Raw genomic sequence first — 180977 nt, 5'->3', positions numbered from 1 at the left:
GCACCGCTTTTATCCTATTAACCGCCTTTTTATGTAGTGTTATCTTTTTAGACACGCTAAAAATCAAGGGGCTAGATAATCAGATTAGCAAATTAAACAGCGATTTAGCCGTGTTAAGAGTGCAAAATGATATCACAAACGCCGATTTAATCACGTGCAAGGCAAACATCACAAAGCAAAACGAAGCCTTTAAAGCCCTAAGTGTGAATAACGAAAATTTAAGCCGTGAATTAAAGAGCCTAAACACAAAATATCAAAGCCTAAAAACGCCTAAAAAAATCACTTGCGAAACAAAAAAAGATTTTTACGAAAAACTATTTTTGGAGCTGTCAAAATGAAAATTTTAGCCATATTTTTACCACTTTTTTTAATGGGTTGTGCTAAGCAAAGTGTTAGTAAAACCGAGTTTGTAGAGGTTATTAAGCCCGTAAAATGCGACGCTAAAATCCCAGAAAAACCAAGCTATAACATTAACGATTTAGAAACGGCAAAGGCATTAATGATTTATCATAAACAAATAGAGCTAATTTTAAAGAGGTGCGTAAATGACAAGTGAAATTCAAGGATTTGTAACAACCGCTCAAAGTGCTGAAAAGTTAGGCATTGTAGGCGTTTTATTTTTGGTGCTTTTAGGGCTGGTGGCTTATAACTATTTTATTACAAGAGATATAAAAAGAACGCTTGAAAAAATAGATAAGACGCTAGAAACACAAAGCGAAATTTTAAATTTGCAACTCTCATTTTTTAAAGAGCATTTAATCACTGATGTAAAAAGAGAGATAACAGAGTTAAAAGGCAACGTTAAAGAGCTATTAGAGCATTGCAAAGAAAACAATGCAATAAAATATGGGCGTCGTTTAGGCGATAGCGTTTAAAAATATTTTAAAAGGACAAAAGATGATTTTAAAAATTGAAAGATTTAAAGAGATAGATGACGGCACTATCGGGCGTTTTACGCTTTTAAAGGACGATAAAATTTTACTTACTGGCTTTACACTTGAACCAGCAGGGAGCGATGAAATACGCCCTAACTTAGATAAAAGAATACCGCAAGGCGATTATAGCGTGATATGGCATAAAAGCCCACGTTTTAAGCAGGTATTGCCACTACTTTATAATGACTTAGTAAGCCGTGAGCGGTTTATCTTAATCCACGCTGGGAACTATCCAAAGCATACTGAGGGCTGTATCTTGCTAGGTAGCATTTATACAGATAAAGGCGTATTTAACTCAAAAGCGACATTAAATAGGTTTTTAGAGCTAACAAAAAATCAAAATTTAAAAGTAAAAATAACAAATGGGGGAGCATAAAATGACAGAAAAAACAACACAAACAATCCAACAAACAATCAAAGCCGAATTTTACGAACACGTGGTAAAAATCTTAGAGCTAACAACAAATCAAAACTCGCCATATTCAGAGAGTTTAAGATACCTAGATGGAAAAATCAACGATTTTAATATCCCTGAGGCTCAAAGGGTGCAAATTTTAACCCAGCTTTTGCCAAATATGACGCTTTCATTTACAAATACGGCACTTCAAACGGCTTTGGCGTTAATTGAAACGATACGAAGGGCAGAGCTAACCGAAACACAAAACCGCTCGGCTATGCTTAGCTTTGAAGTAGCAAGGCAGACAGCAGAAGCAGAAAGGGACTTGCGGATAATAGAAAGGGAAATTAAAAATTCACAACTTGCCGAACTAAACGAGCAAAGACCACTTAAATTAGAGCAGTTAAGACAGCAAAATTTAGCAGTTGCTGAGAATATTAAGAATATCACAGAACAAACAAAGGGGCACAAAGTAAAAAACGATGAGCTAAACGAGCAAAGACCACTTAAATTAGAGCAGTTAAGACAGCAAAATTTAGCAGTTGCTGAGAATATTAAGAATATCACAGAACAAACAAAGGGGCACAAAGTAAAAAACGATGAGCTAAACGAGCAAAGACCACTTAAATTAGAGCAGTTAAGACAGCAAAATTTAGCAGTTGCTGAGAATATTAAGAATATCACAGAACAAACAAAGGGGCACAAAGTAAAAAACGATGAGCTAAACGAGCAAAGACCACTTAAATTAGAGCAGTTAAGACAGCAAAATTTAGCAGTTGCTGAGAATATTAAGAATATCACAGAACAAACAAAGGGGCACAAAGTAAAAAACGATGAGCTAAACGAGCAAAAAAGCGATAAGCTACTAAATTTAAAAAAACAAGGGGTTTTGCTAGACGCACAAGCAAAAAAATTAAACACGGACACCACCTTAATCGCAGCACAAAAAGAAGCGATAACAAAGCAAGTAAGAGACAATAGACTAATAAAGGCGGTTTCTACTATGGGGGCTTTTATTAGCGAAAACCACGCAGGGGGGATGATAGTGCCTGAAACAATGACAAGATATTATTTTAGCCTAATAAGAACATTAACACACGATGAAATGCTAGACATAGGCGATATCCCGAACGTTTTTGGTATGTCAGAAAAGCCGTCCGCTGCTAAAAATCATCCTGTTTTTGGTAGGTAAAATGTTTGGGTATATTGCCTTTATTGACACCATAAATATAACGGCAAGAAGCAATGATGACACGTTTGCTTTTATGGCAGGGGGACTGCTTGATAGCACCCTTGCAGGGGGCGATAGGTTTTCTGCCTTTTCTGCCCCTAGTGCAGATTTTAGGGCTATCGGCTTAAATGCTCCGCTGTCTTTAAGTGAGGTTATTGCAGAATATGGGGAAGATTTTGCAGAATTCGCGCTTATGCCTATGCAAATTTTAACTAATCAAGAGAACGTTTTTGATATTGTGGGAATGGTTAAAGCAATGGATAAAATAAACGAAAAAAAACAAGAGGCGACTGATATTATATTACAAGCCCAAAACAAAGAGCGGTTAAAAGATGGCGGCGTAGGGGTTGATAATTACGGCAACTATAAACAAGATAGGGATATAAATAAATCATTGCAACGTGGCTTTGAGCGTTTTGCTGCCGAAGTGAGAGCCGACTCGGCTTATGAAAATGCTCTTGAAAGAGTGGCAAACTCTTATATGGGTCCGATAGGCTCAGCGTTAGCAGGGTTAGCCTATGATGCCCTAACAAAAGAGCAAATAAATATAGGCAATGTCCCTGAGAGTATATACAGCGAACTAAAATCAGCGGTGGTAAATACCACCGCAAAATTAGCAGTGACAGCGTTTGGCGTTACTTCGGTGGTTGGCATGTTTGGTATCGGATTGGCTGTTTCAGCTGCAATAGATGAGGTATTTGAAATGGTGACGGGGCTTGATAATCATTTTGGCTTTGGTGGGAGTTATGCAGGAACAACAGAGACAGGCACAAGACTTTACGAGCGACCACAGAGCTTTTTTGAAGGAATTAAAGGGATGTTTGGCTTTACGGACGGCGTAGGGCTTATTTCAGATATAGAAGGCTACAAAAAAACAGGGCAAATAGAGGGCTTTAAAAACGCCGCAGGTACTTACGTGGGGCAAATTAGCGACCATTTGGTAGAGATGAGCGACAGAATGAGAGAACGTATGGGGCGAATAAGCGAACGAGCAAAAGCGGACGCTGATTATATGGGCAGAGAGCTTGACAAAAATAACAAGGATAAACGATCGCTAGGCGACGCATTAAGAGAGTGGGATAAAAACAAAGATAGAAACGGCAGAGAAGGTGGCGGTTTTGGAAGCGCTGACGCAAAGGGCGAAACGGAGCGTGGCACAAGAGCGGGGCTAGGCGCTAGCGGTGGCAGTTGGGCGTAGCTCAGCCCTTGCTTTTGCCCTGCCCTGCTTTTTTGATTTGCTCGTGCTTTTGGCTTTGATTTTTGCTCTGCCTTTGCCTTACCTTGCCCTACTTTCTCTTTACCTTGCTTTTAATCTTGTTTTGCTTTTCATTTTTTTGCCTTAATTTTTGTTTTGTTTTTTTAAAATTTGCCCCTTTTTGCCTTTTTTTAGCTTTTGCTTTTACTTTTCTTGCTCCCACTCATTATTTTAGCTTTTGACTTTCGCTTTTTCTTTGCCTTGCTGTTGCTTTTAGTTTTTGTGCTGTTTCTTGCTCTTGCCTTTCTTTTTGTTTTTGCTTTTTTACTTAAAATTAAAAAAAATCCTGCCTAAATTTACGCCTATATTTTGCAAAACAAAACGGACAAGATTACGGACTTTTTTAACCGAAAAATCACATAAACACCACAAAACCAAGGGGTTTAAATATACTTTTGGTAGTTGGTGAACCCACCACTTAACCTTTTTTTAATTTTATTTCAGTTTCAAATAATCCTTTTTATTTACTTATTTTGCCCTTAATGTTATAAAGCAACGCAAATTTTACTAGATTTAAATAGTAAGAAATTACGGCTAACGATTTTAGGGCGACACTTAGAATCATCTACTCTTTAAGTAGGCTAAACTTATGCAACTTAAAGTAAGTAAAAAACGATAGAAAACGCACTAGCCCACACAGAACCAAACGCCGTAAAATACGCCTACGAAAGACAAACTACTACACTAGAACAAATAGAATTTAATGCAATGGTATGCAGATTATCTAGGCTCTATTGTCAAATCTATAACTAAAAATACCTTATTTAAATGCAAAAAAGACTAGCAAAAAAACGATGAAAAACCAAGTAGTTTCTTATAGTGCATATGTTATAAATAATTAAATTAAAAGAATTTAAAAATGGCTAGTATAAATTTTAGAGATGTTTTACTAAAAAATACTGATTTCAAACGAAAGTATGATGCACTAGAAGATGAGTTAAAAGTAACCAATGCACTTATACACAAGCACAACTTACTCAAAGAATGAACATTAAGTAATCTAGTAGAAAGTGAAGTTTTAAATATATAACACAAAACTTTTCTTTGTTATTTACGAGCTTGTGGAAAAAGTATGACAATAATATAAAATTTTTCATATTTTTATATCTATTGCATAATTTAATCATATATATATATATATATATATATATATATATATATATATATATATTGATAAAATACTAAAAAATATCTATCATAAAGGTATATAAAAATGACAAATACCAATATAATTTTTAAGCTTGGAGAAAAGCTATTAGTTTCTAAAATAATTGATATACTTAATGTAGATAGTAAGCTAATAGGTGGTTTTGGACACGATAGTGCATTTTTAGATATAAACATAAACGATGATGAAGTATTACTTTTAAATACCGATAGGAGTGGCTTAAATTTAACATATACTTTAAACATAAGCGATGCAAAATGCGTAGGCGACTTTGCTATATCACATTCTATTAGTGATATATTAATCTCTGGTGGCTCACCAATAGCCGTTAGCATAGCATTACTTTTACCAAAAAATACCAATTTTGAGTTTGTAAGGGACACGATGCTTGGTGCTCAAGAAGCGGCAAAAAAATATGGTGCTTTCATAGCATCTAGCGACACTAAAAATAACCATAAATTTGCCATAGTAGTTACAGCTATTGGTAAATGCAAAAAAGATCAAATCATAAGTCGTAAAGGTGCAAAAGTCGGGGATTTAATAGTAGCCACTGGATATTTTGGCACTATGATTAGTGGATATCTTGCAATTAAAAACAATCTTAAAATGTCAGCTAAAACAAAAAAATTATTTTATCAAGCCTTAACACATCAAAATCCTCCTTACAAAATAGCCAATAAAATTTCACAAGCTAAAATCGTAAATTCAGGTATAGACAACAGCGATGGTTTATCTAGCTCTATTTATACATTATGTGAAAATAATAATTTAGGAGCAATTATATACAAAGACTCATTGCCTATAAGAGATGAGAGCAAAATGGTAGCTAAAAAGCTTAATATAGATGAATTTTTATTGTGTCTTGCAAGCGGAGATTGGCAGTTTATATACTCAATCCCAAAAGAAAACGTGCAGCATTTTATGAAAATTAACCAATCAAATAACACGAAAGCAACTATTATAGGCGAATTTATTGAAAATTCTAATGTTTTGCTAAAAAGTGATAATTCGTATCATATATTACAAAAAATACAAAATGATAGATTTAGCCAAAACAGCATATTTGACCAGATATCAAAAAACATAAATTATTTAGGATAAAAAGGCATATTATGAGTGATATAGTAGTAAAAACTATCGGTGAATGTTGGTTAAGAAGTATTTCTAAGGTAATGCAAAATGGGAAGCAAAATTTTGATGAAGATGTTGAAATAATGGAATTATTAGGACTTAGTGTTAAAATTTTAAGTCCCAAATTGCAAGATGATATAGTGGATAAATTTGGTGATAAGGATATCGTTTCTCACACCTTGGATAAATTTAAAAAAGGTGTTATTATGCCAAATCGCCCTTTTACATACGCTGATCAAATTTATAATAAAAATGGTATTGATCAGTTTGAATATCTGATTAAGAGATTAGAAAAGAAGAAAGAGAGCAAATCTGCCACAATCTCGCTTTTGAGTGAAGGAGTAATGGATGCTAATTTGCCGTGTTTAAATATTATAGATATTAAAATAAGAGATGAAAAACTAAATTTACAATTTTTCTTTAGAAGCCAAAATATACTTGGGCGTCAATATGCAAATTTGCTTGCACTTGCAAAATTTCAAGCAGATTTAGCAAAAAGAGTATGTATTAAAACAGGTTTTATAGCAGGATACATAGCTTCGGCTCATATATACGAATACGACTATGAATATGCAAAATCTATAATTGCAAACAAAAACATAACTATAAAAGATAAATTTTACACAGATGGACCAAAGTCAATTAGGGAAAATTTGCAATTTAAAGGCAATTAATGCACACAAAAGATAATTTAAATAATTCATTAAATAGATTTCAAAAAATAATTAGTAATAGAAAAATTTATATAGATACAAGTAGTTTATTAAATTTTGCTTTTGAGCGTTGGCTTAATAGGTATTTGCCTATTTTAGAACAAGAAAACAAATGCTTAACCATTCTGCCAAAAGTATATGATGAACTTAAATTAAATATTAACAATAATGATTTGAACTTAGCAACCACAACCAAAAATGTTATTAAAATATTATCAGATTTAGAAAACAAACTTCTAGTTAAATTTGAACAATCCGATCTTGAAAAAACAAATGCAAATTACTTTAACGATTTTTTTTTAAAGGCAAAAAGCCAAGATTACTTACTAATAACAAATGACTACGACATATATAAAAATATTTGTTGTTACATTGGTGTTTATCGTATTAATAAAAATAGTGATATGAGTAAATTTGGAGATGATGATATCTCTAAAATTGATTCAAGAATTTTACGCCTTAATCAATCTGCCTTTAAAATATCAAAAACAATAATAAGCAGTGACGATGTAGTTAATAAAATTAGTAAAATACCCACAAAAGGCTCAACAGTATATGATGAAAATAAAAATGCAATTTTAATTTTAGATGAAATTTCAGCGGGCGGAGAAGGAATAATTTATTCAACAAATACCGAATATGTAGCTAAAATTTATAAAAAAGAACACAACACTCAACATAAATTTCAAAAACTTAAATTAATGCTAGACACACCATTTGATTGTTTTGGTGTTTGCTATCCAACTAGCCTAATATACAATACTAATTCAAAAAGCGAATTTGTTGGCTATTTAATGCCAAAGGCAAATGGCACAGAGCTTCAAAAAAGCATATTTATAAAACCATTATTTGAAAAAAATACAAAAATTGGAACAGAGTTGATTTAGTAGAACTTTTAGTAAATATTTTGCACAAAATCGTATATTTGCACTCAAAAAATATAATAATTGGTGATATAAACCCTGCAAATATTTTATTTGTTTCGCCAAAAGAAATTTATTTTGTAGATACAGACAGCTATCAAATAGGACCCTTTCCTTGTCCAGTAGGGACAATAAATTTTACAGCACCAGAAATTCAAGGTATTCACTATGGCGACTTTTTAAGAACCATGGAACACGAAAATTTTGCAGTTGCAACACTTTGTTTTATGATAATGATGACAGGAAAAACACCATATTCTCATCAAGGCGGTTCAGATCCAGCACATAACATAAAAAAGATGTTATTTCCATATCGTTTTGGTGAGAACATAACAAACGAAGTCCCTGATGGTATGTGGAAATACATTTGGTCTCATTTGCCATACAAGATAAAAGATGGATTTTATAATACTTTTAATCGCAATGGAAGTCATTCTAAGCCAAATAAACGTCTAACTTCTAGCGAATGGCTTGATATATTCAAATATTATTTAAAATTATTTAAGCGAGGTAGCCTACAAGAACAAGACAATATGAGTATTGATATTTGGCCAACTAGAGCTAAAAAAGTAATAAATAAAATTTTTTAATCTTAAAAAAAAATAAAAGGAGAATATATGAAACAAGAACTTATTAGTTTAAAGGATTTAATTGATAATCCTACACCAAGGGTTCCAGTTTGTTTGTGCCTTGATACAAGTGGTTCTATGATAGGAGATCCAATTATGGAGCTAAATGAAGGTGTTAAGCTTTTTTATGAAGCCATAAAAGAAGATGAAATAGCGCTTTTTTCAGCAGATATTGCCATTGTTACATTTGGCTCTAATGGCATTAGAGTCATAAGAGATTTTGCAGGACTAAGCACAGATGATAGTTTGCCTATTTTGGATGCAAATGGCGGGACTCCTATGGCAGAAGCAGTAAGTCTAGCACTTGAAATTCTAGATAAAAGAAAAAACGAATATCAAAACAAGGGTGTAGATTATTATCAGCCTTGGCTAGTTTTAATGACCGATGGACAGCCAGATAGTTTGCAAAATCTAGAAGAACCGATTGCTAAAATAAATGAACTTATAAATAATAAAAAACTTACCATATTTCCAATAGGAATAGGAGACAACGTAGATATGAATATCTTAGCAAAATTTTCACCAAAAAGACCGCCACTAAAATTACAAGGTTTAAAATTTAAAGAATTTTTTGCTTGGCTTAGTCAAAGTGTATCAAGAACATCACAATCAACTCCCGGTGAAAGCGTAAAGCTTGATATTGATGGTATAAAAAGCTGGGGTGAACTGTGAAATACAATATCTGTGGCTTTGCGTTACAAGGCAATATGCATATTAAAAATAACACTCCTTGTCAGGATAAAATCAGTTATATTAATAAAGAAAATTTAAGCATAATTGCATTAAGTGATGGGGCTGGATCTGCAAAGCTTTCTCATCTTGGAGCAGAGAATTCTGTAAATTTTGTATGCAATGAATTTGCTCAGAGTTTTGATTATTACTTTGAGCAAACAGATGCATCCATTGTAAAAACAAAAATCATAAATAAAATAAATGACAATATAACACAGCTTAGCAAAAAGCATAATTGCGATATTTCAGCCTTTGCCCACACCTTGCTTTTTGTGGTAATCAAGGATGATAATTTTATACTTTTTCACATTGGCGACGGTGTAATTGGATGTTTAAAAAATGGCAATATAGAAGTAGCCTCTAAACCAACAAATGATGAATTTGCAAATGTTACGGTCTTCACTACTTCACCAAATGCTATGCAAAACACAAAGCTCATCAAAGGCAAAATGCTTAATATAGATGGTTTTGTCTTAATGAGCGATGGTAGTGAGCGAAGCTTTTATGATAAAAAATCCAATAAACTTGCAAAAATTTTAGAAAGACTCTTAATTTTAAACTCTATTTTGCCAAATATGGCACTACATAAAAAACTTATCAACATTTTTAAAAATTCTGTTTTGAATAAAACAAATGATGATTGTAGTTTTTTAATGATAAGCAAAAAAAGCAAATTTTCAGAAATTACTGATGAGCAGAAATTTAAAATTTTTGGTTCTTGCAACAATAAAAATTACAAAAAACGATCAAGCTTTTAATTTTTTTACAAACCCCAAAAAATATATCTCAAATTGAGAAATTTATGCATATAAAAAATATTTTTATTAAAAAAGATCTAGATTTTTTAATAAATTTACATTTAGTACAATCATATAACAACTTATATCACTCAATGATAAAATAAATTTATTTTCTATATGTTACATTTATGCAAATGCTTTACTTTACAATTAAGACTAACACAAGAAAAATATTCAACATATTTAAATCAACCATCTCAAAAATTTAATGTAATAACTAAAAAGAAAACTAACGCAATCTTATGAAACCAATTTGAAGATACAAAAGAGAGAAAGATAATAGGAGCTAGAAAGAATTCGCATTTGTAAATAACGCTAGTGTCGCTACAAGTAGCAATGTAAGCGAGTTTATAAATTCAGGTGCAGCCGATAAAAAAGATGAGAAAAAGAGCAATGCTGGTCGCCCAAAAAAAGATGGCGAAAAACCAGTGATGGTCGCTATATATCTAATGCCAAGCGAAAAAGAGCGACTTGAAAAAGAGGCAAAAGAGCAATTTATGAGCTTATCAGGGTATTTGAAGCAAAAGATTTTGGTGTAAGCAATTAACTCTTAAATTTTAGATTTATAATCATATTTTAAAATTTGATAAAAATAGACTTTGGCTAAATTTTTATAGCAATATAATTAAAGTATTTCCCAACTACCATTATTTATCTTGATGATATTTGGTAGTTTTTCATCGCTTTGGGTTTGTTTTAAAATTTGGCGAGTTAGATGCCTGTCTAGTCTAATGCGAGTTTTTTTGATAAATTTCAAATCTCTTTTTAGAGAGTTTGGGCAACGCAATTTTTTACAATAAGAAAAATCTTTTGATTTCATAAGCTAAAATTGGGGCGAAAACCCCAAGAATTAAGCAGCTGGATAAACAGAAACTTTTTTTCTGTTTTTATCTTTACGCTCAAATTTAACGTATCCGTCAATAAGAGCAAAGATAGTGTGATCTTTGCCAAGACCTACGTTGCTACCAGCGTGTGTAGCTGTGCCACGCTGACGAATGATGATGTTGCCCGCACGGACAAACTCGCCACCAAATTTTTTAACGCCTAAGCGACGACCGATAGAGTCGCGATTATTTTGGGTTGAACCCTGACCTTTTTTGTGTGCCATATCTTATCTCCTTAGCCAGCTATGCTTACAACTTTAACACGTGTATATTGTCTTCTAAAACCGCGTTTTAGTTTTGAGTCTTTTCTTCTTCGTTTTTTATAGATAACGACTTTTTTTTCTTTACCTAAATTTACTACTTCTAAGACAACTTTTGCACCCTTAACAAATGGCACACCTACCTTTACTTCGCCGTCATTAACGACTAAAACATCTGTAATCTCAACAGATGACTTTGGCTCAGCCTCAAAGCGATCAAGGTTTAAATACTGACCTTCGCTCACTCTATACTGCTTTCCGCCGTGTTTTATAATAGCATACTTCATTGCTATCCCTTCTTTTGGTAAGTTAGTAAAAAGCACTTTGAAATTTCAAAGATTTATGGAGCTTTGTTACTTAAAAAGTCGGATTTTAGCTAAAAATTTATAAAAAGCAACTTAGGAGCGAGTTTTTCGCCCCTAAATTTTAATAATCAAGCTCTGGTTTTGAGGTTTTATCCGTTGATGCTGGTAGCATTGGATACTCAATTTTTGGCATATCGCCTGTTAGCGATTTTAAGAAAATTCCGATGCTATCCGCCTCTTTATCGCTTATATCAATACCAAGCTGGACGCTACCCATAGTCTTTATCGCCTCTTTTAGCGACCAAATCGCGCCATTGTGAAAATACGGTGCTGTTAGTTCAATGTTGCGTAAAGTTGGGGCTTTTACCATACCATTTGCGTCTCCTTTAAAGTCGCCGACATCTGCAAACTGATACTTTGACGCCACCTCAAAAGGTTGAAGTGTGCCACCTAAATTTACGCCGTTGTGGCAATTTACACAACCCTTATCAATGAAAATTTTAAACCCAGCTTTTTCATTTTTATTTAGTGCATTTTCATCGCCGTTTAGGAATTTATCAAATCTTGACGGAGTTACTAATGTCCGCTCAAAAATGCCAATTGCAGTCGTAACAAGCTCAAAATTTATCTCACTATCAAACGCCTTTTTAAACTCATAAACATAAGTTGGGATTGATTTTAGTCTATCTACGACAAGTTCTGGGGTTGAAGCCATTTCAGGCTCTGCTGTCATCGGACCAGCAGCTTGTGCGGCTAGATGAGCTGCCCTGCCATCCCAAAATTGCACAGAATTAAATACTGAATTATATACAGTTGGGGCATTAATATGATGCGGATTTGGCGTCCATTTGTGCCCTGTTGAGGCGGGAATTCCATCAGCTCCACCAAGCCCTAAATTGTGACAGGTGTTACAGCTAATTATGCCTGATTTTGATAACCTAGGATCAAAATATAGCCTTTTGCCAAGCTCAATCCTTGCCATTGTAGTCGGATACGCCTTTGCGTCTGGCGAGGCGTCATCTATCATCTTAGCAAGTGCCTTTGCGTCATTTGGCAGTGCGACTAGACCGCTTTTTAACGCCTCATCTCTTAAATCGCTAGCTGTTAAAAACGAAGCTAGTGCCACTGATGAAAGTAAAATTTTTCTCATAAATCCCCCTTGATAAAAAAATTAGATTAGAATTATAATTTAAGCTAAATTAAAAATTAATAAAAATTCTCACATTAAAAAAGCTAAAAATTTTCGCTATAATCTCGCTTAAAATTTCAAAAAACGGACAAAAATGGCTGGCGAAGACGAAGAAAAAACCGAAGAAGCGACCTCTAAAAAGATTGAAGACGCCAAAAAGGACGGCAACGTCCCAAAATCTCAAGATATTAGCGGATTTATAACCCTGCTTGTAGCGATTTTAGTTTTGCTTTTTATGCTTGATTTTATGCGTACTCAGGTGATTTCGCTTTATGAGTATTATCATAGTTTTATTGGGGTTGAGATTACACTAAAAGTGCTTCATCAAATCGTCATAAACACGCTTGGGCGGGGGCTTTTGATGATTTTGCCTATTTGCATTTGCGTGGCGATTGCTGGAATTTTTGCAAATGTTATGCAGTTTGGCTTTATCTTTACGACAAAGCCGATTACGCCGGACTTAAACAAGATAAATCCACTAAAAGGGCTTAAAAATTTATTCTCAATGAAAAAGCTAATTGAGAGCGTTAAAATCGTGGCAAAAGTCAGCGCGGTTTTTGGCGTGGCGTTCTATTTTTTTTGGCAGTTTATAAAGGAGCTACCTGAGACGATTTTTTTAAGTATGTTTGCACAGCTTGGCTGGTTAAAAGATAAGATGTTAATCTTAGTTGGCGTAATGCTTATCGTGCTTTTAGTTTTGGCTTTAATTGATATTTTTATCGTTAGATTTCAGTATTTTAAAGATTTAAGAATGAGCAAACAAGAGATAAAAGATGAGTATAAGCAAATGGAGGGCGACCCACAGGTAAAGGCTAGAATTCGCCGTGCTCAAATGGAGGCTGGTCGGCGTAGAATGATGCAACAAGTCCCACAAGCTGATGTCGTGATTACAAATCCAACTCACTACGCAGTCGCACTTCGCTACGATAAAACTCGCGAAAATGCACCAGTGGTTTTGGCAAAAGGTGTTGATGTTATCGCCCTTCAAATACGAAAAATCGCCACCGAAAACGGCGTGCAAATCGTAGAAAATCCGCCACTTGCACGTGAGCTTTACAAGCTTTGCGATATTGATACAAAAATTCCTGCAAATTTATTTAAAGCCGTCGCCGAGGTGCTAAGCTTTGTCTATATGGGCGATCAAAAAAAGTTCAAAGATAGATTAAGATAGGGCGAAAAATCGCCCTAAATTTCATAGATAGCCAAAAAGTCCGGCAAAGATATAACCAAAAATACAAGATACGATAACGCCAAGAAGTCCTGGGATTATGAAGCTATGGTTGATTACAAATTTACCAATCCTTGTCGTGCCTGAGCGGTCAAACTGAATTGCAGCAAGGTCGCTTGGATATGTCGGTAAAATATAATATCCATAACAAGCCGGTGCAAACGCCAAAATAACGGCTGGGCTAACGCCAATACCAAGTGCAAGTGGCACGAAAGCAACAAGCGCGGCTGCTTGTGAATTTACAAATTTTGAGATTAAAAGTAGCATTACAGCATAAGTCCAAGGATGCTCTTTAACCACACCACCAAGGGCTTCTTTCATCATCGGAGTATGCACGGCAAACATAGTTTCAGCCATCCACGAAATACCAAAAACAGCCACAAGTGCTATCATACCTGATCTAAAAATTTCATTTTTGCTGATTTTGCTAGCATCAGTTTTTGTAAAAATAATGATTAACGAACCAGCTAGGAGCATAAAAATTTGGATAACATCAACCATACCAAGAGCGTTGCTTTGTAGGCGAAGTTTAGCGTCGTTAAACTCCTTAATTTCGCCGTTAGCATTTGTATAAACAACAACGCCGTTATTTTTTTGCTCTAAATTTGAAGTGCTATCTTTGGCTTTGATCGCGACATTTACGCTCTCGTTTTTGCCGTATTTTATCTCGCCTTTAACGACTGATGCGTCCTTTTCTTTAAGGCTTAAAGTCGCACCTTTTATGTTTATCGTTTCAAGTAAATTCCCACTTAAAGATACGATTTTTACGCTATCTGCCTTCTTATCAAAGCCCCAGCTTGGGCGTAAGTCTTTGTAGTAGCCAAGCACGGCAACAACGGCGATAGAGCCTAAAAATATCCACATAGCAAGCCACTGAGAGCCCGGTAGCTTTTTGCCTAAAAGCGTAGTTGAGTCACCATAAACATATTTTTTAAACTCAGGGTCTTTGATTTTTTCGTTAAATTCTGGATCTTTATCAAGGTCTTTGCCTCTAAACCAGCTAAAAATTCCTATCGCTAAAACACCACAAAGCGTAGAAGGTATCGTAATTTTTAGCAGGTCAAGATAGCCGTCAAAGCCTGCTAAATGGCTCTTTGCGTCAATTAAATATGTCGTAAGCGTAACGACAGCGACTGAAACTGGACTAGCGATGATGCCCATTTGAGAGGCGATTGAACTAGCTGCCATTGGGCGTTCTGGGCGAATGCCGTTTTTAATAGCGATGTCATAAATAATAGGCAACATCGTATAAACAACGTGTCCCGTGCCACATAAAATCGTCAAAAAGCAGGTAACAAAAGGCGCTAAGATACTTACGTATTTTGGGTTTTTTCTAAGCACTTTTTCAGCGATTTGAAGCATAACATCAAGTCCGCCGCTAGCTTGAAGCGTAGCACTTGCAACAACGACTGCCAAAATGGTAAGCATTACCGAAATTGACGGCTTGCCCGGCTGAATATTAAAGCCAAAAACAAGCATAATAAGACCGATACCGCCTAGCAAACCAAGTGCGATACCGCCCTTTTTTGCGCCGTAAAACAGACAGATTAAGACAATTAAGAGCTGCACGGCAAACTGCGTGCCCTCACCTAGACTTGTTAGAAATTCCATTATTTCTCCTTACACGTTTTGGAATTTAAAATCAAAATGTAACTTTTTATAAATTAAAAATAAAAATTTAAAATTAGATTATAATTGCAAGTGATTAAAAGTTAGCTTAAAAATGTAAAATTTATTTTTTAGATTTGTTTAAAATTTAAGGGCTAGGCAAAAGCCTAAAAGCCCTTTAAATAATTTGTGCGTCTATAATTTTGCCCATCTGCATTAATTTTTTAAACTCTTTTTTCTTTGCTTCTAAATTAGAAATTTCAGCGCTAATCATCTCTATACTCCTTAAAAATTCCACGTAATTCTTAAAGCATTCATTTATAAAATTCTGCTTACGCTAATTGATATTGAGCTTAAAACTAGTGTTAAACGCTTATCTTTGGCATAAACTTTTATAAATTTCTCATATTTTTTAACAAAATTACTCTTAGGTAATTTTCAATAATTGTTGATTTATTAGCGTTTGCTTTGCCCTAAAATGCAATTCATAAAGTGATTTATAAAGTTTTTTGCTACTAATTGCTTTTTGCTTCTTTTGATTTTTTACTCTCGTTTTTTTATTATTTAAAAAGTGATATTACAAAAAACGAATTGTAAATATAAAAATAAAATTTAGCTATTTTTTGCTAGTGATTTTATCTCATCAAGCTCTAAGAATCTGGCGTTAAAATCATAGGCTACATTAAAGGCTCGTGGTAGCAATAAAGCCTTGTCGTGCATATGTCCGTGAAGGTGGATATTGCTACGAAAAAAGCCATCCCACTCAAAAATCGGGTAGTGAAAAAGCACTAAATTTGGCTTGTTTTTTAGATACAAATACTCCTGCCTACTGGCAAAATATGCGTCAAATTTAGGGCTTTTAAGCCTTTTGTCGTGATTGCCAAAAATTAGGTGGTGTTTGCCATTTAGTCGCTTTAAAATTCTCTCCGTTTCATCATCATTTGCAAAGGCAAAATCGCCTAAATTATAGACAATATCATCTGGCTTTATCGTATCATTCCAAAGTGAAATTAGGTATTCATTCATCTCTTTTACGCTCTTAAAATTCCTAGTTTTTGGGTAAATTTTAAGCATAAGTTCGTGCGAAAAATGCAGGTCTGAGATGAAGTAAGTTTTTGTCATTTTTTTACTTTTTTAATATAAATAATCGTGATAATTAGCACAAAAATTAGCAAAATTGCACTGATTAGATAAAGGACATTTTTTGATGGATTTTGCCCCAAAAAGTAGCCCACGCCAAGTAAAATCGCCACCCAAATTCCAGCTCCAAGCGTGGTAAAAAGGCTAAATCTAAACACATTCATCTTGCTAAGCCCAGCTGGCAGGCTGATGTATTGCCTAATGCCAGGTATCAGCCTACAATTAAAGGTTGAAATTTCGCCGTGTTTGTTAAAAAACGCTTCAAATTTTGCCATTTTTACCTCATTTATACCTACAAATTTGCCGTATCTCTCAATCAAGCCACGCCCAAAAAAGTAGCACAAATAGTAGTTAAACAACGCCCCAGCTAGCGAGCCAGCCACACCGCATAAAAACGCCAAAACTAGGCTCATCTCGCCACGACTAGCTAAATATCCAGCCGGTATCATCACAATCTCGCTTGGGAATGGGAAAAACGAGCTTTCTAAAAACATCATCACAAAAATGCCAAAATATCCCCACTGACTAACGACTGAAACAATGAAATTTATAACTTCGCTAAGCATTTTTACTCCGTAAATTTTAAGATGCACTCATAAGCGATAGCGAGTGAAAAGCCGGCGAAAATCACGGCGCAAACGCTATCAAGCAGGATTTGGTTGTTAAAGAAAATTTCACGCGCCTTTTTGGTAGAAAATAGCCGACCGATAGCTAAGAAAAACAGCATACTCTCAATGCTAATAACGGCGACTAGAAGCGAAATTTCAGCAAGTGAGCTCGCCTTATCTAAAAACAGAGCGAACACGCTAGCAAAGTATAAAACCGCCTTTGGATTTGATAGATTTGTAAAAAGTCCGATGATGAAAAATCGCCTTTTTTTACCGCTTAAATCGGCTGTTTGAAGCGATAAATTTTTAGGATTTTTAGCCGACTTAAAAAGCATAAAGGCTAAAAACATAAGATAAATCGCACTTAGTCCCATAATCACGCCTTGAAGTGGCGGCAGAGCGATAAAGATCGCCTTTAAGCCAAAGGCGGCTAAAAAGACCCAAGCGACAATGCCAAGCCCTATGCCAAGCGAGGCTAGGACGCTACTTTTATACCCAAAAGCAAGAGACGTCCTAAGCACCAGCAAAATATCGGGTCCTGGCACCGCCAAAACCATAATATGAACGCCCATAAGCGTTAAAAGCAGGTAAAAATCCATAAAATTCCTTAAAAAAATGCAAATTATAGCAAATTTTTAAAAGACTGGTAAAACCGCACCTTTGTAACGCTCATTTATAAAATTTCTAACCTCATCGCTGGTTACTGCCTTGCTTAAAGCCTTGATTTTTGGGCTGTTTTCGTTGCCACGTTTTGTTGCGATGATGTTTGCATAAGGGCTGTTCGTGCCTTCAATAATTAGCGCGTCCTTGCTCGGATTTAAGCCCATATCAAGCACGAAATTCGTGCTAATCGCCGCTAAATCCACGTCATTTAGGCTTCGTGGGATTAAAGCGCCCTCAATCTCAACGAATTTTAGCCCCTTTGGATTTTTTACGATATCGGCTGGGGTGGCTAAAACCGCGCTCTCATCAAGCGTGATAAGTCCGGCGTTTTGCAGAATTCTAAGCGCTCTGTTGCCGTTTGTCGGGTCGTGCGCGATTGCGATTGTGGCGTTATCTTTTAGCTCGTTTATGTTTTTGATTTTGTTTGAGTAAAAGCCAAGCGGTTCAAGATGGACGGCTACGACCTTAACTAAATCGGTGTTGCGATTTTTGTTATGCTCGTTTAAATACGGCTCGTGCTGAAAGAAATTTGCGTCTAAATCGCCGTCGTTTGTAGCGATATTTGGGATTGAGTAGTCTGTAATCTCGCTAATTACAAGCTCATAGCCTTGCTCTTTTAGCTTTGGTTTTACAACCTCTAAAATTTGGGCGTGTGGCACTGGCGAAACGCCGACAACTATGGTCTTTTCATCACTTTTTGCGTTTAAGTTTAAAGCCGCTAAAAACGCTATGGCTAGTTTTAAAATTTTCATATCTGTCCTTTTAGATTTCGCACAAAAGGTTAAAAGCCCTTGTGTTTTTGGGGCTTTCGCCCCATTTGTTAAAACGCTGGTAAAATCGTGCCGTTGTATTTTGATTTGATGAAATTTCTAACTTCATCTGAGTTTATAGCCTTATCAAGCGCCTTGATTTTTGGGCTATTTTCGTTACCTTTTTTAACGACGACGTAGTTTGTATAAGGGTTGTTTTCGCCACTTTCAAGCACGAGCGAGTCTTTTGTCGGATTTAGATTTGCATTTAGCGCGTAGTTTGTGTTAATCACCGCAACCGCAACGTCATCAAGCGCGCGTGGAGTTTGAGCCGTTTCAACCTCTATAAATTTTAGATTTTTTGGGTTTTCTGTAATATCAAGCGGAGTTTTTAACGCATTATTATTTAGCTTAATAAGCCCAGCGCTAGCCAAAACATCAAGCGCTCTGCTCTCATTTGTCGGGTCGTTTGGCACAGCTACGCTATCGCCGTTTTTTAGCTCGTTTATGTTTTTAATTTTCTTTGAATAAACGCCCATTGGCTCTAAATGAACGCCAGCCGTATGCACTAGCGTCGTGCCTTTGTTTTTGTTAAATTCATTTAAATATGGCAGGTGCTGGTAGAAATTTGCGTCAAGTTCGCCGTCTTGTGTGGCTAAATTTGGCACGACATAGTCGTTAAATTCCTTAATCACAAGCTCATAACCCTCTTTTAAAAGAATCGGTTTTGTAGCTTCTAAAATTTCAGCGTGTGGGATTGGCGTAGCGCCTACTACGATTTTCTCAGCGGCATTTGCTGATATGATTAGGCTTAGAGCAACTAGTGATGATTTAAGTAGATTTTTCATTTTTATCCTTTTATAAAATTTGCTAAATCATTTAAAAGGATAGGTTTAAAATTTCTTTTTAAATGTTTAGCTTGTGCTAAGCACTTAAAAAGAAATTCGTGCTTAGCGGTTAGTCTTTTGACACCTCTTTCTTACAACGGCACATATCGCACATATCTGATTTCATTGCTGTCCTTTCGTTTTAAAATAATTCGCTGATTGTAAGCAAAATTTATTTAAATAAAAATAAAATTTGTTAAAATTGCGTAAATTTTTTAAAGGATTTGTGTGAAAAGTAAAATTTTAGCCACCGCTTTGGCGTTTTGGGGTAAATTTGGCTACATAAATAAAAGCGGTAAGTTTGTGAAATTAACAAAACGCAAGATCTTAGTGAAAATCGTGGCTGGATAAACTATAAGAAATTTATGTTTTTAATAGATGAAAATGCAAATTTTGTGCAAAAAAGTAGCTGTATGCATTAAAATTTTGCCTTTGCTAATTTTAAAATAGTTTAAATAATTTCGTTAAAATTGCCCAAATTTCAGATAAAGGTGGCAAAAATGAGTAAAAATTTAAGGCTTTTATATCCACAATGGCAGGGTGCTTATGGTATAGAGAGCTTTTTTGATGAGAAAAATTTAAGTGCTGATGAGATAGCAAAAGGCTATGTTTTAGGCTGTGAAATTTTAAATTTCTTAGCCCCAAAAAACAATGACATAATCGCCAAAGTGCCAGTAAGCAGTGAGCGAAGTGAGCTAAAAAATGGCGTTAATTCGCAAGAGATTATAAAAAATCAGCTAAAAATAGCGTTTGAAATTTTAAACTCGCATAAGCCAACAAAAATAACCACGCTTGGAGGCGAATGCTCTGTTAGCGTGGCACCATTTTCATATCTAGCAAATATTTATAAAGATGAAGTTGCGATAGTTTGGATAGATGCTCATCCTGATTTATCTGAGCCAAATAAAACTAACTATGCTGGATTTCACGCGATGGCTTTGGCTCAAATTTTGGGTTACGGCGAGTTTAATGATGAATTGCCAACCTTTGTTAGCCCAAAAGATGCCTTGATAGTAGGGCTTAGAAGCTTTTCGCCGCCAGAGGCAAGGGCGACAAAAGAGCGTTTAAATGTCGCAAGTATCAGCTGTAATAGCGTAAATAAAAGTAGCGATGAGGTAATGGCGTGGCTAAAAGAGCGTGCTAAACGCAAAATTTTGGTGCATTTTGATCTTGACGCACTTGATCCAAATGAGCTTAGAATTGCAGTGGGAGCAGATCCAAATGGGCTAAGTATAAGTGCTGTTACTAAGCTGATAAAAGAAATTTCACAAAACTACGATATAGTAGGGCTCACGATAGCAGAGCCAATGCCAGTGCAAATGATAAAGCTACGTAAAATTTTAAACGATATAATGTAAAAAAGTAGCCTTTTGGGCTACTTTTTCGTGTATTTGTAGGCTAAATTTCCTAAAATTTGAAAGATCTGCACCATAATTATTAAGATTACGACCGTGTAAAACATAATATCAGGGCGAAATCTCTGATAGCCGTAATTTATCGCCACAGCCCCAAGACCGCCTCCGCCAACAGCCCCAGCCATCGCCGAAAAGCCGATATTTACGATAAGTGTAAGGGTAAATGCCGAGATGATTGAGGGCAGGGCTTCAACAAACATAATGCGAAAAATTATCTGAAAATTACTCGCTCCAAAGCTTTTTGCGGCTTCAATAATGCCCTTATCAACCTCCTTAAACGCGCTCTCAATGAGCCTTGCCACAAATGGAGCGGCGCCGATCGTTAAAGGCACGATAGTTGCCGTCGTGCCAATGCTAGTGCCAACAATAGCGCGAGTTACTGGGATTAAGACGATGATTAGGATTATAAACGGGAAGCTTCTAAGCGTGTTTATGACAAAGTCAAGCACCAAATAAAGCTTAGCGTTTGGCTTCAAGCCGTCTTTATCAGAGATGATTAGCAAGACCGCTGGTATTAAGCCTATTACAAAGGCTAAAAGCGTTGAAACCACGCTCATATAAAGCGTTTCGTTAATTGCGGGCAGTAAAATCCGCGAAAAAATATCTGCAAATTTCAAAAAGTCAAACATCACGCTACCTCCCATAAAACGCCACTTTTTGCGATGTAGCCAAGCACGGCGTCCTTGTCCTTTTCATCTACGTTTATTACTAGGTTGCCAAGCACGTTCTCATTTAGGCGTTCAAGTTTGCCCCAGACGATGTTAAAATCAATGTCAAGTGTCCTTGCCATATGCGTTATGACGCTATTTTGCGCCACCTCTTTTGGGAAAAATAGCCTGATATTTACGCCACTTTTGGGCAAAATTTCATCTTCGCCTAAAAATTCCTTCATCTTTAAATCCGGCTTTAAAAACAGCTCTTCAATCCTGCCCTGACCGATAATAGTGCCTTGTTCAAGCAAGACAGCGCGATTTGCCACGCTTTTAACTACGTCCATTTCGTGAGTTACAAGCACGATCGTGATGCCAAGCTCTCTGTTTATCTTGCTTAAAAGCTCTAAAACGCCCTTTGTCGTGTTTGGATCAAGTGCTGATGTCGCTTCATCGGAGAGCAGAATTTTCGGATTTAGCGACAACGCCCTAGCGATTGCCACACGCTGTTTTTGACCGCCTGAGAGCGAGTTTGGATAGGCGTTTTTCTTGCCGTCAAGCCCGACAAGGCTAAGCAGTTTATTTACTCGCTCGTTTATGTGGCTCTCGCTCTCGCCCCAAAAGCGAAGCGGTGTGGCTACGTTTTCAAAGACGCTCTTTCGGCTCATTAACGCAAAGTGCTGAAAAATCATACCGATATCTTTGCGAAATTTACGTAACTCATCGCCGTTTATCTCGCTTATCTCTTTGCCAAAGACCTTTACGCTGCCACCCTGATAGCTTTCAAGTCCGTTTATACAGCGTAAAATCGTGCTTTTACCAGCACCACTATGCCCCACAAGAGCAAAAATTTCGCCCTGCTTGATACCAAAACTCACGTCATTTATCGTGAGCGTATCGCCGTAGAATTTCTTTAAATTGTTGATTTGTATCAAATTTTTACTCCAAATTTTGCTAACTCTGCATTTACATTTTTGAGTTGATTTTTGGCGTTTTCTAGCCCTTCTTTGTTGGTTTTTATGACCGCTTCTGGGGCGTTTGCTACGAAATTTTGGTTATTTAGCATATTGCTTAGCTTTTCTATCTCTTTTAAAAGTTTGTTTTTTTGCCCCTCTAAACGCTTTACAATCTCGCTTGTATCAATGCCAGAAAGTGGCACAAACGAGCTTAGATTAGCACTGACATCAACGCAAGAATTTGCCACTTCATCGCTTGTAAGCTCTATCTCATCGCACTTTGCAAGGGTTTTTATGTATCTTAGATACTCGCTACTTAAATTTTCATTTAGCTTTAAAAACGCCTTTGCGATTTTTGCGTTGCCTAAATCCACACTGGCTTTTGCGCGGCGAATGCTAATAATGGCTTCAATGATTAGCGAAAATTTCGCTTCAATGTCTAAATCGCGCTCTAAAATTTCTGGATATTTACTTATCATTATTGAGCCGTTTGCAATATCAGTCCCGCCAAGCTCGTGGTATAAAAACTCCGAAATAAACGGCATAAACGGACTAAGCGCCTTCATCGCCTCTTTAAAAATGGCTCCAAGCTCAGCGACGCTTGATTTATCCGCCTTGCTAAGCTCAATGCCCCAGTCGCAAAACTCATCCCATAAAAATTTATAAAGCGCGTTTGCGGCGTCGTTAAAGCGGTAATTATCAAGGTTTTCACGCACGACTGCCACGCATTCGTTAAAACGGCTTAACATATATCTACCAAGCTCCGTTTTTACCTCGCCTAAATCGGCGAAATTTTGCTCGTTCATCAAAAAATATTTGCTTGCGTTATAGAGTTTGTTTGTAAAATTTCTAACAAGCACGAGTTTTTCTTCGCTTAGGCGAATATCACGCCCTTGCACCGCTAAAATCGCAAGAGTAAATCGCAAAATATCAGCCGAATACTCATCAATCTTATCAAGCGGATTTATGATATTACCGCTACTTTTGCTCATCTTTTTGCCGTCTTTATCCTTTACGAGCGCGTGAAGATAGATATCTTTAAATGGCAGCTCATTTAGGGCGTTTTCGCTTTGAAACATCATCCTAGCAACCCAGAAAAACAAGATATCAAAGCCAGTAATTAGCATCGTATTTGGGTAAAACTCAGCTAAATCGCTCTCAAACCACTTGATATTTTTTAGCTCCGCTCCGTTGCCCCAGCCAAGCGTAGAGATAGGCCAAAGTCCGCTAGAAAACCACGTATCAAGCACGTCTGGATCTTGCCTGAAATTTACCCCGCCACACTTTGGACAAGCCTTTGGCTCATCGTCCTCATCAGCCCACTCGTGTCCGCACTCGCAGTAAAATACTGGGATTTGATGTCCCCACCAAAGTTGGCGAGAGATACACCAGTCTTTAAGCTCTCTCATCCACGCATTAAAGCTGTTTATCCAGTGGCTAGGGTAAAACTCGCTGCCACCTTCATTTACCTTTCGTATCGCTTCATCGGCGATCGCGCTTTTTACAAACCACTGCTTTGAAATGTATGGCTCAACGACATTTTTACAGCGGTAGCAGTAGCCTACTTGGTTTTCATAGTCCTCTATCTTTTCAACGTTGCCTAAATTTTCTAGCTCTTTTACAACGATATCGCGAGCTTCTAGGCGTTCAAGTCCGGCGAATTTACCGCAATGCTCGTTTAAAATGCCCTTTTCATCAAATATAGTTAGGAATTCTAAATCGTGGCGTTTGCCGACCTCGTAGTCGTTTGTATCGTGCGCTGGAGTAACCTTAACTATACCAGTGCCAAAGCCCATATCAACGTGCTCGTCGGCGATGACCTTTATCTTTTTATTTACAATAGGCAATACAACGTTTTTGCCGATAAATTTTTTATATCTTTCATCATCAGGATGAACCATAACTGCCGTATCACCAAAATATGTTTCAGGTCTTGTTGTAGCTACAATTAAAAACTCATTGGAATTTTCAAAATAATATCTTAAATAATAAAGCTTGCCTTTGTTTTCTTTATGCTCAACCTCAATGTCGCTTAATGCTCCGTCGTGCGTGCACCAATTTACCATATAGTTGCCACGCACGATTAGCCCTTTTTTGTATAAATTTACAAACGCCTTTTTAACCGCCTTTTTTAGCCCAGCATCCATCGTAAATCGCTCTCTGCTCCAAGCGGGCGTGATACCAAGACGGCGCATTTGATAGACTATCTCGCCGCCACTTTGCTCTTTCCACTCCCATACTTTTTTGATAAACTCATCTCGCCCAAGCTCTTCTTTTGTAACACCCTTTGCTAAAAGTTGCTTCTCAACGACATTTTGCGTGGCGATACCAGCGTGATCAAGCCCCGGTTGCCAAAGGGTTTTATATCCGTCCATTCGCTTAAAACGTGTCATAATATCTTGAAGCGTAAAAGTGAGTGCGTGTCCGATATGAAGCACTCCGGTAACGTTTGGTGGCGGCATCATAATGCAAAATGCTTTGCCATCTTTTTGAATATTTTTATTGCCGTTAATCTCAAAATATCCTTGCTCTTCGCAAAATTTATAATACTTTTCTTCAATCTCTTTTGGGTTGTAAAAATCTGCCATTTTTATCCTTTATGAAATTTTCTTATTTTTTGGGCGAAAGACCTTCATCTTGCTCTCATCTGTCTGTATGTAAGCCCCTTCAATTAAATCAATGCAATACGGGATAGCGCTAAATACCGGCTCTAAGCACTCTTTTATAGCTTTTGGGTTGCCCGGTAAATTTACAATTAAGCAACTACCACGAATTCCAGCCGTTTGACGCGATAAAATTGCCGTTGGGACATATTTTAAGCTCTCGCTTCTCATTAGCTCCCCAAAGCCAGGCATCATCTTTTCACACACCGCTTCTGTCGCTTCTGGCGTAACATCTCTAAGCGCTGGTCCAGTCCCACCAGTCGTTAGCACCAAATCACAACCAAGCGTGTCAATAAACTCAATCAAAGTCGCCTTTATAAGCTCAAACTCATCTGGTATTACCTTATAAACATACTCTCTCTCGCTTACTATCCACTCATCTAATAGCTCACGTATCGCCTTGCCAGAAAGGTCATCATAAACGCCTTCGCTAGCCCTGTCGCTTAGTGTTAAAATCCCAATTTTTACTACTTTGCTCATCTTTTATCCTTTATTCGTAAGTTTTATTTAAAATTTCTGCTAAATTCTCTTTATCAATGCTCTCGTTTTGATAGATAAAGCTTGAAATTTCAGCACTTTGGCGTGTCATACCGCTTAAAAACTCGCTCACTTCATCTTTTGCTTGGTTTAAAATTTTATCAATATCGGCTGGATTTGGCACAAAACTCTCGCCCATACCATACTCAAAGACCATTTTTGTAGCGATCTCTTTTGCGATATTTAGGTCAAAATTTGCGTTTGAAAATGTGTCGCTAAACTCCATTTCAAGCTTGACAAGACCGGCTAAATAGACCTTTATGCGTGAGAGCATTTGAGATTTTGACTCAATCTCACGCTCAACGCCAACAAACCTGTCCTCAACTAGCGAAATTTTCTCAAATTTCACATCAAACCAATACGCACTTAACGCCTTTGCACCCTGATAAATGGCTTGTAAATTTCGCTCATCATTGCTGTAACTTAGCACCTTTTTTTTACCAAGCAGGACTTTGTTTAAAACGGCGTTAAAATCTGAAATTTCAATCTCATTTTTGTTCTCTCTTAATGCATTTATCGCCGCTTCATTTACCAGCGTAGCAAGGGCAGCACCGCTAAATCCAACGCACATATTTGCGATATCTTCGGCATTTACACTACTTTTTTTGCCTTTTAGATAGGTATTTAAAATCGCAACTCTATCCTTAAAACTAGGCATTGACAAAAATATCCGCCTATCAAATCTGCCAGAGCGAAGCAGTGCCTCATCAATCATCTCAATGCGGTTTGTAGCCGCAATCACAATCACACCAGAGCTATCTACAAAGCCATCCATTTCGGTTAAAAGCTGATTTAGCGTGGCTTCTCGCTCATCATTTCTGTGTCCGCCCCTGCTCTTGCCAACAGCGTCAATCTCGTCAATAAACACAATTGAAGGGGCGTAGGCCTTTGCCTTTGCAAACAGCTCACGAACTCTTTTTGCACCTACGCCGACATAAATTTGCACAAAACTCGCACCATTTTGGTAAAAAAACGGCACATTTGCCTCACCAGCGACAGCCTTTGCAACTAGCGTTTTACCAACACCCGGCGGCCCTACCATTAAGACGCCCTTTGGCATTTTTATGCCAAAATTTCTATATTTTTTTGGATTTTTTAAAAAATCAACGATTTCGCTTAGCTCAATTTTAACATCATCAATCCCAGCGACATCGCTAAATTTTACGTTTGAAATCACTGGCGTAACGTTTGAACTTAGCAAATTTTCAATATCATAAGATGTATTTTTTGGCTCGTTTTGGCGTTTTAGCCTTGCAAAAACGGCTAAAAAAACAAACAAAATCACGAGCAAAATTATGATTGTAAAAATTTCATCAAGCATAATGTAATTTTTCTTAACTTCAATCGGCACACGCTTGATTAGCTCCTTAATATCAACGCCGTCCTTTATCATTTTATAGCGTGAATTTTGGGTGTAAAAGATAATCTCATCGCCATCAATAACGGCTTTTTGAATTGTCTTTGTGTTTAAAAATAGCTCTAAATTCTCATAGCTTATGCTCTTTGGCTCAATCTTATAAAACGCAAAAAATAGCGCAATAGCAAGTAAAACAAAGGTGCTAATGGCTATATTTTTTTTATTTTTAAAAATTCGCATAATTACAATCGTCCTTTATCTCATACTCATTTAGCAAAATCCACTCTTTTGTAATGTCAGCTTTGGCTAGAATTTTTACCTTATTGTAAAACTGATCAAAGCCCTCAAAAAAGCCATCATTTTTTTGCTCAACTAAAATTTCAAGCGAAGTTTTTGCCATTTTTTGGCGAAATTTTAGGTTGTTTTGCACTACGATTTGCTTTAAAATTTTAAGCCTCTCTTTGGCGATTTTGCCATTTACATCAATTTTTAGCGTGGCTGAGTGGGTGTTTTGGCGTGGCGAATAGATAAATGCGTGAAGATGAGTGAGTGGGAATTTTTTAAAATTCTCTAACGCCTCTGCCCAAATCTCATCGCTCTCGCCCGGGTGTGCTACGATAAAATCAGTCCCCAAAGCAAAGCCCTTGCTGGCTAATTCGCTAAAAAGCTCTAAGTCACGAAAGGCGTTGTTTCGGCGTTTCATAATCGTTAGCATTTTTTGGCTGGTGTGTTGAAGTGCGATATGTAGGTGCTTTTCAAGCCACGCTTCGCCTAAAATCTCCCTAAAACTATCATCAATCTGACTTGGCTCAATACTACCAAGTCTAATGCGTCTTATGCCTGAAATTTTGCCTAAATTAGCAAGTAAAGCCCCAAGCGAAGTGCCACTATCCTTGCCGTAGCTGCCGATATTTGTGCCAGTTAGCACCAGCTCATTATAGCCATTACTGGCTAGAATTTTAGCTTCGTTTATGATAGCACTTTGGCTCATACTTCGTGATTTGCCACGCACACTTGGGATTATGCAGTAGCTACACGAAAAATCGCAACCTTCTTGAATTTTAATAAACGCCTTCGTGTGATTTTCGTAATTTGTAACGATATTTTTATCAATGCTATTTAGGTTGCCTAGCTCAAAAAAGGGCTTTTTGGCATTTAAAAGCTCGTTAATCTCTGACTTTTTGCTACCGCCTAAAACGCCAAAAACGGCACTTTTATCAAAAAGCTCCCTGCCCTTGCTAACCGCACCACAGCCCGTCAAAATCACCTTAACTCCACGCTTTTTAACGCTGTTTATGTAGCTTCTAACGCCACTATCGGCTGAGTTTGTCACGGTGCAGGAATTTATGACGATAATATCGGCTAAATTCTCATCATTTACAATCTCATAATCCTTAACATAGCTCTTTAAAAGCTCGGTGTCATAGATATTTGTGCGACAACCAAATGTCTTAAAAAACAGCCTATTCACGGATTAAGTCCTGATCTAGCTCGGAGTGTGCTTGTGGATTTTGTTTCTTGCTTAGATACATTGTTTGGGTTGGGTAGGCTATCATTATGTCGCTCTCTTTATTAAACGCCTCTACAAGCTCGGCACTTATCGTGCTTCTAAGCGTGAGCGTCGCATACGAACTAGCCATAAACCAAATAGAAATACAAATGCCGTGAGGCTCAAAAAATGTGAAAATTCTAGGCTCAACGTTTGGATTTTTTATGCTGTATTGGCTTCTTAGCCTTGTCATTTGGCGTTTTGCGATATCAGTGTAGCCCTTTGAGTATTTGCGAGTGATTGTTTTAGCGATATGCACAGCTTTTTTGTGGTTGCTATCAAAAGTTAAAACCACGTCAATGCCGTCCCAAACGGTCTTCATACCTTGATGAGTGTAGTTTGATAAAAGCTCGGTAAAAACGTAGTTATTTGGGATAAAAACAATCCTACCTGCACGGCGATTTTGATGATAAGTAGCAAAGGTTACGTCTTCAAAAATTGTCATTCTTAAAATAGAAATATCAATAACATCGCCGACATAAAGCAGTCCATTATGCATTACTCTAATCCTGTCGCCAACGTGGATAGAACCGCCAAAAGTGATGACAATCCAGCCAAGCATTGACATAAACATATCCTTCATCGCAATGGCAATACCAGCTGATGCAAAACCTAAAATCGTAACAACGTAGGTAATGTTTTCAATGTAGGCAAAAAGCAGAGTTAGGATTATTAGGATAAAGTTTATGAAATTTATAAATTTATTAACGGTGTAAAATCTGTCGTTATCGGTTATCGTTTTTTTGGCAATAAATTTAAAAAAAAACGATAAAACAATGATGACAATGATAAAAATGGCAATGTTTGCGGTGCTAAAAATTTGCGATTTTATGTCGTTTTTAGCGATACTTATGGCTTCATCAGCCCTCTTTTCATACACATCAAAGGTCGTATCAGCAATCTGCTTTGCACCCTCAAACTCGCCAATTTGCGTTCTTAAATTATAAATTTGATTTTGCAAATTTTCATTTTTAGAATCGCCATTTAAAAGCGTGACTAAAAGCACCTCTTTATCCCTTAACTTGCCAATTAGCGTATCAAGCTCCTTTGTCCTTTTTGCGTAATCATCCTTTTCATTTGCTATCTTTTTAATATATGAAAAGCCAGAAATCAGGGCGATTGGGTTTGTGATACGTGGGCTAATGTCAATCTCTGGCGCTACTAGCATATTTGCAAACGGCGTCCTTTCATACTCTTTTAAAAGTTCTAGCTGGTCTTTTAAATTTTGTATCTTTTTAACAAGCTCGGCGTTTTTTTTGCCATCTTTTTTAAGCAGTGCTTCACTTTCTTCAAGCTCGTTTTTTATCTTTTGATAAGTGCCGTAATTTGCATATCTTGTAATCCAAATATTGCCTTTTAGTGAGGCGTCAATGGCTTCAATTTGCTTTATTACGTCATTTGTAATCTGCGTATTTGTGGCGTTATGCTCAATGGTTGAGTTTATATCAGCAAACAAAAAGGTAAATACAAAAATTAGGGCTAAAACTCTCATTTAAACTCGCTTAAAATTTCTAAAACCATCTCTTTTTTTACATCATCTCTTATGGCGTGACTGCCAATTTGATTTGGTAAAATAAACTTAATTTTTGAATTTTCGCTCTTTTTATCAAGCAAAAATGCGTCATAAAAGGCGTCTATATCATCAATTTTGTAGCTAACTGGCAGGCTAAATCGCTTTAAAATTTTAGTGACTAAATCGCACTCATTTTGGCTTAAAAGACCTAAATTTAGGGCTAATTTATTTGCCATACACATACCAATGCTTACCGCCTCGCCGTGTAAAAACTGCTTGTAATTTGTAAAATTTTCAATCACGTGAGCAAAGGTGTGACCATAATTTAACACAGCCCTAATGCCACGCTCTTTTTCATCTTTGCTGACGACCTGTGCTTTTAGCTCAACCGCTCTTTTAATCAGCCTTTTTAGCTCGTTTTCATCTGATAAATCGGCACTTTCAAGCCAAAAAAGCATATCTTTATCAAACATAACTGCCATTTTCACAGCCTCAGCCACACCAGCTGAAAATTCACGCTCTGGCAGGGTTTTTAGAAATTTTGTTTCGCAATAAACGGCACTTGGCTGATAAAATGAGCCGATTAGGTTTTTGCCAAATTTGTTATTTACGCCGGTTTTACCGCCCACACTCGCATCTACTTGCGATAAAAGCGTGGTTGGGATATTTATAAATTTTATCCCGCGTTCATAAATACTAGCCACAAAGCCGGTCATATCGCTAATTACACCGCCACCAAAGGCGATGAGCGTTGAAGTGCGGTCAAGCTTGCTAGTAAAAAGCTGCTCTAAAATACTCTGGCAAGTGGCTAAATTTTTATACTCTTCGCCATCAGCCACGCTAATAATAAACCGCTCATCGCAATTTAACGCCGATAAAAGCGTGTTTAAATGAAGTCCGCTAACCTTTGGATTTGTGATAATTGCAACCTTGCCTTTTAGCGTGATCGTATCAAGTTCGTTGATAAAAATTTTATAACTTTGCTCGTTTTGTTTTAAATTTATATCTATTTGCATTTTTTAAACCTCATAAATGGCTGATTTTAGCATAATTATCTTTAAAAATTTTACTCTATCGGCAAGAAAAGTTGATGATTATGGCTTAATTTTTGATACTGCTTATTTAAATCCATAGACAAAAATGAGAATTTACCAGCGTTTTTCACGCTCTCATCAAATGGGATAAATTGTATCAAATCAGAGGCGTTTGTAAGCGTCGTAAGTGGGTTTTTATCCTTGCAAATTCGCACTTCTATCTTTTTATCAAAAAGCGTATTTAAGCTCTCAAAATGCTCTATAATCTCGGCTTCATTTGATGAATTATCGTTAAAATAATAAAGCCGTGTGTTGATATTTAATTGAGAACAAAAATCAAGAATAACAGCCGATTGATTCTCTACTTTTTCTTTTTCATCACTTAAAATTACGCCACTTTTTATGCTTTCTAAGGGCAGGTCGCCTATCTTTAAAATCGGCAAAATTAGCTCGTAAAACCGCTTTTTAAATTTTAAAAAATACTCATTTGTCGTAACCACAAGTCCAGCTTCTAGCACCTTTAATTCATCTTTGATTGGGAATTTTTTCTGGTTAAAATAGTCAATATTTACGATGATATTATCGTCCTTAAAACCCCTTAATGTGCGTAAATTTTCATTTAAAGTCGGATTAATAACACTAAAAATCACCTTTTTATTATTTAGCTTTGAATTTAGATAAAGACTCTCATTAATTAGCCGTTTTACGCACTCATCGCTCATCAAACGCATATCAATAAATGTAAAAATGTTGTTGCCAAAAGGGTTAGGAAAATGCCCCTTTTCACGTTTAATCAAGCTAAAAACGCTTCTTAAAACGTTTGGATAACCGACGATTAAAAGCGTGTCGTTTGGGCGTATCATCACGCCCGGTTTTGGCAAAATTATCTCATTAGAGCGGTAAATTAGGGCGATTCGCCACTTTCGCTGTGGGATTGAGGTTATGTGCCTGTGGGCGTAGCTTGATGTGATTGGGACTTTAACCTCCATTATTTCGCCTTCGCTTAGTCCGATATTATCGGCAATCACTGGCATATCGGGCAGATGATGAATGACCCTAAACGCCAAAACATCCTTGCCATCAACAAATTCAAGGTGCTTGTCATCTTTTAGCCACTCATCAATCTCCCAAAGCGTAAGCATCACAATCTCGGTTTTCGTGCTGATTTTTCGTAGGTTTTTATAAATTTCAATGCTCTCGTTTTTATCATCAACAGCGATGATAAACTGGCTAAAATAGCCGTCAATCACGGCATTTAGCTTTGAAAGGCTGGTCGCATCAAAGAGATAAAATTTAAAATTATGAGCGTTAATCTGCTCAATTTGGCTATTTGAAACCACCGTGTATTCGTGTAAATTTGAGCGATTTTCATCTAGTCTTTTTATAAAATGCCTTGAAATTTCGCCGTTTGCGATGATTAAAATTTTTTTCATTCTCTACCCTGTGTGGCAAAAATTTCAGCCAAAAGCTCGTCAATGGCTAAATTTGCCGTTTGATTTATGGTGTTAAAAATCGTTACAGATTTTGGATTTTCGCAAAATTTTCGCTTATTTATTAGCCCTGATTTTACGATATTTTCGCCGTTTTTTAGCTCGTAAGCTAGGCTTACTTCGGCGTGGTCGCCTCTAATTTGAAGTGAAATCAGCCTTACTTTTAGGCTTAAATCATCATCTTTTGGGCTAAATACCGGCTTTGCACCACAATTTGAATACACCCCTTTTAGCAGGGCTTTGTAAAACATTTCGCTAGGCAGGGCTAGGTATTTTATATCATCAAGATAGCGAATTTGATTTTTATCTGAGATGATTAAAATTTGGCGATTATCCACGATATCAAGGGCTTTTACGCTTTGAAGGTAGATATTTTTTGGGCTAGTTTTTTGCTCGCACACATTTTTTGAGTAGTAAATTTCATACATTAAAGCCGGTTTTACATCGGTTTTTAGCATACAGCCACCAAGTAAAATCGCTGCTAGAAAAATAGTAATGTTTCTCATTTTTTATCTCCGCTCGTGTCTTTAAAGAAAAATTCATAAGGGTTATCTTCAAGCCTATTTAAGGCATTTCTAATCTCTTTTAGGGTTCGCTCAAAGCTGTTTAAAAGCTCGCTCGTTTCGTTTAAAGTCGGCTCAATGCTCTTTTTTAAATCGTATTCGCCACTTTCAAGCTTTGAATTTAGCATTTTTTGCGTTTGATTAAAGCCATTTACTACGCTGTTTGCCGATTTTATGAGCGAATTTATGCTAGTTATTAGGGCGTTTAGCTCATCGGTTTTTAGGGCGTTTAAGTTTGAAGTAAAGGTGTTTAGATTTTTTAAAATCTCGCTTAAATTGTCTAAATTTTCTTTGCTTGATATGGCATTTACTAGCTCATCAATGCCTTTTAGCGAGTTTGCTAAATGCAAAAGATTATCATCTGAAACAAGCCCATCAAGCTTCGCTAGACTCTCATTTAGCTTATCGCCTATCGTTTGAGCGTTGCTTTTTATGCGTGATAAAAGCCCTTCGCTTAGGTAAATTTCGCGGTTATCTCCGCTAAAATCAACCTTGCCCCTGCCGATATTTATTGATGAAATTCCGCTTATTACTTGATAATCTATATCAGCTACACTATCAGCCTTAATCGGTATATCTTCGCGAATTTTTAGCGTTAAGCGAATGTTTTCATCTTTGATAAACTCAATCTTGCTTACGCTGCCGACCACGACGCCTACGAATTTTACCTGTGATTCTACCCTGATACCAGCTGGTAGTTCGTTTGTTATTATGTAGTAGTTTTTGTATTCTACATTGCCGTCAGCGTCGCTCATCCACCACATAAAAACGGCAAAACACGCCACAAAAGTCATAAAAAACAGCCCGACTATCGTATATGAATTTCTATTTTCCACTATTTTTCCTCATATCAAAAAGTTCTTGTAACGGATTTACTTTTAAATTTTTAATCTCGCCCATACTGCCCTCAAATGCGATTTTTTTATTCTCAATTATCAAAAATCGGTCAAGTATATCAAAAATGCTATCAGCGTCGTGAGTAACCATAACCACGCTAAGCCCCAAAGTATCTCGCAGCTCGCACACAAGGGTGTCCATTTGGCGGCTGCTAACTGGGTCAAGTCCGCTATTTGGCTCATCTAAAAACAGCACCTTTGGACTTAAAACCAACGCCCTAGCAAGGGCTGCACGCTTTTTCATACCGCCGCTAAGCTCGGCTGGATAGAGCGTGGCTGACTCCTTTTTTAGCCCTACTTTTTGTATCCAAAACATTGAAATTTCATCAATCTGGCTCTGACTTAGAGCTGAATACTCTTTAAGCATCACTCCCACGTTATCAAGCACGCTCATTGAGCTAAAAAGTGCGCCAAACTGAAACATAACACCAGTTTGAAGCTTTATCTCATTTTGCGTTTTTAAGGGACTTTGCCACATATTTTTACCCTCAAATTTTACCTCTCCAAGATCTGGCTTTTTAAGATACATCATCGTTTTCATAAGCGTAGTTTTACCGCTACCGCTACCGCCTAAAAAGCCGTAAATTTCACCACTTTTCACGCTCCAACTCACGCTATCGTGAATGATTCTACCGCCATAGCTCGTGCTTACATTAATGCCCTCTAAAATTTTCATACGCCATACCACATAAAAAACACCGCAAAGACCGAATCTATCGCAATCACGGCAAAAATTGCATTGACAACACTTATTGTTGTTTTCTCGCCTAAGCTTTGTGCGTTTTGGCTTACTTCAAAGCCACGAAAACAGCCAATAAGTGCAATAGCAGCCCCAAAAAACGGCGCCTTAACAAGCCCAACATAAAGGTGCCTAAGCTCAATACTATCCTTAAAACGTCCCAGATACTCGCTAAAACCAATATCAAGAATGTTTTTTGAAACGAGCATTTGCCCAAAAACGCTAACCAAATCAGCCAAAAAAATCACCACTGGCAAAGCGATAATCATCGCTAAAACTCGTGGTAAAACCAAGAATTTAAACGGATCAAGCCCCATAGTTTTCATCGCATCAACCTCTTCTGTAATTTTCATTACGCCAATTTGAGCGGCAAAACTAGACGCCGAACGCCCCGCAACCACGATAGCACCGATAAGCGGAGCGATCTCACGAAGCGTCAAAACGCCCATAATATCAACGATAAAAATGCTAGCGCCAAATTGAGCAAGCATAGCCGAGCCAAGATATGCAAGGACGATGCCGATTAAAAATGAGGTTAAAAGCACGATAAATACGGCATTTATGCCACTATCTTTTATGTAGTTGCTTAGCTCTTTGGCTCTAAAATTTTTTGGCGTTAAAAATGCCTTGAAAAAATTAATAATAAACTCTCCCAAAAACGAGCAAAGTGGGATAAAATGCTGCCAAAAAAGGGCGAAATTTCTACCCAAAATGGCAAAAAAATTCTCTCTTTTTGGTTTTAAAATCGCACTTTTATCTATCTTTTTATCATCAACTAACGCAAAAATTAGGCTGATTTTTTCGCTCATATTTATAAATTTTGCCCCAGTTTTATCCCTAAAATTTGCAAGCAAAATCGCACAAGCATAATCAATACTAACCAAACTGCTAAAATCAATCGTGCTATTTTTACGGCTAAGGTCTGCAAAAACCACGCAAAACTGCCTGTCTTTGTAGCTTAAATCGCCATTTAATAAAATTTTATCATCACTAAAAACTATTTTTTTCATTTTTGCCTTTTAAAAAATCTATATTTTATTAAAATTTTTGTTAAAATCTCACAAATTTTTTAAAAAAGAGTGAAAAATGATAGTTTGCGATGAGAGTTATCCAGAAATATTAGATGAGATTTGTGCCTTTTTAACGCCAGGCGATGTTGAGCTTAGTTTTGTCAATAATAATGATATGAGAGATATAAATTTTCGTGAGCGCGGCATTGATAAAACCACAGATGTTTTAAGCTTCCCATTTTGCTATATCCCACACACTCCGCTTGGCTGTGTCGTGATAAATTTAGATTTAGTTAAGCAAAAAGCAGATGAACTAGGGCATTCAAACGCCGATGAAATCGCACTTTTATTCACTCACGGACTACTTCACGTCCTAGGATACGACCACGAAAAGGACAGAGGCGAAATGCGTCAAAAAGAGAGCGAAGTAATCACAAAATTTGCACTGCCAAAAAGCCTGATAGTTAGGACGCTAGAACCAGATGAGCTATCATTAAAATTTCAAAAAGCAATTAAAAAATAGATAATTTTAATCGCTTACTTAGTTAAATTTAATCTATGGATTATACAGAATTTAGTAGATCACAAACCAAAAAAATGGTTTGTGATAAAATAAAATTATTTTCTTAACTCGCGAATTTTAGCCGCTTTACCACGTAAATCACGTAGGTAGAATAGTTTTGCACGGCGAACACGACCACGTCTTAAAACGGCGATCTCTTCAATGCTTTCACTATAAATTGGGAAAATTCTCTCAACGCCAACGCTATTTGCACCTATCTTTCTAATGATAAATGTTTCGCCAGTGCCACTGCCACGTCTAGCGATACAAATACCTTCAAAATTTTGAACCCTAGTTTTGTCGCCCTCTTTAATGCGGATAGCAACACGAAGCGTATCTCCTGCACGAAAATCAGGCACATTTTTGCTTGCGATTTGAGCATCTTCAAATGCTTGAATATATTTATTTCTCATATTTTTTCCTTGTTTGAGCTTAGTTTTTTATATAGGTCAGGACGAAAAAACTTCGTTTTGCAACGAGCCATATCGTTTTTTAAATCTCGGATTTTAGCGTGATTTCCCTTTAAAAACTCTGAAACGATACTAAAATTTTCAAAAACATTTGGTTTTGTAAATGACGGAGCCTCTAAAATTCCACCCTCAAAGCTCTCAATGTCAAGGCTCTCATCGTTACCCAAAACACCTTTAATATTGCGTGAAATGGCGTCAGCAAGGCATAATGCACCAAGCTCACCACCTGTTAAAATAAAATCGCCAATACTAAAAACCTCGTCCGCCCACTTCTCAATCATACGCTCATCAATCCCCTCATATCTGCCACAAACAAAGCAAATATGCTCCTTTTTAGCAAGTCTTTTTGCGTCATTTTGGCTAAATTTTTTACCAACTGGGGTTAAAAATACAAAATGAGTGGATTTATTTGCGGATTTTATGAAATTTAGGGCGTCATTTAGCGGTTGTGGGGCGATTAAAAGTCCAGCACCACCACCAACCATATACTCATCAACCTTTTTATGAACGTCAAGCGAAAAGTCGCGCGGGTTTATAAAATCGGTGGTTATTAGGTTAGCATTTTTTGCACGAGATAGAATTGAATGGTTAAAATATGGGCTAATAAGCTCGCAAAAGAGCGTTACGAAGCTAAATTTCATAAGCTAGGAATTTTCAAGTATCGCTTTGGAATTTTTTACAAAAATTTGCTTTAAATCTAAATCTACGCTAAGGATAAAATTATCAACATAAGGGATAAAAAAGTGCTTTGCAAGTTTTAAATCCACTAAATTTTTTGCAGTCTTTACCTCTAAAAGTTGGTTGCTCGTGGTGTCGTCTATATCGGTTATGACGCCCAAAATTTCGCCATTTTCAACGACATTAAGTCCGATGATATCAAAGTAAAAATACTCATCTTTTTTAAGCTTACAGCTCTTTCTTGTAAGCTCTTTTGTCGTGTAAAGTGTCTTGTTTGTAAGGGTTTTGGCTAAATCTACATCTTCAAAGCCGTAAAAAAGAGCGGTTGAGTTTGTCCTGTCAAAATGTTTTATGACAAACTCTGCACCTTTTTCATCAAAAAATTTACTATCTTTTTTAAACTGCTCTATAAAATCGCTCTTGTTGTGAAGCTTTAAATAGCCTTTTAGCCCGACACTTTTACCAAGAGTAGCGACCTGAACAAACTCGCTATTCAATTGATTTCACCGTTACTCTGTAACTTGTGGCGTCTTTTGCTTTACAGCCTATAATAACGGTTTTTATGGCATTTATCATCTTGCCATCTTTGCCGATGAGCTTGCCAGTATCAACTTTATCAGCGTAAATTATAACTTCTACAAAATTTTCGCCAAGCTCAACACGCTCAATCTTGATTTTTTCTGGATAATCAGCGATGAGCTTTGCGTATTCGTGTAAAAAATTTTCAACCATTATTTAGTAATTTGAGCGACTCTATCGCTTAGTTTAGCACCAACGCTTTTCCAGTAAGCTAGTCTCTCTGCATCAATCTTTACAACCTCTGGCTCAACCATAGGGTTGTAATAGCCGATACTCTCTATCCAGCCACTATCACGTCTTTTTCTGCTATCTGTTACAACTACACGATAAAATGGTCTTTTTTTGCGTCCCATTCTAGTTAGTCTTACTACTGTTGCCATATCTTTCTCTCCTTGTTAAATTTTATAAATAAGGCTTAAATTTAAGCGTTTTAACGCTCAAAGTTAAACCTATCTAGGTCTGTTTATGTTTGCTTGACTTAGCAGATTTGCAAGTCCTTGTGCCCCGCCCTTGCCTGAAAATTTCTTAGCCAATTTAGAAGCGTTTTCAAACTGCTTTAAAAAGCGATTTACTTCAACTTGACTTAACCCAGCACCAGCTGCCAAACGGCGTTTTCGGCTGTTGTTTAAAAGCTCTGGATTTTCACGCTCTTTTTTTGTCATTGAGTTTATCATCGCTTTTATGTGGATTATCTCTTTTGAATTTTCAAGGTCTATATCTTTTATCTGATTTGCCATATTGCCAAGACCCGGTATCATACCAAGTAGCGATTTCATCGAGCCTAGCTTCTTGACGCTCTCCATTTGTTCTAAAAAGTCATTAAAGTTAAACCGACCCTTTTTGATCTTTTGATTTAGCCTTTTTGCCTCTTTTTCATCAATTATCGCACTCGTTTTTTCAACCAAAGTCGCCAAATCGCCCTCGCCCATAATTCGGCTAACAATCCTATCAGGGATAAAGCTCTCTAAATCAGCAACCTTCTCGCCAGTGCCGACAAAACGAAGCGGAATTTCAAGCTGTTTTGCTATGCTAATAGCCACGCCACCCTTACTGTCAGAGTCAAATTTTGACAAAATAACGCCACTTATGCCTAAAATTTCATTAAATTTCGCGGCTGATTTTACGCCGTCTTGACCACTCATAGCGTCAGCTACATAAAAAATTTCGTGAGGATTTATCGTGTTTTTAACATCTTTTATCTCGCTCATCAAGGCTTCATCAATAGCCAAACGACCAGCGGTATCCACCAAAAGCACGTCATAAAGTCCGCTTTTTGCCTTGTTTAAGGCTTCTTTTGCGACCCTAATCGGATCGGTTTCATTTTCAATAAAAAATAGCTCAATCTCATTTGCCGCACAAAGCTGTCTAAGCTGCTCAACCGCCGCTAAACGCTGTAAATCACACGCCGCAACTAGCACCTTTTTTTTGCGAAGTTTTAGGTAATTTGCTAGTTTTATCGTGGTTGTCGTTTTGCCTGAGCCTTGAAGTCCAGTCATAAGCACGATAGTTGGGGCATTTGGCGCATAAACGAAGCCTTGATTGCCAGGAGCCGTTAAAATTTGCGTTAAATTTGACTTAATCGCGTCTAAAAACTGCTTTTGACCGATACTTTTTTGCTTCATATCATCTTCAATTGATGATAGCAAATCCTTTGTAACTTTATGATGAACATCAGCTTTTAAAAGTGCCTTTTTTAGCACGTCCATAGCGTTTTTTAGCGCCTTTTCATCATCAACAAAACGCACCTTGCTAAGAGCTAGTCTAAATGATTCGCTGATTTGTTCAAACACGAGCTACCTTTCTTAAAATTCTCATTAAAGGGCGTATTTTACAAAATTTTTTCTTTATCACTCTTTAAATCTCAAATTTTTTTGAAATTTCAAAGCCAAGAGAGCCAAACTCATCTGGCAAAAATGAGCGAAATTTATAGCCTAAAAACTCTATCTCATAAGCGTGTAAAAACATACGATTTGCCCTGTTTTTGCCGTATTTTTCATCGCCAATTATCGGCAGATTTATACTTGCTAAATGCACCCTGATTTGATGAGTCCTACCGGTGTCAATGCCAACCTTTAAAAGCGTTTTTTTACCAACGACCATAAGCGGTGTTATGTGGCTTATTGCCATTTTGCCGTTTGGCGAAATTTTTGATGTCGCTCCACCCTTGCCTTTTATCGTTAAAATCGGCTCATTTACACTTATCTCTTCGCTTAAAATCCCACGAACTGCTGCGACATAGACCTTTTTAACTGCCATTTTTTTAAACTCATTTATCGCCTTTTTTGCAAACTCATCGTTTTTTACAAGCACCAAAACACCGCTAGTTTCTTTATCAAGGCGGTGCAAAAGCGGAGTTTTGTAAATTTCGCTGATTTTTTCGCTGGTTATAAAGGCTGGTTTATTAACGGCGATTAAATTTTCATCTTCAAAAATAACGCTTGGTTTTGGCAGTTTTTGCACACTAAATTTTGTGTTTTCACTCATTAAAGCCCTTGCGATTACGACCTTTTGCCCCTTTGCATAAACCAAACCGCTATCAATTAAATCCTTTGCATCGTTGTTTGAAATGCCCTCTTGCAGGGCTAAAATTTTATATGCCTTCTCCATAGCTCTCCCTAATCTCTTTTAAAATTTCATCTGCACTGCCAATTTGCCCCAGTGTGCTTTGTGTGTAATTCTCATTTAAAGCCTTGTTTATCTCGTTTGGCTCTATAAATTTTATGCCTAAAACTTCGCTATAAAGCGCCTTTTGGTTAAAAATATATTTACCACTTATTATCATATTTTTAAACTGGGCTGCTTCAATTGGATTATGCCCTCCGACATTTGGCACAAAACTACCGCCAAGCACGACTATATCGCTAAATGCGTAGATATTTATAAGCTCTCCTAAGCTATCAATTAAGACACATTTTGCGTTAAAATTTTCGCTTTGGCTAAATTTTGAGTAACTAAAATCAAATTTCTTTGCAAAGACGCTAAAAATTTCATCAACTTCGCCAAAACGCTCAGGGTGACGTGGAGCGATGATTAGCTTGTCATTTTGGCTCAAACTGACATTTTCTAAAAGCATTGCCTCTTCGTTTTTATGGGTGCTAGCAAAGACTATCACTCGCTCTTTTGGTTTGGCATAAATTTTAGTTTGTTTTGGCAAAAAGGCCGATTTTATGTTGCCGCTAACTACGACATTTTTTGCACCTAAATTTTCTAAACGCTCCTTATCAAGCAAACTTTGGGCAAAAGCCTTGTCAATAAATTTAAACAAATAGCGGTAAAAAAAGCTAAATTTTTTATATCTTGGGTAGCTTCTGTCTGAAATTCTAGCGTTTATTAAGATGACTTTTGTGCCTTTTAACTTTGCTAAAAATACTAGCATAAGCCAAAGCTCAGCTTCAAAAATGACTAAAATTTCGCTCTTTTTAAACCAAAAAGGTAAAAAAATCTCAAAAGGCAAAAAGCGAGTATTAGCACAAATTTTCTTTGCCTCATCAAAGCCGGTTTTTGTAATTACCGAGATTGATTTATCGCTAAACTGCTCTAAAATAGGCTTTAACGCCCTAATCTCGCCAAAGCTACAAGCGTGAAAATGCACCTTTGATGGCTTTGGAGGCGGATTTTTAAAGAGAAAAAATCTAGCTGGGATTGAAATTTTATACTTATCTTTTAGGCTAAAAAAGAGCAGAAAAATAGCCCCAAAAAGCCAAGCTATCAGGGCTAAAATGTAGTAGATTATTATCAATTTGCCTCAGTTTCTTTGTATAAAATTCTACCGCAATGTGGGCAGGTAATGATGTCCTCGCCCTTAATTACTGCCGAATAAGTTTTGTCATTTATCTGCATAAAACAACCATAACAAGCCTGTTTTTTAACTGGCACAACAGCCGTATTTAACGCCCATTTGCGTATTTTTTCATAAAATGTAAGGATTTTTTGATTTACTTCGCCAATAAGTTTGTCTTTTTTGGCATAAACTTCTGCGCGCTCTTTTTCAATAGCCAAAATCTCAGAGCTAATCTCAGCCTCAACCTTGCTTAATTTTGCACTAATTTCATCTAATTTGGCACTTAATTCGCTCTTTTGCTCGGCTTTATTTGCCTCTATTTTTTCAAGTCTAGCTATCTCTTCGTTTGCCGCTTCAAGCTGTTCTTTTGCGATCTCTTCTTCTAAATTTAGGGCTTTTATCTCTTTTTCTGTTTTTGCAGAGCCACTCTTTTTAGAAACGTCTTTGATTTTTGCGCCAAACTCCACGATATGGGCATTTGTCTTTGATTTTTGCACTTTTAGCTCGGCTAAATCCTCATCAATTTTTGCAATTTGTTCGCTTATCTCTTTAAATTCCTGTTTTGTTGCCCTTAAAACTCTCTCAACACTCTCAATTCTAGGCACAAAGCCGTCTATCTCTTTATCAAACTTTGCAAGTTCTATTAACTGACTTAGATATTTATTCATCTCTTTCCTTTTGATTTAACGATACGTAAATGGATTTTTTGAATTCGTGATTATAACTTCTATTTTAAAATTTTGCAAATATTTTGCCAAAGACGCCCCAAAATACAGCTCGCTCTCGTAGTGCCCTAGGTCTATTAAATTTAGCCCATTTTCTTTGCAAGTTAAAGCGTCGTGATATTTTATGTCGCCAGTTAAAAACGCATCAGCCCCAACCAAACCAGCCAAATCCATACCGCTACCGGTGCAAACGGCTATGCGTTTTATCTCATCTTTTGCAAAAACGGCACGAATTTGCTCTAATTTTAGACGATTTTTTACTAAATTAACAAGCTCATCAAAGCTCATTTTAGCGTCAAAATATATTAAAAACTCATCTTTTTTGCTAATCTCAAAGCCTAAAATTTCACGCACAAAATACTCATTTAGCACATGTTTGTCGTAGTTTGTATGCATTGAGATTAGGCTTACATTTTTTGTGATTAATTTTGCGATTATGTTGCTTGGATACTTATCATAATTTATGCTTTTTAGTCCCTTAAAGATAAGTGGGTGGTGCGTGATGATGAGCGAATTTGGACTTACAAAGTCTGCTAAATCGCTATCAATATCAAGACTTAGATAAACTCGCTCAAACTCGCTGTTTAAAGAGCCTACAATTAGTCCGCTATTATCCCACGGCTCCGCGCTTTCAAATGGGGCTATCTCATCTAAAATTTCATAAATTTCAGCGATTCTCATCACTTCTCTTGCGATTTTAGATAGGTCATCGCACACGCTTTGGCAAGCTCGCGAATTTTTAAAATGTAATCTTGCCTTTGCGTTACGCTTATCGCACCTCGCGCGTCAAGGACGTTAAATGTGTGAGCGCTAAGCATACAATAATCATACGCAGGGAGCGAAAGCTCGGCGTCCAAACAGCGTTTGCACTCGTTAAATGCGTTTTCAAACTGATTAAAAAGCATATTTGTATCGGCTACTTCAAAGTTGTATTTACTCCACTCAAACTCGCCTTGTTTATGCACGTCGCCGTATGTTACAACGCCGTTTTTATCGTCCCAAACGATATCATAGACGTTATCTTTGTTTTGTAAATACATAGCAAGGCGTTCAAGTCCGTAAGTAATCTCGCCAGAAACTAGCTCGCAAGTGATACCGCCGACTTGCTGAAAATAGGTAAATTGCGTAACTTCCATACCATCAAGCCAAACCTCCCAGCCTAGCCCCCAAGCGCCAAGAGTCGGGCTCTCCCAGTTATCCTCAACAAAGCGAATGTCGTGCTTTTTAAGGTCAAACCCAAGGCTTTCTAAGCTTTTTAAATAAAGCTCTTGGATATTCTCTGGACTTGGTTTGATTAAAACCTGAAACTGATAGTAAGCGCCTAGGCGGTTTGGATTTTCGCCGTATCTGCCGTCAGTTGGGCGACGACTTGGCGCGACGTAAGCGGTCGCCCAAGGCTTTTTGCCTAAGCTTCGTAAAAATGTCGCCTGGTGATAAGTCCCAGCACCTGCTGGCATATCATAAGGCTGTAAAATCACGCAACCTTGCTTTTGCCAGTATGTTTGCAAATTTAAAATAATCTCTGAAAAAGTTATCATTTTTATCCTTTTTTGGGCGGATTTTAGCAAAAATTTTCTTATTACGCCCTTACTTTTTTAATCGCATTTAAGCCGTTTTGATAAATGCTACTAAAAAGCACACGCCACAAGCTAAGCTTTGGATTTGGGTCTAAATTTTTAGATAAACGCTTCATCTGCTCCATATACCAATACATTATAACGGCTGATAAAAGCATATCATCTAGCTTTTTTATGCCAAATTTTGGCTCGTTTATTTGACAATTATAATCTGGATTTTTTAGCATTTTTTGGGCGAAATTTTTATCAAAAGCAAATGGCTTTGCAACGCCAACTATATCTAGCTCGCCGTTATTTAGGGCGTTATTTATCGCCTTTTGCGAGCGAAAACCGCCGGTTATTACCAAAGTCGTGTCGCAAATTTGCCTAAATTTTCTAGCGTAGTCTAAAAAATATGCTTCACGCTTTTTTGTGCTATCTTTTATCCCTTCAAGCATAGCTGGGGCTTCGTAGTTACCGCCTGAAATTTCTATAAAATCAACGCCTAAATCTGCCATAAATTTTGCCACTTTTAAAGAGTCCTCCTCGCTAAAACCGCCCTTTTGAAAATCGGCTGAATTTAGCTTTAAAGCGACTATAAAATCATCTCCCACCTCATCTCTTATGGTGTGATAAATTTGGCTTAAAAATCGCATACGATTTTCTAAGCTACCGCCGTATTCATCGGCTCTTTGGTTGTGTAGTGGGGATAGAAATTGACTGATTAGGTAGCCGTGTGCTGCGTGAATTTGCACTCCGTCAAAACCAGCCATTTTTGCGAGTTTTGCACTTTGCCCAAAGCGTCTTACAAGCTCTTTTATCTCGCTAATGCTTAGCTCTCTTGGTGTGTTAAATAGCCTTTCTAGCCCATTTGAGAGTGACAGAGCACTTGGCGCTACTGGCGTTTTTGATAGAAATTTTGGCGATTGTTTGCCGGGGTGGTTTAGCTGCATTATTACCTTTGTGTCGTTAGTCTTTGCGGCACTTGCCCACGCACTAAATGGCTCTAAGTCAGCCCCATTTTCAAGCACCACGTCATCTTTTGCCCCAAGTGCGTTTTTATCAATCATCACGTTGCCAGTTATTAGCACGCCAGCGCCACCATTAGCCCAAATTTTGTATAAATTTATTAGCGTTTGACTTGGCTTGTTATCTACTGCTAGCTGTTCGCTCATCGCCGATTTTAAAAGGCGGTTTTTGATTGTTGTGCCGTTTTTTAAAACGAGCGGTTGATTTAGTAAATTTTGCATTTTTTATCCTTTAAGATTATAAGTTTAAACTTTTAAACATATTTGAACAAAAAAATTACGGCTTAATACAGCCGTCTTCAATAAAAGAAGCCATAAGGCGACAAAATCTCTCGCCTGCTTGTTGAAGCGTAGCGGTGTAGTAACGCTCTTTGCCCTGCTGAATGACACTTACCAAACCAGCGTCTAGCATAATTTTAAGATGATGTGAAACAGCTGGGCGAGATAGATGAAGTCGCTCCGTTATGTCGCTGACATTTAAATTGCCATTTTCAAATAAAATGTGCAAAATCATCAGGCGGTTTTCATCACTTAAAACATTAAAAGTCGGTATGCATTCACGCAAAATTTCAATAGTCTTTTGGCTCATTTTTATGTTTATATGTTTAAAAATTTAAACGCATTGTATCATTAAATAAATAAAAAGTCAAATTTTATAAATATAGTTTGTAACGCCGATTTTTAGGCTATTTTGTAAAATTTTAAAAACTAGACTTTTATCAATGAAATTTATCTCAAAGCCGATATTTTCAATTTCGTTTATCTCATCTATACCAAGCCCCTCAAACTGCGTGATAATTGGCGCTCTTTTAAGCTCTAAATCAAGCGTGATAGGGTCATTTGAAGGGCTAAAATTTAGGCTCTCATCTTTGATAAAAATCGCAAACCACTCGCCATTAATCTCTAAAAAAATACGCTCTATCTCATCGCCCACAACGCTTACAAACGAGCTTTCTAAAACCCTATCCATTGAAATTTTCAACTGCCCTATTCCACATTAGTTTATACTTTCGCTTTAAAAACTCAACCTCATCTTGTGCGCTTTTGAGCTGAGCTGTGAGCGTTTCAATGGTCTTTCTGTCCTCATCGTAAAGCTCCTGCATAGAGTAAAGTGCCTCTTTTAAAAATTTATTCTCATTTCGCAAAACTTCAAGTGTTTCATCTTTTGCGTCAAGCACCTTTTCGTGCAGGTTTAAAATCGTGCCGATAGTCTTTTCAACAAAACTTTCGCCGGGCAACGCATTCATATTTACACTTAAATTTGAAGTGGTTGCTGGCACAACGCTCATAGTGCCTTGACTAGCTTCAATGTAAATTTCGCCCTCATCTGTGCGAGTGTTTAAAACGCCACGCTCAATCATCCCCTCAATGACCTCACGCTCTAAATGAACCAGCTTACAAAACTCATCAATCTTTAAAAAAGTCTGCATTTACTCTCCTTAAAGTATCACTTCAACTTCGGCAGAATCGCTCTTTAACGCCTCTTTTTTAGCCTCTCTGTCATCTTTTAGTTTTTGTACTAAATCACTATCGTTTAGGGCTAAAATTTGCATAGCAAGGTATGCCGAGTTTATCGCCCCAGCCTTGCCAATGGCAAGTGTGGCAACTGGCATTCCGCTTGGCATTTGCACGGTTGAGTAAAGCGCATCAACTCCGCTAAGCGCTGAGCCCCCCATAGGTATGCCAATGACCGGTTTTGTCGTGTTTGCAGCGACTGCCCCAGCTAAATGAGCTGCCATACCAGCGGCTGCTATAAAGACCTGCGCGCCCTTTTTTTCGGCACTCTTTACATACTCGCTCGTTCGCTCTAGGCTTCTGTGGGCTGAGCTGATGATTAGCTCATATTTTACGCCAAATTTGCTAAGTAGCTTTGCTGCTTCATTTACTATCTCATAATCGCTCTTACTTCCCATTATAATTGATACGAATTTCACACAATCTCCTTTCTTAAAAAGCTAAATTCAGGCATTTTTATAGGTAGCTTCATCTCGTTTTCGTTTCCGCTGTGAATTTCATCTAAAGTTTTACCCTTTTTGCTAATTAACTGCTTAAAAACTAGCCAAAATTTGCCATTTTGCTTATAAATTTTACCGATTTCATTATCACACTCATCTATCTTTGCATCAAGCGGAGCGACAATCTCGTAAGCCTCGTCTGGCACGATTTTAAATTTGCACTTGAAAAACTCGCCGTCCTCGCTTATTGAATGCACCTGATGAGTGCCCTCTTCTAGGCTTGAGATGTGATTTTGCGTATCAGCTCTCTCAAATGGACGATGAACTAAATATCCGTCCGTAAAACCGCGATTTTTAAGCGTGTTTAGCTCAAACTGATACTTGCTAATCTCAAAATTCCCACTCATCGCGTCATCAATCGCCATACGATAAGCGCGAGTGGCGCAAGCAGCGTAATACTCGCTCTTTGTGCGACCCTCAACCTTAAAGCTATCAATCACGCCAGCCTTGATAATATCATCAATGTGAGCTGAAAGGTTTAAATCCTTTGAGTTCATTATGTGAGTGCCACCCTCTGGGTCTTCTTCAAGGCGAAAGAGCGTGCCTGAGTCTGGATTTTTAGCGTAAAGTTCGTATTTAAAACGGCAGTCATTAGCGCAACTGCCACGATTTGACATACGACCGCTTTGAACCGAACTAACCAAGCAACGACCAGAGTATGCAAAGCACATCGAGCCGTGCACGAAAATTTCAATTTCCAAATTTGGCAAAAACTCTTTTATCTTTATAACATCTTTTAAATTCATCTCACGAGCGACCACGATCCTAGAAGCTCCCATATCGTGATAAATTTTAGCGTCAAGGTAGTTCATCACGTTTGCTTGAGTGCTTAAATGCACTTCAATCTCTGGCGCTATCTGCTTTGCTAGGCTCATAACGCCGGGCGTTGCGATGATAAATCCGTCTGGTTTCATCGCCGATATGGTCTGCAAGTGGCATTTTAACGGCTCAATCTGTGAGTTAAACGGAAAGGCGTTTATAGTGGCGTAAAATTTCTTGCCCTTTTCGTGCGTGTAATCAATCGCCTCTTTAAAGCTCTCTAAGTCAAACTCACGAGCCGAGCGTGTCCTAAGCGAAAAACTAGCCACACTCGCATAAACGGCGTCCGCTCCGTAATCAAGGGCGATTTTAAGCTTTGTGAAATTGCCTGCTGGGCTTAAAAGCTCCGGTTTTTTCACTTTTTACCTAAACTTTCAATGAGTGCTTCAATGTCATCATTGCTTACTAAATTTTCAGTGGTCGTATCACCCGCGATATGCACAGCCGAGCCAACACGCTTATCATCGTCAATCTTGCCTTCAAATAGCGTATTCATATACTTGCTAAGCGCGCGCATTACGTTAATAACGCGCTCAATCTTTTGGCGATGAATGTCTTGATACTGCATCATATCCATTGCCATCATTATCTCATCTTGCCCCATTTGTAGGTTGCCGACAATCTCATCAATGCTTGATTTTAGGGCGTTATTTCGCTCTAATGCCTCGCTAAATGTCGCCACGTGTGGGAATTTTTCGCTTAAAGTCGTAAAGAGTGCGATATTTGCATCAAGCCCAGAATTTAACGCCCCGCAACCGCTCTCAGCATCCATAAAAAAGCCGTTTATCGTTTCAAGCTTATCAAACATTTCGGTGGCTTTTTTCTCGCTATCACGAGTGACATCATCAAGCTGATGAACCATCTTATGATCATCAGTCGGCGGTGGCGGAGGCCAAGCACTATCGGCACTCACTCTGTAATTTACAAACTCGTTTTCATCTTTTTTAGCTTCTGGTTTTGGTGCTTCTTCTTTTGGTGCTTCTTGCTCTGTGGGCGTGCTATCAGCGATATCATCAAGGTCACCAGCCATCAAAGCGTCTAATTCTTCTTGGGTCATAAAAACTCCTAGCATAAAAATAACGAGATTATACAACCACTCCCCTAAAAGCTAACTTTAAATCAAATAAACATTTAATATGGGTAAAATAATGCAAATTTAAAATTACGATGATTACGAAATTTTATGCTCTTTTTTAATTTTTTTGCATTTAAACCATAAGGATAAATAACCTAATTTAAATGGGCTTTCGTTAGCTTTTATCAAGGCTTGACCAAATTTATAATTTAAAGTCTTTTTATATTTTAAAGCCTCTTTATAATCTGGATAAATTTCAAGCGGTGGGAGTTTTAATTTGGATTTTCTTTTGTCTTTTTGTTGTAAAAAATCTTCTCTTTTTTGTAGTTTTTTATCTCTTTTACTAAGACCAACGGCAGTTTTAAAATAGAAAATAAACTTTTGGAATTTTCTACCATTATTTTGCCTAATTTATAGCTTAATTGATTGCAAATTCTAAATTTAGCAGATTCATAAAGTAAGAAATTTAAACCATTGTTTAAAATATTGATTTTAAAATCAATGTTTTTTATATCAAGCTCATATTTTTCTCTTAAAATATCAATCTCGCTTTTAATATTTTTTATATCAATCTCATAGTTTGGTAACGCCACTGGCTTGGTATTTAGGGCTATCTCGTTTTTAACCTTTGGCATTAAAACATTTTCTATATGCCTTGTAATATTTGGATATAAATACCCTATATACTCATCTATAAATTCCATAGAATCTCTAAAAAATACTATATTTGGTATTAAATAAGATAAATCTATCTCCTTATTAATTAACATATCTGTATCAAATGAGATTGTATCAAGGCTAATTAGTTTTTCATTTGGATTTGGCTTACATAATAAAAGTGCGATTAAATCAAAATATTGCAAGATCAATAAATTTGGCTTTTCTAAATGCGAATTTACATAAAACTCGGTGTTAGGCAAATTTTCATCATTAAATTTAATTATAAAATCATCACTAATTATTGGCTCAGCTTGAATTTCACAAAAAATATTTAATTTTGAAGTTGGTTTAACAATATTAACACCTAATGCTTTAATGTGAAACGAAGCACAATGGGCAGTAGCGGCATGCCAAGTAAGTCTTGTAATTTCTGCGTTATTTTCTAAATTCCAGCTATGTATCCCTAATATCTGATAGCCTTCAAATCCATTAAAGCTTAGATGATTGCCCTTTTCTAAACGATAAACTATTTCATTATACATACTATTATTTGGATTAAAAATTTTAAAGCTACCATTTCTTTGCATATTATCTGGCGTTAATACTTTAAATTCTGGTAGTTGTATTTTTATTTGTTTATTTGAGATTTGAAATTTATCTATATTTTTAGCTATCTCTTTGCCGACATATCTACTAACAACAGGCAGCTGATGTGCTCCAAATTTATCGCCAAATTGAACTATTTCGTGCTCTTTGTAGTAATTTTGCATATCAATTATATTTAACCCAAAATAATTGGCTAAAAATCTATGCATATTAGCTATTATCTGATGATTTTTAGGACGATATGGCAAGATTAATATGCAAATTGGCTTTTTAAGCTCATACAAAGTAGCATATAAATATTGTAAATTTTTAAATATTATTTCAAATGGCAAATTTTCTCTAATATTGTGATTATCTAGCTCATTAATAAATGATTCTGTGATAATCAAATCAGCATTTTTTATAGCTTCTTGATTTCTATCTCGTTTTAACTCATATAAATTTTGAAGATTTGCGGTGCCGCCTAAGGCTAAATTTGTTACATTTGCATACTCTTTTAAGCCTTTTTGTAAGCCATTCGTCATTACAGAATTGCTTCCGCCCAACAAAACAATATTTTTCATCTTAACCTGCCATTTAATTTTAAAAACAGCAGATTATCAAAAAAAAAAAAAAACGATATTATGAAATTAAATTAATAAAAAATTATAATAATAAATTAATATTATGATTTATTCTTTATTTTAATAACTTCAAACATAAATTTAATAAATCCACCCTTATACCAGTTTTTACTGGCTTTAATCAAAGCTTCTCCTAATTTATAGCTCAAATGGTTTTTACATTTAATAGCTTCTTTGTAGTCAGCATAAGTGCTTAACTTTGGTAACGCCAAACTTGGATTTTTATTGATTTTATCATTATAGGCAAATTGCTCTTTTTTGTATTGGTTATATATGCCACTTAAAATATATGGCATTTTTAAATATCCCAATACACTTTTTGAATTTTATATCATTGCTTGACCTAGCTTATAACTTAACTGATTTTTTATACGAAACTCGGCTGTAATTTCTTTATAGTTGAGATTTTTTATCTCTGTATTATTATTTTTTATCAACTCTTTAATCTTATCAAAAAAGTTTAGACATTTGTAAAGTTCATCTTTATTAAGCGTTGTGTTCTTTATATCCTCTTTTAGAGCATCATCAAAATTTGGTAAGAACGATATATGATATTTATTTTCTAATGAAACAGGAAGTCTCATAGGCACTACTTTTAATTTATTTAACATCGCCCAATTTGTCAAAAGGCCATGAATGCCACCAACCAAGAACATTTTTGTAAAATATTTAAACTCTTGCATTTTATCTACATTATATAAATCCATAAATTTTAACATTTCATCTCTTTTTGCATAAAAACATATATCGGTAAGGCCTTCCCCTCTACTCGTTAAGGCAACTGCAAAATCACCACTTTTTAGCTTAAAAAGCTCACTTCTATCTAGCATTCTTACATTAGCATCAGGTCTAACTCTAATAATATAATCATATTTAAACGAATGCTTTGATTCATAATCTAACACAAGCTTTTTAGCATTTGCAATATGATAAAATTGTTTGAATACGTTAATAAAATACCTTCCCCTATGAAGCTCTAAATCCTCCTTTGTAGTATATGAAATTTTATCCATATAATTTTGCTTTATTATATTGTTTTCAAATAATAAATTATTACTTAAACTATATTGTTTTATACTACTATATAGTTTAAATTCTAAATCATTTAAGGGTTCATTAATCTCTGTATCTAATATTTTAAATGTATTAAAAAAATGTTTTTTCAGTCCTGCTTTATTTATTATTATCTCTGGACAGCTACCTAAAATAGCACTAAAATTTCTATGTGCATAATTCATTCCTGCACCACAAACACCAGGATAAGAACACGACGTATCCCAGGTAGATATAAATATATCAGCATCAAGTCCTGTGGCTAAATCCACAACAGATTTTAAACAATGCCTAAAATGCCCTCTATAAGCACCAGCTATTACAATAGCTACTCTACAATTACTATTATTGCAATATTTATTAAAAATTTCAGTATAGTTTTTAAAATATTTAATAGCACCTTGATGATTTATAAATTTCTCATTTAAAAGAAAATTTACACTTGATCTAGCTTTTGCAAAAAAGCTCCAATCTTCAAGCTCATAAAAGTAATCAAAAATCTCAACAAAAATATAGATAATTGTAAATCTATTATATTTATCAAAATTCAATCTAAGATCATCTAAAAATTTAACAGCTTCATCTATATTTAAAAATCTATTTTGGATTTTATAATTAATTACATATGCTAATAAAATTTCTCTTGAAATAACTTCAAATCTCTTATCATTTAACACACTATCCACTTTGGCATTGATTACTAATTTAATTAATTCAAGATTAAATGTATTGTTTTGTGATTGGCTAGCTTCTAAAAAATATATCAATTCTTCAAACAAACCGAATTTAAATAGAAGCTGTAAATACATTTGTGGATACTTGCTCTTAGCCTCTTTTAAAGCCATAACTATATCAAAATCATTGATGTGTTTATAAATTTCTTTCATACATTACTCTCTTTTTTTATAATTAAATCTTCATACTCTTTTGGAGTGCCACAAAAAATTATTTCATTTAGTTGTATTTTAAAATATTTGATAATCTTGCCTTGTGTAATAAGTTTATTATATAAAGGTGCAATATAAAACTCACCTTTTGTTCTTTGATTGTTTTGAAATAATTCATCAAACACACTAATAAAATCACTCGCCTTATTAAAATAATACAATCCACTGCTACAAAGTGGTGAAATTCTCTCTTTTTCTGCCGTTTTTATCACATTTTGTTCATCTTTTGGCAAAACAAAACTCCAATTTTCACCATCGCCTTCAAATACTTCTAAATATCCATCAATTTTAGATATATCAAAACTAGATGGGAGTTTAAAATTTGGGCGAAAAGTATCTATATTAAAAATCAAAATGCTATCATTTAAATCAAAATTTGATTTTTCAAGTCCCAATTGAACCGTATGAGCTTGACCTTGCGTTTCATTTTTTAACTCAATCACTTCATAATTTTTTAAATTCATTTTAGCACATTCTTTTTTTATGAAATTTTTTGTATCCATAATATCTCTATATATAAACAAAAACTTACAAGAATTAAAATATCTCTTAAAACCATTAACGGCATTGTAAAAAACAGAACCACCTTTAATATCAAGCATATATTTTGGCAATTTGTATCCAGCCTTTGCAAAACGGCTGCTAAGTCCAGCCATAGGAAATATAATAATCAAAACTTAACTCCTTAAATCCAAAAACTCTTTATATAATCTAAATGAATTGGCAAATAATGCTAACTGCCTACTCTTATTATCTGAATGTAACGGAAGCATTGATAAAAATAGATGGATAGTAATTGCATAAAATTCTCTTTTATTGATTGGACAAATTATATTAAAAAATTCATCTTGAATTAACCTAATTGAATTTGGAGTTTTTATTGTTAAAAAAATTTGATTATCTATTATGTTACAATCATAAAATCCAGCAATAATAAAATCATACAGACCAATACAAGAGTGAAAAAGCTTGGCATAGTCGTATCTAGAATCACCAAAAGGCGTGATATTACCAGAAAAATCTAAACCCCTAGGGTCAAACGTCTTAATATCTTCTGATTTAAAATCATACATAATATTACTAAAACAAAAATCACCATGAATAAAAGAATTTGTATCGTTTTGACCAATCTCTAAATTAATATTTCTCAACATTTCATTTAATGAAATTTCTATATTTTCAAATCTCCATACCATTGTCATATCAAAACCATTATCATCTAAAAAAGTATAAAGCCTATTTGTGGTTTTGCTAAAAAAATTAAATTCACTTCCAGTATCTGTCTTATAAGAGTGTAACTTAGTCAAAAAACTTTTAAGCGTATTAAATATTCTTGTCCAAACAATTTTTGATAATTTTCCAAACACAAAGAGTTCTGATAATGTATTTAGGTATAAATATTCTATTTTATATGAACCTGAATTTAGATTAACAAACCTAGGTAAATTTAGATCAAGTTGAATTGGGAATTTTTCAAACCAATTAATCTCTCCTTCTATTTTTTGCTTTATACTAGAACTTTTTACAAACCATCCATTTTCTATTTTTAAGTCATTAAATGCTCTTTGAGATGTAATATACTTTTTGCAATAAAAATAACTTGAAATAAGTCCTAAATCAATCCAAGTATTATTTTCCACTATTTTAAAAGGATTATTTTTAGAATAAAGCTTTAAGCCTTGTGTCCATGAAAAATTTGATTTTAAAATTGAATGAATAAGCTCGTATGGATCAGAAATCTCAAAATATCCAGACAAAACCATATTGTCATTTAGAATAAAATTGTTATTAATTTTATAATCCCGGCTTAAAAATTCCCAATCATAATTATTTTTTGCTTTACTTACTACCAAAGAATTATTACAAAAATCAAGTTTGTTAAAATATGTATCGCCGTGTAAAATACGAATACTCTCATTAAAAGGCATAAGCATATTTAAACAATATACAATTGATTCACCAAGAGTAATATTGTCTGGTGCAAAAATTATATTTACACCTAGTTGTTTTAGCCTGTCTTTGTCTGATTTATCCAAGATAAAACTTCTAGGTAGTGATAAGGATATTTTTTCATTTAAAGATTTAAATAGTTCAATCTGGTATTCATATAGTCTTTTGCTACCAACCGGCAAAAAAGCAGGTGGAATACCCCCCCCCCAGTTCTATTTGAAAATCTACAGAAAGATATTTTGCTGATGTAATTAATATCATTAATCACTCCCTAGCAATATTATCACTATCTTGTAAGTTAATACCCAACAAATTCTTTATCTCATCATAGCTTAAAGTAGCAAATTCACTAGGTCTAATAGCTCTATCATCAACATAAAACCCCTCTGTTCCACACCAAGGCTTACCGACAATAACCTCATCATAAGGCACTTTATTAGAATCTAGCCATTTTAAAATATTTGGCAATGTTTCTACATTTATTTTACCTAGATTACCATTAAAAGTTTTCATATTACGACTTGTGTATATAGTAATCTTAAACCCCATTTCTTTATATTTTTTTAACTGATTTACAACTTGTGTATTTATTTGCTTACACGAGTATTCTAAATCACTATCTATTGTAATTGTACCATCTAAATCTATTATTAAATTTTTCATTATAACTCCTACTTATAAACATCAATCAATCGGCGTTAGTATCTTAGCCTCTCTGATTTCAGGCATAATAGCCCATAATTTAGGCGTTTTCACTCCATATCCCTCTCTTAGCTCACACTTTAAAATTCCGACCCTTTGCCAAGGCTCTAAATTTGGATTTACAAAGGTGCTAATGCACTCGCCGCCGCCTAAAACGAGCGACCTTATCTCCACAGCGTCGCTTAATAAAGGTATGAGCTGATAAACGGTCTCAAATTTCTTTTTATTTAAGTCCTCGGCACAGCTTTTTAGGGTAAAAAATCCGCTCTCATCAATGGCTAGGCACATATCAATATTTGTAGCCGATGTAAATTGCACGTATTCAAGCTTTAAAAATCTAAAATTATCAACCTTTTTAATCTCATTTATGATATTTGGGTCAAAGGCTTTAACCTCTCTTAAATTGTAATTAAACGTTTCATTTTGTTGATTAAAATTTACAACCAACGGCAAGCCCGTATCAAGCGACCTTAGGCTAAGTGGTAGGGTAAAGGCATCAACGGCGTTATTTGATGAATTTCTTAATCTTACAAGCTCTTTTTTATCGCCTAGCGCGACTTTTATCCTATCTGGCGCTCGTTTTTCATCTGGCGCCTTGCTTATATCTCCTGCAAAACCGCCTGAGCTATCTAGCTGTAAAATTTTGGGTTTAGAAACACACCCGCTTAGCAAAACTAGGGCAAATATCGTTAAAAACGCTCTTTTTATCATGGAAATCTCCTAAATGTTACAGGGAAGTGATCGCTTGCGATGTGGGTTCTAAAACCGCTAAAAAAGGTGCTAGCCGAGATAGGCGGCAGTGGGGCTGGGACTACGGCGCGGTTTGAGTTGCCTACTATTGCGTAATCTAGCGTCCGTCTCGCACTAATTTGCGTGATCGCATTATTTGTAATAATCCTAGTCCTTAGCCTTAAAGCGAGCTCAAACGAACTAAGCAGTTCGCCGGGCTCCCTGTTAAAATCGCCCATTATTATCCAGTTCGTATTAGCTAGGGTCGGCGAGCTTTGAAAAAATAGGTCTATGTTATGCACGATAGCCGAAGCGTCAGGTCCGCCGGTGGCTAGGGCGTGGATGTTAAAAAATGCGTCGTTATTTATGCGAATGCCAAGCATCGGTCTTGAAGCGGTGGTCGGAGGCGGGAGTAAAAACACCTCGTCGGCTTGTCTTCTGCTAGCGATGGCTAAATTTACCCTATTGCCGCCAAGGTCGGTTTGAGCGTAATAAATAAAGATAAGATCTGGACGCAAACGTGTGCCGATATTCCAAACGTGCTCCGTTACTTCAATTGAAATTCCAGCAAATCTAAATTCCCTGCCAGTAGGCAAAGCTGTAACCGGCAAAGTCCCGGCTTCTTGAATGGCAAGGACGTCAATGCCGTTTGCACCTGAAAACATCTGAGTTACGCTAATGCTCCACTTAGCCTCGCTGCTTGCGCTTGAACCTTGCATATTCCAAGTGGCTGTCTTAAAATCATCAATCACGCCAAAAAGCGCACTTAGGCTGATTAAAAAAGCTATTAAAATTTTCACTGCCTACCTCCTAAAAGTGGCGCCGTAACCGCCGCTTCTGGGACAAAAATCCACTGCTGGTCTATGTTTGGCTTAAACGAGCAAGGCTCCATCGTAATGCTAAAATATCTGTCCGCCTCCACAAGAAGCCCAAATTCAGTCCTAATGCACTTGCCAGAGGCCGTTGATTTTAGCTGAACGGCGCCGTTATCCATAGCAAACAACTGCCACTGCTGGGATTTGTTATTGATATCACAGGGTCTGTGAGTGATACCGTTGCCCTCATCGTGAATGCAGTTTTTTGTCAATAAATTGCTAATTAAGACGATGTCGCTGCCAAGATTTAGCACCTGCCACGTCCTTGCGTCGCCAAAGTCCTTTGAGCTATCTAGCGTGTAGCCCCAAAGCCAATTGCCCGGAGCTAACGCCCAAACGGTGATTGATGAGCCGTAGGGGTTGATTATCGTTAGGGGTGCTGATTTTGAACCAGTAATAGGTCTTAAAGATAAATTTGGCTTGCCATTTTGCGGCTCGTTTATTATGCCGTTTGATAAATCCTTTTTATTTAGCAAACCGCTATGAAAAATCGCCTCTTTTTGGGCGTTTTCATCTTTTATAGGTGGCATATAAGGCTTACTAACCGACGCACAAGATATAAAAAACAAAGGCATTATCAGCATAAAAATTAATCTCTTCATCTATCTCCTTTTAAATTTGTTTATAAATTATTAAAAATAAGTTTTTTTATGGTAACAAAAATTGACTTAATTGCGTATAAATTATGTGATATTAATATTTTGATTTTAATATTTTAAAAGCTAATTAAACCTTTAAAATTATAACTTCTAAAAGATTAATATGCTAAAATCACGCAAAATTTCAAAGGATAAAAATGGTAAAAGTTGAGTTTTTAGGGCCGATAAATAGGCAAAATTTGGAGTTAGACGTTTCAAATTTGAGCGAGTTAAAAGAGATTTTAAACCAAGATGAGAGCCTTAAAATTTGGTTAAAAGATTGCGGTGTGGCAGTAAATGACGAGCTTGTTTCTAGCATTGACACGCCATTAAAAGACGGCGATAGGGTCGTGCTTTTAGCACCGGTTTGCGGGGGTTAAGATGCAAATTTACGATGGCAGTTTAGATGTTTGTGCGATTTTTAATCAATGGCACAAGGAGAGCGTTAGCCAAAATTGCGGCGCTTTAATCACATTCGTAGGCATTGTTAGGGGCGAGGACGGCATTGAGGCGCTTAGCTTTGATATTTACGAACCGCTTTTGCAAAAATGGCTAAATTCGTGGCAGGATATAGCAAAAAGCCAAAACGCAAAGGTCTTTTTCGCTCACTCAAAAGGCGACGTCAAAGTCGGCGAAAGCTCCTATATCGCAGGGGTTTTAAGCCCGAAGCGAAAGGTTGCGTTAAGACTGATTAACGAATTTGTTGAGGATTTTAAGGCGAACGCTCCGATTTGGAAGTATGATGTTAAAAACGGCGTGAGAATTTACGCCAAAGAACGCTCGCAAAAGCTACCAAATGCGGGAATTTTAAGCAAGGATTAAAGATGAATTTACAAAGCTATGATGAGTGCCTTAAAATTTTAAAGCAAAACGCCATTTTGTGGGATAGAGTTGAGAAAGTAGCGCTTACAAATGCCCTTGATAGGCACATTGCATTTGATGTCATCGCAAATGATAACTACCCAGCAAAACCAGTCTCTGCAATGGACGGCTATGCGTTTAAATTTAACGCTCAAAGTGAGCTAAATTTAGTCGCATCACTACCAGCTGGCAGCGATAAAAAGCTATTTTTAAATGAAAATGAGTGCGTTAAGACCTTTACTGGCTCATTGATGAGCGATGATACCGACACGCTCGTGCCAGTTGAAAATGTGGAGGTTTTAGGGCAAAAAATACTAATTAAAAAGCCAGTGGCTAAGGGTTTTGCGGTTAGGCAGGTGGGCGAAAGCTACAAAAAAGGCGAGATTTTAATCAAAAAAGGCACTAAGCTAAACTATGCTGAAATCGCACTTTTAGCCGAGCTTGGGCTGTTTTTCATCTCGGTTTTTATAAAGCCAAAAATCGCAATTTTAGCCACTGGCAGCGAGATAAAAGACCTTGGCGAACCGCTTGAAAACGATGCACAAATTCACAGCTCAAATCACGTAGCACTTGCTTGTATGGCACAAAAAATGGGTGCTGATGCTATCATTATGCCGATCACAAAAGATGAGCCAAACGCTGTCAAAGAAGCTATAATCAACGCACTAAAAGGAGCTGACATTTTGCTAACAACTGGTGGCGTTAGTATGGGCGATTATGATTTTGTTAAAATTGCGTTAAAAGATGAGTTTAATATCATTATAAATGGTGCCGATATAAAACCCGGCAGACACATAAAAATCGCAAAATCTGGCGAAAAATACATCTTTGCCTTGCCCGGCTTCCCATACTCCGCTATGGTTATGTGTGTGCTTTTTCTCAGGGTGCTTTTAAATACGTGGTTTTTGCAAGATGAGCCGTATTTAACGGCAATTTTAGATGAGGATTACGAAAAACGCTCGCCATTTTTGGAATTTAGTGCTGTCAATTTAGAGCATAAAAATGGCGTTTTATACGCAAATTTACGTGGCAAAAAGCTAGGTAGCTCGGCGATTGTAAATAATTTAACCAACCAAGCAGCACTCCTAGTCGTGCCAAAAGAGCAAAAATTTATCAAAAAAGGCGAAAAAGTCCGTGTGCTTTTAATGCTCTAAATCAAGGCAAAAGTGTGTAAATTCGCTATCTCTTGCCGTGAGTTTAAAGCCAAATTTCTCATACAAGGCTATGGCTTTTTGATTAAAATTATAAGCGTAGCCTTTGATTTGTTTTACGCAAAGTGCGTTTTTAGCGTGATTAATCATCAGCTCCATTAAAATTTTGCCCTGCGATTTTAGCTCTGGATTTGCATAAATCCCAAATTCACAAGCGTTTTTGCTAATATTTACAAAATCAATCACGCCGACATACCCCCCCCCCATTTTTGATTAAGAAGTATTGCTTGTTACTTTTTGTTTTTAAATCATTTAAAAATTTTAAATGCTCGTCCCAGCCAATCGCTTTGTGTATCATAAATTTAGCGACCCTTTCATCGTTTCGCCACCTAAAAATCATCTCTTTTTGGACATCATCTAAATCGGTAAAATTTATAAATTCATACATTATTTAGCCAAATTTCTGATTTTTTCTTCATCTATTAAAGTGCTATCAAACTTAACCGCAACGCCATTTTTAGCGCTAAATTTATCAAAAACACCGCTAATGCCGTTAAGTGCGTCTAAATTTTCGCCATTTAAAAAGTAAATGGTCTTAAAAACCCTTGGGTCTTTTATCGTTAAAAGCAGACAAAACCACGCTACACAAAGCCCCACACAAATCATCGCAAGTGCGTAAATATCGTAGTGATGAAGCATAAATCCGCCAAAAATTCCACCCACAAAACTACCAAAAAATCCAAACGAGTTAAACACGCCAAGTGCCGCACCTTTTTGTGCTGATTTTACAAATTTGCTCGCACAAGACTGCATTATCGGCTCGTGCAGGTTAAATCCAGTAAAAAATACGACCACACCGATGATAAATAGCACGGTGTTATTTGAAAGGCTAAAAAATGCGTAGCTAACGATAAAAAGCCCCACGCCAAAGAGCAAAATCGCCTTGCTAAGCCCCCTGCCGTCGCCTAAAAATCCGCCAAGTCCCATAGCGATAAAGCCAAAAATCGTGCTTAAAACATAGACCTGCCACAAATTTTCTTTAACAAAGCCAAGCTCATTTACAAGCACGATTGGGATTGCTAAAAATGCGATGCTAGTAAGCATTTTTTGCATTAAATTTGTAAGGCTGATGATGAAAAAATCCTTAGCAAAAATGAGCTTTAAAAACGGGACTTTTGGGTCGTGGTGGCTGATTTTTGGCTCTTTTGGCACGGCAAAAAATAGCAAAATAATGCAAAAAATGCTTAATACCGCGCTTAGATAAAACAGCCCAGAAAGCCCCCAGCTCTTGCTTAAAATCGGGCTTAAAACCATTGAAGCAGAAAATGAAATTCCAATAAATCCGCCCATTATCGCCATCGCTTTTGAGCGGTTTTCTTCGTTTGTAAAGTCGCTAATCATCGCCGTTGCCGCCGCTCCAATCGCACCCACGCCTTGCAACAAACGCCCAAAAATCATCGTGTAAATATCACTACTAAGACCGCAAATTACCGAGCCACAGGTAAAGATTAAAAGTCCAATTGCAATCGCCTTTTTTCTGCCGATTTTATCTGAAATCGCCCCAAAAGGCACCTGAAAAATCATCTGGGTAATCGCATATCCACCGACTAAAATTCCCACCAAAAACTCATTTGCACCCTCTAAATTTAAAGCATAAAGGCTAAGCACTGGCAGGACGATAAAAAGTCCAAAAAATCGGTTTGCGACGATAAAACTAAGTGGTAAAACGCTTTTTAACATAAAATTCCTTTATCAAAAAAGTAGTAATTTTAACACGCTTTTTTAAATATTAAACTTCTTTTTGATAAAATTAACGCCAAAATTTTAAAGGGAGTGCCGTGAAAATCGTTCTAGCAACGTCAAATCAAGACAAGGTAAAAGAGATAAAAGAATTTTTAAAAGGTTATGAAATTTACGCATTAAGCGAAATTTTAACCCCATTTGAAATCATTGAAAACGGCACGAGTTTTAAGCAAAATGCCCTGATAAAATCAAGGGCTGTTTATGAAAAAATAAAGGCTATGGGGCTTGGCGATGAATTTATCGCTTTAAGCGATGACAGCGGTATTAGCGTAAATGTGCTTAATGGCAGACCGGGCATTTATTCAGCACGTTTTAGCGGCGAAAATGCCACTGATAAATCAAACCGAAAAAAGCTAATTGATGAGCTAAATGCACTAAATTTAAGCAAAACAAAGGCGTTTTACACCGCTTGTATCGCTATTTCATCAAAATTTGGCAACTACACCACGCACGGCTTTATGCACGGCGATGTGATAAATGATGAGCGTGGAGATAACGGCTTTGGCTATGATTTTATGTTTATCCCAAATGGCTTTGATAAGACGATTGGAGAGCTAGAAAATAGCGTCAAACTTGAAATTTCACACCGCTCAAAGGGGCTAAATTTAGCAAGTTTCGTGCTTAAATTTTTACAAAAGAGATTTAATGGCTAAATGCTCGCATTGTAAATTAACTTTTAACGAAAACTCAATGATAACAGGGCAAAATGGACAAAAATTTTGCTGTGTGGGCTGTCAAAATGTCTATGAAATTTTACACTCAAACGGACTTGATGAGTTTTACGCTAGACTTGGCAAAAACAGCCTAAATCCCGCAAATAACATTAAAAAAACGACCGATGAAGCCATTAAAAATTTATACAAAAACTACGTAAAAAACGAAAATGGGATTTGCAAAATCAGCCTTGTAATTGAGGGCATTCACTGCTCGGCTTGCATTTGGCTAAACGAAAAGGCACTGTTTTCACTAAATGGAATTTTAGAAGTAAGCATAAATGCCACAAACAACAAAGCCGTGATTTTATGGGACGATGAGCTGGTTAAATTAGATGAAATTTTAAACAAAATCAACCAAATCGGCTACAACGCATACGCTTATGACACTGGGCGAAATGAGGCGATTTTAGAAGCCAAGCGGCGTGAGTTTTACATAAAACTGCTAGTTGGCGTATTTTGCGTGATGAATATAATGTGGATAGCCATCGCACAATACTCTGGCTACTTTTTGGGTATGGATAAGAGCGTGCGTGATATCTTAAATTTTGCCGAGTTTATCCTAGCCACGCCGGTGCTTTTTTACACTGGCGGTGCGTTTTTTAGGGGCTACGTGGTCGCTTTTAAGAGCAAGACCCCAAATATGGATATGCTTATTGCAACGGGCGCTAGTTTAGCTTACATTTACTCGGTGTGGGCGATGTTTTCGCGTCAGGGCGAGGTATATTTTGACTCGGTTGCGATGATTATCACCTTTGTTTTTGCTGGTAAATTCCTTGAAATTTTAAGCAAAAAACGTGCAAATGACACCATTGACAGCCTTAGCTCAATGGTGATTAGCGAGGTCTTGGTAAAACAGGGCGAAAAATTTATCCAAAAAGATATAAATGAGATAAAAATCGGCGACATAATCGCACTAAAAGCCGGAGATAAGGTGCTAATTGATGGCGTTATTACAAGTGGCGAGGCTAGTTTTGACTACTCGCTAATTAGCGGCGAGAGCGTGCCTATCACGCTTGGTGGCGATATGGCGATAAAGAGTGGCTCAATCTGCCTTGACGGCTACGTTGAGTATGAAGCTAGGGCGGAGTTTAAAAATTCGCTCCTAAATAAAATTATCACGATGCTTGAAAATGCAAACCTTAAAAAGCCAAAAATACAAACCCTAGCAAATAAAATCTCGGCAAAATTCTCGCTTACTATCATTTTTATTGCGATTTTGACATTTATTTTTTGGAATTTCTTTGGCGGTTTTGGCTTTGCCACTCCGTTTTTACAAGAGGCAAACAGCCTTGAAAAAGCCCTAATCATCGCCATTTCAGTCATTGTCATCGCCTGTCCTTGTGCCTTAGCACTTGCCACTCCTGTTAGCACGCTTGTCGGACTTGGCGTTGGGCTAAAAAACAAAATCATCTTTAAAAAATCAAGCATAATTGAAAGCCTTGCAAAGTGCGACGTGGTCGTGTTTGATAAGACTGGCACACTCACAAAGGGTGTTTTAAAGGTAGATGATTTTAGCACTAATTTTGACCTAAATGTCATCTTTGCCCTAGCAAACGCCTCAAAACACCCAGTAAGCGTGGCTGTGGCAAAATTTTTAAGCGATAAAATCACGCAAAATGTCAAAATTTCAGCCGTAAAAGAGATCGCCGCAAAGGGCGTGAGTGCGGTTTATGATGATAAAATTTTACTTGCTGGCAGTGCTAATTTTATGCGTGAAAACGGCATTTTAATCAATCAAACCACGACAAATACGGCTTATTTTGTCGCTTTTGATAAAAAAATAGTTGGCACATTTAGCCTAAGCGATGAGATAAGGCAAAATGCAAAAGAGTGCATAAATGCCTTTAAGGCCCTAAAAATGGGCGTTTATATGCTAAGTGGCGATAACGAAAACGCCGTTAAAATCGTGGCAGATAAACTTGGCATAAAAGATTACAAAGCCGAAGTTTTGCCTGATTTTAAGGCGGAATTTATTAAAAATCTGCAAAAAAATGGACATAAAATTTTAATGGTCGGCGACGGCATAAACGACACGTTGGCGATGAGCTACGCCGAAGTTGGCGTTTGTATGGGCAGTGGGGCTGATATTAGCTTGGAGCGAAGCGATGTGGTGCTACTTAGCGATGATTTATCGGCGTTAAAACTATCACTTGAAATTTCACGCCAAACGCTAAAAACGATAAAACAAAATCTCACATTTTCGCTAATTTACAACGCCCTAACGATACCGCTTGCCGTTTTTGGGCTGATTATACCGCTGTTTGCGGCGATTTCTATGTCGTTTAGCTCGCTCATCGTGATTTTAAATTCACTAAATATAAGGAGAAAATTTCGTGGATAACGCAGTTTTAATGGCAATGCTCTTAATCTCGGTAATGCTTGGTGCTTTTGCGCTTTTTGGGCTAATTTGGGGGATTAAAAATAAGCAGTTTGAGGATTACAGAAAATTTCTTGATGGGACGAAATTTGATGATGAGGACGCGCTTAATGACGCTTACGCTCTTGAAAAACGCAAAAAAGAGGCGTTAAAAAAACGAGAAAAAGGCTATATGCCGCCTGATTTATGAAAAATATCTTTAAAAATTTAGATTTTAATGCCGATTTTGAGGTCGTTAGCGATGTTTTTTGCGGTAAGAAATTTCGCATTGAGCGGATTTTATCAAGCAAACAAACGACAAAATGGCTAAATCAAAACAGCGATGAGTGGGTCTGTTTGCTTCGTGGCAAGGCAAAAATCAAATACAAAAACGGCAAAATAGAGCGTTTAGAGCGTGGCGATACGCTTTTTATCCCTAAAAATAGGTGGCACAAAGTCGTAAAAACTAGCAAAAAATGCCTTTGGCTTTGTGTCTTTGAAAGCACTAATGGACTTTAAAATTTTAGCCATTTTAGGGCTTTTATGTATCATTTTTTGGCTTATTTTAAGGCTAAAACCAGCTAAAATCAAACAGCAAAGATACCTAAGCGATAGCAATGATTTGGTTAAAAGCAGAGCCGAGCTGGTCGTTGCAAACTGGCTTTTTCATCACGGATTTAAGTTTATTTATGAGAAAAAAGCAGATACAAAAGAGCGTGTAATTAGCGATTTTTACCTAGTTGATTTTGAAATTTACATAGAATTTTGGGGGCTAAATACGCCAAAATACCTAAAACGAAAGGCAAAAAAGGTAAAGATTTACAAAAAACACCGCCTAAAACTAATCCAAATGAACGATGAGAGCTTAAAAGACCTAAATATCTTTTTCAAAACCGAATTTGAAAGATTTAGGATAAAAATTTAAGTTGTATAAAATTAAATCGCAGGTTTATAGATTTAAAATAATCCACTAAATTTTTTACATTCACTAAAAATTTTGCAACTTAAAAAAGTAATTTAAATTACGCTCCCAATCCTCCCAATCCTCCCAATCCTCCCAATTCTCGCAATTCTCGCAATTCTCGCAATTCTCGCAATTCTCGCAAATTTCTTAATGTTGCGAGTTTTAAAAATTAAAACCATACAACATAAAAGCAACTGACAAAAACAAAATTTTTATCATAAAAATTTACATTACACACAAGCGCCCTAAGATTTTGTAATTTAAAAAACACCAAAAACAAAGTTAAAATAAAATAGTTTAAATTACACGCCAACCCTGCAACCCTCTTGCGGTTTTGGCGGTTTTGCAGGTTTTATGGGTTTAAAAATACAAAACGAATTTTAAATCAACGTAACCCAGCCACCAAACTTTACATAAAAACCAATCATCAAATTTTAATCAAAAAAATAAGAAAAATCAGCTCATAAAAACAAAATTTCAAACATAAAAACGCCAAAAGCAAAACAAAAATAAAGCAATTTTAATCACAAAATGATAATTTAAATTACACGCCAAATTGCGAACTTTGCGAACTTTGCGAACTTTGCGAACTTTGCGAACTTTGCGAACTTTGCGAACTTTGCGAACTTTGCGAACTTTGCGAACTTTGAGGTTTTGAGGTTTTGAGGTTTTGAGGTTTTGAGGTTTTTGGGTTTTTGGGTTTTTGGGTTTTTGGGTTTTTGGGTTTTTGGGTTTTTGGGTTTTTGGGTTTTTGGGTTTTTGGGTTTTTGGGTTTTTGGGTTTTTGGGTTTTTGGGTTTTTTTTTGGGGGGGGGGGAGTTGCGGAGTTGTGGGTTTAAAAACACAAAACAAATTCTAAATCAACACTGCCCAACTACCAAAATTCACAAATAAAATTTTTAATCTCAAAAGCAAAAAATAAACAAGCAAAAACACCACAAATTAAGTTAAAGCAAAATAAAAAACCTACACCGATATAAAAAAAAACAAAATTTTTATCATAAAAAAATGATAATTTAAATTACCGACCTTATGGGTTGTTGGCTACGGGGTTATGATTGTGAGTTTTAGGTTGTAGAGCTCAGGTTACAAGTAGCAGATTACAGGTTGTTGATTACAAATTGTGAAATTTAGGTTACAAATGGTAAGTGGCAGATTTCGGATTTAGGGTTATGGTTGTATCGTTCAAGCGATAAGTGGTAAGTTGTGGATTGTAGATTTCAGGTTGCGAGTTGCATATTGTTGATTGTGAGTTACAAATAGCAGATTTCGGGTTTTAGGTTGTGGGTTTATGGTTATGGAATTTAGGTTGCAAGTGGCAGATTACAAGTTGTAGATTACGAATTATGGAATTTATGGTTCGGATTGCAAATGATAATCTTAATTTAAAATCACAAAACAAATTCTAAATCAACACTGCCCAACTACCAAATTTCGCACAAAAAACAACAAAAACCTAAGAGCAAAACGCCCTTAGATTTAGAAAAAGTAGTAAATTAGCAAGAGTAGCAGGTCTTAAACTCATACGCAGTTGGGCGCGCCTCGTAAGGCCACACCTGCGTTTCAAATTTATAATGCTGAAACGCATCAATAAATTCAGCCGTCATTATCGGCGAAAGGTATGCATTATCACGAATCAACGCTTCAAGGCTACCACGAAGCGTGTGCGGGAGCTGTTCTATGCCCTTTTGGCGGATTTCATCAAGTGTTAAAACAAATAAATTCTCATCCATCGGCCCGACCGGCTCAATCTTATTTTTTACGCCGTCAATCCCAGCCATAAGCATAGCCGCAAACGCCAAATACGGACACGCCGTGCTATCAGGGAAGCGCATTTCAGCCCTTACTGACTTCTCGCCAGAGCCATACGGGATACGCACAGAAGCCGAGCGGTTTTGGCTTGAATATGTCAAAATTGACGGCGCTTCAAAGCCCGGGATTAGGCGTTTGTAGCTGTTTGTGCTTGGGTTTGTAAAGGCAGCGACCGACCTAGCGTGTTTTAGCACGCCACCGATATAATGCCTTGCAAAATCGCTTAAATTTGAGTATCCGCCCTCGCCGTAAAATAGGTTTTTGCCGTCCTTCCAGATTGACTGATGTACGTGCATACCGCTGCCGTTATCGCCATAAAGTGGCTTTGGCATAAATGTCGCTGTTTTGCCGTTTAGATGAGCGACCATTTTTACGACATATTTGTAAATTTGCACATTATCAGCCGCCTCAACAAGTGTGCCAAATTTCACGCCGATCTCGCCCTGTCCCTGTGCGACCTCGTGATGAAATACAAAGGTTTCAAGTCCGACTTGCTCTAAAACCTGCACCATTTCAGCCCTTAAATCCACCATAGAATCCACCGGCTGACACGGGAAGTATCCGCCTTTTTTGCGTGGGCGATGACCGGTGTTGTAGCTGTCTTTAAAGTCCCTATCATCATTCCACTCGCCCTCTTCGGAGTCTATCTCATACATTGCGCAGTTTGTTTTATCCACGATTTTGACGTTATCAAAGACAAAAAATTCATTCTCTGGTCCAAAATACGCCACATCGCCCACACCGCTCTCTTTGACATAAGCCATTGCCTTTTTTGCGATTGAACGTGGACATTTTTCATACATTTGCCCCTTGTAAATGTCGTAAATATCACAAAACACGACTATCGTAACATCAGCCGTAAATGGGTCTAAAAATGCACTCTGTGCCTCTGGGATAAAAATCATATCCGAGCGGTGTATCGGCTGCCAGCCACCAAACGAGCTAGCGTCAAACGGCACGCCCTTTTCAAACATCTCCTTATTTACAGCCTTTAAGTTGTATGAAACGTGGTGCCAAGTGCCATTCATATCGGTAAATCTAAAATCAACAAACTTAACTTCGTTTTCCTTACAAAACTCAAAAAAGTGATCTACACTTTTTACAAATTTTCCCATTTTTTCTCCTTGTAAGATTAATTTTCGTATTCTATCATAGATTTTTATTTTTAAGTTAAAATTTATAAAAAAATCTCAATTATTTTAAAATTCTAAAAAAAATCTATCGCGATTTTTAAAACAAACAACCTTTGTAAAGCCGATTTGCCTAGCGATTTGTTCGCAAATTTCGCCATTTTGCCCTACCTGCCCTGGAGCGTGAGCGTCCGAGCCAAATGTGATAGGTATGTCAAGCTCATAAATCATCTCTAATAAAGCACGACTTGGATACTGCTCACACACTGGCTTTCTAAATCCAGCGGTGTTAATCTCAACTGCTAAATTTGCCTTTTTTATGGCTTTTAAGGCGTCGGTGGCTAAAATTCTAATGTCTGTTTTTGGTAAAAATTTAAAAATTTTAAGCAGGTCAAGGTGCCCAACAATGTCAAATTTAGCACACTTTGCAAGCTCATAAATACACCTAAAATACTCACGCCAAATATCATCAATATCGCGGTTTTCATACTCGCCAATAAATTCTGGATTATCAAATCCCCAGCCACCTAAAAAATGCACCGAGCCGATAAAATAATCAACCTTACGCCTAAAAACTCGCTCGTCCATAAAATTTTCTAAATAATCAACCTCATAACCAAGCAAAATTTCACACTCGTTTTTAAACTTCTGCCCTGCTTCACGCACCATTTTTTCGTATTTATCCATCTCATTCAAGTCCATTCTATACGCCGTGTCGTAGTTCATCGGTGCGTGGTCGCTGATACCAAAGAATTTTGTCTTGGCTTTTATGGCGTTTAGGATATACTCATCTATATTGCCTACTGCGTGTTTGCAAAGTGGAGTGTGGTTGTGTAAATCAACTATCATTTAATGGCTTTGTCGTGAAATTTTGGTAGATTATAGCATTTTTAAAATTTAGTATAAATAAAAAAGGGGCTTTTAAAAAGCCCCTGTGGTTTTTAGCGTTAAGCTAGATTAGAATGAGTATCTAGCCTCAAATCTATATCTTTGTGATTTCTCTTTATCTTGTTGAGCGTTATTTTTAAGCTCAGCAGCTGAATAATAAGTTGAGAATTTCAGCTTTTTGCTGTATGCATAAGATACGCTAGGCACGACCTCTTTGTATTTCTCTTTGCCGTTATTTCCTGCAAGTTTAACAGAGCCTTGAACATAATCAACACCAAGTCTAAATTTATCAAGTGTATAACCAGCTGTGATAAACCAGAAGTTACCTTTACCATTTACGAATGTATAGTCAAAATAATCAGAGAATTGCTCTGCTGGGCTGATTAGTGAGCCTTGATCTTCATAAGTGAAGCTTGTTGTGCCAGTAGCACCATTTCTCTCTTTTGCTTTCCAGCCTACATAGCCAGCACTTAGGTCAGCACCAAATAGCTCTGTGCCAAGCTCAGCAGCGTAGAATTTACCGTCGTTGTAAGTAGCGACAGTTTCTTTAAGTTTGCTATCAGCATCACTATTTACAAATTGGAATTTACCATTGATACCGATATCATCTGTTACTTTTACATCAGCACTTAGCTCAACAGCTAGTAGATCTACAACGTTTTCAAGTGTAGCATACCATAGTTGAAAACCGATAGGATCATATGAGCCAATAGCAGCTACGCCATAAAGGTTACCAGTTTTGTAGTTCTTATCACCAGCAAATGGTATTAAAGCACCATCTGTTTCGCCTGAATTTTCAAACGCATCAACAGCGATAGCAGCTAGGGCTAGACCAGTGATATCAGTATTTACTACCTTAAACGCTGTGCCTACCTCATCATCTGTAAAGTATGTGCCTAGCACTTGCTTACCAGCTGTGATTTCAGTGTTGCCCACTTTGTAGCCTACATAAGCTTGATAAACGCCAAATGTGCTATTTACGTTTGTGTTATCATAGCCACCAACGCCGTTAGTGCCTTGTCTTGCTGCTGTGTTATCGCCAGCATTGTATCTTAGACCTAAAACAGCATAGAAGTTATCATCTATTGTAGCTTTGAAGTTTGTTACGATTTTAAATTTGTGGTTTGTGCCTGTGCCTTCATCAGCATCTTCTCTATTTGACTTGTGGTGTTTTGTTGTTGTTGATGGATTACCCTCTGTGTATTTATTTGTAGAGTAATCATATCTATATCTAGCAAATCCGCTAACATCTACATCTTTAATAGCCTCTTCAAGTGGAGTAGCTGATGCTACGCTTGAAAACGCACCTAATGCAACCAAAGCCGCTAAACTAACTTTTGTTAATTTCATTTTTTCTCCTTTTAAAAAGTTGTAGCGGTATAGTATTAGAAAAATATTTAAAAATGACTTAAAATTTTAAAATTTGTTACCGATTATTTACCGAAAATAAAAAAATTGGTATAATTACGAGAAAAAAGGCTAAAATTTGTCAAAAATTGAAAAAATTATACAAAATATGAAAAATAATCCTAATAACGTTCGCTTTGAACTAATAGAAAGCGTTCTTAAAACTTATGGATTTAATCTAGTCAGAGTTAAGGGGTCTCATCATATTTTTAGTGATGAGATTAATACGATTACTATACCGTATCATAGACCTGTAAAGGCATTTTACGTAAAACTTGTTTTAAAAACGATAGGAGTATAAATGAAAGATTTGAGTTATTACCAAAATTTACCATATAAAATAGAGATAAAAAAGATACCTGATGATGAGGGTGGTGGCTGGGGTGCTTTTATGCCTGAATTTAATGGAGTTGCCTTGTTTTGGGGCGACGGCGAGAGTAGAAGCGAAGCGATAGATGAGCTAGAAAAGGCATTTAACGCAACAATAGAAACACTTTTAGAAAATGGCGACTTTATCCCAGAACCAAGCGATAAAAAGGTGCGAATAAACTTACCAAAATCGCTTGTAGATGAGATAGATAAGGTCAGTAAAAATCGCTTGGAGTTTATACAAAATGCGGTGATTAGGGCGTTAAATGGATAAATCGCAAAAAAACAGGGGGCAAAATGTATGCTGTAATTTTTGAGTTTGAGGCAAATTATCTTAGTGAAAATGGGGCAAATCCGCCCAAAGTATATGGCGAGATACGTAAATTTATGGAGCAACACGGCTTTAAATGGCAGCAGGGGAGCGCGTATTTTGGCGACGAGACAATAAATGCTGTAACCTGCGTAGCTACGGTGCAAATTTTAGCCAAACAAATGCCAAATTTTGCCAACTGCGTAAAAGATGTGCGAATGCTAAAAATTGAGGAGAATAACGATTTAATGCCTGCTGTAAAAGTTGTTTTATAAAAATGGATAAAAAAACAAGAATAAAACTTATAAAATCACGGCTTTTGGAGCATTTTAAGGATGCAAAGAGTGAGCTAAAATGGCGTGATGAATACGAGCTTTTAGTCTGTGTAATGCTCTCGGCACAATGCACGGATAAGCGTGTAAATCTAATCACGCCAGAGCTATTTAGGGCGTATCCGAGCGTGGCTGAGCTAGCAAATGCAAATCTAGCGAGTGTGAAAATTTTAATAAATTCGTGCAGTTTTTTTAATAACAAAGCCACAAATCTAATAAAAATGGCAAAGAGCGTTGTGGCTGATTTTGGCGGTAAAATCCCACTTGATGAAAGTAGCTTAAAATCACTTGCAGGAGTTGGACAAAAGACCGCAAATGTCGTGCTTCTTGAAGCGGTGGGGGCAAATGTAATGGCTGTTGATACGCACGTGTTTAGGGTGGCAAACAGACTTGATTTAAGCCGTGCAAAAACGCCAGAAAAGACCGAGATAGACCTAAAAAACGCCTTTAAAACGGAGCTAGGCAAACTTCATCAGGCAATGGTGCTTTTTGGGCGTTATACTTGCAAGGCTATTAATCCAAAGTGTAGTGAGTGCATTTTGGGCGATTTGTGTGGGTTTAAAAAGCCTAAAAAATAAGATCAAAATCGGCGTTTTAGCTTTGATTTACGGATAAATCTTAGCAAAAATAAATGTTTTTGATTTTGCTTAGGCTATAAATTTAATCTTTTTGCCCTTAAAATCGCCAAATCGTGCTAAATTTACGCCCATTTGTAAATAAATGGGCGTTTTGTGCTTACAAACTAATCTCTTTTATGTCGGCGATTTTTAGAAATTCATTGTAAATTTGACCGATGATTGCGATACGATTTGCCTTGATTTTTGGCTCATCGGCGTTTATCATTACGTTATCAAAAAATGCGTCAATTTGCGGTTTTAAGCCAAAAAGTCCGCTTAATTTTGAGTGTGCGTCGCCACCTTTTAGCCCCTTAAAACTATCATTTAGGGCTTTTTCAAATTCATTGCCAATTAAACTCTCATCAACACTTGTGATTTGGCTATCTTTGATGATATTTGCAAGGCGTTTGAAGGTGGAGAAATTCTCTTTAAATGATGGCTCGTTTGAGATTTTATCAAGGGCGTTGATATTTTCAAAAAGGCGTAAAATCTCTCTTTCATCGCTGTTTAGGCAGGATTTGATGATTGATGGATTTGTGCTAAAAAATGTGTAAAATCTATCAAGGATAAAATTTCTAAGCACGGCTAGGTCAAATTTGGCGTAATTTGATGAAATTTCGCCTAAAATTTCATCAATTTCAAACTCTAAATTTAGCGAAGTTGCGATTTTTATCACGCCGTTTGCAGCGCGTCTTAGGGCGTAAGGGTCTTTTGTGCCGGTTGGAATTTTGCCTACACTAAATAGCCCAACAAGCGTGTCAAGTTTATTTGCAAGTGCGACGACAGCACTAAATACCGAGCTAGGCACGGCTGAGCCCTCGCCGTCTGGCAGATACTGCTCTTTTATCGCCATTACAACCGCTTCGCTCTCGCCCTTTGCCCTTGCGTAGTAATGCCCCATAATGCCTTCAAGCTCGGTAAATTCATAAACCATAGCACTTGTTAAGTCAGCTTTGCTTAGCATTACAGCTCGTTTTAGCTTGTCTTTAAAGTCCGCTCCGACCTCGCTAAGAAGGGCTTTTTCGTATCGTTTGGCTAAAATTTCGGCGATTTTTAGCTCACGAAGCTCTTTATCATACATTGAGCCAAGCTCTTTTAGATAGGTGATGTTTTTTAGCTTTTCTGGACTAAAATCGCTAGCTAAATCGCTTTGCCAAAAAAACACTGCATCACTAAGCCTAGCTCGTAAAACCTTTTGGTTACCCTTAATAATCAACGTGTTATCATCGGTGATCGCATTTGAAACGACTACAAATTTATTTGCTAATTTGCCGTCTTTAAAGACTGGAAAGTAGCGTTGATTTTCTTTCATTGAGGTGATAATTACTTCGCTTGGCACGGCTAAAAATTCGCTCTCAAACTCGCCTAAAAGGGCGTTTGGATACTCAGTGATTGCCACGACTTCGTTTAATAAATCAGGGTCAATTTCAATGCTTATGCCACTTTTTTCTAAATTTTTAAACTGCTCTAAGATGATTGATTTTCGTTCATCTTGATTTAAAATAATGCCACGATTTTTTGCGCCGTTAAAATAATCACTAGCGTTTAAAACAGGCACTTTTTCATAGCCTACGCTTCGGTGTGGATAGGTTGATGCCTCGCTTTTAATGCCAAATTTGCTAAACTCAACGTTTTTATCGCCAAAAAGGCATAAAAACGACCGAACTGGGCGGATAAACTCAAACTCGCCCCTGCCCCAACGCATTGACTTGCCAAAATTTAGGCTAAGCAAGAACTTTTCAATCATATCGCCAAGCAAATTTTGTGTCGGCAAACCTTTGATTTGCTTCTCATAAAACAGCACATCTTTGCCATCAATCTCTTTAAAAACTAGCTCATTCTGGCTAATTTCGCACTTTTTAGCAAATGACAAAGCAGCTGGTGTAAAGGCGCCGTCTTTAATGGCGACGTGTCTTGGTGCGCCGATAAATTCGGCTTTTGTGTCGCTTTGAAATTCGCTAAAATTTTTATGAAAAAATACCAGACGGCGTGGCGTGAAATAAAAATCAAACTCGCTTTCTAAACGATACTCGCTTAAAATCGCCTGCCACTTTGCCTTGATATTTGGCAACTCTTTAAGAAATGGTATGGCAGGTAGCTCCTCAACGCCGATTTCAATCAATAACTCTTTCATTTTTTACCCTTTTTAAAATTTTCTCTTTTTTCGTTTCTATCTTGCATTTGAAGTGCAAATCCACGCACCAAAAACACCATAAAAATGATGAAACTTACTAGCATAAAAGTGTCTAAAAATTTCATCAAAACCTACTAAAAAAGCCACACGCCTTGCTCTTTTCATCTGAAATTTCAAAGATTAAAGGCAGGTGGTCTGAGTATAAATTTTTGCCGTTTTCATCTACTTTGGCTTCGTTATTTTCATCAACTAAGCCATCTTTGAAAACTCCAAAACTTTTGCAAACATAAAACAACTCGCCATTAAAAAAATCTGGCGATAAAAGCACGTGGTCAATCGCCCGTTTTTTGCCGTAACCAACGAAGCTAAAACGCTCTTTTGGCTCTAATTCACGCCATAAATTTGTAAATTTTTGGTTAATTTCAATTGGCGTTAGGACATTTTTTTTGCCAAACGGGGTGTTAAAATCGCCAAGTGCTATTGCGTAATTTTGCGAATTTAGAGCGTCAAACAGCACTCTTGCGGTCTTTTCTTGCACGGCTAAGCCGTTTTTAAAGGCTGGGAAGTGATTTACAAAAATGCTAAATTTTTTGCCATTTAGGCTAAATTCTTGCCTTAAAATATCTCTTGTTTTTACCCCTTTTACACCGATACATTGGGGCTTTGAGCTTGGTTTTATCTTTGAGATTATACCTAGTCCGACTGGCGAGTTAAAAGGTGAGCAAAAGCTAGTAAATTTATAATCTGTGCCTTTGATTAAGTCCTTTAAAACCGCTTCGTTTTCAATCTCCTCTAATGCGATAATATCGGCATTTATGGCATTTATGGCAAATTTTATGTTTTTTAGCTTATTTTCATACTCAGCCCTGCCCCAGCCAGTTTTAAAGTCCTTGTATTCGTTGCCGTTAAGCTTATCATCAAATAAATTCTCAACATTATAAGTTGCGATTTTTAGCGTGTCAGAAATGGCAAAAACGCAAAAAATTAGCGTGAAAAAAATGGCTCTCATACACTCTCCCTAAAATCAAATTCGCCGATATTTTGGCGTATGGCTTCATAAGCGACAATGCCAACACTCATCGCTAAATTTAGGCTTCTGCCATTTTTACCCATTGGGATTGTTATCTTATTTTGTGGGGTTAAATCCATAAGGTGGCTTGGCAGTCCAGTGCTTTCGCCGCCAAAAAATATAAAGTCGCCACTTTGAAATTTTGCGTTAAAATAAAGCTCGTTTGTCTTTGTCGTGGCGAAAAAAAATCTATCTTTGTAGGCTAAATTTTTATCTAAAAAATCATCTAAACTCTCCCAAATAACGGGATTTAGGCTCTGCCAGTAATCAAGCCCAGCGCGCCTTACTGCTTTTTCGCTTAAATCAAAAATGGTTGGTTTAATAATATGCAGTTTTAGGTTTGCATTTACACACATTCTGCCGATAGCTCCGGTGTTTTGTGGGATTTGAGGGCTAACTAGGACGATGTTAAACATTAAAAAATCACGACCTTATTTTCATTTATAAAAAGCCTATCTTCAAGGGCTAAGTCAAGCGCCTTTGCTAGGACGTTTTTCTCACACGCCCTACCAGCACGCTGCATATCTTGCCAGCTCATTTCGTGATTTACATTTATGACATCTTGCGTGATTATCGGGCCTTCATCAAGGTTTTCATTGACAAAGTGAGCGGTTGCACCGATAATTTTTACGCCACGCTCATATGCTTGTTTGTATGGATTTGCTCCGATGAAAGCTGGTAAAAACGAGTGATGAATGTTTATGATTTGATTTGGGTAGTGGGCTACGAAATTTGGGGTTAAAATTCTCATATATTTTGCTAAAACTGCGTATTTAAAACTATATTTACTCATCACGTTTAGCACTGCCTCTTCGTGTGCTTCTCTGCTTAAACCCTCAGCACTAACAAACTCAAAAGGTATATTAAAACGCTCAACTAGGCTTTTTAAAATTTCGTGATTTGCTATGACTGCTACGATATTTGCATTTAGTTCGCCACTATCAAATTTTATGAGTAAATCACCTAAACAATGACTCTCTTTTGTAGCTAAAATTATGATATCTTTTTTTGTTTTTTTAGCACAGCTAACAACAGCACCGCTAGGCAAAACAGCTTCAAGAGTGCCACAAAATTCACTCTCATTTAGCTCTCCGCTAAGCTCAGCACGCATAAAAAACATTTTATTTTGCTTATCAACAAACTCGTTGTTAGTTTGAATATTTAGCCTATTTTTAAAAACAATGTCTGAAATTCGGTAGATTAAGCCCTTTTCATCGGCACATTTTATCTTTAAGATATACTCGCTCACTCGCTCGCCTTTAAGATTAAAATAAAAATGGCTGATTTTAGCAAATTTGGGCTTATTATAGGCTTTTGTGTGCTAAAAATTTTGCGATTTCACGCTCTTTTAAACGATTAATCTCTTGTTTTAATAAATCGCCTTTTAAGCCACTTTTTACAAGCTCTTGTGGATTAAAGCTGATTTTTTGCTCGTAAATTCCAAGCTCTTTTGCCCTTTTTATGCGTCCTTCATCATAGCAACCTAGCCACGAATTTAAGGGCTTTTTTAGGGCTATTGTAGCTAAATTTTCATCGCTTATCTCGCCAATAAAAAACGGCTCATCTTTTAATAAAAAATAACTTTTTGGCAAGTTTAAATTTCTAGCTGTCGCCTCTAAATTAATATTTGCAAAATTTGCCAATAGATAAAAAAATAATCGCTCATCTTTTATAAATTTTTTTGCGTTTTTTACCAAATTTAAAAAAGCATCAAAATCTGGAATTTTGGCATTAAAAATGGTTTTTAAAAGCCCAAGTTTTTCTAAATAAAAAGCACCAACCTCTAAAAATGGGGCTTTAAAAAATTTTAAAAGCTCTGTGCTAACTCTATCTTTGCTTAAATTATCAAGACTTAAATTTTTCATTAATTTAATGGTTTTTGGGGCAATTTTTAGATTAAATCTAGCACAAAACTGCACGCCACGAAGCACACGAAGTGGGTCTTCAACAAATTTTTCATCATCAATGTGGCGTAAAATTTTAGCCCTTAAATCAGCCAAACCGCCCCAAAAATCAAGCACTTTGCCATCAAATAAATTTATCATTATGCTATTTATCGTAAAATCTCTACGCTTTGAGGCAGTTCGCTCGTCCTGCGTCAAACTCACGCTAAAATCGGTGTGTTTTTGCCCAGTTTTGCTCTCAATCCTGCCTAACCCAATGTCAATATTTTTAAATTTATAGATAAAAAAACTCTTGCCAACGCCGTTTGCACCGAGTTTTTGCATAATTTCATCAAATTTTAAAATATCAATGTCAAAAATTTCAACATCAAAATCGCTACTCTCTCGCCCCAAAAACGCATCTCTAACGCAACCGCCGACTAGATAAATGCGTTTTGTGTGGGGCGAGAAATGCTCTTTAAGTAGCTCTAAATCGCTATTTTTTAAGATTGTCAAGTCTGTTTTGAATGCTAGCAAGGGCGAATTCTAAAAACCTTAACGTAAGGTCTAGCCTGTGTTCTAAATTTTGCTTTGGAGTTTGATTTAGCCCCTCAAAAAGCACCTCAATTCGCTCATTTAGGTTGTTTAAAAATATCTCTTCGCTGCCGACATTTTCTTGATTTGTCGGTGTTTCTGGCTCTTTTTTCTCATCGCTTTGGCGAATTTCGTAAGCTGGTTTTTGCATTAAATCAATGCTGTTTAGCTCGGCACTAACCTCATCTATCGCCATTTTAGCTATCTCATCAAGTCTATTCATAATCTAAGTAACCACCTTTTAAATTCATTAACCTCTTCTGGCGTGTTTAAATTTATAAAAAACTCCTTCATCTGCTCGTTTTTTATCGGTTTGCTCTTTCTAACGCCACTTAGCCTGTAAATGGCTAAGAGAGCGTCCTTGTTTGAAGGGTCGTTTTTAAGTATGTTTTTATACACCTCTAAGGCATCATCTTTTAGCCCTTGCGACTCGTAAATTAGGGCTTTTGTGATTGTATTTAGCATTAAATTAGCCCGGCTATTACGCTACCCATTTCGGCTGTGGTGCAAATCTCTTTTGCGTCGTAAGCTGAAATATCTTTTGTTCTATAACCTTCGCTAAGTGCCTTTTTGACGGCTTCTTCAATGGCACTTGCTGCCTCTTCTTCATTTAGGGCGTATCGCAACATTAAAGCGCCGCTTAGGATTGTAGCGATTGGGTTTGCTATGCCTTGTCCGGCAATATCTGGTGCTGAGCCGTGAATAGGCTCGTAAATGCCGACTTTACCGCCCATTGAGGCACTTGGTAAAAGTCCGATTGACCCGCAAATCATACTTGCTTCATCGCTTAAAATATCGCCGAATAAATTTTCAGTTAAAATCACATCAAAATAGCGTGGATTTCGCACAAGTTGCATAGCGGCGTTATCAACATACATAAATTCTAAACTGACATCAGGGTAGTTTTTAGCCACTTGACTAGTTACTTCACGCCAAAGTTGGCTAGTTTCTAGCACGTTTGCCTTATCTACCATACAGACCTTTTTGTTGCGTTTTAGTGCTGCTTCAAAGGCGATTTTTGCAATTCGCTCAATCTCGGCCTTTGTATAAATCATCGTGTTAAAGGCACTCTCATCTTTTTTCTCGCGTGGCTGCCCAAAATACAGCCCACCGGTGAGCTCACGAACGACTAAAATATCAACATCTCTAACAACCTCGCTCTTTAATGTGCTAGCGTTTATTAGCTCATCATAAATCACGGCTGGACGCAGGTTTGCAAACGCTCCAAGCGATTTTCTAATCTTTAAAAGTCCGCTCTCTGGGCGTTTATCACGTGGCAGGTTATCCCACTTTGCCCCACCGATAGCTCCAAAAAGCACAGCGTGCGAATTTAACGCACTTTCAAGTGTTTCATCTGGCAGTGGCTCGCCAAAAACATCATAAGCACAGCCACCCATTAAGCGGTGGTCGTATTCAAGCTCAAAGCCAAATTTATGACTAACAGCGTCAAGCACTTTTATCGCCTCATCAACAATCTCAGGTCCAATGCCGTCGCCCTTTATCACACAAATTTTATACGTTTTCATTAAAATTCCTTACTTTATACTTGTTTTTGCGTATTCAATCAAGCCGCCACTTTTTAAAAGCTCCTGCATAAACTCAGGTATCGGGCTAAATTTATACTCTTTGTTGCTAGTTTTATTTAAAATCACGCCGTTATCAAGGTTAATTTCAAGCAAATCGCCCTCGTTTATCTCGTCCGTTTCTTTTATTTCTAGGATTAAAAGTCCGGTATTAAAGCTGTTTCTGTAAAAAATTCTTGCAAAACTTTTTGCAATTACTGCACTAATCCCAGCGGCTTTTAGTGCAAGTGGAGCGTGCTCACGAGAGCTACCACAGCCAAAATTCTCACCAGCTACGATGATATCGCCACGTGAAATTTTTTGCGTGAAATTTGGGTCAGCGTCCTCCATAATGTGCTTTGCAAGTTCGTTCTCATCAGATGTATTTAAATACCTAGCAGCGATAATTATGTCCGTGTCAATATTATCGCCAAATCTCCATACTTTTGCGTTCATAAAATGCCTTTTTTAAAAATTTCGGCAGATTTTAGCAAAAAAGTCCTAATCAAATTATAAAGGCAAAAATTTTTGATTTATAAAAAATATTATTTATAATAAATTTTAAATTTAAAATTAATAACCAAAGGCGTAAGATTTGCTAACGCAACTAAATTTTAAGGGGGTAGAGTAAATAAAATTTCAAGAAGAGCCTTCTTACAAGGCTCAATCATCACGGCTATGTCGCTTAGTTCGTTCTCTTTTGGCTCTGATAGCAGTTTTGCTTACACTCATATTTTTTACGATGAGGGTAATAAAATGAGCGAAAATTTTGCTAGAAATTTCGCAAGTAAAGATAGCAAAATTTTAAAGATAAACGGCGATATTAGCAGGTTTTACACGCAGTTACTTAGCGATTTTAAGGGCGATGTATGCATTGCTGGACTTACTAGCAATGAGAGCTATTTTGTCATTTCTCAAATCGCAAAGGATTTTAAAATTTTGCCATTTTACAAAGATAAAAAATCATCACTTTGTGCGTGGGCAATGGGTAAAAATTTACAAAAAGGAGCGGTATTATGATACTTCCAGTTGGTGTGAGTGAGAAAAATTTTAACGAAGCGGTGGCTAAATTTGAAGAGGCTATCGGCAAAGAGTGGGTCTTTAAAAGCAATGAGGACGTTAGGCTTTACAGGGACGCTTACTCGGCTGAATGGGACGAGCCTAGTAAGCCTATCCCAAGCCTTGCCCTAGCCCCAAAAGAGGTAAGCCAAGTCCAAGCAATAGTAAGGATAGCAAACGAATACAAAATCCCGCTATTTCCAATCTCAACAGGTAAAAATTTAGGCTATGGTGGTAGCGCACCAAACAGGCGTGGTGATGTCATTGTGGATTTAAAGCGAATGAATAGGTTGATGATAAGCGAAATTTTTGCATTGTTGAGCCCGGAGTTACCTATTTTGAGCTTTATGGATACTGCCAAAAAAATGGACTAAAAGTGTTCTTAGATATACCAGATCCGAGCTGGGGCAGTCCGGTGGGTAACGCGCTTGATCACGGCTGGGGCTACACATATGGTATGTATAGGGATCACTTTGGCTAGCACTGCGGTATGGAGGTGGTGCTACCAAATGGCGAGCTTTTACGCACTGGTATGGGGGCTTTGCCAAATGCAAAGACCTTTGCTGAAAATAAATACGGATATGGTGCTTACATTAATGGGCTTTTAGATGATGCCTGAACCTGAATACTACGCCCTAATCTCGCTAAGCACACCAAAAAGAGAGGATATAATCCCAATAATTGATAACCTAAACTACCTTGAAGACTCATTTATCATCGGCTAGCCACTTTATAGAAGCCCTTTAAATCCGCCTTATGGCAAGGCGATGAATGCCGAATTAAAAGGCTATCTAACAAGCAAGGGCGGTAAGCCAGATCTAAATAAAATTCAAGACTACGCCCTAAGAAACAAAATCCCTTACTAGCAGATAGATATACCATTTTACGGCAACAAAGATACCGTTTATGCAAATATCGCCTACGTTAAAGAGCGGTTTAAAAATGTCAAAGGGGCTGAGTTTAAGATGATACAGGAATTTAAGCTACCCCTAACTGATGAGCAAAAGTCGCAGGTTAAGCACAAAGTATCGCTTGGCATTGCAAATATGGAGATATTTTGACTTAGCACAAGGGGAGAAACCTTTGACGGACACGTTTGGTTTTCGCCAGTAATACCACGTGACGGCAGGGAGCTTTTAAAGTGTCAAGACGCTTACATTGACGTATTTTACGAGCTTGGTATGCCCTCGCCAATAACGCCGTTTGCACACCCTAGAAGCTGGATGTATAGGGCGTTTTGCTTTATGCTTGGCTTTGCAAATTCAAGAAGCGATATAGAGCATAATAAAAATATGCGAAAAGCATACCGAAAAATGGTAGAAGTAGCCGCTAAAAACGGCTGGGGCGATTACAGGGCAGCACCAACATTTCAAGATGATGTGATGAATGCTTATTCGTTTAATAATCACATTTTAAGGCGGTTTATTGAGCAGTTAAAAGACGCCATTGACCCAAACGGCATAATCGCACCCGGACGTGGCGCGATATGGCCAAAAAATGTGCGTGAAGGGGGCAAAAAATGAGAAAATTTATAGTATTTTTAGCAGTTTTATGCAGTTTTGCATTTGGCGAGAGTAAGAATTTTAAAAAGGGTAAAGCGGTTTATGATACTTGGTGTATCAGCTGTCACGGCGTAAAAATGACAGGCACCAACGCACTTGCCATACTCCACTGCTAACAGAGCGAAAGGATATGTCAAAAGAGATGATTGAGTTTTTTGTAAGAAACGGCAAACATAGTATGCCATTTTTTAGAAAGACCGAGATAAACGATGAGGAGCTTAAAAATTTAAGCGAGTATTTAAGCAAATAAAATCTGCCCTTTTGGGCAGGTTTATGCTTTACTGCCTTATGATATCAAGCATAAATTTTGTTGTCTCTTTTACGTTTTCTTGTATAAAAGCGATGATTTTATCAAAATTATTAGACAAACCAACACTCTCTAAGGCATCATAATACTCAACTCTGTCATCTTTTTTAATGATTGCCATAGGATAGCCTGATTTTAGCAACTCTGTATTTAGCAAAAGTCTTGCTGTCCTGCCGTTGCCGTCAATAAATGGGTGTATCCTTACAAATTTTGTATGAAGTAAGGCACTTCTTACTACTGGGTGCATTTTTTTACTCAAAGCTTCATTGTGCCAAATTATTAAATCATCCATATCTTTTTGGATTAAAAGCGGTGGCGTGGTTTTATGGATTGAGCCAGTTATGGCTACTGGCACACGCCTATAAATTCCAGCACTATCTGAATTTTGTGTCCCTTTTAAAAGCAAATAGTGAAAATTTAAGATATCTTTTTGCATTAAACTCGCCTTTTTTTGCACTAAATCATTTAAAAATAATATGGCTTTTTGATGATTTATGATATCTAAGTGGTCTTTAAATGGTTTGCCTTTTGCCGTAAGTCCATTTTCAAGCAAGACCTTAGTTTCAGATAAAGTAAGTAAATTCCCCTCTATTGCGTTACTCTCTTGATTGTATCTAAGCATTAGGTTTGATTGTAAAGATTTAGCCGTCTCTTTTGGCAAAGGTCTATAACTATCAAGCTCCTTTTTTAGTGTTTCAAGCTCGTAATCTACTTTAAATTCATACATATTTTTTACCAAATATATTTAAAATTTTCTGCCTATTTAGGCAGAAAATTAATTTTTAAGTTGAAGTAGTGTGTTTAGCATTTCATCACTGGTTGTGATTGTTTTTGAGTTGGCTTGAAAGCCACGCTGGACGACTATGAGCTGGGTTAGCGCACGGCTTAAATCCACGTTGCTTTGTTCTAGTTTTGCGGCTGCTATTGAGCCTTTGTTACCGCTACCAGCTACGCCTACGACAGCTTCGCCAGAGTTTGCAGTTTGAGAAAAGACATTACCGCCTTCGGCTTGTAAGCCTTCGTTGTTTGTAAATGTCGCCACCGCTACTTTTGCAAGTCCAAAGCTCTGTCCGTTTGTAAATGCTCCAATTATCGTGCCGGTTTCATCTACTTTGATATCTTTTAGCGTGCCACCTTCATAGCCGTCTTGATTGATATACTCGGTATTTGAGTCCTTATCAAAGCTTGTTAAGCCGTTAAAGTCGGTATTTAGACCGAAATTTAACTGCACAGATTGACCTGCTTGTGAGCCGTTATTTGCAGTAAATGTAAATCCGGCTGGGTTAAATGATGCTAATGCACCATTTGGGCCAAATCTAAGTGAGCCAGTGATTACATTTCGTGGGCCTTCGCCTGAGAAGTTTATTTCAGCAGGTTCAGGCACTTGGATTACCATATTCCACTCGGTTCCGCCGTCGTTTGTCGTGCCGACCTTTGCCCATTTGATATTTACGGTGTGTTTTGAGCCAAGCGAGTCGTGAATTTCTATCGTTGAGCCGTGGCTTGACATCATAAATGATGAGCTTGTTCTTATGGCTTGACCCGGGCTTAGTGAGCCTTCTAGCGAGCTCATCATCGTTGTTAGGCGGACATTTTCGTTTATGGCGGCTGTATTTGCTGAGGCTGGTGTGGTTCGCCCAGTGACGCTAATGTAAAGGGCTTTATCCATTACGCCATCAGCTGGGTTTGCTAGCTCAAACTGACCTTTTGTATTTACCTTAAAGGTTACGCCGTTGTTGTAGTCATCAAAGCTAGCTAAATTCACAATGTAATCACGCGCCTTTGTAGCAGCGTCGTTATGGTTATCCCCTGCATTTACGTTTCTATAATAGGCTGATAGGTATTCTTCTTTAAAAGCCGAGAGTGCTTGGGCGGCTTGTTTTTGTGCGTTTGTTGCGTTTGCTTGGTTTGCTGTATTTTGAGCATTTGTTATAGCTGTTTCTATGCCAGTTGCTAGGTCTGCTTCTGTTGCTGGCACTTGTAAAGCATTCTCTAATGCTGTTTTTACAGCGGCTGCATCAAGCCTTACATTACCGCCATCGCCGTCATAATCTACATATTTTCTAGCGTCTTCTTGCATAGCACGGCGTAAATCCTCTGTGGTGTTTATCTGTCTTGGAATTTTATCATTATAGCTATGCACAGCTGTGATTGAGGTGGTTGAGTAGGTGTATTGATAGGCTGTGATGACGTCTAGGGTTTTTACACCTGTTACAGCGTCAGTTTTAACATCGGTATTATTAGCTAAACCAGTCGTATCTCCACCATTTATCGTTAGGTGGATATTTTTGCTCTGCTCTGTTGTGTTTGAGTTGTTTCGGTTTATTAGCGTTAGGCGGTTGCCTTCTGAAATTTCAGCTCTGACGCCGGTTTTATCGTATTGTTCGTTGATTTTTGCGGCTACATCGGTAATGCTTTGAATAGCCCCAGTGCTTTGGATTTGCACGCCATTTAGCGTGATATCTAAATTTACAGCTTGTGCGGTAAATACGCCGTTTGCACCGACTTGTCCGTATCTACCGATAAATGCTGGGTCGTTTGAGCCTAGTGTAAATTTACTCGTTTCAGCGTTTGCGTAGCTTACCCAAATGCCTTGATCTTCACGAAGTGCTATGCCATTGCCCACCTCATCAAAAAGCACACCCATATCCACGCCACGCTCGGTTAGCACCTGCTCGTTTTTGCCGTTTGTGTAGAATTGATTGCTATTTACGTCATTTTCTTGATGAATTTCAATAGCGTCTAAAACGCCATCATTATCGTAATCTCGCCCATTTGCCACATCATCAAGCGAGTAAATTGGGGTGCTTCTATTGCCGATTGAGTTACCGCTATCTAGGTTGGCTTTGACATTTATCACGGTTGAGGCACGTGCTGGGGTGGTAAGTCCTTCACGAATTACGATATTTTTAATCGGCCCGGTTGCGTCAATGTTATTTGTATCCTCATCTCTTGTCCAGCCCTGCACGATATAGCCACTATTATTTACAAAATTGCCATTTCTATCACGCAAAAAGTCGCCGTTTCTGGTGTATAGCTTTGTCTTACCGCCATCGGCTGAAACGATGAAAAATCCATCACCTTGAAGTGCTAAGTCGGTGTTTTTATCGGTTGATTGAAGTGTGCCTTGGCTAAAAATCCTAGTAGTTGAGTTTATGCTCGTGCCAAGACCTATTTGCATTGGATTTTGACCGCCAAGCTCGCCTTGTGGGGCTGTGGCAATGCGTGGAGTTTGGCTTAAAATATCGGCAAAATTCGCACGAGAATATTTAAAACCAACGGTATTTACGTTTGAAATGTTATTACCCTCTACGTCCATAGCTATCTGGTGGGCTTGAAGTCCAGTCACACCAGACCAAAGTGATCTCATCATAGGTTATCCTTTTAAAATTGTTTTAGCAATTAAGCAAAAGGTGTTCCAAAAATTTGTATTGCTAAATTTACCTTTTTTATATTATAATGCAAGAATATTTTTTAAAAAGGATAAAAAATGAAAAAAATTCTTGTTATTTCAGGTGTTGTTGCAGCTCTTGCAACTGGTGCTCTTGCAGCTGATGGTGCTACGATTTATAAAAAATGCGTTGCCTGTCACGGAGCTAAGGCTGAAAAGTCTTTTAACAACAAAGTCCCAGTGCTTACAACCCTAAGCAAAGATGAGATTGTAGCTTCTGTGAAGTCTTACAAAGAGGGTGCAAATAAATTTGGTATGGGTGCTATGATGAAACCTATCGCAAACCCACTTAGCGATGATGATATCAACGCAGTTGCTGAATATATCCAAACTCTAAAATAATCCACTTGGGCGAATTTTCGCCCAAAATCTCTTTAAATTTATCTGCTTTTTTGTTTTAAATGCTAAAATTAGACCATTAAAATTTTATTTTAAGGATAATTTTATGAAAACACTCGGTATTATCGGCGGTATGGGACCGCTAGCGACCATTGATTTATACCAAAAAATCATCTCTTTAACCCCTGCAAAATGCGATCAGGAGCATATTCACGTTATTATTGATAGCTATGCTCAGATTGAAGATAGGACAAAATTTATAATGGGCTGTGGCAATAGTCCGCTAGATAAGCTGGTTGAGAGTGCAAAACGCCTAAAAAACGCTGGTGCAGACGCTTTGATAATGCCTTGCAATACCGCTCATTTTTTTGCAGATGAGATTGAAAAAATGGCAGGTGTTACGATTTTACACATTGCAAAAATCGCCGTAAATGCTTTGCAAAACGCCTATCCTGATGCAAAAGATATAGCCATAATCGCCACGAGCGGGACAAAAAAGGGAGAGGTGTATGATAAAATTTTAAACGAGCGTGGGCTAAATAGCGTGGGCTTTACAAACGAGCAACAAAATGCCCTAATGGAGTGCATTTACAGCGGTGTCAAAGCTGGTAAAACTGCTGATTACGTGGGGCTTTTTAACAAAACGCTAAGCCAGATAAAGGCGGACGCTTATGTCGCTGCTTGCACTGAAATTCCTATGTTTTTACCAACGCTTGATAAACCATATAAATTCATAGACGCAACATATGAGCTGGCAAAATTTGCGGTTGGTTATGCTTTAAATGATTGAAATTTTCAAAAAAAGGTAAGAAATGACAAACGCAACTATACTTCAAGCACAAAATTGTTTTGCTTTAAGAAGTGAATTCATTAGTTCTATAAAAGAAATTTTTGATGAGAAATTTAACATAACCCAGCTTGATGATAAAAAAACTTTACAAACCAAATTAAATCAAACTGATACAATTAAATTAAAAAATATAGTCAAACGATTAGATAAGGGCGAACTAAAATTCTACTCTGATGATAAAGTCGCCGACCGCTTAGCAAAAAAAGGATACAAGTGGTGATTTTTCAGCAAGGTAAGAGCTAGTGATTTTACACGAGAAGTTAAAGCTGAAATTAAAAATTTTTAGCTTTAATGAGCGTTTTGTGCTAGAAATTTATCTAAATTTATATCAAGTTTTGTCGGTTAAAATTTACAACCGACAAAACAAAATCAAAAACCTTACGACTTAAACTCAAACTCTTTTGGGTTATCAAGTGCGTAGCGGAATTTATCCATATCCACCTTCTTATCCCAGATTGAGATTATCACGCAGCCAACGGCATTACCGCATAAATTCCCAACCGCTCTCATCTCGGACATAAACTTATCCACACCAAGCAAAACAGCCACCGTTACAACAGGTATGCCAGTGCTTGGCAGTGCCGCTAATGTGCCAGCTAGCACGATAAATCCAGAGCCAGTAACGCCCACCGCACCCTTGCTTGTAATCATTAACACAATTAAAATACTAATTAAATGCTCAATGCTTAAAGGTATGTCAAATGCGTATGCTAAAAAGATAACGCTTAGGCTTAGGTAAATATTTGTGCAATCAAGATTAAACGAGTAGCCAGTAGGTATGATTAGCCCCACAGCACCACGATTTACTCCTGCTCGTTCTAGCTTTTGCATAAGTGGCCCAAGTGCCGTTTCTGACGAGCTTGTAGCAAAGACGACAAGCACCTCTTTTGCGATAAATCTCATAAATTTAAAGATATTTATCTTGGCAAAATAGCAAATCGCCCCAAGCACGACAAAGATAAAAAATAGACAAGCCACAGCCATAACCGCTAAAAGCTCAAACATACCAAGAAGCGAGTTAATGCCAAATTTGCCGATTAGATAAGCCATTGCTGAAAAGGCTGCTACTGGGCTAAAAAGCATTAAAAAGCTAAGAATTTTTAGCACGTAATGCTGGATAAATTCAAGCGGTTTTAGGCAGATTTTTTTATGCTCAGCCTTTAAAAACGACAGCGTAATCGCCACGACAAGTGCCATAAACAGCACTTGAAGCGTGTTTGCGCTTAAAAACGGCGAGATAGGGTCGCTAGGCACGGCACCTTTTAGGATTGCCCACATTGAGCCGACATCCTTATCAGCAGTGGTGTATTTATCAATACTATGTGGGTCTAGCTTGGTGTAATCAAGGTGCATCCCGTGCCCCGGTCTAAGCGTCTCGCCAAAGAAAATTCCCACCGCAAGCGATAGCGTGCTAACGACTTCAAAGTAGATAAACGCCTTTAATCCGATACTGCCAAGCTCCTTTAAGCTTTCAAGTCCGATGATACCTGAAACGATTGTTAAAAATATAATTGGTCCAATAAGAAGTTTTAACGCCTTGATAAAGTAGTCAATGCCGGGCTTGCTAGCCACGCCAAGCTCTGGGGCGATAATGCCTACGATAATACCAGCAATAATCGCCACGACCACCCAAAATGCAAGGCTTGTTAGGGGTTTTAAAATTCTAGTCTGCATTAAATTTTACTTACCACTACTGCTTTTATGATTTTATCCCCCATTCTAATCGCATCAAGCACTTTTAAGCTCTCATCATCAACACACTTGCCAAAAATCGTATGCACGCCGTCAAGGTGTGGCTGCGGGCTGTGGCAGATGAAAAACTGCGAACCACCAGTATCACGCCCAGCGTGTGCCATTGAGAGTGAGCCACGCTCGTGTTTTACCTTTTGTCCCACGCACTCGCACTTTATGCGGTATCCAGGACCCCCTGTGCCAGTGCCTAGCGGGCAGCCACCTTGGATTACAAAGTTTGGTATCACTCTGTGAAAATTTAGTCCATCATAAAAGCCAGATTTAATTAGGCTAACAAAATTTGCCACCGCTTGTGGGGCGTGCTCTAAAAATAGCTCTAACTTAATCTCGCCCTTATCTGTCGTTAAAATAGCGTATTTGTCCTCTTTTAACTCATCTGTGATCTCAAAATTTTTAAGCTCTTCGTTTCTCATTTTTACCTTTATTCAATATTTGTATAAACTGCTTGGACATCATCGTCATCTTCAAGCTTATCAAGAAGTCTCTCAATATCGCTCATTTGCTCCTCGCTTAGGCTTATTGTAGAGTTTGGTATGTATTCTAATACACCCTTTTTTAGCTCTAAATTTAGCTTTGAAATGCCCTCGCTAAGTGTGCCAAAACTCTCATAATCGCCGTAAATGTAAAGGCTCTCATCACCACTTTCAAGCTCTGTTAAGCCAAAATCAATGAGTTCTAGCTCTAAATCCTCTAAATTTTGGTTAGTTTTTGCCACTTCAAAGACACTTTTTCGTGAAAACATAAAGCTTAAACTACCGCTAGGTAGCACCTCGCCGCCATTTTTGTTAAAAATTGCCTTGACATTTGCGACCGTTCTTGTTGGGTTATCAGTCGCGCACTCAACGATGATTTGCGTGCCGTGAGCTGCCTTGCCGTCATAAAAAATCGTTTTAATATCGGCACTATCCTTGCCACTGGCTCGTTTTATAGCGGAGTCAATGTTATCTTTTGGCATATTTTGTGCTTTTGCAGCAGCGATTGCAGCACGTAGTTTTGGGTTCATATCAGGGTCAGTCCCGCCCTCTTTTGCAGCGACCGTTATGGCTTTTGCAAGTTTAGGGAAAACCTTGCTCATCTTATCCCAACGTGCCTCTTTTGCTGCTCGTCTATATTCAAACGCTCGTCCCATAAAAATCCTTAAATTTAAGTTTAAAAAGTCTAAATTATACAAAACTCCTGCTTAAACTTAAAAAATATTTGCTAAAAATTTAAGATTATTACTCTATAATTGCCAAATGATTAGACAGGCAAATAAAGGTGATTTACAAGCGGTCATAAGACTGCTAAAACTGGCTCTTGATGATATCATATATCATTTAAGTGGGACAAAAGATGAGCTACAAACTGATAATAAACTTCAAGAATTGTTTTTAAGCAAACAGAGTAGAATAAGCTATAAAAACATAACTATTTTTGAAGAAAACGGCGTTGTAGCAGGGATTATGGTGAGCTACGATGGCTCTAAGCTTAATTGGCTTGATGAGCATTTTAAAGGCATTTTTGAGCGTGAGTGTTTTGATGATGAGTATTATATTGACGCAATCGCCGTTGATGAGAATTTTCGCAACAAAGGCATAGCCACAAAGCTCATTAATCAAACAAAATTTTTAGCCAAAATGGCAAATCAGGCGAAAATTTCTTTAATCGTTGATATAAATAAGCCAAAAAATGTCGCTCTTTATGAAAAACTCGGCTTTAAAACCGATCAAATTTTAAAAATTTACAACCACGAATACAAACATATGATAAAGGATACCTTAATGAGAAATTTTGAAGTTAATGGCATAAATTGTGTTAATTGTGCTAATAGTATAAAAAACGCTTTAAGCGATGAATTTGGAGAAATAGTCGTTGATTTAGAGAAAAATCCACGAGTTGTTAGTCTAAATATTGATGATAAAGATTTGCAAAAATTTACAGATGAGCTTGATGATTTAGGCTTTAAGCTTATACGAGAAATTTAATGCAAAAAATTAAGCTAAATATCGCTGGTATGACCTGCGTTAATTGCTCAAATGCCGTTATGAAAGTGGCTAAAAAGATTGACGGCGTGGGCTTTGCAAATGTAAATTTTGCAAATGGGGTTGGTGAATTTGAGATTAAGGATGAGCAAACGCTTGAAATTTTAAAGGAGCGGATAAAAAAGCTAGGCTATGAGGTAATTTTTGACGCTAGTGAGTTTGAAAAAAGGCAAAATGATCACGTTTTGTATTTAAGAAATCACTTTTTTATCGCCCTTGTGCTTTCAGCCCTAATTATGGGGCTTGAAATGCTTTTACCGCCTAGTTTTGCTAAAAATTTAGGCGTTGTTTTGCTTGGATTTATCGTGCTTTTTTACAACGGTAAAAGCTTTTTTTCACACGCATTTTTATCCTTAAAAAGCAAAAATTATGATATGAATGTGCTTGTTTGCTTAGGAGCTACGAGTGCCTTTATACACGCTATTTTTATGCTATTTTGGGGTAAATTTTTAGATGAAAACTTAAACCACTTATACATATCTGGCTCGGCAATGATTATCACCTTTGTTTTGCTTGGCAAATTCCTTGAAGCAAGGTCAAAATCAAAGGCTATGGATCACCTTAAAATTTTAATGGATATGTCGCCAAAAACGGCACTTTTAATCAAATCTGATGGACAAACCGAGCAAGTTAGCGTAAATAAGCTACAAATCGGCGATGTGGTCGCTGTAAAAAACGGCTACGGTGTCCCAAGCGACGGCGTCATCGTTCAAGGCGGTGCCGAGATAGACACATCAGCACTTACTGGCGAGAGTCTGCCAAGCTATAAAAAGGTCGGAGACGAGGTCTTTTCAGGCACATTAAACACAAACGGCTACATTAGCGTCCGCATCACAAAACTAGCAAATCAAACGCTCTTAGCACAAATCCTAGCCCTTTTAAGCGATGCAGCAACAAAACAAATGCCAATCTCTCGCCTTGCCGATAGGGTCGCAAATATCTTCGTGCCAAGCGTGATTTTCATCTCAATTTTAACCTTTTTTACGTGGATTTTGCTTACTAAAAATTTCACATACGCCACGCTTTCAGCGGTTTGTGTATTAATCATCTCTTGCCCCTGTGCCTTAGGACTTGCCACGCCAATCGCCGTAATTTCAGGGCTTTCACGTGCTGCAAAAGACAGAGTGCTAATTAAAAATCCGCAAATTCTTGAAATTTTAAAGGATGTAAAATTTGCCGTTTTTGATAAAACTGGCACGCTAACTAGCGGTAAAATCGCAGTTAGTCAGTGCAGTTTAAGCGAGGCGGATTTAAGCTTAATTAGCGGAGTTGAAGCCCTAAGCGAGCATCCAATCTCAAAAGCAATCGTAAATTTCGCAAAAGATAGCGGTATAAAAATCGCAAAATTAAACGGAGTGTTTGAAAATATTGTCGGTTTTGGCGTGATTTATAAAGATGAAAACCACGAAATCATCGTAGGCAACGCTAGGCTTTTAGAGCGTGAGGGTATTGAGTTTTTAAGCGAAAACGAGAGCCAAAAGGGGCAAATTTTTTGCGCGATAAATAAAAAATTTATTGGCGTTATCACAATAAATGATGAGATACGAAGCGAAGCAAAAGCCGTCATAGACGCCCTAAGAACAAAAAATATCACGCCAGTAATGCTCTCTGGCGATAACGAAGGCGTGGTTAGCAATGTAGCAGATAGACTTGGTATTAGCGAATTTTACGCAAATATGCTACCGCAAGATAAGCTAAACGTGGTAAAAAAACTAGGCGAAAGTGGCAAGGTAATTTTTATCGGAGATGGCATAAACGACTCACTTAGCCTAAAACAAGCCGATATCGGCGTAGCTATCGGCTCTGGGGCTGATATTGCAAAGGGAGCAAGTGATGTCGTGCTTATTAAAAACGACCTGAGAAGCGTGATTTTTATGCTAAATTTAGGCGAAAAATCAATAAAAATCATAAAACAAAACCTATTTTGGGCGTTTATTTACAATCTAATTTGTATCCCAATCGCCGCTGGGGCGTTGTATCCAGCCTTTGGAGTGCTGTTAAATCCAATGTTTGGCGCACTTAGTATGTGTTTTAGCTCGGTTAATATTGTGTTAAACTCACTTAGGCTAAGATTTGCGAAATTTTAAGGAGAGATGATGAGATTAGGGGAATTTTACAGCGTTTTAGCGATGATTTTTGCGAAAAATTTTAACGACACCTTAACAAACGAGGACTTTGAAAAAATCAAAAAAAGCAAGGGCTGGGTCGTAAAAAATGAGAGCGAAAACAACAAAAATGGGGCAAAATTTTACGATGATTTTTTACAAAACGAGATTTTAGCCGAGCTTCGGACTGATTTTAGGGCGATAAAGGAGCGTTTTAGGGCTGGTTTTTACTTTCAAAGTGCCAGCGATGATTTGCAAAAATTTTATAAAAGCATAAATTTTAACCCAAAAATGGGCGAGGTTGATAGCATTTCAAATCAGCTTTTGCTAATCGCAACAATTCTAAAAAACGAGCTTGATGAGACACATCAAAAGCTTTTGGTGTCATTTTTAACCGGCTTTTTCTTGCCTTACGCCGTGCCTTTATCGCTGGATTTAATGCAAATTTCAAAGAGCAGTTTTTATAAATCAATGGGCTATTTTCTAGCCGAATTTTGTCAAAATCTACAAGAAATTTTTAAAATCAAAAAGGGGTAAGCACCCCTTTATTTAGACGTTTTGTGGTAGTTTTTTAAGTCTAAAAAACAGCACTAAACAGATAATAGCACCGACTACGCCGATGATTGTTGAGATTTGCAGATTAAGCCCAAAGCCGATTTTGGCGTAAGCTAAAAATGTAATAACAACCGAAGTCATAAACACCGCCGGTATTGTCGTAATCCAGTGGAATTTATTTGCCTTATAAAGATACGCCGAAGCTGCCCAAAGCATAATCGCCGCTGTCGTTTGATTTGCCCAGCCAAAATAACGCCAAACAATGTCAAAATTCACGGTTGAAATCAAAGCACCCAACGCAAAGAGTGGCACGGCAATGTAAAGGCGTTTTGTCATCTCTTTTTGAGAGAGTTTAAAAAAGTCAGCGATAATTAAACGAGCAGAGCGAAACGCCGTGTCACCAGAGGTAATTGGCAAAATCACAACGCCAAGAATAGCCACAATACCGCCTACTCCGCCAAGAAGTGCGATTGATATATCATGAACCACTTTTGAAGGCGAACCCTCTGAAATCACGGCTTTTAACGCCTCAGGGCTATCATAAAAGCTAAGTCCCAAAGTGCACCAAATAAGTCCGATAATGCCTTCAAGAATCATCGCTCCATAAAATATCATTCTGCCTGATTTTTCGTTTGCAATGCACCTTGCCATTAATGGCGACTGAGTAGCGTGAAAGCCAGAAATAGCACCGCACGAAATAGTGATAAAAATTAGCGGCCAAATCGGCAACTGCGGATCGCTCGGATCAAAATTTTTAAAAAAATCAAGCCCAACGCTGTAAAATTCCTTACCGCTAAAAATAAGTCCAATCGTAAGACCAAATGACATAAATAGAAGCAAAGCCCCAAAAATAGGGTAGAAACGACCAATTATCTTATCAATTGAAACAAGCGTGGCTAAAATGTAGTAAGCAAAGATGATAAACGTCCAAGTCATTACATTTAGCGGCGAAAGACTAGCTAGAAGCTTAGCTGGTCCAAGCACGAAAACAACGCCGACTAATAGCAAAAGCACAAGGGCAAAGATATTCATAAAATGCTTAGCCCACGCACCAAGGTGATCGCCCACGACCGTTGGAACAGAAGCACCATTTGAGCGGACACTTAGCATACCAGAGAAGTAATCGTGAACCGCTCCTGCAAAAATACAGCCAATAACTATCCAAAGCATAGCCACTGGGCCATACAAAGCACCCAAAATCGGACCAAAAATCGGACCAAGTCCAGCGATATTTAAAAGCTGGATTAGAAAAACCTTTGAGTTTGACATATTGACATAATCCACGCCGTCAGCCATTGCGTGAGCTGGTGTTTTTCGCTCTGGATTGATGACAAATATCTTCTCAACTATCTTGCCATAGGTAAAATATGCCAAAATTAGCAAACCTATGCAGAAAAAGAACCATAGCATTTTTGCCTCCTTAAAAAATTTATTTAATGGTATTTTATAATAAATTTACTGAAAATTATCAATTTATTTTAAAAACTTGATTTTTATATTTAAATTTGTAATTACGAAGTTTTTTAAATTTTAGGCGAAATTTCGCCTAAAATCAGTCTGCTTTGAGAGCGTATTTACCGCTGCCGCTAAAAACTAGGCAAAGTGCCATAGCAAGGTAAAGATAGACAATCTCGGCTTTAAATCCGCCGTGCTGGGTTAAATCAAATAAATTTGGGGCATAAAATAAAAACAAAATCGCCCCACAAGTGCCAAGCACAAAAACACTAGCGACCCTTACAAACGCGCCTAAAATCAGCAAAATCGGTGCTACAACCTCGCCAAGATAGGCAAAATAAGCGATAAATTCAGACAAACCCTGTTTAACCAAAAGGCCCTTAACAAAGCCAACGCCGTTAAAAATTTTGGCTATGCCGTGCATAATTAGCATAACTCCAAGCCCAAGCCTGATGAATAAAAGCCCTAAATCAGGATTGTTTAGAGCCTTCATTTTGCGTCCATAGCTAGGATTGTGTTGCCATTTTCATCAACGGCAATGTCAGCCATACCCATTATGTTATATCCGCAATCAACGTAGTGAATCTCGCCAGTCACGCCACTTGCAAGGTCGCTTAAAAGATACATCGCTGATTTGCCCACATCTTCGGTGCTGACGTTGCGTTTTAGCGGAGAATTTACTTCGTTATAGCGTAAAATCATCCTAAAATCGCCTATACCGCTAGCCGCAAGGGTTTTAATGGGACCAGCTGAAATGGCATTTACACGGATATTTTTTGCACCCAAATCGTGCGCTAGGTATCTTACAGCACTTTCAAGCGCGGCTTTTGCAACGCCCATAACATTATAATGTGGCACAAATTTTGGGCCTCCAAGATAGCTTAACGTAAGCACCGAGCCACCCTCTTTAAGCACTGGCAAAACCGCACGAGTAAGGCTTAAAAGCGAATAAACAGACGTCCCCATAGCGATATCAAACGCCTCTTTTGTGGTGTTGATAAACTCGCCCTCTAATGCCTCTTTTGGCGCGTAAGCAACGGCGTGAACGATAAAATCTATCTCGCCCAAATCCGCTTTTATCTTATCTGCTATCGTTTCAAGATGAGCGTTGTTATTTACATCAAGCTCATAAACAAATTTGCTTCCAAACTCCGCAGCTATCGGCTCTACACGCTTTTTAAGAGCGTCATTTAAAAACGTAAAAGCAAGTTTTGCTCCCTGCTTGTGGCACTGCTCGGCTATGCCATAAGCGATTGATTTGGCGTTGGCGACGCCCACGATTAGACCTTTCTTACCATTCATAATCATACTTTTTTCTCCTTTTTTATTTGGTTGCTTTTATATTGTGAGTGCTTTTAAATGAGCTTGAAATTTTAAGTCGGCGATAGACAAAACGTCTTATCTTGACTTAAAATTTCTACGCAACATTTAAAATCATCTCACACTATAAAAGCTAAAAACTATTTTAAATTTTTAGCCTACGCAAATTTTTTGCTTCACAACCCTAAAAATCACTACAAAAGCTAAAATTTCAGCTTTTAGCTGTGCTAATTAAATTTAAAAAATTATGCGCGTCCCAGCTAGCAGTGCCGACTAAAACGCCACCACAGCTACTAATTTTACAAATTTCAGCGATATTTTTAGCATTCACGCTCCCGCCATACAAAAGCGGTGCGTGGGTAAATGTGGCTAAAAAGCCCAAAATTTCAGCGATCTCATCGGTATTAGCCGATTTGCCAGTGCCTATTGCCCAAATCGGCTCGTAAGCGATGACTAAATTTTCATAGCCTAAATCAATATTTTTTAACTGATTTTGCAAAAATTCCTTTGTCTTTTTGCTCTCAAAAACGCCCAAATTTTCGCCGATACAATAGGTAATCTCCCAGCCATTTTTTACCGCAAAATCAAACTTCGCCCTTAAAAACGCCTCGCTTTCGCCTAAAATTTCACGCCTTTCAGAGTGTCCGATTAGCACATTTTTTATGCCAAACTCATCTAAATGCACCCTGCCAATCTCGCCAGTAAATGCCCCACTCTCGCACGGATAGAAATTTTGCGCACCAAGCTTAAAATTTAGCCCGTTTATAAAAGCACTTGCCGGGGAAAAAACACAAACGTCATCGCCCCCTAAACCACCGCCTAAAATCTCTGCGTAATCGCCAAAACTAGCCCTTGTGTGGTTGCATTTTAGGTTCGCATAAAATTTCACTCATAATCCTTTTTTCTAAGCGGTTTTACGCCCGGTAGCTCCTTGCCCTCAATTAGCTCCAAACTAGCCCCACCGCCAGTTGAAATAAACGTCATCTCCTCATCATCACCAGCACGCTTTGCCACGTCCGCTGTATCTCCACCGCCAACGACGGTCGTTGCGTGGCTTTCGGCGATATAGTGGCTCATTTTTATGCTACCTTTTGAGAATTTATCCATCTCAAAAACGCCCATTGGTCCGTTCCACCAGATAGTTTGAGCGTCTGCTATGGCTAGTTTAAAAAGTCTAGTAGTCGCTGGGCCAATATCAAGCCCCATCCAACCAGCTGGAATTTCTTGTGCGGTTACGAATTTTACCGCGCTATCTGGCGAGAATGTCTGTGCTGCTACGACATCAACTGGCAGGTAAATTTTCACTCCCAGCTCCTTGCCCTTTTTTAAAATCGCAAGTGCTTCATCAATCAAATCCTCTTCAAGCAAAGAGTTGCCGATATTTTCGCCAAGTGCCTTTAAAAACGTAAATGCCATACCGCCGCCAATGACTAGCTTATCAACTCGCGGCAATAAATTTGTAAGTGCTTGAAGTTTGCCGCTGACCTTGCTGCCGCCGACAACTGCCACAAATGGGCGGGCTGGTTTTTTAATGAGCTTTTCTGCAAAATCAATCTCTTTTTGCAGTAAAAATCCAGCCGATTTTGAGTCCTCATCATAAAATTTTGTAATGGCTTCAACCGAGCTATGAGCCCTATGGCACACGCCAAATGCGTCATTTACATAAACTTCTGCATACTCGCTTAACGCCTTTGCTAGGGCTTCATCGTTTTTTGTTTCGCCCTTTTCAAAGCGTAAATTTTCAAGCAACAAAATCTCGCCCTGCTTTAAATTTTTAACCTTCTCTTTTGCGTCAATGCCAATGACATCGTTTGCAAAGATAACATCTTGATGAAGCACGAAACTTAGGCGTTTTGCCACTGGTTTTAGCGAGTATTTCTCTTCAAAGCCGTTTTTTGGGCGACCAAGATGAGAGGCTAGGACGATTTTGCAACCCTGATCAAGGCAGTATTTTATCGTTGGGAGTGCTGAGATTATTCGGCGGTCATCTGTTATGTTTAAAAAATCATCCATAGGCACGTTAAAATCGCACCTGATAAACACGCTCTTACCAGCTATATCAATATCTTTTACCGAGATTATATCCTTCATTTTACGCCCCCTACAAATACGCCCATATCAACTAAACGTGCTGAGTAGCCCCACTCATTATCATACCACGCTAAAACTTTTATCATATCATCAGCGATCACCTGTGTGGTATCTGTTACAAATACGGCTGAGGCTGGGTTGGTGCAAAAGTCGCTTGAAACTCTGTATTCATCATCAATTGTGATTAAATCACGCCACTCGCCTTTTGATACGCTTCTAAATAGCTCATTTATCTCATCTTTTGTTACAGCACGTTTTAAAACGGCTGTTAGATCAACAAGCGAAACGTTTGGCGTTGGCACACGCACACTTTGTCCGTGAATTCTGCCGTTTAAGTGTGGTAAAACCTTGCCGATCGCCTTTGCTGCGCCGGTGCTTGTTGGGATTAAATTCACAGCAGCCGCGCGTGAGCGTCTAAAATCCTTTGACTTTACGTCTAAAATGCTCTGTCCGTTTGTGTAGGCGTGAATCGTGCTCATTAACGCCTTATCAATGCCAAAATGCGTATCTAGCACCTTAACAACCGGTGCTAAGCAGTTTGTGGTGCAACTTGCATTTGAGATGATAACCTCGCCCTTATAACTATCTGTATTTACGCCAATTACGTATGTTGGTGTGTCATCTTTGGCTGGGGCTGACATTACGACCTTTTTTACGCCGTTTTTTAGAAGTGGTTCGCATTTTTCTTTTGTTAAATTTGCACCCGTGCATTCAAGCACGACCTGTGCGCCGTAAGCTCCAAAATCAAGCTCATTAGCATCTCTTGTGCTAAAAACTCTTATTTTTTTACCATCAACGCTGATAAAATCATCATCAATAACGCTAACTTCGTGTTTAAACTCGCCGTGAATGCTGTCAAATTTCAGCAAATAACGCGTCATATCGCGTTTAGCCGTGTCGTTTATGGCGACAAGCTCGCAGTCGGTGCGTTCTAAAATAAGTCTAGCCGCACATCTGCCGATACGTCCAAAACCATTTATTGCTATTTTAATAGGCATCTTATTTCCTTTTGATATAATACGGCGTAATTTTACACAAATAAATTTTAAACAAAGATATAAAAGGCAAAATTTGAATCTAGCACTATTTGGCGGCAGCTTTGACCCGCCTCATTTTGGGCATACTAGCATTATTAAAATGGCATTAAACACGCTAAAAATTGATAAGCTAATCGTAATGCCAACATACATAAGTCCGTTTAAAGATAAATTTTCAGCCCCGCCAGAGCTTCGCTTAAAGTGGATAAAGACGCTTTGGGGCGACTTAGATAGGGTTGAAATTTCAAACTATGAGTGCGAGCAAAATCGCCCAGTGCCTACGATTGAAACCACAAAATATCTTAAAAATTTATATAATCCAGAGAATTTTTACTTGCTTTTAGGAGCTGATCATATGCCAAATCTGCATAAATGGCACAACTTTGATGAGCTAAATAAAATGGTAAAATTTATCGTTGCAAAGCGTGATGATTTTAGCATACCTTTGGGGCTTGAAATAATGGACACGCACGTTCATATCAGCTCATCAATGGTGCGTTTAGGCGACGGACTTGACAAGATTGATGATAAAATCAAAGATGAAGTAATCAAATTTTATAAAGGATAAAAATGCAAAAACGAGTAGAACAAATCGTTAAAATTTTAGATGAAAAAAAGGCTGAAAGCATTGAGGCTTTTGATATGAGCGATAGGGATTATATCGCTAAATTCGTAATCATTGCAACCGCAATGGCAGGTCGCCACGCCTTTGCTCTAACCGATGAGCTAAAAGAGCGTTTAAAACCGCTTGGAGAGCAGTTTTTGGCTATTGAAAGCTCAGATGATTGGGTCGTGGTTGATTTAGGCGATATTTTAATCCACATAATGAGTGCAGAACACCGCGCAAAATACAACATTGAAGAGCTTCTAACTAAGCTAAAAGAGCAAAAAAGTAGCTTTTAAAGGCTACTTTTTCTTTATAAAAAGGGCGTTTTTAGCATACTTAAATTTATACCCAGCCCCGTCGTTTCTAATCTCAATCTCGCTAAATACGAGTGTGCCGTTTTCATCAGCCTTTTGTAAAAAGTCGTATTTGTGGCTTTCTAGCTCGCTTTTGGTGTAGGTTTGATTTATATCAAGGCTATTTTTCTTAAACACCTCGCTTATAAATTTATCGCCGTGAAAGCTCATTATCTCTTTGTCATCATTTAAAATTTGCAAATCGCCCCTTTTTGTGGCGTTATCATCGCTAAAAACATAGTCTGTAACGTAGATGATTTTGCCAAACTCGCTAATCAAATCAAGCTCGCTACCTTTGTCTAGTTTAAATGTAATGACGCTATTTGTATAATTTTTAAATTCCAAAAATATTTTTACGCCGTTTTTGCCATAAATTTCTTCAAATTTAGCCTTATCGTAATTAAAAAGTTTGTAAATTTCACGAGCCACGACAAACTCTTCGCCCTCTTTTATATTAAAATCAGCCTTTATCTTGCCCTTTTCATCAAGAGCGTTTTGCTTTAAAAGAAGCGAATTTAGCCGATTTATTTGGCTATTTAGTGAAATTTTAGTAGCATCAAAGATAAAAAACGCCACAAAAATGCAAACGATAAAACTTATCATAAAACGGCTAATCTTGGCTCTAAAAAGCAATAAAACCGCAAAAACGCTAAACAAAACAGCAAGTGCTAAGAGATAAAATCTATCAGTCGTAAAGCCATACTCGCCAACTCGCCTTAAAACCGCCACAAAAAGCATAACAAGCGGGATTAAGCAGATTAAGCCAAAATACCTATAAAATGCTAAAAATTTGCCACTATATCGCCCCTTTAAGCAGTAAAATATAACGCCAAAGGCAAGGTAAGGCAAAATGATAAGCGAGAGCATACCTCGTGGCAGCTCAAAACTAATGGCAATCACGGCAAAATAAATGTAAAGCAAAGCCGTGTAAGCGAGTAAAAACAGGCTAACCACGCTAAATAAAATCTCAAAAACGACGCCAAATTTTAGCGTAATATCGCTATTTTTAAAATACAAAAATAGCGTTGGAGTGATTAAGAAAAAGAGCGTGAAAAAAATTGCGACATAATCGCCACCAAAAATAAAATCAAAAAGATATGAAACGCTAGCGATAAATCCACATACCAAAACAAACACGCCAAGCATAATAAAAAATGCGTAAATTACGGCGGTTAAATTTTTAATAAAAGTGCTTAAAAATAGCTCATCGTCGCTATAAAACGGCATTGATAAAAGCGTAAGAAAGACTATGAAATTTAGAGCCAAAAATTGTATAAAATCACTAAGATTTGAGCTAAATTTTATTAAAAAAATGTAAAAAACAGCAACAAAAACAAAAGAGATTTTATAAAATCTCGTGCCGTTTGCTAGATGAATGATACAAAAAGCAATGCCAGAAAATGCGTAAAGAATGCCAAATATCTCTAAAAATTCCAAGCTAAAAAGCAAAAATGGCGTGGTGACTAAAAAGATTAATAAAAACTCAACTGGATTATTTTTAATAAGATTTAAAAATGATTTTTTAAACATCAAAAGACCCTTTTTTGGTGCAATTATAGCAAAATTTCAAGCATTGCTTGACGTTTTTTTTTTTTTTGATATTATCAAACATTTAAATTTTATTTAAAGGAAATATATGAATAAATTAGATTTTGGCGAACAATTTGCTTTTTCGCTTTTTACTGGAATTTTAAGTGGTGTCACAATAACAATATTTAATGGGACACTTAATTGTGTCACACTCGTGCTTTTATTTTTATCTGTCGCATTTTTGTCTGCTATATATTTCGTTAAAGGAAGAAAAAATGAAAACTAAAAATTTAACCCTTTTAGGTGCTGTTTTGTTTACATTTTATGGCTGTTTTGGTACTAATCATGCAGCAATAAAAAGAAATTTTGATTACAAATATTGTAAGCGGGAGTTTAATTGTGCAAAGTTTTATTGTAACAACCGCAGTGATTGCGAAAGGGATATTTGCAATGACCGCGAAAGCAATTACAAATGGGTTACTGATTTTACACCGCAACAAAGGCTGGTGCCTAAACCCACATTAGATTCTAGTTGTGAGTCTTATGCCGAAGATACAAATAATGATTATGCAATAAATGTATTTAAAGAGTATAGGGAAGCTTATTTAAAAATATTTGAGCGTTTTACAAATTTTTATTATAATGATATAAAAAAATATGCCGAGAATTTTAAAAATAATGTCTCAGTTACAATCACAAATCACGATAAAGAGGGTATGTATAGCCGTTTTTTAGATAAAGAGTATAAGGCTGGTATAGGTTTTTATTTACAAGAAGGCATAATTTTCAAAAACAATCACACAAAAGAAGTTCAACGCTTTTTCTTAGCAAATAATTTTGACCCATTGTTTAAAGCCACTGAAGTTAAAGATGATGAGAGTGATGTGCCGCTTAAAAATATTACAAGGATAAATTTAAATAGCTTTGATGAGTACGTAGAGGCTGTAAAACAAGCTACTTTAAGAATAAATAGCTTTAACTTTGATGAGTATTCTAAATTTTATAAAGACTATCATATAATTGTGTATTCTAATGAATATAAAGGCAATACGCAAGATTATGGTCTACATAAAAACAAAGTGGGTTGTTGTATTCAATACGTTATAGACGGCATAGATAAAACATATTTTAAGATACCTTACGAGCCTGGCAAAAAGATAAATTTAAAGGCAAATAGAAATATATCTAACTTTGCAATAAGCACACAAGAAATTTCTATCCCTTTTGAAGTAAAAAATAACGAGTTAGTAGTGGAGTATGATTTAGATAAAAAAATGTCAGTATCTGCAAAAAATATAAGCAGTCAAGACTTTATAAAAATAGATGCAATTACTGTTTATATAGGCGATAAGGTGCAAAACATAACAGATATAAACTCTGAACTACCACCTCAAACATCAAAAAATATAGGCTATTATGATGTGAGTAGTATACATTATTATAATAATATTTTTAGCTGGAGTTATTTTGAAGCTATGAACGACAAGAGACTAAATGAGTTAATGAGCAAGTCTTTTGACTTTAAAATCATCATAAGATACAGCAAAAATCAACAACAAAAAACTCTAACTCAAACAAAACGCATAACCTTTAACGACTACCTAAAACGCATAAGGTAACAAAATCGCTTTACGCAGATATTTTTGCGTAAAGCACTTATTTTTTTATAAGACTAAAAATTAAAATTACGGCTAAAATTGCTAAAAGTGCCGTTAAAATCACAAAGCTAGGTTTTAAGCCAAGAATGTTAAAGCTATCCTTTGAGCTGGTGGTTAAAACCACGCTAAATTTCACGCCATTATCAAGGCTAATATCAACCTTATCGCCCTTAAAACCGCTAATAAATAGCCTAATCGTGTTTAGTCCGACATACTCAACCTTTGCCTTTAAAAGTGGCGAAGTGGTGTAGGTGTAGCGTGAAAATGTGTCATTGCAATGCTTTGGCTTAATAAAAACGTCATAAAAATGTTCAGATTTCACGCCAATTTTCTCATCTCCGCTTAGCACAAAATAGCTAAATTCAGGCGTTTTAGTGTGAAATTCCCACTCTAAATCCGAACTTTTGCCGTTTAGAATATATGAAAATTTTGCTCTGTAAGTCTTATCAAACTCAAAGACATTTTTTGCAAAAAGTGCAAACTGATTTTGGCTAAATTTAGCGTTTATATCGCTATTTTTATCAAGCAAAATGGTATCTTTTATCTCATTTGCCCCATCAAAAATTTTAAAATCCATCATCTTTAAGCTTAAATTGTCATTCGCCCACACGCTAACTGGATTTGCCGTGATTTTACACGCTGGTAATGGGTCTGGTATCTCGCCGCCAAAGTAGGCAAGAGCTGGGAGCTTGCTTGGATAAAGCAGGAATTTTGGCTCGTTTGGCAGGGTTAGGTTTTTAAAGGTTTGCTCTTTGATTTTTGTGCTTTTATCGCTACAAATTCCAGTTACATAATAGCCACTTTTGCCAAAATCTCCGCCACTTTTACAAAGCAGGTTTAGCTCGTGATTACCCATATTATAAACGTAAATTTTACCGCTTTGTGCCACGCCAATCTCATCACTAGCGTAGTTTAAAAAGCCAAAACGATGATAAATCGCGCTCATTAGGCTGTCAATTGAGCTATTAAAATTTATCTGATTATGCGAGAGATTTTCACTTACAAAGCTAGAATTATAACCTGCAAAAACGGCACGTTCTGCTGGATTTTGCCCAGTAAAATGTGGCAAAGCTTGGCTCTCGCCGTGTGCGTTGTCTTCGGCTTTTATGCTGTTTTTATCAAGATAATTTGCGTGATTTTGTGCTGAAATTTTAAGGTTTTGGCTCTCTTTAAATTTAGTAAGCCCAACACTGCTTCTAATCTCGTTTAAATAATCAAGCCCCTCAAAAATCGTTGTAATTTTTGGCTCTTTTGGACTTAAAAGCTCACTCTCATCAAAGCTGTGATTTTTGTATAAATCCGCCCCAGCAATGATTAAAACTAGGGCGAAAATGGTTAAAAATTTATAGTTTTGGACCAGCTTTGGCAAACTCAACGCCCTCTTTTACGTCCTCGTAGCGTTTGAAATTCTCACTAAACATACTAGCTAGTTTATCACGCTGGGCTATGTATTCATCGCTATTTGCCCACGTGTTTATAGGATTTAATAATCTTGTTTCAACGCCACTTAGCTCTTTTGGGATAGCAAGATTAAACTTATCAAAATTTTCAAATTCGCAGTTTTTGATACTGCCATCAAGTATGGCGTTTATGCACGCACGAGTAGCCTTAATACTCATTCTTTTGCCAACGCCATAAGCACCGCCACTCCAACCAGTATTTACCAAATACACGCTAACTCCGTGCTTATCAATCTTTTCTCCAAGTAGCTTTGCATAAGCTGTCGGATGAAGTGGCATAAATGGCTCTCCAAAACACGCTGAAAAGGTCGCAACCGGCTCGGTTATGCCACGCTCAGTCCCAGCCACTTTTGCTGTGTAGCCACTTAGAAAATAATACATCGCCTGTTCTTTTGTAAGCTTTGCAACCGGTGGTAAAACGCCAAATGCGTCGGCTGTTAAAAATATTATGTTTTTTGGATGAGGCGCACTTAGGCTTGGCTCGTGGTTATCAATGTGCTCTATCGGGTAGCTAACGCGTGTATTTTCAGTCTTTGAGCCGTCTTTGTAATCAACAACGCCGTTTGCGTCAGCCACGACATTTTCAAGCAAGGCGTCACGGCGGATAGCGTTATAAATTTCAGGCTCACTCTCAGAGTCAAGATTTATGCACTTTGCGTAGCAGCCGCCCTCAAAGTTAAACACGCCCTCATCGTCCCAGCCGTGCTCATCATCGCCGATTAGCTTTCTGTGTGGGTCGGTTGAAAGCGTGGTCTTACCAGTGCCACTTAGACCAAAAAATAGCGCCGTATCGCCGTCTTTGCCCACGTTTGCCGAGCAGTGCATAGAGAGTTTGCCTTCAAGTGGCAGCCAGTAGTTCATCATTGAAAAAATACCTTTTTTCATCTCTCCGCCATACCAAGTCCCGCCGATAACTGCCACGTTTTCTTCAACGTTAAAAATGACAAAAACTTCGCTATTTAGCCCGTCCTTTTGCCACTCATCATTTACGCACTTACAAGCGTTAAAAACCACAAAATCTGACTTAAAATTTGCTAGTTCATTATCATTTGGGCGGATAAACATATTTTTTACAAAGTGCGCTTGCCACGCAACTTCTGTAACAAAGCGAACCGATTTTTTACTCTTAGCACTAGCACCGCAAAATGCGTCTTGCACGTAAATTTCTTTACCGCTTAGCTGGGCTTTTGCCTTTGATAAAAGCTTATCAAAAAGCTCCTTTGAGATAGGCTTATTTACCTTGCCCCACGCTATAAATTTACCGCTTGGGTCTTGCTTTACAAAATACTTATCCTTTGGGCTTCTGCCTGTAAATACGCCAGTATCAACCATAAAAGTGCCATTACTGCTTACCCTACCCTCGCCGTTTTTAACCTCGTGGTTAAAAAGCTCATCGTAGCTTAGGTTGTGATAGACCTTTTTTATATCGTTTAGTCCTAAATTTTCAATATCGCTTATCATTTTGTATCCTTTTTTTATTTAAAAATAGAAAGTAGCACACCAGCGGCAACCGCCGAACCTACGACACCTGAAACGTTTGGACCCATAGCGTGCATAAGTAAAATATTATTACAATCCTCCTTAACACCTTCTTTATTTACGACCCTTGCTGCCATAGGCACAGCACTCACACCAGCAGCCCCAATTAGCGGATTTATCTTATCCTTGCTAAATTTATTCATAATCTTTGCCATTATCACTCCACTTGCCGTGCCGATTGCAAAAGCGATAAGCCCAAGAAGCAAAATTCCAAGCGTGTTTGGCACTAAAAATTTCTCAGCCGCAAGCTTTGAGCCAACAGAAAGCCCTAAAAAAATGGTAACGATATTAATTAGTGCATTTTGAAGCGTATCGCTAAGTCTAGCCACCACGCCACACTCACGGATTAAATTACCAAACGCCAAAGCCCCAATTAACGGCGTAGCGTCTGGCAAAATGATAACACAAAGCATTAAAAGCGTTATGGGAAACATAATTTTTTCACGTTTGCTAACCTCTCTTAGCTGAACCATACGAATTTTACGCTCATCTTTTGTAGTAAGTGCTCTCATAATCGGAGGCTGAATAATAGGCACTAATGCCATATATGAATACGCCGCAACCGCAATAGCTCCCAGCAAATCAGGTGCTAAGCGAGATGCTAAAAATATCGCTGTTGGGCCATCAGCACCGCCGATAATGCCAATAGCAGCGGCGTCAGCTAGGCTAAAATTAAAAATTTCTGTGTATTGCGAGAGTGCTAATGCCCCAATTAACGTGGCAAAAATGCCAAATTGTGCCGCGCCGCCTAGCATTGCTGTTTTTGGATTTGCTAGAAGTGGCCCAAAATCAGTCATCGCCCCAACGCCCATAAAGATGATGAGTGGGAAAAGTCCAGTTTGTATGCCAAAATTATAAATTATGCCTAAAAAGCCCTCAGGCCCTGCTATGTCTGCAATTGGGATATTTGCTAGAAGTCCGCCAAAGCCGATTGGGATTAAAAGCAGCGGCTCAAAACCACGCTTTATGGCAAGGTAAAAGAGCAAAAAGCAGACAAAAAACATAATAATCCTGCCGTAGCTCTGATTAAATTTTGAAATTTTAGCCCCAGCGTGGTCTTTTAGCTCATCACTTGGGTTTAAAAAGGCGTAAATTCCAGTAGTTTTATAAAAACTAGAAAATAGCTCACTCATACTTTTTTGCTTATACTCAACCTTTTGCGAATTTTCAGGGCTATTTGGCACGTCTGCTAGGCAGAACGCACCAAGAAAAACGGCGAGTATAAATTTTAAAAATAGCCCCTTAACACCACCTACCACGACTAAAACCTAGCCAAAATTTGTCCGTTTGTAACGCTCTCGCCTTGCGAAACCGCAACAGCACTTATCACGCCGTCCTTTGGCGAGGCGATCTCTATCTCCATTTTCATCGCTTCAATGACAAAAACGACCTGTCCAGCCTTGACGCTATCGCCCGGTTTTACCAAAATTTTAAAGATATTGCCTGGCAAACTTGAAGTGATAGCTTCGCCAGTTGGGGCGTTTTGTGCGGTGTTTTGCGTGGTCGGCTTATCTTCAACCTGCGTGATTGACTTTATCTCAACGCCATCGCTAAAACCCTCGCTAACCTCAACATTATAGCGGTTGCCATTAACGACAACGCTGTATTTCCCGACATTTTGCGAATTTTGCACTTGCGGTTTTGGCTCATCTTTTGGCATTTGCGAAATTTTACGCACATTTACCTTTGCTTCGCCCTTTAAAAACGCAACGCCCTTTTCTTTACAAGCGGCGACTATAAATAAATTCTCATCGGTAACTGGAATTTGCTCTTTCTCTAAGATTTTTTGCGTGTAGGCTAGTGATTTTGTTTCATCAAGGTCGGCTAAATCAATGGCGTTTTTAGTCGTCGGCTCTAAATTTAGCTGCTCTGATGCTAGGCGGACGATATTTTCATCTGGCTTAACTGGCGTCTTGCCAAAGTAGCCAAGCACCATTTTGCCGTATCCTTCGGCGATTTTTTTCCACTTGCCAAACATTACGTTATTAAAGGCTTGTTGAAAGTAAAACTGACTAACTGGCGTCACACTAGTGCCGTATCCACCAAGCTCTACGACCTCGCGCATAGCCTCAATTACGGCTGGGAATTTATCCAAACAGCCATTATCTCTCATCATCTGTGTATTTGCCGTAAGTGCGCCGCCCGGCATTGGCGAAAATGGTATGAGTGGGCTTACCTGCGTGGCTTCTGGCGGCATAAAATAATCCTTTAAGCACTCGCCTAAAACCGCTTCGTATTTTAAAATTTTCTCCAAATCAAGCCCCAAATCATAATCCTTGCCCTTTAAGGCGTGAAGCATTGTTAAAATATCAGGCTGACTTGTGCCACCGCTCATCGGAGCCGCTGCAAGGTCAATGCCGTCCGCTCCTGCTTCAAGTGCGGCTAAATAACAAGCCACGCTAACGCCTGCTGTTTCGTGCGTGTGAAGTCTGATGTGAGTTTTTTCTGGCAACATTTTTCTAGCCATTTTTATCGTTTCATAGACCTTTTGTGGGCTTGATGTGCCACTTGCGTCCTTAAAGCAAACGCTATCATAAGGGATATTTGCGTCTAAAATTTCACGTAAAATTCTCTCATAAAATGCCACGTCGTGCGCACCAGAACAGCCCGGTGGCAAGTCCATAATAGTAACTACAACTTCGTGCTTTAAGCCGTGTGCGACTATCCTTTCGCCTGAAAATTTTAGATTTTCAACATCATTTAAAGCGTCAAAATTTCTAATCGTAGTCGTGCCGTGCTTTTTAAAAAGCTTAGCGTGAAGATCAACAATCTCACGACTGCCAGTATCAAGCGTAACGGTATTTACCCCACGCCCTAGCGTTTGCAGATTTGCGTCCCCTCCAACAATGGCACGAAATCTATCCATCATCGTAAATGCGTCCTCATTTAGATAAAAATAAAGGCTTTGAAATCTAGCACCGCCTCCAAACTCAAAGTGCATAATACCAGCATCTTTTGCAGCTTCTACCGCTGGTAAAAAATCATCCATTAAAACCCTAGCACCAAAAACCGACTGAAAGCCATCACGAAACGTCGTATCCATAACGTCAATGAATTTCTTAGCCATTTTATCTCCCTTATTAAGATTTTGTTTTAAATTTGTTAATAGCAGCGACAATAACTGCAACAATCTCTTTGTCTCTTGAAATTTCAGCCTTAGGCGTAGCTATGACCTCTAAATTTTCTTTGAAAAATCTAGCAAGTATCAAGCCTTGTGCCTTTAAAACCAAGACCATAATTATCAAAAACAAAAATACCGACCCCATACCAAGTAGCATAAAGCTAAAACCCTCAGAAACCAAATTCACAAACCTATCCTTTAAGCCGTAAAAAACAGCGTATTTATCATAATCACTAAGACAAAAATCGGCGAAACATATCGCAACAAAGCATACCATAAATTAAACACAAAATCGCTCATATATGGCTTAAATAGCGTGTATAACGCCTCTTTTTTAATCACATAACCAGCAAAAATCGCCCCGCCAATCCCGCCAAGTGGCAGTAAAATTTTCTCTGTTGTAAAATCAAGAAAGCTAAAAAAGTCCTTGCCAAAGACCAAATAATACTCGCCAACGCCTTTAATATTTGCAAAAATGCATAAAATTCCAAGCAAAAACACACCACTACCCACAAAAAGCAGAGATTTTAAACGGCTGATTTTAAACTCACGGATTAAGAAAAATACAAATGGCTCAATGATAGAAATCGCCGAAGTAAGGGCAGCAAAACTTAAAGCAGTAAAAAACATAACGGCTAAAATATTGCCAATCGCCCCTAAATTTGCAAAAAGTGTCGGCAAGGACTTAAAGACAAGTCCCACGCCCTGGCTAGGCACGGCGTCATACTCAAAAACAAAGGTAAAGATAACAAGTCCGGCAATGATTGCGATTAAGATGTTTATGCCAACAACGCTAAGAGTTGATCTAAACAAATTCGTATCATCTGAAAGCGAGGCTGAATAGGTAATGATAACAGCCATACCAAGCGACATCGTAAAAAAGGCAAGTCCGAGTGCGTAAAAGAACGAACTAAGCGTGATTTTTGAAAAATCTGGCACGAGTAGAAATTTAGCCGCTTTTGCAAATCCATCCATTGAAAATGAGTAAAAAAGCATAAACATAAGCATTAAAAATAGCGCTGGCATCATCAAAACGCTCATCTTTTCAATGCCACTTTTAACCCCACGAGAAAGGATAAGCATACAAGTGCCAAAGGCAAAGGCAAAGCAGATAAACTGAGTAAGCGCATCTTGCGATAAAAACTCGCCAAAAATAGCATTTGCCTCGTCTAAATTTTTAGGTAGCTTGCTAAACGATAGCCACAAATAGCGATAAACCCAGCCAATAATCACAAGATAATAACTTGAAATCACAGCGGCTGTAACCATAGTCATACCGCCTACACAGCTCCAAAATTTCTCATTTTTGTGAGCGAGTTTTCTAAACGCATTCACACTATCGCTTTCGCTTAACTTACCAATGCTAAGCTCGGCTAAAAATACTGGCACAGCGACAATAGCACAGATAAAAATATAAAGCAAAACAAACGCCGAACCGCCATTTTCACCCACGACATAGGGGAATTTCCAAATTGCACCAAGTCCCACAGCCGACCCAGCGACTGCTAAAACGTAGCCGATTTTACCAAAATACTCTTTCTCCACTAAACAAGCCCTCCAACAAGCACGATAAAGACCAAAACTGGTGCTACAAATCGCAGTAAAAAATACCAAATTTTAAAGATAACTTCGCCCATAAACGGCACAAAAAGTCCGCTTAAAAGCTCCTTTTTCATAAAAAATCCAACAAAAATGCAAAACAAAATTCCGCCAAGTGGCAATAAAATATTTGAGCTTAAAAGATCAAGTAGATCAAAAAAGCCCTTGTTAAAAAATGTAAGGCTAGATTTGAAATTTTCTACATTTGATAAGGCACACAAAATCCCCAAAACATAAACCACGCTACCGACAATAAAAATCGCCTTTAAACGGCTACATTTCAAGGCTCTGTTTAGAAACAAAATGCAAGGTTCTACCATAGAAATCGCCGAAGTAAGCCCTGCAAAAACGAGTGCTGTAAAAAATGTAAAACTAAGCACATTGCCAAGCACACCAAGCTTAGCAAATAGCGTAGGCAGCGACACAAAGGCAAGTCCGACACCACCCATTGGCTCTGAGTTAAACTCAAAAACAAAGGTAAAAACGATAAGTCCTATCACAATGCTAATAATAATGTTTAAAAAGACGACATAAAGCGATGAAGTAAATAAATTTGTCCGCTCATCAAGGCTAACAGAGTAGCTAAGAACTGCCCCAATGCCAACGCACATCGTAAAAAATGCAAGTCCGAGTGCGTAAAATAGCGATTTTAGCGTGATTTTTGAAAAATCTGGCACGAGCAAAAAATCAACAGCACGAGAAAAGCCGTCCATTGAAAACGAATAGCCAAGCATTAGCATTAAAAGTATAAAAAGTGCTGGTATTAGCCATAAATTTATCCGCTCAATCCCAGCTTTAACGCCCTTTGTCAGCACAAAAAAGTAAGCTAAAAACGCCACGCTAAAATAAAAAATCTGCTCGCTTGCATTTTGTGAGATGAAATTTTCAAACAATGCCCCAGAGCTAGGCAAGTCGCTAGGTAACTCTAAAAGCGATAAAACGGCGTATTTTACGACCCAGCCGATGATTAAGGTATAAAAAGACGCGACAAAAACGCCAGTAATCATCACAATGCCTGCTAACGACCACGCTTTTGCGCCCTTTGTAGCTAAGATTTTAAAGGCATTTGGCGTGTCAGCACCTGAAATTTTACCCATTGCCATTTCGGCAAAAAATATGCTAAGCCCCACCACAACGGCAAAAAATAGATAAATAAGCACAAATGCCGAACCGCCATTATCGCCCACGGTGTAAGGGAATTTCCACGCATTGCCAAGCCCCACAGCCGCACCTACGATTGAGAGAATAAAACCTACTTTTGAGAACTTATCTGCCATATTTTTACTTTAAAATTTGATACAGCATAATCGCAAAAACAGCCACAGGCACGACAAATCTAAGCATAAAATACCAAATTTCAAAGAGATTTTTGCTCATAAAAGTGCTAAAAAGTATAAAAAGCCCCTCTTTTTTAAGCACAAAACCCACAAAAATGCTAAATGTAATCGCCGCAAGTGGCATTATGATATTTGATGTCAAATAATCAAGCACATCAAAAAACGGCTTGTTAAAAAATACAAAATTTTCGCTTGTTGGCTTGTAATATGAAAGCACACAAAAAATACCCAAAATATAGACAAAAACGGCAATCATCACAAGGGCTTTTTTGCGTGTAAAACCAAATTTATTTATAAGATAAAAGGCAAACGGCTCAATCATAGAAACCGCACTCGTAATGCCTGCAAAAAGTAGCGATGTAAAAAACGCCACAGCTAGGACATTACCAGCTACGCCAAGCTTTGCAAAAAGTGTCGTAAGGCTAACAAAAATCAGCCCCGGTCCGCCCTGTGTGGTATCGCCGCTATACGCAAAAACAAAGGTAAAAACAACAAGCCCCATCATAATGCCGATTAGAATGTTTATAAAAATAATTGAGAGCGTTGATTTTACTAAATTTGTGCCATCAGGCAAGCTAGCTGCATATGTCGGCACCACGCAAACGCCCATTGAGAGCGAGAAAAATGCAAGTCCGAGTGCTTGAAGCACAATCTCTGGCGTGATTTTTGAAAAATCTGGCACAAAAAGAAACGAAACCGCCTTTAAAAAGCCATCGCCCATACTAAGCGAATAAAAAAACATAACCAAAAGCAAAATAAAAAGTGTCGGCATCATCCAGACATTTAGGCGTTCAATGCCACTTTTAATGCCCTTTGAAACCACGTAAAAAACGATGATAAAAACAAGCGTAAAACATAAAATGGAGTTAAGAGCCTCGCTAAATAAAAGCGACTCAAAAATCGCGCCAGATTGCGTAGTATCGCTAGGCAGCGAGCTAAAACTAATGTAAATATACTTTACAATCCAGCCAATCACAACCATATAAAACGAAGCGATAAGCACCGCACCAATCATAAAAAATCCAGCCAAACTCCACTGCTTTTTGTGCTTTGGAGCGAGTTTGTAAAGCGAATGCACGGGGTCGGTTTCGCCAAGTTTGCCAATGCTAAGCTCGGCTAAAAACGCCACAAAAGCAATGCCAAAAGTAAGCACCAAATACAAAACGATAAACGCCGAACCGCCGTTATTACCGACCATTGTTGGGAATTTCCACGCATTGCCAAGTCCCACAGCCGACCCAGCCATAGCAAGGACAAAGCCGATTTTGCTAAATTTATTCATACAAAATCCTAAAAAACTTAATGAAATTAAAATAAATGGCATAAAAGTAACATAAAAAACCTTTTATTTTTCATAAATGATAAACAAAATTTTAATATTTTTAGAAAATTTGTATCGTTTTGAAATAAATTTTTCACTTTTTTGCCATTTGAAAATTTATAAACGAATAAAAAACAAATTTTAAGTAAATCAAAGCTTTATTTTTGTATCATACGCCCTTAAAGTTTCTAAGTAGGGGATTGATCCGAAAGGGGCTTGAAATTTACAAGGAGCAACGATGAAAAAAGTCGTTTTTTTACTTTTAGGTCTTGCAGGGCTTGCTTTTGCAGCTGATGGCGAGATGAATAACTCACTAATTAGAGCAGCTTCGGTTATCGCAGCTGGTGTTGGCTTAGGTCTTGCAGCACTTGGTGGTGCTATCGGTATGGGTAACACAGCAGCCGCTACAATCAGTGGCACAGCTAGAAATCCGGGCGTAGGTAGCAAACTTATGACTACAATGTTTATCGCACTTGCGATGGTTGAGGCACAGGTTATTTACGCACTTGTTATTACACTTATTGTTCTTTACGCAAACCCAATGCTTGGCTAAGCGTAAGGCTTTTTAGCCCCTATTTTTGGGGCTTTTGCGATTATGGTGGAATTGGTAGACACGCTATCTTGAGGGGGTAGTGCCAGTAGGTGTGCGAGTTCGAGTCTCGCTAATCGCACCATTTAATTTTCTCTCATTAAATCTAAATTTTAAACAAAAAACCACATTTTTATGCTACAATTATAAATAAATTTAAAATGTGGAGCAAATATGAGTATAAATTCAAAAAGGCTAAAATCACTTTTTAAAGAGATAAACTCAATCACAGACACCACTTTTGGTGCTGGTATCACGCGTCTTGCTTACACAAACCACGATAAAATTTTAAAAGAGCTAATGATAAAACACCTAAGCGATGCCAACCTTAAAGTGGAGGTTGATGAGATAGGCAATATCTTTGCAAGGCGTTACGGCAGAGAAAGTGGGCTTAAAGCCGTGGCATTTGGCTCACACCTTGATAGCGTAATAAATGGTGGCGAATATGACGGCGTGGTGGGTGTTTTAGCCGCTCTTGAAGTTATAAACAGCCTTGATGATGACGGCATAATCACGAAAAGACCGCTTGAACTTGTAATTTTTGCCTGCGAAGAATCAACTAGATTTAATATCTCAATGCTTGGGTCAAAGGCGATGACACACAAGCTTGATAGGCAAAAATTAGAGGTTTTAAAGGATTTTCGTGGCGAAAATTTATCAGATATTTTTCAAAAATATGGGCTAAATTTAGCAAATTTAGACAAAATCAAAAACAGAGCCCTAGATTATGATAGCTTTTTTGAGCTTCACGTAGAGCAAGGTCCGCTTTTACACAGCCAAAATTTACAAATCGGCGTGGTTAGTGCCATAGCTGCCCCACACCGCTTTGGTATAAAAATCATAGGCACAGCAGGACATTCTGGAACAACAGCAATGCAATATAGAAATGATGCATTATGTGTGGCTTCTGAGATAATTTTAGCGGTTGAGCGTGTGGCTAAAAAATACGCCGACAAAAGCGTGGTGGCAACGTGTGGCAACTGCGTGGTAAAACCGGGCGTGATAAACGTAATACCGGGCGAAGCGATGATTTTAGTTGATCTTCGCTCAACCGATTTAGAGAGCCGAAATTTAGCCTTTAACGAGATAAAAAACGAGATAGAAAATATCCAAAAAAGCAGAAATTTTAGCTACAAAATCAAGCAAATTTCAACCGAAAATCCAAGTGTTTTAGATAAAGATTTAATAGAATTAATCTCGCAAGAAGCACGAAATTTGGGGCTAAAACACGTAATTATGCCAAGTGGAGCTGGGCACGACACGATGAATATTAGCGAATTTTGCAAAACGGCTATGATTTTTGTGCCATCTCGCAACGGCATAAGCCACAACCCAAGCGAATTTACAAGCTTTGATGATATCATAAACGGCACGAAACTGCTAAAAAACGTAGTCTTAAAATCAGCAAATAGTAGCAAGGGGGATTTTTATGAAAAAAGCACTTTTATTAAGTAGCTCAGGCTATAAAAATACTGGATATTTGACGCATTGTAGGGAGTGGATTTGCGATTTTTTGCAAAAGCACGGCGTTTTTGGCGAAGAAATTTTATTTATACCTTATGCAGGTGTTAGGAGAAGCAACGATGAGTATGAAGCAAAGGTAAAAGAGTGCTTAAAATACGAAAATATCCGCTCAATTCATCATTTTACCGACCCGCAAACAGCCGTAAAAAATGCAAAAATCATAGCCGTCGGTGGTGGCAATACCTTTGTTTTGATGTATTATCTTTATAAATTTAAATTAATTGATTTAATTAAGCAAAAAACCGAGAGTGGCACACCATATTTTGGCTGGTCAGCAGGTGCAAATATCGCTGGTAATACGATGATGACAACAAATGATATGCCTATAATCTACCCAGAGAGCTTTAAAGCCTTAGAAATTTTGCCACACCAAATCAACCCACATTTTATCAGTGGCAAAATAGCAAATCACAACGGCGAAAGCAGAGAAGAAAGGCTTGAAGAGTTTTTGATAATCAATCAAAATAGCACGATTTACGCCCTACCAGAGGGTGTTGGGCTTGAAATTTTAGGCGATGAAGCAAGAGTGATAGGCAATGAAGCTGTGCTAAAAATGAGATATAAAAAGCAAACTAAGTTTATAAATCCAAATGAAATTTTTAAAGTGTGACATTTTAAGCAAATCATTTATGCCTTGCTAAAAACTTAATCGGATTTTCTAAATTATTTACATTCACTCTTTTATCCTTGAAAATTTTAAACAGATAGCGTGTAAATTCGTAACAGAAAAAAGGCAAATTTTCATTTAAAAATAGCAAATTTTTTAAATTAATAGTAATTATAGTATAAATACAAATAAAACAAAAGGGGCAAAATGGACTACAAAATCATCTGTGCCATAATCGGACTCTTTGCCGTCATCTATCTTTTAATCAGAAAGGGCGAGACTAGAACGGTGCTTATTGGCGTTGGCTTGGTGCTTTGCGTGGTCGCCCTAAATCCGATGATGGCACTTAATGAATTTACAAAATCAATGACACAAGCTGGGCTGATTAAGGCGATTTGTGCGGCTATGGGCTTTGCTTACGTGATGAAATTTACAAAGTGCGATGAGCATTTGGTGCTTTTGCTAACCAAACCTATGCGAAATGTCGGCTTTTTTCTCATACCGCTCACATTTTGTGCCACCTATCTGATAAATATCGCTATCCCTTCGGCTGCTGGGTGCTCAGCGGCGGTCGGTGCCACGCTAATACCGCTTCTAATGAGCTCTGGTGTGCATCCAGCTATGGCTGGGGCTGCGGTCTTTGCTGGGACTTTTGGGTCGGTTTTAAGCCCGGGCTCAGCTCACAATGTCTTTGTCGCTGATATGGCAAAGCTAAACGTGCAAGATGTCATCGCCGTGCAGCTACCAAACGCCCTAGCAGCCGCTCTTATCGTGCTTGTAATGCTCTGTGTTAGTGCGATTTTCTTTAAGGATTTCTCAAAAGGGCAAAATTTTAACACCAACAACGGCGAAATCGTGGCGACAAGCCCAAAAATCAACGTCCTTTACGCTATCACGCCACTAATCCCACTTGTGATTTTAATCATCGGTGGCACATCGCTAAATCAAATTTCGTGGCTAAAATGGACAAAAATGGGCGTTGCAGAGGCGATGATTTTGGGTGCGATAATAGCCATTTTCATCACGCAAACAAATCCGCAAAAAATCACAAAGGAATTTTTTAGCGGTATGGGCTCTGCCTACGCCGAAGTCATCGGTATCATCATCGCCGCTGGGGTCTTTGTAGCAGGGCTTAAAGCGTGTGGGGCGATTGACGCTGTGATTTTGTGGCTAAAAGGCTCGTCAGAATTTGCAAAATATGGCGGGACGTTCGTGCCTTACGCTATGGGCGTAGTTACTGGCTCTGGCGACGCTGCTGCTATGGCGTTTAATCAAGCCGTAACGATCCACGCTGCCGATTTTGGCTACAAACAAACAGATCTAGGTATGGCAGCGGCGATTTCAGGGGCTCTTGGTCGTAGTTCATCGCCAATAGCATGTGCGGCAATAATCTGTGCCTCACTGGCTATGGTAAGTCCGGTTGAGTTAGCCAAACGCACTGCCCCAGCGATGTTTTTAGCTGTTTGTTTTATTGCGTTTTTTATGGTTTAGGTGTGTTTGGGTTTAATTTTATTTGACTAAAAAATTTGCAAATTTTGATATGTTTAAAAACAGGGTGCAATATACGTTTTAAATTTTAGATTTTCTAAAATTTTAGGACTTTGGCGTAAAAACGTGCAAACTCTTTGTATTTAGTGGCTAAAACTTAAAATTTAAAATGCATTTATCGCTCAAAAGTAAAACCTTAAATCGTATATTCAGGCTCATAAATTTTACCGCCGATTCGCACGATTTTAGCAGGTATGCCAACGGCAGTTGCATCATCTGGGACGTCTTTTATCACGACTGAATTTGCACCGATTTTAGCATTCTCACCAATCGTAATCGCACCTAAAATTTTCGCCCCAGCCGACACGACCACGCCGTCTTTTAGCGTGGGATGACGCTTGCCACACTCCTTGCCAGTGCCACCAAGCGTGACCTGATGATAAAGCATAACATCATCGCCAATCTCAGCCGTTTCGCCAATGACCACGCCCATACCGTGGTCAATGAAAAAACGCCTGCCTATTTTTGCACCGGGGTGAATTTCAATGCCGGTTAAAAATCTAGCGATTTGCGAGATAAAACGAGCGATAAATGGGTGGTTTTTCTCATAAATTTTATGCGAAAGCCTGTGAAAAAGCACGGCGTGAATGCCCGGCGTATTTATCAAAATCGCCCAAAAACAGCACCGATTTACAGACGGGTCTTTTTCTTTGACCACACAAACTAGCTCTTTTATCTCATCAATTATCTTCAAATTTTAAGCTCCATAAAGCTCGGTGCTTAGGTATCTCTCGCCGTTATCAGGGGCGATAAATAGCACCTTCTTGCCCTTGCCTAGTCGCTTTGCTACGCGTCTAGCTGCCACATAAGCAGCACCACCGCTAATGCCTAGAAAAATGCCCTGCGTCTTAGCAAGCTCTCTTGAAGCAGCAAAGGCGTCATCGTTGCTTACTTTCTCAATCTCATCAACAATTGACATATTCATCGTGTTTGGGATAAATCCAGCACCTATGCCTTGAATTTTATGTGGAGCTGGGCTGCCACCGCTTAAAACTGGGCTTGATTCTGGCTCAACGGCTATGAATTTTGTAGCGTAGCTGTTTGCTTTTAGCGTCTTTGCTACACCGCTTATCGTCCCGCCAGTGCCTACACCAGAAACAAATGCGTCAAGAGAGGCAAAATCAGCCATAATCTCTTTTGCAGTAAATGTAGCGTGAGCGTCAGGGTTAAATGGATTTTCAAACTGGCTTAACATCACGTGATTTGGCTGACTAGCTAGCTCGGTCGCCTTTGCTATTGCACCTTTCATACCCTTAGCAGCCTCTGTTAAAACAAGAGTAGCGCCATAAGCTGCCATTATCTTTCTACGCTCAATGCTCATACTCTCAGGCATACAAAAGATGACCTTAAATCCAAGTGCAGCTGCGACCATAGCCACGCCTACGCCGGTGTTGCCACTTGTTGGCTCAACGATAGTATCGCCCTGCTTTAATGTGCCGTTTTGTAGCATTTTTTCAACCATATTTAACGCTATTCTGTCCTTAACCGAACCGCCTGGATTAAAAAACTCCAACTTAGCGTAAATTTCAGCCTCATCGTCAGCCGACTTTAACTTAACTATCGGCGTATTGCCAATGGTTTTTGTGATGTTTTCATATATCATCATAGCTCCTTAAAAAATGTAGGCATAAATATATCGTAAATTTTTAAAAACTTTACTTAGAAATTTAAAATTTCTAGCCCTTTTTGCGATATTTTTTTACCGCTTGAAAATTCCTTGCAAAACTCAATAATCATCAGATGAAAAAGGTCAAAAACGGCGTTTTCATCGCTTAAATTTGTAGCTTTGTAAATTTTAGCAAAGTCAAGTCCGCCCAAATGCTCTTTTAGCTCATCATAGCTTTCAAACTCATAGCCAAAAGTGGCTAAAATTCGTGCCGCATAAGCACTTGCAATGGCTTCTGGTTTAAAACAAGCGTAGGTTAAAATGGCGTCTGTCGTCTCAAATCCAACGCCCTTAACGCCCAAAAGCCACTCCCTGCTTACGCTATTTTTGAAATTTTCAAAGTCGCCAAAGTCCGATTTTATCGCTTTTACTAGCGTGTTTAGCCGTTTTGCTTTGGTATTATAAAATCCGCTTGGCTTAATCAAAATCGCTAAATCATTCACGCTTAAATTTAAAATGCCATCAACGCTTAAAGCGTTTGCGTTTTTTAAATTTTCTAACGCCTTTAAAACGTTTCTCCAAGCGGTATTTTGCACCAAAATCGCACCCACGACCACCTCAAAACTACCATTATTTGGCCAGGCTAAATTTCTATCTTTATAGAGTAAAAATAGCCTTAAAAATAGCTCTGTTACGCTCATTTTATCCTGTCTTTATAGCTCATAAAAAACTGCTTTGCCGTGCGACCACTTCGGCTGCCTCTAAGCGTTGCGTAGGTCTTTGCTGCTTCGTGAAGTAGCTCTTTATTTACATTAATATCTTTAAAATAAAAATCAACGATTTGCAGATACTCGCTAAAATTGCCCTGATAAAAGCTAATCCAAAGTCCAAAGCGATCTGAGAGCGAGATTTTCTCCTGCACAGCGTCGCCATAATGAATCTCGCCATCTAAAATTTCAGTGCCTAAATTATCGCTTTTTAACTCACTTACTAGGTGTCTGCGGTTTGAAGTGGCATAAATTAGGACATTTCTTGGCGGTTTTTCAATGCTACCTTGCATTAGTGGCTTTAAAAATTTATAATCCCTGCTGCCGTTTTCAAAGCTTAAATCATCGCAAAAGATTATAAATTTAAACTCGCTATCTCTAAGCTCATCAATAATATCTGAAAGGTAGCGTAAATCATCGTAAAATAGCTCAATCAGCCTAAGTCCATCCGTGTAAAATTTCGTAAAAACAGCCTTAATTAGGCTTGATTTACCGCACCCCATTTCGCCCCAAAGCAGTGCGTGATTTGCGTCCTTATCGTCTAAAAAATCACGTGTGTTTTTTATTAACTGCTCTTTTTGAGTATTAAGCCCAACAAGCGAGTTAATATCAACAAAATCAATGTCTTTTACCACGCAAAGTCCCCTATTTGGCTTAAAAATCGCCGCATAATCTCTTGTCCAGTCTATCATTTTAACTCCTTAGAATTTCGTAAAAATTTCATAATCTCGGCTAAAATATCATCATCATCAAGACTGTGCGATTTTAGGCGGATTTTCTCATCACTTTGGGCTGTTAAAACGATATTTTGCCCAGCATTTGAGATTGCTTTGTAGCCTAAATTTGTAGCCATTATCTTAATGATAATTAGATCTAAAAACTGCTTTGTAAATGTGTCAATTTTACCAAATCTATCCTCAATTTCAACCCCTATTTCAAAAACTTCTCCTACATTTTCACACTTGCTAAGCCTTCTGTAAAGCTCCAATCTAAGCCTGTCCTCACGTATAAATTCTGGGTTTAAAAACGCATTTATGCTTAATTTTAGCTCTAAATTTTTGCGTTTTGGCTCGTTTTGGTTTAAAAGGCGATTTATCTCATCTTCAAGCATTTTAAGATAAAGCGAGTAGCCAATGGCCTCAATATGCCCACTTTGTGCCTCGCCTACGATATTGCCACCGCCACGAATTTCAAGGTCGTGATAGGCTAAAACTGCCCCACTGCCTAGCGTTGAGTTGCTCTCTAATGCAACAAGGCGTTTTAAAGCGTCATCGCTAATTGCATTTTTATCATCAATTAAAAAGTAACAATATGCCTGTTTATCGCTCCTGCCGACCCTGCCACGAAGCTGATGAAGGTCGGCTATGCCAAATTTATTTGCGTTTTCAACGATGATTGTATTTGCGTTTGGCAGGTGAATACCGCTCTCAACAATACTCGTGCATAAAAGCACGTCGTATTCGCCGTTTTCAAACTTCATCATCTCATCCTCAGTGGTTTTTGCGTCAATCTTTGAGTGTAAGATTAAAATGCGAATTTTTGGAATTAGTTTCATTAAAAATTTAGCCGTTTGCATCATATCAGCAATGTGATTATGGATATAAAAAACCTGCCCAGCACGTCTAAGCTCACGCAAAATCGCCTCTTTTACTATCTTTTCATCAAATTCACGAACAGATGTTCTAACTTCAAGACGTGAGCTTGGCGGTGTTTTTAGGGTTGAGTAGCCTTTGATTTTTGATAAAGCCATATTTAGGCTTCTAGGGATTGGCGTGGCTGACATTGATAAAAGGTGCGAATTTGATGAAATTTCTTTTAATTTCTCCTTTTGTTTTACCCCAAATTTATGCTCTTCATCAATGATGATTAGCCCGACATTTTGTGCCTTTAAGCTAAGAAGTGCGTGTGTGCCGACACAAACGAGCGGAGTGCCGTTTTCTAGGGCATTTGTTAGAGCTTTTTTCTCTTTTGTGCTAGTAAATCTATCAAGCCTAAAAACAGCGATATTAAACTCTCTAAACCGCTCAACTAGGCTTTTGTAGTGCTGGGCTGATAAAAGCGTGGTAGGGACAAAAAATAGGGCTTGATAGCCACTTTTAACACAAGCAAAAATGGCATTCATCGCAACTTCTGTCTTGCCAAAGCCGACATCGCCACTTAAAAGCCTATCCATAACCCTACCGCTCTCTAAATCAGTTAAAATTTCAGCCACAGCACTCTCTTGGTCTTTTGTGTAGCTAAATCCAGCGTTTTGGATAAATTTTAGATACTCTAAATCATCTTTTTTAATCACAATGCCGTTAATTAGCTCACGCTGGGCAGCAAGAGCGATGATTTTTGAAGCGATGATGAATAGTTTTTCTCTTACTTTTTCTTTGAGTTTTGCAAAACTTGCCTTGCCAAGCCTGTCAAGAACGGCGACCGAGCCATTTACAGCAATATATCTGTCTATTAAATTTAAATGCTCAACCGGCAAAAGTAGCCTGTCATCATTTGCATAAGCGATGACTACAAATTCACGAGTAGCACCCAAAACCGCTATCTTTTCAAGCCCCAAAAAGCGACCTATGCCGTATTCTTCGTGCACCACATAATCATTGATTTTTAGCTCATCAACGACAAGCGATGGCTTTTTAGTCCGCTCTTTTTTTTGGACTTTATTGATTGAAACGATGACTTTATCGCTACTTGCTATGTTTAAAATAAACGGACTTTGCCTAAATTTTACATTTTCGTATTCGCCTAAATTTAGGGCGTCAAACGCCATTTTTGTGTTTGAAAGAAGCAAAATCTCCTTTTTTGCATTTAGCATAAAAAAATCCGCGCTTAAACTAACTTCTAAATCCCTGTAAATTTTGGCGTCTGGGAGAATTTTAATGCCATTAAATTTTGAAAAATCACGCTCATAAAGGCTAAAATCAATCTTGTTTAAAAACTTGCATTTGTAAATTTTAACAAAATCCACAAAGTCATCAATCGCCCAAAATCCAAGCGAATTTAGGTCGCTAATTAAGGCGTCCGTGCTTATGGCGTCAATTTTGGCGTTTGCTTTTTGATATTCGCTCTTAGTTAAATTTGCCACAAACGGCGTTATTTCAATGCTTTCAAGCTCGGTTTTAAGGCTTATTTGCGTGGCTGGCGAGTAGTAGCGAATGCTCTCAACCTCATCGCCAAAGCACAAAATCCGACAAGGCTCATCGCTGCTAACGCTAAAAATGTCAATAATTTCGCCCCGAATGCTAAACTCGCCCCTGCTCTCAACAATATCAACGCTCTCATAGCCAAACCTTAAAAGCTCATCGGCTAGGTCGTTAAAATTTAGCTTATCAGCAAAATTTATCGTCTTTGATTGTAGGTGTTTTTTATCTGGTAGGTTGTTTAAAAGTGTGTGAAATGGGGCGATTAGAAGCTTTTTGCCACTAAATTTATAAAATTGTGAAAGTGTTTTTGAAATTTCAAAAAGCTCACTTGAAAATGAGCGTAAATCATCGCCAAACTCGGCTCTAAAATCTGGCAAAACAAAGCTTTTAATCCCTAAAAATTCGGTCGCTTGTGAGCATAAAAACGCCTCTTTTTCATCGCTTACGATTAAAATTTCGCAATCAAACTCGCCACTAAAATACTCAAAAACCTTTGCTTGCAAACTCTACCTTTTTAAAATTTTACGTTATTTTATTGTAATTTGGTTTGAAGTTTGTTAAAATCGGCGTTAAATCACGCTTCTCATTGATTTTTCTATATCTGCTTGGCTAAATTGCTCGTTAAAAAAGAGATTAAACGCCAAAACTGCCTGAAAAATCAGCATACCAAGCCCGTCTTTACTAGCTAAATTACAATCCTTACTAAGGTTTAAAAACGGAGTTTTTTTGCCATAAATCACATCAAAAGCAAATTTACTCTGCTTTAAAACTGGCAATAAAATTTCAAGTGGAGCTGGTAAAAGCTCATCTTTTAGCCCAGCACTCGTTGAGTTTATGACTAAATCATAGCCCTTTGGCGTGAAATTTTGCCACGAAAAGCACTCAAAATTTTGCCTAAAATCGGCTAATTTTTCATCGCTTCTGTTTAAAATTTCAACCCTTATGCCGTTTTGATTTAAAATGTAAGAGATAGCCTTTGCTGTGCCGCCAGCACCGATTAAAAGGGCTGATGAAATTTTGCCAAAGTCGCTAATTGATTTAAAAAAGCCTAGTGCGTCTGTGTTGTAGGCGTGAATTTTATCATTTTTAAGCACTAGGGTGTTTGCCGAGCCTATCGCTTTTGCCGTGCTTGATGCCTCGTCGCTTAGCCTTAATGCCCACTCTTTGTGTGGCAAGGTGACATTTGCTCCACTTAATTTTAGCTCTTTAAATTTTGAGATTATCTCGCTGCCATTTTTTAGGCAAAAACGCACATAAGCGGCATTGATGCCTAAATCAAGCAGGGCTTTGTTATGCAAAAGTGGCGAGATTGAGTGGGCGACTGGGTCGCCTAAAACTGCGAAAATTTTCACTATTTTACCCTATAAACGAAGGCACCTTTGTTTATCTCTTTTCTTATATTTGCCAGTTCATTTTTTAGATTTTCGCCACTAAATGGACCAATTAAAACCTTTGTAACGCCATCAACTTTTAACGTTTTGTAGGTGTAACCCTTTGATGAAATTTTAGCCAACTCTCTTGCGTCTGGTGCTGACTTAGTCGCAAATGCCTGCACGTAAGCACCGCTTTGTAAATTTTGGCTTTGCACGTTTTGGCTAGGTTGCGGTTTTTGCTGTGGCTCAATGCGAATTTTTTCTTGCTTGGTTAGCGTGGCTTCTAGCGGAGTTTTTTGTTTTGGGCTATCTTTTGCAGTTTTTACTGGCTCGGCTTTTTTCTTATCAGCCTTTTTCTCATCTTTTTTAGCCACATCTTTAACCTCGGCTGGTTTTATCACGGCGTCTTTTTTAACGACAACTGGCGTGTCTTTTGGCGTTTGACTAGTTGCTATCTCTTTGACTGGCTCTTGTGGCTTTTCTTTATCTTTTAGCCTTTTTACCATCTCATCAAAGTCCTCTTCTGCCTTGTTTTCAGGCACGATAGGCACTTGCTTAAATAGCTGCTCATCAGATTTTTTAGCCGTATCCTGCGTGGCTACGCCCTCATCTGGCATAGGTGGCAAAACTAAGCGAGAGTCAATTTGTGCGGTCTGTTCTTGCTCGTTTGAGTTTAGAATTTTCATCGTGGCAATGACAATTAAAAAAAGCACACAAAGAGCAGCAATAATCATAAGCAGTTTTTTTAACTTCTGACTTTTTAGCTCATCATCTCTGTCTAAAAGTATATCTTTAAGCTCGTTATTTTGCATTTTTACCCCTTTTACATATGTTTAGACCAGCTCGCCCCTCGCTCTTTTTGATAAAGCTTATAAGGTAGTGCTAGGATATTAAACTCTCGTGGCAGGTCCATTGTCGGAAACATTCTCCACTCTCTTGCTAGGCGTTGAGATAGCTTCATACTTAGCATATTTGCAAGTTGATAGGCTTCATTTAGCGTGGTGTGCCCCTTATGCACGTAAAGATGAAGGTGTCCGGGCGTCTTGCTCTCGTAGGCTGTAAAATTTATAAAACCCTCTTCACGAAGCAAAAGCTGTGCCCTGTGCCAAAAACGCTCTGGCGTCCTGCCGTTGTAGTCAAAAACGATATTTTCAACCTTATCAAACGCATTTATAAGTGGGTGAGCGACAACGATATTGCCATCATCGTGCTCTTTTATCACCTTGTAATTTAACATCTCATTTACTTTTTCAAACTTATCAAAGAAAATTTTGCCCTTATACTCTATCTTATTTACGATTGTGTCGCGTTTTATGTAGTAGTGGCTTGTTATCATCTTTATAAGAGCTGTATCAATACTTTGCATTAAAACATCGCTTTGTTATAGATTATAAATTTACTTGCAAGCTCTTTTAGCTCAGCTTTGACCTTTGCTTGAAGAGCTGTGTTGTTTATATCATCAAGCACGTCGGCGATTTTGTTTGCGATTAGCTCAAATTCAGCCTCTTTCATACCGCGTGCTGTGAGTGCTGGACTGCCTATTCTAACGCCACTTGTTACAAATGGGCTTCTAATCTCGCCGGGAACGGTGTTTTTATTAACGGTAATGCCAGAGTTACCAAGTGCAATGTCAGCGTCCTTGCCACTAAATGGCTTGTTTAAAAGGCTAAGTAAAATAAGGTGATTATCAGTGCCACCGCTTACTAAATCATAGCCACGAGATAGCATAACTTCGCCTAGCTTTTTAGCGTTTGCCTTAACTTGCTTTGCATAAACTCTCCACTCATCGCTTAGATTGTGTTTAAAACCAACAGCCTTTGCGGCTATTACGTGCATTAACGGGCCGCCCTGAATTCCGGGGAAGATGCTTGAATTTATCTTTTTAGCAAACTCTTCGTTGTTTGTCATAATGATACCGCCACGTGGGCCACGAAGGGTTTTGTGAGTGGTTGAGCTTACGACGTCGCAGTGTGGGAATGGGTCGTTATGCTCGCCTGCAACAACAAGCCCAGCAATGTGAGCCACATCGGCAAACAAATACGCTCCGACCTCATCGGCAATGGCTCTAAATTTTGCAAAATCAATCTGTCTTGCATAGGCACTAGCACCACAAACTATCATTTTTGGGCGGACGACTTTTGCGATTTCTAAGACCTTATCGTAGTTTATGCGTCCATCAAGCTCAACGCCATAAAAAAAGCTCTCATACATTTTGCCAGAGCTACTGACCTTTGCGCCGTGTGTAAGGTGTCCGCCGTGACTTAAATCCATACCTAAAATTTTATCGCCCGGATTTAATAAAGCACCATAAACGCCTTGATTTGCCTGTGAGCCAGAATTTGGCTGGACATTTGCAAACTCGCAACCAAAGAGCTTTTTGCAGCGGTCAATGGCGATTTGTTCAATCTCATCAACAAATTCACAACCACCATAATATCGTTTGCCAGGATACCCCTCGGCGTATTTATTTGTAAGGATTGAGCCCATTACCTCCATAACCTCTGGGTAGGTAAAATTCTCACTAGCTATCATTTCAAGGTGATCGCACTGACGTTTTAACTCATTTTGCGTAAGGTCAAAAATCTCCTTATCGTAACTCTCTAAACTCATTTTTTCTCCTTAGTCTTTTAGTGGTCTCATCGCTGGGAATAAGATAACATCTCTTATTGATTTTTTATTTGTAAGTAACATTACAAGCCTATCAATGCCAAGCCCCTCGCCAGCCGTTGGAGGCATAGCATAGCCTAATGCACGAACGTAATCCTCGTCCATTTCGTGGGCTTCATCATTACCAGCCTTTTTATCTTCAAGCTGGGCTGAAAAGCGGTGGTATTGATCAATTGGATCATTTAGCTCGTTAAAGCCATTTGCAAGCTCACGCCCTGCAATAAACAGCTCAAAACGCTCAGCCACCTCTGGATTATCATCGCTTCTACGTGAAAGTGGGCTAATTGAGATCGGAAAATCTACAATAAATGTCGGATTTATCAGCTTATGCTCTACATAGTTATCAAAAAGCTCGGCTTGAAGATGCCCTAAATCAAGCTTCTCATTTGCCTCAAAGCCGTCTTCGCTTAGCTTTTTTAAAATTTTATCCTTGCTCTCAACAATATCAGGCGCAATGCCACCAATCTCAACAATGGCCCTTTTGTAATTTATCCTAGCAAATGGCTTTGAAAAGTCAAGCTTTAAGCCGTCAAACTCAAAGACCTTCTCCATATCAAGCTCATCTAATAGCACATTAAATAGCTCTTCTGTTAAATTCATTAAGTCCCTGTAAGTGTGATACGCCCAGTAAAACTCAATGCTTGTAAATTCTGGATTATGAGTTAAGTCCATACCTTCGTTTCTAAAACAGCGATTCATCTCATAAACCGCCTCAAAACCACCGACAATAAGGCGTTTTAAGTAAAGCTCTGGGGCGATACGCAAATATCTATCAACGCCAAGCGAGTTGTGAAAAGTAACAAATGGTCTTGCGTTTGCACCGCCAGCAATTGGGTGCATCATCGGCGTTTCAACCTCTAAAAAGCCCTTGCTTTCAATAAATTTTCTTATCGTGCTAATTACGATTGAGCGGACTTTAAAGTCCTTTTTAACCTCTGGATTCATAATCATATCAAGGTATCTTTGACGATATCTAGTCTCAATATCCACAAGTCCGTGATACTTCTCTGGTAGCGGCGAAATGGACTTTGCAGCAAGTTGTAGCTCACTTACGTGAAGTGAAAATTCGCCAGTTTTTGTAACAAAAGCATAACCTCTAACCTTAATAATATCGCCTACTTCTACGTTTCTTTTAACCTCTTCAAACCACTCATCGCCGATTGAATTTTTATTAAAATAAATTTGTATATTGCCACTCTCATCTTCAATGTTGGCAAAAATCGCCTTACCAGCGATACGCATAAGCTTTATGCGACCAGCTAGTGCTACTAAAATGCTATCTTCTTTTTTATCATCAAGCTCGTTTATGTAGTTAAATTTTGACCTAAAATAGGCAATACTCATATCTTTTCTAATAAAATGCGGATATGGATTTATCCCTTTTTTGCGTAGCTCATTTGCTGTGGCTAGGCGTTGAATTTCTAATTGATTGTCAAATATCACTCTCTTATCTACCTTTTATGTTGTTTTTAGAACAACTCTCACAAATTCCGTAAAGTTGCATCATATGTCCAGTTAGTTTAAAGCCGTGCTCTTTGGCTATGCCAAGCTGTCGTTTCTCAACGATTTGATCTTCAAATTCCACGATAAGACCGCATTTTTTGCAAATCATATGGTCGTGATGAGGCTTGGTAGCAAGCTCAAATTTCTTACCCTGTGTGCCAAAGCTAATTGAGGTAACCATCTCTGATTCTTCAAGCAAATTTAGAGTGCGATAAACGGTGGCTATGCCGACATTTAGCTCTGGATATTGCTCTTTTATGTATAAGTAGAGCTTCTCTGGCGTAAAATGCTCATCGCTGTTATAAAGCGTCTTTATTAGCACCTCTCGCTGTTTTGTGTATTTTAAGCCGTTCTCACGCAGTATTCGCTTAAATTGTTCAAGTATCGCATCATACTCTAAATTCTCTATCATTTACTCTCCCTTAGTTTCGTTATTGTCGTTCATTTGTATGTTAAATGACTTTTTTGTAGAATTTTCATCTGCTATTTCGTTACCAATTTTAATTAAATTATCAAGCTTTTTGCTCTCATCTTTTGTCCTATCAACGACATTTGAAAGGTCATCTTTCATCGCCTTGACATCCATATTTGCTATCCATTTACCAGCCTCTAAAAGCACTGGATAGACGTGGCTATCTTTAAAATATGGCTCTATTTTTGAGTTTAAATTTGTATTTGAAATCACGGCTAAAACAGCGGCTAAAACCAAGAAAATTTTACCGCTACCAGCGATAAATCCGCCTATTCTATCTAAAAATCCAAGTCCGCTTGCACCGACTAATTTTGAAAGGAATTTACCTATTAAAATACAAACTATCCAAAAGCCAAGCCAAAGCGTTAAAAAGCCGATAAAATCAAGCAAAGATTGATTTTCTATCTTGTAAATTTTATCGTTTATAAACGCACTTGCAACCTGCGAAAAACGGCTTGAAACCACAAGTCCGCCAACAAGTCCGATAAGACCAAAAATCTCCTTTATCAGTCCGTTTATAATACCCTTTATGCCAAGTATTAAGACCGCTCCGATGATGATAATATCAAACCACTCAACTAATTGCATTAAACGTTACCTGAATTTATAAGATTGATTAACTCTTGCTGGTTTGTTGAGTATCTAAGGGCATTCTCTTTTGTGATGTGTCCGCTTCTTAGTGCCTTTAAGAGCGACTGGGTTTGGGTTTGCATACCGGTTTGTTGCTGATTTAGTTGCATTTGTGAATAAACTTGGTGAATTTTATTCTCACGGATTAGGTTTGAAATGGCTGCGTTATTGATGAAAATTTCGTGTATTGCAGTCCTGCCACCGCCAATTTTTGGGATTAGACTTTGTGAGATGATTGTCGCAAGCGAGATGCTTAACATATTTCTTATTTGCACCTGTTCGCTGCCGTCAAAGCTATCAACTATCCTGTTTATCGTTTGAATGGCTGAGTTTGTGTGAAGTGTGCCAAAAACAAGGTGTCCAGTTTCAGCCGCCGTAATCGCCGTAGCAACGGTTTCTCTATCCCTAAGCTCGCCGACTAATATAATATCAGGGTCTTGTCTAAGTGCGTATTTTAGGGCTTTTGCGTATGATTGCGTATCGGTGCCGATATTTCTATATGAAAAGATAGCCTTTTTGTTTGGATGCACAAATTCCACCGGGTCTTCAACCGTGATAATATGCTTTCGCTCGGTTAAATTTATCTCATTTAGCATAGCCGCAAGGGTTGTTGATTTACCGCTACCAGTTGGTCCGGTAACCAAAATAAGCCCCTTTTCACGCTTTATTAGCTCTTTAAAAACGGCTGGTGCTTTTAGCACATCAAGCGAAGGCACATCAAGTGGGATTATACGAAACGCAGCGGCCAAATCGCCATTCATCGTGTAATAGTAGTTGCCCCTAAAACGCCCTATTTTTGGTAATTCTATCGCAAAGTCAAGCTCTCTGTTTGTCTCTAACTCGCTCTTTTGAGTATCTGTAATCAGAGCGTAGCAAAGGTGTTCAATATCTTTGCCAGTTAAAACACCAAGTTCAAGTGGTCTTAAAACGCCGTCAATACGAATTTGTGGCTCGGTTCGTGAGATTAGGTGTAAGTCGCTGGCTTTATTAAAAACAACGGTCTTTAAAAGTGTTTCAATGTCCGTATTTATGGTCTTTACGCTGTCTAAATTTTGCATTTTTTATCCTACTCAATGATTTTTGGCACTACAAAAAAGTTGCCATCTCTTAGCGGTGCATTTTTTAAAATTTCATCTATTACGTGGCTTGTATTTGCCACATCTTCTCTAAGCAAAGTCCCGCCGCTAGCCATATTTACGACTGCTTTATCCTTGCTTAAATCAAGCTCATTTAAAACATCAACAAAATTCACAATCTCGCTTAGCTGTTTTTTTATCTCATCACGCTTTTCATCGCCAATTTTCAGCGATGATAGCTTTTCAAGTTTATTAAGAAGTGTGTCATCAATATTCACAAAAAGCCTTTTTTGAAAAAATTTTGGTTGCCATTATAGCACATTAAGCTTTAAATTTGTGCTGTTTTAAATTTATTTATGCTACAATTACGCCTAAAATTTCAAAAATAAGGACAAATTTTGGCTATAAAAGATGATTTAAACGTCATAAAAAACGAGCTTAACACCCAAGAGCAGTTTATTGAAAACATTATTAAAGGCGAAAGATTTTTTAAAAAATACAAAAAACCGCTAATTGCGACCTTCATTATCGGCGTGGTCGCTGTGGCTGGATATTTTATTAATAACGCCGTTGATGAGAGCCGTAAAGAGGCTGCAAATGTCGCTTATTCAAGGCTAATCCTAGATAAAAACGACACGCAAGCCTTAGAAATTTTAAAGCAAAAAGAGCCCTCAATCTACGCTCTTTTTAAATTTAAACAATACACCGATAATGGCGATATAAACGGCGTTAAATCGCTTTTAAACGAGCCAGTTGATCCGCTTATAAAAGAGATTTTTAAAGCAAGTATTGGACAAAGTAGTGCTGATATTGGCAAAGAATACGACACGCTTTTAAGGGCGTTTTTGTATCTTAAAGATAATAAAATCGCCGAAGCAAACGCCGAGTTTGCCAAAATTTCGCTAAACTCGCCACTTTCAAACCTAGCAAAAAATTTACAACACTACCAAGGGTATAAAAAATGAAAAATTTCGCACTTGTTTCAATTATTTTGGCACTATTTCTTAGCGGTTGCAACACAAAAAGGCAGTATTTTGAGCCTGAAATCACAAGCAAAGATAGCATCAAAAAACACTCGCTAGACTCTAAAATTTCAGATGTCAGCATAGCTGGTGTAACGCTAAAAAACAGCAATATCATCACGAAAAACGGACAAAACAGCAAGATAAAGCTAAAAGAGGGCTTTAAATTTTTAGGCGAAGATGACGGACTTTTTATATCAGCAAACCTTGACGGCGTTTTAGAAGTTAGCGATGATAGCGGTAATATCGTATTTTCAAAGCAATACGGCTCGGCAATCGTAGCTGCTTCTATAAAATCAGGGCTAATTGCCGCTGTTAGCGCATTAAATCACATTTACCTTATTGACTTAAACTCAGCCCAAACCTTAATGGAGTATAAATCATCAGAGGTTTTTGCCATTGATTCACGCGTGGCAGCCCCAGTTTTTCTAAACTCAATCATCATCTACCCTTCGCTTGACGGCAGAATTTATGTCGTGCAAAAGAGTGGGCAAATCTTAAAAGATATCGTAATTAGCTCTGAAACATTTTTTAATAACGTTACCTATTTAGACGTGATTGATGATAATATGATAGCAGCGACTGCAAAAAAAGTAATCGTGATAAATCCACAAAAAATCAGCTATTTTGATGGCGAGATTAAAAATTTCATACGCCACGGCAATGAAATTTTCATCTTTAAAAAGGACGGCGGCGTGGTTAAAACCGACCTTGAACTAAACGAACTTGCCAAAAATTACTTTAAATTCGCCATTTTTTCAGGTGCTTCTGTCGTAAATAATAAGCTTTATATCGTTGAAAAAACGGGCTACATCATACAAACAGACCTAAATTTAGCAAATACAAAAATCATTGAGCTTAGCGATGAGATTGATGATAAAAGCTTCATTAGTGGCGATAAATTTTATTATGACAATGAGTTTGTGAAGTTTGAGTAATGGATCAAAAAGTCATTGAGCTGTTTGGCAATAAGAAAATTTTGCTTAAAAATTTAAAGCACGTGGCTTTAAATGAGATAACTAAAATTCGCACACTTGATTGCTATTTTGGCGTGAATTTAAAGGGCTTTTATCAGATCGTTTTTATACGAAACGCAAAGTCAAGGCTCATTAAAAAAGACGCCATTAATCTAAATCAAATCGTTGCGATTTTAGAGCAAAATTTTGACACAGCGATAAAAAAACGCACACTTTTTTACAGCTCAGAGATCTGCTCAAAGGCAAAAAACGAGCTAAAAAACACTGGCTGGACGTGCTATGATTTTGTGTGATATTGGCAACACAAACGCCACTTTTTGCGATAACGGCAAAATTTCATCAATGAGCATTAAGGATTTTAAAGCCTACAAAGCCACGCAAAATGTCTATTTTATCTGCGTAAATGATGAGTTAAAACCGCACTTAAAATCGCAAATTTTTTTCATTGACCTTGAAAATTTTTTCACGCTTGACACTAGCTATCAGGGGCTTGGCATTGATAGAATAGCCTCTTGTTACTCGGTAAAAAACGGCGTAGTCGTTGATGCTGGCAGCGCGATAACCATTGATGTAATGCAAAACTCAAAGCACCTTGGCGGTTACATTTTACCCGGAATTTCAGCTATGCTAAAAGCCTACGAGGGCATTTCGCCACGCCTAAAACTCCCCATAAATTCGCAAATCTCGCTTGATTTTTTACCACAAAAGACCGCCGATGCGATAAGTTATGGCATTATTAAACCAATAATCACGCTTTTAAATGAAACCGCAAGCGACAAAAATGTCTATTTTACCGGCGGGGACGGGCAGTTTTTGTCGCGATTTTTTAAAAACGGCGTTTATGACAGAATGCTAGCCTTTCGCTCAATGCAAAATTTAATCAAACAAAAGGGCATAAAATGATAAAAGTCGCACTACCAAAGGGCAGAATTGCCGATGAAACGCTTGAAATTTTTAGCAAAATTTTTGGACTAGATTTTAAATTTGAAGATAGAAAACTAATACTTAATATGGGCGACTTTCGCTTCTTTTTGGTTAGAAATCAAGACATACCCACTTATGTTACCGAAGGTGCTGCTGATATCGGCGTGGTCGGACTTGACGTGCTTGAAGAGCACAAGGTTGATGTAGTAAGACTACTTGATATGAAGATAGGCAAATGCAAGGTTTGCGTTGGCATTAGGCAAGATGACACGCTTGACTACGCGCGTCCAGAGCTAAAAATCGCTACAAAAATGCCAAATATCTCAAAAAACTACTTCTTTCAAAAGGCAATCGCCCTAAAAATCATCAAACTTTACGGCTCAATTGAGTTAGCTCCGCTTGTAGGGCTTGCTGATGCTATCGTTGATGTCGTTGAAACCGGCACGACAATGCGTCAAAATGGGCTAAAAGTGGCAGAAACTATAATGCAAAGCTCAGCTCACTTAATCGCAAACAAAAACAGCTTCATCATCAAAAAAGATGAAATTTTAAGCCTTTATCACAAGATAAAAGCAGAAATTTCAGACTGATTTTCAAAGCTTGATTTAACATAATTTTAAATATAATTCTCAAAAAACAAAGAGAGTTATATGGATACAAAAAATCTATTTTTAATGCTAAATTTTCTAAATAAAAAAGAAAAAGCCACACGAAAAGATATAAGCACATTTTTAAAGCAAAATGCAAATTTGCCCCAAAATAGGGCTGATTTGCTAATAAATGCCATTTCAAACAGCCCTGAAATTCTATCTTTACCAGCTAAAAAACGCCCCATTTTAAAGGTCGGTCGTGGGGTTTATGAGATTACAAATTTTGGTAAAAACCTGTGTAAAAATAATAATGGTTATAAAAATTTTTGCGATTTTATTAATAATGCTTATAAAAAACAAAATAGTTTAAAACCGCATTTAAAACGCCTTGCCATAATTTTAGCCACAAAGCTAAAAGACAAAATCATCGGCGAAATTAGCAAAAATCACACGCAAATGATTAAAAATCTAGCCCTAAAAATCATCAAAAAAAGTGGGCTAAAATTCCTGCCATTTAAGCACATTGCAATACTCGCATCTATCGTTTTTCTTGGCGTTAAAATTTATAAAAGCTTTAACGAAAATCGCCCTTTAAACCAAGCTCGTTAGCTATTTTTTTAGCTCCGTGAAGTGTCAAAAAACGGCTCACATTTTTATCATAAAACGGACCTGTGATGTCGTTTTCTGGCTCGTAAAGTGCGCTTTTAACGCCCATTAAAGCACTCATTAAATTAAACAGCAAGTCATTACTCCAAATTTCATTTACGTTTTGTTTTAAAATTTCAAATCCGCCAAACTCACGCCTAAACTCATCGCTAAAATAGATAAAAAGCGGAATTTTTGTCATCTCAAAATCATATCTTGCCGCATCGTGCCCTACCCCAACGACCTCGCCGTGGTCGCTTAAATACACGAGCGCCTTAAAATTTGGCAGATTTTTTGCAATTTTTAAAATCTCGCTCACGACAAAATCATTGTAAAACACGCTGTTTTTGTAGTGTGCTAAATCATCGCTACCCCCAAATTTAGTAAATTCGCTTGGGTATCGCTTTTTATAATCGGTGTGGCTACCCATTAAATGAAGCACGATTAGCATATTTTCTGAAATTTCTAACGCCCTTAAATTTTCAAGCAAAACCCCATCAAATCCGACTTGGCTATCATCAAGGCTAGTGTAAAATGAGAATTTTGACGGCAGGGCCAACATAGAATTTGGCGCACCAAAAAAGCCAAATTTTGCCTGATTTGAAAGCCAAGCGGTATTAAAACCAGCCCTATTTGCCACCTCAATTATTGAAGGCGAGAGCTTAAAGTCAAGCTTGTTGTATTGATTTAGCGCCGTTAGAGCTTGTTTTAAAACCGCCGTGGTATGGACGTAGTTTGAGTAGGCGTTTTTAAAAAGCAAGAAATTCTCATCGTTTTTTAGGGCGTCAAGGCGTGGCGTGGTATTTTCATCAAAACCATAAAGGCTCATAAAATTTCTATTCTCGCTCTCGCCGATGACTAAGAGATAAACTCCGCCAAACGAGCCGTTTATCTCGCCGATTTTTGCGATTCGCTCATCTTTAAAGGCGTGATACTGGCTTGAAATTTTAAGCTCCTTTTTTATCACGTCAATAAAAAGGCTCTTTAAATTTGCATTTTCATAGATGAAAAACTGCGATAAAATCAGCACGATGATTAAAATTCTAGTTTTTGATTTAGTTTGATTTTTTACCGCTAGAAGTGGCGTAAATTTCAGAAAAATCACGCCAAAAAGCACCAAAATAATTAGCAAAAACGCAGTTAGAAAATTTACATTTACCAAAAAATACTCACGCGCCTCGCTAAAATTTGACTGCATAAACGCCATTAGGGCATTTGCATTAAACACCTTGTGGCTAAATGAAAAATAGAGCAAATAAGCCGCTGGCATAAGGCTAATAGCTATCACAAAGAGTGCTAAAATCCACCTATAAATTTCAAAATACGAGATAAAAATCAGCACAAAAACACTAAAACTCACCACAAAAAGCAGTGCATTTAAAAACCAAACGTAAAAATTGTAGTCATAATAATAAAATCCAAACGGCACAAAAACTATGCAAAAAAGCGAGAAAAACGCTAAAAAATAAGGCTTAGATAACCCCAGTAACCCCCCCCCATAGCGGTTAGCAAGGCTGCAAAGATAAGTGGGGCAAGGCGATTGGTTAAAAACACGCCCTGAACTAAAAACACCAAAAGCGAGTAGAGGCAAAACGCCCCAAAAAACGCCCCACTCGCCCTTAAAATCATCTTTTTAGCTCCAAATAATGCCTGATTTGCTCTTTGCGTAAAATTCGCATAAAGTTTGTGCTACCCTCAACGCCAGTTGGAAAACCAGCCGTTACAAGGTAAGTCTTATTCTCATCAACAAGCCCGTTTTTAACGCCCTCTTTTATCATTCTCATTAAAAGCTCGGTTATAGTGTCGCACTTTGGCAGCGTGAAATTTGCCGTAGCCACGCCCCAAGCAAGGGTTAATGACCCAGCAATCTGCTCATCGTGAGTAACGGCGATGATGTCAATATTTGTGCGGTTTCTAGCCACTTTTAAAGCCGATTTGCCTGAGCCTGTAATGCAAATAATGCCGTCAGCTTTTAAGCGATAAGCAAGTGCAGCCGCCGATGAAGCGACCATATCGGTTTCATCTAAAAACTCAAACTCATCAAATTTATTGTATGGGTAAATTTTTTGCACCTGCACGATTGTGTTACTCATCGCTTCAACGACAGCCACTGGATTAATGCCGACCGCACTTTCTTCGCTAAGCATAACAGCGTCAGTGCCGTCAAGCACGGCGTTTGCGACGTCGCTTATCTCGGCTCTTGTTGCCGTTTCGTGAGACGCCATTGAGAGCATCATTTGAGTGGCTGTGATGACTGGTTTGCTCTTTGCGTTTGCCTTTTTGATGATTAGTTTTTGGATTGTTGGCACTTCATAATATGGCACCTCAATGCCTAAATCTCCACGCGCGACCATTATGCCGTCGCTTACATTTATAATCTTATCAATGTTTTCAACAGCGTCAAATTTCTCTATTTTTGAGAGAATTTTTGCCTTTGATTTTAGCTCATTTAGGATTTTTCTAGCCTTTAAAACGTCGTTTGCGTCCTGAACAAAGCTAATTGCTACAAAATCCACGCACTCTTTTGCGCCAAATTCCATATCAGCCCTATCTTTTGGCGTGATAACCTCAATGCCGATTTTAGTATTTGGGAAATTTACGCCCTTGTTTGAGCTTAAAACGCCGTGATTTTCAATTGTGGTTTGGACAAAATTTTCATTCACAGCCACCACCTTTGCACGGATATTGCCGTCATAAAGATAAACGTATTCATTTGGCTTTAAAATTTTAATGATTTGAGGCTGATTTATGCAGGTTTTGTAGTGATTTTCGCCGACCTTTTCGCCCATAATCTCATTAGCATAAATATCAAGCCTATCGCCACTAAAAAGCTCAAACGGATTTTCAAGCTTGCCGATACGAATTTTTGGCCCACAAATATCTTGTAAAATGCCTACCCTAACGCCAAGTTCGCGCTGTGCTTGTCTTACCTTATCAATGTTTTGCTTGTGATACTCGTGCGTGCCGTGGCTAAAATTTAGGCGAAATACATTAACCCCAGCCAAAATCATCTTTTTTATCGTTTCTACATTGTCACTTGCTGGCCCAAGCGTTGCTACGATTTTTGTGCGTTTTATCATTTTTAATCCTTTAAATAAAATCTGTGATTATACTTTTTTTATGCTAAATTTTTGCAAAAATGGCAAAATTTACAATATGCCTTAAATGCATATTTAATAATAGTTTAATTTTAAAAACTTATATTTTTTTAAGGCTAATTAATAAGGCTTTTTAGTGTAAAGTTTCGTAGAATCGTTTAAAACCCTAAATTTAGGGCTTTTATAAATGATTGATAAACAAAAGGCTAAAAATTGAATAACGAAAATTTAAGCGTCTTAAACGCTAGAAAAATCTACTACTCGCTACTGGCAAAATTTCTTGTTTTTAGCGTGAGAGATGATAGATTTTTTGGTGTTTTAGAAACGCTAAACATCATAAAAGATTACGCAATTGATGATGAAAGCCACGAAGCAATTAATGATTTGATTAAAAATTTTAGCCAAAATCAGCTAAGCGATGAATACGATGAAGTCTTTCACGCACCGCCAAAACCACTTCACAACACATTTTCATTTTACGATGAGGGTTACAGCGCTGGGAGTGCTTTGGTTAAAATCCGCCAAATTCTAGCAAAGACCTCAATTAGAAAAAACGAGATAGATTTTAAAGAAAACGAGGATAACATAGGCTTTGTTTTTGCCCTAATGAGCGACTTTATCTCTAAAATTTTAGCTGGTGATGAGAGCTATAAAGAGCGTGAAAATGAGCTTTTTGTTCAAATTATAAATCCATTTATTGATGAATTTTTAGATAGATTATACGCTCACGAAGGTGCTAATTTATATAAAAATGTATGCGTGATTACTAGAAATTTTATGGAGTTTGAGCGTGTCTATTTTGGCGTATCAAAACCACTTTATCAAAGAGAGAAAAATCTAAAAACAACTGGAATTTCACGCTCAGAAGCGATTAGAAGAGAGGGTAATAAAAAGAGAAAATTTAAAGATTTAAACACCAAAGAAAGGTAAAAAATGCAAAAAAAAGATAGACGCGAGTTTCTTAAAAAACTCATCGTAGGCACGGGTGCTGTCGTAGCGACAACGGCAGTTGCAAAAAACACCCAAAAGTCGCAAAACGGCGAAGATGTTTTGTATAAAAGAAGCAAAAACTGGGAATTTTATTACAAACAAGCAAACTAAATTAAGGGAGAAAAGATGGCAAATGTGAATTTAGTGCCGCCAAAAGTCGGCAGACGTTCATTTTTAAAAATGGCATCTCTTGGCGCTGTTGCCACGCTTGGCGTGAGTGCTAGTGGCGTAACAAGAGAGGCGAGTAAAGAGGAGATAAAAAATCCATATCCGGGCTCAAAATTTGCAAAATCAATCTGCACTGCTTGTTCGGTAGGTTGCGGTATTGTCGCAGAGGTGCAAAATGGCGTTTGGGTTAGACAAGAGGTCGCACAAGACCACCCTGTAAGTGCTGGTGGGCATTGCTGTAAGGGCTCTGATATGATAGATATGGTTCGCTCACAAGTTCGTTTAAAATACCCAATGGTAAAAGAAAACGGCAAATGGCGAAGAATAAGCTATGATGAGGCACTTGATAAAATCGCCGCTCAGCTAAAAATTTACAGAGAGAAAAACCCTGAGCAAGTGATGTTTTTAGGCTCAGCAAAGGTAAGCAACGAACAAAGCTACTATATCAGTAAATTTTCAGCTATGTTTGGGACAAATAACCTAGATCACCAAGCTAGGATTTGACACAGCGCAACAGTCGCCGGTGTGGCGAATACGTGGGGTTATGGCGCTATGACAAACCACCTTGGAGATATCCAAAATTCAAAGTCTATCTTTGTAATCGGCTCAAATCCAGCAGTAAATCACCCTGTTGGTTTTAGACACTTTTTAAAGGCAAAAGAGAATAACGGCGCAAAATTAATAGTCGTTGATCCACGCTATACAAGAACAGCAGCAAAGGCTGATTACTACGCACAAATCCGCCCCGGCACTGATATACCATTTATGTATGGGATGATGAATTTAATCTTTCAAAACGGCTGGGCTGATGAGAAATTTATAAGCGAGAGAACTTACGGCATTGATGAAATTCGCAAAGAAGCGGCAAACTGGACACCAGAGGTCGTTGAAGATGTAACTGGCGTGCCAGCACAAACGCTAAAAGAGATAACTAAAATTTTTGCTACAACAAAGCCGGGCTGTGTCGTTTGGGCTATGGGTCTTACTCAGCACACGATAGGCAGCTCAAATACGCGTATCGCTCCGATTTTGCAGTTAGTTTTAGGCAATATGGGCGTAAGTGGCGGCGGATGTAATATTTTAAGAGGACACGATAACGTCCAAGGCGCTAGCGATATGGCAAACGCACCTGATAGCTTACCGGGCTATTACGCTAAAAACGAGGGTAGCTGGAAGTATTTTGCCAAAATGTGGGGCGTAGATTACGAGTGGCTACAAGGCAACTTCGTAAAACCAGAATGGATGTTTAAACCGGGCTTTACCCTAGCTCGCTGGTGGGCTGGACCGCTTGACGGCAAAAATGGCAATGACCCTATTAACAACGCTGGCGATAGCCTAAAAGCACTCTTTGTAATCGGCAACGGCGTAACCTCAACAGCACAACAAGCAAAGGTGCAAGAAGGACTTGATAATCTTGAACTCCTAATCCTAGCCGACCCATTTGTAAATGAAGCTGGTATTATTACAAATAAAAAAGATAATATCTTCTTACTCCCCTCAGCCACGCAGTTTGAAACGAGCGGTAGCGTAGTCGCTACAAACAGAAGCGGTCAGTGGCGAAGCAAGGTCATTGAGCCTATGTATGAGAGCAAGACCGACCACGAAATTTTATTTGAACTTGCAAAACGTTTAGGATTTTACGATGAGCTAACTCGCACGATTAGAGATGAAAACGGCAAAATTGAGTGGCCAGAAGCCGCAACTCGTGAAATTTCAAATATCGTAAAATCAATCGGACTTACTGGCTGGACGCCTGAAAGGCTAAAAAATCACCAAGAAAACTGGGATAAATTTGATGAAAAAACACTTCTTGGTAAGCCGGGCACTCCTGTTGAGGGCGAGTATTATGGCCTACCTTGGCCGTGCTGGACGACAGAGCATCCGGGCAGTCCAAATTTATACGATGTAAGTAAGCCAGTAATGAAAGGCGGTATGGGATTTAGAAACCGCTTTGGGCTTGAACACAACGGCGTAAATCAACTAGCAGCAGACGGCGTAGCGCCACTTGAAAGTGCTGTAAATGGCGGTTATCCAGAGATTACAAAGGCAAACATTGAAGCGGTCTTAGGCATTAAGCTTACAGATGAAGAGCGTGAAAAAATGGGCAATACTTGGGCGACTGACGGCAGTGGATTAATCGCACAAAAATGTATGCAAAAGGGCATAGCACCTTATGGCAACGCAAGAGCAAGAGCTATCGTTTGGACTTTTGTTGATCAAATTCCAAAACACAGAGAGCCAATCCACTCGCCACGAACCGATTTAGCCAAAAAATATCCAAGCTTTAAGGATAAGCCAAATCATTATAGGGTTGATACAAAATACGAGAGCTTACAGCAAAGCAGTGATTTTGCAAAAGACTTCCCAATTAATCTAGTAACAGGTCGCCTTGTGAATTTAAACGGCGCTGGACTTGAAAATAGAGCTAGTAAATACCTAGCACGTATCACGCCAGAAATGTTTGCTGATATCCACCCAGATTTAGCCAAAAAGCACGACTTAAAAGACGGCGATATGGTTTGGATTTTCTCGCCAGAAGGCACAAAAATCAAGGTTAAAGCAAGGCTAGTGCATTCAGTTTCGCCTGATATGATATTCTTACCATTTCACTTTACCGGCGTTATGCAAGGCGTTGATATGACCGCAAACTTCCCTGATGGCACAAAACCTTACGCTTGGGGCGAGAGTGCAAACACCGTTACAAACTACGGATACGATATAGTCACACAAATTCCTGAAACAAAGGGTGGTTTGTGCAGGATACAAAAGGCGTAAGGAGGGCAAAATGGAGAAATTTAATGACGCACAAAGACTAAAATTTTACTGCGATAACGACAGGTGCATTGATTGTAACGGCTGTGCGGTAGCTTGTGATGAGGCTCACGAGCTACCTATTGGCGTTCGTAGGCGTCGTGTTATCACGCTAAATGAGGGCATTCAAGGCAAAGAAATTTCAACCTCAATAGCCTGTATGCACTGCGATGACGCACCTTGTTCGCTTGTTTGCCCGGTTGATTGTTTTCACATCAGAGCCGATGGCATCGTGCTTCACGATAAAGATATCTGCATAGGTTGCGGATATTGCCTTTATGCTTGTCCGTTTGGAGCACCGCAATTCCCAAGGGACGGCGCATTTGGCGTTAAGGGCAGTATGGATAAATGCACAATGTGTGCTGGTGGCGTAAATATCGCTACAAATTCACACGAAGAGTTTGAAGAATACGGACAAAACCGCATTGCCGAGGGCAAAGTGCCAGTTTGTGCTGCTATGTGTTCAACAAAAGCTTTACTTGTGGGAGAATCTGCTATAATTGAGCAAATTTATCAAACCAGAGTAGAAAATAGAGGTTACGGCGAGAAGGATTTAAAAAATTCTCTAACGTGGAAAATAGCCTACTACACAAAGGATAGACTATGAGAATTCTCACACTTTTTTTACTTGCGATTAACGCATTTGCCCTGCATTTGCCAGACGGCACAAATCAATTTGACAGCAAAATTTGGGGTGCTGATAGGGTTACAAATATAGAGGGCTACGAGAGCGGACTTGGTAAAATTTTTACATTTTTACAAGGCAATGAATACTTCGCTTACGGCGTCTTACTTGCTATTTTAGGCGTGGTTTTAGCCTTTACGCTTCACTTTTTGCTAATTGGACCAAAGCATTTTAGCCACGATGGCAAAAAGGTCTATGCATTTAGCCTAATTGAGCGTTTAGCACACGGCTTGGCTGGTATTTCGTGGGTCGTGCTAGTGCCCACTGGCATTATTATGATGTGGGGTAGCACCTTTGGTGGTGGTAGTTTCGTTAGATTTGCTAAAAATTCTCACGGCATTGCCACGATTTTATTTGCCATTGCCGTTTTACCACTGCTTTTTGCGTGGATAAAGCGTATGATGCCAACGGCTTATGACTTAAAATGGATGTTAATGCTTGGCGGATACCTTTCAAAAGATAAAAAATGTATCCCAGCTGGTAAATTTAACGCCGGTCAAAAGCAGTGGTTTTGGGTAGCAATACCGGGCGGAATTTTAATGATAGCCACTGGTGCTTGTATGTATTTTCTTGACTTTAAAGAGCCAGCAGTTGCTACTTGGCTTGGTATTTCGCAAATTGAACTGCTTCGCCTAGCCGCCATAATTCACAACGTACTTGGCATAATTTGTGCATTATTTTTCTTAATCCACATTTATATGGCAGTCATTGCTATTCACGGCGCGATTTGGGCGATGATAACTGGCTATAAAGAAGAAGAAGAGGTCTATGTCTTGCACCACTACTGGTATAACGAGCTAGTTTCAAAAAACAAAATTCCAGCCTCAGATTATGAGAAAATTTACCCTAAACTTTAATATTTTTGACCCAAAATTTTTGGGTCAAAAGGCTTAAAATGCAACCGATTTTTACCACAGAGATTACAAAATTTAGAGCCGATGAGCAGGGCGTGGTTGATGATATTTTAGTTAGAGAGATTAAGCTTGATATCGTGCTAAATGACGCTAAAATCGGCTCAATGATGGCAACACCCACCGATTTAGAAGCACTTGGTGTTGGCTATTTATTAAGCGAAAATTTAATCACAAACAAAGACGAGATTAAAAACGTAAGCTTTGATGAACAAAGCCTATCTGTAAAAATCATCGCAAACGAAAACAAAACCGCACTTAGCAATTTTAACTTTGAAAGCGTGATAATTAGCGGTTGCGGGCGAAGCGTCACGGCAAATGTAAATTTAGAAAACCTAAACGCAAAAATCATAAAAAGCACCGCAAAATTTCAAAGGCGTGAAATTTCAAAGATGATGAGCGAGTTTTACACGCAGTGTGAGCTTTACGAGATGACTGGCTGTGTACATACGGCTAAAATTTTTTGTGGTAAAAATTTCTACATCGGCGAAGATATCGCCCAGCACAACACCATTGACAAGGCTATCGGCAAGGCTGTTTTAAACGGCGAAAATTTAGAAAATTCGCTCCTAATGGTAAGCGGTCGCCTAAGCTCTGAAATGGTCGTAAAAGCCGTAATGAACGGCATTTGCGTGCTTGTTTCACGCACTGCGCCAACCAGCCTTGGTGTGCTAATTGCTAGAAAATTTAATCTCACGCTTTGCGGTTTTGCAAGGGGTGAAAATTTAAACGTTTATAGCGGTTTGGAGCGAATTTATGCGTGAAAAAATAGCACAAAACATTGAAATTTACAAAAACAAAAATGGCAGACTTGACTGCGGTGTGGCGTTTAAAATCGCAAAAAAGCTAAATGTAGATATTGCAGAAGTCGGCAAAATCGCCGATGAGATAGGCGTAAAGATTGATTCTTGTGAGCTTGGGCAGTTTGGCAAGCTTGCTTTTGGCTTTGGTAGCGTGCTTACATTTTACGATTTAAAGCCAAAAATTGATGAGAAAAACAGAATTTTTTGCAAAGACGCAAGGGACTTAGCAAGTGGCGTTGGGCTAAAAAAGATACGCTCAACCTTAAAAGATTACGGCATTGACGTGAAATTTTGTCAATTAGGCTGTTTTAAAGAAAAAAAAGGCAAAAAAATGGTAATAAAAACGAAAACTTGGATAGAAAACAGCGATGGCGAGTTGCTCTTTGGCAAGGGCAAAACCGAAGTTTTAGAAACAATAGCAGAAACCGGCTCAATCTCAAAAGCGGCTGAAATTTTAGGTATGAACTACAAAAAATGCTGGAATCACCTGCAAATTTTAAGCAAAAATATGGGCGAAGAGCTAGTCATCTCAAAAACTGGCGGTGGCGGAAGTGCTGGCACTACACTAAACCCAAGAGCTTACGAGCTAATTAACGCCTACAAACAACTTCAAAGAGATATTGAAGACTACGCAAACAAACGCTTTAAAGAACTGTTTTTGGATACTAAAAAGTAATTTATGCACCAAGCGGTGCATAAATTTATGAAAAGACCCTTTTTAAATGTGCTTCGTATCTGCTTAGATACTCTGGCACATTTGGGTTTTTTACCACGTCGTTACAGATAAAAGTCGGTAGTGGCTTTATGCCTATAAACTCATTTGCCTTGTGAAAGTGTAAATACACACCATCAACGCCGACGCCTTCAAAAAAGTCATCTTTTTCATCAAACGCCTCTATCGGAGCATTCCACGTAAGCGAGAGCATATGCCTTTTGCCATTTAAAAGTCCGCCAGTGCCGTAACCTTTTGTTGGCGAGATAGCGTGTCTGCCGTCGCTTTTATAGAGTAAGCCATAACCAGCCGTAAAAACTTCATCAATGTATTTTTTCACAATCCACGGCTCGCCCATCCACCAGCCTGGCATCTGCCAAATCACAGCATCCATCCACAAAAATTTTTGCACCTCAACCTCTACATCATAGCCGTTATCTATGATAGTTTCTTTTACTTCGTGACCTAAATCGCCAAGTGTCTTTTTAGCCAAATCGTGCAGAGTTTGATTTAATTTGCCCTGACTATGACCAAAGCTTTTACCGCCATTTATGAGTAAAATTTTCATATTTTCTCCTTTAAAAATGGCATATTTTAGTCCTTGTTTTACAATTTTTATTAAATTATAAGTAAATTACTCGCTTAGTGTCTTATAATTATCGCAGCCAATTTTCATCCCCAAATCACAAGCCTTGCCGTAAATTTCTCTTGCCTTGCTTCTATCTTGCTTCACGCCTACGCCTTTATAATGCATAAACCCAAGATTATAGCACCCCTTGGCACTCTTGCTCTCACAAGCTTTTTTATACAAATTAAAAGCCTTTTGATAATCCCGCTCTACACCAACGCCTTGATAATACATACTGCCAAGAGCGTTACATCCATTAGCATCCCCATTTTTACAGGCTTTTTTGTATAAACTAAAAGCCTTTTGATAGTCCCGCTTTACGCCAACACCTTGATAATAGATAAATCCAAGATTATAGCACCCAGTAGCGTCTTTACTCTCACAGGCTTTTAAAAGTAGATTAATAGCCTTTTTATGCTCGCCAGCATAAGCTGCATTTAAGCCCTCATTAACTAAATCTGCAAAGCTAAAAGTGGCAAAAGCCAACCAAAAGACAATTTTTTTCATCTTTTGTTTAAAATTTAGATTATAAACCCACTTGCAATGACGCTATCATCGTGATACATAACACAAAGCTGACCCTTTGCCACGCCGTAAGCTTCATCATTTAGCGTGATTTTTGCCTCTTTTGTGTCGCGATTTACGCTTACTTTTGCGGCGATTTTTGGGCTTCGGTAGCGAATTTTTACCGCACAATCAAACTCGCTCTCATCAATAAACATATTCACACTTTCAAGCATAATCTCACGCTCTTTTAAATCATCCTTGCTACCGACAACTATCTCGTTTTTATCGGCATTTATGCTTAAAACAAAGTGCGGTTCGTGAGCGCCTTTAATCTCAAAACCACGCCTTTTGCCAATCGTGTAATGCATATAGCCTTGATGAGTGCCGATTATTTTGCCGTTTTTATCCACGACATTGCCCGGCAGGTCGGTGTTAAAATGCTTTTGCAAAACCTGCACATAAGTGTCTTCAACAAAGCAAATTTCGCTACTTTCAGCCTGTGTGCCAAACTCGCTTAAAACTGGGATTGACTTTGCAAGCTCTTTAATATCGGCTTTAAATTTATCGCCAAGCGGGAAAATTACATCGTTTAAAAGCTCTTTTGGCACTTGTGCCAAGAAGTAGCTTTGATCTTTGCTTGGGTCTTTTGAGGCGGTGATTAAGCCGTTTATGATTTGTACGTAATGCCCAGTGGCAAGCTTATCGCAACCATTTGCCTTTGCAAAATCAAGCAAAGCACCAAGTTTTATAAATTTATTACACAAGGCGCAAGGGTTTGGCGTAACGCCGTTTTTGTAGCCATTTATAAACGGAGTATAAACGAAGTCGTTAAATTTATCCTGTAAATCTAAAATATGCACCTTAATGCCAAGAAAATCGCCGACTTTTTTTACTTTTCTGATATTTTCTTCGTGATAACCCGGCTTTGAGTGAAGCTTCATATAACAACCCTCAATCTCGTGCCCCTGCTCTTTTAGAAATTTCGCAGTCATCGTGCTATCAACACCGCCACTCATTGCAACCATAATTTTCATAAAAATCCTTATTTTGTAAATTTTTAGTAAAGATTATATTGAAAATTTTTAAATATTTAAAATTTCACGCTCAATAAAATCTAAATCATCTGTGATTTTATAAAGCTCTAAATCGCCTTTTGATATCGTATTTTCAGACATTAGCGTGGTTTTGATAAACTCATCAAGTCCAGCCCAAAATTTAGTGCCGTAAAGAAAAATTTTGACATTTTTTATGCCAGTTTGGACTAAAACTAAAATTTCAAACAGCTCATCAAGTGTGCCAAAACCGCCAGGAAATACGACAAAAGCGACCGAGCTATCAATTAGTGCGAATTTTCGTGGAGTAAAGCTTGAAAACAAAAATCCGCTCGTTGCAAATGGGTTTGTATTTTGCTCAAAAGGCAAACGAATATTAAACGCAACGCTGTGGCTCTTACCGCTCTCAAACGCCCCTTCGTTTGCTGCTCTCATAATGCCATCCCCGCCGCCAGTGATGACAGCAAAGCCGTTTTCGCTAAGTCTATACGCTAAATTTTTAGCCGCTTTGCAGTATAAATTCTCATCATCAAACCTAGCCGAGCCAAAAAATGTAACGCTTTTGTTTGCAAATTTTAAGGCATTTTTGTATTGATTAAACTCGCTTAAAAAGGTCATTTTAACTGCTCTAAACGCTCACGTTTTGAGCCAATTTGCGTGATTTGTATGCCAAAATTGCCATCAACAATCACGACTTCGCCGTAAGCGATAACCTTATCGCCGATTAAAATTTCAAGCGGGTCGTTTGCTAGTTGATTTAGCTCAATTACCGAGCCAATATCCATTGAAAGCACGTCTTTAAGTAGCATTCTTTTTGAGCCAATACGCACACGAATTGGCAGTCTTACGTCCATAATCAGGTTGATATTTCGCATCTCCTCGGCACTAAATGCGTTTGTATCAGCGACCGGACTTTGCTTTGGCTCATCTTTTGGCTTTGGCTCAAAAAGCTCTACAAAATCGCTATCAACGACAAATCCGACATACTCATCTAAATCCTCAATCTTTACGTTAAAAAGATAGAGTTTTGAAAAATCGGCTAAATTTAGCTCGGCGTTTTCATCTAAAAAATTTACGCCAATGACTTCAAAACTAAGTTTTGGCAGGGTTTTTTGTGCGCCAAGCGAGGTGTTAAAAGCACCAAGCAGGTTTGAGAAAATCTCCTTTGCAGCGTCTAAATCATCGGCACTAAGCTTGTCATTGTGGCTAATCTCCTCTTCGCCCATCATCCACTCGCCAATGGCACTAACTAAAATCGGCGTGCAAAGGAGCAGTCCCTTGCTCTGTGTGTCGCCTTTTATGGCGATATTTGCGGTTACAACTGGCGGTTTTATGCCATTTTGAGATTGTGCTTCAAAGTCGTTTCTCTCGCCAATTTCAGGGCTTCTGCCAGTTAGCCCCTCAATGGTCGCTTTAATCTCATTTACAAAAATGCTAAAAAACTCATTCATCATAATACTCTTCTTCCTCGCGTGCTTGCTCTTCTTGTTCGTAGGCTAGAAGTTTGGCTTTTCGCTCCTCTTCGTAGCGTTCTAGGATATTTTTAATCTCATCTCTATCAGAGCGGATTAGTTGTTCTATTTTAATTGATTTTCTAAATCTATGAAGTCCAACTTCGGCTAAAAACACCTCTTTTTTGTCAATTGAAACGATAGCTTTATCATCAGCGCCCCTGTCAAGGCGTAAAATATCGCCCTCTTTTAAGTCTAAAAATTCGCTAACGCTAATTACAGCCTTGCCTAAAATCGCTTCGTATAAAATTTCAGCCCTACCGATAAGCGTTTTTAGCTCCTTATTTCGGCTCTTTTTTGCCGATGTTTCGCCAAGCATTATGTCTCTATTTGCGAGGCGACTTAAAATCGGCTCTAAGTAGATGACTGGATAGCAGATATTTATCATACCGCTTGAATTACCAACGATAATCTCCATAACGACCATTATTACAATCTCGTTTTGGCTAACAATTTGCACGACGTTTGCGCTGCTCTCTTTTGCTTCAACGTTTGGATACATATCAGTTATCATTGCCCAGCTCTCTTTTAGGCGTTGCATTATCATTCTAAGCACGGCGTCAAGCAGGTTTATCTCAATATCAGTAAGCTCCCTGCTTGTTTCAAAATTTTCGCCATTACCACCTAAAAGGCGGTCAATCATCGGAAAGGCTATGCTTGGGTTTATCTCTAAAATGCAGTTGCCATCAAGCGGTTTTATTGAAAAAACGTTAAAGCTTGTTGGGCTTGGAAGGCTCATTAAAAACTCGCCATAAGTCATCTGATCTACGCTATGAAGCCTAATTTCAACGATACTTCGCATTACGCTTGAAATTTGAGAGGCTAAATTTCTAGCTAATTTATCGTGAATGCCCTTGATCGCACGAAGCTGCTCTTTACTAACCCTGTTTGGGCGTTTAAAGTCATAAATGATAATTTGTCGCTGTTCGCCGCCGTTATCTTGTGCGAGAGTGTCGGCACCATCGCCACCCTCATCAACAACTTCAAGCAGTGCATCAATCTCTTCTTGACTTAAAATATCAGCCATTAAGCCCCCAAACTCTCTCTAAGTTTATTCATCACGCGTTTGTGAATTTGCGAAATTCTGCTCTCGCTTATCTTTAAAATTTCGCTTATCTCGCTTAAATTAAGCTCCTCGTAATAATAAAGCTGAATTATTAGCTGATCTCTCTTATCAAGCGTGTTTAAAATTTTCTCAACCTTATCTAAAATATCAGCCTTTTCAACCTTTTCTTGTGTGTTTTCATCGCTAAAAAGCCCGCTTTGCTCCTCAAAAGATAGCACGTAGCCAATGGCTCCGGCACTTCTTGCATCTTTGATTTTTTCAATATCTTCGTTTAAAATTTTAGCCAAATACTCATCATCTGGCTCCTCTTCGTGCTTGTTAAAATACTCATCAATGGCGTTATTTATCTCACGCACCAGCTTTCTATTTGCACGGCTTAAAACATCAAGACTACGCAAAAAATCAAGCATAGACCCATAAACTCGCTTCTTAGCATAGCCCCAAAATGAGTCGTTTTGCTCCTTGTCATACCTGCGACTTAGCTTTATCATCTCCTCAACGCCAGTGCTAATTAAGTCATTAACATCAACGCTTGAAGGCAATCTCTCTTTTAAACGATACGCCATAGCCCTAAGTGCTGGCATAAAAGATAGCACGACCTCGTCTTGCTCCTTTTTTAAGGCGCTTTGATAGGGGTTAGGCTGCTTTTCGTTTTGCATTCGCCCTGCCTATTTTTATCTCTTCTTCTTTTTTTACCATTAAATTTTCAATGCGTTTTTCTCTAATGGCAAGCTCGCTTAAAAGATAATCAGCGATCTCTTCGTGCTTTTCTTTATCAAAAAACTGCTTAACGGTGTTTTTAACATCAACGTAATTCATAATCAAAATATGCACGATAAGGTAGAAAAAAAATGTAATCAGGATTGTATAAACTAACATATCAAGTGGGTCGTGTGCCTTTGCCAATGCCCAAACAATGCCTACAAAAAAGCCACAAACGGTGAAAAATGCTATGTAGTTCTCAGCTCTCATCAAAACCCCTAAAAATGCTCAATTAAACGTTTAAAAAATCCAGCAAAGCTGTCATTTTTATTTGTAAGCACTTTTCGTTCCAATCTATATAAAATTTTTGATGTAATATCTTTTATTTGCGTCGTAGCCGTGCTATATGGTGCCTCATCGCTAAAAAGTGTGCGTTGCTTTATACTCTTTGCCACCTCTTTGCTCGCTTCTAAAAAACCGACCATTTCAAGGTTTAAATTGGCTTTAATATTTGCGTTAGCAACCCTTTTTATATTCTCATAAATTCTAACCGCCTCGGCTTCGTTTTTTACCATATTTAATAACAAAAGCGGATTTTCTTTAAAGCGTGATAAAATTTTAATAACAGCGTAAGCGTCCGTAATCGCCGCTGGGTCTGGGATAGTAACGACCACTACCTCATCAGCTGCTTCTAAAAACATCTGCGTGCTACCGCCAATGCCAGCACCCGTGTCAATAATCATAAAATCAATATCATCAAGCTCGTTTGCTTCGCTTAAAAATCGCTCGTATAAGAATTGATTGTTAAATTTTAAAATCTCATCGCCACTCTCGCCAGGTATTAAGATTAGATTTTTCTTAACTGGGATTAAAATTTCTTTTAAACCGCACTCGCCTTTTAGGACGTGAAGTAGATTTTTGCCCATTTTTACGTTTAAAATCACATCTAAATTCGCAAGTCCAATGTCGGCATCAAGCAGTGCCACCTTGTAGCCATCAAGTGCTAAAACGTTTGCGATATTTGCACTAATCGTGCTTTTGCCAACTCCGCCCTTACCGCTCGTAACTGCGATAAAATGGGTGTTTTTAGCCGTTTTTGTCTGACTTGAAACTAGGGTTTGTAGTTTTTGTGCTTGATTTATCACTGATTATCCTTTTTAAAGCCGTCAAGCACGCAAGATACTAAAAATTCTGGCTTAGCTTCAATCAAATCATCAGGCACCTCTTGCCCCACGCAAAAGTAGCTTACTGGCGTATTTGTTTCGTAAATTAGTGAAAATACGTTGCCAAAAACCTTTGTTTCATCAAATTTTGTGATGATTAATGTGTCAATGTCAAGAAATGAAAATCCGTTGTAAATTTCAATCAAATCATCAACCTTTGACCCAGCCGAAAGGACTAAATTTACATCAATACTAGCCTCGCTTGCGCGTAAAAATTTATCAAGTTTATCAAGTTTTTCTTTGTCATATTGCGAATTGCCAGTGGTGTCAATTAAAATCACGTCGCAGTGATTTAGCCTTTTTATGGCGTTTTTAAAATCATCAACCTCAATGACATCAAGAATAGGTAGCTTCATCATCTTTGCGTATTGAAATAGCTGCTCAACCGCACCGATACGATACGTATCAAGCGTGATAATGCCGGTGTTGTAGCGTTTTTCACTGCTGTAAGCAAAGCGAGCGGCGAGTTTTGCAAGTGTGGTCGTTTTGCCAACGCCAGTTGGACCAACAAGCATTATTATTCGCTGTTTTTTGCTCTCACGCTCCTTTCTACAAGGCAGCATATTTCGCAAAAGCGAGTAGAAATATCGCTTAACAGCGGTCGGATTTGCCTTCATTTGACTTGGCATATTCATAAGCGTTGTCTGCATTATCGCCTCTAAATGCTCCTCTTTCATACCGCTATTTCGTGCGAGTTTGTAGATACTTGCAAATTCTGGCGGTATTGCAAGGTGATTTCTGCTAACTGCCTTTTCGTCCCAAAACATATCCGTGATTAAATTTAGCTTCTCATCAAGGCGATTTACCTGCTTAGCGACCTCGTCAATCTTTTTTGCGTTGTGCTGTGGCAGGTCATTTTGCGTATCTTTTTGCGAAACGTTTGCAATTTCGCTTAGCTCTTTTGCTAAATTTGAAATGCTTAAAGATACGTCCTCATCGGTCTTTTTAGGTTTTTGCGCGACCTCTTCAACGCTAAATTTTGGCTTTGCTGGTTTGTCTAATTTTGTCTGTGCGTTATCATAATTTAGCACTTTTGGATTTGGCTTAGAAGCGGTGTCGTTAGGCTCATCAACGCTTACAACGACCTCAAAAATAGGCTTTTTGTTTATCGTTTGAGGCTGAATTTGCTTTGTTGTAATCACAATTGCACTATCGCCGTAAATTTCACGTGCCTTTTTTAACGCCTCAACGGTGCTTTCACCAGTAACCGAACGCATCTTACCTGCTGCCATTAACTAACCCCTTTAAAATCTCATAAGTCCAAGCGGGACAATCACGCTAAAACGCTCATTTACGCCTAAGTGCGGGACGTTTAAAATCTCGCTTTTTCGCACCTTTTTACTAAAATACAAAATGTCTAAATCAAGCGTCCTTGGAGCGTTTTTAAAGCTTCTTTTTCGCCCAAATCTAAACTCGTAGTGTTGCAAAATTTTAAGCAATTTTACCGCACTTAGGCTTGTTTGTAAATTTATAACAGCGTTTAAAAAATCAGGCTGTTTTGTGTAGCCAAACGCCCTATTTTCAATGACAGGCGATGTTTCAGCCACGCTAAAACGCCTATCATTTTTAAGCACTCTTATAAATTTATCAAACCGCTTTTTCGTATCGCCTAAATTCCCACCAATGCCGATTATTGCGGTATTTTTAAAATGCTCTTTAAAGCCAAAAAATCGTGGATAAAATTTCAAGCGAACAAGCCTTTTTACGCCATTAGCTCTCATAAAATTTCTGCCCCATTTTCGCCCACGACCACGACATCTTCAATCCTAACGCCAAGCTCATTTGGCAGATAAATGCCCGGCTCCACGCTAAAAACCATACCTTTTTCTAGCACGACCTCGCTTTTTTGATTGATATTTGGTAGCTCGTGAATATCCACGCCAACGCCGTGCCCAGTGGAGTGGATGAAAAACTCGCCATAACCGCTCTTAGCGATCACCTCCCTTGCAGCATTATCAATATCCTTTGCCTTTACGCCGATTTTTACGGCATTTATTGCCGCTTTTTGCGCGTTTAGGACGATATTATAAATTTCTTGCTGTTTTTTATCTTTGAAATTTTGGGTTTTATCAAAGCTAAAATTCTCATCAAAACACGCAGTTCTAGTGCGATCAGAGCAGTATCTTTTAAACTTAACCCCAGCATCAAGAAGCACTAAATCCCCATAACGTAAAATTTTATCGCTAGGCAGAGCGTGTGCCTTTGCAGCGTTCTCATTTATCGCTAAAATCGGCTCAAAACTAAGATTAAGTGCATTTTTTTGTTTAAAAATTTGCGTTGCATAAAAGTGCAACTCTTTCTCGCTCTTGCCCTCGCCATTTTTGCGTAAAAAATCGGCAAATTCATCAAAGCAACTAGCTCCAAATTTAGCCGCTTGCTTTAAAATTTCAAGCTCACTTTGGCTTTTAATAATGCGTTTTTGCTTTGAAAAATCGGGCTTTGCTAAAAAATGTATCCTAAGGCGGTAAGTTAGCGCATTAAATGCTGAAACACTAAAATCATTTGGGTCAAAGACTACGATTTTTGGGGCAAATCGCCTTAAAATCGCCCTTGCGTCTTTGATTAAATTATTTGAGCAAATCACGCTCACATCGGCGTTTATCAGCTCTTTTGCTTCTGTTGCGTATCTTGCGTCGGTGATGAAAAATTTCACACCATCAAGGCAGATGAAAATTTCATTATCACAGCTGTAACCGCACTCAAAAAATACGGCGTTTTCACCCCTTAGGATATAATTTTTCATTGTGCGTTTTGTTGTGAGGCTAAAACAGCTTTAATTTGATCAAAAATTTGTAGCATACCAATCATCGCTAGGTGGTAGCCAACTGGTCCAAAGCCCACGATTACGCCATTTGCTACGGCTGAGATTAGGCTTTTTTGGCGAAATTCTTCTCTACGATAGACGTTGCTAATATGCACCTCAATCGTAGGCAAACCAACCGCTGAAATCGCATCTCTAATCGCAACTGATGTGTGAGAATACGCAGCTGGATTTATGATAATGCCATCAGAATCGCCTAGACACTCTTGAATTTTATCTACTATTTCGCCCTCAAAATTGCTTTGAAAAAACTCAATCTCAGCGCCGTATTGGTCGGCTACAACCTTCATTTGAGCGTGAATATCTTCAAGCTTCATTGAGCCATAAAGATTTGGCTCTCTCACGCCAAGCATATTTAAATTTGGTCCTTGAATTACCATTATTTTGAATTTTTTTTGCATATATTTGCCTTTTGTTAAAATTTTCTCAAAATTATACATTTTTATTTCTAAATTTTTGCTACAATAAGCCATTTTTTAGGGGTAAAAGATGAAAATTTTAAAAGCAAAACATATAATTTATGGCAAAAATCTTGAAATTTTAGATGATAAAGCTATCGCATTTAATGAAAAAATCGTAGCCGTTGATGATTTTAACATCCTAAAAAATAGCTTTAAAAACGCCAAAATTTTAGAGCTAAAAAACGCCATAATCGCACCAGCCTTTGTAAATTCGCACGTTCATTTAGAATTTAGCGCAAACAAATCAACCCTAAGTTATGGCGATTTTATCACTTGGCTTGGCTCAGTGATAAAAAACTCAAAATTTCTAGCACAAAAATGCACCGATTTGGTGCAAAAAAGGGCGATTTTATCAATGCTAAAAGGCGGAACGGCTGTGGTTGGGGCAGTTTCAAGCTTTGGGGCAGATACGAAAATTTTATCCGCCTCGCCACTTAGAGTGGTGCATTTTAATGAAATTTTAGGCTCAAATCCTGATTTTATTGAGCAAAATTTTAACGCCTTTTTAAAGCGATTTAATGAGAGCAAAAGGTGCGAAAATAGCCGTTTTAAGTCCGCAATCTCAATCCACTCGCCCTACTCAATCCACAAAGATTTAGCTAAAAAAGCCATAAATTTTGCAAAAGAAAATAACCTTTTAATCTCAACTCACTTTTTAGAGAGCAAACACGAAAAAGAGTGGCTAGAAAACGGCTCTGGGGCGTTTAGGACGCATTTAGAAAATTTCATCAAAGAGCCAAAACCACAATTTAGCCCAAGCGAATTTTTAGGGCTTTTTAGCGGACTAGACACGCTTTTTACGCACTGCGTTTGGGTTAGCGATTTTAGCGATTTTAAGCCAAATCACAGCGTGACTCACTGCCCAAGCTCAAACAGACTTTTAGGTGATAAAGCCCTAAATTTGGCTGAAATTTTAAGGCAAAAAGTGGCTTTAAATATCGGCACGGACGGGCTTAGCTCAAATTTGAGCCTAAATATGTTTGATGAGCTAAGAAACGCCATTTTTACTCATCAAAATATCAACCTGCACGAGCTTTGTAAAATTTTATTTAGTGCAGCCACACTTGGCGGTGCTAGGGCGTTAGGGCTTGATAGTGGCGAGATTGGCGTTGGCAAAAATGCCGATATTATGGTAATATCCGCTTTAAATTGCGATAAAAACGAGCTTTTAACACAGCTTTTACTCCACACAAAAAGCGTGAAACAACTTTACATAGGAGGCAAAATTTGCAAATTTTAAAGGGACTTTTTTCGCCGATTTTGGCGATTTTTCGCTTTATAAACAACTATTTTAAGGCGTTAATTTTCTTACTCGTGCTGTTTTTACTTTTTAGCCCAAACAGCGAGATAAAGACGCCAAATTTGGCTCAAATTGACATAAAAGGTGCGATTTTTGACGCAAACGAGGTGATTTTGGCGTTAGAAAACGCTAAAAATGATAAAAATATCAAAGGTGTGCTTTTATACATTGACAGCCCAGGCGGTGCTTTAAGCCCTAGCGTGGAGCTTTTTATGCAGGTTAAAAGCCTTGCAAAGACCAAAAAAGTCGTGGCGTATGCAGGCGGCAATATGACAAGTGGCAGCTACTATGCTGGCGTGAGTGCTGATAAAATCATCGCAAATCCGGGTGCATTTATCGGCTCAATCGGCGTGATAATGCAAGTCCCAAATATCGGCGAACTAGCCCAAAAAATCGGCGTAAAAGAGCAGAGCGTCAAGGCTGGGGAGTTTAAAGAGGCTGGGACGTTTATGAGAGAGTGGAGCGAGACTGAGCGGGCGAGTTTGCAAGGGCTTGTCAATAAATCTTATGAGCTGTTTAGCTCTGATGTGGCAGCTGCAAGGGGGCTTGATATTAAAAGGCGTGATGAGTGGGCAAATGCTAGGGTGTTTTTGGCTTCTGATGCCGTTAAATTGGGGCTTGTTGATAGACTTGGCGGATATTTTGACGCCAAAAAAGAACTTGAAATTTTAAGTGGTGTGAGTGAGCCAGTTTGGCAAGAGACGCCAAAATTTGAGCAGTTTTTGCAAAAAATCACAAACCAAAGCGCAAACTCACTCCTAAACGCACTCTTTAACCTAAGCGTGAGATGATTTTTTAAAGAAATTGAGAATAAATGCCAATAATTCGGCATTTTTGGATTAAAATTTTTAAAAATAATACATAAGCACATTAAGTATTAGAACATCTTACATTCAAAATAAGAACGCTAATATAAAATAAATCTTCTACTCTCATTTTCAAACACATTCAAGCACTACTTAAAGTTGAATTATATACATAATATGATGCCTATTGCCGAAGCATATTAGATATTGATTCATAGTAATATCTTGTTAATTTAGAACTATTTTCATAATTAAACAAATCTAGCTTAATATCTATAATATCAACATCTTGCGTATCTCTATGCACTCTATATATGATATTTGTATTATGACTCGCATTTATCCATAATTCATCAACTCTTTGGACATTAGCAAAAACAAAGTGAAATGGATACTCCCTGTATGGTGGATTTTTTTGAAATACATCTCTGCAAGTGCAAAGAACATATGGTATATATTCAATATTAATATCCACATATCCCCATATATTTAAATTGTTTGCAAATCCAACGATTTCATCAAATTCCTTGAAGCTTAAATTCGGTATTAAATATTTGCATTTTTGAAACACCCTATGCAGATTTTCCAAAAACAACCTTTTAATTATCTTAGCATACTCTATATCTACAAGTACGCCTTGTAGCTGGGTATATGCAGTAGCATTTACTAGCACTAATGGGCAATCAGTATGAGCAGGATGTCTAAAATGCGTAGCTCTATTTACACTATGCTCCCCTACTATAGTCATCACTCTTTGGCACGTCTTTACCTTACATAATGGATTGCCTCTATCGTGCTTAGTCAGCAACCATTCGTCAATACTTAATTCATTACCGGTTAAACTATCTATCGCATATTTTGGCATTATATATCCTTATGTTAATTATACAAAAAGTCAAGCTTCTAGTATCATTGTCCCAACAGGTTATCACATTAACTTTAAACATACATTATATGTATATGTCCATATTTTAACTTGATTGTTAATTTGTTATTCTTAAAAACTAACAATATAGCTTCATGGAGATCTTAAATTTATCAACTAACTCTTTTTTTCTTTATTTTCAAAGAATTGCAAATACTCAATTTGCTTTATGACAGAATTAATATCTTCACTTATTATCAATTTAATATCATCATCGGTTAAATTATTTGTTCTTTTACAAGAGTCATCATTTTGTATGTTATTAAAAAATGTAAGCGAATAACATCACTCCCCCCAATCCAGCTTTTTAAGTTTTTTGATACACATTTTAATTGATACCAAGCTAAATCTTGTCCATTTTCTACTCTGTTTTTATATTAATTATTATTTCTTAAATTTATTATATTTTAAATTATTTTGTAACTGTTTTGATAAAAACACATTATGTTTAACTTTATCTTAAAAACTTTAAAAACATACTCTTAAAAATATACCAGCATTAAACCAACTGCTATACCATTTAAATTATCAACGCCTTTCTTTTTAATATATTTTTTACTATTATCTTTTTATAATTTGCATTCCCATTCTCACAACATTTAGCTATTTTTTGCTTTTTAATATAGCATACTGCACCAGCGTTTTATGTCATATTTAAAATTAAAAAAACAAACCTACTCTCATCTTATGTTAAAATTTGTAATTTTAGTGATTTTGCCCATTTTATCAATACTTTTAAATCAAGTATTGCGTATCTTGTATGCTTATTAATATAATAACAGCTGAAAAATTTTATAAATAAAAAGCGGAGCTAAAATTTATAAATTTGCAATACAAATACACTTTATAAAATATTTAAAAAATTAAATAAATCAATTTTATGACATAAAATATAATACTTAAACAAATTTTATAAATTCAGCGATACTAAGTTTATAAAATTTTTGTAGTTTAAAATAACGGCTCAATAGCATTTAAATAATCGCCATACCACTGCATTAGTTTTGCTTTTTGGCTTGTTGTAGTTTTGTCCCTTTCATATGAGCGTTTGACTGCATTTAGTTCTTTGTGAGCCAAAACACTTTCTATCGTTTCTTCGCTTATGCCTAAATTTAAAAGCTCGGCTTTATTTTGTGAGCATATCGTGCGAAAAGTGGCACGAAAGCCGTAAGATGTGGCAATGCCGCTATATTTATTCTTGCTACCTAAATTTCGTATAGCTTTGCTTATGCTATCTCTGCACAAATGTCCATCTTGATTTATAGCTGGAAATACAAAGCCATTTGCGAATTTACTAAACAGCTTTTGCTCTTTTAAGATATCTAAAACATAGGAATTTAGGGCTACTAGGTGTTCGGACTTTGTTTTCATCTCGTTTGCCTTGATAGTCCAAATTTGAGTAGTCAAATCAATATCAGCCTACTTTGCTTTGGCGGTATTTATTGGGCGATTGACGCATAAAATTTGCAGACAAATTGCTCTTTTGATTTGCAAATCAAGCCTGTTATCACACTTTAAATCTATAATAAATTCTTTGATTTTTTCTTTATCGGTTAAGGCTGGAAGTCTGTTATCTACAAATTTATCAAGCGTAAAACGACTTGCGGTGGGAAATGCACTATGTAGTTGTTTGGCTGGATTATATGAAATATACTCATCACGTTGGGCTAAATCAAAGACCTTATCAATATCGTTAATAAAGCGATGAACTGTCTCTAAACGGCTCGTGCGTGGATTGTTTGGATTAAAAATAGCGTTTAAAACAACAAAAAGATCGGTGTATTTTATGGTTTTTATATCCCTGTTGCCAAAATTTGGTAAGATATAGTTTTGGTGTTGTTTTGAAATTTTAGCAATATAAGTTTTACTTATTGTTTAATGTATGTATCGAATAAATTTTATAGATATATTTTTCATTATTACCTATAATCGCATTTATATCTTTGCCACTATTTAACTCTTTTTAGTTTTATTTTTCTGGATTTTATGATCGTTTAGAATTTTTTAAAAAGAGCTAAAAATTGCAAATATATAAAAGTTTTACTTGAATTTTTTAGATTTTAAAGTAATCGTGGCCGGGAGATAGGGATTCGAACCCCAGGAGGCTTTCACACCTCAACGGTTTTCAAGACCGCCGCTTTCGACCGCTCAGCCATCTCCCGAAAAAAAAGATTTTTGATTATAGCAAATTTTTCTTAAAATTTGCTAATTACTCCGTCTTGTCCTTGACATAAGTTGCTCCATCGTTTATCTTCTCTTTTGTCCATTCTTTCATCTCGTGAGCATCTTCCTTGACACCGTGCCAAGTGTTTGAACACCCAAAAAACATCAAACAAACAAAAATAAAAGATAAAAATTTCATAACTACCTTTCAAGTTATTTGGAGGCGACACCCGGATTCGAACCGGGGGTAAAAGCTTTGCAGGCTTCTGCCTTACCACTTGGCCATGTCGCCCTAGCTTTTAGACGTGGTGCCCAGAGCCGGACTTGAACCGGCACGGAAAAAAATCCGAGGGATTTTAAGTCCCTTGTGTCTACCATTCCACCACCTGGGCAAATTATGGAGCGGGAAACGAGATTCGAACTCGCGACCCCAACCTTGGCAAGGTTGTGCTCTACCCCTGAGCTATTCCCGCATTGAAGTTTGCAATTTTATCTGATTTTTGCTTAAAAATTTATTTGATTTTGAATAAAATTTATAAAATTTCAAAATTTTGTAAGAATTTTTTGTGTAAAATACGAAATCTTTTGGGGTTATAGCTCAGCTGGGAGAGCGCTTGAATGGCATTCAAGAGGTCGGCGGTTCGATCCCGCTTAACTCCACCATTTATACATTTTATCTACTTTTTATTTATTCTTTTTTGTTTTAGTTTTTATCGTGTTTATCGCTGTTTTAAGCGTATCTTTGTTATGATTTGTTTTGAGTAATTTTGTTTAAATTTATCTCGTTTTTTAAAAATTTTACGGACTTTTTGGCGGATAAGATAAAGTCTTAAAAAGTAAAGTCCGTTAAAAAAAAGGATAATGAATGCCAAAAATAAATACGCCTCTAAGCGACGCTAAAATACGCACTTTAAAGGCAAAAGATAAAATTTATAAAATTTCTGATGGTGGTAGCTTATATCTTTTTATCCACCCTGATGGTAAAAAACATTTTGCGTTTGAGTATAAAAGTCCAATAACAAATAAAACTAGGCGTCTTGCCATAGGATATTATCCAGATACTACGCTAGCTTACGCAAGGACTAAACGCACAGAGCTTATAAGACAAATACAAAACGGCGAAGATCCGCTCATATCAAAAAAGGCTAGTAAAAACACTTTAAAAGAGGTAATATTAAAATGGCTTGATATTAAAAGTGCATCAATTGAGCCGTCATATCTTAAAAAGCAAATTTTAATAGCAAATAAACATATTTTCCCATATCTTGGCGATATGGCTATGGATAAGATAACTGCGGTGCAAATCATTGATACTCTAAAAATAATAGAACGTGCAGGGACGATTGAAACAATAAAGCGTGTGTTTATGCTACTTTCACAAACCTATAAATACGCTGTATCATATCAACTCGCACCACATAATATAACCGCTGATATAAATTTCAAATATACATTTAAAGCCAAAAAAGAGAAGCACTTCCCTACTCTAACCAGCCCAAAAGAGATTAAAATTTTACTTGACCTTGTAAAAACATATAGTGGCGATATCAAAACTAAAACCGCTCTAAAACTAGCCATTTATACAGCAATGCGTCCTTTTAACATACGCCACGCAAGTTGGGATGAGTTTGACTTAAAAAATGGCATTTGGCAAGTGCCAGCACAAAAAATGAAAATGAAAGAGGCGTTTATGCTGCCACTATCAACACAAGTTATCACGCTTTTAGATGAGTATAAAAAATTTAGCACACACAATTATCTATTTGCTGGACTTACTCCACTGCGACCTATGAGCGAAAATACAATGAATGCAGCACTTAGGCGGCTTGGATACACAAAAGATGAGCTAGTGTCACACGGATTTCGTGCAATGTTCTCAACAGCAGCAAATGAGCTAAGAAACGAGCATAAAATAAGTGCTGATATTATTGAGCGCTGCCTAGCTCATAAAGATAGGGACAAAGTAAGAAGTGCATATAATAGGGCTAGTAATCTAAAAGAGATGAGGCAACTTATGCAATGGTGGGCGGACTATCTAGATGACTTATCAAAGCAGATATAATCCATCAACCATCTATTCCCCTTTTTCTACCTCAAATATCTCTTTTTTACTATACTCTAACGCTTCATTTAAGGTTTTGAAGATTTTTTTGTTATATTCATCAGTAAAATGCCAAAGTATATAATTACTACTATAACGACTTTTCGTTACTTCGTATATCATTTCGCTAAAATCATATATTCTAAGATTATCAAAAAATTCACACTCTTTTGCTTTTGCAAATGCTTCATCTATGGTTTTTATGTCATTTATTGATTCTGCTCTAAGACTTTCTTTATTTGTGAAAAATTGAATTACAATTTCTTTATCACATAGCGAGATTCTCTTATCGGCAAAAATTTTTAGTTGTCTTTTTAGCTCTGCTTTCAAATCATCAAGTGCTTTATCAAACTCATCAATTTTGTAAATATTATCTTCGCTAATTTCAAATTTGCTAAGACCAAAACAAGATTTATATCCTACAAACTCCACTTCATAAGATATTTCATTATCAGATTTTAGTTTTATAGCTATTACTTCGGCAAAGCTAATAGTATTTTTACAGCGTTCATTTTTGAAAAACTCCTTTGTGATGACTATTTCGCCTATATTGAATTTATTATTTAAAGTTGCCATTGTTTTTTATCCTTTCTACTCTACTTTCATTGCTTTTACTTTATTTTCTAACTCTTGCATCTCTTTTTTTCTTTCTGCTCTCGCATTCTCGGCAGCCATCATATTTTTTTCTTTGAATTCATCGTTTTTTATATCCATTTCTATAATTTGAGAAAATGAAAGCACGTCCGAATTAAAAGTATGTGAATATTTTATAGCCGAGCAAATTTCAGATTTATATTCTCTTTGGCAATATTCTCTGACTACTTTGTCTTTGCTTTCTAAATAATATATAAAGAAAGTAAGAATAGAAAAGATAGCTATCATTAAAAAAGGTTGAGTGATAGATTCTGCTTCATACCCTAAAACCCAGTTATTTCTTATTATGGGTGCAAGTATGGCAAATGCAAATAATGCAAGTATAACTCCAATAAATATAAATCCATTAATCATTTTTTTGCCTTTCTACTTTTATTCTTCAAAGCTCACAATCCAATATTTGCCGTTTTTGAGCGGATATGCTAAATAGCCACGAAAGCTATCATACGCATATTCTTCTTGAGAAACTAGATAATTTTCATCTTGTTTTGTAAATTTTATACTTGGCAAATCGCAAGTATAAAACTCGCCACTTTTAGAAAAAGTAGCAAAGTCAAAATGCCTTATTTTCTGATTTTCTATCTCTTCTCTTAACTCATCAATAGTGTTATCATCTACACTATCAAATTCTTTTTTAAGTGCGTTAAAATAACGCATTGTTCGTGTTGTCCGTGACTTCATTTTTTATCCTTTAAATACAAATTAGATATTATCTTTTACAAACTGAGCTAAAATATCGCTATCAACTGCATAATCCTCATACCTTTTTGCCTTATCCGTTGCCGTGTATAAAACATCTAGCACACTATCTTTTATCTGCAACCAAAAGGCGGCTAGGTTTGGATTTAGCGGTTTTTGTTTTCGCTCGTTTGGTGCTAACGTAAAATAAAGTATTGTTAAAGCACACTGCGTGGCTGTTGTGGTAACTTCTGTTTTATTTGCTTTCATTTTATGGTCTAGTGCGTCAAGTAAAAGGCATACTCTTTTTATAGTGCTCTTATCGTTTCGATAAAATTTTAAAATATCATCACAACTTTGACGGATAAAATCAATCTTATCCGTCGTGGCTTTATTGATAAAAAATTTATCGCAAATATCGCTTTTTAACATACTAAACGCAAGAGAAATAATAGCAACGTCTTTAAGCTCGTTTTTGCTTACCCTTTTAGCTTGTTCTTGTTTATCACAAAATTTAGCCAATTCGTTTAGGGCTTTGGCTTGTTTCTCACGCTCTGGACTACTCATCTGTTTTTACCACCTTTGCTGGTCCAAATTGAATAAAACGTAAAATTTCACTGCGAGAATAAAATACATTACGTGTTGTTGGTGCGTATTTTGTAAAATAACCTTTTTTAACATATTGCCAAAGAGTGCTTACGTTGCATCTTAGTATAGCCATCGCCTCTTTTGGGCGGATTAAATCTTCTGGGTAAAGTTGTGTTTGCATAATAATCCTTTAAAATGGTATTTCATCTTGTGAATAATCACTATCTGTTGTTTGACTTGACATTTGCTCTTGCGAAGTGGTATTTTTATCTGTTCGTGGCTGGCTATAAACAACGTTATATAAAACTTTTGAATTTTCGCCACCCTCAAATAGTGTGATAAAAATTTTACCATTTGCAAAAACTGGACTTTCAATGTAACCTGAAATATAGCTCTTACCACTTTGTGAAGTTTTATTCCATAATGCACCAACAATCTGCCTTAACCCCTCGTATCCTTTTGGTTTTATGGCTGCAACTATAAAATCAGGCGAGTTTGGATTTTTAGCCTTTTGCTCTTTTGGTGTGCTAATCATAGCAACATTTAACGGCTCTAAAAATGGCAACACTATAACTCCGCCAACATAAGGCACAATATTATTATTTGTGTCTTGGTAGCTCATATTTGTAAAATAACCTATATTCATCTTAACTCCTTACTAGGTTGTAACTTGTGATCATTATTAAAAACGCAATAAATGCGAGTGCGACATCTAATAAATCCTGTTTAAAATACTTATTCATCTTCTACCTCCACTTCTATTGTTTCAAGTCTATTTAAAACCTCTTCTGCACTCACGGCGTCTCTTGGCATAAGTGCTAGGCGGTCTAGCATTTTGTCTTTTCTTGTGCTTGTTAAAGTAGCTATAAATTTCATAAGCTCTATCTCCTCTTTACTTATCTTTTCTCCGTTTTGTTGTTTGGCTAAAATTTTGCTTTCTTCAATCTCAAAAAACTGGTATGAGCCAGCAAGTAATACCTCATTTCTATCAATATCAACCTTTGTATCCTTTACAGCCGTTTTTAAACCACTAGCTAGGATTAAAGCCTTGACGTCTTTATTTTCGCTCATTGCAAGGCGGACTTTTTCTTCAAGGGCGGTTTGCCAATTAAATTTATTTTTCCAGCGGTTAATTGATGAGCTTGACGCTTCTAATCCTTGTGCTTTTAACCTCTTAGAAAGTGCCTCTTCGCTAATAGGTTTAAAGTCATTTTCAAAAACGGCACTTTCTAAATAGATATCAAAAGCTATTTTTTGAATTTCATTCATCTTTTTTCCTTTTTAAATGCTAAATTTTCTTTTTGTCAAGCAATGCAAGTGATTTAAAAAAAAGCCTTGACGCAAAAAGCCCCTAAAAAACGCTATATAGTTAATACCTGTCAAATTAAGGATAAAAATCTCTTGACACGAGTAAATACCGATAATATCGTTATTTTCTTTATTAAGTTTTCTTATTGTCAAGCTATTTTTACTATATAGCTGATGAAAATAAAAATAAAAAAATAAAAACAAAAATAAAAAATATATAGGGGCGAAAATGGCTTGACAAGCTACTAAAAATGCGTTTGCGTCCCTAAATTTAGGCGTTTTTTGCGTCAAGCAATCCAAAAAAATCGCTTGACAATTGCTTGACACGCTTGACAAATTATTCATCTGCTTTTGCTCCATCTCGTTGATAAATGCTAAGATTTGCAACATCTATGCTTACTCCACTAATATTTATGCTCTCAAAATCAAAATCATCGCTTAGCCTTATTCCAAAGGCGCAATTTGGGCGGTTATTTGTAAGTCCTGCATAAACCATATTAAGGCGTTTTTGTCCGTAGCTAATAACAATATTATTCATCATGCATTCATCTCTAAGGGCTTTAAAAAAGCTCTTTTCGGCTAAGGCTCTACCACCTTTTGTTTCAATAAAAGCTTTATAAACGTTATAAAGATATTTGTTTGGTATGAGATAGTTGCCATCTTTTATAATGCCCTCACGCACAAAGGTCCTAATAGGATTTATCTCATCTTTATACTCTTCAAGCTCACTTAGCATACGTTTTGAGCGTGTAAATTTGCCTTGCGTTATAAGTCTTTGAAGCCCAGCGATTGCAAGATTAAAAATACCAGCTAACTCATCTTTAAAGCGTTCAGATAGTCCGTGAATTTTAGCTCCGTCTCTTACTTCTTTATCAAAGGTTAGAAGTATCATACGCCTAAAAACGCCGTTATCTAAGCCTTGCTTTGGCTTTTCGTTACCAGCAAAGGCTAATTTTGGCTTTTCGTTTGGCATTAAGTTAAATGGATCTTTATTTTTTGGGTTTATCATAATGCTATCTTTTGTTGAAACGAGTGCTTTTAGGTTGGCTAGCTGTCCTTTATCTGTGCCGTTTTTATCTATCTCACTACCAATATTTATAAGCTTGTTTGCTAAGCCATAAAGCTGGTGTCCTTCAAATTGTTGAAGCTGTAAGCTTGAAACGTTTTCATCTCCAAAAAATGCCCTAATGGTATCAAGGATAACACTCTTGCCATTTGCACCGCTCTTTCCATACAAAAATAAAAAGCTCTCAAATGCGTGGCTAGGTAAAAAGCAGTATCCTATAAACTCCATAAGTGTTTTAATATCATCTTCATCGCCTAAAACCTGTTTTAAAAACCTATTCCACTTAGGGCAGGTGGCTTTTGCGTCATAATCAAAGTCAAGAATTGTTAAGGCTCCGTCTTTTTTATCGTGGCGTGGCTTAAATGTAAATTTGCCGTTTTTGCTAACAAAAGCCGTGCCGTTTTTAAAATTTACAATACGGCGGTTTTCATCTCGCTTGATATTATCAAGAATGTAAGCTCTATTGTGTAGGTTATCAATAATTTTTTGTGCGTTATCAACAACTACCTTTTTTGTATCAACATAGGCTTTTTGCATCCATTCAACTTGAATGAAATTTGAAAGAGTGTTTTTATCTAGCCTTGCGTAGTGAGTTTTAGTCCAAAAATAAAGCTCACCTTTGTATTGAGATAAATTATAGCCTAGTTTGATTAAACTATCTGAAAAGCTATTTACCATATCTGATATATGTGTTTGATGATAGCTAGCTAACATTGATTTTTTAATTTCAAATACCTTATCAAAAGCACAAGAGAATTTCTGAAAGTCCTCGTCAGCTCTTTCTTTGAATAAAGCTGTGCTAATGTATAGCTCTTTAAATTTATCATATTCTTTGTTGCCTTTTTTCAGTGCTCTTGCTTCATCAAATAAGACATTTATCGTCTCATCATCAAGCTCGCCTTTAACTGGAAAGATATTTATATACTTGCCTTTTTTGTCGGTTTGTAAAAACTCATCTATAATCTCATCAAAGTGCTTAATAACTGGTCTTTGTCTGTAAGGATTAAGTTGGTCTTTTAGAGTGCTAAACCACTCGCAAATCTCATCTAAAACATCATTTGTCGGCTTAAAACAAGAAAAAGATATGGCGTTAAATAGCTTATTTGCTGGGTCTTTTTCTTGTAAGTAGCTCTCTTTGTTTTCAAAAAGATAGTCGCTAATGTCGTATTTGGCTGGTAAGAATTTTCTAAGTGCATAAAACATAACAATATGAGTGTCTTTTGCTATTTCTTTTAGCTCGTAATATCTCTTAATGGCATTTAAATATCCGGCTTCATCGTTATCAAACCAAATGTAAATCTCTTTATCTTTTAACACTTCAAGCAGTTTTGGATACTTGCTAAAACTTGCAGTTACTCCACCAAGCGTAATAACTCTAACGCCAAGCGATAGTAAATTTAAAGCGTCTTTCTCACCCTCGCAAATAACTACTCTATCGTCGGTATTTGCCAAAAAGTAACGTAATGGAAAAGGATATGCACTTGCGTTTGCTTCACCTATCCACTTGCCGTCCATTCTATCAGCACCAAACTGCTTTAAATTATTATCGTATTTAAACTTTTGTCTAAATTTTAGATTTATCGGCTCGTCATTTTCATTTTTTATGATAATAACTGGGCTTTTATGTTCAAAGCTGTATCCTAAAAGCTCGTTTGCATAAACGCTAAAAAGTGAGCTGTCTCTAAAATAAAACAGGTCATCAAAAATATCGCTTAAAAGTCCTTCGTTATTTAACATATCGTTATTTAGCGTGGGAGCTAACTCTTTTAGCCTTGCTTTTAGTGCATTTTGGCGTTTAATAAACTCTGCTGCCTCTTTTTTGGCTCTTAACTCGTTTGTTTTTTTAATCTCGGCATTTCTTTTTTGATACGCTCTTAGTTCATCATCGCTAAGCTCTTTTTCATTTACATTGCAAGGTATGGCAAAGTAATCGCACACCTTTTTAGCTGCTGCCGTAGCACTAATACCCTCTTTTAGCTCTACAAATTTCACTAAATCGCCACTGGTGTTGCACGAAAAGCAGTGAAAAAACGCTCCGTCGCTGTTTGATGAAACACCAAGACTAGGCGTTTTATAATCGTGTGAGTGAAACGGACAAAAGGCATTTGAGTTATTGCCTTTAAATTCTATGCCATAATTTGAGGCAATGTAGTCTTTAAACTGCTCTTTACTAATGGTTTGTTTTATGGTAGCAAATATGTTTGTATCAGCCATTTTCTATTTCCGCAAAAAGATTGTTTTGTTTGATAAAAATTTTAAGTAGCTTTGTAACAATACGTGCAAAATCAGGATTTTTAAACTTAAAATTTCTAAAATAAAAATATATGGCGTGTTCGCTTTTTTTAGTGCGTTTTGCTATAAAACGTGAGATCTCTTTTTCTGACTTAGCACACTCTAACGCCTTATAATAAAGCTCGCTTATGTCGTCAAAATGTGGGCATTTGTAGTTTGGATGAACAAAAATTTTGCCACCCTGCTTAACAAACCTATCATTTCTGCCATTTTTTTCATCAGTCCATTTTAGACGTAAAAGCTCTATACGTGAAGCCTCCAATACTCTCTCGCAACAATCTAATGGGATAAAGTGCATTTGTCATCTCCAAAAATTTTATCAAGTGCGTCAAGCTTTTGCTGTTTTGAAGTGCTTAAATAGCCAATAGTGGTATTTATGCTCTTATGCCCTATGATATCTTGTGCGGTTTTTAAATTACCAGTGGCTTCAACTATGCGTGTAACATAACCTGCACGAAAGCTATGTGTGGTGTAAAGTGGGCTTAGATGCTTTGCTAAATGTGTGTTTAGTAAAGCCGTAAGTCCTTTTTTACTCATCGGTATATCTTTGCCGTTTTCATAAAATAAAAATCCGTTGTGTTCATTTGTATCATAATAAGTTAGTTTTAAAAGCATATTTAGCATATTTTTGTTAAAAAATATGGTGCGTGGCTTTCTTGTCTTTGTAGCTCCATTTAGTGCTAAGGATTTATGAGTGAAGATATTTTGTATATCTTCAAAACTCAAATTTACTATCTCACTAACTCTACAACCTGTAAGATAAAGCAGTGTAAAAGCTCTTGTAAGCTTATGCCTTGTGCTAGGTTGCAAGCTTTTATCGCAACTTATAAGACAAAGCAAATTTATAAACTCACGCTCATAAATAGCTAGTCGCTCTTTTGTTGAGCCAATAGGACGCATTTAAAATCCCTTTTTATCTGTTTTAATCAGATACATCATAATAACGGCTATAAAAGCACCAAATGCAAACGCTCCAACGCAGGACATTATCATCACTGCTGCTAGTGTTTCGCTCATTGTTTCCCCTTTTTAAATTTTTAGCTTTACGCTCGTTAGACCCTGCTTTAAAAGAAGAGAGTTGGGGGAAACCAAGCAGGGTTTAACCAACGTAAAAATTTAGGTGTGTTAAATAGAGTGGATTTGTGTAACTCCCTTTTTATGATTTAAAATCAGGTCTTGGGAGCATTATATTATTTTAAATAAATAAAGTCAAGTATTTTGATTATTTTGGATAGGATATTTTTAAAAAATATGATTGAGATTAATAAAAAAACTTAAATTTCATTTAAAAGCTCTTTAAACGCCGTAAGTTTTGTTATTTTTTCTTTTAAGGCTTTGTTTTCAAGCATAAGGTTTAAAAGAAATTCATACGTTGCAGGGACTTCCCCTTTTGTAACCCATTGTGCTGGTGTGCCTGGATTAACCTTTATAATTTCTGCGAGTTCCTTTTGTGTGATGTTTAACTCACGACACGCTTTTTTAACAATATTTTCTTCCATTATTTCCCCTTTGAAGTATGATTTTACCACAAAAGACTTTAACTCTATTTAACAATACTAAGTAAAAGAACGCAAGTTTTACACTTGAATAAGTAGTCATAAACTACTTAGTTAAATGCAAGACTAAAAATGGCTATTTTGTATCAAATATCTCTCCTTTGCCTGAGTAAATCCAATCAAGGCGAAAGCCGTAACGCTCGTGAAATTTATACGCCCAATCAAGTGGCATTTGCTTTCTACCAAACCTTACTTCTGCGTATATAAATTTTGTAGTCCCTAAAAATTTAAACGCTTCTTGCTTTGTCATATTGGCAACTTTACGCATAGCATCTAATCTGTCGCCAATGCTTTCAAAGGCTATTTTAGTCTGCATTCGTGTCCTTTTTTTAGCCAAAAATTAGATATAATGTGTGAGATTTGGCTGAAATATTACTTAGATTTTAAGTGTATTATACATCGTTTTTCGGAGTATGTCAAGATAAAAAGAAGTAAATAATTTATTTTACGGAGTATTTTATGAGAGAGATAGATGATATTTTGGTGGCTTTAAAAAAAATTACTGGGGCAAAAAACGACAAAGAGCTGAGTGAAATTCTAAAATTTTCATATAGCAGTTTGGATAGATGGAAAGCAGAGGATAAAATACCAGCTAAACGCATTATGGAATTTTCAGAAAAGCTCGGGGTTGGCGTTGATACTATAATGAGAGGCTCTTTTAACCAAATTGGCATAAATAATAGACAAAATTTTGGTTTAATTAATGAAAATAATGCTAATATTGATAGTAACGATAAAATACAAGAATTTTTAATCTTGTTTAAAAAATATGGAAACGAGCAACTAATTGATAGTTTTATAGAAAAATTAAAAAAAATAGAAAATTTATCAAAGGGATAATTAGTGAAAGTTTTTTTTGGTTAATAATTTATTTTATTTGAAATAATTATATACTCATTTTAAATAAATGTCAATAGTAAAATACTCAAATTTACTTAAAAGGTGGCAAAAATGGAAAATTTAGAAGCTGTTTTGGCTAGAATAAGAGCTATTTTGTGCGTAAAAACTGATAAGCAAATGTGTAAAATTTTAGAAATACCATATAATACGCTCACCACTTGGAAAGATAGAAAAAGAATACCAAAAGGAAAATTCTTAGAAATAGCAAATAAGCTAAATGTATCACCTACATTTTTAGAAACAGGTGTAAATATTTCAAACAACACAAACCGAATAATAGTCAATGGCTCAAATAATGGGAGTATTGTAAGTTCTCATCAGACGCAAGTTGATAGTGAGCTAATGGAATTTATAAAGCTGTTTAAAGATTATGGTAATGGTAAAATACTAAAAGAATTTAAAGATAGGCTTATCAAAATAAAAAAGGCTATGGAATGCGATAAATAATGTGGCAAAAAATATTTGTATACCTATTGGCAGGGGCTGCTGTTATTATAGGGTGGTTTTCTTTTTTGTTATTAGGGCAAAGTAAAAATTCGTTACTACCATGGTATGGTATTGCTATTTCGGTAATATTATTTTTTTTAACAAACTATTTTGAAAAAATACTAATCAAAGACCCCCTTATAAATGCAGAACGGATAGCCCAGATAAACCAATTTGACTATCAAATAAAACAATATGTTGATAGAGAAAAAATTTTGCCAAGCAAAGCTGAATATATTAAGAGATATAAAATAGATGAATATATTGCAATAAAAGAAAAGTATATACAAATTAAAAACAAAGCAAGAGAAGATGAGACCACAGATGAGCTAAAGTATAGATATACTATTTTTAAGGAAATGCTAAAAAAACAAAGTGAAATTGCGACACTATGGCAAACTTTAAGTCAAGAAACCGAACATTATATACAAAAAATAAATTCTATAAAAATAGATTTTTTTATAGATAAAACAAATGATTTTACATTAGAGTTTAGAAATTTTAATTTATCTCAAATAGATAACTATTTATCTAGTGTCCGCACATATAATAAAAACCTTGTACCTATTGGGGATAGCTTTGAACTTTTAATACAAAAACACGATATATTAAAAAATATTTTAGACCAAGCAGTATATTTAGAACAACAATATTACCGCCCTTGTGTGCATAATAAAAAAATGGCATATCTTAGCCCTCACAAGTGTAAAATATGCAAAAAAGAATTTGATAGTTTTATTAAAAAGCAAAATCCAAAACAATACGCTCAAAAAATTTTAGATAGATACGAAGACGAGATGGCTTTTAGAAAGCCCGAAGAAATAGGAGCAAGATATGAAAGATATATTGGGTATTTATATGAGATTAGTGGGTATGATGTAACATACAATGGCATTATAATGGGTAAAAAAGATGATGGCATAGATATAATAGCAAAAAAGAAAAATGAAATGATTATAATCCAATGCAAATGGTATAAAGAAGAAAGCGAAATTCACAATAACACCATTAGGCAACTAAATGACAATCTTAATGATTATACACAAGATAACCCAAATAAAAAAGTTATAGCAAGACTATATAGCGTTTATGATAATTTAGACGAACAGGCAAAAGCCAAAATAGCAAGAACGCAAATAGAACATATCATATTACCATACGACAATAACTATCCAAAAATAAAATGCAATACAAATAAAGATACAAATGAAAAAATCTATCATTTGCCAGGTGTTGGACAATATGATAGAATAAAAATGCACCAAAAAAACAAATTTTATATAAAAACTATAAGTGAAGCCGAAAAACTAGGATTTAGGCTTTCGTATAATTAAATAGAAAGATTATAAAAGATTTAAAAAAAATGGATATAATATTACAAAAAAGGATTAAAAAATGCAAGAGAGTTTAAATATAAGAGTTGATGCAAAGTATATCCCAGCATTAAAAGATATAGTAAAAGGGCTAAATGGTAAGATAATCCTAGCAAGTGAGATTAAAAAACTAATAGCAGACAAAGTAGATGATGAAATTTTATCACGTGAGGTAGATAGGGCGTTAAACTCAAAGCAAAATAGAATTAGGGTTGATAATATAGATGAGTTTTAGCCTAGAATTTACTGAAAAATCAGCAAAGCAATGGAAAAAACTAGATGAGAGCATAAAAATCCAGTTTAGAAAAAAGATAAAAGAGCGACTTGAAAATCCAAAAGTCGCAAAAGATAAGCTCAGTGATATAAGGACATTTATAAGATAAAACTAAAAGATTTAGGCTATCGTTTGGCGTATCAAGTCAAAGAGAGTGAGCTTATCGTTTTGGTTTTAGTAGTTAATCAAAGAGCTAATGATAAAATTTATAATGAATTAAAGAGTATATTTAAAACAAAAAGCAATTAACATAAATGAGTTTAAAATATTCGCAGGTGGTAGATAATACCACCACCCACTTGCAAAATAAGGTTCGCCTAGAATTTCGGGAACAATTATACAACAAAAACAAAAAACAATAAAAGTTTATAAAATTTAGAAAAACCTAGCATAAACTAGCAAAAAACTAAAAAGGATAGTTTATGCTAGACGAGCTTAGCCTGATACAAGAGGCGTTTAATAACCTTGAGGAGCAAAAAGAGCGATTTTTAAAATGTGAAAGAGCGTATAGAGCCGAATATAAAGACAATAACCGCACTTCAAAGCTAAAAAGCAGCGAAAAGAGCCAATCAAGGCTTTACGTCCCTCTTATAAAAACCACCATTAATATAATCCACTCAATATTTAAAACCAGCTTTATGAGTGATGTTTGTCCTATTGAGATAAGTCGTGTTGGATATAGAAGTGATAATGATTTAATCCTAGCAAATGCACTAAGTGCAATGCTAAAAGAGAAGTGGAAAAGCAAAGAGCATAGAATAGGACTAAGCAAAGCGGTATTAAGTGCTTTGTATCTACCTCTTGGCATAGTAAGCTTATATTATGATAGCACTTACCGCGCAATAAGGACTAAATTTATACCTATAACCGACCTAGCATTTGATAAGAGTGCAAGTGATATAAATGACATAGAATACGTGGCTTATCGCTGGGGACAAAGTGTTAGAGAGATAAAAGAGAAAATCAAAAACAAAAAATACAAACAAAAAGATACAGCACTAATCTACGCACACAATGAACTAGATAGTAAGCGTGTGGAGATGAAAGATATCTACATAAAAACCAGCAAGGATGGCGAGGTATTTTGGAGATTAAAGAGTTTTGCAAATGGCGTGCTAGTTAGAGAGGCGAAATTTAGCACACTGCCATTTCACTTTGGATACTGCATAGAGGCAATGCCTAGCATTGAGCTTGACGAGAGAGAAAACGAAATAGCTGTTTATGGCTCGTGCATACCTGAGATAGCTGCTGAGATACAAGAAGAATACAACATAAAACGCAATCAAAAAATCAATATAGTTGAAAGACAAATTGACCCAGTTTATATCGTGGATAAAACAGCAGGTGCTATAAGTATATCAGATATCGTAGCAAATAAGAAATTTATCCGCACCGATACAATGCAAGGCAAAAGAGTAAGCGACCTAATCCAACCACTACCACCAGTAGCAGCCTATCCGCTTAGCGAAGAAATAAATATGCTAAATCACGAATACGAGATAGCAACTGGTGTAAATAGCGTAATGACTGGACAAACAAGCCCAAGCGATAGGCGGGCAAGCACCGCACTACAAGTAGTAAATGCCGCTTCAAGCTCGCGCATTGAAAGTATGATACAAACGCTGATAGAAACAATGCTTTTAGGATACGCAACGCACTTTGTAGAGCTAATTTATAAATTTAGCAGTGATGATGAGTTTATAAAAGCGACTGAGGATATGCAAATAATAGAAAAAATCGGCACACAAAGTGAGCGTGTAAGAAATAAACTAGACTTTGATATAAAGGTAAATTTTGGCACGAGTATAAGCAAAGATATGCGTGTAAGTCAGCTAAATAGCCTACTTGGAATGCTAGGACAAGCAGGAGTAAATTCGCCTGAGTTAGCAGGAGTGATTGCAAAAGAGATAATAAGCAACATAATGGGCGAAAATGCACCGATAGAGCAAATAGATATGGCTATAAATCAAGCAAAAGCACAGCAAGAATTAGCCTTAGCACAGCAACAACAAGAACTAGTAGCAAGAGATCAAGAAATGATGATGAATGAAGCAGCACAAAGCGAGAGCACGCCAAGCGATGAAGAGCTAGAAATGGCGTCATTAAAAGCTGGTGGGATATAAAAAAAGTATATAAAAATTAGAAAAGTAATCTTTAAAATAACAAAAATTTAAGGAGTAAGAATGCGTGTAAGAAGTGAATTTAATGTGCTTGGCATAATCAAATCATACGCTAGTAATGGACTTAGCATATTTGAGAGTAGCCAAAAAGGCAAAAAAGAGGTGGGTCAAATAAGTGGTGGAGCAATAGGCGATATCGTGGCTTATGACTTAGAAAATAAAGCAACCATCATCATTGATAGCAATGAGTGGGAGAAAATGCCAAAGGATGAAAAGGCTAGAAGTGAGCTTATGGCGATAACAAATGAGAGCATAGATGAGCTAAGAATACAAATAGCAAATTTAAAGGCTGAAAATTTGGACTTAAAAAACAAAATCGCACAACTTGAAGCAAAAAAGAGCGATGAATTAGTTTTAAAAGGAGATGAAAATGCAAAATGATGTTTATGACGAACAAATAGATACGCAAGAAGCCATAGAGCAAGAGCAAGAAACGCAAGCGACGCCAAAAGATGAGCCAAAGCAAGAGACGCAAAGTGGCGGTAAGTATCTAAGCGATGATGAGTATGAGGACTTTGCAAGGATGAGACAAGAACGCACATTAAACGAAATGGAGCGTGAGTTTCAGCAAGAGTATCCAGACTTTAAAATGAGCGATGTTTTAGGACACATTAAAGAAGTGCAAAAGGAAAATCCCGCCTTAGCTAAGAGATTATTTACACCAGTTGGGATAGAAAATATCTACTTAAAGCACTTTAAAGGCAAAAAGAGTGCGGATGATGAGTTTGATACTGGACGTGCAATAAGTGGCAGTGCTAATAGCGATGAGATGATATCAAAAATCAATAGAGGCGAGGCTAGTGATAGCGAAAAACTAAATTTTTACAAAAGATTATTTTAAAAGGAGATAGAAAATGGCAGTTAAGACCGGTTTAATCACAAGTGAGGAGGCCTTTGGAACAAAAGGCGTGTATCTTGAAAACACGATTAAAAGGATAGGTTGGCAGCAAACGCCTTTTTTAAGCACGATAAGCACGGCAGCGCCAGCGGATAGAAGCACAAACGTAGCGTTAGGACATAGCTGGTATTATGATGAGATACCAACAGGCGATAAAAATAATGCTCACGTTGAAGGTGGTGCAGCAGCACAGATAAAATACTTCACAGGTTCAAGCCTAAAAAATCACTTTCAAATCGTAAAAAATGGATATGGTGTGAGTGGGACAGAAGAGCACAGCACAAGAGTAAATGGCTCGGCAAAACTAGCAACGCAAGGAGAGCTTAGCTCATTAGAACATAAGCTTAGCATAGAGCAAATTTTACTAAGCGACCAAGCGGCGGTGGCTCGTGTAAATAGTGGTGGTAGCTTAACAGCTGGTAAGTGTGGTGGCTTAAAGAGCTTTGCAACATCTGTAAATACCATTGACGCTGCTGGTGCTGAACTTGATATGCAACTCATTAGAAATTTACTAAAAATTGGCTTTTTCAAAAACCGCCCTTATCAATATTTAATGGTAAAAGATACGCAAAATGATAAGCTTTTAGCGCTACTTGATAAGTATAAACAGGCTAATTACAAGGTTAAGCAGTTTGATGATGAAGTGCTCGCTATAAATTCAAGCTATGGGACAAATATAAAAATTATCCTAAATCCATTTTTAGCCGAAAATGAGATTATCGCATATAGAAGCGATGATATTGTTAAGGTAAATTGGCGTGCGATGAAAACAAGAGAGATACCAACTAGCGATGACGCTATCAAAAAAGAGATAATTAGTGAATTTACACTAAGAGTTTGCACACCAGTTGCCTTTGCGTGGCTTAAAAATCTAAAAGTATAAAAGACTAAGGCTTTTTAAGCCTTAGCTTATAAAAGGTGTAAAATGACTTTTTTAGAGTTTAAAGAGCAGTATAAAATTTTAACTCGTGGAGATGTGATGATAGCTGGTGATGATGAGTTGAAACTTTTAATGGCATTAGCTGCAAAGGATATCCATAGAGCTGTAACACCACTTGAAAAAATAGAACTTGACTATCTTAATTTAAAAAAGGACTTTGACATTGACGATAAATACTTTGTAAGAGAGTTTTTAACGCCAAAAAATGACAATGACGAGATAGACTTTATAGATGAGATGCTTTTAATGGCACTTGTTTATCATATCGCAAAACAAAGAGCAAGGGGGGACGAGCTAAAAAACAACTATGAAATGGCATATAAAAGAGCGTTAATGGAGTATGAGTTTAATAATTTTAGCGATGAGAGTTATAACCTTGAAATGGCTTTGGGTCGTCGCGGATGGCTAAAACCTTATGTTATAAACGATAGCTTAGAGCCGTATTATGAATGGGATGAGAAGTTTATAGCAAATCTTGATTTTTATATGGCTAACGTTAGTCGCATTAAAAATTTAAATTATAGAAAATTTATTTATCTTTTTATTGACTATCAAAACAACAAAACTTTACCTAGCAAACATTTAAAAGACGCCGTGCCAATTGGCAGTGGATATGTGCTAGTAAATCAAAGAGAGGATTTAAAAGCACTTGATAGATTTATGAGTAAGAAAATTTTAGGAGTTTAAAAATGGCTGAGAAAGAATTTACGCAGATTTGTAAAGAAATTTTAGGCAATTATCAAGACATAAAAGATAGTGCAAGAGTGGTAAGCGAAAAATCCGCACAAGCACAAAGTGCTAAAACCAAAGCAGAACAAATTCAAGCGGACGTAACCGCAAAGAATATACAAATGCAAAGTGCTATAACCACACACACGCAAAAGATAACCGCACTAAACACAAGAATAGATGAGACCACGCCAAAGCTAAATGAGATGAGTGTGTTTTTTACTACACTACCAACAAAAAAGCAGGAGCTAACCACGCTAAAAAACGAAGCACAGCAAAGCAAAAATGAAGCAAATTTAAGAGCAAGTGAGATAACGACTAAGCTAAATCAATTTAACACCGACTATAATGAAGTGCGTTATGTTAAAACAGAACTACCACAACTAAATAATGCAGTGCGTGAGGGACTTGCTGACATTGCTAACATTAAAAGCTTAACAACAGACGGCTTTATAAAAGATGATAGCGTTTCAACCACACAAACTTACAGCTCACAAAAGCTTAATGCGTTGTTTGATACAAAACTAGATGTTACAACTTACACAGCCCAGAAGCAAACCTTTGCAACCAAAACCGAGCTAAACACCAAGTTAGCCACAGCGACTTACAACACAGATAAACCAACCTTTGCAACCAAAACCGAGCTAAACACCAAACTAGCCACAGCGACTTATAACGCAGATAAAGCTACATTTGCCACTAAAACCGAGCTAAACACCAAGCTAAACGCTAACGCTAACGCAGTCAGTGCTACCAAGCTACAAACCGCAAGGACTATAAACGGAGTAGCCTTTGACGGCACGGCTAATATCACAATCGCCGATAACACCAAGTTAGCCACAGCGACCTATAATGCAGAAAAGCAAACCTTTGCCACCAAAACCGAGCTAAACACCAAGTTAGCCACAGCGACCTATAATGCAGAAAAGCAAACACCAATTACAAACCACATTATTTGGAGCATAGGAGCCTCGCAAAAGGAAGGAGCAGTTAAGCATTTTACAGATTTTAATGCCGTCTTTACCGAAGCACTTAAATACCGCAAAGCTACACATACTGATAGATATATCCAGCTTCATCTTACAAGCGACATAGTGATAAATCAGCAAGTATATGTTAGTTGTTGCGATTTATCATTTCTTAGGATTTATGGTGGCAGAACAACAGCAGATAATGGCTTTAAAATTATAGCAGGACCTAACTTACCAGCTAACCACTACTTATTTTTCTTTGATTTAGGCACAAAAGCACCATTTTTTTATGGCGTTACGTTTAAAGGTAGGTGGCTACCAAATAGTGGGGCTAGACCAACAGCTGCTGCAACTAATAGCGTAAATACAAACGGCATAAGAATTTCAGGTTTTAGTCAAGCCATTATTTTTGATAAGTGTAAGTTTGAGAATTTAAACGAAGCCATTCGTTGTCAAAACGCCTCTTATGCTTATTTTGGCAATGCAATTACCGAGTTTAATATGTGTAATATCGGCATAAATGCTTATGACTTAGCTTATGTTATTTTATCCACTCCAACCTTTCAAAACTGCATAAAAGCAGTAAGGCCTTGTAGTGGAACGCAAATATATTGCTTTAAATGCGTATTTAAAAAGAATAACCTAGCCATAGCCACTGAAACAAATGCCACAACTACGCTTTATCTGTGCACTTTGCCACCAAACACAGACGCAGA

Annotated in this window: 204 protein-coding genes, 6 tRNA genes and 4 pseudogenes; 79 read left to right on the top strand and 135 right to left on the bottom strand. The window is 37.4% G+C overall.

Features of this window, described 5'->3' with window-relative positions:
- The 13 genes and pseudogenes from NYG85_RS04800 to NYG85_RS04740 form a co-directional block, all read left to right on the top strand.
- Positions 1 to 338 (top strand): hypothetical protein (locus NYG85_RS04800; RefSeq protein WP_284937349.1); only part of this gene is annotated, 338 nt, incomplete at its 5' end.
- On the top strand, positions 335 to 556 hold the full coding sequence (locus NYG85_RS04795) for a hypothetical protein (protein ID WP_284937348.1): 222 nt from the start codon (positions 335 to 337) through the stop codon (positions 554 to 556). The genes NYG85_RS04800 and NYG85_RS04795, both read left to right, overlap by 4 nt.
- Positions 546 to 875: a hypothetical protein gene (locus NYG85_RS04790; protein WP_284937347.1), complete on the top strand. Its 330-nt coding sequence runs from the start codon at positions 546 to 548 to the stop codon at positions 873 to 875. Before NYG85_RS04795 ends, NYG85_RS04790 begins: the two co-directional genes overlap by 11 nt.
- Positions 876 to 897: 22 nt before the next feature.
- Positions 898 to 1311 (top strand): DUF5675 family protein, encoded by a 414-nt coding sequence (locus tag NYG85_RS04785; RefSeq protein WP_284937346.1) that lies wholly within the window; start codon positions 898 to 900, stop codon positions 1309 to 1311.
- Position 1312: 1 nt separating this feature from the next.
- On the top strand, positions 1313 to 2524 hold the full coding sequence (locus NYG85_RS04780; RefSeq protein WP_284937345.1) for a coiled-coil domain-containing protein: 1212 nt from the start codon (positions 1313 to 1315) through the stop codon (positions 2522 to 2524).
- Between the two features lies 1 nt (position 2525).
- Entirely contained in the window at positions 2526 to 3761 is a 1236-nt protein-coding gene (locus NYG85_RS04775; protein WP_284937344.1) for a hypothetical protein, read from the top strand.
- Positions 3745 to 3906, top strand: a complete 162-nt coding sequence (locus NYG85_RS04770) for a hypothetical protein (RefSeq protein WP_284937343.1) — start codon at positions 3745 to 3747, stop codon at positions 3904 to 3906. The genes NYG85_RS04775 and NYG85_RS04770 overlap by 17 nt, the downstream gene beginning before the upstream one ends.
- 1125 nt (positions 3907 to 5031) lie before the next feature.
- A complete protein-coding gene (locus tag NYG85_RS04765) occupies positions 5032 to 6087 on the top strand; it encodes a thiamine-phosphate kinase (RefSeq protein ID WP_284937342.1) in 1056 nt (351 codons plus the stop codon).
- A gap of 11 nt (positions 6088 to 6098) precedes the next feature.
- Positions 6099 to 6791, top strand: coding sequence for a thymidylate synthase (locus NYG85_RS04760; protein ID WP_284937341.1), 693 nt, complete (start codon positions 6099 to 6101; stop codon positions 6789 to 6791).
- A complete protein-coding gene (locus tag NYG85_RS04755; RefSeq protein ID WP_284937340.1) occupies positions 6791 to 7717 on the top strand; it encodes a PIN domain-containing protein in 927 nt (308 codons plus the stop codon). The genes NYG85_RS04760 and NYG85_RS04755 overlap by 1 nt, the downstream gene beginning before the upstream one ends.
- An 11-nt stretch (positions 7718 to 7728) precedes the next feature.
- A pseudogene (locus NYG85_RS04750) lies at positions 7729 to 8343 on the top strand (protein kinase domain-containing protein); the annotation flags it as partial.
- 27 nt (positions 8344 to 8370) lie between these two features.
- Positions 8371 to 9054, top strand: coding sequence for a vWA domain-containing protein (locus NYG85_RS04745; protein WP_284937339.1), 684 nt, complete (start codon positions 8371 to 8373; stop codon positions 9052 to 9054).
- A gap of 35 nt (positions 9055 to 9089) precedes the next feature.
- A complete protein-coding gene (locus NYG85_RS04740; RefSeq protein WP_284937338.1) occupies positions 9090 to 9872 on the top strand; it encodes a PP2C family serine/threonine-protein phosphatase in 783 nt (260 codons plus the stop codon).
- Positions 9873 to 10539: 667 nt separating this feature from the next.
- Here NYG85_RS04740 and NYG85_RS04735 read toward each other — a convergent pair.
- From NYG85_RS04735 to NYG85_RS04720, 4 genes are all read right to left on the bottom strand, one after another.
- Positions 10540 to 10671, bottom strand: a complete 132-nt coding sequence (locus tag NYG85_RS04735; RefSeq protein ID WP_284937337.1) for a hypothetical protein — start codon at positions 10669 to 10671, stop codon at positions 10540 to 10542.
- 93 nt (positions 10672 to 10764) lie between these two features.
- Positions 10765 to 11022: a 50S ribosomal protein L27 gene (rpmA, locus tag NYG85_RS04730; RefSeq protein ID WP_034968623.1), complete on the bottom strand. Its 258-nt coding sequence runs from the start codon at positions 11020 to 11022 to the stop codon at positions 10765 to 10767.
- Positions 11023 to 11033: 11 nt separating this feature from the next.
- Positions 11034 to 11345: a 50S ribosomal protein L21 gene (gene rplU / locus NYG85_RS04725; RefSeq protein WP_284937336.1), complete on the bottom strand. Its 312-nt coding sequence runs from the start codon at positions 11343 to 11345 to the stop codon at positions 11034 to 11036.
- A 139-nt stretch (positions 11346 to 11484) separates the two neighbouring features.
- Positions 11485 to 12513, bottom strand: a complete 1029-nt coding sequence (locus tag NYG85_RS04720; protein WP_284937335.1) for a cytochrome-c peroxidase — start codon at positions 12511 to 12513, stop codon at positions 11485 to 11487.
- A 133-nt stretch (positions 12514 to 12646) separates the two neighbouring features.
- Between NYG85_RS04720 and flhB the strand changes: the two genes are divergently transcribed.
- A complete protein-coding gene (gene flhB / locus NYG85_RS04715) occupies positions 12647 to 13723 on the top strand; it encodes a flagellar biosynthesis protein FlhB (RefSeq protein WP_284937334.1) in 1077 nt (358 codons plus the stop codon).
- 21 nt (positions 13724 to 13744) lie between these two features.
- Here flhB and NYG85_RS04710 read toward each other — a convergent pair whose 3' ends face one another.
- The 6 genes from NYG85_RS04710 to NYG85_RS04685 form a co-directional block, all read right to left on the bottom strand.
- Positions 13745 to 15391, bottom strand: coding sequence for an anaerobic C4-dicarboxylate transporter (locus tag NYG85_RS04710; protein WP_284937333.1), 1647 nt, complete (start codon positions 15389 to 15391; stop codon positions 13745 to 13747).
- A gap of 609 nt (positions 15392 to 16000) precedes the next feature.
- On the bottom strand, positions 16001 to 16510 hold the full coding sequence (locus NYG85_RS04705) for a metallophosphoesterase (protein WP_284937332.1): 510 nt from the start codon (positions 16508 to 16510) through the stop codon (positions 16001 to 16003).
- Positions 16507 to 17094 (bottom strand): DedA family protein, encoded by a 588-nt coding sequence (locus tag NYG85_RS04700; RefSeq protein ID WP_284937331.1) that lies wholly within the window; start codon positions 17092 to 17094, stop codon positions 16507 to 16509. Before NYG85_RS04700 ends, NYG85_RS04705 begins: the two co-directional genes overlap by 4 nt.
- A gap of 2 nt (positions 17095 to 17096) precedes the next feature.
- Positions 17097 to 17735 carry a LysE family translocator gene (locus NYG85_RS04695; RefSeq protein ID WP_284937330.1) on the bottom strand — a complete coding sequence of 213 codons (639 nt, stop codon included), beginning with the start codon at positions 17733 to 17735 and terminating at the stop codon, positions 17097 to 17099.
- Between the two features lie 36 nt (positions 17736 to 17771).
- Positions 17772 to 18551: a MetQ/NlpA family ABC transporter substrate-binding protein gene (locus NYG85_RS04690; RefSeq protein ID WP_284937329.1), complete on the bottom strand. Its 780-nt coding sequence runs from the start codon at positions 18549 to 18551 to the stop codon at positions 17772 to 17774.
- 68 nt (positions 18552 to 18619) lie between these two features.
- Positions 18620 to 19396: a MetQ/NlpA family ABC transporter substrate-binding protein gene (locus NYG85_RS04685; RefSeq protein WP_284937328.1), complete on the bottom strand. Its 777-nt coding sequence runs from the start codon at positions 19394 to 19396 to the stop codon at positions 18620 to 18622.
- Positions 19397 to 19663: 267 nt separating this feature from the next.
- On the opposite strand from NYG85_RS04685, the gene NYG85_RS04680 reads away from it, so the two are divergent.
- Both NYG85_RS04680 and NYG85_RS04675 read left to right on the top strand, forming a co-directional pair.
- Positions 19664 to 19786 carry a hypothetical protein gene (locus tag NYG85_RS04680; protein ID WP_284937327.1) on the top strand — a complete coding sequence of 41 codons (123 nt, stop codon included), beginning with the start codon at positions 19664 to 19666 and terminating at the stop codon, positions 19784 to 19786.
- Positions 19787 to 19935: 149 nt separating this feature from the next.
- Entirely contained in the window at positions 19936 to 20793 is an 858-nt protein-coding gene (locus tag NYG85_RS04675) for an arginase family protein (RefSeq protein WP_284937326.1), read from the top strand.
- A 17-nt stretch (positions 20794 to 20810) separates the two neighbouring features.
- On the opposite strand, the gene NYG85_RS04670 is transcribed toward NYG85_RS04675, so the two are convergent.
- Genes NYG85_RS04670 through NYG85_RS04610 form a run of 13 tightly spaced genes read right to left on the bottom strand, consistent with a single transcriptional unit; the run spans position 20811 to position 35807 of the window.
- On the bottom strand, positions 20811 to 21494 hold the full coding sequence (locus NYG85_RS04670) for a methionine ABC transporter permease (RefSeq protein WP_432264842.1): 684 nt from the start codon (positions 21492 to 21494) through the stop codon (positions 20811 to 20813).
- On the bottom strand, positions 21479 to 22435 hold the full coding sequence (locus NYG85_RS04665; protein WP_284937325.1) for a methionine ABC transporter ATP-binding protein: 957 nt from the start codon (positions 22433 to 22435) through the stop codon (positions 21479 to 21481). Before NYG85_RS04665 ends, NYG85_RS04670 begins: the two co-directional genes overlap by 16 nt.
- Complete coding sequence (locus tag NYG85_RS04660) at positions 22432 to 25044, bottom strand: valine--tRNA ligase (protein WP_284937324.1); 2613 nt, start codon at positions 25042 to 25044, stop codon at positions 22432 to 22434. Before NYG85_RS04660 ends, NYG85_RS04665 begins: the two co-directional genes overlap by 4 nt.
- Positions 25045 to 25053: 9 nt before the next feature.
- Complete coding sequence (gene mog, locus NYG85_RS04655; protein WP_284937323.1) at positions 25054 to 25599, bottom strand: molybdopterin adenylyltransferase; 546 nt, start codon at positions 25597 to 25599, stop codon at positions 25054 to 25056.
- A gap of 10 nt (positions 25600 to 25609) precedes the next feature.
- On the bottom strand, positions 25610 to 27253 hold the full coding sequence (locus tag NYG85_RS04650) for an ATP-dependent metallopeptidase FtsH/Yme1/Tma family protein (RefSeq protein WP_284937322.1): 1644 nt from the start codon (positions 27251 to 27253) through the stop codon (positions 25610 to 25612).
- Positions 27240 to 28484: a tRNA (N(6)-L-threonylcarbamoyladenosine(37)-C(2))-methylthiotransferase MtaB gene (mtaB, locus tag NYG85_RS04645; protein WP_284937321.1), complete on the bottom strand. Its 1245-nt coding sequence runs from the start codon at positions 28482 to 28484 to the stop codon at positions 27240 to 27242. The genes NYG85_RS04650 and mtaB overlap by 14 nt, the downstream gene beginning before the upstream one ends.
- Complete coding sequence (locus NYG85_RS04640) at positions 28477 to 30054, bottom strand: mechanosensitive ion channel domain-containing protein (protein WP_284937320.1); 1578 nt, start codon at positions 30052 to 30054, stop codon at positions 28477 to 28479. Before NYG85_RS04640 ends, mtaB begins: the two co-directional genes overlap by 8 nt.
- The gene (gene aroB / locus NYG85_RS04635; RefSeq protein ID WP_284937319.1) at positions 30051 to 31091 is read right to left on the bottom strand and encodes a 3-dehydroquinate synthase; all 1041 of its coding nucleotides are present in this window, start codon (positions 31089 to 31091) and stop codon (positions 30051 to 30053) included. Before aroB ends, NYG85_RS04640 begins: the two co-directional genes overlap by 4 nt.
- Before the next feature lie 50 nt (positions 31092 to 31141).
- Positions 31142 to 32542: a COG3400 family protein gene (locus tag NYG85_RS04630; protein WP_284937318.1), complete on the bottom strand. Its 1401-nt coding sequence runs from the start codon at positions 32540 to 32542 to the stop codon at positions 31142 to 31144.
- On the bottom strand, positions 32539 to 33105 hold the full coding sequence (locus NYG85_RS04625) for an ABC-type transport auxiliary lipoprotein family protein (protein WP_284937317.1): 567 nt from the start codon (positions 33103 to 33105) through the stop codon (positions 32539 to 32541). The genes NYG85_RS04630 and NYG85_RS04625 overlap by 4 nt, the downstream gene beginning before the upstream one ends.
- Entirely contained in the window at positions 33102 to 33998 is an 897-nt protein-coding gene (locus NYG85_RS04620; protein ID WP_284937316.1) for an MlaD family protein, read from the bottom strand. Before NYG85_RS04620 ends, NYG85_RS04625 begins: the two co-directional genes overlap by 4 nt.
- Positions 33988 to 34734 carry an ABC transporter ATP-binding protein gene (locus tag NYG85_RS04615; RefSeq protein WP_284937315.1) on the bottom strand — a complete coding sequence of 249 codons (747 nt, stop codon included), beginning with the start codon at positions 34732 to 34734 and terminating at the stop codon, positions 33988 to 33990. The genes NYG85_RS04620 and NYG85_RS04615 overlap by 11 nt, the downstream gene beginning before the upstream one ends.
- A complete protein-coding gene (locus tag NYG85_RS04610) occupies positions 34731 to 35807 on the bottom strand; it encodes an MlaE family ABC transporter permease (RefSeq protein ID WP_284937314.1) in 1077 nt (358 codons plus the stop codon). Before NYG85_RS04610 ends, NYG85_RS04615 begins: the two co-directional genes overlap by 4 nt.
- 76 nt (positions 35808 to 35883) lie before the next feature.
- On the opposite strand from NYG85_RS04610, the gene ybeY reads away from it, so the two are divergent.
- Entirely contained in the window at positions 35884 to 36330 is a 447-nt protein-coding gene (ybeY, locus tag NYG85_RS04605; protein WP_284937313.1) for an rRNA maturation RNase YbeY, read from the top strand.
- 95 nt (positions 36331 to 36425) lie between these two features.
- Here the strand turns inward: ybeY and rplS are convergent, their stop codons facing one another.
- The 26 genes and pseudogenes from rplS to NYG85_RS04470 all read right to left on the bottom strand — a co-directional run bounded on the left by rplS (position 36426) and on the right by NYG85_RS04470 (position 57842).
- Entirely contained in the window at positions 36426 to 36782 is a 357-nt protein-coding gene (gene rplS / locus NYG85_RS04600; protein ID WP_284937312.1) for a 50S ribosomal protein L19, read from the bottom strand.
- A complete protein-coding gene (gene trmD, locus NYG85_RS04595; protein WP_284937311.1) occupies positions 36779 to 37480 on the bottom strand; it encodes a tRNA (guanosine(37)-N1)-methyltransferase TrmD in 702 nt (233 codons plus the stop codon). Before trmD ends, rplS begins: the two co-directional genes overlap by 4 nt.
- 3 nt (positions 37481 to 37483) lie before the next feature.
- Positions 37484 to 38014, bottom strand: a complete 531-nt coding sequence (gene rimM, locus NYG85_RS04590) for a ribosome maturation factor RimM (RefSeq protein WP_284937310.1) — start codon at positions 38012 to 38014, stop codon at positions 37484 to 37486.
- A complete protein-coding gene (locus tag NYG85_RS04585; RefSeq protein WP_034969314.1) occupies positions 38007 to 38249 on the bottom strand; it encodes a KH domain-containing protein in 243 nt (80 codons plus the stop codon). Before NYG85_RS04585 ends, rimM begins: the two co-directional genes overlap by 8 nt.
- On the bottom strand, positions 38249 to 38476 hold the full coding sequence (gene rpsP / locus NYG85_RS04580) for a 30S ribosomal protein S16 (RefSeq protein ID WP_169752943.1): 228 nt from the start codon (positions 38474 to 38476) through the stop codon (positions 38249 to 38251). The genes NYG85_RS04585 and rpsP overlap by 1 nt, the downstream gene beginning before the upstream one ends.
- A 69-nt stretch (positions 38477 to 38545) precedes the next feature.
- A complete protein-coding gene (gene ffh, locus NYG85_RS04575; RefSeq protein ID WP_284937309.1) occupies positions 38546 to 39886 on the bottom strand; it encodes a signal recognition particle protein in 1341 nt (446 codons plus the stop codon).
- A gap of 64 nt (positions 39887 to 39950) precedes the next feature.
- Entirely contained in the window at positions 39951 to 40703 is a 753-nt protein-coding gene (locus NYG85_RS04570; RefSeq protein WP_284937308.1) for an RluA family pseudouridine synthase, read from the bottom strand.
- Positions 40687 to 41835: a lipid IV(A) 3-deoxy-D-manno-octulosonic acid transferase gene (waaA, locus tag NYG85_RS04565; RefSeq protein WP_284937307.1), complete on the bottom strand. Its 1149-nt coding sequence runs from the start codon at positions 41833 to 41835 to the stop codon at positions 40687 to 40689. The genes NYG85_RS04570 and waaA overlap by 17 nt, the downstream gene beginning before the upstream one ends.
- Positions 41832 to 42545, bottom strand: a complete 714-nt coding sequence (locus tag NYG85_RS04560; RefSeq protein ID WP_284937306.1) for a zinc ribbon domain-containing protein — start codon at positions 42543 to 42545, stop codon at positions 41832 to 41834. The genes waaA and NYG85_RS04560 overlap by 4 nt, the downstream gene beginning before the upstream one ends.
- Positions 42546 to 42560: 15 nt before the next feature.
- Positions 42561 to 43283 carry a Nif3-like dinuclear metal center hexameric protein gene (locus tag NYG85_RS04555; protein WP_284937305.1) on the bottom strand — a complete coding sequence of 241 codons (723 nt, stop codon included), beginning with the start codon at positions 43281 to 43283 and terminating at the stop codon, positions 42561 to 42563.
- On the bottom strand, positions 43283 to 44137 hold the full coding sequence (gene glyQ / locus NYG85_RS04550; RefSeq protein ID WP_284937354.1) for a glycine--tRNA ligase subunit alpha: 855 nt from the start codon (positions 44135 to 44137) through the stop codon (positions 43283 to 43285). The genes NYG85_RS04555 and glyQ overlap by 1 nt, the downstream gene beginning before the upstream one ends.
- Before the next feature lie 44 nt (positions 44138 to 44181).
- A complete protein-coding gene (locus tag NYG85_RS04545; protein WP_284937304.1) occupies positions 44182 to 45408 on the bottom strand; it encodes an NADH:flavin oxidoreductase/NADH oxidase family protein in 1227 nt (408 codons plus the stop codon).
- Between the two features lie 55 nt (positions 45409 to 45463).
- The gene (locus NYG85_RS04540) at positions 45464 to 45775 is read right to left on the bottom strand and encodes an ArsR/SmtB family transcription factor (RefSeq protein ID WP_284937303.1); all 312 of its coding nucleotides are present in this window, start codon (positions 45773 to 45775) and stop codon (positions 45464 to 45466) included.
- Positions 45776 to 45832: 57 nt separating this feature from the next.
- Complete coding sequence (locus tag NYG85_RS04535; protein ID WP_284937302.1) at positions 45833 to 46156, bottom strand: hypothetical protein; 324 nt, start codon at positions 46154 to 46156, stop codon at positions 45833 to 45835.
- Positions 46149 to 46616: a DUF3972 domain-containing protein gene (locus NYG85_RS04530; protein ID WP_284937301.1), complete on the bottom strand. Its 468-nt coding sequence runs from the start codon at positions 46614 to 46616 to the stop codon at positions 46149 to 46151. The genes NYG85_RS04535 and NYG85_RS04530 overlap by 8 nt, the downstream gene beginning before the upstream one ends.
- 9 nt (positions 46617 to 46625) lie before the next feature.
- A complete protein-coding gene (purE, locus tag NYG85_RS04525; RefSeq protein WP_284937300.1) occupies positions 46626 to 47120 on the bottom strand; it encodes a 5-(carboxyamino)imidazole ribonucleotide mutase in 495 nt (164 codons plus the stop codon).
- On the bottom strand, positions 47117 to 48379 hold the full coding sequence (locus NYG85_RS04520; protein ID WP_284937299.1) for a peptidase U32 family protein: 1263 nt from the start codon (positions 48377 to 48379) through the stop codon (positions 47117 to 47119). The genes purE and NYG85_RS04520 overlap by 4 nt, the downstream gene beginning before the upstream one ends.
- Positions 48376 to 49077, bottom strand: a complete 702-nt coding sequence (locus NYG85_RS04515; RefSeq protein WP_284937298.1) for a chemotaxis protein — start codon at positions 49075 to 49077, stop codon at positions 48376 to 48378. The genes NYG85_RS04520 and NYG85_RS04515 overlap by 4 nt, the downstream gene beginning before the upstream one ends.
- A 114-nt stretch (positions 49078 to 49191) precedes the next feature.
- Positions 49192 to 49730: pseudogene (locus NYG85_RS12245) on the bottom strand (hypothetical protein).
- A gap of 1295 nt (positions 49731 to 51025) precedes the next feature.
- Positions 51026 to 52846: pseudogene (locus tag NYG85_RS04500) on the bottom strand (hypothetical protein).
- A 74-nt stretch (positions 52847 to 52920) separates the two neighbouring features.
- Positions 52921 to 53658: a glycosyltransferase family 2 protein gene (locus tag NYG85_RS04495; RefSeq protein WP_284937294.1), complete on the bottom strand. Its 738-nt coding sequence runs from the start codon at positions 53656 to 53658 to the stop codon at positions 52921 to 52923.
- Between the two features lie 3 nt (positions 53659 to 53661).
- Entirely contained in the window at positions 53662 to 55020 is a 1359-nt protein-coding gene (locus NYG85_RS04490) for a capsular biosynthesis protein (RefSeq protein WP_284937293.1), read from the bottom strand.
- Between the two features lie 178 nt (positions 55021 to 55198).
- Complete coding sequence (locus NYG85_RS04485; RefSeq protein WP_284937292.1) at positions 55199 to 55597, bottom strand: HAD hydrolase family protein; 399 nt, start codon at positions 55595 to 55597, stop codon at positions 55199 to 55201.
- 21 nt (positions 55598 to 55618) lie between these two features.
- Positions 55619 to 56347 (bottom strand): hypothetical protein, encoded by a 729-nt coding sequence (locus NYG85_RS04480; RefSeq protein ID WP_284937291.1) that lies wholly within the window; start codon positions 56345 to 56347, stop codon positions 55619 to 55621.
- Positions 56344 to 57165, bottom strand: coding sequence for a cytolethal distending toxin subunit B family protein (locus tag NYG85_RS04475; RefSeq protein WP_284937290.1), 822 nt, complete (start codon positions 57163 to 57165; stop codon positions 56344 to 56346). The genes NYG85_RS04480 and NYG85_RS04475 overlap by 4 nt, the downstream gene beginning before the upstream one ends.
- Complete coding sequence (locus NYG85_RS04470) at positions 57162 to 57842, bottom strand: RICIN domain-containing protein (RefSeq protein ID WP_284937289.1); 681 nt, start codon at positions 57840 to 57842, stop codon at positions 57162 to 57164. The genes NYG85_RS04475 and NYG85_RS04470 overlap by 4 nt, the downstream gene beginning before the upstream one ends.
- Before the next feature lie 194 nt (positions 57843 to 58036).
- On the opposite strand from NYG85_RS04470, the gene NYG85_RS04465 reads away from it, so the two are divergent.
- From NYG85_RS04465 to NYG85_RS04455, 3 genes are read left to right on the top strand one after another with little or no spacing between them, the layout of a single operon-like run.
- Positions 58037 to 58258, top strand: a complete 222-nt coding sequence (locus tag NYG85_RS04465; RefSeq protein ID WP_284937288.1) for a MoaD/ThiS family protein — start codon at positions 58037 to 58039, stop codon at positions 58256 to 58258.
- A gap of 1 nt (position 58259) precedes the next feature.
- Positions 58260 to 58700: a molybdopterin synthase catalytic subunit gene (locus tag NYG85_RS04460; protein WP_284937287.1), complete on the top strand. Its 441-nt coding sequence runs from the start codon at positions 58260 to 58262 to the stop codon at positions 58698 to 58700.
- A gap of 2 nt (positions 58701 to 58702) precedes the next feature.
- On the top strand, positions 58703 to 59893 hold the full coding sequence (locus tag NYG85_RS04455) for a molybdopterin molybdotransferase MoeA (RefSeq protein WP_284937286.1): 1191 nt from the start codon (positions 58703 to 58705) through the stop codon (positions 59891 to 59893).
- On the opposite strand, the gene NYG85_RS04450 is transcribed toward NYG85_RS04455, so the two are convergent.
- From NYG85_RS04450 to NYG85_RS04440, 3 genes are read right to left on the bottom strand one after another with little or no spacing between them, the layout of a single operon-like run.
- Positions 59882 to 60136: a GNAT family N-acetyltransferase gene (locus NYG85_RS04450; RefSeq protein ID WP_284937285.1), complete on the bottom strand. Its 255-nt coding sequence runs from the start codon at positions 60134 to 60136 to the stop codon at positions 59882 to 59884. The genes NYG85_RS04455 and NYG85_RS04450 overlap by 12 nt on opposite strands.
- Entirely contained in the window at positions 60129 to 60338 is a 210-nt protein-coding gene (locus tag NYG85_RS04445) for a hypothetical protein (protein WP_284937284.1), read from the bottom strand. Before NYG85_RS04445 ends, NYG85_RS04450 begins: the two co-directional genes overlap by 8 nt.
- Positions 60338 to 61630, bottom strand: a complete 1293-nt coding sequence (locus NYG85_RS04440) for an MFS transporter (RefSeq protein ID WP_284937283.1) — start codon at positions 61628 to 61630, stop codon at positions 60338 to 60340. The genes NYG85_RS04445 and NYG85_RS04440 overlap by 1 nt, the downstream gene beginning before the upstream one ends.
- 98 nt (positions 61631 to 61728) lie before the next feature.
- On the opposite strand from NYG85_RS04440, the gene NYG85_RS04435 reads away from it, so the two are divergent.
- Genes NYG85_RS04435 through NYG85_RS04415 form a run of 5 tightly spaced genes read left to right on the top strand, consistent with a single transcriptional unit; the run spans position 61729 to position 65690 of the window.
- A complete protein-coding gene (locus NYG85_RS04435) occupies positions 61729 to 62346 on the top strand; it encodes a non-canonical purine NTP pyrophosphatase (RefSeq protein WP_284937282.1) in 618 nt (205 codons plus the stop codon).
- The gene (locus tag NYG85_RS04430; protein ID WP_284937281.1) at positions 62339 to 64750 is read left to right on the top strand and encodes a heavy metal translocating P-type ATPase; all 2412 of its coding nucleotides are present in this window, start codon (positions 62339 to 62341) and stop codon (positions 64748 to 64750) included. Before NYG85_RS04435 ends, NYG85_RS04430 begins: the two co-directional genes overlap by 8 nt.
- On the top strand, positions 64743 to 64976 hold the full coding sequence (locus tag NYG85_RS04425) for a cbb3-type cytochrome oxidase assembly protein (RefSeq protein WP_284937280.1): 234 nt from the start codon (positions 64743 to 64745) through the stop codon (positions 64974 to 64976). The genes NYG85_RS04430 and NYG85_RS04425 overlap by 8 nt, the downstream gene beginning before the upstream one ends.
- Positions 64973 to 65284, top strand: a complete 312-nt coding sequence (locus tag NYG85_RS04420; protein WP_284937279.1) for a cupin domain-containing protein — start codon at positions 64973 to 64975, stop codon at positions 65282 to 65284. The genes NYG85_RS04425 and NYG85_RS04420 overlap by 4 nt, the downstream gene beginning before the upstream one ends.
- Positions 65262 to 65690, top strand: a complete 429-nt coding sequence (locus tag NYG85_RS04415; protein WP_284937278.1) for a helicase IV — start codon at positions 65262 to 65264, stop codon at positions 65688 to 65690. Before NYG85_RS04420 ends, NYG85_RS04415 begins: the two co-directional genes overlap by 23 nt.
- Before the next feature lie 1534 nt (positions 65691 to 67224).
- Here the strand turns inward: NYG85_RS04415 and glnA are convergent.
- The 3 genes from glnA to NYG85_RS04400 all read right to left on the bottom strand — a co-directional run bounded on the left by glnA (position 67225) and on the right by NYG85_RS04400 (position 70908).
- Positions 67225 to 68655, bottom strand: coding sequence for a type I glutamate--ammonia ligase (glnA, locus tag NYG85_RS04410; protein ID WP_284937277.1), 1431 nt, complete (start codon positions 68653 to 68655; stop codon positions 67225 to 67227).
- Positions 68656 to 68739: 84 nt separating this feature from the next.
- Positions 68740 to 69519 carry a histidinol-phosphatase gene (locus NYG85_RS04405; RefSeq protein WP_284937276.1) on the bottom strand — a complete coding sequence of 260 codons (780 nt, stop codon included), beginning with the start codon at positions 69517 to 69519 and terminating at the stop codon, positions 68740 to 68742.
- A gap of 108 nt (positions 69520 to 69627) precedes the next feature.
- Entirely contained in the window at positions 69628 to 70908 is a 1281-nt protein-coding gene (locus tag NYG85_RS04400) for a major outer membrane protein (RefSeq protein WP_284937275.1), read from the bottom strand.
- Between the two features lie 136 nt (positions 70909 to 71044).
- On the opposite strand from NYG85_RS04400, the gene NYG85_RS04395 reads away from it, so the two are divergent.
- Genes NYG85_RS04395 through nth form a run of 4 tightly spaced genes read left to right on the top strand, consistent with a single transcriptional unit; the run spans position 71045 to position 72554 of the window.
- Positions 71045 to 71266 carry a type II toxin-antitoxin system HicA family toxin gene (locus NYG85_RS04395; RefSeq protein ID WP_284937274.1) on the top strand — a complete coding sequence of 74 codons (222 nt, stop codon included), beginning with the start codon at positions 71045 to 71047 and terminating at the stop codon, positions 71264 to 71266.
- Positions 71267 to 71608 (top strand): type II toxin-antitoxin system HicB family antitoxin, encoded by a 342-nt coding sequence (locus tag NYG85_RS04390; RefSeq protein WP_284937273.1) that lies wholly within the window; start codon positions 71267 to 71269, stop codon positions 71606 to 71608.
- Between the two features lie 23 nt (positions 71609 to 71631).
- Positions 71632 to 71919, top strand: coding sequence for a virulence factor (locus tag NYG85_RS04385; RefSeq protein ID WP_284937272.1), 288 nt, complete (start codon positions 71632 to 71634; stop codon positions 71917 to 71919).
- A gap of 2 nt (positions 71920 to 71921) precedes the next feature.
- Entirely contained in the window at positions 71922 to 72554 is a 633-nt protein-coding gene (gene nth / locus NYG85_RS04380) for an endonuclease III (protein WP_284937271.1), read from the top strand.
- 157 nt (positions 72555 to 72711) lie between these two features.
- On the opposite strand, the gene glyS is transcribed toward nth, so the two are convergent.
- From glyS to NYG85_RS04330, 10 genes and pseudogenes are all read right to left on the bottom strand, one after another.
- The gene (gene glyS / locus NYG85_RS04375) at positions 72712 to 74727 is read right to left on the bottom strand and encodes a glycine--tRNA ligase subunit beta (RefSeq protein ID WP_284937270.1); all 2016 of its coding nucleotides are present in this window, start codon (positions 74725 to 74727) and stop codon (positions 72712 to 72714) included.
- A complete protein-coding gene (locus tag NYG85_RS04370) occupies positions 74724 to 74852 on the bottom strand; it encodes a hypothetical protein (RefSeq protein ID WP_284937269.1) in 129 nt (42 codons plus the stop codon). Before NYG85_RS04370 ends, glyS begins: the two co-directional genes overlap by 4 nt.
- A complete protein-coding gene (locus tag NYG85_RS04365) occupies positions 74852 to 75736 on the bottom strand; it encodes an endonuclease/exonuclease/phosphatase family protein (protein ID WP_284937268.1) in 885 nt (294 codons plus the stop codon). Before NYG85_RS04365 ends, NYG85_RS04370 begins: the two co-directional genes overlap by 1 nt.
- Positions 75733 to 76212 carry a tRNA (cytidine(34)-2'-O)-methyltransferase gene (locus NYG85_RS04360; protein ID WP_284937267.1) on the bottom strand — a complete coding sequence of 160 codons (480 nt, stop codon included), beginning with the start codon at positions 76210 to 76212 and terminating at the stop codon, positions 75733 to 75735. Before NYG85_RS04360 ends, NYG85_RS04365 begins: the two co-directional genes overlap by 4 nt.
- Complete coding sequence (purU, locus tag NYG85_RS04355) at positions 76212 to 77045, bottom strand: formyltetrahydrofolate deformylase (protein ID WP_284937266.1); 834 nt, start codon at positions 77043 to 77045, stop codon at positions 76212 to 76214. The genes NYG85_RS04360 and purU overlap by 1 nt, the downstream gene beginning before the upstream one ends.
- 55 nt (positions 77046 to 77100) lie before the next feature.
- Positions 77101 to 78216: a tRNA nucleotidyltransferase/poly(A) polymerase-related protein gene (locus NYG85_RS04350; RefSeq protein WP_284937265.1), complete on the bottom strand. Its 1116-nt coding sequence runs from the start codon at positions 78214 to 78216 to the stop codon at positions 77101 to 77103.
- A pseudogene (locus NYG85_RS12145) lies at positions 78176 to 78340 on the bottom strand (CiaD-like domain-containing protein); the annotation flags it as partial. The pseudogene NYG85_RS12145 and the gene NYG85_RS04350, both read right to left, overlap by 41 nt.
- 152 nt (positions 78341 to 78492) lie before the next feature.
- On the bottom strand, positions 78493 to 78738 hold the full coding sequence (locus tag NYG85_RS04340; protein ID WP_284937263.1) for a hypothetical protein: 246 nt from the start codon (positions 78736 to 78738) through the stop codon (positions 78493 to 78495).
- Complete coding sequence (leuB, locus tag NYG85_RS04335) at positions 78738 to 79799, bottom strand: 3-isopropylmalate dehydrogenase (RefSeq protein WP_284937262.1); 1062 nt, start codon at positions 79797 to 79799, stop codon at positions 78738 to 78740. Before leuB ends, NYG85_RS04340 begins: the two co-directional genes overlap by 1 nt.
- Positions 79800 to 79808: 9 nt before the next feature.
- Positions 79809 to 80291 (bottom strand): 3-isopropylmalate dehydratase small subunit, encoded by a 483-nt coding sequence (locus tag NYG85_RS04330; RefSeq protein ID WP_284937260.1) that lies wholly within the window; start codon positions 80289 to 80291, stop codon positions 79809 to 79811.
- A 222-nt stretch (positions 80292 to 80513) separates the two neighbouring features.
- On the opposite strand from NYG85_RS04330, the gene NYG85_RS04325 reads away from it, so the two are divergent.
- The 6 genes from NYG85_RS04325 (at position 80514) to NYG85_RS04300 (ending at position 82706) form a co-directional block, all read left to right on the top strand.
- Positions 80514 to 80855: a hypothetical protein gene (locus NYG85_RS04325; RefSeq protein ID WP_284937259.1), complete on the top strand. Its 342-nt coding sequence runs from the start codon at positions 80514 to 80516 to the stop codon at positions 80853 to 80855.
- Positions 80852 to 81268, top strand: a complete 417-nt coding sequence (locus NYG85_RS04320) for an FAD-binding protein (RefSeq protein WP_284937257.1) — start codon at positions 80852 to 80854, stop codon at positions 81266 to 81268. Before NYG85_RS04325 ends, NYG85_RS04320 begins: the two co-directional genes overlap by 4 nt.
- Before the next feature lie 116 nt (positions 81269 to 81384).
- The gene (locus NYG85_RS04315; RefSeq protein ID WP_284937255.1) at positions 81385 to 81513 is read left to right on the top strand and encodes a hypothetical protein; all 129 of its coding nucleotides are present in this window, start codon (positions 81385 to 81387) and stop codon (positions 81511 to 81513) included.
- Positions 81514 to 82075: 562 nt separating this feature from the next.
- Positions 82076 to 82417 (top strand): hypothetical protein, encoded by a 342-nt coding sequence (locus tag NYG85_RS04310; protein WP_284937254.1) that lies wholly within the window; start codon positions 82076 to 82078, stop codon positions 82415 to 82417.
- Positions 82414 to 82572 carry a c-type cytochrome gene (locus tag NYG85_RS04305; RefSeq protein ID WP_284937252.1) on the top strand — a complete coding sequence of 53 codons (159 nt, stop codon included), beginning with the start codon at positions 82414 to 82416 and terminating at the stop codon, positions 82570 to 82572. Before NYG85_RS04310 ends, NYG85_RS04305 begins: the two co-directional genes overlap by 4 nt.
- Positions 82573 to 82586: 14 nt before the next feature.
- On the top strand, positions 82587 to 82706 hold the full coding sequence (locus tag NYG85_RS04300; RefSeq protein WP_284937251.1) for a c-type cytochrome: 120 nt from the start codon (positions 82587 to 82589) through the stop codon (positions 82704 to 82706).
- A 28-nt stretch (positions 82707 to 82734) separates the two neighbouring features.
- Here the strand turns inward: NYG85_RS04300 and NYG85_RS04295 are convergent, their stop codons facing one another.
- Both NYG85_RS04295 and flgE read right to left on the bottom strand, forming a co-directional pair.
- Entirely contained in the window at positions 82735 to 83490 is a 756-nt protein-coding gene (locus NYG85_RS04295; protein ID WP_284937250.1) for a Fic family protein, read from the bottom strand.
- Between the two features lie 48 nt (positions 83491 to 83538).
- Positions 83539 to 86136, bottom strand: coding sequence for a flagellar hook protein FlgE (gene flgE / locus NYG85_RS04290; RefSeq protein ID WP_284937249.1), 2598 nt, complete (start codon positions 86134 to 86136; stop codon positions 83539 to 83541).
- A gap of 117 nt (positions 86137 to 86253) precedes the next feature.
- Between flgE and NYG85_RS04285 the strand changes: the two genes are divergently transcribed.
- The 4 genes from NYG85_RS04285 (at position 86254) to NYG85_RS04270 (ending at position 87792) form a co-directional block, all read left to right on the top strand.
- Positions 86254 to 86556, top strand: a complete 303-nt coding sequence (locus NYG85_RS04285) for a c-type cytochrome (RefSeq protein WP_284937248.1) — start codon at positions 86254 to 86256, stop codon at positions 86554 to 86556.
- Between the two features lie 103 nt (positions 86557 to 86659).
- Positions 86660 to 87343, top strand: coding sequence for a cysteate racemase (gene cuyB / locus NYG85_RS04280; RefSeq protein WP_284937247.1), 684 nt, complete (start codon positions 86660 to 86662; stop codon positions 87341 to 87343).
- Positions 87344 to 87365: 22 nt separating this feature from the next.
- Positions 87366 to 87623 carry a hypothetical protein gene (locus NYG85_RS04275; protein WP_284937246.1) on the top strand — a complete coding sequence of 86 codons (258 nt, stop codon included), beginning with the start codon at positions 87366 to 87368 and terminating at the stop codon, positions 87621 to 87623.
- 22 nt (positions 87624 to 87645) lie between these two features.
- Positions 87646 to 87792, top strand: coding sequence for a hypothetical protein (locus tag NYG85_RS04270; RefSeq protein WP_284937245.1), 147 nt, complete (start codon positions 87646 to 87648; stop codon positions 87790 to 87792).
- On the opposite strand, the gene NYG85_RS04265 is transcribed toward NYG85_RS04270, so the two are convergent.
- From NYG85_RS04265 to NYG85_RS04255, 3 genes are read right to left on the bottom strand one after another with little or no spacing between them, the layout of a single operon-like run.
- Positions 87782 to 89077, bottom strand: coding sequence for a cation:dicarboxylate symporter family transporter (locus NYG85_RS04265; protein WP_284937244.1), 1296 nt, complete (start codon positions 89075 to 89077; stop codon positions 87782 to 87784). The genes NYG85_RS04270 and NYG85_RS04265 overlap by 11 nt on opposite strands.
- Complete coding sequence (locus NYG85_RS04260; RefSeq protein ID WP_284937243.1) at positions 89077 to 89568, bottom strand: peptidylprolyl isomerase; 492 nt, start codon at positions 89566 to 89568, stop codon at positions 89077 to 89079. The genes NYG85_RS04265 and NYG85_RS04260 overlap by 1 nt, the downstream gene beginning before the upstream one ends.
- An 8-nt stretch (positions 89569 to 89576) precedes the next feature.
- Entirely contained in the window at positions 89577 to 90284 is a 708-nt protein-coding gene (locus tag NYG85_RS04255; protein WP_284937242.1) for a YebC/PmpR family DNA-binding transcriptional regulator, read from the bottom strand.
- A 106-nt stretch (positions 90285 to 90390) separates the two neighbouring features.
- On the opposite strand from NYG85_RS04255, the gene NYG85_RS12140 reads away from it, so the two are divergent.
- The 3 genes from NYG85_RS12140 to NYG85_RS04235 are packed head-to-tail and all read left to right on the top strand — an operon-like array spanning position 90391 to position 93818.
- Positions 90391 to 91119 (top strand): GNAT family N-acetyltransferase, encoded by a 729-nt coding sequence (locus tag NYG85_RS12140; protein ID WP_432264841.1) that lies wholly within the window; start codon positions 90391 to 90393, stop codon positions 91117 to 91119.
- Positions 91119 to 93263, top strand: coding sequence for a heavy metal translocating P-type ATPase (locus tag NYG85_RS04240; RefSeq protein ID WP_284937241.1), 2145 nt, complete (start codon positions 91119 to 91121; stop codon positions 93261 to 93263). The genes NYG85_RS12140 and NYG85_RS04240 overlap by 1 nt, the downstream gene beginning before the upstream one ends.
- A gap of 9 nt (positions 93264 to 93272) precedes the next feature.
- Positions 93273 to 93818: a hypothetical protein gene (locus NYG85_RS04235; RefSeq protein ID WP_284937239.1), complete on the top strand. Its 546-nt coding sequence runs from the start codon at positions 93273 to 93275 to the stop codon at positions 93816 to 93818.
- A gap of 12 nt (positions 93819 to 93830) precedes the next feature.
- Here NYG85_RS04235 and NYG85_RS04230 read toward each other — a convergent pair whose 3' ends face one another.
- The 6 genes from NYG85_RS04230 to gap all read right to left on the bottom strand — a co-directional run bounded on the left by NYG85_RS04230 (position 93831) and on the right by gap (position 99700).
- Positions 93831 to 95246, bottom strand: coding sequence for a carbon starvation CstA family protein (locus NYG85_RS04230; protein ID WP_284937238.1), 1416 nt, complete (start codon positions 95244 to 95246; stop codon positions 93831 to 93833).
- Positions 95247 to 95388: 142 nt separating this feature from the next.
- Entirely contained in the window at positions 95389 to 95784 is a 396-nt protein-coding gene (locus NYG85_RS04225; RefSeq protein ID WP_284937236.1) for a DoxX family protein, read from the bottom strand.
- Entirely contained in the window at positions 95781 to 96599 is an 819-nt protein-coding gene (fabI, locus tag NYG85_RS04220; RefSeq protein WP_284937235.1) for an enoyl-ACP reductase FabI, read from the bottom strand. The genes NYG85_RS04225 and fabI overlap by 4 nt, the downstream gene beginning before the upstream one ends.
- Positions 96600 to 96822: 223 nt before the next feature.
- Positions 96823 to 97500 carry a triose-phosphate isomerase gene (locus NYG85_RS04215; protein WP_284937233.1) on the bottom strand — a complete coding sequence of 226 codons (678 nt, stop codon included), beginning with the start codon at positions 97498 to 97500 and terminating at the stop codon, positions 96823 to 96825.
- On the bottom strand, positions 97497 to 98702 hold the full coding sequence (locus NYG85_RS04210) for a phosphoglycerate kinase (protein ID WP_284937232.1): 1206 nt from the start codon (positions 98700 to 98702) through the stop codon (positions 97497 to 97499). Before NYG85_RS04210 ends, NYG85_RS04215 begins: the two co-directional genes overlap by 4 nt.
- Positions 98699 to 99700 (bottom strand): type I glyceraldehyde-3-phosphate dehydrogenase, encoded by a 1002-nt coding sequence (gene gap / locus NYG85_RS04205; RefSeq protein WP_284937231.1) that lies wholly within the window; start codon positions 99698 to 99700, stop codon positions 98699 to 98701. The genes NYG85_RS04210 and gap overlap by 4 nt, the downstream gene beginning before the upstream one ends.
- Positions 99701 to 99773: 73 nt before the next feature.
- Between gap and nadD the strand changes: the two genes are divergently transcribed.
- Positions 99774 to 100307 (top strand): nicotinate (nicotinamide) nucleotide adenylyltransferase, encoded by a 534-nt coding sequence (nadD, locus tag NYG85_RS04200; RefSeq protein ID WP_284937230.1) that lies wholly within the window; start codon positions 99774 to 99776, stop codon positions 100305 to 100307.
- 2 nt (positions 100308 to 100309) lie between these two features.
- Positions 100310 to 100642 (top strand): ribosome silencing factor, encoded by a 333-nt coding sequence (gene rsfS / locus NYG85_RS04195; RefSeq protein WP_284937229.1) that lies wholly within the window; start codon positions 100310 to 100312, stop codon positions 100640 to 100642.
- A 3-nt stretch (positions 100643 to 100645) separates the two neighbouring features.
- Here rsfS and NYG85_RS04190 read toward each other — a convergent pair whose 3' ends face one another.
- The gene (locus NYG85_RS04190) at positions 100646 to 102229 is read right to left on the bottom strand and encodes a DUF4153 domain-containing protein (protein ID WP_284937228.1); all 1584 of its coding nucleotides are present in this window, start codon (positions 102227 to 102229) and stop codon (positions 100646 to 100648) included.
- Positions 102230 to 102335: 106 nt separating this feature from the next.
- Here NYG85_RS04190 and NYG85_RS04185 point away from each other — a divergent pair, with 106 nt between their 5' ends.
- Complete coding sequence (locus tag NYG85_RS04185) at positions 102336 to 102515, top strand: hypothetical protein (protein ID WP_284937227.1); 180 nt, start codon at positions 102336 to 102338, stop codon at positions 102513 to 102515.
- Entirely contained in the window at positions 102505 to 103848 is a 1344-nt protein-coding gene (locus NYG85_RS04180; protein ID WP_284937226.1) for a hypothetical protein, read from the top strand. Before NYG85_RS04185 ends, NYG85_RS04180 begins: the two co-directional genes overlap by 11 nt.
- Positions 103849 to 103885: 37 nt before the next feature.
- Here the strand turns inward: NYG85_RS04180 and NYG85_RS04175 are convergent, their stop codons facing one another.
- From NYG85_RS04175 to NYG85_RS04140, 8 genes are all read right to left on the bottom strand, one after another.
- Complete coding sequence (locus tag NYG85_RS04175) at positions 103886 to 105256, bottom strand: CAP domain-containing protein (protein WP_284937225.1); 1371 nt, start codon at positions 105254 to 105256, stop codon at positions 103886 to 103888.
- Complete coding sequence (pckA, locus tag NYG85_RS04170) at positions 105231 to 106808, bottom strand: phosphoenolpyruvate carboxykinase (ATP) (RefSeq protein WP_432264840.1); 1578 nt, start codon at positions 106806 to 106808, stop codon at positions 105231 to 105233. Before pckA ends, NYG85_RS04175 begins: the two co-directional genes overlap by 26 nt.
- A gap of 14 nt (positions 106809 to 106822) precedes the next feature.
- Complete coding sequence (locus tag NYG85_RS04165; RefSeq protein ID WP_432264844.1) at positions 106823 to 108070, bottom strand: sodium ion-translocating decarboxylase subunit beta; 1248 nt, start codon at positions 108068 to 108070, stop codon at positions 106823 to 106825.
- Positions 108071 to 108147: 77 nt separating this feature from the next.
- Positions 108148 to 109953 carry a biotin/lipoyl-containing protein gene (locus NYG85_RS04160; protein WP_284937223.1) on the bottom strand — a complete coding sequence of 602 codons (1806 nt, stop codon included), beginning with the start codon at positions 109951 to 109953 and terminating at the stop codon, positions 108148 to 108150.
- 13 nt (positions 109954 to 109966) lie between these two features.
- The gene (locus tag NYG85_RS04155; RefSeq protein ID WP_284937221.1) at positions 109967 to 110194 is read right to left on the bottom strand and encodes an OadG family protein; all 228 of its coding nucleotides are present in this window, start codon (positions 110192 to 110194) and stop codon (positions 109967 to 109969) included.
- Between the two features lie 11 nt (positions 110195 to 110205).
- Positions 110206 to 111552 carry a sodium-dependent transporter gene (locus tag NYG85_RS04150; RefSeq protein WP_284937220.1) on the bottom strand — a complete coding sequence of 449 codons (1347 nt, stop codon included), beginning with the start codon at positions 111550 to 111552 and terminating at the stop codon, positions 110206 to 110208.
- Entirely contained in the window at positions 111552 to 112883 is a 1332-nt protein-coding gene (locus tag NYG85_RS04145; protein WP_284937219.1) for a sodium-dependent transporter, read from the bottom strand. Before NYG85_RS04145 ends, NYG85_RS04150 begins: the two co-directional genes overlap by 1 nt.
- 4 nt (positions 112884 to 112887) lie before the next feature.
- On the bottom strand, positions 112888 to 114225 hold the full coding sequence (locus NYG85_RS04140; protein WP_284937218.1) for a sodium-dependent transporter: 1338 nt from the start codon (positions 114223 to 114225) through the stop codon (positions 112888 to 112890).
- A gap of 277 nt (positions 114226 to 114502) precedes the next feature.
- Between NYG85_RS04140 and NYG85_RS04135 the strand changes: the two genes are divergently transcribed.
- The 5 genes from NYG85_RS04135 (at position 114503) to dcuC (ending at position 118475) form a co-directional block, all read left to right on the top strand.
- Entirely contained in the window at positions 114503 to 114817 is a 315-nt protein-coding gene (locus NYG85_RS04135) for a F0F1 ATP synthase subunit C (RefSeq protein ID WP_284937217.1), read from the top strand.
- 36 nt (positions 114818 to 114853) lie between these two features.
- A tRNA-Leu gene (locus tag NYG85_RS04130) sits at positions 114854 to 114938 on the top strand.
- An 89-nt stretch (positions 114939 to 115027) separates the two neighbouring features.
- Entirely contained in the window at positions 115028 to 116308 is a 1281-nt protein-coding gene (locus NYG85_RS04125) for a M20 family metallo-hydrolase (RefSeq protein ID WP_284937216.1), read from the top strand.
- Positions 116283 to 116987: a dipeptidase PepE gene (gene pepE, locus NYG85_RS04120; RefSeq protein WP_284937215.1), complete on the top strand. Its 705-nt coding sequence runs from the start codon at positions 116283 to 116285 to the stop codon at positions 116985 to 116987. The genes NYG85_RS04125 and pepE overlap by 26 nt, the downstream gene beginning before the upstream one ends.
- A gap of 204 nt (positions 116988 to 117191) precedes the next feature.
- Positions 117192 to 118475 (top strand): C4-dicarboxylate transporter DcuC, encoded by a 1284-nt coding sequence (gene dcuC, locus NYG85_RS04115; RefSeq protein WP_284937214.1) that lies wholly within the window; start codon positions 117192 to 117194, stop codon positions 118473 to 118475.
- A 193-nt stretch (positions 118476 to 118668) separates the two neighbouring features.
- Here dcuC and epsC read toward each other — a convergent pair whose 3' ends face one another.
- From epsC to gatC, 14 genes are all read right to left on the bottom strand, one after another.
- Positions 118669 to 119220: a serine O-acetyltransferase EpsC gene (epsC, locus tag NYG85_RS04110; protein ID WP_284937351.1), complete on the bottom strand. Its 552-nt coding sequence runs from the start codon at positions 119218 to 119220 to the stop codon at positions 118669 to 118671.
- Between the two features lie 9 nt (positions 119221 to 119229).
- Positions 119230 to 120135: a cysteine synthase A gene (gene cysK, locus NYG85_RS04105; RefSeq protein WP_284937213.1), complete on the bottom strand. Its 906-nt coding sequence runs from the start codon at positions 120133 to 120135 to the stop codon at positions 119230 to 119232.
- 56 nt (positions 120136 to 120191) lie between these two features.
- A complete protein-coding gene (locus NYG85_RS04100; RefSeq protein ID WP_284937212.1) occupies positions 120192 to 120839 on the bottom strand; it encodes an endonuclease III domain-containing protein in 648 nt (215 codons plus the stop codon).
- Positions 120836 to 121597: an ATP-binding protein gene (locus NYG85_RS04095; protein WP_284937211.1), complete on the bottom strand. Its 762-nt coding sequence runs from the start codon at positions 121595 to 121597 to the stop codon at positions 120836 to 120838. The genes NYG85_RS04100 and NYG85_RS04095 overlap by 4 nt, the downstream gene beginning before the upstream one ends.
- Entirely contained in the window at positions 121594 to 124548 is a 2955-nt protein-coding gene (gene mfd / locus NYG85_RS04090) for a transcription-repair coupling factor (RefSeq protein ID WP_284937210.1), read from the bottom strand. The genes NYG85_RS04095 and mfd overlap by 4 nt, the downstream gene beginning before the upstream one ends.
- Before the next feature lie 66 nt (positions 124549 to 124614).
- The gene (locus NYG85_RS04085) at positions 124615 to 125397 is read right to left on the bottom strand and encodes a shikimate dehydrogenase (protein WP_284937209.1); all 783 of its coding nucleotides are present in this window, start codon (positions 125395 to 125397) and stop codon (positions 124615 to 124617) included.
- Complete coding sequence (locus NYG85_RS04080; RefSeq protein WP_284937208.1) at positions 125397 to 126230, bottom strand: SPOR domain-containing protein; 834 nt, start codon at positions 126228 to 126230, stop codon at positions 125397 to 125399. Before NYG85_RS04080 ends, NYG85_RS04085 begins: the two co-directional genes overlap by 1 nt.
- 11 nt (positions 126231 to 126241) lie before the next feature.
- On the bottom strand, positions 126242 to 126784 hold the full coding sequence (locus tag NYG85_RS04075; protein ID WP_284937207.1) for a DUF1882 domain-containing protein: 543 nt from the start codon (positions 126782 to 126784) through the stop codon (positions 126242 to 126244).
- Entirely contained in the window at positions 126784 to 128028 is a 1245-nt protein-coding gene (locus NYG85_RS04070; protein ID WP_284937206.1) for a serine hydroxymethyltransferase, read from the bottom strand. Before NYG85_RS04070 ends, NYG85_RS04075 begins: the two co-directional genes overlap by 1 nt.
- A 9-nt stretch (positions 128029 to 128037) precedes the next feature.
- A complete protein-coding gene (gene lysS, locus NYG85_RS04065; RefSeq protein ID WP_284937350.1) occupies positions 128038 to 129525 on the bottom strand; it encodes a lysine--tRNA ligase in 1488 nt (495 codons plus the stop codon).
- Positions 129526 to 129532: 7 nt separating this feature from the next.
- Complete coding sequence (locus NYG85_RS04060; protein WP_284937205.1) at positions 129533 to 130000, bottom strand: Fur family transcriptional regulator; 468 nt, start codon at positions 129998 to 130000, stop codon at positions 129533 to 129535.
- Positions 130001 to 130648 carry a CvpA family protein gene (locus NYG85_RS04055; RefSeq protein ID WP_284937204.1) on the bottom strand — a complete coding sequence of 216 codons (648 nt, stop codon included), beginning with the start codon at positions 130646 to 130648 and terminating at the stop codon, positions 130001 to 130003. It lies immediately after the preceding gene.
- On the bottom strand, positions 130648 to 131748 hold the full coding sequence (locus tag NYG85_RS04050) for a type IV pilus twitching motility protein PilT (protein ID WP_284937203.1): 1101 nt from the start codon (positions 131746 to 131748) through the stop codon (positions 130648 to 130650). The genes NYG85_RS04055 and NYG85_RS04050 overlap by 1 nt, the downstream gene beginning before the upstream one ends.
- An 8-nt stretch (positions 131749 to 131756) precedes the next feature.
- Complete coding sequence (gene gatC / locus NYG85_RS04045; RefSeq protein ID WP_284937202.1) at positions 131757 to 132044, bottom strand: Asp-tRNA(Asn)/Glu-tRNA(Gln) amidotransferase subunit GatC; 288 nt, start codon at positions 132042 to 132044, stop codon at positions 131757 to 131759.
- A 120-nt stretch (positions 132045 to 132164) separates the two neighbouring features.
- Here gatC and NYG85_RS04040 point away from each other — a divergent pair, with 120 nt between their 5' ends.
- From NYG85_RS04040 to NYG85_RS04015, 6 genes are read left to right on the top strand one after another with little or no spacing between them, the layout of a single operon-like run.
- Positions 132165 to 132731, top strand: a complete 567-nt coding sequence (locus NYG85_RS04040) for a YfgM family protein (protein WP_284937201.1) — start codon at positions 132165 to 132167, stop codon at positions 132729 to 132731.
- Positions 132728 to 133726: an L-seryl-tRNA selenium transferase gene (locus NYG85_RS04035; protein ID WP_284937200.1), complete on the top strand. Its 999-nt coding sequence runs from the start codon at positions 132728 to 132730 to the stop codon at positions 133724 to 133726. Before NYG85_RS04040 ends, NYG85_RS04035 begins: the two co-directional genes overlap by 4 nt.
- Entirely contained in the window at positions 133726 to 134058 is a 333-nt protein-coding gene (locus NYG85_RS04030) for a hypothetical protein (RefSeq protein ID WP_284937199.1), read from the top strand. The genes NYG85_RS04035 and NYG85_RS04030 overlap by 1 nt, the downstream gene beginning before the upstream one ends.
- Positions 134045 to 134668: a type III pantothenate kinase gene (locus tag NYG85_RS04025; protein WP_284937198.1), complete on the top strand. Its 624-nt coding sequence runs from the start codon at positions 134045 to 134047 to the stop codon at positions 134666 to 134668. The genes NYG85_RS04030 and NYG85_RS04025 overlap by 14 nt, the downstream gene beginning before the upstream one ends.
- Positions 134665 to 135279 (top strand): ATP phosphoribosyltransferase, encoded by a 615-nt coding sequence (hisG, locus tag NYG85_RS04020; RefSeq protein WP_284937197.1) that lies wholly within the window; start codon positions 134665 to 134667, stop codon positions 135277 to 135279. The genes NYG85_RS04025 and hisG overlap by 4 nt, the downstream gene beginning before the upstream one ends.
- A gap of 60 nt (positions 135280 to 135339) precedes the next feature.
- A complete protein-coding gene (locus NYG85_RS04015; RefSeq protein WP_284937196.1) occupies positions 135340 to 135888 on the top strand; it encodes a restriction endonuclease in 549 nt (182 codons plus the stop codon).
- Here the strand turns inward: NYG85_RS04015 and NYG85_RS04010 are convergent.
- The 3 genes from NYG85_RS04010 to pyk all read right to left on the bottom strand — a co-directional run bounded on the left by NYG85_RS04010 (position 135854) and on the right by pyk (position 139004).
- The gene (locus NYG85_RS04010) at positions 135854 to 137266 is read right to left on the bottom strand and encodes a phosphoethanolamine transferase (protein WP_284937195.1); all 1413 of its coding nucleotides are present in this window, start codon (positions 137264 to 137266) and stop codon (positions 135854 to 135856) included. The genes NYG85_RS04015 and NYG85_RS04010 overlap by 35 nt on opposite strands.
- A 116-nt stretch (positions 137267 to 137382) precedes the next feature.
- Entirely contained in the window at positions 137383 to 137553 is a 171-nt protein-coding gene (locus tag NYG85_RS04005) for a hypothetical protein (protein ID WP_284937194.1), read from the bottom strand.
- The gene (gene pyk / locus NYG85_RS04000; protein WP_284937193.1) at positions 137550 to 139004 is read right to left on the bottom strand and encodes a pyruvate kinase; all 1455 of its coding nucleotides are present in this window, start codon (positions 139002 to 139004) and stop codon (positions 137550 to 137552) included. Before pyk ends, NYG85_RS04005 begins: the two co-directional genes overlap by 4 nt.
- 231 nt (positions 139005 to 139235) lie before the next feature.
- On the opposite strand from pyk, the gene NYG85_RS03995 reads away from it, so the two are divergent.
- Genes NYG85_RS03995 through NYG85_RS03965 form a run of 7 tightly spaced genes read left to right on the top strand, consistent with a single transcriptional unit; the run spans position 139236 to position 146066 of the window.
- Positions 139236 to 139952 (top strand): TorD/DmsD family molecular chaperone, encoded by a 717-nt coding sequence (locus tag NYG85_RS03995; RefSeq protein ID WP_284937192.1) that lies wholly within the window; start codon positions 139236 to 139238, stop codon positions 139950 to 139952.
- A gap of 3 nt (positions 139953 to 139955) precedes the next feature.
- The gene (locus NYG85_RS03990) at positions 139956 to 140123 is read left to right on the top strand and encodes a Tat pathway signal protein (protein WP_284937191.1); all 168 of its coding nucleotides are present in this window, start codon (positions 139956 to 139958) and stop codon (positions 140121 to 140123) included.
- 15 nt (positions 140124 to 140138) lie between these two features.
- Positions 140139 to 142955, top strand: coding sequence for a formate dehydrogenase subunit alpha (locus tag NYG85_RS03985; RefSeq protein ID WP_284937190.1), 2817 nt, complete (start codon positions 140139 to 140141; stop codon positions 142953 to 142955).
- 10 nt (positions 142956 to 142965) lie between these two features.
- The gene (gene fdh3B / locus NYG85_RS03980; protein ID WP_284937189.1) at positions 142966 to 143598 is read left to right on the top strand and encodes a formate dehydrogenase FDH3 subunit beta; all 633 of its coding nucleotides are present in this window, start codon (positions 142966 to 142968) and stop codon (positions 143596 to 143598) included.
- Complete coding sequence (locus NYG85_RS03975) at positions 143595 to 144533, top strand: formate dehydrogenase subunit gamma (protein WP_284937188.1); 939 nt, start codon at positions 143595 to 143597, stop codon at positions 144531 to 144533. Before fdh3B ends, NYG85_RS03975 begins: the two co-directional genes overlap by 4 nt.
- 38 nt (positions 144534 to 144571) lie before the next feature.
- Positions 144572 to 145351, top strand: coding sequence for a formate dehydrogenase accessory sulfurtransferase FdhD (gene fdhD / locus NYG85_RS03970; protein ID WP_284937187.1), 780 nt, complete (start codon positions 144572 to 144574; stop codon positions 145349 to 145351).
- Entirely contained in the window at positions 145344 to 146066 is a 723-nt protein-coding gene (locus tag NYG85_RS03965; RefSeq protein ID WP_284937186.1) for a winged helix-turn-helix domain-containing protein, read from the top strand. The genes fdhD and NYG85_RS03965 overlap by 8 nt, the downstream gene beginning before the upstream one ends.
- A gap of 25 nt (positions 146067 to 146091) precedes the next feature.
- Here the strand turns inward: NYG85_RS03965 and NYG85_RS03960 are convergent, their stop codons facing one another.
- The 13 genes from NYG85_RS03960 to aroQ form a co-directional block, all read right to left on the bottom strand.
- The gene (locus NYG85_RS03960) at positions 146092 to 146670 is read right to left on the bottom strand and encodes an NAD(P)H-dependent oxidoreductase (protein WP_284937185.1); all 579 of its coding nucleotides are present in this window, start codon (positions 146668 to 146670) and stop codon (positions 146092 to 146094) included.
- Positions 146671 to 146736: 66 nt separating this feature from the next.
- Positions 146737 to 147237, bottom strand: coding sequence for a tetratricopeptide repeat protein (locus NYG85_RS03955; protein WP_284937184.1), 501 nt, complete (start codon positions 147235 to 147237; stop codon positions 146737 to 146739).
- A gap of 14 nt (positions 147238 to 147251) precedes the next feature.
- Positions 147252 to 148271 carry a tRNA 2-thiouridine(34) synthase MnmA gene (gene mnmA, locus NYG85_RS03950; RefSeq protein ID WP_284937183.1) on the bottom strand — a complete coding sequence of 340 codons (1020 nt, stop codon included), beginning with the start codon at positions 148269 to 148271 and terminating at the stop codon, positions 147252 to 147254.
- Between the two features lie 48 nt (positions 148272 to 148319).
- Positions 148320 to 148907 (bottom strand): LOG family protein, encoded by a 588-nt coding sequence (locus NYG85_RS03945; RefSeq protein ID WP_284937182.1) that lies wholly within the window; start codon positions 148905 to 148907, stop codon positions 148320 to 148322.
- Positions 148904 to 149743 carry a flagellar motor switch protein FliY gene (gene fliY, locus NYG85_RS03940; RefSeq protein ID WP_284937181.1) on the bottom strand — a complete coding sequence of 280 codons (840 nt, stop codon included), beginning with the start codon at positions 149741 to 149743 and terminating at the stop codon, positions 148904 to 148906. Before fliY ends, NYG85_RS03945 begins: the two co-directional genes overlap by 4 nt.
- On the bottom strand, positions 149733 to 150827 hold the full coding sequence (fliM, locus tag NYG85_RS03935) for a flagellar motor switch protein FliM (protein ID WP_284937180.1): 1095 nt from the start codon (positions 150825 to 150827) through the stop codon (positions 149733 to 149735). Before fliM ends, fliY begins: the two co-directional genes overlap by 11 nt.
- Complete coding sequence (locus NYG85_RS03930) at positions 150827 to 151525, bottom strand: RNA polymerase sigma factor FliA (protein ID WP_284937179.1); 699 nt, start codon at positions 151523 to 151525, stop codon at positions 150827 to 150829. Before NYG85_RS03930 ends, fliM begins: the two co-directional genes overlap by 1 nt.
- Positions 151503 to 151838 carry a hypothetical protein gene (locus NYG85_RS03925; protein ID WP_284937178.1) on the bottom strand — a complete coding sequence of 112 codons (336 nt, stop codon included), beginning with the start codon at positions 151836 to 151838 and terminating at the stop codon, positions 151503 to 151505. The genes NYG85_RS03930 and NYG85_RS03925 overlap by 23 nt, the downstream gene beginning before the upstream one ends.
- Positions 151839 to 151846: 8 nt before the next feature.
- Complete coding sequence (locus NYG85_RS03920; RefSeq protein ID WP_284937177.1) at positions 151847 to 152713, bottom strand: P-loop NTPase; 867 nt, start codon at positions 152711 to 152713, stop codon at positions 151847 to 151849.
- Positions 152710 to 154023 carry a flagellar biosynthesis GTPase FlhF gene (gene flhF, locus NYG85_RS03915; RefSeq protein ID WP_284937176.1) on the bottom strand — a complete coding sequence of 438 codons (1314 nt, stop codon included), beginning with the start codon at positions 154021 to 154023 and terminating at the stop codon, positions 152710 to 152712. The genes NYG85_RS03920 and flhF overlap by 4 nt, the downstream gene beginning before the upstream one ends.
- 12 nt (positions 154024 to 154035) lie before the next feature.
- Positions 154036 to 154512, bottom strand: coding sequence for a 2-amino-4-hydroxy-6-hydroxymethyldihydropteridine diphosphokinase (gene folK / locus NYG85_RS03910; protein ID WP_284937175.1), 477 nt, complete (start codon positions 154510 to 154512; stop codon positions 154036 to 154038).
- Positions 154509 to 155534 carry a M24 family metallopeptidase gene (locus tag NYG85_RS03905; RefSeq protein ID WP_284937174.1) on the bottom strand — a complete coding sequence of 342 codons (1026 nt, stop codon included), beginning with the start codon at positions 155532 to 155534 and terminating at the stop codon, positions 154509 to 154511. The genes folK and NYG85_RS03905 overlap by 4 nt, the downstream gene beginning before the upstream one ends.
- Complete coding sequence (aroQ, locus tag NYG85_RS03900) at positions 155531 to 156013, bottom strand: type II 3-dehydroquinate dehydratase (protein WP_284937173.1); 483 nt, start codon at positions 156011 to 156013, stop codon at positions 155531 to 155533. The genes NYG85_RS03905 and aroQ overlap by 4 nt, the downstream gene beginning before the upstream one ends.
- Positions 156014 to 156101: 88 nt before the next feature.
- Between aroQ and mqnF the strand changes: the two genes are divergently transcribed.
- Both mqnF and sppA read left to right on the top strand, forming a co-directional pair.
- A complete protein-coding gene (mqnF, locus tag NYG85_RS03895; protein WP_284937172.1) occupies positions 156102 to 157313 on the top strand; it encodes an aminofutalosine deaminase family hydrolase in 1212 nt (403 codons plus the stop codon).
- Positions 157301 to 158164, top strand: coding sequence for a signal peptide peptidase SppA (gene sppA / locus NYG85_RS03890; protein WP_284937171.1), 864 nt, complete (start codon positions 157301 to 157303; stop codon positions 158162 to 158164). The genes mqnF and sppA overlap by 13 nt, the downstream gene beginning before the upstream one ends.
- Positions 158165 to 158363: 199 nt before the next feature.
- Here sppA and NYG85_RS03885 read toward each other — a convergent pair whose 3' ends face one another.
- The 7 genes from NYG85_RS03885 to NYG85_RS03860 all read right to left on the bottom strand — a co-directional run bounded on the left by NYG85_RS03885 (position 158364) and on the right by NYG85_RS03860 (position 161740).
- Positions 158364 to 159044, bottom strand: coding sequence for a hypothetical protein (locus NYG85_RS03885; protein WP_284937170.1), 681 nt, complete (start codon positions 159042 to 159044; stop codon positions 158364 to 158366).
- Positions 159045 to 160055: 1011 nt separating this feature from the next.
- Positions 160056 to 160511, bottom strand: coding sequence for a tyrosine-type recombinase/integrase (locus NYG85_RS03880; RefSeq protein WP_284937168.1), 456 nt, complete (start codon positions 160509 to 160511; stop codon positions 160056 to 160058).
- Positions 160512 to 160523: 12 nt separating this feature from the next.
- Entirely contained in the window at positions 160524 to 160961 is a 438-nt protein-coding gene (locus NYG85_RS12135) for a phage integrase central domain-containing protein (RefSeq protein WP_432264843.1), read from the bottom strand.
- Between the two features lie 215 nt (positions 160962 to 161176).
- Positions 161177 to 161266 (bottom strand) — tRNA-Ser (locus tag NYG85_RS03875).
- A 219-nt stretch (positions 161267 to 161485) separates the two neighbouring features.
- Positions 161486 to 161559: transfer RNA gene (locus tag NYG85_RS03870), tRNA-Cys, on the bottom strand.
- Between the two features lie 14 nt (positions 161560 to 161573).
- Positions 161574 to 161659 (bottom strand) — tRNA-Leu (locus NYG85_RS03865).
- 6 nt (positions 161660 to 161665) lie between these two features.
- Positions 161666 to 161740 (bottom strand) — tRNA-Gly (locus NYG85_RS03860).
- Between the two features lie 114 nt (positions 161741 to 161854).
- Here NYG85_RS03860 and NYG85_RS03855 point away from each other — a divergent pair.
- A tRNA-Ala gene (locus tag NYG85_RS03855) sits at positions 161855 to 161930 on the top strand.
- Positions 161931 to 161986: 56 nt separating this feature from the next.
- Here NYG85_RS03855 and NYG85_RS03850 read toward each other — a convergent pair.
- Complete coding sequence (locus NYG85_RS03850; protein ID WP_284937167.1) at positions 161987 to 162139, bottom strand: hypothetical protein; 153 nt, start codon at positions 162137 to 162139, stop codon at positions 161987 to 161989.
- Here NYG85_RS03850 and NYG85_RS03845 point away from each other — a divergent pair.
- Positions 162133 to 163329: a tyrosine-type recombinase/integrase gene (locus tag NYG85_RS03845; protein ID WP_284937166.1), complete on the top strand. Its 1197-nt coding sequence runs from the start codon at positions 162133 to 162135 to the stop codon at positions 163327 to 163329. The genes NYG85_RS03850 and NYG85_RS03845 overlap by 7 nt on opposite strands.
- Positions 163330 to 163341: 12 nt before the next feature.
- Here NYG85_RS03845 and NYG85_RS03840 read toward each other — a convergent pair whose 3' ends face one another.
- The 12 genes from NYG85_RS03840 to NYG85_RS03785 all read right to left on the bottom strand — a co-directional run bounded on the left by NYG85_RS03840 (position 163342) and on the right by NYG85_RS03785 (position 171826).
- Positions 163342 to 163944: a hypothetical protein gene (locus NYG85_RS03840; RefSeq protein ID WP_284937165.1), complete on the bottom strand. Its 603-nt coding sequence runs from the start codon at positions 163942 to 163944 to the stop codon at positions 163342 to 163344.
- Between the two features lie 15 nt (positions 163945 to 163959).
- Complete coding sequence (locus tag NYG85_RS03835) at positions 163960 to 164376, bottom strand: hypothetical protein (RefSeq protein WP_284937164.1); 417 nt, start codon at positions 164374 to 164376, stop codon at positions 163960 to 163962.
- 18 nt (positions 164377 to 164394) lie between these two features.
- Positions 164395 to 164703 carry a hypothetical protein gene (locus NYG85_RS03830; protein WP_284937163.1) on the bottom strand — a complete coding sequence of 103 codons (309 nt, stop codon included), beginning with the start codon at positions 164701 to 164703 and terminating at the stop codon, positions 164395 to 164397.
- 21 nt (positions 164704 to 164724) lie between these two features.
- The gene (locus tag NYG85_RS03825; protein ID WP_284937162.1) at positions 164725 to 165267 is read right to left on the bottom strand and encodes a hypothetical protein; all 543 of its coding nucleotides are present in this window, start codon (positions 165265 to 165267) and stop codon (positions 164725 to 164727) included.
- Entirely contained in the window at positions 165260 to 165469 is a 210-nt protein-coding gene (locus NYG85_RS03820; protein ID WP_284937161.1) for a helix-turn-helix transcriptional regulator, read from the bottom strand. Before NYG85_RS03820 ends, NYG85_RS03825 begins: the two co-directional genes overlap by 8 nt.
- Positions 165470 to 165478: 9 nt before the next feature.
- Entirely contained in the window at positions 165479 to 165934 is a 456-nt protein-coding gene (locus NYG85_RS03815) for a DUF736 family protein (RefSeq protein ID WP_284937160.1), read from the bottom strand.
- Positions 165935 to 166023: 89 nt separating this feature from the next.
- Complete coding sequence (locus tag NYG85_RS03810) at positions 166024 to 166557, bottom strand: hypothetical protein (RefSeq protein ID WP_284937159.1); 534 nt, start codon at positions 166555 to 166557, stop codon at positions 166024 to 166026.
- A 376-nt stretch (positions 166558 to 166933) separates the two neighbouring features.
- The gene (locus NYG85_RS03805) at positions 166934 to 169876 is read right to left on the bottom strand and encodes a phage/plasmid primase, P4 family (RefSeq protein WP_284937158.1); all 2943 of its coding nucleotides are present in this window, start codon (positions 169874 to 169876) and stop codon (positions 166934 to 166936) included.
- On the bottom strand, positions 169869 to 170216 hold the full coding sequence (locus tag NYG85_RS03800; protein WP_284937157.1) for a hypothetical protein: 348 nt from the start codon (positions 170214 to 170216) through the stop codon (positions 169869 to 169871). Before NYG85_RS03800 ends, NYG85_RS03805 begins: the two co-directional genes overlap by 8 nt.
- A gap of 17 nt (positions 170217 to 170233) precedes the next feature.
- Positions 170234 to 170854 carry a tyrosine-type recombinase/integrase gene (locus NYG85_RS03795; RefSeq protein WP_284937156.1) on the bottom strand — a complete coding sequence of 207 codons (621 nt, stop codon included), beginning with the start codon at positions 170852 to 170854 and terminating at the stop codon, positions 170234 to 170236.
- Positions 170855 to 171228: 374 nt separating this feature from the next.
- On the bottom strand, positions 171229 to 171453 hold the full coding sequence (locus tag NYG85_RS03790) for a helix-turn-helix domain-containing protein (RefSeq protein ID WP_284937155.1): 225 nt from the start codon (positions 171451 to 171453) through the stop codon (positions 171229 to 171231).
- A 133-nt stretch (positions 171454 to 171586) separates the two neighbouring features.
- The gene (locus NYG85_RS03785) at positions 171587 to 171826 is read right to left on the bottom strand and encodes a helix-turn-helix domain-containing protein (RefSeq protein WP_284937154.1); all 240 of its coding nucleotides are present in this window, start codon (positions 171824 to 171826) and stop codon (positions 171587 to 171589) included.
- Between the two features lie 143 nt (positions 171827 to 171969).
- On the opposite strand from NYG85_RS03785, the gene NYG85_RS03780 reads away from it, so the two are divergent.
- The 11 genes from NYG85_RS03780 to NYG85_RS03730 all read left to right on the top strand — a co-directional run.
- Entirely contained in the window at positions 171970 to 172350 is a 381-nt protein-coding gene (locus NYG85_RS03780; RefSeq protein WP_284937153.1) for a helix-turn-helix domain-containing protein, read from the top strand.
- A 111-nt stretch (positions 172351 to 172461) separates the two neighbouring features.
- Positions 172462 to 172857, top strand: coding sequence for a helix-turn-helix domain-containing protein (locus tag NYG85_RS03775; protein WP_284937152.1), 396 nt, complete (start codon positions 172462 to 172464; stop codon positions 172855 to 172857).
- On the top strand, positions 172857 to 174230 hold the full coding sequence (locus NYG85_RS03770) for a restriction endonuclease (RefSeq protein ID WP_284937151.1): 1374 nt from the start codon (positions 172857 to 172859) through the stop codon (positions 174228 to 174230). The genes NYG85_RS03775 and NYG85_RS03770 overlap by 1 nt, the downstream gene beginning before the upstream one ends.
- 61 nt (positions 174231 to 174291) lie before the next feature.
- Positions 174292 to 174504, top strand: coding sequence for a hypothetical protein (locus tag NYG85_RS03765; RefSeq protein WP_284937150.1), 213 nt, complete (start codon positions 174292 to 174294; stop codon positions 174502 to 174504).
- Positions 174494 to 174652 (top strand): type II toxin-antitoxin system RelE family toxin, encoded by a 159-nt coding sequence (locus tag NYG85_RS03760; protein ID WP_284937149.1) that lies wholly within the window; start codon positions 174494 to 174496, stop codon positions 174650 to 174652. The genes NYG85_RS03765 and NYG85_RS03760 overlap by 11 nt, the downstream gene beginning before the upstream one ends.
- A gap of 313 nt (positions 174653 to 174965) precedes the next feature.
- The gene (locus NYG85_RS03755) at positions 174966 to 176666 is read left to right on the top strand and encodes a portal protein (protein WP_284937148.1); all 1701 of its coding nucleotides are present in this window, start codon (positions 174966 to 174968) and stop codon (positions 176664 to 176666) included.
- Between the two features lie 60 nt (positions 176667 to 176726).
- On the top strand, positions 176727 to 177104 hold the full coding sequence (locus NYG85_RS03750; protein ID WP_284937147.1) for a hypothetical protein: 378 nt from the start codon (positions 176727 to 176729) through the stop codon (positions 177102 to 177104).
- Positions 177094 to 177564 carry a hypothetical protein gene (locus NYG85_RS03745; protein ID WP_284937146.1) on the top strand — a complete coding sequence of 157 codons (471 nt, stop codon included), beginning with the start codon at positions 177094 to 177096 and terminating at the stop codon, positions 177562 to 177564. The genes NYG85_RS03750 and NYG85_RS03745 overlap by 11 nt, the downstream gene beginning before the upstream one ends.
- A 13-nt stretch (positions 177565 to 177577) precedes the next feature.
- A complete protein-coding gene (locus NYG85_RS03740; protein ID WP_284937145.1) occupies positions 177578 to 178504 on the top strand; it encodes an SU10 major capsid protein in 927 nt (308 codons plus the stop codon).
- A 42-nt stretch (positions 178505 to 178546) separates the two neighbouring features.
- Positions 178547 to 179248 (top strand): hypothetical protein, encoded by a 702-nt coding sequence (locus tag NYG85_RS03735; RefSeq protein WP_284937144.1) that lies wholly within the window; start codon positions 178547 to 178549, stop codon positions 179246 to 179248.
- Between the two features lie 2 nt (positions 179249 to 179250).
- Positions 179251 to 180977: hypothetical protein (locus NYG85_RS03730; protein WP_284937143.1), on the top strand; the 1727-nt coding region annotated here is incomplete at its 3' end.

The sequence above is a fragment of the Campylobacter gastrosuis genome (assembly GCF_030249845.1).
Taxonomy (GTDB): Bacteria; Campylobacterota; Campylobacteria; order Campylobacterales; family Campylobacteraceae; genus Campylobacter_A; species Campylobacter_A gastrosuis.
Note: the sequence above shows the minus strand (reverse complement) of the source record. Positions and strands in the feature narration are given on the sequence as shown.

Excerpts from the sequence above, each read along its gene's own strand:
- fdhD (WP_284937187.1), top strand. The coding sequence starts at position 144,572 with ATGCAACCGATTTTTACCACAGAGATTACAAAATTTAGAGCCGATGAG.
- NYG85_RS04240 (WP_284937241.1), top strand. The coding sequence starts at position 91,119 with ATGCAAAAAATTAAGCTAAATATCGCTGGTATGACCTGCGTTAATTGC.
- NYG85_RS04305 (WP_284937252.1), top strand. The coding sequence starts at position 82,414 with ATGAGAAAATTTATAGTATTTTTAGCAGTTTTATGCAGTTTTGCATTT.
- rpmA (WP_034968623.1), bottom strand. The coding sequence starts at position 11,022 with ATGGCACACAAAAAAGGTCAGGGTTCAACCCAAAATAATCGCGACTCT.
- cysK (WP_284937213.1), bottom strand. The coding sequence starts at position 120,135 with ATGATATATGAAAACATCACAAAAACCATTGGCAATACGCCGATAGTT.
- NYG85_RS04780 (WP_284937345.1), top strand. The coding sequence starts at position 1,313 with ATGACAGAAAAAACAACACAAACAATCCAACAAACAATCAAAGCCGAA.
- NYG85_RS03825 (WP_284937162.1), bottom strand. The coding sequence starts at position 165,267 with ATGAGTAGTCCAGAGCGTGAGAAACAAGCCAAAGCCCTAAACGAATTG.
- hisG (WP_284937197.1), top strand. The coding sequence starts at position 134,665 with ATGATAAAAGTCGCACTACCAAAGGGCAGAATTGCCGATGAAACGCTT.
- glyS (WP_284937270.1), bottom strand. The coding sequence starts at position 74,727 with ATGAAAGAGTTATTGATTGAAATCGGCGTTGAGGAGCTACCTGCCATA.
- NYG85_RS04670 (WP_432264842.1), bottom strand. The coding sequence starts at position 21,494 with ATGGGAGGTAGCGTGATGTTTGACTTTTTGAAATTTGCAGATATTTTT.
- pyk (WP_284937193.1), bottom strand. The coding sequence starts at position 139,004 with ATGATAAAACGCACAAAAATCGTAGCAACGCTTGGGCCAGCAAGTGAC.
- NYG85_RS04235 (WP_284937239.1), top strand. The coding sequence starts at position 93,273 with ATGAGATTAGGGGAATTTTACAGCGTTTTAGCGATGATTTTTGCGAAA.
- NYG85_RS04285 (WP_284937248.1), top strand. The coding sequence starts at position 86,254 with ATGAAAAAAATTCTTGTTATTTCAGGTGTTGTTGCAGCTCTTGCAACT.
- NYG85_RS04675 (WP_284937326.1), top strand. The coding sequence starts at position 19,936 with ATGAGTAAAAATTTAAGGCTTTTATATCCACAATGGCAGGGTGCTTAT.
- NYG85_RS03815 (WP_284937160.1), bottom strand. The coding sequence starts at position 165,934 with ATGAATATAGGTTATTTTACAAATATGAGCTACCAAGACACAAATAAT.
- mqnF (WP_284937172.1), top strand. The coding sequence starts at position 156,102 with ATGAAAATTTTAAAAGCAAAACATATAATTTATGGCAAAAATCTTGAA.
- NYG85_RS04480 (WP_284937291.1), bottom strand. The coding sequence starts at position 56,347 with ATGATAAAAAGAGCGTTTTTAACGATATTTGCCCTAGTTTTGCTAAGC.
- NYG85_RS04390 (WP_284937273.1), top strand. The coding sequence starts at position 71,267 with ATGAAAGATTTGAGTTATTACCAAAATTTACCATATAAAATAGAGATA.
- ybeY (WP_284937313.1), top strand. The coding sequence starts at position 35,884 with ATGATAGTTTGCGATGAGAGTTATCCAGAAATATTAGATGAGATTTGT.
- NYG85_RS04685 (WP_284937328.1), bottom strand. The coding sequence starts at position 19,396 with ATGAAAAATCTACTTAAATCATCACTAGTTGCTCTAAGCCTAATCATA.
- NYG85_RS04690 (WP_284937329.1), bottom strand. The coding sequence starts at position 18,551 with ATGAAAATTTTAAAACTAGCCATAGCGTTTTTAGCGGCTTTAAACTTA.
- NYG85_RS04445 (WP_284937284.1), bottom strand. The coding sequence starts at position 60,338 with ATGTATGAATTTATAAATTTTACCGATTTAGATGATGTCCAAAAAGAG.
- NYG85_RS04275 (WP_284937246.1), top strand. The coding sequence starts at position 87,366 with ATGACAAACGCAACTATACTTCAAGCACAAAATTGTTTTGCTTTAAGA.
- cuyB (WP_284937247.1), top strand. The coding sequence starts at position 86,660 with ATGAAAACACTCGGTATTATCGGCGGTATGGGACCGCTAGCGACCATT.
- NYG85_RS03735 (WP_284937144.1), top strand. The coding sequence starts at position 178,547 with ATGACTTTTTTAGAGTTTAAAGAGCAGTATAAAATTTTAACTCGTGGA.
- nth (WP_284937271.1), top strand. The coding sequence starts at position 71,922 with ATGGATAAAAAAACAAGAATAAAACTTATAAAATCACGGCTTTTGGAG.
- NYG85_RS04535 (WP_284937302.1), bottom strand. The coding sequence starts at position 46,156 with ATGGATAGGGTTTTAGAAAGCTCGTTTGTAAGCGTTGTGGGCGATGAG.
- NYG85_RS04075 (WP_284937207.1), bottom strand. The coding sequence starts at position 126,784 with ATGCAAAGTATTGATACAGCTCTTATAAAGATGATAACAAGCCACTAC.
- NYG85_RS04030 (WP_284937199.1), top strand. The coding sequence starts at position 133,726 with ATGGATCAAAAAGTCATTGAGCTGTTTGGCAATAAGAAAATTTTGCTT.
- rpsP (WP_169752943.1), bottom strand. The coding sequence starts at position 38,476 with ATGGCAACAGTAGTAAGACTAACTAGAATGGGACGCAAAAAAAGACCA.
- NYG85_RS04720 (WP_284937335.1), bottom strand. The coding sequence starts at position 12,513 with ATGAGAAAAATTTTACTTTCATCAGTGGCACTAGCTTCGTTTTTAACA.
- NYG85_RS04740 (WP_284937338.1), top strand. The coding sequence starts at position 9,090 with ATGCATATTAAAAATAACACTCCTTGTCAGGATAAAATCAGTTATATT.
- NYG85_RS04785 (WP_284937346.1), top strand. The coding sequence starts at position 898 with ATGATTTTAAAAATTGAAAGATTTAAAGAGATAGATGACGGCACTATC.
- NYG85_RS04705 (WP_284937332.1), bottom strand. The coding sequence starts at position 16,510 with ATGACAAAAACTTACTTCATCTCAGACCTGCATTTTTCGCACGAACTT.
- NYG85_RS03835 (WP_284937164.1), bottom strand. The coding sequence starts at position 164,376 with ATGATTAATGGATTTATATTTATTGGAGTTATACTTGCATTATTTGCA.
- NYG85_RS04050 (WP_284937203.1), bottom strand. The coding sequence starts at position 131,748 with ATGCAAAATTTAGACAGCGTAAAGACCATAAATACGGACATTGAAACA.
- leuB (WP_284937262.1), bottom strand. The coding sequence starts at position 79,799 with ATGAAAACGTATAAAATTTGTGTGATAAAGGGCGACGGCATTGGACCT.
- NYG85_RS04310 (WP_284937254.1), top strand. The coding sequence starts at position 82,076 with ATGCCCTCGCCAATAACGCCGTTTGCACACCCTAGAAGCTGGATGTAT.
- NYG85_RS04615 (WP_284937315.1), bottom strand. The coding sequence starts at position 34,734 with ATGAAAATTTTAGAGGGCATTAATGTAAGCACGAGCTATGGCGGTAGA.
- NYG85_RS04695 (WP_284937330.1), bottom strand. The coding sequence starts at position 17,735 with ATGGATTTTTACCTGCTTTTAACGCTTATGGGCGTTCATATTATGGTT.
- NYG85_RS03945 (WP_284937182.1), bottom strand. The coding sequence starts at position 148,907 with ATGACCTTTTTAAGCGAGTTTAATCAATACAAAAATGCCTTAAAATTT.
- NYG85_RS04095 (WP_284937211.1), bottom strand. The coding sequence starts at position 121,597 with ATGATAGACTGGACAAGAGATTATGCGGCGATTTTTAAGCCAAATAGG.
- flhF (WP_284937176.1), bottom strand. The coding sequence starts at position 154,023 with ATGGCAGCAGGTAAGATGCGTTCGGTTACTGGTGAAAGCACCGTTGAG.
- NYG85_RS04340 (WP_284937263.1), bottom strand. The coding sequence starts at position 78,738 with ATGCTAAATACAATCACAAAAGCCCTAATTTACGAGTCGCAAGGGCTA.
- NYG85_RS04315 (WP_284937255.1), top strand. The coding sequence starts at position 81,385 with ATGGAGGTGGTGCTACCAAATGGCGAGCTTTTACGCACTGGTATGGGG.
- fabI (WP_284937235.1), bottom strand. The coding sequence starts at position 96,599 with ATGATTATGAATGGTAAGAAAGGTCTAATCGTGGGCGTCGCCAACGCC.
- NYG85_RS04145 (WP_284937219.1), bottom strand. The coding sequence starts at position 112,883 with ATGGCAGATAAGTTCTCAAAAGTAGGTTTTATTCTCTCAATCGTAGGT.
- NYG85_RS03805 (WP_284937158.1), bottom strand. The coding sequence starts at position 169,876 with ATGGCTGATACAAACATATTTGCTACCATAAAACAAACCATTAGTAAA.
- NYG85_RS04485 (WP_284937292.1), bottom strand. The coding sequence starts at position 55,597 with ATGAAAAATTTAATAATAGATTTAGATGGTACAATTACAATAGATAGT.
- NYG85_RS04540 (WP_284937303.1), bottom strand. The coding sequence starts at position 45,775 with ATGAGCCAAAAGACTATTGAAATTTTGCGTGAATGCATACCGACTTTT.
- NYG85_RS04100 (WP_284937212.1), bottom strand. The coding sequence starts at position 120,839 with ATGAGCGTAACAGAGCTATTTTTAAGGCTATTTTTACTCTATAAAGAT.
- NYG85_RS04225 (WP_284937236.1), bottom strand. The coding sequence starts at position 95,784 with ATGAAGGCTCTAAACAATCCTGATTTAGGGCTTTTATTCATCAGGCTT.
- NYG85_RS03930 (WP_284937179.1), bottom strand. The coding sequence starts at position 151,525 with ATGCAAAACGAAAAGCAGCCTAACCCCTATCAAAGCGCCTTAAAAAAG.
- fdh3B (WP_284937189.1), top strand. The coding sequence starts at position 142,966 with ATGGAGAAATTTAATGACGCACAAAGACTAAAATTTTACTGCGATAAC.
- NYG85_RS04755 (WP_284937340.1), top strand. The coding sequence starts at position 6,791 with ATGCACACAAAAGATAATTTAAATAATTCATTAAATAGATTTCAAAAA.
- NYG85_RS04440 (WP_284937283.1), bottom strand. The coding sequence starts at position 61,630 with ATGTTAAAAAGCGTTTTACCACTTAGTTTTATCGTCGCAAACCGATTT.
- NYG85_RS04015 (WP_284937196.1), top strand. The coding sequence starts at position 135,340 with ATGGATACAAAAAATCTATTTTTAATGCTAAATTTTCTAAATAAAAAA.
- NYG85_RS03755 (WP_284937148.1), top strand. The coding sequence starts at position 174,966 with ATGCTAGACGAGCTTAGCCTGATACAAGAGGCGTTTAATAACCTTGAG.
- pckA (WP_432264840.1), bottom strand. The coding sequence starts at position 106,808 with ATGATAAGCGATATTGAAAATTTAGGACTAAACGATATAAAAAAGGTC.
- flgE (WP_284937249.1), bottom strand. The coding sequence starts at position 86,136 with ATGATGAGATCACTTTGGTCTGGTGTGACTGGACTTCAAGCCCACCAG.
- NYG85_RS03960 (WP_284937185.1), bottom strand. The coding sequence starts at position 146,670 with ATGAAAATTTTACTCATAAATGGCGGTAAAAGCTTTGGTCATAGTCAG.
- NYG85_RS04325 (WP_284937259.1), top strand. The coding sequence starts at position 80,514 with ATGTCGCTTAGTTCGTTCTCTTTTGGCTCTGATAGCAGTTTTGCTTAC.
- NYG85_RS04140 (WP_284937218.1), bottom strand. The coding sequence starts at position 114,225 with ATGAATAAATTTAGCAAAATCGGCTTTGTCCTTGCTATGGCTGGGTCG.
- NYG85_RS04775 (WP_284937344.1), top strand. The coding sequence starts at position 2,526 with ATGTTTGGGTATATTGCCTTTATTGACACCATAAATATAACGGCAAGA.
- folK (WP_284937175.1), bottom strand. The coding sequence starts at position 154,512 with ATGAGAGCTAATGGCGTAAAAAGGCTTGTTCGCTTGAAATTTTATCCA.
- NYG85_RS04630 (WP_284937318.1), bottom strand. The coding sequence starts at position 32,542 with ATGAAAAAAATTTTAATCATCGCAAACGGCGAAATTTCAAGGCATTTT.
- NYG85_RS03845 (WP_284937166.1), top strand. The coding sequence starts at position 162,133 with ATGCCAAAAATAAATACGCCTCTAAGCGACGCTAAAATACGCACTTTA.
- NYG85_RS04080 (WP_284937208.1), bottom strand. The coding sequence starts at position 126,230 with ATGCAAAATAACGAGCTTAAAGATATACTTTTAGACAGAGATGATGAG.
- NYG85_RS04210 (WP_284937232.1), bottom strand. The coding sequence starts at position 98,702 with ATGAAGGATATAATCTCGGTAAAAGATATTGATATAGCTGGTAAGAGC.
- NYG85_RS04795 (WP_284937348.1), top strand. The coding sequence starts at position 335 with ATGAAAATTTTAGCCATATTTTTACCACTTTTTTTAATGGGTTGTGCT.
- NYG85_RS04360 (WP_284937267.1), bottom strand. The coding sequence starts at position 76,212 with ATGTTTAACATCGTCCTAGTTAGCCCTCAAATCCCACAAAACACCGGA.
- gap (WP_284937231.1), bottom strand. The coding sequence starts at position 99,700 with ATGCCTATTAAAATAGCAATAAATGGTTTTGGACGTATCGGCAGATGT.
- aroB (WP_284937319.1), bottom strand. The coding sequence starts at position 31,091 with ATGCAAATAGATATAAATTTAAAACAAAACGAGCAAAGTTATAAAATT.
- NYG85_RS04255 (WP_284937242.1), bottom strand. The coding sequence starts at position 90,284 with ATGGGACGAGCGTTTGAATATAGACGAGCAGCAAAAGAGGCACGTTGG.
- dcuC (WP_284937214.1), top strand. The coding sequence starts at position 117,192 with ATGGACTACAAAATCATCTGTGCCATAATCGGACTCTTTGCCGTCATC.
- NYG85_RS04790 (WP_284937347.1), top strand. The coding sequence starts at position 546 with ATGACAAGTGAAATTCAAGGATTTGTAACAACCGCTCAAAGTGCTGAA.
- NYG85_RS04765 (WP_284937342.1), top strand. The coding sequence starts at position 5,032 with ATGACAAATACCAATATAATTTTTAAGCTTGGAGAAAAGCTATTAGTT.
- flhB (WP_284937334.1), top strand. The coding sequence starts at position 12,647 with ATGGCTGGCGAAGACGAAGAAAAAACCGAAGAAGCGACCTCTAAAAAG.
- NYG85_RS04430 (WP_284937281.1), top strand. The coding sequence starts at position 62,339 with ATGGCTAAATGCTCGCATTGTAAATTAACTTTTAACGAAAACTCAATG.
- NYG85_RS04700 (WP_284937331.1), bottom strand. The coding sequence starts at position 17,094 with ATGCTTAGCGAAGTTATAAATTTCATTGTTTCAGTCGTTAGTCAGTGG.
- NYG85_RS04005 (WP_284937194.1), bottom strand. The coding sequence starts at position 137,553 with ATGATTTTAAGGGCGAGTGGGGCGTTTTTTGGGGCGTTTTGCCTCTAC.
- NYG85_RS12140 (WP_432264841.1), top strand. The coding sequence starts at position 90,391 with ATGATTAGACAGGCAAATAAAGGTGATTTACAAGCGGTCATAAGACTG.
- NYG85_RS03750 (WP_284937147.1), top strand. The coding sequence starts at position 176,727 with ATGCGTGTAAGAAGTGAATTTAATGTGCTTGGCATAATCAAATCATAC.
- NYG85_RS03975 (WP_284937188.1), top strand. The coding sequence starts at position 143,595 with ATGAGAATTCTCACACTTTTTTTACTTGCGATTAACGCATTTGCCCTG.
- NYG85_RS04295 (WP_284937250.1), bottom strand. The coding sequence starts at position 83,490 with ATGTATGAATTTAAAGTAGATTACGAGCTTGAAACACTAAAAAAGGAG.
- rplS (WP_284937312.1), bottom strand. The coding sequence starts at position 36,782 with ATGAGAAATAAATATATTCAAGCATTTGAAGATGCTCAAATCGCAAGC.
- NYG85_RS03990 (WP_284937191.1), top strand. The coding sequence starts at position 139,956 with ATGCAAAAAAAAGATAGACGCGAGTTTCTTAAAAAACTCATCGTAGGC.
- NYG85_RS04625 (WP_284937317.1), bottom strand. The coding sequence starts at position 33,105 with ATGAGAAACATTACTATTTTTCTAGCAGCGATTTTACTTGGTGGCTGT.
- NYG85_RS04060 (WP_284937205.1), bottom strand. The coding sequence starts at position 130,000 with ATGATAGAGAATTTAGAGTATGATGCGATACTTGAACAATTTAAGCGA.
- NYG85_RS03745 (WP_284937146.1), top strand. The coding sequence starts at position 177,094 with ATGCAAAATGATGTTTATGACGAACAAATAGATACGCAAGAAGCCATA.
- NYG85_RS03965 (WP_284937186.1), top strand. The coding sequence starts at position 145,344 with ATGCGTGAAAAAATAGCACAAAACATTGAAATTTACAAAAACAAAAAT.
- mog (WP_284937323.1), bottom strand. The coding sequence starts at position 25,599 with ATGAGCAAAGTAGTAAAAATTGGGATTTTAACACTAAGCGACAGGGCT.
- NYG85_RS04035 (WP_284937200.1), top strand. The coding sequence starts at position 132,728 with ATGAAAAATTTCGCACTTGTTTCAATTATTTTGGCACTATTTCTTAGC.
- NYG85_RS04260 (WP_284937243.1), bottom strand. The coding sequence starts at position 89,568 with ATGAGAAACGAAGAGCTTAAAAATTTTGAGATCACAGATGAGTTAAAA.
- NYG85_RS04610 (WP_284937314.1), bottom strand. The coding sequence starts at position 35,807 with ATGAAAAAAATAGTTTTTAGTGATGATAAAATTTTATTAAATGGCGAT.
- NYG85_RS04710 (WP_284937333.1), bottom strand. The coding sequence starts at position 15,391 with ATGGAATTTCTAACAAGTCTAGGTGAGGGCACGCAGTTTGCCGTGCAG.
- NYG85_RS03770 (WP_284937151.1), top strand. The coding sequence starts at position 172,857 with ATGTGGCAAAAAATATTTGTATACCTATTGGCAGGGGCTGCTGTTATT.
- NYG85_RS04370 (WP_284937269.1), bottom strand. The coding sequence starts at position 74,852 with ATGAAATTTTTAGACACTTTTATGCTAGTAAGTTTCATCATTTTTATG.
- NYG85_RS03925 (WP_284937178.1), bottom strand. The coding sequence starts at position 151,838 with ATGAGAGCTGAGAACTACATAGCATTTTTCACCGTTTGTGGCTTTTTT.
- NYG85_RS03840 (WP_284937165.1), bottom strand. The coding sequence starts at position 163,944 with ATGGCAACTTTAAATAATAAATTCAATATAGGCGAAATAGTCATCACA.
- NYG85_RS04265 (WP_284937244.1), bottom strand. The coding sequence starts at position 89,077 with ATGCAGACTAGAATTTTAAAACCCCTAACAAGCCTTGCATTTTGGGTG.
- NYG85_RS04365 (WP_284937268.1), bottom strand. The coding sequence starts at position 75,736 with ATGAGAGCCATTTTTTTCACGCTAATTTTTTGCGTTTTTGCCATTTCT.
- NYG85_RS04560 (WP_284937306.1), bottom strand. The coding sequence starts at position 42,545 with ATGAATAAATATCTAAGTCAGTTAATAGAACTTGCAAAGTTTGATAAA.
- NYG85_RS04465 (WP_284937288.1), top strand. The coding sequence starts at position 58,037 with ATGGTAAAAGTTGAGTTTTTAGGGCCGATAAATAGGCAAAATTTGGAG.
- NYG85_RS04180 (WP_284937226.1), top strand. The coding sequence starts at position 102,505 with ATGAAAACTAAAAATTTAACCCTTTTAGGTGCTGTTTTGTTTACATTT.
- NYG85_RS04650 (WP_284937322.1), bottom strand. The coding sequence starts at position 27,253 with ATGCGAATTTTTAAAAATAAAAAAAATATAGCCATTAGCACCTTTGTT.
- NYG85_RS04320 (WP_284937257.1), top strand. The coding sequence starts at position 80,852 with ATGATACTTCCAGTTGGTGTGAGTGAGAAAAATTTTAACGAAGCGGTG.
- NYG85_RS03885 (WP_284937170.1), bottom strand. The coding sequence starts at position 159,044 with ATGCCAAAATATGCGATAGATAGTTTAACCGGTAATGAATTAAGTATT.
- NYG85_RS04405 (WP_284937276.1), bottom strand. The coding sequence starts at position 69,519 with ATGATAGTTGATTTACACAACCACACTCCACTTTGCAAACACGCAGTA.
- NYG85_RS04585 (WP_034969314.1), bottom strand. The coding sequence starts at position 38,249 with ATGGTTGAAAATTTTTTACACGAATACGCAAAGCTCATCGCTGATTAT.
- NYG85_RS04400 (WP_284937275.1), bottom strand. The coding sequence starts at position 70,908 with ATGAAATTAACAAAAGTTAGTTTAGCGGCTTTGGTTGCATTAGGTGCG.
- glnA (WP_284937277.1), bottom strand. The coding sequence starts at position 68,655 with ATGGGAAAATTTGTAAAAAGTGTAGATCACTTTTTTGAGTTTTGTAAG.
- mnmA (WP_284937183.1), bottom strand. The coding sequence starts at position 148,271 with ATGAAAATTATGGTTGCAATGAGTGGCGGTGTTGATAGCACGATGACT.
- NYG85_RS04385 (WP_284937272.1), top strand. The coding sequence starts at position 71,632 with ATGTATGCTGTAATTTTTGAGTTTGAGGCAAATTATCTTAGTGAAAAT.
- NYG85_RS04470 (WP_284937289.1), bottom strand. The coding sequence starts at position 57,842 with ATGAAGAGATTAATTTTTATGCTGATAATGCCTTTGTTTTTTATATCT.
- NYG85_RS04515 (WP_284937298.1), bottom strand. The coding sequence starts at position 49,077 with ATGACCCAAGAAGAATTAGACGCTTTGATGGCTGGTGACCTTGATGAT.
- NYG85_RS03905 (WP_284937174.1), bottom strand. The coding sequence starts at position 155,534 with ATGAAAAATTATATCCTAAGGGGTGAAAACGCCGTATTTTTTGAGTGC.
- NYG85_RS03780 (WP_284937153.1), top strand. The coding sequence starts at position 171,970 with ATGAGAGAGATAGATGATATTTTGGTGGCTTTAAAAAAAATTACTGGG.
- rplU (WP_284937336.1), bottom strand. The coding sequence starts at position 11,345 with ATGAAGTATGCTATTATAAAACACGGCGGAAAGCAGTATAGAGTGAGC.
- NYG85_RS04230 (WP_284937238.1), bottom strand. The coding sequence starts at position 95,246 with ATGCTATGGTTCTTTTTCTGCATAGGTTTGCTAATTTTGGCATATTTT.
- NYG85_RS04070 (WP_284937206.1), bottom strand. The coding sequence starts at position 128,028 with ATGAGTTTAGAGAGTTACGATAAGGAGATTTTTGACCTTACGCAAAAT.
- NYG85_RS03830 (WP_284937163.1), bottom strand. The coding sequence starts at position 164,703 with ATGAAGTCACGGACAACACGAACAATGCGTTATTTTAACGCACTTAAA.
- NYG85_RS04570 (WP_284937308.1), bottom strand. The coding sequence starts at position 40,703 with ATGGAGAAGGCATATAAAATTTTAGCCCTGCAAGAGGGCATTTCAAAC.
- NYG85_RS04420 (WP_284937279.1), top strand. The coding sequence starts at position 64,973 with ATGAAAAATATCTTTAAAAATTTAGATTTTAATGCCGATTTTGAGGTC.
- NYG85_RS03810 (WP_284937159.1), bottom strand. The coding sequence starts at position 166,557 with ATGAATGAAATTCAAAAAATAGCTTTTGATATCTATTTAGAAAGTGCC.
- NYG85_RS03765 (WP_284937150.1), top strand. The coding sequence starts at position 174,292 with ATGCAAGAGAGTTTAAATATAAGAGTTGATGCAAAGTATATCCCAGCA.
- NYG85_RS03820 (WP_284937161.1), bottom strand. The coding sequence starts at position 165,469 with ATGCAAACACAACTTTACCCAGAAGATTTAATCCGCCCAAAAGAGGCG.
- NYG85_RS03760 (WP_284937149.1), top strand. The coding sequence starts at position 174,494 with ATGAGTTTTAGCCTAGAATTTACTGAAAAATCAGCAAAGCAATGGAAA.
- NYG85_RS03790 (WP_284937155.1), bottom strand. The coding sequence starts at position 171,453 with ATGGAAGAAAATATTGTTAAAAAAGCGTGTCGTGAGTTAAACATCACA.
- NYG85_RS04455 (WP_284937286.1), top strand. The coding sequence starts at position 58,703 with ATGAATTTACAAAGCTATGATGAGTGCCTTAAAATTTTAAAGCAAAAC.
- NYG85_RS04330 (WP_284937260.1), bottom strand. The coding sequence starts at position 80,291 with ATGAACGCAAAAGTATGGAGATTTGGCGATAATATTGACACGGACATA.
- NYG85_RS04545 (WP_284937304.1), bottom strand. The coding sequence starts at position 45,408 with ATGCAAAATTTACTAAATCAACCGCTCGTTTTAAAAAACGGCACAACA.
- NYG85_RS04125 (WP_284937216.1), top strand. The coding sequence starts at position 115,028 with ATGAGTATAAATTCAAAAAGGCTAAAATCACTTTTTAAAGAGATAAAC.
- NYG85_RS04745 (WP_284937339.1), top strand. The coding sequence starts at position 8,371 with ATGAAACAAGAACTTATTAGTTTAAAGGATTTAATTGATAATCCTACA.
- rsfS (WP_284937229.1), top strand. The coding sequence starts at position 100,310 with ATGCAAAAACGAGTAGAACAAATCGTTAAAATTTTAGATGAAAAAAAG.
- NYG85_RS03795 (WP_284937156.1), bottom strand. The coding sequence starts at position 170,854 with ATGCGTCCTATTGGCTCAACAAAAGAGCGACTAGCTATTTATGAGCGT.
- NYG85_RS04190 (WP_284937228.1), bottom strand. The coding sequence starts at position 102,229 with ATGTTTAAAAAATCATTTTTAAATCTTATTAAAAATAATCCAGTTGAG.
- NYG85_RS03955 (WP_284937184.1), bottom strand. The coding sequence starts at position 147,237 with ATGAAAAAAATTGTCTTTTGGTTGGCTTTTGCCACTTTTAGCTTTGCA.
- NYG85_RS03785 (WP_284937154.1), bottom strand. The coding sequence starts at position 171,826 with ATGCAGACTAAAATAGCCTTTGAAAGCATTGGCGACAGATTAGATGCT.
- NYG85_RS04185 (WP_284937227.1), top strand. The coding sequence starts at position 102,336 with ATGAATAAATTAGATTTTGGCGAACAATTTGCTTTTTCGCTTTTTACT.
- NYG85_RS03740 (WP_284937145.1), top strand. The coding sequence starts at position 177,578 with ATGGCAGTTAAGACCGGTTTAATCACAAGTGAGGAGGCCTTTGGAACA.
- pepE (WP_284937215.1), top strand. The coding sequence starts at position 116,283 with ATGAAAAAAGCACTTTTATTAAGTAGCTCAGGCTATAAAAATACTGGA.
- NYG85_RS04760 (WP_284937341.1), top strand. The coding sequence starts at position 6,099 with ATGAGTGATATAGTAGTAAAAACTATCGGTGAATGTTGGTTAAGAAGT.
- NYG85_RS04460 (WP_284937287.1), top strand. The coding sequence starts at position 58,260 with ATGCAAATTTACGATGGCAGTTTAGATGTTTGTGCGATTTTTAATCAA.
- NYG85_RS03775 (WP_284937152.1), top strand. The coding sequence starts at position 172,462 with ATGGAAAATTTAGAAGCTGTTTTGGCTAGAATAAGAGCTATTTTGTGC.
- NYG85_RS04160 (WP_284937223.1), bottom strand. The coding sequence starts at position 109,953 with ATGGCTAAGAAATTCATTGACGTTATGGATACGACGTTTCGTGATGGC.
- fliY (WP_284937181.1), bottom strand. The coding sequence starts at position 149,743 with ATGATGAATGAGTTTTTTAGCATTTTTGTAAATGAGATTAAAGCGACC.
- aroQ (WP_284937173.1), bottom strand. The coding sequence starts at position 156,013 with ATGCAAAAAAAATTCAAAATAATGGTAATTCAAGGACCAAATTTAAAT.
- fliM (WP_284937180.1), bottom strand. The coding sequence starts at position 150,827 with ATGGCTGATATTTTAAGTCAAGAAGAGATTGATGCACTGCTTGAAGTT.
- trmD (WP_284937311.1), bottom strand. The coding sequence starts at position 37,480 with ATGAAATTTAGCTTCGTAACGCTCTTTTGCGAGCTTATTAGCCCATAT.
- NYG85_RS04025 (WP_284937198.1), top strand. The coding sequence starts at position 134,045 with ATGATTTTGTGTGATATTGGCAACACAAACGCCACTTTTTGCGATAAC.
- NYG85_RS04530 (WP_284937301.1), bottom strand. The coding sequence starts at position 46,616 with ATGCAGACTTTTTTAAAGATTGATGAGTTTTGTAAGCTGGTTCATTTA.
- NYG85_RS04555 (WP_284937305.1), bottom strand. The coding sequence starts at position 43,283 with ATGAGAATCGCTGAAATTTATGAAATTTTAGATGAGATAGCCCCATTT.
- NYG85_RS04135 (WP_284937217.1), top strand. The coding sequence starts at position 114,503 with ATGAAAAAAGTCGTTTTTTTACTTTTAGGTCTTGCAGGGCTTGCTTTT.
- NYG85_RS04660 (WP_284937324.1), bottom strand. The coding sequence starts at position 25,044 with ATGGCAGATTTTTACAACCCAAAAGAGATTGAAGAAAAGTATTATAAA.
- NYG85_RS04640 (WP_284937320.1), bottom strand. The coding sequence starts at position 30,054 with ATGAGAGTTTTAGCCCTAATTTTTGTATTTACCTTTTTGTTTGCTGAT.
- NYG85_RS04055 (WP_284937204.1), bottom strand. The coding sequence starts at position 130,648 with ATGCAATTAGTTGAGTGGTTTGATATTATCATCATCGGAGCGGTCTTA.
- NYG85_RS04300 (WP_284937251.1), top strand. The coding sequence starts at position 82,587 with ATGTCAAAAGAGATGATTGAGTTTTTTGTAAGAAACGGCAAACATAGT.